This window comes from Micromonospora sp. CPCC 206171 (assembly GCF_036906755.1).
In the GTDB taxonomy this organism is placed as follows: Bacteria; Actinomycetota; Actinomycetes; order Mycobacteriales; family Micromonosporaceae; genus Micromonospora; species Micromonospora purpureochromogenes.
In genome coordinates this window covers 55,994-286,679 of the sequence record NZ_JBAKHT010000001.1, presented here as the reverse complement: position 1 = coordinate 286,679, position 230,686 = coordinate 55,994, and the positions used below count along the sequence as shown (strand labels likewise).

Genomic DNA, 230,686 nt, shown 5'->3' with positions numbered 1-230,686 from the left:
CAGGAAGGCCGGGCCCCGGTGCGGGGTGAGCGCGCTGGTCAGGGCGGCGGTGACGGCGCGCGGGATGTCGTCGGTGCTGAACACCGTCTCGGCGTGCTTGGTGACCGGGGCGACCAGCGGCAGGTGGTCCATCTCCTGGAGGCTGCCGGAGCCCCAGCGGAACTGCGGCGCCCGCCCGCCCAGCACCAGCACCGGCGAGGCGTTGAAGAACGCGCTGGTCAGCCCGGAGACGCCGTTGGTGACGCCGGGGCCGGCGGTGAGCACGGCCAGGCCGGGGCGGCGGTTGAGCTTGGCCACCGCCTCGGCGGCGAAGACCGCCGACTGCTCGTGCCGCACGTCGTAGATCGGGAACACGTGCTTGTGGGCGGCGTCGTAGAGCGGGAAGACGTGCCCGCCGGAGAGGGTGAACATCTCCCGTACGCCGTTGGCGCGCAGCGCCGCCAGCGCGAGCTCCCCGCCGTGGCCCTCGACCCGTTCCGTCATCGCCGCTCCCCTCGTCACCTGACCGGTGTCACACGCTACTGGCCGGTACGGAGGATGTGAACACTTCTCGGTTCACCTGACGGGCCGGCGACCACCCGCGGGGTCGCCGGCCCGGGTTGACGGTCAGCGGCCGGTGAAGTCCGGCCTGCGCTTCGCCACGAAGGCGGCCATGCCCTCGCGCCGGTCGTCGGTGGCGAAGAGCGCCGCGAAGAGCTGGCTCTCCCAGGCCAGACCGGAGTTGAGGTCCATGTCCAGGCCGCCGTCGACGGCGAGCTTCGCCGCGCGCAGCGCCTGCACCGGGCCGGTCAGGTACGGCGTCACCAGCTCGACGGCCGTGTCGTAGACCTGCGCGGCCGGGGCGACCCGGTCGGCCAGGCCGATCCGCAGCGCCTCCTGGGCATCCACCATCCGGCCGGACATGATCAGATCCTTGGCGCGGGCCGGGCCGACCAGGCGGGCCAGCCGCTGGGTGCCGCCGGCGCCGGGGATGATGCCGAGCTTGATCTCCGGCTGGCCGAGTTTGGCGTCCTCGGCCACCACCCGCCAGTCGCAGGCCAGGGCCAGCTCGCAGCCGCCGCCGAGGGCGTACCCGGTGATCGCGGCGACCACCGGCTTGGGGATCCGGGCGATCGCGCCGAGGGCGCTGGACAGGTCGGCGGCCCGCTCCGCCATGTCCACGTAGGACATGTCGGCCATCTCCTTGATGTCCGCGCCGGCGGCGAAGACCTTCTCCCCGCCGTACACGATGACGGCGCGGACGCCGGCGTCGGCGGTGGCCGCCGCGGCCGCGGCGCGCAACTCCTCCTGCACCTGGGTGTTGAGCGCGTTCATCGGCGGCCGCTCCAGCCGGATGGTGCCGATGCCGTCCCTGGTCTCCAGCCGCACGAACTCGCTCACGCTGCCCTCACTTCCTCGTCGAAGTCGCGTGCCAACCTTACGGCCCGGTCGTTGGGGTACGTAGGCTGGTGTCAGCCCCGCCACCGGGAGTACCGCCATGATCACGTACTACGACGACAGGTCTGTGCAGGTCACCTCCACCGCCATCCGGGTGGACGGGCGGACCTTCCCGCTCGCCGAGATCGGCATGGTCTGGCACCAGCGGGGCAGCCGTTCGTGGCGGGTGCTCGTCGGGCGCGGCGCCCTGGGCGCGGCCCTGGCCGGCCCCCTGGTCGCCGCCGTGCTGGGCGTGGCGCTGGCCGTCTGGCTGCACCGCTCGCTCACCGTCACCGTCGCCATCGTGGGCGCCTCGATGCTGGTCGGGCTCGCCGTCGGCCCGCTCGCCGACTTCCTCTTCGAACACCTCGACCGCTCGTACGCCCGGGGCAGCCGGCAGTGGGAGATGTGGGCCCGCTGGCGGGGTCGGCCGGTGCTGCTGCTGCGCACCGGTGACGCGCTGCGCTTCGGCCAGGTCTACCGGGCGGTGCAGCGGGCGACGGAGAACCGCCGCCCGATGCCGGGCGCTCAGAACTCGATCGGCCCGTCGGGCACCATCTCCAGCCCCCGCAGCAGGCCGTAGAGGTCCTGCTCGCCCCAGAACTGCACGATCCGGCCGCCGGCCAGCCGGTACATCTTGCAGGCGCTCTGCACCCGGGTGACGAACGTGCGCAGGTACCGGCGGACCACCTCGACGTTGCGCTCGCTGTCCGCCATGCGCCCGCACGCTACGCCGCTACGGCCATTCTCCGCCGTCCCGCCGCGACGCCGTCCGGTCCCCCGGGTCGGCGCACCCGGCCGGCGAGGCGGTGGCGGCATCTGCGCCGGCGGCGGTGGTCCGCGCCGACGGCCGGGTGCCGGGATCCGCGGCGGCAGCATGTGGTCCCCGGACGTTGTAGAACTGATGTCGTAGACGAGTCAGCCGCAGTGGCGCCCGACCGTGAAGTTTCCCCGAGTCTCGCCGCCCACTCCCCCGGCGTCACCGGCCCCGGGCCAGCCGGTGGAACCACATGTGTGTCACCGACGCCTCTTGACACCCATGACGTTCCGCCGGTCGACGTCGAGCCACCCGGCGTGCATCGCGAAGGCCGGACCCGTTGACGACATCAGCTCCACCGCGTCCAGCAGCCCACCCCGGGCCCCGGACGGACGCGCGGACCGGAGGGCCGACCGGGTGCCGGAACGACGGGGGCGGGTCCTGTCCACGGATGGTTAGGGTCTAGTGATGACCCTCTATTACCGGGACGACACCGTCCAGGTGACCTCGGAGTTGATCCGGGCCGGTGGGCACGCGGTCCGGATCGCCGACGTGACGTACGTCTGGCACGCGCGGGGGGCGACGACGCTGGCCGTCCGGGGGCGGGTGCTGGGCCGGGGCGTCCTGGTGCTGCTGCTCTCGCTGCCACCGCTGGTGGCGCTGGTCTGTGTGGTCTCGCTGGCCTGGTCGGCGCAGGACCGGGGCAACTGGAAGCTGGCGCTGGTCATCCTCGCCGGTTGCACGGTCGGCGCGCTGGCCCTGACCCCGTTCCTGGAGCTGCCGCTGAGCTGGCTGGACCGCTCCTACGAGCGCGGCAACCGGGTGCACGAGCTGTGGGTGCAGCACCACGGGCAGGAGGTGATGCTGGTGCGCACCCCGGACGCGTTACGGTTCGGGCAGATCTACCGGGCCGTACAGCGCGCCGTCGAGCACCAGGGAGAGCACCGGTGACCCCCCGACGTGGCGAGGCCGCCGCCTACGGCCGGCTGCCGTTGCCGGCGCCGCTGGTCTGGTGGGACGGATCCCGTACCGGCGACCTCAACTCAGCGGCAGGGTGGTGGCCATCGGCCAGGCCAGCAGCGCCGCACCGACCAGGGCCGGCAGCCACCGGGGTGCGCCGGCCCGGCGCAGCACCGCCGCCCAGGCCGCCTGCCAGCCGACCAGCACCGCGAAGAGCGGCACCACCAGCAGCACGAACCCGGGCGCCAGCCCCACCACGGCCGAGGCGGTCAGGGCCAGCACGGCGATCCCGCCGACAGCCGCGTACCGCCAGCTCCGCCCGGCCGTCGCCAGTTCCGCGCCGGTGAGGAAGACCAGGCAGGCGGCGGCCACCACGGGCAGCAGCCACCACCGGTCGCCCACCGGCAGCGCCGAGGTGAACCCGAGGTGGATCGGCACGGCGACGGCGGTCACCGCGTACCCGGTGAGCAGGACGGCGGCGACCGCGGACCGGGCCGGCGCGCGGCGGACGACCGGCGCGGTCGCCGGGACCGGGGTCGAGGTGGCGGCGGGCAGCGGCCACCATCGCGCGGCGGCGGCCAGCAGCACGCCGGTCACCAGCAGGAAACCGGTGACGTGACCGCCCACCGCGAGCGGAAGCCGGGTGGTCGGCGCCAGCGCGCCGGCCAGCGCACCCAGGCCGGCGGCGGACGCCGCCACCGCCAGCAGGGCGGGGGTCGGAGCGGCCGGCCGGGACGGCCGGGGCCGGCGGCCGAGCAGCAGGGTCGCCAGCGGGATGAAGCCGAGCCCGAACCCGAGCAGCAGCAACCCGGCCGGTGCCAGCCGCGCGAGGGGTCGCGGCGGGTCTGCGCCGCCACCCACCCACGCCGCGACCTCGTCATGGGTACGACCGGCGAAGAGCACCGAGATGTGCTCGACGCCGGGTACGACCACCAGCCGCCGCCCGACGCCCCGGCGCGACGTCGCCTCTGCGGCGTCGCGGAAGGCGGGGAACTCCGCGCCGCCGACGATCAGCAGCAGCCCCTCCGGCCGACCGTCGGGCAGGTCGTCGGAGTCCGGCAGCGAGATGGCGACGGTGCGGGCGACGTCCGGGTGGCCGGCGGCGTAGCGGGTGACCGCGCCGGCGCCCATGGAGTGTCCGACCAGGACGATCCGCGCCGGGTCGACGTCCGGCCGGGTACGCAGGTACCCGACGGCGACGGACAGGTCGTGCTCCAGGGTGGCGCGGGAGTCGGCGGCGTCCCGCCCGGCGCCGGGCAGCCGGGCCGGGTTGGCGCCGTGCCCGGCGACGTCGACCAGCAGCGCGACCGCGCCCTGCCGGGCCACCGTGTCGGCGATCGGGCGCATCAGCCGGGCCGAGCCGGCGAACCCGTGGGCGATCACCACGCCGGGCCGGCGGCCCACCACGCCGGCGGCCCGCACCTCGGTCAGCGGCACCCCGTCGACGGTCGCCTGCCGGGTGGTCAGCCCCGCGTCGGCGCGGCCCAGCCCGTACCCGCCGAAGGCCAGGGCGAGCGCGGCGAGGACCGCGAGGACCGCGACCCGGCGGACGGCCGGCGTGGCGCCGAGGGGGCGGACCGACATGTCCGGCACCCTATCGCCCGGGCGGGCGTGCCGGGGCCCACGCGACGCCGGCCGGCAGTGACCGGGACCGCGCCGTCGGGCGCGGGTGGCCGGGCCGACGCACACTGGTCACATGGCTATCCCCCTCCCCCGGCCGACCGCGGTCGTCGGCCTCACCCGCACCGCCCTCGACCAGGCGTTCGGCTCGGCCGCCTCGTTCGCCGCCGTGCCGGCCCGCGCGTTCGCGGTGCTCGACGGCGTGGAGGCGCTGCTGGCCCGGATCAACGGGGTGGTGGACCGGATCGAGGGCACCCTGGACCGCACCGACCGGGTGCTCACCGACGCCGAGGCCGCGGTCCGCGAGGTCGCGGTGATCAGCGCGGCGGCGACCACCGCGATCGAGACCGCCACCGAGGTCGCCGCGGCGGCCGCCGTGGTGGTCGGCGAGGCCGAGCAGGTGTCCGGCGCGGCGGCCGTGGTGGTCGGGGAGGCCGAGCGGGTGGCCCGGGCGGCCGGCGCGGTGGTCGCCGAGGCGGACGCCGTCGCCGGCCGGGCCGCCGGCACGATCGTCGCCGCCGAACAGGCCACCGCCACGGCGGGCGAGCTGATGGCGGCGTACGAGCCGGCGCTGCGCCGGGCCGCGCCGATGGCGACCCGCTTCCTCGAGCAGCTCAGCCACGAGGAGGTCACGGCGGCGATCCGGCTGGTGGACGAGCTGCCCAAGCTCAAGGAGCACCTGACCGCCGACATCCTGCCGATCCTGGCCACCCTGGACCGGGTCGGCCCGGACCTGCACGACCTGCTCGACGTCACCGCGACCTCAAGCTCGCCGTCGCCGGCATCCCCGGCCTCGGCATGCTGCGCCGCCGGGGCGAGCGCCTCACCGACGACGACCCGATCGGCTGACGGCCGGGGCCGGCGCCGGGGACCGGTCAGCAGTCGCAGCGGGCGGTGGCGCGCGGGGCCGTCAGGTCGTCGACCGGCCGGCGGGTCTCCCCGGTCGGGGTACGCACCGGCAGCCCCTCCCGGACCCAGTACTCGTAGCCGCCCAGCATCTCCTTGACCCGGTAGCCGAGGCGGGCGAACTCCAGCGCCGCCCGGGTGGCGCCGTTGCACCCCGGACCCCAGCAGTAGGTGACCACCGCCGTGCCGGTCGGCACCAGTTCGGCGGCCCGGGTGGCGATCTCGGCCGTCGGCAGGTGCACCGCGCCGGGCAGGTGTCCCTGCCGCCAGGCGTCCGGCCCCCGGGAGTCGACGACCACCAGGCCGGGCACCCGGGCGGTCAGGTCGGCGTGCACGTCGCTGACGTCGGTTTCGAAGGTCAGCCGGTCGAGGAAGTGGGCGGCGGCGACGGCCGGGTCGGCCGGCGGCACCGAGAGCGTGTACGACATGCCTGTAGATCCTCGGCCGGCCACCGCCCCTGGCGGGAGTGGCGGGAACGACGTCCTCCGCTAACATCCCGCCATGACCCGTACGGTGGCCGTGCTGGCGTACCCGGGGATGTCGGTCTTCGAGACCGGCATCGTCACCGAGGTGTTCGGGCTGCCCCGCCCCGAGTTCGACGTCGACTGGTACGCGCTGACCGTCTGCGCGGAACGCCCCGGCCCGGTACCGGTGGTCGGCGGCGCCGCCCTGCACACCCCGTACGGCCTCGACGTGCTGGCCCGGGCCGGGACGGTGATCGTCCCGGGCGTGCCCGACGTGACCGCCGAACCGTCACCGGAGCTGGTCACCGCGCTGCGCCGGGCGCACCGGGCCGGCGCGCGGATCATGTCGATCTGCTCCGGGGCGTTCGCGCTCGCCGGCGCCGGCCTGCTCGACGGCCGGCGTGCCACCACCCACTGGCGGTACGCCGACCTGCTGGCCCGGCGGTACCCGCGCGTCGAGGTCGACCCGGACGTGCTCTACCTGGACGACGGCGACGTGCTGACCAGCGCGGGCAGCGCCGCCGGCCTGGACCTCTGCGTGCACGTCGTCCGCCGGGACTTCGGCGCGGCGATCGCCAACGCGGTGGCCCGGCGGCTGGTGATCCCGCCGCACCGCGACGGCGGGCAGGCGCAGTTCATCGAGGCGCCGGTGCCGGCCGACCCGGGCGACGACCGGATCGCCCGCAGCATGGACTGGGCGCTGGCCCACCTCGGCGAGCCGCTGACCGTGCAGCGGCTGGCCCGGCAGGCGCACATGTCCTCCCGCACCTACCTGCGGCAGTTCGCCCGGGCCGCCGGGACCAGCCCGATCCGCTGGCTGATCGACCAGCGGGTGCGGGCCAGTCTGGTGCTGCTGGAGTCGACCGGACTGCCGGTCGCCGAGGTGGCCAGGTCGGTCGGGTTCGACAGCGCGGTCACCTACCGGCACCACTTCGGCCGGGCGATGCGCACCTCGCCGTCGGCGTACCGCCGGGCCTTCCCCCGCGACGCCGCCTGACCGGGCGCTCCGGGGACACTCGCTGGCTGGCGTCAGCCGGCCGGCGGGGCGTAGAGCGCGTCGATCTCGTCCCGCCGGGGCAGCGCCACCGAGGCGCCGAGCCGGCGTACGCAGGCCGCACCGGCCGCCGCGGCCCAGCGCACCGCGTCCAGCACCTCCCGGCCCTCGCCCCAGGCCACCGCCAGCGCGGCGGTGAACGCGTCGCCCGCGGCGGTGGTGTCGACGACGTTTACCTCGACCGCCGGCACGTGCACGTCCGCGCCGTCCCGGTCGCCGTACCAGGCGCCCTCGCCGCCGAGGGTCAGCACCGCGCGGGGCACCAGTTCCAGCAGGGCCTGCGGCTCGTCCCGACCCCGGCCGGTGAGCGCCTGCGCCTCCGGCTCGTTGACCACGAGCAGGTCCACCGCGGCCAGCAGTTCGGCCGGCACCTGCCGGGCCGGCGCGGCGTTGAGGATGACCCGGGTGCCGGCCTCCCGGGCCGCCAGCGCCGCGGCGGTCACCGTCTCGACCGGGATCTCCAGCTGCGCGACCAGCACGTCCGCCTCGCGTACGGCGTCCAGTTCGCCCGCGGTGAGGCCGGTGAAGGCGGTGTTGGCGCCGGGGGTCACCAGGATGGCGTTCTCCCCGGCGGCGTTGACCATGATCAGCGCCACCCCGGACGCGCCGTAGACCACCCGCAGCTGGCCGGTGTCCACGCCGGCGGCGGTGATCCGGGCGCGCAGGGTGACGCCGAAGGCGTCGGAGCCGATCGCGCCGAGAAAGGCGCAGGACGCTCCGGCCCGGACCGCGGCGATCGCCTGGTTGGCACCCTTGCCGCCGGGGACCGTCACGAAGTCGCTGCCGAGCACGGTCTCCCCCGGCCGGGGCAGCGCCGGGCCGGTGCCGACGAGGTCCATGTTCGCGCTGCCCACCACGACGACCCGGGTCTGCCGCACCACGACCTCCTGCCGACCTGCACGTTGCGGCGAGTCTAGGACCAGCCCGTCGGCCGGTGGCCGGGCGCCCGGCTCAGGCGGCCCGGGCGGTGTACCGCTCGCCGCGCCGCTCGACCACCAGCGGCAGGCCGAAGGTCTTGGAGAGGTTGTCCCCGCTGAGCGTCTCGGCGAGCAGCCCCTGGGCGACCACCCCACCCTCGCGCAGCAGCAGCGCGTGGGTGAAGCCCGGCGGGATCTCCTCGACGTGGTGGGTGACCAGGACGAGGGCGGGGGCGTCCGGGTCGTACGCCAGCTCGGCCAGCCGGGCCACCAGGTCCTCGCGCCCGCCCAGGTCGAGCCCGGCGGCCGGCTCGTCGAGGAGCAGCAGCTCGGGGTCGGTCATCAGGGCGCGGGCGATCTGCACCCGCTTGCGCTCGCCCTCGGACAGCGTCCCGTACGCCCGCTCGGCGAGATGCCCGACGCCCAACTGCCCGAGCAGCGCGCGGGCCCGGGACTCGTCGGTGCGGTCGTAGCTCTCCCGCCACCGGCCGACCACCGACCAGGCGGCGGTGACGACCACGTCGCTGACCCGCTCCTCGGCGGGTACCCGCTCGGCCAGCGCGGCGGTGGAGAGGCCGATGCGCATCCGCAGCTCGTTGACGTCGGTGCGGCCGATCCGCTCGCCGAGCACGTGCGCGGTGCCGCTGGTCGGGTGCAGCCGGCCGGCGGCCAGGTTGAGCAGGGTGGTCTTGCCCGCGCCGTTGGGGCCGAGGACGACCCACCGCTCGTCGAGCTCGACCCGCCAGTCCACGTCGTGCAGCAGCGCGGTGCCGGAGCGCTTGACGCCGACACCGTCGAGGCTGACCACCAGATCCGCGTCCACGGGTGCGGGGGCGGCGGGGGCGCCGGCGGCGCCGGGGATCAGGTCACCAGTCACCGCTCCATCCAACCACGCAGCCCGCGGGGTGCCCCCCACGGGCGAGGCTCCGGCCATAGGGTGAGGCGCCGTGTCGTTGGTCACCACAGCCGGAGGACGTGCCATGCCCGATCGAGGTCAGGAGCGGCGCCGATGAGCGCGGTCATCGAGATTGAGGGGCTGCGCAAGACGTTCCACACCCTGCGACAGGGGCGGCGGGTCGCGGTCGACGGCTTCGACATGCTGGTGGAGGCCGGGCAGGTGCACGGCTTCCTCGGCCCGAACGGCTCCGGCAAGACCACCACCCTGCGTGCCCTGCTGGGCCTGGTGAGCGCCGACGGCGGCCGGATGAGCGTGCTCGGCGCCCCCGCGCCGGAGAAGCTGGCCCGGGTGGCCGGCCGGGTCGGCGCGATCGTGGAGAGCCCGCAGTTCTTCGGCAACTTCACCGGTCACCGCACGCTGCGGCTGCTGGCGCTGGCCGGCGGGGTGCCGACCGGCCGGGTGGATGAGGTGCTGGAGCAGGTCGGGCTGCGCGACCGGGGCCACGACCGGGTGAAGGGCTACTCGCTGGGCATGCGGCAGCGGCTGGCCGTGGCCTCCGCCCTGCTCAAGGATCCCGAGCTGCTGATCCTGGACGAGCCGGCGAACGGGCTGGACCCGGCGGGCATCCGCGAGATGCGGGACCTGATGCGGTCGCTGGCCGACGCGGGGGTGACGGTGCTGGTCTCCAGCCACATCCTGGCCGAGATCCAGCTGATCTGCGACCACGTCACGATCATCTCCCGGGGCCGTCGGGTGGCGGCGGGCCGGGTCGAGGAGGTGCTGGCCGGCTACGACCAGCACGAGTGGCAGGTACGGGTGGCGGAGCCGGGCCGGGCCGCCGACCTGCTGGGGGCGGCCGGCCTGTCGGTCACCGACCGCGACGGGCTGCTGGTGGTTGCCGGGGCGGAGGACCCCGAGCTGATCACCCGCACGCTGGGCGAGCAGGGGCTCTGGGTACGCGAGCTGACCCCGATCCGCCCCGACCTGGAGAGCGTCTTCCTGGAACTGACCGGCGCCGCACCACATCCGACACTGCCGCGGCAGGTGGGCGAGGCCGCCCTGCCCGGGGAGGGACCTGACGCATCCATGATCGACCTCGACGTGACCGCCGGCCGGGGGGTGCAGGCATGAACCTCGTCCGTGCCGAGGTGGAGCGGCTCGCCGCCCGCCGCTTCGTCCAGCTGATGCTGGTGCTGCTGGCCCTGGCCTTCGCCATCACCACGGCCACCACGCTGGTCGGATCGCACCAGCCGTCGCCGCGCGAGCTGGCCGAGGCCGAGGCCCAGGTCGCCCAGGCGATCAGCAGCATGGAGACCGAACACCGCCGCTGCCTGAACATCAAGGCGGGCGAGCTGCCGATCGACGAGAACGCCTACCTGCCGGCGGACTGCAGCGAGCTGGACCCGGTGCTGCGGGACCGGCTGCCGGTGGTCGCCGACTACCTCAGCGGCGTCTTCGTCTTCGGCCAGCAGGCGGGTTCGCTGCTCTACTTCCTGATCGCCTTCCTGGTGCTCTTCGGTTTCCTGGTCGGGGCCTCCTACATCGGCGCCGACCTGAACTCCGGCGGGGTGGTCAACCTGCTGCTGTGGCGGCCGCGCCGGCTCACCGTGCTCGGCGCGAAGCTGGGCACCCTGCTCGGGGTGGTGACGCTGCTGTCGCTCGTGGCCACGGTGGTCTACCTCGGCACGTTCTGGACGATCGCCCAGACGGCCGGGCTGCCGGGCCATCTGGACGGGGCGTTCTGGCAGGACCTGGCCGGCCGCTACGGGCGCGGCCTGGTGCTGGTGCTGTTCGCCACCGCGCTGGGCTTCGGCATCGCCACGCTGGGCCGGCACACCTCGGCGGCGCTCGGCGCGGTGGCCGCGTACGCGGTGGTCTGGGAGCTGGGGGCGCGGGTGGTGTTCGAGATCGTTGACGTGGCCCGCCCGGACCAGCTGATGCTCTCCACCTACATCGGGGCCTGGCTCGCCGGCCGGGTGGAGCTCTATGACGACCACGCCTGCCGGAGCGCCTCGGGCTTCGACATCTGCGACGGGACGTACACGATCACCTGGTCTCCGGCGCTGCTGGTGCTGCTGGCCCTCGCCGGCGCGGTGACCGCCGCCGCGTTCGCGGTGTTCCGCCGGCGCGACCTGATCTGACCGGCCGCCGTGCCGGGGCGGCTGCCCGCCCCGGCACGCCCGGCCACCCACCGGCCCGCCCCGGCGAGATCTTGCCGCAGGCAGGCCGGTGGTGAAGAATTCCTTCACATGACGGGTGGCGTACGGCGACGGGCGTCAGCCGACCGTCGACCCGAAGACCTCGTCCCGGACGGCGTCCAGCGCCGTGCGCAGCGCGCCGCGCAGGATCGGCTCCTCGGTCAGCCCGGTCGGCACCACCCGGGGCCGGACCAGCGTGATCGCGGCGACCTCCTGCTGCACCCGCTCGGCCAGCGCCGCCCCGCCGGCCTGCCCCACCTCCCCGGCGAGCACCACCAGCGGCGGGTCCAGCACCACACAGGTGCTGGCCACGCCGAGGGCCAGCCGCCGGGCCAGCTCGTCGAGCATCGGGGCGCCGGCCGGACCGGCGGCGACGGCGTCGCGCACCGCGTCGGCCGCGCAGCCGGCGTCGAAGCCGTGCTCACGGGCCACCGCGTGAACCGCGTCCGCCCCGGCGAGCTGCTGGAACGCCGGCTTGGCCCGACGGGAGACGTCGCGCGGGATCGGCACCCCGGGCACCGGCAGGTAGCCGATCTCACCGGCCGCGCCGCTGCTGCCGTGGTGCAGTCGCCCGCCCAGCATGATCGCCAGACCGACGCCGGCGCCCACCCAGACCAGCACGAAGTCGCCCAGCCCCTGGGCCGCGCCGGACTGCGCCTCGGCGACAGCGGCCAGGTTGACGTCGTTCTCGAAGACCACCGGGGTGTGCAGGTCCTCGCGGAGCGCGGCGAGCAGGCCCCGGTGCCAGCGCGGCAGGTTGAAGGCGAAGGTGATGTCGCCGGTGCCCGGATCGACCAGGCCGGGGGTGCCCAGCACCACCCGCCGCACGCTGGACAGCTCCGCGCCCGCGCTGCTCGCCACCCGCACCACCGCGTTGTGCACCACGCCGACCGGGTCGTCGGTGTCCCGGGTGGACTGCTCCACCCGGCCGATGACGGCTCCGGTGATGTCGGCGCAGGCCGCCACCACCCGCTCCGCGCCGACGTCCACGCCGACCACGTGCGCGCTGCCCGGGCGTACCGCGTAGAGCTGGGCGTTCGGGCCCCGCCCGCCGGCCTGCTCACCGACCCGGGTGACCAGCCCGCGCTCCTCCAGCCGCTCGACCAGCTGCGAGGCGGTGACCTTGGACAGGCCGGTCAGCTCGCCGAGCCGGGCCCGGGTCAGCGGGCCCCGTTCGAGCAGCAGTTCCAGTGCCGCTCGGTCGTTGAGCGCCCGCAACAGGCGGGGTGTGCCGGGCAGCCGGGTCGCACTCATGCCACGTCCTCTGATTTCCGTAAACTTCGCCAACCGAATCGACCTGCGGGCGGGTGCCCGTAGCGTATCGGCCACCCCGTACCCGGGAACTCGGACGACCGACCGCTCCCGGTGCGACACTCGTGCCGTCCGGCACCGAAGGGGGAAACACACGTGGGGCTGGATCCAGGACTGCGCCGGCTCGCGCTGGGCACGCTGCTCGCCGCGTACCCGGGGCCGGTGCCGCCGGAGTGGGCCGTCGAGCTGATCGCCGAGGGGCTGGCCGGGCACACCCTGTTCGGCACCAACGTCCACGATCCCGCGCAGGTGGCCGCGAGCACCCTCGCGCTGCGCGCCGGCCGGGCGGACGTGCTGATCGCCATCGACGAGGAGGGCGGCGACGTCACCCGGCTGGCGCACGCCACCGGGAGCCCGTACCCGGGCAACGCGGCGCTCGGCGCGGTCGACGACACCGCGCTCACCCGCCGGGTGTACGCGGCCATCGGCGCCGAACTGGCCGCCCTCGGCATCACCGTCAACCTGGCCCCGACCGTCGACGTCAACACCGCCGACGAGAACCCGGTGATCGGCACCCGGTCGTTCGGCGCCGACCCGGCCCGGGTCGCCGCCCACTCCGCCGCCGCCGTCGCGGGTCTCCAGTCGGTCGGGGTCGCCGCCTGCGCCAAACACTTCCCGGGGCACGGCGCCACCGTGGCCGACTCGCACCACGAGCTGCCCACCGTGGACGTGTCCCCGGCCCTGCTGCGCGAGCGCGACCTGCCGCCGTTCGCGGCGGTCGTCGAGGCGGGCGCCCGGGCCGTGATGACCGCCCACATCCGGGTGCCGGCGCTCACCGGGGACGGGCCGGCCACGTTCAGCCGGGCCGTCCTGGTCGACCTGCTCCGCGGCGAGTACGGCTTCACCGGCACGGTGATCACCGACGCGCTGGAGATGCAGGGCGCTGCGCTGGCCGCCGGCGGGGTCGGGCCGGCCGCCGTGCGCGCGCTGGCCGCCGGCGCGGACCTGCTCTGCATCGGCGCGAAGGTCGACGCCGCGCTGGTCGAGCACGTGGCCGGCGAGATCGTCGCGGCGATCGGCGACGGCCGACTGGACCGCGCCCGGGTCGAGGAGGCGGCCGGCCGCACCGCCGCGCTCGCCGCCTGGACCCGGGCCGCCGGCATCCCGCCGGCCACCCCCACCGACCTCGGGTACGCTGCCGCGCGCCGCGCGGTCCGCGTCGAGGGTGAGGTCGACGGGCTGACCCGGCCGCTGGTGGTGCAGCTGCACGCCGCCGCCACCATGGCCGAGGGGCGGGTGCCGTGGGGCCTGGGCCCGCACCTGGACGGCCTGGAGGAGGTACGCGTCGTCGCCACCGAGACCGATCCCGCCGCGCTGGGGCAGCTCGCCGACGGCCGGCCGATCGTGCTGGTCGGGCGGCACCTGCACCGGCTGCCGGGCGGCGCCGAGCTGGTCGACGCGCTGGCCGCCGCGTACCCGGTGACCGTGGTCGAGATGGGCTGGCCGGGGCGCTGGCGGCCGACCGGCGTACGCGCCTTCGTCACCACCTACGGAGCGAGCCACGCCAACGGCCGGGCGGCGGCGGAGGCGCTGGGGCTGATCGGCTGAGGCCCGGTCGCGGCGCTGCCGCCGGCAACGGGGACCGGGGGGCCTAGGCGGCGGGGGCGTCCGGGTCGAGCGGCTTCCGGTGCCGGGGCGCGAGCCCGACCAGGCTGTCGACGCCGGTGATCCGCAGCACCCGGGCCACCACCGGCTGCGGGTCGACCACCCGCAGGCTGGCGCCCCGACCGACGGCCTCGGCGGCCCCGCGCAGCAGGGCGGCGACCCCGGTCGAGTCCAGGAAGGGCACCTCGGCGAGGTCCACGACCAGCTCCACCGTGTCCGGCAGGTCGAGGGCGGCGTCCAGGGCGTCCTGCACCACGGCGGCGGTCGCGATGTCCAGGTCGCCGACGGGCCGCAGGACGATCCGCCCGCCGTCCTCGTCCCGCCTGTCCACCCGCATGTCCCGCTCCTCGCCGAGCTGCCGCCGTCGCGGCACGACGATACCCGCCGGACGGCGCGAGGGCCGGGGTCGCGGTCCGCCGCCCGCCCACTCCGCACGCTCCGTCACCATCACCGTCCATCCGATCGACGACTCTTGTCGCAGCTCAAGTCCACTACCGGACACGCCGAAACGGTCGGTTACCTCTTGCTCACCGGCCGATCCGTACGTAGCGTCACCATCAACGGGACCGGTCGGCGGGTACGCCGGCACACGGGAGGGCCTGGGGGAAGGCTGCGGACCGTGGATTCGGCCCGGAATCCACGGTCCGCGCCCTGCCACCACGGCGCGGCGCGGTCAGCGCGGCGCCACACCCGCGGCCGGTCACCGGGGATAGACGCCGTACGATCGCCAGCCCCGGTCCGGGAAGCCAGCCGCCTCCGCCACCCGGGCCGAGGCGACGTTGGCCGGGTCGTGCCGGTACGTCGGGACGGCGCCCTCGTCGAGCACCCGCCGGGCGGCCTGGGCGACCAGCCGGCGGGCCAGGCCCCGGCCGCGCGCGGCCGGCGTCGTCCCCACCGCCAGCTCGTGTCCGTGCAGGTCGTGTCGCTTGATCCCGACACCGGCGAGGTAGCCGCCGTCGGCGTCCCGGACCATTAGCACCTCCCGGTCGAACAGCCGCAGCCAGGGCGGGAACGCCGGGTCGGTCGGCGGGACCCAGTGCCCCACCTCGGGCAGCGGGGCCGGGTCCAGGCACCACCGGAAGACGTCGTCGGCCAGCATCCAGTCCGGTTGCCCGACGGCGGCGGGCAGCGCCGCGAGCAGCTCGGCCTCCGGCCCGCGGGCCAGCGCGCGGATCGCCTCCACCCGCTCCGGCGGCACCGAGAGCACGGTGCTGCCGGCAGCCTGGACGGCGATTGCCGGTCGCAGCCGCCCGTCCCACGACGGTCGCCCGCGCCGGCGGGAGCCGACGATGTGCAAACCGGGGCCGGCCGGCCACTGGCCCAGCCAGGTGACCAGGTGCAGGTAGAGCCGGCGGTCGAGCACCGGACACCTCCCTCGCCCGCTCGGGTACGACCACCTCGTCGTGATCACCGTACGCCGTGCCGGCCGGGCCGACCTCCCGTTGCGCTCGACGCGGGCCGGTTGACGGGCTGGCCGCCCGGGTAGACGTACCGAGCAAGGCCGGTGCCCGGGAACCGGAGACATCGATCGACCGTCATATTCATTTCCATACATGTACAACTTCTTTTGGGACGGTAATGGTCATGCCGAATCAGCCGAATGACCGGTACCAGCAGGACACCGCGAGGATCTGGCGGGCGGCCGAGGCCGCCGGGCGATTTCCGGCCCAACCGCCGTACCGGGAGGCGCGGACCGGGCGCGGGGTGAACGCCGCGCTCTCCTGGGGCGACCTCAACAGCCTTCCCGCGGGCGTCTCCTCCCGCCGGGGCCTCACCGCCCGCTGACCGCGCCGGAGAAAGCGGCGACACACCCGGGGCGTCCAGCCGGGGCTTTCGCACACCTGTCGGGTAGCGTCTTGTGGTCCGAAACTCGGCCTACGACAGGAGAAGCTCCGCGCATGGGCAAGAAGACGATCCACGTCTCCGACTTCAGTGGCACGGTACTGCGGGCCGACGACGAGGTGGTCAAGGTCGTCGTGCTGGAGCACCCTGACCTGGTGGCCGGGCCCGTGCAACTGGACGCCACCCCGATCGAGGTGGAGAGCATCGACGACGCGGCGCTGGACGTGGCGGTGGTGGAGATCCACGACCGGCACGGCGGCGGCGAGCCGCGCCGGGTGGTGCTGACCGCCAGCGAGTTCGACGCGATGGCCACCGACGTACCGATGGCCCAACTGCTGCGCACCGCCGAGCGGGTACGTCCGCCGAAGGCGCGCAAGAGCGCGGAAAAGATCGACTACGGCACCATCGAGCACGCCGGCCGGCCGCACCGCGGGCGGGTCACCGAGGAGGAGGCCCGACTGGTCCGCGAGCAGCTGGACGAGGTGAACAAGCGCCTCGCCGACGCCGGCATCCGGCAGGTCGACCCGACCGACCCGGAGCACGCCGCCCGCTACGGCTTCCCCGTCGCCGTCGCCTGACCCCGTACCCGTCGATGGCCGGGGCGACCCCCCGTGCCGCGCCCCGGCCACCGACGGACCGCCAGCGCCCCCGCGTCGGCCGGGCGCGACGGCGGGACGGTCCACCTGGGACTCTGCCGACATCCAGCGGGCGGGAACTCCCCGGTGCGGGGGACATCGGGTCCCCCGCGAGGGTCACCGGTACAGCGCCAGGGTGGCGGTGATCCGTTCCTCGACACCGTCCTTGCCCAGTCCCAGCCCGGAGAGCACGCCCGAGCCGTCCTCCAGCTCCAGCAGGGCGAGCAGGATGTGCTCGGTGCCGATGTAGTTGTGCCCGAGGCGCAGCGCCTCCCGGAAGGTCAGTTCGAGGGCCTTCTTGCCCTGCGCGTCGTAGGGGATCAGGTCGGGCACCTGGTCGGCGGGGGGCGGGAGCGTCGCCGTCGCCGCCTGCCGCACGGCGTCCAGCGACACGCCCTCGTCGACGATCGCCTTGGCGGCCAGCGCGTCCGGCTCGGCCAACAGCCCCAGCACCAGGTGCTCGGCGCGGATCTCCGCGTGCCCGGTGGCCCGGGCCTCGTTCTGCGAGGCCATCACGACGTTGCGGGCCCGCGGGGTGAAGCGGCCGAAGCCGGCGCTCGGGTCGAGGGCGGCGGCCGCGTCGACCTTCGCGGCGGAGCGCTTCTGGGCGGCCTGCTTGCTGACCCCCATGCTCTTGCCGATCTCGGTCCACGAGGCACCGGAGCGCCGGGCCTGGTCCACGAAGTGGCCGATCAGGTGGTCGGCCAGCTCGTCCAGGTGGTCGGCCGCGATGACCGCGTCGCTGAGCTGGTCGAGCGCGTCGGGATGGGCCTTCTTGATGGCCTGGATGAGGTCGTCGAGGCGTACCGGGTTGCTCATCTGGATGGGTTCCGTCATGCGTCAACCATAGGTTGACGGGCCTCTGCCGTCAACGACAAGTTGACGATCTAACGCCCGCCTGCCTGCCGACGCGGAGGCCGCGCGCCCCCGGTCCGGACGGGGGCGCGCGGCCGAGCGTGCGCCGGGCGGATCAGCGGCCCGCGGGGACCGTCACCAGCTCCGGCACGGGGGCCGCCTTGCGGCCGGCCGACGGGCGCCGCCCGGACGGGACGGCCAGCGCCGCCACCGCGGCCGCCAGGGCCAGCCCGGTGAGGACCAGGAAGCCCAGGGTGAAGCCGGCCTCCCGGGGCAGCCCGTTCGCCTGCGGGTGGGCGGTGATCACACCGCTGACCACGGCCGCGCCGACGGCGCCGCCGATGGTGCGGATGTTGGCGTTCATGCCGGTCGCCACCCCGGTCTGCCCGGCCGGGACGTTGCCGACGATGAGGTTGGCCATCGAGGCGAAGGCCAGCCCGATGCCGAGGCCCACGAGGGCACCGGCCACCCCGATCTCCCAGCGGGTGTCGTGCGCGACCGTCAGCATCGCCGAGGCGAGCACGTTGAAGGCCGCGCCGGTGGCGAGCTGCGCCTTGGCGCTGAAGCGCGACTCCAGCCGGCCGGCGAGCAGGCCGGCGACGAACATGCCGACCAGCATGGGCAGCATCAGCAGGCCGGCCTGGGTGACGGTCGCGCCGAAGCCGTAACCGGCCACCGTCGGGGTCTGCACGAACTGCGGCAGGAACGCGTAGACGGAGAACATCGACGCGCCGTAGAGCAGGGCGACCAGGTTGGTCGTCCAGACTCCGGGCAGACGCATCATCCGCATGTCGATCAGCGGGCTGCTGGAGCGGATCTCGGCGACCAGCCAACCGGACAGCAGCACCGCGGCGAGCGCCAGCAGGCCCACCACCCGAGGCGAGGTCCAGCCCCAGGCGGCGCCCTTGCTGATCGGCAGCAGCAGGGCGACCAGCCAGCCGGACAGCAGCAGGGTGGCCCGCCAGTCGATCCGGCCGGGGGTACGCACCGGGGACTCCGGCACGACGAAGTGGGCGGCGACGGCGGTCAGCCCGACGACGACCATCGGGATCCAGAACAGCCACCGGTAGTCGAGGGCGCCGACGATCGGGCCGGCGAGCACGACCCCCAGACCACCGCCGGCGGCGACGATCGCCGAGATGGCGGCCACCGCGGAGGAGACCCGCGCGGCGGGAAACTCGTCGCGGATGATCCCGAACGACAGCGGGAAGACGGCGCCACCGACGCCCTGGACGACCCGGGCGACGATGAGCACGCCGATGCTCGGCGCGACGGCGGCCAGCAGGCAGCCGAGGGCGAGCGCGCCGAGGGAGACGACGAGCATCCGTTCCTTGCCCACCATGTCGCCGACCCGGCCCAGGATCGGCGTGAAGATGGACGCGGAGAGCAGGTAGGCCGTCAGCACCCAGGTGACGGTGTTCTGAGACGTGTGCAGGTCGTGCTGGATGGTCGGCAGCACCGGGGTGATCAACGACTGGAGCATCGCGAAGAACCCGGTGCCGGCCGCCAGGACGAGGAAGGTGAGCCGGCGGGAGCCGCGACGGACGGTCTCTGTCATGCGGGAAACTCCAATTCCGCGTACGGAGGGGACGACGGGCAGGTGGGCTCGTCAGGGCTTCGGGGCGGCACCGGTCGCCCGCCGGCGGGATCGGCACAGGGCGCCGGGGAGGTAAGCTAAGCGGAGGCATGGCTCCGGACAGTTCCGGAGGGGTGCCTCCACTAAGTTAGCGGAGGGGTGCCTCCGGTTGCAACCGAGGTGAGGTGACGCACGTCATGGCCAGCGCGGGACAGACGCCCGACGTCTTCGCACGGCGACCGAAGCGGGCCGACGCCCGGCGCAACTACGAGTCGCTGATCGCGGCCGCCCGCGAGGCCTTCGCAGCGAACGGAGCGTCCGCCTCGCTGGAAGAGGTGGCCCGGCGCGCCGGGGTGGGCATCGGCACCCTCTACCGGAACTTCCCCACCCGGCAGGCCCTGTTCGAGGCCGTCTACGTCGAGGAGGTCCGAGCGCTGAGTCGCTCCGCGACCGACCTGGCCGACCTGCCCCCCTGGGAAGCGCTCGTCGCCTGGCTGCACCGGTTCGTCGGCTACGTCGCCACCAAGCGGGCCCTGGCCGAGGAACTGCTGCGCGACTCCGAGGTCTTCCGGAGTTGCCGGACGGAGATCTACACCGCCGGCGAGCCGCTGATGCGCCGCGCCCAGGCCGCCGGGGCGGTCCGCGCCGACATCAGCTTCGACGACGTGGTCCGGCTGCTCAGCGGCCTCACCATGGCCCAGTTCCCCGAGCCGGAGCAGCGCGAACGGGTGCTGGGCGTCGCCCTCGACGGACTACGCCCGCCCGCCACGCCGCGCTGACGCAGCTCCGACCCGGTCCCGTGCGCACGACCTGCGGCGTGCGCCTCGGCAGCCGTAACTCTGTCGGGCGAGCGACCACCGCGTCAGGCGGGCACCACGTAGGGGAACGTGCCGGAGCGGGCCTCCCGGGTCACGTCCGCGGTCAGACCCGAGGTCATCCCCGTGTTGAGCACCAGGGAGAACATCACCTCCGGGGCGTTGTCCAGCATCGTGCGCCCGTTCCGGACGGCGAAGCCGTAGTTGGCCGGCGTCCCGACCCGGTACGACAACACATCGGGGTAGACCTGCCGGGCCACGCTCCAGCCGTACGCCTTCGGATCGACAGCGGTGCCGTTCGCGGCGACCACCCGCGCGACGGTCGAGGCGATGTTCTCGCCGTCCGCCTTCAGGTCGTCACAGGGGTGCCGGACGTTGGCGGGGTCGGAGAAGTCGGTGTCGGTCGGCCAGAAGATCGGCCACATCATGGGGTGGCCGGCCCGGTTGATCGGCCGCCATCCGCCCGCGTCCGTCGCCAGCTTCGTGGTGCACCAGACGCCGATCTGCGCCCCGTCGCGCAGCATCGGCTCGTCGTGCGACACCTCGAGGACGATCGACTCGACGGTGGTGCCGGCGAAGCTGTTCTTCGCGTTCTCCGGCCGCCACTTCGAGCGGTCCAGCTCGGCGCCGTTCTTGAAGGCGTCGTTGACGGTCGCGAGCTGGTCGAGGTCGATGTAGAAGGGATCGGTGATCCGGCCGGCCCAGAGCCGCAGGACGTCGCTGCTCACCACCTCGCCGGTCCGCCCCTGGACGAGGAGCTCGCCGGTCGCCGCGTCGCTGCGGGCTTCGGTACCGGTCAGAGCGTGCAGCGTCACCGCCTGCCGCCCGTCGGCGTCCGGTTCCCCGAAGCTCACCCGGTAGGTGAGCTCCTCGAGATCGGCGCCATCGAAGTGAATCTTGAACTCGTACCGCGCCTCATGGTGGAAGCCACGCTTGATGTCGGCGCGGGTCACCGAGCTGTTGACGTCCATGACGAAGACCGTGCCGCGCTCGCCGTCGAAGACGTACAGGTCGTTCAGGTAGAGCTGCCCGTTCTGCGCGGCGAGCGGGGTGTCGAGATGGTGCGACATCGGCTGACTCCTCGATGGATCCGGGCACGGCACCCTGAGACTAGGCGGCGTTTGCTTCATTTCTATGGCTTATGAACCCTTTTGCATGCCTTGCTGGACACGTCATCGCGCAGCAGGAAACGACGGGCCCACATGACGCCCGCCGTCGGCGCGCTGCGGCCGGAACCCGCCCTCAACCGCCACCGATACAGCGTCCGCGGCCGACGTTGCCAGAGCCCAGAACACGCAGCGGGCGGACGTTCCCCGGCACCGGACGAGGGCTAACCTCTGGGCCATGTCCGCCTCGCGTCCGCTGCTGTTCCTTGACGTGGACGGCACCCTCATCCCGTTCGGAACGCCACCGGCGGCACCGCCGGACATGCCGCCCAACCACACCCGTGCACAGGTTCGGCCGGATGACGCCCATCCGTTGCTGCACAGGGTCGAGCCGGAACGCGGCCGCCTGCTGTCCGCCCTGCCGTGTGAGCTCGTGTGGGCGACGACGTGGATGAGCGACGCGAACGACGTACTGGCTCCGCTGCTCGGACTGCCGGCCCTGCCGGTGGTGGACCGGGCCGACTCAGACGAGGAGGGCGCCCTGCACTGGAAGACCCGTGGCCTGGTCGAGTGGGCGCAAGGGCGCCCCTTCGTGTGGGTCGACGACGAGATCTCGCCTGCCGATCGCGTCTGGGTGTCCGCCCAACACCACGGCCCGGCGCTGCTCCATCGGGTCGACCCCCGGCGCGGCCTGACCGAACGCGACTTCACGGTCATCCGGGACTGGCTCGTCGAGCAGGTGTGATGCCACGAGCCTGACAGGCCGCCGTTGCCTTGACGAACAGCGGCTGTCGGGACCGACGCGCCTCATCGTCTGGAACAGTACGGCGGCTGCGCGCAACGGCCTCGACGGCTTCCTCCAGCGTGGTGGCCTCCGAGGATCGTGTCCGGGCTGCCGGTCGGGACGACGTCAACGGCCACGGTGCTCCCCGAAGTCAATCGTTGCGCACGGTCAGTCCCAGGGCGTCACGGCCAGCTGGGTGAGGTCGGGAAGTTGGCCCTCGGCGAGGGTGACGCCGGACAGGTTGTCCAGTGGCGGCTGGAGTCCGTGGAGGTGGCTGCCGCGCAGGTCAGCCCCGTCGAGTTGGCAGGAGCCCAGCTCGTCATCCCGACCAGGGCCGCCCCGGAGAAGTCGGTGCGGGTGATCTCGCAGCCGTAGCGGCTGCCGGCTTCCCAGGTGCTCTCGCTGAGATCGCCGCCGGCGATCCGGCTGCCCCGGATGCGGCAGTCCTCCAGCTGCACACCGCGCCACGATGCGCCCTCGACGAAAGCCTCGGTGAGCCCATCGGCCAGCTCGGTCACCCTGTCGAGGTCGTCCGGATCGAGGTCCGGCAGCAGGATCCTCACGTCGCCGACTGTCGTGGTGCGCACGTGTCCTCAACCTGCGCGGGCGCGGGGTGGACACGCACATGACGGACAGTCCCTAGTTGATCTCTGAAGCCACAAACAGGCTTCTGCCATCCCCTCACCCTCCGTCTTTCCGCATGATCAGTTCACGCGCTGAGAATCAGTCCCAGGTCGTGCGACGATCGTGTCCAGCTACTCCCGTCAGCCGCACATTCGTCCATGGCGGGCGGCGAGCACCCGGGGAGCACCCCAGACAGCTCTTCTGGAACGCCGTTGAAGAGGCCTGACGCCGTGCGTTGGAAACGCCGTAGCGGAGGCACCGCGCGGCGGGCCTGCCTCGTGGCGGTATACAACCCGGCCGCACCTCGCCGGACCTTGGATTCTCACGGAGTGTTCCCGCAAGCCTCCAAGATCCGGCGGGGGGTGTCGTCGGTTGCGCTCAGGCCGCCGCAGCCTCGGCAAGCTCCACGTCGTCGTCCGCGATGAGGAGATCCACGAGTTGCTTCTGGATGCCGTCGTACGCGGGGTGGTGCACGACCGTCGTACGGTTGCGTGGCCGGGGGATCGGTACGTCGATGGTGGTGCGCACCGACGGGTAGGGCAGGTTGGCCATCACCACGATCCGGTCGGCGAGCAGGATCGCCTCGTCCAGACCGTGCGTCACCATCAACACGGTCTCGGTCTCCGACTCGCTGTCCCACAGGTCGACGAGTTGCTGCTGCAGCCGGGAGCGGGTCAGCGCGTCCAGGGCGCCGAACGGCTCGTCGAGCAACAGTGTTCGGGGCGCGACCGCGAAGGCCCGGGCCACCGCCGCACGCTGGGCCATGCCGCCGGAGACCTGCCCCGGCCGCTTGTTGCGGTGCTCCCACAGCGATACCGCGGTCAGGTACCGCTCGACCATCTCGTCGACCCGGGCCCGCTTCCAGTCCGGGCGGGACTCCTGCACCGCGACCCGGACGTTCTGCCGCAGGCTCAGCCACGGCAGCAGCGAGTAGTTCTGGAACACCATCGCGCGGTCGGGCCCCGGCCCGGTGACCGGCTGGCCGTCGATCCGCACCGTGCCGCTGTCCGCCGTGACCAGCCCGCCGACGATGTTGAGCAGGGTCGACTTTCCGCAGCCGGAGTGCCCGATGAAGGAGACGAACTCGCCGGTGTCGATGGTCAGGTCGACGCCGCGCAGCACCTCCTGGGGCGCGTGCCCCCGGCGCCGAAACGATTTGCGGACGCCGTTGATGGCGATGGTCATCCGTGTACCTCCTCAGGAGTGACCCACCGGGAGAGCATGAGCAGGATCGTGTCGAGGACGAGCCCGACCACACCGATGAGCACGATGGCCGCAACCACCTTGTCGAGTTCCAGGGCGTTGTACGAGTTCCAGACGAAGTAACCGATGCCGGAGTTTCCCTGGAGCATCTCGACCGCGACGATGACCATCCAGCCGATGCCCATGGACAGCCGCAGGCCGGTGATGATGGACGGCAGCGCGTTGGGTATCAGCACGTGCCACAGGTACGCCAGCGGTCGGAACTTGAAGACCAGTGCCACGTTGCGCTGGTCGCGGGGGATGGAACCGGCACCCGCCGCGGTGTTGATCAGAGTGGGCCACAGCGCGGTGATGAAGATGACGATGATCGCCGACTGTGCCGGTTCCTCGATGATGTAGAGCCAGATCGGGAACCAGGCCAGTGGCGACACCGGACGGAGCACCTGCACGAGCGGGTTGAGCGCGGACCAGACGGGTCGGACCGCGCCCATGATCAGCCCGAGCGCGATGCCGACCAGCGCGGCCAGACCGAATCCCAGGAACACCCGCCTGAGCGAGACGTACAGGTGCAGACCGATGCCCTTGTCGTTGGTGGTGTTGAAGAACGGTCGGCTGAGCAGGTCGCCGAGGGTCCGGGCGCTGTCGAGCGGACCCGGCACCGCGGTTGAGCCAAGGGTCGCGAACTGCCACAGCGCCACGAACACCGCGAGACCGACCACGGCCCAGAGGGCGGCCACCACGAAGCTGGCCAGTCGACTGCCCCACGCAGTCAACCAGGAGGGTGTCACCGGGCCACGGTGGCCGGCAACGTCGATGTCTGCGGTCGGGGCCGCCGACCGCGATCCGTTTCCGGCGGCTGGCGTCGCCGGCGCGCCGATTCCCTCGCCTGCCCCATCGGCCGGGGCGACTGACGTCAGCGTGGGACTACTCAAGTCATTCGCGGCCGGCGCGACGGCGCTCGGTGTTGCGTCGCCCGAGGTCATGGCCGCCGGGCCTCGCCCGCGACGTTCTTCGGGTCGAACATGATGTTGTCCAATTTGATGTGGAAGGGTGTCATGTCGTCGTCCGGAATCTTGATGCCCTCGGCGGCGGCGACCTTCGCATAAAGGTCGTGCAGGATGAGTTCGTCGGCGAGCTTGGCGTAGTCCGGAGTTTCCTTGACGAGGCCGAAGCGCTGGTACTGGGCAAGGAACCAGTACACATGGGAGCGTCGTGGCAACGACGTCTCGCCGTCCCGGAAGAACATCATCTGATCGCCGGTGTAGGTCTTGGTGCCGAGGCCGGCGCCGAGGTCGTACTGGCCGAGCAGCCGGCCCTTGATGTTGGCGGCCGGCGCGTTGACGTAGCCCACCGGCGCCAGCATGTCGGCCAGCTTGTCGCGGTTGGCAAGGTCGTCCAGCCACCTGGCGGCCTTGAGCGTGGCCTTCATGATGTCGGCCAGCGTGTCCTGGTCATTGGTGAGCTTGGCACCCACCACCAGCGCCTTCTCCGGGTGGTGCTGCCAGATGTCCTGAGTGGTGAGGTGGGTGAACCCGATGTCCTTCTGGACCGCCACCGCACCCCACGGCTCGCCCACGCAGTACCCGTCCTGGTTGTTGGCGGCCATGTTGGACACCATCTGCGGTGGCGGAACGGCCGAGACCTGGATGTTGGAGGTGTCGGCCTTGGTGGCCTTGAGCCAGTAGCGCAGCCACGTGTCGTGGGTGCCGCCCGGGAAGGTCATGGCCAGCTTGGGCTTCTCCTTCTCGAGGAGCTCCTTCGCCGCACCGAGGTCACCGTAACCGGCACCGGCGTACGCCTTCTTCAGCGTGATGGCCTGGCCGTTGTTGTTCAGCACCATGGCGATCTTGAGGTCGGTCGTGCCGGCCTTTCCGCCGATGCCCATCGCGACCGACAGCGGCATGCTGAACAGGACGTGCCCGCCGTCGATCTCGCCGCTCAGAAGGTTGTCCCGGGTCGCCGGCCACGACGCCTGCTTGATCAGTTCGACGTCCAGGCCGCGCTCGGCGAAGTAGCCGAGTTGCTTGGCCGCGATCAATGGCGCGCAGTCGGTGAGCGCGATGAATCCGAGTTTGACCTTGCGCAGGTTCTTACCGCCAGCGCCGGCGGGCTTGGGGTTTTCGTCGACAGCGCACGCGGTCAGGATGCTACCGGCAGCCGCCACGGCGGCAGCAGATCCGGTGAGGCGAAGAAAGCCGCGGCGGTTCAGGGAGGTGGTCATGGCCCGAGACCGTAGGGTCGCCGCAAATCATGGGCATTGCCGAGCCATCAACTCCGCGTGAGGCAAGGTGCACAAGGCATTTGTTGCGCCGCGGTTAATGAATCCGACGAGCGGATGTGTCGGAGACATCATGCCACGAAGAGCTTCGATGGGAGAAGCGGCTCACCACTTGCTGTACGGCCGGCAACGTACCAGAAACGCACCGCCCCCAGACTCCCCGCATGACGTCGAACGGAGCTGGCCCGACGTTGACAGGATATACGGTGGTCGTTACCGACAACGGCCTGCAACATGTCGCGGCGCTGCTACGTCAACACGGGGCGGTGATCGTTGACCTACCGGTGTTGCGTACCGTGCCCGGCTACCGGGACGCGAGATTGCGCATCGCCACCCGGCGGCTCATCCAGGCTCCGGTCGATCATGTCCTCGCCACCACCGCGGCGGGATGGACACGGTGGCTGTCCGCGGCGGCAGCATGGGGACTTGCGGATCCGCTCCGGTCCGGGCTCAGCTCCGCGAGCATCCTGTCGATGAACGAGTCGGTCAGCGCCTCGCTGGTGGAGACCGGCTTCACCCACGACTGGATGTCGTCGACCGGCGACCTCGGCGAGGCAGTGACCTGGCTGCTCGGCCGCGATCCGGTGAGCCGCCGGGTCGCGGTGACGGCCGACGACGCGCTGCCGGCGCGATCAATCGACAGACTCCGCACGCACGGCATCGAGGTGATGGTCGTGCCGACCCGTGGCTCGGCTCGACCAGTCGGCCTGGCGCCGCTGAACCGGCTCGCGCAGATGGTCATCCAGCGCGAGGTGCACGCCGTCACGTTCGCCACCGTCGCCGGAGCGAGCGCGCTGGTCGACTTCACGACCCGGACCGGTCGCGGGTACCTGCTGCTGCGTGCGCTGGCGACGGACGTCGCGGTCGCGACCGCCCACGCGGAGTCGGCCTCGTTCTTCCGCTCCCGGGACATACCGGTCTCCTGGGCGGCCGACGGCAGCCCCGACGAACTCGCCCGGCACCTCGTGGAGGTCCTGGTGGCGCGCCGCCGGCAGTTCCGGGCCCGCGGTCATCGCTTTACCGTGCAGGGCAATGCCGTGCTGGTCAACGGTACGACTATCCGGCTCGGGTCGCGGCCGGCGACAGTCATGCGCTCCCTCGCCGACTACCCGGGTCGCACGCTCTCCCGCAGCACCATCGAACGGTCCGTACCCATGCCTCACCGCGCCGGAAGCTTCGGGGCCGACCAGGCCGTATGGCGCCTGCGGGCGGAGCTCGGAGATTACGGCTGGCTCGTGGCCACCGACATCGGCCGGGGCTACCGCCTCACCGTGGACTGAGCGCGGTCCGTCCATTGCCGAGATCTGGAACGGCGCACGCCTGCGCGACCGGATTGCTCATGAGGCGGCGGGACCTGCGGTCGGGCAGGTAGCAGGTAGCTGCCGTCGAGGTTGCAGAAGCTGGTGGGGGCTGCATGACCAGGGTGGGGAAGCTACCGGCGATCGCCGGATGGCCGGTAGCACTGGTGAGAGCAGATACCAGCGGTGCACTTGCGGATCCGGCGACGCTGCCCGTCACGGACACGCAACCCCATGCTGGCGAAGGCGGCATTCACGACTTCGACTCGGACGGCGACGTGCGGCGCAGAGATCTCCTGCGGGCGTGACGATCAACGGCGTCACCCTGCCGCGCTCCCGACCAGGTAGACGGCCTCATGAGCCGTTGGACGGTGCGACGGACGGGGACCACTCGCTCGGTCTCGCGGCTGCTATCTCAATCAAAGCCGCAGCCGGTAGCGGCGTCAGCGGTCGTGGCCGCGCGCCGCATCGGCGCGGACGTCGATGCTCAGGGCATCGACGGCCATCCGGGTCAGCTCGGGAAGCTGGTCCTCGGTGAGGGCGACGCCCTGCAAATTGTCCAGTGGTGCCGCGAAGGCGTGCAGCCGGCTGCCCCGCAGATCGGCGCCGTCGAGACGGCAGGAGTCCAGTTCCAAATCGCTCAGGTCGCACGACCGCAATGCGACACCGGAGAGCCGGCAGGACGACCAGGTGCCCTGGACGAGGGTGCAGTCGGAAAAGGCCACCGAACCGGCGGCGCTGACGCGGTTCAGGGTGGCGTAGTCGAACCGGCAGTTGTCGAACAGGACGTCCCTCAGGCGAACGTCGATGAGTCGGGTCCCGGTGAATCGGGAGCCGGTGACCAAGCACCGCTCGATGCTGACACCGGTGAGGGCCGCCCCGGACAAATCCGTCCGGACGATCTCGCAGCCGTAGAGTGCGCCGCCCTCCCAGTTGATCTCACCGAGATCCGCTCCGGTGATCTGGCAGCCTCGGATGCTCAGGTCCGCGATCTGTTGACCTCGCCAGGAGACGTTCTCCACGAGGCCGTCGCGGAGGTCGCTGTCGGGTAGGTCGGTGACCTGGTCGAGGTCTTCCGAATCGAGGTCGGGCAGGAGGATCGTCACGTCGCCCACGGTGGTCGTACGCATGTCTTTCCAACCTGTTCGGGCGCGGGGTGGGCACGTCACCCCGCGCGTCGACTCGAGCCGCCGGTCGGCGGGCTACTTCTTCTTGTTCCAGTTGTCCCAGCCGGGGCGGCTGTCAAACTTCCCCTTGTTGTCCCAGGTGGGGCGGTTGTCGAACTTGGCCGCGTCGATCGACGCTACCGCGTGCTCCGGGTCGACGCCGAGGAGGGCGAGGCGGTCCGGCGAGGCGTCGAGAAGCGCGGCGAGGGCGTTGGTCATCACGGTCCTCCTTGAGGGGTGAGGTGAGGTGATCCGCGGCGGCGCGGATCAGGGCTTGCCGGGTCGTGCGGCAGTAAGCGGTCTCCCGGGCGGTGAAGGTGCCGTGTTCGAAGTAGCGGTTGCCGGCCTGGGCGCCCCGGCAGAAGTCGTAGAACGTGCAGCGGTCCGCACAGTCGTTGAGCGCCGTCATGAACTCGGTGACGTATCGCAATTCGCCGGCGTGGGCCAACATGTCGCCGATCGGTTCACCGAGCACGTTGCCGGCTATGAAGTCGGCGTACCGCGGGCTTTGGATGCCGAGCAGTTCCGGTGACAGCAAGACCACCTGGCCGTCGTGGGCGACTGTGGGGATCGGTTCGTACGGGCCGTGGTCGGTGAGGCCGGCGCGGGTGGCGCCGAGGTAGTCGGCCAAGCGATCCAGGTCGCGGATCCGGAGCGGACTGCCGGCGAGCCGGTGCCGGACGAGTCGGCTCCAGAACCGGTACGCGGCTTCCTCCGGCACCGGCGTGCGGGCGGCGCCTTCCTGCTCCTCGATGTTGAAGCCCACCGACTCGCAGCCCGGCAGGGCGGTGAAGAACTCGACGAGGTCGTTGGCGTGGTCGATGGTTTCGGGTGTGACGACGCAGATCACTGAGTACGGCAGGCCAGCCTCGGCCAATACACGCGTGCCACGGATCGTCCGGGCCGTCGTCGCATTTCCAGCCCGGTCGAGCCGGTTCCGGTTGAGCATGCCGGGCCCGTCGATGCTGACGCCGATCTCAAAGTCGTAGGCGGCGAACAGATCGCACCACCGCTCGTGGATGAGCGTCGCGTTGGTTTGGATCTCGTAGCGCACCCTTCCAGCCCGTCGTAGCTCCTCGAAGGGAGCGAGCAGCTCACGGATGATGTCGATCGGTGTGGCGGTGGGCTCGCCGCCGTGCCACACCACGCTCACCGGATGAACGCTGCCCTGCTGCTCGATCGACCGGGCGCACGCGGTCGCAACGGAGACGGACATGAGCTGGCGCGAGCGCCGGTCGGGCAGGTAGCAGTAGCTGCAGTCCAGGTTGCAGAAGCTGGTGGGCTGCAGGACCAGGGTGTGGAAGGTCCCGGCGATGGCCGGCCGTCCCGTCGCGGCGATGATCCCGATGTCCCGGACGGTCATGTCTCCTCCGGTGTCTGCGGTTCGGCGGTGGACGGGCGGCGGCTGCGGTGCCGGGCCGGCCAGCCGAGGAACCGGTCGAACAGGTCCCGGACGTCGCCGGTGGTGCTCGCGTTGAGTCGGTGCAGGTCGTCGATGGCCTCGTGCAGGCGGCCGGACAGGTAGAGCAGCAGGTTGAGCCGGCTGTCCTGATAGCTGGTCAACAGGGCGAGCTTGGCCCGTCCACAGGGCCAGGGCTGCCCGCATGCCCGGCACAGCCAGAGCGGACGCAGCGGCAGATGCTCCGACGACACCTTCGGGTCGGCCGCAGCGGCAGACACGCCGTCCCCGCTCATCGGCGCCCGCCCTCCCGCGCCTGCCGCTCGAACACGATCCGCCAGACGTGCGTCAGCAGCGGCGGATCGGCCGAGCCCGGCCGCGTCAACGCCGGGACCCCCGCTGCGCGGCCTGGCATCAGCTCGCCGGTCGCGGCATACCGCGACACATACACCGTCATGGCCGGCCCTCGGCCGGCGCTGGCCTCTGTGCGCGGTGGGCTTGCCGACATGCCGACAAGCCCACCGCAGTCGGCCGGCAGCTGGGAGCAGACCGCCGGCCACCCGCCCACGCAGCCCTGCTGGCGGTACGCGAACGGGGAGTCACCCGTGCGGTCGGCGGAGTGCCCAACGCGAGCACTTGCCGGTGCGTCGGGTCGCGGTCCGACCTGTCGCCGATCGGCACGTCCATCTGGATCTCCCTGCCGTGAGGTTGCCGCTGGCCCACCGGCGCACCCCTGGGGATCGGCGCGTCGGCACATCCAGGTTGGCTTTTGGCGGTGCACAAACGGAATGTCTCGCCGGTGCACCCGCAGTGCACCTGCAGTCACCCCATGTGCGGCTACCATCACCTCCACCGATGACTGTCCGTTCCGGAAGGACGTGCGATGGCTCCGGTGACGACCTGGACCGGCCAGGACGCGAACGCGCTCCGGAATGCGTTGCGGATGAGCGTGACCGCCTTCGCCGAGCACCTCGGCGCGGCGCGGCGGACCGTGGCCAAGTGGAGCAGCCAGGGCGATAAGGTGCTCCCCCGCGCGGACATGCAAGCCGCGCTGGACACCGTGCTGGCCCGAGCCACACCCGAGGTACGGGAACGCTTCGAGGCGCTGCGTGCGGTTGGCACCAGCGGTGCAGCTGTGGGTGCTGCGCGGCCGGATGCCGGCGCGCATGCGGATACTGGCGATGACGGAGACGGCGACTCGGGCTCAGGCTCGGGGGGTGACGTGAGACGGAGAGACCTTCTACGCGGGGCGGCGATCGGCGTTGCTGCCGCGCCCAACGTCGCTCCGCTGATCGACGCGTTCTTCTCGCCCGCGCGCTCGGACGGTGCGGCTCTCTCCTTCCCCCAGTTCTCCCGGTTCGTCGCCTCCACCAAGGTCGACTATCAGGCCTGTCGGTACGAGCGCGTACTCGACCGGCTTGTGACGCTGCTGCCGTCCCTCGAACCGGTGAAGTCCGGCGCGGAGGGCGATCAGCGGCCACGGTTCGAGGTCCTGGCCGCCGACCTGTACCACGTCGTTGGCAGCGTCCTGCTGAAGGTGGGCGATCGCGGGATGGCCCTGGTAGCGGCTGAGAGAAGCACCAGGGCCGCTGCCATTTGCCAGGACCCGGTGGCGATCGCCGCGAGCGCCCGGATCATGACCCATGCGCTCATGGGCAACGGCCACGACGCCCAAGCGGTGACCCTCGCTGGGAATGCTGCCAACTCGCTCGACCGGGACACCCGCCTCGCGTCGACTGATGCGGTGGCCGTCTACGGCGCCCTCGTCCTTCGAGGGGCCATCGCCGCCGCCCGCCGAGACGACCGGGACACCGCACACGCGATGCTCGATGAGGCAACCCGCGCTGCAATCCGCCTCGGCTACGACGGCAACGACCGGTGGACCGGCTTCGGCGCCACCAACGTCCTGCTGCACCGGGTCAACATCGCGCTGACCCTCGGCGACGCCGGAACAGCCATCGCGATCGCCCGCACGGTGCCGCTGGAGAAAGTGACGCTGGCCGAGCGCAAGGCGTCCCTGTTCGTCGACGTGGCACGCGCCTACACGCAGTGGGGCCGCTACGAGCACGGCCTCAGCGCGCTGCGCACCGCGTACGAGGTAGCACCGGAAGAGATCCGCTGCCGACCAGCGGTCCAGCGCATCGCTAGCGACCTCGCCATGCTCGCCAACGGCTCCGTCCGCCCTGCCGCTGTCGGCTTCGCCCACGACGCTGGGATCCGGTTATGACCGCCGGTCACCTCCAAGTCGTCGTCTGCGGCGCCGGGCCCGCTACCGACGTACTCCAACTGGCCCAGGTCGCGGGCACACGTGGCTGGACGGTGGCCGTCACCGCGACCCCCAGCGCCCTGGACTTCATCGATCCGACAGCGATCGAGGCAGCAACGGGCAGTCCCATCCGGTCCAGCTACCAGTCATCACCCGGCGCTCGCCGATCGCTTCCTCCCGCCGACGCGCTGGTCGTCGCGCCCGCCACCTACAACTCGATCAGCAAGATCGCCCTCGGCTTGGCCGACAACTACGCCATGACCTCCGTCGCCGAACTCATCGGACGGCAGGTACCGACCGTCATCGTCCCCTTCGTCAACGCCGCCCTCGCCGCACGGGCGCCCTTTCAACGCGCGGTGGCGGCCCTACGCGACGAGCGGATACGCGTCCTGCTGGGCTCCGAAGACGGATGGGATCCGCACCAGCCCGGCGGCGGCAACGAGCGGCAGAAAGCTTTTCCCTGGGCGGTGGCGTTCGAGACAGCAACCCAGCTTGCCAAGGAAGCTCGATCGGCCGTTGCTGGCCACCCCTGACCTCGATCGAGTCAGCCACCGTGTCACGCCGCACCCATCCAGCTGCCCGCGAAGAGATGAACCGGATCGCTGTCATTGACTGCGGCGGCAGTGGCAAATTCACCCTCGCCCGGCAGGTCGCGGCGCTCCTCGGCCACCCGCTGACCCGCCTCGACGCCGCTTACTACGACGACTCCGAGACCGGGGTGTGCCCCTGACGTCCAAAGCGAGCGCGATGAACGCCGGCTCTCGTTCCGCATCACTTCTAAAGTCGATCAAAATAAGCGAGCGCCTACGGGACTTCCTCTTCGGTCGAGTAGACCTCCGGCAGCTGGTGCCCGACGCCCTTGTACCACTGGTGCCGCTGGGCGGCGTACTCCGCGTCAAAGGCAATGAGCCAACCGCCGCGAGAGTGGGCGCCGCACGAGCAGCGCCAGTGGTAGACCGTCCGAGTGTTGCTGCCGGTGCGGTCAGACGCGGCGCCACTGAGCGCCCGCAGAATCTTCTCGATCATGGCTGGTCTCCCGTTGCCGTGCCAGCAGGAGTCTAGGTCCCACGGGCTCGGACCAGTCCGATGCGCTAACCGAAGAGCCGACTACGGAAGCCACAAAACCGACATAACGCGTTCAAGCAAGATCGGCCTGCCCCCAACGCTAGGCCACCCGGAAACCACCGACAGCCGCGACCCCGTCCACCCGGCCACCCCATACCCGGCCGCCACCGAACGGCGTCTCAACACCCCGCCGCGTCCAACCGGCGTCGACCCGGTCCAACGGCTCCCGACCACCCACCGAGCGACCACCCACCACCGCCAGACACGAAAAAGGCCCCGTCCCGGTGTGAACCACCAGGTCAGGGCCTTGATCGTTGGTGCGCCGCCAGGGACTCGAACCCCGAACCCGCGGATTAAGAGGACCCTCGCTCGGTGGCGGCCATCGTGTGTGACCTGCTGCGGAGCCCCGTGCTGGTCTTGCTCCCCGTGCCGCTTTGCATTGCCGTCGGGGTCGTACGGGGGTCAGGGACTCCTTGACCCCCAGGCAACGATCAGACCGCCCGGTAGGCGGCCTAGCTAGGTGGGGCGACGGGCCAGCCAGACCGTACGCTCCGCGCGCACCGTGAAGTCGGTGCGGTGCGGAAGGTCGGCGGCCAGCTGCTCCAGGGCGGCCAGGTCCTCGGCCGGGAGGCGGTCCTCCAGGCCGTGGCGGGTGCGGCCCAGCGAGATCTCCGCGTAGCGGCCGGTCGCGGCGGGCAGCGGCGGCCGCAGGACGAGGTCGAAGTGGCGCTCCGCCTCGACGGTGTAGCCCGCGCCGGCCAGCCGCTCGCCCCACGCCTCGCCCATGTGCAGGCCGTGTTCGAGGCGCTTGGCGGCGAGCAGGGCCTGGCACCGCTCCTCCAGCGCGGCGCCGGCCGGGTCGTCCAGGAAGCGCGGGAACGAGTCGAGTTCGACCACGGCGAACAGGCCGCCGGGGCGGGTCAGCTCGTACGCCCGGGCCAGCGCCGTGTCCGGGTCACCGATGTGGTGCAGGGACGCGGATGCCCAGATCAGGTCGGCCGGCTCGAGCTGCGGCCAGGGCTGGTCCAGATCCGCGCGTACGGTCCGGATCCGGTCCCCCAGGCCCTCCTCGTCCGCCTTGTGCCGCAGGTGCGCGAGCATCTCCTCGTCGACGTCGACGGCGGTGATCCGGGCGGCGGGCAGGTGGCGGGCCAGCGATCGGCTGCCGACGCCTGTGCCCGCGCCGAGGTCGACGATGTGCGGCCGGTCCGGCAGCTGTGCGCCGATCCAGCCGATCAGTTCCGCGTAATAGTCGTGCAGGACGGCGGCGTCGAGTTCGAGCATCTCGCCCAGGTGCGTGTGTGCCATGCGCCGACCGTACGCCGGTCATGCGCCGATGGCATAAGGTCTTGCGTATGAAGCAAGACGGAGATCTGGACGCCCTCGTCCGGCAGCGCATCCGTGGATTGCGGACGGCCCGCGGGTGGTCGCTGGACGAGCTGGCGGCGCGCAGCTATCTGAGCCCGTCCACGCTGAGCCGAATCGAGACCGGCCACCGGCGCATCGCGCTCGACCAGCTCACCCCGATCGCCCGGGCGCTGGGCATCACGCTGGACCAGTTGGTCGAGGCGGGCGGGGACGACGACGTGGTGATCCGGCCACACCACGAGCCGGAGCGGGGCATCACCACGTGGCTGCTGTCCCAGGGCGACGCCGCGCCCCGGATGACGGTCGCCAAGCTGCGGATCACCCGGCCGATCCCGGCGGATCTGCGGGTGCACCCGGGGCGCGACTGGTTCACCGTGCTCTCCGGGACCGTGGTGTTGCAACTCGGCGAGCGGACCATCCGGGTCGAGGCGGGCGAGGCCGCCGAGTTCTCCACGATGGTGCCGCACGCGTTCGGCGCGGACCGCGGACCGGCCGAGGTGCTGTGCATCCTCGACCACGACGGCGAGCGCACCCACCTCGGCCCGGAGCGCTGACCCGGAGCATTGGCTTAGCGCCCACCGCGCCCGCGGCAACACCCACCACCAGGTACTTCGCGCTCTGGCCAACCGACTCGTCGGCATCCTCCACGGCTGCCTACGCCACCGGCAGCCCTACAACGAGGCAATCGCCTGGCCCGCCCCTAAGACGGAACTGTCAACAGCCGCTTGACACGGTAGCGACGTGGGATATCCAGACATGCGGCAGCCGGCCGCCGGCTGTCCTGCCTCGGTTGGACCCGCCCACTGCGGCCTCGGCTGATGGCTGACATGATCGCGGTGAAGTCGCGTCTGCTGGGTCGGCTCTGGCACACCAGGTGAAGCTGAACGGATCGCGAGGGGTGCGGGTGATCTCCCACGGCGTGAACGTCACCCGTCCGTGTGGCGATTGCGGATCTGAGGTGACGTGTGACCTTGCGCAGCGCATCGTCCGCGACCGGCTGCAGTGGACCGCTGGGCCGGTGTGCGGTCCATCCGCTTTCATGACCTGCGGCATACCTGCGCGACGCTGCTGCTGGCGGCAGGCGTGTCGCCACGGGTCGTCATGGACATCCTCGGCCACTCCCAGATCGCAGTGACCATGAACATCTACGGGCACGTCATGCCGGCCATGCAGCAAGAGGCCGCAGGACACATGGACGCGGCGCTCAGTGAGCCTGAGGCGGGTGATGGCGCTGACGAGTGACACCGTTGCTGTCGCCGTTGCTGTCACTCACCCTGAAACGACATCTGGGCACGCACCCCGAAGGGTGAATGCCCAGATGATTGCTGGTGCGCCGCCAGGGACTCGAACCCCGAACCCGCGGATTAAGAGTCCGCTGCTCTGCCAGTTGAGCTAGCGGCGCTCGTTGGCAACGGAGAGAACATTAGCAGGTCGCTGAGCCCGGTTCCAATCCGATACCCGGCTCACCTGTTCGGCCGAGCTTAACGGGCAGAAGCCACCAAATCGCTTCGCCGACCGCTTGGCGGGACCAGGGCGGCGGCGGCGATACGGCACCATGTCGCCAGGCACGCGAGAACTGAGGTGGGAATGGGCAGGTTCACGCGGGCCGGGGCGATGCTGGGTGCCCTGGCCCTGGTGGCGTCGTTGGCACTGACCGGGTGCGGAGACGACAAGAAGAAGGTCGCCGAGTTCGTCGGCGGCGGGACGGTTCCGGGTACGGGTGCGCCCACCACCTCACCGGGGGCTGAGACCTCCGCGCCGGCCCAGAGCCTGACGGTGAGCCCGGCCGACGGGGCGAAGAACAAGCCGGTGAGCACCGAGATCAGCGCGAAGCTGCCGGGCGGCGGGGCGGTGTCCTCGGTCACCCTCGCCTCCGCCGACGGCAAGCAGGTCGCGGGCCGGATGCGGCTGGACGGTTCCGCCTGGGTGCCGGCGGCCCCGCTGAAGTACGGGACCGAGTACACCGCCACGGTGGCCGGCACCGGCACCGGCGGTGAGCCCCGGCAGGGCACCAGCACCTTCACCACCATGGCCAAGCCGAAGTCGATGATCAGCTCCGGCCTCTACCTCTTCGACGACAAGACGTACGGGGTGGGCATGCCGGTGGTCGTCGAGTTCCACCCGGGCATCCCGAAGAAGGACCGGGCGGCGGTGCAGAAGCGGATGTTCGTCAAGACCGACCCACCGCAGCCGGGCGCCTGGCACTGGGTCTACAACGGCACCCAGGCCTACTACCGGGCGCCGGAGTACTGGAAGCCGGGCACCACGCTCGACGTCCGGATCGCGCTGGCCGGCATGCCGTTGAGCAACGGTCGCTACGGCAACGTCGACCGGACGGCGAAGGCCAAGATCGGCCGGTCCTTGGTGATGAAGGTCGACAACAGCACCAAGAAGATGACCGTGTACCAGGACGGCCAGGTGGTCCGCACCCTGCCGGTCAGCCTGGGCAAGAAGAGCACTCCCTCCTCCAGCGGCACCCTGGTGGTGATGGAGAAGAAGGAGAAGACGGTCTTCGACACCATGGACGCCCCCGACCCGGAGAACCGGTACCGCACCGAGATCGACTTCGCCCAGCGGTTGACCTGGGGTGGCGAGTACATCCATGCGGCGCCCTGGTCCGAGGGGGTGCAGGGTCGGCAGAACGTCTCGCACGGCTGCGTCAACGTCTCGATGGCGATGGGCCGCTGGCTCTTCGAGCAGACGAAGATCGGCGACCCGATCACCATCAAGGGCACCGAGCGCCGCATCGCCCCCGGCAACGGCTGGACGGCCTGGAGCCTGAGCTGGTCGGAGTTCGTCAAGGGCAGCGCCCTGCCCGTGCCGGACGGCGGCTCCGGTCCGCTGCTGTAACACCCACCCGGTCGGGTCGGCGGTCACGCCGGCCCGACCGGGGCGGGCCCGATCCGCGCCGGTCACTGGAGTGTGGGGGCGGGGAGAAACCGAGCAGCCCTCGCGAAAGCCCCACTTTTACCGGTATTCGCCCTCCCCCATCGGCGTGTTTCTGTTCACGGCCGGCAACCGACCGGCGCTCTCTCGCGTCAGTGGGAGAGGATGGGGCATCGGGGACCACGACTGTGAGGGAAACATGCGAGCTACCCACCACCGGCTGACCCGGCACGCCGGGCGGCGCCGCGCACTCGCGGCGGGGCTCCTCGCCGCGACGCTGGCGCTCACCTCCGCCTGCACGGGCTCCGGCGACGACAAGCCGTCGAGCTGGCAGGGCAGCGGCGAGAGCGCCCCGAAGGCCGCGGCGACCATCACCGAGCCCAAGGCCGACGCGACCGACGTCCCGGCCTCCACCGGCATCACCTTCACCACGAAGGACGCTGAGGAGACCAGCGTCGAGCTCAAGGACGCCAGCGGCCAGGCCGTCGAGGGCGAGCTCGCCGCGGACGGCAAGACCTGGCTCCCCGCGGGGGCCCTGGAGTACGGCGAGAAGTACACCGCCACCGTCACGGCGACCGGTGACGACGGCAAGCCGGCCACCGCGACCAGCGCCTTCACCGTGATGGCCAAGCCCGACAAGCAGGTACGGATCACCAGCTTCCTCGGCGACAACCAGGTGGTCGGGGTGGGCATGCCGCTGATCGTCCGGTTCGGCCGGGCCATCCCCGAGGACTACCGCGACGACGTCCAGCGCCGGATGACGGTCACCTCCACGCCGGCGCAGGAGGGGATCTGGCACTGGTCCAGCCCCACCGAGGTCCGTTACCGCCCGAAGGAGTTCTGGCAGTCGGGCACCACCGTGTCGTACCGGGTGCAGGCCGGCGGGCTGCCGATGGGCGACGGCTGGTACGGCCGCTCCGATCTGACCGTCGACGTCAAGATCGGCCCGTCGCTGGTGATGCAGGTGGACAACAAGACCAAGCGGATGACCGTCACCAGGGACGGCAAGGTAGTCAAGACGATCCTGGTCAGCCTCGGCAAGAAGACCACCCCCTCGTCCAGCGGGACGATGGTGGTGATCGAGAAGCTCCGCAAGACGGTCTTCGACACGCTGGAGGAGCTGGGCCCCGAGGAGGGGTACCGGACGAAGATCGACTACGCCCAGCGGCTCACCTGGGGCGGCGAGTTCATCCACGCCGCGCCCTGGTCGGAGGGGAAGCAGGGCCGGGTCAACGTCTCGCACGGCTGCGTGAACGTCTCGATGGCCGACGGCAAGTGGCTCTTCGAGAACACGCGCATCGGCGACCCGATCACCGTCAAGGGCACCGAGCGCAAGCTCCAGAACGGCAACGGCTGGACCGACTGGAACATGAGCTGGGACGACTACGTCAAGGGCAGCGCCCTGCCGTACGAGGAGCCGGCGGCCAGCCCGAGCCCGGAGGCGACTCCCGGCGACGAGGCGCCCAGCGTGGACCCCACCCCCTGATCGGTCCGGACATGACGAAGGCCCCCTCCGCGAGGAGGGGGCCTTCGTGTCTGGGGTGACTGATGGGAATTGAACCCACGACAACCGGGACCACAACCCGGTGCTCTGCCAACTGAGCTACAGCCACCATGCCTTCCGCGCCGGTCGCCCGGGCGGTGCGGACTAATAATAGCCACACTCCGGCCGCCCCCGTCCAGCGGGTTGCGCACCGCACGCTCGCGGGGCCTGACGCCCCGCTCTACAGCTGGGCGGCGATCCCCTTGGCCGTGTCCACGTCCGGTCCGGGCAGGGGTACGAAGATCGTCCGCCGGTAGTACTCCAGCTCGCGGATGCTCTCCCGGATGTCGGCCAGCGCCCGGTGGGCGAGGCCCTTCTGCGGCTGGCCGAAGTACACCCGGGGGTACCAGCGCCGGGTCAGCTCCTTGATCGAGGACACGTCGATCATGCGGTAGTGCAGGTGGGCGTCGAGGCGGGGCATGTCCCGCGCGATGAAGCCCCGGTCGGTGGCGATCGAGTTGCCGCACAGCGGGGCGGTACGCGGGTCCTTGACGTGGCTGGTGACGTACTCCAGCACCATGTCCTCGGCCTCGGCCAGGGTGACGGTGGAGCGCCGCACCTCCTCGGTCAGCCCGGACTTGCCGTGCATGGTGGCCACGATCTCCGGCATCGCCGCCAGGGCCGCCTCGTCGGCGTGGATCACCACGTCGACCCCCTCGCCCAGCACGTTGAGGTCGGGATCGGTGACGAGCGCGGCGACCTCGATCAGCGCGTCGCCGGCGAGATCCAGCCCGGTCATCTCACAGTCGATCCAGACGAGAAGGTCAGCCACCGGGACAGACTAGCCGCAGCCCAGGTGTCGCGCCTCGGCACCGGCGGCGGAGCGGACCGCTAGGGTTTCCCCGTGCCAGCAGAACCGGTCGCGCCACCCGCCGTCAGCTCCGACGACCAGGGGGGCCGGACGGTCCGTCGGGTCGTCACGGTGCTGGCGCTGGCCGCCGTGCTGCCGGCCCTCTACCTCCCCGGCATGGTGCACGACTTCTTCGACCTGAAGATCTACATGCGGGCGATGGACTGGTGGTCGTCCGGGCACCCGCTCTACGACTACGTGCAGCCGGACCGGGTCCAGGGCGAGCTGTACTTCACCTATCCGCCGTTCAGCGCGCTGCTGCTGCGGCCGTTCGCGATGCTCCCGCTGGGCGTGACGATCGCCGTCTTCACCGCGCTGACCGCCATCGGCGTGATCGTGACCACCCGCTGGTTGGTCCGCCCGGTGATCGAACGGCACGGGCTGCCCCGGACGTTCACCCTCACCGTGGCGGTGCTGCTGGTGTTCGCGGTGGAGAGCACCCGGGAGACGATCACGTTCGGGCAGATCAACATGCTGCTGGTGGTGCTGATCCTGGCCGACCTGCTCTTCGCCGTACCCCGGGGGCGGCGCTGGGCCGGGGTGGGCGTCGGGCTGGCGACGGCGCTGAAGCTCTTCCCGGGCATCTTCATCGCCTACCTGCTGGTGAGCCGGCGGTGGCGGGCGGCGGTGGTGGCCGGTGTCACCGCGGCGGCGGCGACGCTGCTGGCCGCGGCGTTCGCGCCCCGAGACTCCTGGCGCTTCTGGACGCACGAGCTGTGGGCCACCAACCGGGTCGGACGCACCGACTACACCGGCAACCAGTCGTTGTTCGGGCTGCTCAGTCGGATCGACGCGCCGGCCAAACCTAACCAGCTGCTCTGGCTGGCCCTGGTCGCGGTCGTCGCCGGGTACGGCCTGTGGCGGGCGGCCCGCGCCGCCCGGGCCGGTGACGAACTGGCCGGGCTGACCCTCACCGGGCTGGTCGGCGGCCTGGTCAGCCCGATCACCTGGACCCACCACATCTACTGGTTCATCCCGGCCGTGGTGGTGCTGGTGGACGCGGCGCTGCGCGCGGACCGGGACACCGTGACGGGAGCCCGGCGGCGCCGTCGACTGCTGGCGTTCGCGGTCGGCACGGCGTTCGTGATCATCTACGGGGTGGTGTCCTTCTTCGACTGGGGCGTGGCCCCGGCGCGTACCGACACCCCGGCGGACTTCCTGGTGCGCAACGCCTATGTGCTGCTGGCCCTGCTGTTGCTGGTGACGCTCCCGGTGCGCAGGCGGGCGGAGCCGACCCGCGAATAAGTTGCGCCAAATGGACAGATCTTCCAGTGGCTGACTTTCGCCGCTAATCTGGCGACACCTACCGCAGACGTCTGTCGGGTAGCACCGATCCCCCGGTGAGGACGGCCCTCCGCGTCGGCAGCGCGGCGGGCCGTTCGCCGTGGCGGGTCAGTCCGTGCCGGCGGGCCGGGAGGTTCCGGGCACCGGTTCGGCCGTCTCCTCGGGTCGCTCCGGCGGCCACGGCGGCAGGTCGGCGAGCGTGGCCGGACGGCGCGCCGGCACCGCGCCGATGGCGGCCCGGGACCGCTCGGGCGCCCCGATCGACACGAGCTGCCGCTCCGGCTCGGGTGCCGCGCCGAGGCCGCTGAGCGAGCTGACGCCCAGCCGACCGGCGAGCACCGGGACCTGGTCCGGCTCGACCACGAAGACCACCTCGCGCGGGCGGACCGGGCGCAGCAGCACCAGCAGCGCCAGCACGATCAGCAGGAGCCCGCCGGCCAGCGCACCCCAGGCCACCGGGCGGAACCAGTCCGACCGCACCTCGGCCCGCAGGTCCAGGGCGAGATCCGCGCCGCCGTCGGGGCGCATCACCACCAGGCTCAACCGGCGATCGGTCAGCTCACCCGGGGTCCACTCGACCGCGCCGATTCCCTCGCGTACCCAGAAGGGCGCGTCGAGCGGGGCGGCCGGGACCGCGCCGGCGGGCCCGGCGGTCGGCGCGGCGCCCGCGTCGGTCAACCGGACCGGCAACGGCCCGCGGGCCAGCGCGATCCGGTCGACCGTGCCGTGCGGGACCGGGGCGAGCCAGCGGCGGACCTCGTCGGCGGGGGCCAGGCCGACGAAGGCCGGCCCGGCCGCGGTACGGGCGGTCAGCCGCAGCCTCGTCCCGCCGACCCGGGTGAACGGCGCCTCCGCGCGCAGCAGCGCGTCGACGTCCTGCACCACCACCGCCCGGCCCGCGCTGCGCACCGGCTCGAAGCGGGCGCTGAAGGTGCCGTCGGTGCTCGCCTGCCGGGCGACCAGGCTGAGGCCGCCTCCCGCCAGCAGGGCCGGGATCCCGACGACCAACAGCAGCATTCCGACGAGCGACCGCACGAACCGCATCCGTTCCGTCTCCTTCGGTGTCCGGGTACCCGGCCGACCTTACCGACGAGACCGCCACGATCTGCGCATATCGGTGGGGACGGACAGCCGCCGGCCGCCGGAGCGACTCCGACTCCGCCGGCGGGCGGAGCGGATCAGGCCTTCGGCGCCGACTCCCGGCGGGTCCGGGCGAAGGCCAGTCCACCGAGGACCAGCCCGGCCAGGCCGGCCACCAGACCAGCGATGGCCAGCCCGGTCGCCGCCCCGTCGGAGTCCTCGTCGTCATCGTCGTCGGCCGCGGCCTGCCCGGCCGGCGACGCTCCAGGCGTGGCCGAGGCCGACGTCGAGGCGGGGGCCAGGGTGAGCACCGGCGCCGGGTTCTCCGGCTCCTCGGCGCCCGGCGTCGGCTCCTCGATCCACCGCGCGACGTTGCCGTCGGAGTACGTCTGCAACGTCTTGAAGACCATCCGGTCGACCTGCGGCAGCGGACCCATCGAGACCGGGAACTCCTGGAACTGGCCGGGCTTCACCGCCGCGTCGCCGGTGGCCGTCCAGGTCAGCTTCGACACCGCCTCGGTGAGCTGGCTGCCGTGCACGTCGATCGGCGGGTCCACCTTGCGCTTCTCCACCGCCACCGTCCAGCCGGGTACCGGCATGGTGGAGACCGAGCCGACCGGCGCGTTCTCCGGCAGCACCACCTCGACCTTGGTGGTGGCGGCGGTGTCGCTCTCGTTCGGCACCCGGAAGGCGAAGCGCCCGTAGGAACCCTGCGTCTCCTCCTTCGGGTTGACGGAGACGTGCGCCGAGGCGGGCCCGGCGAAGCCGAGCACCGCCGTGGTGGCGGCGGCGAGCGCGAGTGCGGCGGCGGTTGCGGGACGCCGGAGACGGATCATCTTGGGAGAGCCTTTCTGGTTACCTGATCGGCACGGTGGCGGTCACCGTGGCCTGGTCGATGTCGGAGGTGCGGGCGGTGACGCGCAGCTGCCACTCACCGGCGCTCGGGAAGCTGATCTCCCCGGTCACGTGGTTGTCGGTCAGCGGCAGCAACGGAATGTCGATCGGCTCGATGCCCGCCGACGGCAGCGCGGCGGTCACCTTCCACTCGACCACCGGCTGCGGCCGGTTGTCCCTGGTGTACGCGTACAGGTGCAGCGAGTTGTTGCCCCGCTCGGCCGGATCCAGCTCCACCTGCAGCGAGTAGATCGGGCTGGTCAGCGTGGTGGAGAAGAAGCCGGCGGGGGCGCCGGCCACGTCATCGGCGGCGACCCGGGCCGGGGTGGTCTGCACCAGGGTGGCCGTCACCCCGAGCACCACCGCGGTGATCGCCAGCTCGGCCCAGATGGCCCGCCGCACCGGCACCGGGCGCTGCGCGGCGGTCCGCCGCCGCACCAGCCACCGGGAGTACGCGGCCACCGCCACCACCAGCACGAACAGCCCGACCTTGGCCAGCAGCAGCCGGCCGTACGTGGTGTCGACGAGGGGCCGTACGCCGCCCACCTCGATCAGCCCCTGCACGATCCCGGCGAGCAGCAGCGCCGCCACCGCCAGCGCCGCCCAGCGGGACCAGATCGGCAGGATCGCCCCCAGTTCCCGCTCGTCGGCGCGGCGCAGCAGGAAGACCGCGAGCATCACCAGTCCGCCCAGCCAGACCGCCATGCTGCCCAGGTGCACCGCGTCGACGGCCACCGACACGGCCGGCGCCGGGGAGCCCGCCGGGTGCCCGGCCAGCGGCCAGGTGAACAGCCCCGCCCCGCCCAGCACGGCCAGGATCAGCGCGTCGGTACGACCGACCGGGCCCCGGGTCAGCGGGCGCAGCAGGAACGCCGCCGCCGCGAGCAGACCCAGGCGGACCAGGTGCGCGGTGCCGTACGCGCTGCCGAGCATCTCGCTGAAGCCGGCCCCGGTGACGTCGGCCAGCCCACCCCCGGCGGTGTACGGCACCTGCAACCACAGCTCGGCCAGGGTGGCCAGCGCGAGCAGCCCGACTCCCGCCCAGGCGAGCCGGGCCGGGCCCCGACGGGACAGCCGGTGCGGCCAGAGGGCGGCGAGCACCAGCGCCGGACCCACCACCAGCAGCAGACCCACGTAGCCCAGGTACTTGACCACCTTGACCGCATTCTCCACCACCGGGTTCGCCCGGCTCTCCGCCCCCGAGTCGGTGGGGGGCGTCGAGGGCGCGCCGACCGAGTAGGTGAAGGCGCCGGACACCGGGTGGCTGTCGGCGGAGATCACCCGGTAGCTCACCAGGTAGGTGCCGCGCGGCCCGGACGGGTCCACCGGCACGGTCACCAGCGCACCCTCGAAGGTGGGCTCGCCCCGGTCGGCCCGGGAGCCGTCCGGGCCGATCACCCGGATCTTGCCGGTGACCTTGCGCACCGACTCGCTGAAGGTCAGCACCACCTCGGCCGGGGCGCTCGGCACCACGGCCGAGGCGACCGGGCTGCTGCTGGCCAGCACGGCGTGGGCGCTGGCCGGGGCGGCCGGGGCGAGCAGCAGCGCGACGAGGGTGACCAGCAGGCCGACGGCGGTACCCAGCCGCGCGAACCAACGACGATCGACGACGTTCATGCCGGCCATGCTCGCCGACGCGACGCCCCCGCGCCGACCCGAGCCCGTACCGGCGCCGGACCGGTCCGAACCCGGCGGGGTCGCGACGGGTGGCCCGGGGAGGGTCGGCCTCACCCGCGCCCCGCCACGACCGCGCGCGACCAGGGCCGGTCGGCCTCGCCACTGACCCGGCCGAGTGCCCAGAGCAGGCCGGCCTGCACCACGGCGGCCAGGTGGCCGACCTCGTGCACCAGGGCGGTGGTGGAGTTGGCGATGTCGACCACGCTGGTGCCGGCCAGGCAGAGCGCCAGCACCAGCGCCACCGGCAGGAACGCCCGGGCCCGCTCCGGTCGCCACGCGGCCAGCGCGAAACCCACCGCCAGGGCCACGTCGAAGGAGGCCATCTCCCGGCTGGTGTGCGGATCGGCGGCCACACCGAGCCCGGCCAGCAGGATCGGCAGCGCGATGGCGAGCTGGGCCACCGCGGCCACCGCGACCGCGACCCGCAGCACCTGACGACGGGCGGCCCGGACGGCCGCCGGCGACCGCGCGGCCAGCACCGGGTCGGCGGCGACCGCCGCCAGCACCCGGGCGGTCAGGTCCGGCACCTGCACGGAGCGGACCCGGGTGAGCCGGGTCACCTGCTCCGCCCGGGCCAGCCAGGACCGGCAGTCGGGGCAGGACGCGGTGTGCGCGTCCAGGACCGCGGCGGGTGCCTGCGGGTCCTCACCGTCCAGCCGCGCCGACAGCGCCACGCGTACGTCGTCGCACTTCATGAGCAGGTAGTCGGGTGGCGGGGCGGGAAAGTTCCCGACGTGGGCCGGGCCATAGAAAGGGCCGAACGACCCTGCTCGCCCCGGGTACGCCGCGTAACCTCGGGTGACGTGATCCCCGCCCCGCGCGACACCACCGCCGGCCGCCCCGACGCGGCACCCGGCGCCGCGCGCGACCCGGCGACGCACTGGGCGTCGCGCGCCCGCGACGGTGATCCCCTCGCCCAGGCCGCCTTCGTCCGGGCCACCCAGGCCGAGGTGTGGCGGTTCACCGCCGCGCTGGTCGACCCGGACACCGCCGACGACCTCACCCAGGAGACCTACCTGCGGGCGTTCCGGGCGCTGGCCGGCTTCGAGGGGCGTGCCAGCGCGCGTACCTGGCTGCTCGGCATCGCCCGGCGGGCCTGCGCCGACCACCTGCGTACCGTGGTCCGGCGGCGCCGGCTCGACGAGCGGCTCGCCGCCGACGCCCACACCGGCCACCCGCACCCGGACCCGGCCGGGCACCTCGGCACCGCCGACCTGGTCCGCCGGCTGCCGGCCGAGCGCCGCGAGGCGTTCGTGCTGACCCAACTGCTCGGCCTCTCGTACGCCGAGGCCGCCGCCGTGGCCGGGGTGCCGGTCGGCACCATCCGCTCCCGGGTGGCCCGGGCCCGGCACGACCTGGTCGACGCGGTCGGCGACGCGCTGGCCGGCTGACCGGTGGAACCAATCGGCCGGACGCGACGACCAATGATCGTGACCGCACCCCGCATCCGGGCCGCCCGTTGGCCCGCCGTCCGCCCCTGGATCGGGCTGGCCGCCCGGCTCGGCCTGGCCACCGTCTGGCTCGTCGCCGGCGCCGCCAAGGTCGGTGACCTCGCCGCTTCCGGGCGCGCGGTCAACGCCTACCAGCTGCTGCCGTACGACGTGGCCACGGTGGTCGGCGCGGCGCTGCCCTTCGTGGAGCTGGCGCTCGGCGCGATCCTGCTGCTCGGCCTGGCCACCCGGCTCGCCGCCGGCGTCTCCGCCGCGCTGCTGGTGGTCTTCGTCGCCGGCATCGTCTCGGCCTGGAGCCGCGGCCTCGCCATCGACTGCGGCTGCTTCGGCAGCGGCGGCCAGCTCGCCGCCGGGCAGGCCCCGAGCTACCTCCCGGAGATCCTCCGGGACCTGGGATTCCTGGCGCTGGCCGGGTTCCTGCTGATCTGGCCCCGCACCCCCGTCTCGCTGGACGGCTGGCTGACGGGCGAACCCGCCGTGGAGGACGACGATGAGTAGTCGCAAGGGGCAGCGGGACGCCGCCCGGGTGGTCCGCCAGCAACTGGCCCGGGAGGCCCGGCGAAGGCGCACGCTCTGGGCGTCCGTCGCCGCGGTCGTCGTCCTGGTGATCGCCGGCCTGATCGGCTGGAGCGTCTGGTCCAGCCAGCGCGCCGACGAGTTCACCGCGCCGCCCGGCGCCAACGACGCCGGCACCGGCATCGTGATCGGCGGCGGCCCGGTCACCATCGACCTCTACGAGGACTACCTCTGCCCGGCCTGCAAGCAGTTCCAGCAGGTCAGCGGCGCCACCATCGACCAGCTGGTCTCCGACGGCAAGGCCCGGGTGGTCTTCCACCCGGTGGCCTACCTGAACCGCTTCTCCACCACGGAATACTCCACCCGCTCGTCGGCCGCCTCGGGCTGCGCCGCGCAGGGCGGCAAGTTCAAGGAGTTCACCGACGCGCTCTTCGCCCGGCAACCGCCGGAGGGCAGCGCCGGGCTCAGCAACGACGAGCTGATCGACATCGGCGCGGGCGTCGGCCTGGACCGGGACGACTTCGGTTCCTGCGTCAAGGACGGGACCTTCAAGCCGTGGACCGAGAAGGTGACCGAGGACGCCAGCAGGTCCGGCGTCACCGGCACCCCGACCATCAAGGTCAACGGCAGGGAGGTCGCCGACCGCACCCCGGCCGGGATCACCGCGGCCGTGGAGGCGGCGGGCAAGTGATCCCCGCCCTGCTCCGGCGGGCCGGCCTGGTTGCCACGGCCGCGCTGCTCACCCTGCTCGCCCTCGCCACACCGGCCGCCGCGCACGGCGCGGACGCCCCCGACGGCACCGACTACCGCACCGAGGCGACCGGCCTCACCCCGGCCCGTCCCGGCCTGACGGTACGGGCCGTCGAGGCGGGCGCCCGGCTGGAGCTGGTCAACCGCACCGGCCGCGACGTCGAGGTGATCGGCTACTCGGGCGAGCCGTACCTGCGGGTGGGCCCGGGTGGCGCGTACGAGAACAGCCGTTCCCCGGCGACGTACCTGAACCGGACGCTGGCCGGCGACACCACGCTGCCGCCCGAGGCGGACCCGGCCGCGCCGCCGCAGTGGCGGCGGATCGCCGACGAGCCGCGGGTCCGCTGGCACGACCAGCGGACCCAGTGGCGGGAGTCCGGGCCGCCGGCCCAGGCCGTCGCCGACCCGAACCGGACGCACCGGGTACGCGACTGGGCCGTGCCGGTCCGCGACGGTGGGGAGCAGGCGGAGATCCGGGGCACCCTGGACTGGGTGCCGCCGCCGGACCCGTACCCCTGGTGGGTGGCCGCCACGCTCGGCTTCCTGGCCGTCGCCGCGGCGGGGCTGCTGCCGGCCGGCTCGGTCGCCGGGGACCGCGCGCTGCGCGCGGTCGGGGCGCTGCTGGCGCTCGGCGGCGCGGCGGCGGTCGTCCTGGTGGTCGGGCGGGAGCTGGACGCCGGCGCGGAGGGCGTCGGCGGGGTGCTGGGCGGGCTGCTCAGCGGGCAGATCTGGCCACTGCTCACCGGGCTCGGGGCGATCGCCGCGGGCGGCTACGCGCTGGCCCGCCGGCCGGCCGCGGCCGACTTCGCGCTGGCGCTCTCCGGCGCCTGCCTGGCGCTCTTCGCCGGCGCCGCCAACATCGGCGTCCTCTCCCGCGCGGTCGCCCCCGTCCCCTGGCCCGGCCAGTACGCCCGGCTGCTGCTCCTGGCGGTGCTGGTCGGCGGGGCCGGCGCGGTCGGCGCGGGGATCCTCCGCCTGCACGCCGCCTCCCGCACCGCCCCGACGACGACCCGCCACACCGAAGTCCCCGCCTGACCCGCCCGGCCCGGCGGCCGGCGCTCGCCCGTTTGCGGCGGGTGGGGGTGTCTCTGCGCGGGGACGGCCCGACACGCCGCAAACGGGGTGGATCGACGCCGCCCGTCGGGTCGGGGCGAGGGCGTCAGGGGCGGGGCAGGGAGTGCGGGGTGAAGCCGTAGGGCAGTTCGAGGCGGTGCCGGGCGAGGAGGTCGGCGTCGCCGAGGATCTCCGGGGTGGGGGCGTCGGCGACGATGCGGCCGGCGTCCAGGATGACCGCCCGCTCGCAGAGCTCCGCCGCGTACGGCAGGTCGTGGGTCACCATCAGCAGGGTCACCGGCAGGCCGCGCAGGATCTCCGCCAGCTCCCGCCGGGCGGCCGGGTCGAGGTTGGACGAGGGCTCGTCGAGCACCAGGATCTCCGGGCGCATGGCGAGCACGGTGGCCACCGCCACCCGACGCCGCTGGCCGAACGAGAGGTGGTGCGGGGCCCGGTCGCGGTGCTCGCTCATCTTCACCGCGGCCAGCGCCTCGTCGACCCGCTCGGTCAGCTCCGCCCCGCGCAGCCCCAGGTTTGCCGGGCCGAACGCCACGTCCTCGGCGACCGTGGGCAGGAAGAGCTGGTCGTCCGGGTCCTGGAAGACGATGCCCACCCGGCGCCGGACCTCGGCCAGCCCGGCCCGGTCCCGGCTGACCGTCAGCCCGCCGACGCTGACCGTTCCCTCGGTCGGGGTGAGGATGCCGTTGAGGTGCAGCACCAGGGTGGTCTTGCCGGCACCGTTCGGGCCGAGCAGCGCCACCCGCTCGCCGCGCGGCACCGTCAGGTCCACCCCGGCCAGGGCGAGGTGACCGTCCGGGTACGCGTACCGGACGGCGCGGACGTCCAGGGAGACAGCGGTCTGCACGTACCCGATCATGTCAGGACCACGGCGGTGGCGGCGATGAAGACGGCCGCCAGCGGCACGGTCGCCGCGGCCAGCCACTGCCCGGCGCTCGCCGCGCCCGCGCCCTGCCAGACCGCCGGCATCCGCCCGGTATACCCGCGCGACAGCATCGCCAGGTAGACCCGCTCGCCGCGCTCGAAGGCGCGCAGGAACAGCGCCCCCACGCCGGCGGCGAAGCCGCGCAGCTGCCACAGGAAGCGCGGGTCGTCACCCCGGGACACCCGGGCCACCCGCATCCGGCGGGCCTCGCCGACCAGCACGTCCAGGTAGCGCAGCATGAACGTGGCGATCTGGGTGAGGATCTGCGGGCAGCGCAGCCGGTCCAGGCCGAGGATCAGGTCACGGGTCGTCGTGGTCCCGGCCAGCAGAAGCGACGCGAGTACGCCCAGGGTGCCCTTGGCGAGGATGTTCCAGCCGCCGTAGAGGCCGTCGACGGAGAGGCTGAGCCCGACGAGCTGCACCCGCTCCCCCGCGCCCAGGAACGGCAGCGCGAACGCGAACAGCACGAACGGCAGCTCGATCGTGGCGCGCAGCAGCAGCCAGCGCAGCCCGACCCGGGCCAGCACGGCGACCCCGGTGATCAGCAGGGCGTACCCACCGAAGGCCCAGAACGCCGCGGCCGGGGTGGCCACCACGGCGAGCGTGAAGAGCACCATCGCCGCGATCTTGACCTCGGGGGCCAGCCGGTGCACCGGTGAGGCAGCCTCCCGGTAGAGCACGTGCGCGTGTCCCGCGCCCATCCGCGTACCCCTGCTCAGCCGGCGGTGCCGGCCGGCTGCCGGCCCTCGCGCGCGGCCTGGTCGGCGTCGCCCGGGCGGGCGGGGCCTCGCCGCCGCAGCAGCCAGAAGACGCCACCGCCGAGGGCGAAGGTCAGCAGCACGCCCAGCACCCCGGAAAGGCCGGTGGAGAGGAAGCCGTTGTCCACGCCCCGGATGCCGTAGTCGGCCAGCGGGCTGTCGGCCAACTCGTGGTCCTTCGCCTGCTGCGCCGGGCAGGAGCCACCGGTGATCTCGCCGTCGGCGTCGACCGTGCAGCCCTTGAGCAGGGACGAGTCCAGCCCGTCCGGGTGCGACGAGGCGTAGTTGCTGACCACGCCGGCGAGCAGCAGCGCCACCAGCAGGCCGACGGCCACGAAACCCCAGGAACGCTTCCTCACCGGACACCCCCTACGGCCGGGACGGGCGCCGGCGTCGCCGGCTTCAGGGCGCGCAGCGCGTACACCAGATCGGGCCGGACCTTGGCGACGGTGACCACGGTGGTCGCGGTGATCAGGCCCTCGCCGATGCCGATCAGCAGGTGGACGCCGGCCATCGTGCCGGCCAGGCCGGTGATGTTGCCGCCCAGGTCGGTGGTGCCGCCCAGCCAGTACTCGAAGACGAAGCCCTGCGCCGCCACCACCACGCTGAGCAGTGCGGAGACGAACGCGGTCACCCCGAGCCCGGCCGGCGTGCGGGGCAGCACCCGCAGCAGCCCGGCGATCAGCAGGTACGCCGCAGCGGTGCCGAGGATCGCCATGTTGGTGATGTTCAGGCCCAGCATCGCGACGCCGCCGTCGCCGAAGACCAGCGCCTGCACGACCAGCACCACCGCCACGCAGAGCGCGCCCACCCAGGGGCCGACCAGCAGCGCGGCGAGCGCGCCACCGAGCAGGTGGCCGCTCACCCCAGCGGTGAAGATCGGGAAGTTGAGCATCTGCACGGCGAAGATGAAGGCGGCGACCAGTCCGGCCATCGGGGCCAGCCGGTCGTCCAGGTCGCGCCGGCCGCGCAGCACGCAGAAGGTCAGCGCGGCGAGCGCGACGGCCGCGAAGATCCCCGCCACGGGACCGTTGATGATCCCGTTCGAGATGTGCATCGCCAGGGTGTCCACACCGCGCAGCCTATTTGGCAGACCATGTTGTTGCCAAGACTTGGCAACAAGCCATGGTCTTGATCACCACGCGGCCGGCGCGCGTCGCCCGACGCCGTCCCGAACGGCGGTAAGGTCGCTGCCATGACCGCGCCCGACCGCCTCAACCCCGGCGACCCCGCCCCCGACTTCACCCTGCCGACCGACACCGGCGAGACGCTCTCCCTGGCCGACCTGCGCGGCCGCCGGGTCATCCTGTACGCCTACCCGGCCGCGATGACCCCCGGCTGCACCAAGCAGGCCTGCGACTTCCGCGACTCGCTCGCCTCGCTCCAGGCCGCCGGCTACGAGGTCGTCGGCATCTCCCCGGACAAGCCGGAGAAGCTGGCGAAGTTCCGCGAGCGCGACGCCATCACCTTCCCGCTGGTCGCCGACGCCGACAAGGCGGTGCTCACCGCCTACGGCGCGTACGGCGAGAAGCAGATGTACGGCCGGACGGTGACCGGGGTGATCCGCTCCACGTTCGTCATCGACCCGGACGGGAAGATCGAGCGGGCCCTCTACAACGTCAAGGCCACCGGGCACGTGGCGAAGCTGCGGCGGGACCTCGGCCTCGACTGAGGCTGTCACACTCGGCCGCTACGGTCCGTGCGTGGTCCGATACAAGTACACGGCGGAAATCCTGGCGGATGCGGCGGCGCAGGCTCGGAGCGTCACCGACGTGCTACGGCTGCTCGGCGTGCGTTTGAGCGGTGGCTCACACGCGCACATCAGCCGGCAACTCAAGCGCTTCGGTATTGATACGTCCCACTTCGTTCAGGTGCACAACAAGGGCGGCCGGGGAATCCGCACGCCCCTGGCGCAGCAGTTGGTCAAGCGTCCCGCAGGCAGCCGCAGGGTTCCCGGCTGGCGCCTCAAGCGGGCGCTGGCGGCCATCGGACTGCCAGAGGAATGCGAGGCCTGCGGTGTCGGCAGCACGTGGCAGAACGCACCGCTGACCCTGCACGTCGACCACATCAACGGCGACTTCCTCGACAATCGCGCGCACAACCTGCGGTTGCTCTGCCCGAACTGCCACAGCCAGACCGCCACCTACGCCGGCTCCCGCAGGCCGGCTGTGGTCGAGCCGGATGTGGTCTACGATCCGGAGGCTGTGACACCGACCGGCTACCCGATCGGCAGACGTCTTCGCCGTCGGCCGGAATGGCCGTGGAAGCTGACGGTGTACACGGTGAAGGGGCCGTAGCCCAATTTGGCAGGAGGCATACGGTTTAGGTCCGTACCAGTGCGGGTTCGAGTCCCGTCGGCCCTACTCAACCCTGACGGACGGCAATGGCCGAGGCTGTCAGGCACGTCACCATCGCGGGCTCACGCCGCGCCTGTTCGTCAGGATGGCCGGCGTGAGTCTGCGCTTCATCCTCGACCCCGATCTCACCCCTGACCTGCGCGAGCAGATCGTCGACCTCTGGGTCGACGTCACCAACGCCGGTGGCGCGGTCGGCTTCGTCGCCCCGGTCAGCGCCGCCGAGGTCCGTCCGGTCGCCCAGCGGACCCTCGCCGACATCACCGACGGGCCGGACCGGCTGCTCGCCGGGTACGAGGGCGACCGCCTCGTCGCGGTGCTGGTCTTCGCGGACAACCGGTTCCACCTGAAGACGCACTGGGGCATCCTCAAGCGGGTGATGGTCCACCCGGACACGCAGGGCCGGGGCTACGGCCTCGACCTGATGCGGGAGGCGGCCCGCCGCGCCCCGGAGCTGGGCTGGCGGGCGCTGCACGTCACGGTGCGGGGCGGGCTCGGCCTGGAGACGTTCTACGCCCGGCTCGGCTACCGGGAGATCGGGCGACTGCCGGGTGCGCTGCGGGTGGCCCCCGGCGACGACCGCGACGAGATCCTCATGTGGCGCGACCTGGACGAGCCGGCGAGCTGACGGTCAGCCGCCGCAACCGGTCACCCGGGTGGGGTCCACCGGCGCCACCGCCGCGTCGAGCATGGCCGGCGGGGACCCGGCCGCCGCGAGGCCGGGCGACGCCGACACCGATGCGGAGGTCGACCGGCTCGGGCGCGCCGACGGCGACCGGGCCGGCGTGGTGGCCCTGGCGGGAGCGGCGCCGCCGTACATCCTGACCGTGCTGCGCTGCACCTGGCCCGGGGCCAGCCGGATGCCGGTGGCGGTGGCGCGGTGGCCGTACCCGTCGGTGACCCGGATGGCGTACGGCCCGGGACCGGCGCCGGATTCGATCAGCCAGTAGTTGTAGTCCTGCCGCGTGGCGCCGCGCCAGGCGCCGGAGCTGCCCTGCCGCACCTCGACCGAGCGCAGCGGGTTGCCGTGCTGGCCGACGAGCACGGCGAACCACCACTGCGAGGCGCCCTCCTTGAGCCGAAAGGTCAGCGGGCCGGGCAGCGGCGGGTCGACCACCGCGCGGTAGCTGATCCCGACGACGCCCTGCACCGGATCGGCGATCTCGGCGAACGCCTCCCGGGACAGGTCGAGGTGGCCGGGTTCGCACTCCGGGCACTGGTCCATGACCAGCACCCGGACCGTCCCGCGCGGGCCGGTGACGTCGAGGAAGCCGCCGCAGGCGGCGCCGGCCGCGTACTCGGACGGGCCGAGAGCGACGTAGCGGCGGTTGGCCGGCGCGGACGGGTAGGAGCAGTTGCCACCCGCGCCCTTCGAGTCGTAGAAGGTGGCCTTCCCCTTCTGGACGGCGCCGGCGGCGGGCGGCGCGGTGAGCGCCCGGGGCACGGCGCAGGCGGGTGCGGCGCCGGAGCGCAGGACGAGGCTGAGCCCCAGCACGGTGGCGAGCGCCGCGACGCCGCCGACGGCCAGCCAGCGGGTACGGGCGGGGCGGGCGGCCCGGCGACGGCCGGCCGTGGGACGGGGGGCGGGGTCGCTGGGAACGCTGCCGTCGGTCACGCCGGTCGATGTTGCCGAACCGGTAGGCCGGGCGACAAGGCTGCTCAGCGAAAGCTGAGCCGCCCGCCTCACCCGGCGGAGCGTCCTGACCAGGCCACGCCGATGCCGTCACCGGGGTACCAGTGGTCGCGCGGGGTCTCCCGGTAGGCGAGGAAGCGCCGCCCGGTGCGTTCGGCGTGGGCGGCGAGCACGTCGGTGTGGGTGACGTTGTCGGTGAGCAGCAGCGCGCCGGGGGCGAGCTTCGGCTCGACCGCCTCGAATTCCCGCTTCTCGTGGGCCCGGCTGTGGTCGCTGTCGTGCAGGAACAGGTCGACGGGCCGGTCCAGCGCGGCGATGGAGGCGATGGAGTCGCCGATGACCAGGTCGACCACGTCGGACCAGGGCGCGGTACGGGCGAGGTAGCCGGCCTCGGGGTTGATGTCCAGCGAGGTGAGCCGCCCGGGGTGCCCGTCGGCGGCGTTGCGCAGCAGGGCGGCGGCGAGCACGCAACTGCCCAGCCCCTTGTCGACGCCGGTCTCGACGACGTGGCGGGGCCGGGTGGCGCGGACGATGGCGTACCAGCCGACGCGCCGGGCGTACCGGACCTGCTTGTCGGCCAGGCCACGGCGGGCGGCGCCCGCGGTGGCCCGCTCGATGTGGCCGCGCAGCGTGTCGTCGGACTCGATCTCCTCGACGTACGCGCGGACCTGCTTGACGGGGGTGTCGCAGACGACGCTGACGAACCAGGTCAGGTGCTGGCGGCTCAGCTTGGTCAGCTCGTAGGTGTAGTTGTGGTGCTCACGGGAGGTGAACAGCCAGCGGGCGGAGGTGCGGATGACCCTGGCGTCGTGCCGGGCGACGCGGCGGAGCCGCTTCGGGAAGGCGGCGACCGGCGCGAGGCGGGTGCGGGCGATGGCCCGGCGAAGCGTCGTTGCGTCCACGCCGAGGTTGTACCAGGTGAAGGTGAAGAGTGGCGAAGAAAGTTTTGGATTCACCGACCGGGTGGCCGGGGCTGACCGTCCGGACGAGGGTCCCCGGCGGCAAAGGTGAGTCAGTAGCATCGCAGCCATGTCAGATCGCCAGCAGCTCGCCGACTCCGAACCGCGCTTCTTCGCGTCCGAAGAGGATGTCGACGCCACGGGCCAGCCGTCCGCCCCGGCTCCGCGTCGCCGTCGCGTCCGGCGTATCGCGCTGATCGTGCTGCTGGTGCTCGCGCTGCTGGCCGGCGGCGGTGTCCTGGCGGGCGGGTTGTACTACCGCTCGGTCAACTCCTCCATCGACCGGGTCGACGCGTTCACCGGGGTGCCCGAGGAGTCCCGGCCGCAGGTGGTGGCCAAGGGCGCGATGAACATCATGATCCTGGGCAGCGACTCGCGCGACCCGGAGAGCACCGGGGGGTCCCGGACCGACACCCTCATCCTGGCCCACCTGCCGAAGGACCGGTCGAGCGCCCAGCTCATCTCGATCCCGCGGGACACCTGGACCCACGTCCCGCGGGACCAGGGCCGGGGCGGCCGCGATGCCAAGATCAACGCAGCCTACGCGTGGGGTGGCGTGCCGCTGATGGTGCAGACGGTGGAGAAGTTCACCGGGGTTCGCGTCGACCACGTGGCGATGGTCGACTTCGCCGGCTTCAAGGAGATCGTCGACGCGTTGGGCGGGATCGATGTCGACGTGGAAAAAAGCTTCACCTCGATCCACCCCCCGTTCCGCACCTTCAGCCCGGGCCGACAGCGGATGGACGGCGAGGCGGCGCTGGACTACTCGCGGCAGCGCAAGCAGTTCGCCGACGGGGACTTCGCGCGCATCCGGCACCAGCAGCAGGTGATCCGGGCAATCCTGGACAAGGCGGCCTCCGGCGGCGTGCTGGCCAACCCCGGCAAGCTGAACTCGTTCGTGAAGGCCACGTCGAACGCGGTGGCGGTGGACAAGTCACTGTCCCTGTTGGACCTGGCGATGGAGCTGCGTGGCCTGCGGAGCGGCAACCTCGTGTTCGTCACCTGCCCGGTGACGGGGACGGGCCGGGTCGGCACCGAGAGCGTCGTGTTCGCGGACAAGGCGAAGGCCAAGACGCTCTTCGACGCGGTCCGCCGCGACTCGGTCCCCGACATCGTGGCTGCCGGAAAGTAGGATTCCGGACTGCCTTGCCGGCTCTGGTGGCGCGGCGGGTTGGTTCGTATCCTTCGATCGCCCCCGGCGATGCACACCTGGCCAGGGGGTTCTCACGGGGGAAGGATCCACCATGTCACGCCTACCGGTGTTTGGTCACCCTGCTGCGTCCGTATCGGACCTCGACGGAGCTTCGCAGCAGCCAGCGGCAATGCAGGACGACCGGAGCGGCGGTGCGGGGATCACTGTGGTGATCCCCCCCGTCCAATCGGCGAAGGAGACGCTGGCCGAGGCGGAGACGCGCACCGGTCTCGACACGACCACCGTGCTGCCGTACGCCAGCTCCCGGGCCTCGAAGCGCACGCGCTGGCTCCGCGCCTGGATGATGACGGCGCCCATCGACATCGTCGCGCTGCTCGCGCCGCTGCTGGTGACCCAGAACTACTGGCGCGGGACGCTGGTCAACGCCGGCCTCACGGTGGCCTTCTTCGCGGCCGGCGGGCTCTACCGGCCCCGCCGTCATGTCAGCATCCTGGACGAACTGCCCAGCCTCGGTGGCCGGCTGCTGGCATCCGGCGCCGTGGTGGCCATCATCGCGGCCGAGCGTCACGACTCGGTGCCGTACGTCAGCGGTTTCATGCAGGGCGTGGCGCTCTCCGCCGGCCTGGTGATCATCGGTCGTGCGTTCAGCCGGAGCTTCCTCATCCTCGCGCGTAAGCGTCGGTGGGTGGAGCACAACGCCATCGTCATCGGCAGCGGTCCGGTCGGCGCCGAGCTCGCCCGGCTGCTCCGGCGCTACCCGCAGTACGGACTGCGGTTCGTCGGCTGTGTCGACGCCTCGTCGCGGCAGGGTGTCGGGTCGCTCCCACTGATCGGCACCCTCGACGAACTCGAACAACTCACCAGGCTGCTGAACTGCGAGGTCCTGGTCGTCGCGGACCCGGACTGCCCGGAGACCACCCTGATGGACACCCTGCTCCGGCCGGTCAGCTCCCGCTGCGACCTCTGGGCGGTGCCTCGCCTCTGGGGTTCCCGGTCGCAGGGCGGCTATCCCGACCACATCGGGGCCATCCCGATCGTCAAGATCGGGGACACCACGCTCACCGGCCCGCGGTGGAAGATCAAGCGGGCCTCCGACGTGCTCTTCGCCGCGCTGGCGTTGATCGTGCTGAGCCCGGTGCTCCTGCTCTGCGCGATCGCGACGTTCCTCGACGGCGGCCGCGGCATCTTCTTCTACCAGGAGCGGATCGGTCGGTACGGCGAACCGTTCAAGGTCATCAAGTTCCGCTCGATGCGCCCGGTCGACGAGCACGAGTCGCAGACGAACTGGTCCATCGCGAACGACCGGCGGGTCGGGCCGATCGGGCGCTTCATGCGCCGGACGTCGTTGGACGAGCTGCCCCAGCTCTGGAACATCCTGCAGGGTGACATGAGCGTGGTGGGGCCGCGGCCGGAGCGGCCGTACTTCGTCGAGAAGTTCTCGGTCGAGTACCCGAACTACGCGATGCGCCATCGGGTCCCCGTCGGTCTCACCGGGCTTGCGCAGGTCAGTGGCCTGCGGGGCGACACGCCGATCTCCGACCGGGCACGGTTCGACAACTTCTACGTCGAGAACTGGTCGCTCTGGCTCGACATCAAGATCGTGCTCCGTACCGTCGCGGAGGTCTTCCGCGGCGGTGGTCGCTGACCCGGCCCCGCCGCGAGTAGTGGGCGCGACACCCCCTGCCGCCCGTCCGTCGGGCCGCAGGGGGTTCGCCTGTCTCCTGAAGTGACGTGAGTCGGGGTTACTGCCCGGACCATGAGAGCCGGAGGTCCGCACCAGCTGCCGCTGCACATCCGCACCAGGAACTCACAGTCGAGTTGCGGGCGATCGCTGAAGTGTTCCTCGGCGGAGGTTGCCGATCTCGTCGTCACTCGGCTCGTCGGTGGGTGGCTGCGCAGGCTCGGTCACGAGCGGCGCGGGCGCGCGGGGGGCGGGCACGACGGGCACGGTGTCGGCCGCGCGCATGCTGTCGAGCGACCGGAGGAGGGCCCGCCGGAGCAGCTGCGCGGCCGGGCGTTCGACCAGCCGGTGGACGAGGTACGCGAGCAGCAGCAGCCCGGCGATCGTCGCCCCCAGCAACACCCACGCGGGAAGGTACGGCCGGGCCGCGGCGATGACGGTCAGGCCGATCTGCGCATGCAGCAGGTACAGCGGGTAGGTGAGGGCGCCGGCGGTGGTGAGCCATCGCCACCGGATGCGGTCGGACTTACCATTCGCGATGAGCGCCATGACGACGAAGAAGGCCGTGACGCAGGCGGCCGCGGGCGGGAACGCGCTCCCGTCGTAGGTCTCGATCTCGGACCACATGCGGGAGATGGCGATGACCCACGAGCACCCGACGATGGCCCAGAGCAATGCGTTCGCCCCGAACCGGTACATCAGGTAGAAGGCGATCCCGGCGATGAAGTACTGCGCGTATCCGCGCCCGAGGAACATGTAGACCCCGGCGTTGTTCGCCCACGGGGCGGCCAGCGACGCCAGCGTCCACAGCGCACAGAACGCCACCACGCGTCGGACGGTCATCCCGCGCGCCACCACCACGAGGGCGAACAGCACGTAGAACAGCAGCTCCACGGAGAGCGTCCAGTAGGCCTGCTCGACGTCGGGGACACCCATGAGCGACTGCAGCATGGTCATGTTGACCAGGACGTGGGTCCAGTCCCGGTGCGTGGCGAAGACCGGGAACAGGACGAGGACCGTGGTGGTCGCCACGACAGCGAACCAGTACGCGGGGTAGAGCCGCACCACGCGCGCGACCGCGAACTCCCCCACGGTGCGGCCCCAACTGCTCATGCAGATGACGAAGCCGCTGATGAGAAAGAACAACTCGACCCCGAGCCAGCCGTACGCCGCCGCGCCGGCCAGCCCGGGGAAGAGCTGATCGGTCGGAGTCCCCCAGGCGTCGTCGCGCACGCCCTCCCCGTGCAGGAGGTGGTACACGACAACCATCAGCGCGGCGAGCAGGCGCAGACCGTCGAGCACGACGAGGCGGTTGTGCCCGTCGCGCCGGACGGCACCGTGAGACTCCATGGTCTTCCTCACTAGGTCGAGCGGCCCGCCGGCCCGCGACGAGCGTTGAAGATGCGGCGCGGCAGGCTACCGACGAAACTGCTCAGAACCCGGCCACACGGCTGCGTACGCCGCGGCGAGCTGCTCACGTACCGCGTTCGAGCTGTGGAAGTCCAGCGCCCACCGCTTGCCGGCGGCAGCGAGCCGCCGGCCTCTGGCCGGATCGGTGAGCACACTGCTCAACTCGTTCGCCCAGGCCTGCGCGTCCGCTCCCACCACGACCTCGTGATCGTGCCCTACCCCCGCTCGGCGGGCAACCTCGGGCGTGGTCACCGTGGGAACACCAGCCGCCAAGGCCTGGATCAGCTTCATCTGCACGCCCGTACCGCGCCAGACCGGAACGATGGCCGCCGAGGCCCGCGGGTAGTAGGGGGCGACGTCGGGAACGTTGGCGTGGATCTCGACACCGCTGCCACGGAAGGCTTGGACGGAGGCGGGCGGGTTGGTTCCGACGATGTCGAGTACGGCGTTCGGGACCCGCCTCTTCACCTCGGTCCAGCAGTTCTTGAGGAACCACAGCAACCCGTCGACGTTCGCCTCGTAGGTCAGCCTCCCGACGAACAGCACCCGCGGCTCCGGCGCCCGCGGGGTCGTGTCCTCCGGGTGGTCGTACGGGCTCCGAACGACGTACGTGTTCGGCCGCTCCTCGCCCGGCTCAAAGGGCGCCGACACCATCAGCGGCACATTGTGCGCCACCAGGGCATCCTCCCGTGCCTGCATGCGGGGCGCTTCGATCTTGCCCACCAGCTTCCACTTCGGGCCGGCGGTCTGGGCGAGCTGGCTGTAGTACTCGCTGCGGAACTCGTCGAGGTCCACGATCACCGGCACCGGCGCGCACCGCTCCACGAGGTGCACCGTACGAAAGACGTTCAGGTGCACGACGTCCGGCCGCCACTGCCGCAGCTCGCTGGCGAGCGCGGTCGACAGCTGGGGCACGTCGGCGTAGGCCTGCTGAAGCGACGTGCCGGTCGGCAGGGCCGTGGCACAACGGAGCATCGACGTGATCCGGTTACGCGGCACCAGCACGGTGGACTCCACCGGCAGTTCCTGGGCCTCCTGCACCTCCTCGTCCGAACTGGTCAGGCCGAGGAAACGGATCTGGTGATCCTTGGCGAGAATCTCGAGCAGGGCCAGGCTCCGCGGGCGGATCTTCGAGGGGATCCAGGGAGCGACGAAAAGAATCTTCATAGCGGCAGTCTCCTGAGGGCGCGGGCCGAGAACCTGTCCATCGCGGTGCCGTACTTGTCGCAGTATGCGACCAGTCCCGAGCGGTACAGCCGGTTCTTGCCGACCGCACCGGTGCTCGTGCTCTCCCGATGCATGGCCCAGGCGGTCCCGACCGACACGACGCGCCAGCCGGCACCGCGCAGACGTCTGCAGAGGTCGACATCCTCGAAGTAGAGGAAGAAGGAGGGATCGAACCCATTGATGTCGCGGAACGCGGTGGCCCGGACCAGCATGCAGAATCCGGACACCCAGGCGACGTCCGCCGCCGCTGCCGACCCACTCTTGTCGAGGTAGTCCAGCATGGGGAGCCGGCTGCGGAGCAGCTGCGACTTGGCGAGTTCCCGCTTCACGCGGCCGGGAACCATGTGGTCGACGCGCAACGCGGCGAGCCATTCCTTGGCCAGGCTCACGTCCGGACCCGCCGAGATGCCGGGCTCGCCGTCGGCGTACCGCATCTGAGGCGCGACGACTCCGATCTTCGCGTCGTCCTGGAGCGCCCGCGAGAGTTCCGCGTACGAGTCGGGCCTGAGCGCGGCGTCCGGGTTCAGCAACAGGTAGGCGTCGGCGTCGGGAAACTGCTCCACCGCCGCGTTGATCGCCTTACCGAACCCCACATTGGACGAACGGATGACGTGCGGGGTGTACTGGGCCGCCACCTCGACACTGTCGTCGGACGACGCGTTGTCCACCACCACGACTTCGGCGATGGGCAGTTCACGCAGGCTGCCCAGGCTCATGGGCAGGTCTCGGGCGGAGTTGTGGGACACGACGATGGCTACTGTTTTCACATTTCGCTCACGATCCTGGGAGTTCATCGGTACGCCGCCGACGTCGAGTGCCCGGCCGTGTGCGGCACGACCGGCATCACCCGGTCGCTCCGCAGCACGGCATCACCCACGACGAGCAGTGCGGCGTGCTTGAAGAGATACGTCAGGGAGACCGCCGCGGCTGCGCCGACCGCACCGAACAGCGCCGCGCCGCCGGCCACCGTGACGAGCAGCGCGGCGGCGCTCACGACGCCGATCTTCGCCACCAGCGCCCCCCGGCCCACGCCTTGCAGCACGGCGCCGCAGGGCGAACTCGCGCAGAACGAGGGGACGCCGGCGAGCATGACGGCGATGACGACACCGGCCCCCGAATAGGTCTCGCCGAACAACAGCTCCGCCAACCACGGCGCGGCGGCCATCCCGGCGGCGCTGATCGCGCCGACCACGAGTACCACGGCGAGGTTCATGCGCCAGAAGAGCCGCCGTGCCTCGGCGGCCCGCGCGGTCGCCGAATGCGGCACCAGCACGGTGCTGAGTGCGGACGGGATCGATACGAACGGTGAGAAGATGCGAGACGCGGCGGCGTACAGTCCCGCGCCGGCACCCGGCGCGACGAGGGAGACGACCGTCGCGTCCAGGACCCGCGCCTGTGCGGAAACGTTGCTGACCAGGTACGCCCGCGAGTCCAGCGCCGCTCGCCACACGTCGGTGGCGGCGGCCGAGCCGGAGATCCGGACCGCGAACCGCACGTGGACCTGCCCCAGCACCGACGCGACCACCAAGCCGTACGCGAGCCAGGCGAAGGGTTCGCCGCCAAGGTTGACGGCGGTCACGAAGATCGCGACCTGCACGGCTTTCCGGCCCAGGATCGACACGACCGCGTGCCCCATCCGGCCGTCGGCGATCGCGAGCGACAACATCGTCTCGACGTTCTTGTCCAGCATCCAGCCGGCCGCGAGGAGCACGGCGATCCACGGCGCCATGGTGCCAGCGGTGAGGCTCAGGCCGATCGCCGCGGCGATGACCAGGCCACCGATCGTGGTGAGGACGTTCAGGCGCAGGCCCGCGCTGACGGCGGTGTCGCGCCCGAGTGCCCGCCAACGCAGGAGGGCGGTCGAGACGCCCGCGTCCGCCACGACGGCCAGGAAGGCCACCGCGCCGAAGTACCCGCCGAAGGCACCGAAGCCTTGCGGGTCCACGTACCGTGCCAGCAGAACCATCGCGACGGCCTGCAGCCCGCTGCCGGCGATGCGGGAGGCGGCCAGAGCCGACGCTCCGCCCACCACCCCGCGCACGTTCGGCCGCCGGGCCGTACCCGCCAGCACCGGATTACCCGAGGCGGCCGGGCCGGGTCGCTTCTCCTCCCCCGCGGGGGCCCCGCCGCCCTGGTCCGCGCTCCCGTGGCCTTCGCGCGTCGCGGCAGCGCCTCCCCGGTTTTCGCGCCGTTGATCCTGGTGCTGGTGGTCCTCCACCAGCCACACGGTCGCTACTCCCAGGACGAGGAACCACAGCGGCAGCATGGACTCGGCCATGACGCCGTACGTGGTGGCCACGATCCCGAAATAGGCCACCGTGAAGGTGAGGCAGAACGCCGGGACGAGATTCGGCCGGAAGACACCCTTCCACACGCACAGCACGGCCAACGCCGAAGCCGGCGTGAGCAGGATGACCGCGCCCGGTATGCCCAGCTCGACGGCGGCGAGCAGAACGCCGTTGTGCACCGGCACCCCGCCCGCCACGACCGGGTCTATCCGGCCGACGACCTCCACGTAGTTGTTGGGGCCGATGCCCCACCACGGTCGGCTGGCCAGGAACTCCAGTGCGCTGGACATGATCTGCCCCCTGGCGCCGCCGGTCGGGTCGGCGATCATCCGGACGATGAACACGGGGGCCACCGCGAGCACGCCGATGCCGAGCAGGATGAACCCGATGACGGTCTGCCGGCTTCTGCGGCCGGTAGGGGCGCCTTCCGCGCCCAGCCTGCGCAGCATCAACTCGCCCATCACGATCAGCATCAGGACCGCCAGCAGCCCGGTCCGGCTGCCGGTCAGGGCGGTCGTCGCGAGCGCGGCGGCGGGAATCCCGTACCGCCCGACGATCGCGGGAAGCTGAAGCCGGCCGAGGCCGAGGCGGCTGTCCGGCCCGGTCGTGAGGTAGTAGAGGGCGAGAACCAGCACGACGGCCTTCGCGAGGTTGACCGGGTGGTTCAGTGTTCCGTTGGTCCGGTCGCCGAGGAAGCGGGCCGCTTCGACGGTCCCCATGGGATTGAGCGGTACGCCGAGCCACTGGAGAGCCGCGCAGCCGAACTGGGCGGCGATGACTCCGGCGGAGGTCAGTCTGAGCGCCAGGACGGCGGATCTGTGCTTGGCGAACAGACATCCCACCGCAAAGGCGACCGGTGCGGACAGATACTGCACCGCTCCGACCAGCTCCCGGGTGGAGGCGCCGCCGCGGGTCACGATGCCGAGGCCGATGCACAGGGCCAGGGCAGCGATCCCCGACACCAGGACCGGCATCCATCGCAGCCGCCGCCAGGTCGTCGCCAGCAGCACGACGAAGGCCACGACGAGTGCGATCACCCAGGTCGACGGCGCGAAGACCGGGATGGCGACGCCGACGTGCCACGGCGCGCCGCCCTGACCGAAGGTCTTGGGTAGCAGGGCGAGGCAGGTAACCGAGACGACCGCACTCAGAGCTACCGGCCATTCGGTACGAGCGATGGCTGCGGCCGACGAACCGGTCCCTACCGTTACCGTCGGATCCACTGGCGTACTTCCGCGCCCTCGTCGGCCTTCGTGCGGCGTCGCAGCGGCTGCCGCACGCCCGCCGCCACGGCCTTCACGAGTCCCGCAGCCATGGCCCCGCACGCGTAGCCCACGGCGGCTGCACCCGGTCGCCCGACCCGCAGTCCTTCCGAGAAGACCCTCACCATCCCGCCCATCGTGCCCTGGCGGCGGGCATACGTCATGACCGATCCGAGGTAGTAGTCACCCCGGTCCCGAGGGGTTGCCGAGCTGAGGTACTCGCGCGCCCAGCCGAGCTCACGGGCCAGCGAGATCGAGCGCGAAATGCCGTCACCGGTCGCGTCGTACCTGGTCAGGGCGTCGTTCAGTTGCCGAACCACCAGCCCGGGCAGGCTTCGGGAGAGTTGCAGGAGCCAGGTCAGGTCCTGGTGCAGACTCAGCCCTTCGTCCAGGGGCACGGTCATCGGAAGCGACCGGGGGAAGAGGAGCGTGGAGGACGGGAGGAACGCCTGCCCGCGTTGGACCCGGTGCCGCCGCAACAGGTTGTTCTCCAGCGTGCGGCGGGGGTCGTAAGGCGCACGGGGCCAGGTCTCGGAGCCGTGTTCGAAGTCCACCATGACCTTGGTGGACGAGATCCATGTCGACGATCCGGCGAGGCCGGCCTCGGCGATGTCCCGCACCTGGCGCTCGATCTTCGTCGGATGCCAGACGTCGTCATCGTCCAGGAATGCGACCAGGTCTCCGGCGCACCTCCGGACACCGGCCATGCGGGCGGCGTTCCCGTTCCGGCGCTCGAGGTAGCGGAACAGCCGAACGCGTGGATCGCCCGGAACGTCCACCTCGGCCTCGGAGTTGAGCACCACGTGGACCTCGGTGACCGGATGTGTCTGCCCGAGCACGGATTCGACGGCTCGGCGAAGTCCCGGCTTGCCGATTGAGGGGATGACGACGCTGACTGTGGGATGCCACGTCGCGGATCGCGTCGGCACTCTGGGATCCATCCGACCCTTTCAAACCAGTTTCATTGGAACGGAAACCGCAACGCCCAGCTCGCTGCTGACCGTACGCGGGCACCACAGATTACAGAGCGCTGGCCTCGGGCGATGCCCCGTGGACCCACCTCTTCCGCCGGCGGGACCGCCGCCGGCGCGCATCACAAGGACAAGGTTGTCCGGATGCCGTTGGCCACCTTGCGCACCTCACCGACCTGCGCCCCCGTCGCGGTCATGCGGAGGACGATCTGGCGGTCGATCACGCCGTCGGGGCTGCTCCGCCACCAACCGATCACCACCAGTCCGTAGCGATCCTTCCCGCCGACCTTTGGGGCCTCGGCGTAGGTCGCGTTCCCGGCCTGGACCCACTGCAGGCCCCACGCCTCCTCGGCCCTCCGGTACGCGGCCTGCACCTCTTCGCCACAGGGCTTCGGGCAGTTCCGGACGATGATCTCCCCGCCGACCTCGGGGACCCCGGGACGTGAGATGCCGCAGAGATACCTGGCGAAGCCGGGGCCGCGCTGGCGCGCGTCGCAGGCCCAGGAATCGGGCACCTTGAAGGTGAAGCCGAGGCCGGCGGGGGTCTCCTCCCTGACCCGGTCGGCGTCGCCGAACTGCGGCTCGGCGGGCCAGGAACCGGGCTTGGGCGGTTCAGCACCCGGGCTGCGCGGTGCTCCCGTGGGGAAGGCGACCGGCTCGGGGCTGCTGGACACGGCCGCGGACGGGGACGAGTCCGGTCCGGCCTGGCGCGTCGCGTCGCCGGCAGACCGCCACACGAAGAAGCCGACGCCCGCGCCGAGCGCCACGACGACCGCGATCGCGATGCCGACCCACAGGCCGGTGCGCCGGGGCCGCTCCCGCACGGCCGACCGCAGCGGTGGATAGCTGGTCGAGTACGGCTGGTCCCACGCCGACGGCGCATCCGGGGCGGATGGCGGAACCGACACGGGGGAGGCCGGCGGAACCGACACGGGAGAAGGCGGCGTCGACACCGGCACCCCGACGCCAGAGGTGGGTCGGTGGTCCTGCGGAGGCCCCTCGACGACGTCGGCCGGGTACTGCCCGTCGCTGGCGGATGTGGCACTGGTGGCAATCGGCATGGCCTGGGTGGGCTCGTTGATGGCCACCTTCGCCCAGGGTGGCTCGTGCGTGCTCGAATCGGCGGGCTGCGCCTGCGCCTGCGCCGGTGGCGAGGTCGGACGGTAGTCCAGGCCGAGGACGACGAAGACCTGTTCGGCCTCGTGACCGCTGCCGGCCGCGTAGGCGACCCATGGCGCCGGGGCCGAGAAGTCGGCGTGGAGGAAGCTCGGCCTGCCGTCCCGGTCCCGCAGGGCGTTCGCGATGGAGGCGAAGGACTTCCGCCACTGCTGGTCGGTGGCGACGGCGGCGTCGAGGATGGCAACCGTCAGCGCCCGGCCCTGGGCATCGACGGCTGACCACACCTTACCCACCTGGCACGACCCCAGGGTCTCGAGCAACTGGAACGGACTGCCTGGTTGCATTCCACCCTCCCCGGAGCGACGGTGTGGATAGTAGCGAGCGGGCACCCGGTGACCGGAGGGCGGACCGGGGGCTGCCCGCTCGGCCGACGCCGGAATGCCAAGATTGCTCCCCGTGAGGATGAGACGCTGGCTGGCTGCCGCATTCATGCTTCCGTTTCTGGCCGGCTGCGGGTCGTCCGGCGACGGTGGCTCAACAGGCCCGACAGCCGCGTGGCATCCCCCGGTGGCACCGGGCACCACCGGAGCCGTCGACCTGGACAGCCGGCCCTTCCAGCTTCATGTGCCGGTCGGGTACGACCACGCCAGGAAGGTCCCCCTCGTCGTGCTGCTGCACGGCTACGGGTCCAGCGGCGTCCAGCAGGAGCGGTACTTCAACCTCACCCCCGAGTCCGACCGCCGTGGTTTCCTCTACGCCATTCCGGACGGCACCACCGACCGGGACGGCATGAGGTTCTGGAACGCGACCGAAGCCTGCTGCGACGCCCACCACAGCGGGGTGGACGACGTGGCGTACCTCGAACGCCTCCTTGACACCGTGGAGTCGGCGTACTCGGTCGACACCGCACGGGTCTATCTGGTCGGCCACTCCAACGGCGGCTTCATGGGCTACCGGATGGCCTGCGAACGATCGATGCGGGTCACCGCGATCGTCTCACTCGCCGGCGCCGCCGACGACGACACGTCACTGTGCACACCCCAGCGGCCGGTCAGCGTGCTGCAGATCCACGGCACCGCCGACGCGACCATCAAGTTCGGCGGCGGCACGAGAGACGGCCACCGGTACCCGTCGGTCGACACCACGCTCGCCACCTGGCGGCGGATCAACAGCTGCTCGGCGGAGGCCGACACCTCGGCTCCGCGCCTGGACCTCGAACCCCGGCTGCGCGGGGCGGAGACGGGGGTGACCACCTACTCCGTCGGCTGCCGTGAGGCCACCCGGGTCGAGCTGTGGGACATCAGAGGTGGTGGCCACCTGCCCACGCTCAACGCGATCTTCGCCCCGGCCGTCACTGACTTCCTCTACGCCAGTACGCCCCGATCCTGACCACGCCCTGTTACCGCTCGGATCCACTGCTGTTCGTCCTGATGGACGGGTCCGACGTCGGTGACCTGCGTGAGGTTGCGCCGGCACGCTCAGCCTGATCATGCGTTGTTGAACCGCGAGGGACCACGTACAGTACGGGACCGCGCTCCCAGGCAGGCGCGACGGGCGACGCAGATCAAAGGACATCTATGGACATGGCACGTCTTCGCGCGCGGATGCCGCTGGCCCGGTTCGACCGGAGGCTGCCGACACTGGCCGACCGGTTCGACGGCCGGGCCAACAGCATCGGGGCGTTGCGGCTGGCGCTGGCGTTCGCGGTGCTCGTCGCGCACTGCTGGCCCCTCGCGCTGGACCGTCCGATGCTCGGCAGCACCGAGACCATGAAGCAGGCCGATGTCGGCAAACTCGCGGTGTACGGCTTCTTCGTCCTGTCCGGCTTCCTGATCACCGGTAGCGCGCTGCGGTTCAGCCTGCCGCGGTACCTCTGGCACCGAGCGTTGCGCATCCTGCCCGGGTTCTGGGTGTGCCTGTTGGTCACCGCGCTGGTAGTGGCGCCCGCGGTCGCATACTTCGAGCGGGGCACCCTCGACGGATTCTGGGACCACCCGCAAGGCCCGTTGCAGTACCTGCAGGCGAACTGGCTGTTCGCCATGGACCAGTGGACGATTTCGGGCATCCTGAGCGACGTACCGTACGGACGCGGCATGAAGGGCGGCGGCCCGATCAACGGCTCGCTGTGGACCCTGCGGTACGAGGTGCTCTGCTACTTCATGCTGGCGGCGCTGATGGCGGCAGCGGTGCTGGCCCGGGCGCGCAGGGCCGTGGTGTTGCTGCTGCTCGGCGTGTACCTGGTCGTCGTGCAGGACTTTGTTCGGGGTGACGGGTTGGTCGTTCTGCCGGCCAAGCACGGTGTGCTCGGCCCGTACCCGGTGGTCGGGCAGTTCGACATGCGGCACGTCATATACCTGACCCTGCCCTTCCTGCTCGGCGCGGTCGCCAAGCTGTTCGCGCACCGGGTGCCGATGACGGGCTGGCTGGCGGCCCTCGCCGCCGTCGGCGTTGCCGGGACGGCGCGGTTCGGTGCGTTCTACGTCGTCGGTGTGCCCCTGCTCGCGTACCTGCTGCTCTACCTGGCGGTCGGGCTGCCCCGATGGCTGCACCCCGCTGGTCGCAAGCGGGACTACTCGTACGGCATCTACATCTACGCGTTTCCGGTTCAGCAGGTGTTCGCCATGCTCATCGGCGTGCGGTACGGCTTCGTCACGTACCTGGTGGCGTCGACCGCCGGCACGCTGCTCCTCGCCGCGCTTTCCTGGCACCTGGTGGAGCGGCCCGCCATGTTCCTGAAGGACGTGGTCGTGCCGCTGCCCGCCCGGTGGCGATCGCAGGGCGAACGCTCCGCCGCTGTCGCGGTCCACGGCCTCGACGATGCGACCGCGGCAGGCCGCGTCGCGGCCCGGCAGCCCGCTGAGGGGGCCGTCCCCGCGACGGCCGTGCCCGTAGGTGCGGCCCATCTGACATAGCCACTTCGCGGTGCCGCCGCACCCGCGCGGCGGCCGACCGGGTACGACGCCTTGCGCCTTGAATGGTTTCATGCATAGGCTCCCCCGGTGAATGATGCGGTGCTCAACCTGGTCCAGGGGGTCCGCCTCACCCCGACCCAGCGGCGCATCGCCCACTGCCTGGTGCAGCACGCCGGCGCGGCGGCGTACCTGTCGGCGGCCGAGGTGGCCGAGCTGGCCGGCGTCAGCCAGCCCTCGGTGACCCGGTTCGCGATGGCCCTCGGGCACGACGGCTACCCGGCGCTGCGCCGTCGGCTACGGGAGCTGACCGCCACCGCGGCGGCCGAACCGGACGACACCGGCAACGAACTCCAGCGGGCCGTCCGGGCCGAGATGGGCAACCTCGACCGGCTCGCCGGGCAGCTCGCCGACCGGGACCGGATCGCCGAGGTCGGAAAGCTGCTCGCCGCCAGCCGCCCGCTGCCGGTGCTCGGGCTGCGCGCCGCGGCGCCGCTGGCGGCCTACTTCGCCTACTTCGCCGCGAAGGTGCACCCGGACGTCCGGGTGCTCGACGACGGCGGCAGCCTGCTCACCGACCGCCTCGAACAGGCCGCGACGGCGGGCGCGACCGCGCTGCTCGCCTTCGTGCTGCCCCGCTACCCCCGGGAGACCCTCGACGCCCTGCGGGAGGCCCGCGACGCCGGGCTGACCGTCGTCGCGATCACCGACTCGCCGGTCAGCCCGGCGACCGAGTACGCCGAGCTGGTGCTGCCCGCCACGGTCGGCACCGACCTCGTCTTCGACCTGCACACCGCCCCGATGACCCTGGCCATGGTGGTCCTCCAGGCGATCTGCGACGCCTCCCCGGCGGACACGCAGTCCCGCCTGGAGGCGTTCGAGTCGTCCGCCGCCCGCCGCCAGTTGTTCCTCGGCTGAGAGGAGTTCCGAGATGCACCAGCCCGTCCGCGCCGCTCGCGGCACCGCACGCACCGCGCAGGGATGGCCGCAGGAGGCCGCCCTGCGGATGCTGATGAACAACCTCGACCCGGAGGTGGCCGAGCGCCCGGACGACCTGGTCGTCTACGGCGGCACCGGAAAGGCCGCCCGGGACTGGCCGTCGTACCACGCGTTGGTGCGGACGCTCACCGAGCTGCGCGACGACGAGACGATGCTGGTGCAGTCCGGCCGCCCGGTGGGGGTCATGCGCACCCACGAGTGGGCGCCCCGGGTGCTGCTGGCCAACTCGAACCTGGTCGGCGACTGGGCCACCTGGCCGGAGTTCCGCCGCCTGGAGCAGCTCGGCCTGACCATGTACGGCCAGATGACGGCCGGCTCGTGGATCTACATCGGCACCCAGGGCATCCTGCAGGGCACCTACGAGACGTTCGCGGCGGTGGCGGCGAAGCGCTTCGGCGGCACGCTGGCCGGGACGCTCACGCTGACCGCGGGCTGCGGCGGGATGGGCGGGGCGCAGCCCCTCGCGGTGACCATGAACGGCGGCGCCTGCCTGATCGTGGACGTGGACCGCAGCCGGCTGGAGCGGCGGGTGCACGACCGCTACCTCGACGAGGTCGCCGACTCCCTGGACGACGCGGTGCAGCGGGTGCTCGCCGCGAAGCGGGACCGCCGGGCACTGAGCGTCGGCGTGGTCGGCAACGCCGCCACCGTCTTCCCCGAGCTGCTGGTGCGCGGCGTCGAGATCGACGTGGTGACCGACCAGACCAGTGCGCACGACCCGCTGTCGTACCTGCCGGTGGGGGTGGAGCTGGCCGACGCCCGGGACTACGCGGCGGCGAAGCCGGCCGAGTTCACCGACCGGTCCCGGGCCTCGATGGCAAAGCACGTCGAGGCGATGGTGGGCTTCCTCGACGCGGGCGCGGAGGTCTTCGACTACGGCAACTCGATCCGCGGTGAGGCCCAGCTCGCCGGCTACGAGCGGGCGTTCGACTTCCCCGGCTTCGTGCCGGCGTACATCCGGCCGCTGTTCTGCGAGGGCAAGGGCCCGTTCCGCTGGGCGGCGCTCTCCGGCGACCCCAAGGACATCGCGGCCACCGACCGGGCCATCCTGGAGCTGTTCCCGGAGAACGAGTCGCTGGCCCGGTGGATGCGGATGGCCGGCGAGCGGGTCGCCTTCCAGGGCCTGCCGGCGCGGATCTGCTGGCTCGGCTACGGCGAGCGGGACAAGGCCGGGGTGCGGTTCAACGAGATGGTCGCCTCCGGTGAGCTGTCCGCGCCGGTGGTGATCGGCCGGGACCACCTGGACTGCGGCAGCGTGGCCAGCCCCTACCGGGAGACCGAGGCGATGGCCGACGGCTCCGACGCGATCGCCGACTGGCCGCTGCTCAACGCGCTGGTCAACACCGCCAGCGGGGCGTCCTGGGTGTCCATCCACCACGGCGGCGGGGTGGGCATCGGGCGGTCCATCCACGCCGGGCAGGTCTGCGTCGCCGACGGCACGGCGCTGGGCGGGCAGAAGATCGAGCGGGTGCTCACCAACGACCCGGCGATGGGCGTGATCCGGCACGTGGACGCCGGGTACGAGGCCGCCCGCGAGGTCGCCGAGCGGACCGGGGTGCGGGTGCCGATGGCCGAGGGACCCGCGTGACGGACCTCGCGGGCCGGTTCCGGGCGCTCTGGGACGAGATCGCGCCGGTCGGGCGGGACGCCGGCAGCGGCGGCTACCTGCGCTACGCGCTGACCGAGCCGGAGCTGCGGCTGCGGGAGTGGTTCCGCGAGCAGGCCGAGCACCGCGGCATGCCGGTCACCGCCGACGGCAACGGCAACCTCTTCGCCTGGTGGGGTGACCCACAGGCCGGTGGCGCGCTGCTCACCGGCAGCCACTTCGACTCGGTGCCGCACGGCGGGGCGTACGACGGGCCGCTCGGCATCGTCAGCGCGTTCCTCGCCGTCGACGAGTTGCGCGGCGCGGGCGTGGTGCCGGGCCGGCCGATCGCGGTGGCGGCGTTCGTGGAGGAGGAGGGGGCGCGGTTCGGCGTACCGTGCCTGGGGTCGCGGCTGCTCACCGGGGAGATCGCGGTGGACCGCGCGGCCGGCCTGCGCGACGCGGCCGGGGAGAGCTTCGCCGAGGCGCTGGGCGACCGGCCGGCGGGCGCCGACCCGGCGCTGCTGGGCCGCTTCGCCGCCTTCGTGGAGCTGCACGTCGAGCAGGGCCGCGCGCTGGTCGAGCAGGACGCGCCGGTCGCGGTCGCCAGCGCGATCTGGCCGCACGGCCGCTGGCGCTTCGACTTCCACGGCGAGGGCAACCACGCGGGTACGACCCGGATGGCCGACCGCCGCGACCCGATGCTGACGTACGCGTTCACGGTGCTGGCGGCGAACAAGGAGGCCCGGCTGCGCGACGCGCACGCCACCGTGGGCCGGGTGTCGGTGGAGCCGAACGCCACCAACGCGATCCCGTCGCGGGTGACCGGCTGGCTGGACGCCCGGGCGGCCGAACCGGAGACGCTGCGCGGGCTGGTCGGGGCGGTGCACGCCAAGGCGGCCGAGCGGGCGAAGCGGGACGGCACGGAGCTGACCTGCACGGAGGAGTCCGCCACCCCACTGGTCGCCTTCGACGGCGGGCTGGCCGACCGGCTGGCCGAGCTGCTCGATGCGCCGGTGCTGCCCACCGGGGCGGGCCACGACGCGGGGGTGCTGGCCGCGCACCTGCCCACCGCGATGCTCTTCGTCCGCAACCCGACCGGGGTGTCCCACTCCCCCGCCGAGTCGGCCGACGACGCCGACTGCGCGGCCGGGGTGACCGCCCTGGCCCGGGTGCTCGAGGAACTGGCATGTCGGTGAGCCCGGCCCGGCCGGCCGGGCCGACGACGGCGGGCCGGGGCCGGGCGGCACCGGCGCCGTCGGGGGCTGTGGAGCTGATGTCGCAGACGATTCGGCGCGGCCATGATCGGGTGATGTCGCAGACGATTCAGCTCCACAGGGAGTGGACACCATGACCGCCACCCGCTGGCTCGCCGAGTACGCCTGGTTGCCCGACCACGCCGAGCCCACCCCGGACGTGCTGATCGAGGCGGTCGACGGGCGGATCACCACGGTCGCCCCGCTGACCGCCGGCCGGCCCGCCGCCGGAGTGGAGGTGCTCGGTGACGCCGTCCGGCTGCCCGGGCTGACGCTGCCCGGCCTGGCCAACGCCCACTCGCACGCCTTCCACCGGGCGCTGCGCGGGCGCACCCACGCCGGGCGGGGCAACTTCTGGACCTGGCGGGACGGGATGTACGCGGTCGCACAGCGGCTCGACCCGGACTCGTACCTGGCCCTGGCCCGGGCCGCGTACGCGGAGATGGCACTGGCCGGGGTGACCTGCGTCGGCGAGTTCCACTACCTGCACCACGGCCCGGGCGGCACCCCGTACGACGACCCGAACGAGATGTCGGCGGCGCTGGTCGAGGCGGCCGCGCAGGCCGGCATCCGGATCACCCTGCTGGACACCTGCTACCTGACCGCCACCGTGGACGGCGCCCCGCTGGCCGGGCCGCAGCGGCGCTTCGGCGACGGCGACGCGCTGCGCTGGGCGGACCGGGTCAGCGCGTTCACCCCCGACGGCGGGCACGCCCGGGTCGGCGCGGCCATCCACTCGGTCCGCGCGGTGCCGGCGGAACAGCTCGCCACCGTCGCCGGCTGGGCCGACCGGCGCGGCGCGCCGCTGCACGTGCACCTGTCGGAGCAGCCCGCCGAGAACGACGCCTGCCGGGCGGTACACGGCCGCACCCCCACCCGGCTGCTCGCCGACCACGGGGTGCTCGGCGCGGCCGTCACCGCCGTGCACGCCACCCACCCGACCGGCGCGGACGTGGCGCTGCTCGGGGAGAGCCGCACCGGGGTCTGCCTCTGCCCCACCACCGAGCGGGACCTGGCCGACGGGATCGGGCCGGCCCGGCGGATGGCCGAGGCCGGCAGCCCGCTCAGCCTGGGCAGTGACAGCCACGCCGTGATCGACCTTTTCGAGGAGGCCCGCGCGGTCGAGCTGGACGAGCGGCTGCGCACCCGGCGGCGGGGGCACTTCAGCGCCGTCGACCTGCTGTCCGCCGCGACCACCGGCGGGCACGCCGCGCTGGGCTGGGCCGACGCCGGCCGGCTCGCCGTCGGTGACCGCGCCGACCTGGTCACGGTACGGCTCGACACCGCCCGCACGGCCGGGGTGCCGCCGGTGGGGGCGTTCTTCGCCGCGACCGCCGCCGACGTCAGCTCGGTGGTGGTCGACGGTCGGCAGGTGGTGCGCGACGGCGTGCACCTGACCGTGGACGTGCCGGCGGCGCTGCGCGACGCGATCGCGGCGGTGTCCGGTGGGTAGCCGCGCGGGCCGGCCGGCGGCCGACGGGTTCCGGGGCACCGGGCCGGAGCACGGAGGGACGCCGTGAGCAGCCTGCTGGTCGACGACATCGGCGAACTGGTCACCAACGTCGCCGGCGCGGGCGAGGGCGGCCCGCTCGGCATCCGCCGCCGGGTGGCGGTGCTGGTCGAGGAGGGCCGGGTGGCCTGGATCGGCCCGTCCCGGGACGCCCCGGCCGCCGACCGGCGGATCGACGCCGGCGGTGCCGCGGTGCTGCCGGGCTTCGTGGACAGCCACGCCCACCTGGTCTTCGCCGGGGACCGGGCCGCCGAGTTCGCGGCGCGGATGGCGGGGCAGCCGTACACCGGCGGCGGCATCCGCACCACGGTCGGCGCGACCCGGGCCGCCTCCGACGAGGAGCTGCGGGCCACCGTGCGCCGGCTGCGGGCGGAGGCCATGCGGCAGGGCAGCACCACCATGGAGATCAAGAGTGGGTACGGCCTCACCGTCGCCGACGAGGCCCGCTCGCTGCGGATCGCCGCCGAGGTCAGCACGGAGACGACCTTCCTCGGCGCGCACGTCGTCCCCGCCGAGTACGCCGACCGCCCCGACGACTACGTCGGGCTGGTCTGCGGACCGATGCTCGCCGCCGCCGCCCCGTACGCGCGCTGGGTGGACGTCTTCTGCGAGCGGGGCGCCTTCGACGCCGACCACACCCGGGCGATCCTCACCTGCGGGCAGGCGGCCGGGTTGGGCGTACGGGTGCACGCCAACCAGCTCGGCCCCGGCCCGGGGGTACGGCTCGGGGTCGAGCTGGGCGCGGCCAGCGTCGACCACTGCACCCACCTGAGCGACGCCGACGTCGACGCGCTGGCCGGCTCGCCGACCGTCGCCACCCTGCTGCCCGGCGCCGAGTTCTCCACCCGCTCGCCGTACCCGGACGCCCGCCGGCTGCTCGACGCGGGCGTGACCGTGGCGCTCGCCACCGACTGCAACCCCGGCTCGTCGTACACCTCGTCGATGCCGTTCTGCCTCGCGCTCGCCGTACGCGAGATGCGGATGACCCCGGCGGAGGCCGTCTGGGCCGCGACCGCCGGGGGCGCGCGGGCGCTGCGCCGCGACGACGTCGGGGTGCTCGCCCCGGGCGCCCGGGCCGACCTCGTGATCCTCGACGCCCCGTCCCACCTGCACCTGGCCTACCGGCCGGGTGTACCACTGATCCGCCAGGTTCTGCACAACGGAGTCCCGCAATGACCGTCACCATCCTGCCCACCGGGATCACCCCCGCCGACGTGCTCGCGGTGGCCCGCGGCTCCGCCAAGGTCGTCCTCGACCCGGCCACCGTGGCCGCGATGAGCACCAGTCGGTCCATCGTGGACGGCATCGAGGCCGCCGGCCGGCCCGTCTACGGCGTATCCACCGGCTTCGGCGCGCTGGCGAACACCTTCGTCGCGCCCGAGCGGCGGGCCGAGCTGCAGCACGCGCTGATCCGCTCGCACGCCGCCGGGGTCGGCGCGCCCATGCCCCGCGAGGCGGTCCGGGCGATGATGCTGCTGCGGGTCCGCTCGCTGGCGCTGGGCCACTCCGGGGTCCGCCCGCTGGTCGCCGAGGCCCTGGTCGACCTGCTCAACCACGAGATCACCCCGTGGGTGCCGGAGCACGGCTCGCTCGGCGCCTCCGGCGACCTGGCGCCGCTGGCGCACTGCGCGCTGGTGCTGCTCGGTGAGGGCTGGGTGCTCGGCCCGGCCGGCGAGCGGATGGACGCCGCCGACGCGCTGAGCCGGGTCGGGCTGAAGCCGATCTCGCTGGCCGCCAAGGAGGGGCTGGCGCTGATCAACGGCACGGACGGCATGCTGGGCATGCTGCTGCTGGCGATCCACGACGCCCGGCACCTGTTCGCCATGGCCGACGTGACCGCCGCCCTGGCCATCGAGGCGATGCTCGGCTCGGAGCGGCCGTTCCTGCCCGAGCTGCACGCCATCCGGCCGCACCCCGGCCAGGCGGCGTCGGCGGCGAACATCCACCGGCTGCTCCAGGACTCGCGGGTGATGGACTCGCACCGCGACGACCTGGCGCACGCGGTGCAGGACGCGTACTCGATGCGGTGCGCCCCGCAGGTGGCCGGCGCCGCGCGGGACACTCTGGACTTCGCCGCGACGGTGGCCGCGCGGGAACTGCTCTCGGTGGTGGACAACCCGGTGGTGCTGCCCGACGGCCGGGTGGAGTCCACCGGCAACTTCCACGGCGCGCCGCTTGGTTTCGCCGCCGACTACCTGGCCATCGCCGCCGCCGAGGTGGGCGCGATCGCCGAGCGCCGGGTCGACCGGCTGCTCGACGTGGCCCGCAACCGGGAGCTGCCGGCGTTCCTCTCCCCCGACGCCGGGGTCAACTCCGGCCTGATGATCGCCCAGTACACGGCCGCCGGAATCGTGGCGGAGAACCGTCGGCTCGCCGCCCCCGCCTCGGTGGACTCGCTGCCCACCAGCGGGATGCAGGAGGACCACGTCTCGATGGGCTGGGCGGCGGCCAAGAAGCTGCGCACGGTGCTGGACAACCTGACCAGCCTGCTCGCGGTGGAGCTGCTTGCCGCCGTACGCGGGCTGCAGCTGCGCGCGCCGCTCACCCCGTCGCCCGCCGGCCGGGCCGCCGTCGAGGCGCTGGCCGCAGTCGCCGGTGAGCCCGGCCCGGACGTCTTCCTCGCCCCGGTGATGGAGGCCGCCCGCGCCGTCCTCGCCGGCCCCGACCTCCGCGCCGCCATCGAACGCGAACTCGGCCCCCTCGCCTAACCCCGCCGCCCTCCCCCCGCCCCCCGCCCCCGCCAGCAGTTACACGGAAAGAGTGGCTATTCGACGCGGAATAGCCACTCTTTCCGTGAAAGTGCGCTCGATGGGCGGGGGCGTGGGTGGGTCAGGGGGTGGGTGGGAGGACCTTGGCGGTGAGCTTGGCGAGTTCGCGCAGGGCCTTGCCGCGGTGGCTGGTCGCGTCCTTCTCCTCCGGCGTCAGCTCGGCGTTGGTCCGGTCCTGACCGTCGCCGAGGAAGATCGGGTCGTACCCGAAACCGCCGTCGCCGCGCGGGGCGCGCAACAGCCGGCCGGCCTGGCGGCCGTCGACCAGATGCTCCTTGCCGCCGGGCAGCACCAGCGCAACGGTGCAGACGAACGAGGCGGCGCGGTGCTCGTCGGGCAGGTCGGCGATCTGGTCCAGCACCAGCTGGAGGTTGGCCCGGTCGTCGCCGTGCCGGCCGGCCCAGCGGGCGCTGAACACGCCCGGCATGCCGTTGAGGGCGTCGACCGCGAGCCCCGAGTCGTCGGCGATGGTGGGCAGGCCGGTGCGGCGGCAGCCCTCCCGGGCCTTGATCAGCGCGTTCTCGCCGAAGGTCAGGCCGGTCTCCGGCAGCTCCGGGTATTCCTCGACGTCGTCCAGCCCGATCAGGGCGATCCGGTGCGCGCCGAGCGCGCCGTCGAGGATCCGCTGCAGCTCGATCAGCTTCTTGCGGTTACGGGTGGCGAGCAGGACCTTGTTCATGATGCGAGTGCCTTCCGCTGTGCGTCGGCCAGTTCCACGCAGCCCAACAGCCCCAGGTCGAGCAGCGAGTCGAGCTGCGTACGGGAGAAGATGCCGGCCTCGCCGGTCCCCTGCACCTCGACGAAGTCGCCCTCGCCGGTGCACACCACGTTCATGTCGACCTCGGCGGCGACGTCCTCGGAGTAGTCGAGGTCCAGCCGGGCCTCGCCGGCGATGATGCCGACGCTGACCGCCGCCACCGACCGGTGCATCACCTTCTCCGGCTTGCCGGCCAGCGCCTTGCGCCCGGCCAGCCAGGTCACCGCGTCGTGCAGCGCCACGTACGCGCCGGTGATCGCCGCCGTCCGGGTGCCGCCGTCGGCCTGGAGCACGTCGCAGTCGAGCACGATCGAGTTCTCGCCGAGCGCCTTGAGGTCGATGGCCGCCCGCAGGCTCCGCCCGATCAGCCGGGAGATCTCGTGGGTACGGCCACCGACCCGGCCCTTGACGCTCTCCCGGTCCGAGCGGGTGTTGGTGGCGCGGGGCAGCATCGCGTACTCGGCGGTCACCCAGCCGAGCCCGGAGCCCTTGCGCCAGCGGGGCACCCCCTCGGTGACGCTGGCGGTGCAGAGCACCCGCGTACCACCGAACTCGACGAGCACGGAGCCCTCCGGATGGGTGCTCCAGCCTCGGGTCAGGGTCACCGGTCGGAGTTGGTCGGGCAGCCGCCCGTCAGGTCGCGCCATGCCTGCACCTTATGCGGTGCCGTGAGCCAACCGCCCCGGGGTGTCCTCAGCCCGGCAGCCGTGGCGGCGTACCGTCCGGTTCCGCCCCGTGCACCCGCAGGAAACCGCGGATCGCGGCGGGCCAGCCGAACTCCTCGGCCCGCGCCCGGGCGGTCGCCCGCCGCGCCGCCTCCGGCCGCTCCAGCAGCCGGACGACCGCGTCGGCCATCGAGGCCGCCGTGCCGTACGCCGCGAGGCCCGCCCCGCCGATCACCTCCGGCAACGCGCTGGCGGCATTCACCACCACCGGCGTCCCGCTGGCCAGGGCCTCCAGGCCGGCCAGCCCGAACGTCTCCACCGGCCCCGGCGCGAGCACCACGTCGGCGCTGGCCAGCAGGGCGGCGACCGCGGTCCGGTCGGGCAGGAAGCCGGTGAAATGCACCGGCAGCCCGGCCGCCCGCCGGGCCAGCCCGCCCCGCAACGGCCCGTCGCCGGCCAGCACCAGAACCGCCGGTACGCCCCGGCGGCGCAGCTCGACCAGCGCGTCGACCGCCAGCTCCGGACGCTTCTCCGGACAGAGCCGGGCGCACTGGACGAGCAGCACCTCGGTCTGGTCGGCGTACCGCTCCCGCAGGGCCGGCTCGGCCCGGTCCGGATGGAACGTGTCGAGGTCGACGCCGAGCGGAACCAGGTCGACCCGGGGGGCGTGGATCCGGTCGAACTCCTCGGCCGCCCACCGGGTGGTGCAGACGATCCGGTCGTACGCCCCCACGGTGAGCCGGTTGAGCCGGTCCGCCACCCGGCGGGCGGTGGCCTCCGGCAGCCGCCACTGGCCGAGCAGCCCGGTCAGGCACTCGTGGGACACCATCACCGAGGGCACCCCGTGCGCGCGGGCCCACTCGCCTGTCCAGCGCAGCGTGGAGCGGTCGGAGACCTCCAGCCGGTCGGGGGCGAGCCGGGTCAGCAGCCGCTGCACCGTCCGCCGGCCGGTGACCACCCGGTAGCCGCCGCTGCCCGGCACGGCCGGCCCCGGCACGGTCAGCACCGTGCCCCAGGGCTGGCGGCTCACCGCGGGCCGGCGTCCCGGAACGACCAGCACCGGGTCGTGACCGGCCGCCCGGTAGCCCTCGCCGAGGTGTCGCAGGGCGGTGCGCAGCCCGCCGGAGCGGGCGGTGACGAAGTTCGCCAGCCGGACGATCCGCAGCCCCCGCCCGGCCGGGGCGGCGCCGCCGGTCACGTGGCCGGCAGGTCGCCGGCCGGTACACCGGCCAGGACCGCCTGGTAGTGCCCGATCAGCTCGTCGCCGATGGCGGTCCAGCTACGCCGGCCGATCGCGGCCCGGCCGGCGGCCCCGTAAGCGGTCCGCCGCCGCGCGTCGCCGGCGAGCGTCGCCACCGCCTCGGCCAGGGCGTCCGCGTCACCGGGTGGCACCAGCAGCCCGGTCACACCCGGCTCGACCAGGTCCACCGGACCGCCGCTGGCCGGCGCCACCACCGGCAGTCCGCTGGCCGCCGCCTCCTGGAGGGTCTGGCCGAAGGTCTCGTGCGGCCCGGTGTGCACGAAGATGTCGAGGCTGGCGTAGAGCCGGGCCAGGGCCTCGCCGTGCTGCACGCCGAGGAACCGCGCCTCGGGCAGGGCCCTCTCCAACTGCCGCCGGGCGGGGCCGTCCCCGGCGACCACGATCCGCACCCCGGGCAGCCGGGCGGCGGCCGACAGCAGCTCCACCCGCTTCTCCGGGGCGAGGCGTCCGACGTACCCGACCAGGATCTCGCCGCGCGGCGCGAGGGCGCGGCGGAGCCCGGCGCAACGCTTGTCGGGGTGGAACCGCTCCGCGTCGACGCCGCGACGCCACAGCCAGATCCGCTGCACGCCGTTGGCGATCAGGTCGGCGGCGGACCGGGTGGAGGGCACGAGGGTGCGCTGTGCCGAATTGTGGATCTCCCGCAGCCGCCGCCAGGCCGCCGCCTCCCCCCACCCCACCCGGTACGCCCGCGCGTACGAGGCGACGTCGGTCTGGTAGACGGCGACCGTGGGCAGCCCGTGCCGCCGGGCCAGCGTGGCGGCCCGCGCGCCGAGGACGAACGGACTGGCCAGGTGGACCACGTCGGGCGCGTGGCCGAGGAGCGCCTCGGCCAGCCGGAGGCTGGGCATCCCGAGCCGGAAGCCCTGGTAGCGCGGGAGCGGCACGCTGGGGATCCGGACCACCGGGTACGGCAACCGGTCGACCGGACGCCGTCTGGCGCCGGGCGGGGACGGGGCGATGACCATGGGCTCGTGGCCCCGGGCCACGAGGTGTTCCGCCGTTCGGACCACCGAGTGCGCGACGCCGTTGACGTCCGGCGCGAACGACTCGGTCACGATGGCGATCCGCATGATGTCACCGTGGGGGCGACAGCGGTGTACGGGACGACCGGCCGCTGACGTGGTGGCGAACATTTCACCACGAACGCGCGCCGGGCGGGACGGCGGACCGGACGGCCCCGTCAGGGCTCAGTCGCACGCCTCGACGCGGACGTTGAGGACGATCGGCCGGTCCCAGCCACGCGGCACCCGCTGGCTCAGATGTCGTACGCGGCGCCGGCCCGGACCACTTCCAGCGGCCCGCCGTACGCGCCGGCGGCGGACTCGACGGTGTGCGACTCGCTGCCCCAGGCCACCACGAGATGGGTCAGCAGCAGCCGGCCGACCCCTGCCTTGGTTGCCGCCTCGCCGGCCTCCCGGCCGGTCAGGTGCAGGTCCGGCGGGTTCTCCATGCCGTCGAGGTAGCTCGCCTCGCAGAGGAAGACGTCGGCGTCCTGGGCCAGTCGCAGCAGCGCGTCGCAGGGCGCGGTGTCCGAGGAGTAGCAGAGCACCCGCCCGCCGTGCTCCAGGCGCACCCCGTAGGTCTCGACCGGGTGGTTCATCCGGTCGACGGTGACCGTGAACGGGCCGATCGGGAAGGTGCCGGGTTGCAGGCCGTAGAACTGGTAGACGTCCTCGACCGTGCTGTCCTCCTGGTCGTAGACCGCGGCCAGCCGGTCCGGCGCGCCGGACGGGGCGTACACCGGCAGGGGCGGGTACGGCCCGTCGGGGGCGTACCGGCGGACCACCACGTACGAGGCGGCGTCGAGGATGTGGTCGCAGTGCAGGTGGGTCAGGAGAATGGCGTCCGGGGCGTGCAGCCCCGCGTAGCGCTGGAGGGTGGAAAGCGACCCGGAGCCGAAGTCGATCAGGAGCCGGAAGCCGTCCGCCTCGACGAGGTAGGCGGAGCAGGGGGACTCGGGGCCGGGAAAGCTGCCCGCGCAGCCGAGAACGGTCAGTCTCATCCCGTCGCCTTGTCGTTACTCACCGTAGTCGACACGCCGGTGCGAGCCTCGCCGATGATCTCTACCGACGCGTACGCCACGCTGCGCAGCCTACGCGCAGCGACGGCGGGGCAAGAATCATCTAATGGAAGTTGTCATCAACGTGACACCCCCGGGCCGGCCGGCGTGGACCGGCCGGCCCGGGGTCGGGCCTCACGCCCAGAGCTGTCCCTCCAGGGCGTCCTCGGCGTCGGCGAGCGTACCGCCGTAGGCGCCCGTGGAGAGGTACTTCCAGCCGCCGTCACAGACCACGAAGGCGACGTCGGCGCGGCGGCCGTCCCGCACCGCCTCGTGGGCCACCGCGAGGGCGGCGTGCAGGATCGCGCCGGTGGAGAAGCCGGCGAAGATCCCCTCGACCTCGACCAGCTGCCGGGTGCGCAGCACCGCGTCCCGGGTGCCCACGGAGAAACGCCGGGACAGCACGGTGGCGTCGTAGAGCTCCGGGACGTACCCCTCGTCGATGTTGCGCAGGCCGTAGACCAGCTCGCCGTAGCGCGGCTCTGCCGCGACGACCTGGATGCCGTCGACCTTCTCCCGCAGGTAGCGGCCGGTGCCCATCAGGGTGCCGGTGGTGCCCAGGCCCGCCACGAAGTGGGTGATGGTGGGCAGGTCGTGCAGCAGCTCCGGCCCGGTCGTCTCGTAGTGCGCCCGGGCGTTGGCCTCGTTGCCGTACTGGTAGAGCATCACCCAGTCCGGGTGCTCCGCCGCGATCTGCTTGGCGGTGGCGACGGCCTGGTTCGAGCCGCCAGCGGCCGGCGAGAAGATGATCTCCGCGCCGTACATCCGGAGCAGCTGGACCCGCTCGGTGGAGACGTTCTCCGGCATCACGCAGACCAGCCGGTAGCCGCGGAGCTTGGCCACCATGGCCAGTGAGATGCCGGTGTTGCCGCTGGTCGGTTCGAGGATGGTGTCACCCGGCCGGAGCCGGCCGGACTCCTCGGCCGCGCGGACCATGAACAGGGCCGCCCGGTCCTTGATGCTGCCGGTCGGGTTCCGGTCCTCCAGCTTGGCCCAGAGCCGCACCGGCGGTGCCCCCTCGGGCACCGTCGGCGAGAGCCGGGGCAACCCCACCAGGGGGGTGCCGCCGCAGGCGTCGAGCAGGCTGTCGTACCGCGCCATGACGCCCGCCGGTCAGCGAGCGACGGGCGCGCGCCGGGAGACGGCGTGCGACGCGATGGCGGCCGCGGCCGCGAAGCCGAACGCGCCACCGGCGACGGCCGGCAGGATGGTCACGCTGTCGCCGTCGGTGAGCTTGGCGTCCAGCGCGCCGAGGAAGCGGACGTCCTCGTCGTTGACGTAGACGTTGACGAAGCGGTGCAGCGCGCCGGCGTCGGTGACCAGCCGGCCGCGCAGGCCGGCGTGCCGGGAGTCCAGGTCGGTGAGCAGGTCGCCCAGGGTGTCCCCGGCGCCCTCGACGACCTTCGCGCCGCCGGTGTAGCTGCGCAGGATGGTGGGGATGCGAACCTCGATGGCCATGGTGTCGTGCTCCTTGATCGGGTGTGCCTCGGTGACGGACGGGAAGTGAACGGCGCTGAAGGTCAGCGGCCGGAACACTCGTAGTCGACCGTCGCCGGGCTCTGCCCGAACATGTAGGACTGGACGGCGTGCGGGTCCACCGCCGCGTCCACGATCCGCACCGGCTCCTCGGTCACCACGCCGTCGACGATCCGGAAGGAGCGGATCTCCTCGCTGTCCGGCTCGCGGGTGGAGACCAGCAGGTAGTGGGCCCCGGGCTCACCGGCGAAGGAGATGTCCGTCCGGGACGGGTACGCCTCCGTCGCGGTGTGCGAGTGGTAGATGACGACCGGTTCCTCGTCGCGGTCGTCCATCTCCCGCCACACCCGCAGCTGCTCCATCGAGTCGAACTCGTAGAACGTCATCGAGCGCGCGGCGTTGTCCATCGGGATGTGCCGGGTGGGGGTGTCGCTGCCGACGGGACCGGCGACCACGCCGCACGCCTCGTCCGGGTGGTCCCGGCGCGCGTGCGCCACGATCGCCTCGACGATCGACCGGTCGATGCTCAGCACGCCGCCCAGCCTAGCGCCCACCGGCCGCAGACTGCGAGGCGGTGACCGTCACACTCAGTCGATCAGGGCGTTGAGCAGGGATTCCTGGAGATATCCCAGGTACGCGTAGACCGACAGTTGGAACACCCGCGAGGAGGTCGGGTCCTCGGCGACCGCGTCGTCGAGCTCCTCGCCCAGGTCGGTGCCGTCCTTGATCTCCAGCCGGACGCCCATCGCCAGCCGGGCGTCGTTGAGCGCCCGCAGCCACGCCTCGGCCGCCTCGGCGTCCAGCCGCACCTCGCCGCCCGCCTCGTCCGGCAGCGCGGCCAGGATCGCGCCGGCCTGATCGATCTTGGCGGTCTTGAGGTCACCCTCGGTGTACCGGCGGAATTCCGCCGTGTTCGCCGGGTCGTCCGGGTACGCGTCGGGAAAGAGCCGCCCGACCACCGGGTCGGAGTGGTCGAAGCCGTCGGTGAGCAGCCCGACCACCTCGGAGGCGACCTTGCGCAGCACCCGCACCTCGTCGACGGCGAAGGTGGCGACGTACCGGCCGGCCTGGCGGCGGAACATGCTCACGAGCGGTCCACCGTCGCCCACAGCCCGTACGCGTGCAGCTGCGACGCGTCGTGCTCCATCCGCTCCCGGGCGCCGCTGGACACCACGGCCCGACCCTTGTGGTGCACGTCCAGCATCAACTTCTCGGCCTTCTCCCGGCTGTACCCGAACAGCTTCTGGAAGACCCAGGTCACGTATGTCATGAGGTTGACCGGGTCGTCCCAGACGATCGTCACCCAAGGCCGGTCCGAGACCGGCACCTCGTCGGTGTCCGGCGTCTCGACCGGTGCAACCTGTGGAGCCGCCATGCCCCCCATCGTGCCACCGGATTCGGGGAACCGATGAACCGGAACGCCGGGGCGGCCCGGATCACCCTCCCGGGCAGCGCGGACCGGGCGGAGCGGCGACGGGACGACGCCGCGCTCAGGCGAGCAGGATGCCGTGGTCGAGGGCATCGGAGAGCACCGCGCCGAGGGAGAGACGGACCGCCTCGAAGCGCCGGGACACCTCGCGGGACAGCTCCAGCTCCACCTCGCGCAGGGCGCGCTGGGCCCAGGACCGGGCGGCCATCGGGTCGTTGTTGCCCGGGGTGCGCCAGTGCTGCCAGCACCCGCCGGAGAGCGCCACGGCGACCGGCGGCAGCACCTCGGAGCGGTGTGCACCGGGATGGCCGGCCAGCGCGTCGATCGCGCCGGCGCCGACCAGGTCGCCCACCCCTGCGGTGCTGGTGACCAGGAGCACCCGTTCCAGGTCCCGGCCCTGCGGCTGGTCGGCCAGGCCCCACCGCACGGCCGCGGCGATCCGCTGCCGGACCCCCTCGGCCAGCGGCGCGCCGAGGACCTGCGCGGCGGCGTCGTCGATGACCGCGCGCACGGCCTGGTCGCACTTGGCGGTGGCGAGCAGGGACAGTGCCTCCATCTCCCGGTCGAGCAGTTGCGGCAGGCCCGTGCAGCCCACCCCGAAGACGATCTCCTGGACCGCGCGCAGGTGGATGTTGGCCAGTTCCAGCGCGAGGTGCTGGCGGATGCTCCGGGCGCAGGTGCGGGTCTGCCGCTCCAGCCGCTCCGACCAGTCCCCCGCGTCGGCGTCGGAGACGACGGCCACCCGGCCGTGGGCGCCGGGCAGCACGGGCGGTTGGCGGCTGCCGCGGCGCAGCCCCTCGTCGGCGGCCCAGCCGACCAGGGCCCGGCGCAGGCCGGGATGCTCGGCCCGGTGCACCGGAAACCAGCGGGCGCCGGCGAGGGCGGGCACGGCGGCGAGCAGGGCCGCCCGGTGCGCCTCGACGCTGACCTCCGCCGGGTCCAGCAGGGCCGGCGCCTCGGACGACGCGTCGCGGGGCGACGGGACGGGCGCCTCCGTGTCGTCCGTCCCGCCCGCCGCCTCGGCCGGGGCCCAGCCGCCCGCGCCGGGGGTGACCACGAAGAAGACCTCGACCGGCGCCCGGGCCACTTCGGCCAGCAGGTGCAGCTCCGCGCCGGTGAAGGCCTGGTCGGCGCCGATGACGTAGAGCAGCGCGCCGCCGCGGCCGACCGCGTCCAGGAGCACCCGGCCGCCGGCGACCCCGAGGGTGTCGGTGTCCGGCGTGTCGAGCACCGCGAAGTGGCGCAGCAGCGGCTCGGGCAGGCTCAGCTCGACCCGGCGCGGCGGGCGGGCCAGCGCCGGGCCGGCGGCCGCCTGGTCGGCGCCGTAGGAGTGGGGCTGCCGGTAGCCCGGCACGTACGCCGCGCGGGTGGCGACCCGGGCATGCCGGACCAGCAGGCAACTGCCCGCCGGCACGTCGAGCATGCCGGAGGCGACGCCGAGCAGGGCGGCGAGCACCTCGCGGCGGGCCGCCGCGGCCGGCCCGGCGGCGACCACCGCGAGTGGCTCGTCAGGGCCGGGCTCGGTGACCCCCACGCGGGCGGGGAGCGGACCGCAGCGGGGCAGCTCGGCCGCCCCACCGGGACTGCCGGGCACGTCGACCCCGGGGAGTGGACCGGGCTTCATCGGCGGCTCCCGTGGCGGGCGGGCGGGCGGCGGTGAGCAGCCCGCATGGACATCCGGTGCGGTGGCACCCGACTGCCGGAAGAGTACGGTCCAGCACCCCCCGGCTGCGAAAACCGCGGATACTCACCGGTAACTGCGAGATTACTCAACTTCGCAGCGTGACGGTGTGCGCGCGGACGGAATTCCGTCGATATGCTGCACCGATGAGTCGGTGGGGCTTCGTCGGCCGAACAGAGGAACTTGACCGTCTGCATTCGGCCGTGGACGGCGCCGAGGGGCGTGGCCTCATCCTCAGCGGTCACGCCGGCATCGGCAAGAGCCGGCTGCTGCGCGAGGGGGTCAGCGCGCTGCCCGCCGACCGCTACGCGATCTGGTACGTGGCGGCCAGCACCGCCACCGCGGCGCTGCCGTTCGGCGGGCTGGCCCAGGTGCTCCCCGCCGAGCAGCCGCAGGGTCTCTCCCCCGCCGGCGTGCTGCGCTGGGGCGTCGAGGTGTTGCAGGAGCAGGCCGCCGGGCGGCGGATCGTGCTCGCCATCGACGACGCCCACCTGCTCGACCCGCCGTCGGCCGCGCTGGTGCACCTGCTCGCCCGCCGGGAGAACACCACCATCCTGGGGACGCTGCGCAACGGCGAGCAGGTGCCGCTGCCGATCCGGGCGTTGTGGACCGACGACCTGGTCGAGCACGTCGAACTCGCGCCGCTCGGTCCGGCCGAGACGGCCAACCTGCTCGCGGCCATCCTGGACGGTCCGGTCGACGCCGGCTCGGCGGACCGGCTGTTCCGGCTCTCGGCCGGCAACCCGCTGCTGCTGCGCGAGCTGGTGCTGGCCGCCGCCAACGGCGGTGAGCTGGACCGCCGGTACGGCGTCTGGCGCTGGACCGGCCGGCTGGAGCTGGCCCCCAGCCTCACCGACCTGATCGACACCCGGATCGGGCGGCTGGAGCCGGGGGTGCGCGCCGTGGTGGAGCTGGTCGCCTTCGGTGAACCGCTCGGCCTGCACCTGCTCTACCAGGCCGCCGAGCAGGCCGACGTGGAGCTGGCCGAGGAGCGTGGCCTGATCACCATGGTCCGCGACGACCGGCGGCTCGACGTCCGGCTGGCCCACCCCCTCTACGGCGAGATGATGCGCCGTCGCTGCCCGGTCACCCGTACCCGGCGGCTGCAGGCCCGCCTGGCCGAGCTGCTGGAGCTGGTCGGCGCGCGGCGTCGGGGCGACCTGCTCCGGGTGGCGGTGTGGCGGCTGGACTCCGGCACCGCCCAGGACGCCACGCTGCTGCTCGGCGCGGCCGCCCAGGCGTTCGCCCGGTACGACGTACCCCTGGCGACCCGGCTGGCCCGCGCGGCGCTCGACGCCGGCGGCGGCTTCGACGCCGCGGAGCTGCTCGCCACCATCCTGATGTTCGCCGACCGGCCCGACGAGGCGATCGGGGTGCTCGACGCGGTGGCCGGCGAGATCGACTGCGACCGGCGACGCAGCCGCTGGCTGACCGTGCGCGGCATGGTCAGCTACTGGGGGCTCAGCCGGGAGTCCACCGTGGAGGAGATCGCCCAGGCGGGCGCGGCTCTGACCGACCCGGGCGACCAGGCGCGGGTCCGCGCCTTCGAGGCGATCATGCGGCTGCACGGGTTGGACGGCACAGCGGCGCTCCGGCTCGCCCGGTCGGTGCTGGACCGCCCGGCCGCCAGCGTGGCGGCACGGGAGCTGGCCCGCTGCACCATCGCCCACCTGGACGCGGCGCGGGGGCAGTTCCGCAGCAGCGCGACCGCGATCGCCCGGGTGGCGGCGGAGGCACCGCACTGGCGCAGCGACATGCCTTATCTTCAGCTCGCGATGGAACTGGCCCGGGGCACCCGGCTGGCCCTCGCCGGCGACCTGGCCGGCATCGACGCGATCGTCGCCGACGAGTTCGCCGACCTGGCCGGGGCCGGCGACTTCCGGCTCGGCACCGGCTACCTGGCGATCCTCCAGGCGTACGCGGCCCGGCTGCGCGGCCGCAGCGGCGAGGCGCTCAAGGTCAGCCTCGGTGCCTGCGCGGTGCTGGCCACCAGCCGGGTCTACGCCGGGCTGGCGCAGGCCGAACGGGCCCAGGCGGCGGCGCTGCGGGGCGAGGCCGAGCACGCCGCCGAGGCGATGGCCGAGGCCGACCGGACGCACGCGCCCGGCATGGTGGTGCTCTACCCCTGGCTGGAGCAGGCCCGCGGGGCGGTGCTGGCGGCCGGGGGCGACCTGCCGGGGGCCGCCAAGCACCTGGGCGACCTGGCCGACCGGCTCCGCGCCGACGGCTTCGCCGGGCACGAGGTGCTGGTCCTGCACGACCTGGTCCGGCTCGGGCAGGCGACGGCCCCGGTCGGTCCGACCTGCACCGACGGCAGCCGGCGGACCGTCGCGCAGCGGCTGGGTGAGCTCTCCGAGCAGGTCGACGGGGTGCTGCCGCCGCTGCTGGCCCGGTACGCCCGGGCCACCGTCGCCGGTGACGACGCCGAACTGCTGGCGGTGGCCGACGGCTTCGCCGCGCTCGACCTACCGGTCTGGGCGGCCGAGGCGACCGCGACCGCGCTGCGCGAGCTGCGCCGGGAACGCGCCGCCTCGGCCGGCGCCGCCCACCAGCGGCTCGCGGGCCTGCTCGGCGGCTGCGACCAGATCCGCACACCCGCGCTGGAGGCGCTGCGACCGGCACTGTCCGATCGGGAACGGCAGATCGCCACGCTGGCCGCCGCCGGGGTGACCAGCCGGGCCATCGCCGAGCGACTGTTCCTCTCCACCCGCACGGTGGAGAACCACCTCCAGCGGGTCTACAGCAAGCTGGGCATCACCGGGCGGGCGGAGCTGCCGGCGGCGCTGCGGTCGTTCACGGGCCACGACGGCACGGAAACGGCGTGAACTCTAGGCTGGGTCGGTGAGCTCCCTTCGCCCCGCGCTGCTGACCGACCACTACGAGCTGACCATGGTCAGCGCCGCCCTCCGGGACGACACCGCCGAACGCCGCTGCGCCTTCGAGGTGTTCAGCCGGCGGCTGCCCGCCGGGCGGCGCTACGGGGTGGTCGCCGGGACGGGCCGGCTGGTCGACCTGATCCGCGACTTCCGCTTCGACGCCGACGAGGTGGACTTCCTGCGCCGCACCGGGGTGGTGGACGACCGGGCCGCCGAGTGGCTGGCCGGCTACCGCTTCACCGGCGACGTCGACGGGTACGCCGAGGGCGAGCTCTTCTTCCCGGGCTCACCGATCCTCACCGTCTCCGGCGGCTTCGCCGAGTGCGTGGTGCTGGAGACGCTGGTGCTGTCGGTGCTCAACCACGACAGCGCGGTGGCCGCCGCCGCCGCCCGGATGGTCACCGCCGCCCGGGGCCGCACCCTGATCGAGATGGGCTCCCGGCGGGCCCACGAGGAGGCGGCGGTGGCCGCGGCGCGGGCGGCGTACCTGGCCGGGTTCCGGTTCACCTCCAACCTCGCCGCCGGCCAGCGCTACGGCATCCCCACCGCCGGCACCGCCGCACACGCGTTCACCCTGCTGCACGACGACGAGAAGACGGCGTTCGCCTCGCAGGTCGCCACGCTGGGCAAGGACACCACGCTGCTGGTCGACACGTACGACATCACCCAGGGCATCCGCAACGCGATCGAGGTGGCCGGGCCGGAGCTGCGGGCGATCCGGATCGACTCGGGCGACCTGGCGGTGATCGCCCAGCAGTCCCGGGAACTGCTCGACTCGCTCGGCGCCACCGAAACGAAGATCATCGTCTCGGGCGACCTCGATGAGTACGCCATCGCCGCCCTCGCCGCCGAGCCGGTGGACATGTACGGCGCCGGCACCGCCGTGGTCACCGGCTCCGGCGCGCCCACCGCGGGACTGGTCTACAAACTGGTCGAGGTGGACGGGCGGCCGGTGGTCAAGCGCTCCGAGCAGAAGGCCACCATCGGCGGCCGGAAGGTCGCGGTACGCCGGCACAAGCCCACCGGCACCGCCACCGAGGAGATCATCGTGCCGCAGGGCGTGCCGGACCGGCAGCCCAACGACCGGCTGCTCCAGCGCTCCTTCATCGTCGACGGGGAGCCCGTCGCGCTGCCCTCGCTCGACGAGTCGCGGGAGCACCTGCGGCAGTGCCTGATCTCCATCCCGTGGGAAGGGCTCAAGCTCTCCGGCGGTGACCCGGCGGTGCCGGTCACCGTCGTCCCGGCAAGCTGACGAAGGAGTCACTCCGATGGCCAACGCCTTGATCATCGTGGACGTGCAGAACGACTTCTGCGAGGGCGGGTCCCTCGCCGTCGCCGGGGGCGCCGGGGTCGCGGCCGGCGTCTCCCGGCTGCTCGCCGCCGAGCCGGACCGCTGGGACCACGTGGTCGCCACCAAGGACTACCACGTCGACCCGGGCGCGCACTTCGGTGATCCGCCGGACTACGTCGACTCGTGGCCCCGGCACTGCGTCGTCGGCACCGCCGGTTCCGAGTTCCACCCGGACCTGGAGACCGACCGGGTAGAGATGATCTTCCACAAGGGCGAGCACGCCGCGGCCTACTCCGGCTTCGAGGGGCACGCCGACGACGGCGAGTGCCTCGCCGACTGGCTGCGCCGGCACGACGTGGACCGGGTCGACCTGGTGGGGATCGCCACCGACCACTGCATCCGGGCCACCGCGCTGGACGCCGCCCGGGAGGGCTTCGCCACCACCGTGCTGCTCGACCTCACCGCCGCCGTCGCGCGGAACACCCTCGACGTGGCGCTGCGGGCGATGGACGGCGCCGGCGTCACCCTGCGGGGCGAGCCTGTGATCAGGGACGCTTGAGCCGGTAATCGCTTGGCGATGTCGTACCTCTGGTCAAGGATGGCCGCCGGAGGTACGGACCATCATGAACTTGACGCCTTACCGGCAAGCGCTCGCCCTGCCCGGGCTCCGGTCGTTGCTGCTGGTGTCCGTGCTGGCCCGCATCCCGCTCACCGCGACCGGGGTGACGCTCACCTTCTTCGTGGTGCTCGACCTCGGCCGAGGCTACGGGGCCGCCGGCCTGGTCGGGGCCGCGATGACCGTCGGGGCGGCGCTCGGCTCGCCGCTGCTCGGCCGCCTGGTCGACCGGCGCGGCCTGCGCCCCGTGGTCGCCCTGACCACCGTCGCCGAGGCGGTGTTCTGGGCGAGCGCACCGACACTCTCGCTGACCGTGCTGCTGCCGGCCGCGTTCCTCGCCGGCCTGCTCGCTCTGCCGATCTTCTCGGTGATCCGGCAGTCCATCGCCGCGCTCGCCCCCGAGGACCGGCGGCGCCCCGCGTACGCGCTGGACTCGATGTCCGTCGAGCTGTCGTTCATGGTCGGGCCCGCGCTCGCCGTGGCACTGGCCACCACCGTCTCGGCGCGCACCACCCTCTGGGCGGTCGGCGCCGGCGTGGTCGCCTCGGGCGTCGCGTTCTGGCTGCTCAACCCGCCCACTAGGAGCGCGGACGAGCCGGCCGGCCCGCAGCCCCGCACGCCCCGCCGGGAATGGCTCACCCCCCGGATGCTGGCCGTGCTCGCGGTCAGCGGCGCGGCGACGCTGGTGCTCGGCGGCACCGACGTCGCGGTGGTCGCCGTGCTGCGGGCCAGCGGCGAGGTCGGCTGGACCGGCGCCGTGCTCACCATGTGGGCGGTAGCCTCGCTGGTCGGTGGCTTCGCGTACGGGGCGGTCCGCCGCTCGTTCTCGCCGCTGGCGCTCACCGCCGCGCTGAGCCTCTGCACCATCCCGGTCGGGCTGGGCGGCGGCCACTGGTGGCTGCTCTGCCTGGCCCTCATCCCGGCCGGCGCGCTCTGTGCCCCGACCATCGCGGCGACCTCCGACGCGGTCAGCCGGCTCGCCCCGGCGGGCGTACGCGGCGAGGCGATGGGCCTGCACGGCTCCGCCGTCACCGTCGGCATCGCGCTCGGCGCGCCGCTCGCCGGCGCGGTGATCGACGCCTCGCTGCCGATGTGGGGTTTCGCGGTCACCGGCGTGATCGGGCTGGCGGTGACGCTGGCCGTGCTCCCCGTCGAGCTGCGCCACCGACGCGAGACCGCCGCCGCGTCCGACGTGTCCGACGCCGCCAACCTGGCCCCCGCCACCACCTGACCCGCCGTCCGCCGGGCGGTCCGGTACCGCGCTCTCGCACCCTGCCTGGCGGCCCGGCAACCCGGGTGCCCGGCGGTGGCGCAGGTCGGCAGCCCGGCGGTCGGGCAGCCCGGCAGGCCGCCGGTCGGGCAGGCCGCCGGTCGCGCAGGCCGGCGATCGCGCAGGCCGGCGATCGCGCAGGCCGGGGACCCCGGCAGCCGGGCGGTCGGGCCGGTCGGGCCGGCCAGCGATCCGGATGACCCAAGCCAGGCAGACCCACAGCCGGGTGGTCGGGGTCAGGGGTCGGCGTGTCGCGGCGGCCCCGGGTCGGCGTGTCGCGGCGGTGGGACACATACCCGATGAGCGCATCCGCCTCCCGGCGGGTGTGACGATCCACGATTCACCCGCCCAGATTCCGCCGTCGCCGGCGAGCCGGGGTCGAGCGGACCAGCTGTTCCCAATGCGGGGGCCGGCGCCAGGAGAGCCGAGCCCGGAACCGAGGCAGACGCCGCCGCCGAGGCCCGACCGGCCAGCCGAGCGCCGCACAGACGACGGGCAACCGAGCGCCGCCAGACCGGAACGCCACGGCTCACGCCGGTCCGAGCCAGAACGGCGACGGGCGCCGCTCAGACCGGAACGCCTCGACCGCCGCCGGTCCGAGCCGGAACGGCGACGAGCGCCGTACCCCTGGTGGGGTGCGGCGCCCGTCGTCGGTGTCGCGTGCGGCGTGTCAGCGGTCGACGTTGCTCGCGGTGTCCTCGCGGTAGCTGGCGCCACCGTCGGACTCGCTGGTGAGCGGCTTGGAGCCGCCCTCCGGCGGACCGGCCAGGCTGTGGCCGGCGGCCAGCTCCGGGAACTTGTAGTCGAAGGCCGGCCGCTCGGAGCGGATCCGCGGCATCCGGTCGAAGTTGCGCAGGGGCGGCGGGGAGGTGGTCGCCCACTCCAGCGAGTTGCCGTGGCCCCACGGGTCCTCGACCTCGACCACCGGGCCGGTCTTGTACGACTTCCAGCAGTTCCAGATGAACGGCAGGGTCGAGATACCGGTGATGAACGCGCCGATCGTGGAGATCGTGTTCAGCGTGGTGAAGCCGTCGCTGGGCAGGTAGTCGGCGTACCGACGCGGCATGCCCTCGTTGCCCAGCCAGTGCTGCACCAGGAACGTGGTGTGGAAGCCGATCATCGTCAGCCAGAAGTGGATCTTGCCGAGCCGCTCGTCGAGCATCCGGCCGAACATCTTCGGGAACCAGAAGTAGATGCCGGCGAAGACGGCGAACACGATCGTGCCGAAGAGCACGTAGTGGAAGTGCGCCACCACGAAGTACGAGTCGTGCAGGTGGAAGTCGAGCGGCGGGCTGGCCAGCAGCACACCGGTGAGACCACCGAAGAGGAAGGTCACCAGGAAGCCGATCGAGAAGAGCATCGGCGTCTCGAAGGTGATCTGGCCCCGCCACATGGTGCCGATCCAGTTGAAGAACTTCATGCCGGTGGGCACGGCGATCAGGTAGCTCAGGAAGCTGAAGAACGGCAGCAGGACCTGGCCGGTGCCGAACATGTGGTGCGCCCAGACGCTCATCGACAGCGCGGCGATGGCGATGGTCGCGGCGACCAGACCCTTGTAGCCGAAGATCGGCTTGCGGGAGAAGACCGGGATGACCTCGCTGATGATGCCGAAGAACGGCAGCGCGATGATGTACACCTCGGGGTGGCCGAAGAACCAGAACAGGTGCTGCCAGAGCATCGGCCCGCCGGTCGCCGGGTCGTACACGTGGGCACCCATCAGCCGGTCGGCGGCGAGCGCGAAGAGCGCGGCGGCCAGCAGCGGGAAGACCAGGATCGCCAGCAGGCTGGTGACCAGCATGTTCCAGGTGAAGATCGGCATCCGGAACATGGTCATGCCCGGGGCCCGCAGGGTCAGGATCGTGGTGATCAGGTTGACCGCGCCGAGGATCGTGCCCAGACCGGAGATGGCCAGGCCGACGACCCACATGTTGGCGCCGACGCCGGGCGAGTGCTCCATGGTGCTCAGCGGGGTGTAGGCGGTCCAGCCGAAGTCGGCGGCGCCACCCGGGCTGATGAAGCCGGCCGTCGCCATGGTGCCACCGAAGAGGTAGAGCCAGTAGGCGAAGGCGTTGAGCCGGGGGAAGGAGACGTCAGGGGCGCCGATCTGCAGCGGCACGACGTAGTTCGCGAAGGCGAACACGATCGGCGTCGCGAAGAACAGCAGCATGATCGTGCCGTGCATCGTGAACAGCTGGTTGTACTGCTCGGGCGACAGGAACTGCAGGCCCGGCCGCGCCAGCTCGGCACGCATGATCAGGGCCATCAGGCCACCGATCATGAAGAACACGAACGCGGTGACCATGTACATGATCCCGATCTGCTTCGCGTCCGTGGTGCGCAGCAGCCGCGCGATGGCCGACCCCTTGACCGGCTCTCGGACCGGCCATGGCCGGGTCACGACCGGCTTGGGTGCGACGGTGGTCACGAATGGCCTCCGGTTCTCGGTTGTCCCGCTCGGCACGCGCATGTCATCTGCGAGCCGTCATCCGCAAGGAGGATAGTCCCCGGCAGGTGGGTGCGCCGCTCGGGGTCGTGCGGCAGGATGGACGGCCGTTCTACAGCGGGTCGACGAGCAGCCGGTAGTGCTCGCGGAAGATTCGACCGCCGCGCCCGCGCAGCAGCGGGTCGCGCAGCGCCGGCGGCACGTCCCGGGTCCGGTTGCGGTCGCGGGTCCGGTCCCGCACCCATCGGGTACGCGGGCGGCGGCGACTCTCGTACGCCACCAGCGCCGCCTCGACGCTGCCGGCCGCGGTCAGCGACTCGGCGAGCACCACCGCGTCCTCCAGCGCCATCGCCGCGCCCTGGCTCAGGGTCGGCGCGGTGGCGTGGGCGGCGTCGCCGACGAGCAGCACCCGACCGCGGTACCAGCGGCCCAGCTCGACCTCGTCGGTGAGCCCCACCTGGACGTCGCGCAGCGCGTCCAGCACCGCGGGCACCGGTCCGCCGTACTCCCCGAAGAGCTCGCGCAGCCGCGCGCCCGGATCGGCCGGGGCGACCGTGCCGGCCTCGTCGGCGTAGCAGTACAGCCGGCCCGCGCCGATCGGCACCACCAGGAAGCCGGCCCGCTGCCCGAGCAGGGCCGTCCAGTCGGTGACCTCCGGACCGTCGCGCACCACGCCCCGGTAGACCACCTGACCGGCGGGGCGGGGCGGCCCGCCGAGCGCGGCCAGGGAGCGCACCGCCGAACGGGGCCCGTCGGCGCCGATCACCAGGTCGTACTCGCCGCCGGTGCCGTCGGTGAAGGTGACCCCGACGCCGGCCGGCAGCAGTTCGACGGCGCTGACCTCGGCGCCGTGCCGCACCGCGCCGCCGGCGCCGCTGAGCAGCACCTGGTAGAGGTCGCGCCGGAGCAGCGCCCGGCACTCGCCGACGCCGGACCAGAGCGCGTCGAGATCAACCTCACAGAGCGGCTCGCCCGCCGCGTCCAGGAAACGCTGGCGGTGGATCACCTGGCCGAGCCGGCGGACCGGGCCGTCCAGGTCGAGCCGGCGCAGCGCGCGGTCGGCGTTGCCGGGCAGATAGAGACCGGTCTCGACCAGCTCGTTCGGGGGCAGCTTCTCGGTGACGTCCGGCCGGAAACCCGCCATCCGCAGCGCCCGGGCGACGGCCAGACCGGCGATGCCCGCGCCGACGACAAGGATGCGCAGGGGGGAGCCACCCATGGTGGTGTACGCCTCCGGAGGGGGGATCGGCACGCGTTGGAGGCAAGACACTACTCCGCGCGATCGACACACGGTAGGCCTGATCGGCCCTGGCGGTCCCGCTCCTCGGACCCACGCTCCCATTCGTGCAACGGATTCACGTCTCCGCTCGACCCACCCGCCATCCCCCGGTACGCCGACACCTTCCACTCCGCGGCTGAGCTGCGATTTCGGCCGTTTACGACAGCGCGATGCGAAACCGGCGCGGAAAGTTCCGCCGGATCCCCGCTCGCCGTCCGGGCGGGCCCGGGAAGCCGGCCCCGGTTGCACTCGCGTTGCAGACATGTAAATGTGTCGAATGATATGGGAGCGCTCCCGCGCCCTCCCCCGTCCCCTTCGGCGTCCCCACGCCGGCATCCCGAGGAGCATGATGAAACGTCCACTCCGCGCCATCACCGCCGCCGGCCTGCTGGCCGCCGGATCGCTGGTCGCCGTCGCGCTCGGCGGCACGGCCTCGGCCGACACCCAGATCTGCGAGCAGTTCGGCTCCACCGTGATCCAGAACCGGTACGTCGTGCAGAACAACCGCTGGGGCACCACCGCCCAGCAGTGCATCAACGTCACCGGCACCGGCTTCGAGATCACCACCCAGAACGGCAGCAACCCCACCAACGGCGCCCCCACCGCATACCCGTCGGTCTTCTTCGGCTGCCACTACACCAACTGCTCCCCCGGCACCAACCTGCCGATCCAGGTGAGCCAGATCAGCAGCGCCACCAGCAGCATCAGCTACAAGTACGTCAGCGGGGCGATCTACAACGCCTCGTACGACATCTGGCTGGACCCCACGCCGAAGAAGGACGGGGTGAACCAGATGGAGATCATGATCTGGCTCAACCGCCAGGGCTCGATCCAGCCGATCGGCTCGCCGGTCGGGACCACCACCCTGGTCGGCCGGACCTGGGAGGTCTGGCGGGGCAGCAACGGCTCCAACAACGTCATCTCGTACGTCGCTCCGTCGCCGATCACCAGCATGAACTTCAGCGTCCTCGACTTCATCAACGACGTGAAGAACCGCGGCGCGATCACCAGCAGCTGGTACCTGACCAGCATCCAGGCCGGCTTCGAGCCGTGGCAGGGCGGCGCCGGGCTCGGGGTGACCTCCTTCTCGGCCAGCGTCAACGGGGGCGGCTCGACCACTCCGCCCACCACGCCGCCGCCGACCACCACGCCGCCGCCGACGGGTAGCGGGTGCGCGGTGAAGTACACGCCGAACGCCTGGAACAACGGCTTCACCGCCGACGTGACGATCACCAACCGCGGCTCCAGCACCATCAACGGATGGAACCTGACCTACAACCTGCCGGCCGGGCAGCAGGTCACCAACGCGTGGAACGCGACCGTGACGCAGAGCGGGTCGGCGGTGAGTGCGCGGAACGTCGGCTTCAACGGGTCGATCGCGCCCGGCGGTACCGCGAACTTCGGGTATCAGGGGACGTGGAGCGGGACGTACTCGTCGCCGACCAGCTTCTCGCTCAACGGGGTGGCCTGCTCACGGGCGTGACGTTCCAGCTGGCCGAAGGGGCGTGACCAGCCGGTCGGGCCCCTTCGCACCCGCTGAGGCGTCGGTCAGCCGCCGAGGGCGTCGATGTCGCGCATCTCCTCGGCCGTCAACGAGAAGTCGAAGATGTCGGCGTTGGCCCTGATCCGCTCCGGGGTGACCGACTTGGGGATCACCACGATCTCGTGGTCGATGTGCCAGCGCAGCACCACCTGCGCCGGCGACACGTCGTGCGCGGCGGCGATCCGGGTCAGTACCGGATCGGACAGGTCGCTGGTCTTGAAGGGGCTGTAGCCCTCCAGCACGACGCCCCGGTCGCGGTGCGCGACGTGGCGCTGCCGGTCGTACAGCGACGGGCTCCAGCGGATCTGGTTGACCGCCGGGCTCTCCTCGGTGGCCTGGATCAGCTCGTCGATCTGCGCGGTGCTGTAGTTGCTCACCCCGACCGCCCGGGTCAGGTTCTCGTCCCGGGCCGCCAGCAGCTCCCGCCACACCGGGATGCTGTCGGCCGGCGAGGACGGCGGCCAGTGGATCAGCCAGAGGTCGACGTGATCGCTGTCGAGCGCGCGCAGGCTCGCCTCGATGGTCTCCCGCTCCCGCCCCACCCGGTCCGGCGGCAGCTTCGTGGTGATGAAGATGTCCTCCCGGCGCAGCCCGCTCTCCTTGATCGCGCGGCCGACCTCCTCCTCGTTGCCGTACATGGTGGCGGTGTCGATGTGCCGGTAGCCGGCGTCGAGGGCGGCCAGCACGGCGTCGTAACCGGCCTGGCCGCTGGCCTGCCAGGTGCCGAAGCCGAGCAGCGGCATCCGGACGTCGCCGGGGAGCAGTGCGGTGGGCTGGTTGAGGTGCTGATCCATACTGACCGTTCTACCGTGATCGCCGGTGACATGCCCCGGAACCGGGCAACCGGCGGAGCCGGGCGGTTTGCCGGAGAATGCCGGTGTGGCGGACCGTCTGGAGGAGTATCGGCGCAAGCGGGACGCGGCGCGTACGCCGGAACCGGTGCCGCCGGAGCGGCCGCGCCGGCGGCGGCGGGCCGGCGAGGCCCGGTTCGTCATCCAGCAGCACCACGCCCGCGCGCTGCACTGGGACCTGCGGCTGGAGCGCGACGGGGTGCTCGCCTCCTGGGCGGTGCCGCGCGGCCTGCCCCGGGACACCGGGCGCAACCACCTGGCCGTGCACACCGAGGACCACCCGATGGAGTACCTCGACTTCCACGGCGAGATCCCGGCCGGCGAGTACGGCGGCGGCACGATGACCGTGCACGACCGGGGCACCTACCAGTGCGAGAAATGGCGCGACGACGAGGTGATCGTGGTGCTGCACGGCGCGCGTACCAGCGGCCGGTACGCCCTCTTCGCCACCGGCGGCCGCGACGGGCGGGACTGGATGGTCCGCCGTACCGACCCGCCCCCGCCCGGCTGGACGAGCATGCCGGAGCTGGTCCGCCCGATGCACCCCACCCCGTCCGGCCGGTTGCCGGGCGACAGCGCGGAGTGGGGTTACGAGCTGCGCTGGGACGGCGTGCGGGCGATGGCGTACGTCTCCGGCGGCCGACTGCGGCTGCTGTCGGAGACCGACGAGGACATCACCGGGGCGTACCCGTGGTTGCGGGACATGGCCGAGGCGCTGGCCCCGACGGAGGCCGTGCTGGACGGCGTCCTGGTCCGGATCGACCCCGCCGGCCGGGTCCGCCCGGCCCGGCCGAAGCGGGCCGCCGCCGACGCGCAGTTCCTGCTCTTCGATCTGCTCTGGCTGGAGGGTGTGGCCAGCCTCGACGTGCCGTACGCGCAGCGCCGGGAGCTGCTCGACGGTCTGGCGCTGGCCGGGCCGCACTGGCAGACTCCGCCGTGGTTCCCCGGCACCGGCGCCGAGGCGTTGGACACGGCCCGCGGGCAGGGGCTGCCCGGGGTGGTGGCCAAGCGGCTGGACTCGGTCTACGAGCCGGGCGGACGCAGCCGCCGCTGGCTGAGCATCGAGGCAGGCTGACGGCGAGGGAGCATCGTGTACCTGACCCACCTGAAGTGCCCGCGCTGCGGACGGGAGCACGACGCCGACCGACCGGCCAACCTGTGTGGGTGTGGTTCGCCGCTGCTGGCCCGCTACGACCTCGCGGCGGTGGCCGAGGCGGTGACGCCGGAGCGGTTCGGCCTGCGCCCGGCCGACCTGTGGCGCTACCGCGAAGTGCTGCCGGTGGCCGACGAGCGGCACGTCACCACGTTGGGCGAGGGCTGGACGCCGCTGTTGCGCGCGCCGGCGTACGGGGCGCAGATCGGCATTCCGGACCTGATCGTCAAGGACGAGGGGCTGACGCCGACCGGGTCGTTCAAGGCGCGCGGCGCGGCGGTGGGGGTGAGCCGGGCCCGGGAACTGGGCGTCGAGCGGATCGCCATGCCGACCAACGGCAACGCGGGGTCGGCCTGGGCCACCTACGCGGCCCGGGCCGGCCTGGGCGCGACCATCGCCATGCCGCTGGACGCGCCGACCATCTGCCGGCGGGAGTGCCTGGCCGCGGACGCGGACCTGCGCCTGGTGGACGGGCTGATCAGCGACGCCGGCCGGTGGGTGGCGAAGCTGGTCGCCGACTCGGGCGGGACGGTCTTCGACGCGGGCACGCTGCGCGAGCCGTACCGGCTGGAGGGCAAGAAGACCATGGGGTACGAGATCGTCGAGCAGCTCGGCTGGCAGGTGCCCGACGTGATCATCTACCCGACCGGCGGCGGGGTCGGGCTGATCGGCATCCACAAGGCGATGCACGAGCTGCGTGAGCTGGGCTGGGTGGAGGACAAGCTGCCCCGCCTGGTCGCGGTGCAGTCCACCGGGTGCGCGCCGGTGGTGCGGGCGTTCGCCGCCGGACAGGACCGGGCGGAGCCCTGGGCGGACGCGCACACGGTCGCCTTCGGCATCACCGTCCCCGCCCCACTGGGCGACGAGCTGATCCTGGCCGCACTGCGGGAGAGCAGCGGCACGGCGCTCGCCGTCGACGACGCGGAGATCCTGGCCGACCTGCGGGACTTCGCCTGCCGGGAGGGGCTGCTGCTCTGTCCGGAGGGGGCGGCCTGCCTGTCCGCCGCCCGGCACCTGCGCGCCGGCGGCTGGATCCGGGCCGGCGAGCGGGTGGTGGTGCTGAACACCGGGGCGGGGCTGAAGTATCCGGAGACGGTGGACGTCTCCGGCGTACCCGTGGTGGCGGCCTGACCCGTCGGATCTCGTCGCGGCGCTCAGCCGGAGCTCAGGTCCGCGAACCGCCAGGCCGCGTTGATCAGCCCGATGTGCGACAGCGCCTGCGGTGTGTTGCCCAGCTGCGCGCCGGTCCGCAGGTCCACCTGCTCGGCGAAGATCCCGAGGTCGTTGGCGTGCCCGAGCATCTGCTCGAACAGCCGCCGGGCCCGGCCCTCCTCGCCCGCCAGCAGCAGGCACTCGACCAGCCAGAACGAGCAGAGCACGAAACCGGCCGGGTCGCTGCCCCACCGTCGTACCAGGCCGTCGTCGCCGCCCAGCTCCCGCTCGATCGCGTCGATGGTGGCGCGCATCCGGGGGTCGGTGGCGGGGAGGAACTGCGACATCGGCAGCAGCAGCGCCGAGGCGTCCAGCTCCGCAGACCCGAAAACCCCGGTGAACGCCCCGATCCGGTCGTTCCAGCCGTCGCGCAGCACGGTGTCCCGGATCTCGTCGCGGATAGCGGCCCACCGCCGCGGGTCGGCCCGCTCACCCAGCCGGGGCGCCACCTGGACCGCCCGGTGCAGGGCGCTCCAGCAGAGCACCTTGGACGACAGGTGGTGCCGCTCGGCGTCCCGGGTCTCCCACATCCCGTGATCCGGCAGCCGCCAGGTCGCGGCGACCTGCTCGGCCAGCCCGACGACCATCTCGCGCAGCTCCTCGTCGAAGGTCTCGCCGAGATAGTCGTGCAGCCGCCAGACCGCCGAGATCACCTCACCGGGCACGTCCAGCTGCCGCTGTCGCCAGGCGTCGTTGCCGATCCGCACCGGGCGGCTGCCCGCGTAGCCGCGCAGGTGCTCCAGCTCGCGCTCGGAGATGTCCCGTTCCCCCTCCAGGCCGAAGAGCACCGGGACCGGCTCGTCGCCGATCCGGCCGATCGCGCGGGCCGCCCAGACGAAGAGCCGGTTCGCCTCGGTCGGGCAGGCGGCCACCCAGAACGCGCGCATCGTCATCGCGAAGTCGCGCAGCCAGGAGTAGCGGTAGTCGTAGTTGCGGTCGCCGCCGCACCGCTCCGGCAGCGACGTGGTCAGCGCGGCGGCGACCGCGCCGCTACGGCTGTACGTCAGACCGGTGAGGACGGTCGCGCTCTGGCGCACCTGCTCGGCGTACGGACCGTCGTAGTGGTGGAGCCCCCGGTACGCCTGCCACGCCTGCACCGTCTCGGCGAGCGTGGTCAACGGGTCCACCCGGGCCGGCGGGTCGCCGTGCACCGGCGCGTACGCCAGATCGAAACCGACGCACTGCCCGGCGGTGACCTCGAACTCCTGGCGGACCCGGTCCCGCCCGGCGCGCAGCGCCGGCCCGTTGCTGCGCAGGGTCAGCGCCACCGGGCCGGCGACGGCCAGCACCGCGCCGTCGGGCTGCTCGTGCAGGTACGGCGTGAGCAGGCCGTACTCGGGGCGGGGCGCGAAGTCCAGCCCCATCCGGACCCGCCCGCCGAGCCCCTCGACCACCCGCAGCAGCACCGCCGGGGAGTTCATGCCCAACTGGTGGCCCCGAGCGCCCACCTCGGCGGCGAGCGCGTCGGTGACCGCGACGCTCCCCTCGGGGGTGTGGTGGACCGTCCGCAGCACCAGCGTGTCCGGCTGGTACGCGCGCTCCACCCGGGACGGCCCGAGCGGCGCCAGCCGCCAGTACCCGCCGTCCGGGTCGAGCAGCCGGCCGAAGACCGACGGGGCGTCGAACCGGTCGGGGCACCACCAGTCGACCGAGCCGTCCCGGCCGACCAGCGCGCCGGAGCGACAGTCGGAGAGGAACCCGTAGTCGGAGATGGGCGGCTGGTCCACCCGCCCCGGGTACCCGGACCGACCGAGTTCAGGCCGGTCAACGGGCCTGCCGGGCGGCCGCTCGGCGGGGCCGGTGGACCGCTGCCGCCGGGGCGGTCAGGACGTCGGCGGCTCGTCCTCGCCGGCCGCCTCCGCGGCGTCGGCCTCCTCCTTCGTCCGGTGCACCACCTGGTCGGCGTGCTCCGGCGGGCCGTAGACGGTGTAGAGCACCAGCGGGTTCGGCCCGGTGTTGACGAAGTTGTGCTTGGTGCCCGCCGGCACCACCACCAGGTCGCCCTGGACGACCTCCCTGGTCTCCCCCGCCACCCGCGCCTCGCCGGTACCGCTGACGAAGGTCAGGATCTGGTCGATCCCGTCGTGCACCTCCTCACCGATCTCGCCGCCCGGCGGGATGGTCATGATCACAAGCTGGGTCTTCTCACCGGTCCAGAGCACCCGACGGAAATCCGGGCTCTTCTGGGCAACGGTGGCGATCGTGAAATGCTCCATGGCGCGCTCATACCCGGCCCGGGCCCCCGTCACGCCGGGACTGTCAGATGGTGGAATTCCCCACCCGTCCGAGGTTTGCCGCCCCGCGCAACGGGCATCGAGCACGCTGACGGCTGCGTACGCGCGGCTGTCGAGCCAGGTCCCCGCTGGCGTACCGCCGAAGGGCTGCGGTGGTGGGAGACGGCCGGAGCGCGGCGACGTGACGACCCAGGGGTCGGGCGGCGCCGTGCGCCCGTGTCCGGGATCAGTTGTCCCTCAGTGGCGGCGTTGGGGCACGGGCGGGGAGCCGACGCAGACCACCCTCAGCTCGTCCTCGCCCGCCGGGCCGGCGAAGCGGACCTCGACGTGCTCGTCCGGGCCCCGGTCGACGTCGCGGACCCGGTAGCCCTGGGCCGGTGCCCAGGAGACCAGCCGTACCCCCGACGGCCCGCACTCGGCCACCGCCGTCCCACCGGTGGTGGCCAGCCCCCGACGCGCGCCCGCGGCCGAGGTGACGGCGACGCCGGGGGGTGTCGGGCCGGCGGCCGGCGGGGTGGTCCCGGCGCCGAACGGCGTCGCTGCGAGCGCCCGCCGCACCTCCTCCTGGCTGCGTACGCCACCCGGGGTGCCACTGATGCTCTCCCCCACCAGCCGGATCGCCGCCAGCCCGATCAGCAGCGCGGCGACCGCGGTGGCGAGCCAACCGAGCACCGCGAGCAGGGGGCGACCGGGCATCCCCCGAGTCTGCCGGACGCCGGGTTGCGGCGCGCCCAGGGCAGGGTTAAGGGAGGGTTGCGGCGGGCGGCCGGCAGCGGCGGCGCGGATTAGCCTGCCAGGTGTGGCCCGCCTGCTGCTGATCGAGGACGATCTCACCATCCGTACGCCGCTGATCCGCGCGCTGCGCGACCGCGGGCACGCCGTGGCCGCCGCCTCCACCGCCCTGACCGGCCTGCGGGACGCGCTCGAGGACCGGCCCGACCTGGTCGTGCTCGACCTGGGACTGCCCGACCTGGACGGTGCCGAGCTGCTGCGGATGCTCCGGGCGGTCAGCTCCGTGCCGGTCATCGTGGCCACCGCGCGCGACGACGAGCGGGAGATCGTCCGGATCCTCGACGCCGGGGCGGACGACTACGTGGTCAAGCCGTTCACCGCGGCGCAGTTGGACGCCCGGGCCCGCGCGGTGCTGCGGCGGGCCGCCCCGGAGGACCGGGACGGCGACCCGGCGCTGGTGGTCGGCGGATTGCGGATCGACCCGCGTACCCGCCAGGTCAGCCTGGACGGGGTCCCGGTGGAGCTGACCCCGCGCGAGTTCGACCTGCTGCACCACCTGGCCGGCCGGCCCGGGCAGGTGGTGACCAAGCGGGAACTGCTCACCGAGGTGTGGCGGATCCCGTACGGCGGCGCCGACAAGACCGTCGACGTGCACCTGTCCTGGCTGCGCCGCAAGCTCGGCGAGAATGCCCAGCAGCCCCGCTACCTGCACACCGTCCGGGGCGTCGGCGTGCGGCTGGCGCCGCCGACCGGGACCGTCGGGTGAGACGACGGCTGGCCCTGCTGGTCGCATCGGTCAGCGTGCTCACCCTGATCGCCTTCCTGGTGCCGCTGGCGCTGCTGGTCCGTACCGTCGCCGAGGACCGGGCGACCGTGCGGGCGACGGCCGACGCGCAGAGCCTGGTGCCGGTGGTCGGCACCGCCGAGCTCGACACGGTCCGGATCACCGTCGAGCAGCTCGTCGCCGAGTCGGGGCGCCCGGTCACCGTCTTCCTGCCGGACGGCACGGTGCTGGGCGCGCCCGCGCCGCGTACGCCGGCGGTGGCGCTGGCCGCCCGGGGCCAGAGCCTGACCGCGGAGTCCGACGGCGGGCGGGAGGTGGTCATCGCCGTCCAGGGCCGGCCGGAGGGGGCGGCGGTGATCCGCACGGTGGTGCCCCGGGCCGAGCTGACCGCCGGGGTGACCCGGGCGTGGACGGTGCTGGCTCTGCTCGGCGCGCTCCTGGTGGTGGTGGGGCTGGTGGTCGCCGACCGGCTCGCCGGCTCGCTCACCCGCCCGATCACCGAGCTGTCCACGGTGTCCCACCGGCTGGCCAACGCCGAGCTGGACGCCCGGGTCGAGCCGGCCGGGCCGGCGGAGCTGCGCGAGGTGGCCGGCGCGCTCAACCACCTGGCCGGCCGGATCCAGGTGCTGCTGCGGGAGGAGCGGGAGCAGGTGGCGGACCTGTCGCACCGGCTGCGCACCCCGCTGACCGCGCTGCGGCTGGAGGCGGAGTCGCTGCGCGACCCGGACGACGCGGCGCGGGTCACCGCCGCCGTCGACGGGCTGGAGCGGGCGGTCAGCGGGCTGATCCGCCAGGCGCGCTGGCGCCGCTCGCCCACCGCCGGCCGCCCGGTCAGCGACGCGGCGGCGGTGGTCGGCGAGCGGGTGGCGTTCTGGTCGGTGCTGGCCGAGGACACCGGCCGGCGGGTGACCCTGGAGCTGGCGCCGGGCCCGCTGCCCGTCGGGGTGGCCGCCGACGAGCTGGCGGCGGTGGTGGACGCCCTGCTGGGCAACGTCTTCGCGCACACCCCGGACGGCACCCCGTTCGCCGTGCGGCTGACGGCGGACGCCGAGGGGGTGCTGCTGACCGTCGCCGACGAGGGGCCCGGGCTGCCCGCCGGGGCGGCCCGGCGGGGGTCCAGCGGGGCCGGGTCGACCGGCCTCGGCCTGGACATCGCCGACCGGGCGGCCCGGGCCGGCGGCGGTCACCTCGACCTCGGCACCGGGCCGGCCGGCGGGGCCGTGGTGCGCCTGCGGTTGGGCCGACCGCCGGGATAACCACCGTTTAGCGTCGGGACAGCGCGCCGCTATCCGCCTCCGGTCGATGCTCGGCAGGACAGCGAACGGGACCGACGGAAGGTGGACATCATGCGACGTACCTCTCTGATCCTGGCCTCGGCCGGCGGCGTGGCGGTGCTGGCGGTGACCGGCGCGGCCCTCGGCGTCACCGCCGCCGACCGGCAGGCCGACGCCCCGCGCGCCGCCCTCGCCGCCACGGACGTCGACGACACCCCCTCGCCCGACGACAGCCCGTCCACCGCCGGGGCGACGCCGGCCGGGGTCGACCGGGACCGGGCCGGGGCGATCGCCCTGGCCGCGGTGGGCGGCGGCTGGGTCGTCGACGTCGAGGCCGAGCGGGAGCACAACCGTCCGGTGTGGAGCATCGAGGTGGCGTCCGGTGCTGCCGGTTGGGACGTCCACGTCGACCGGGACACCGGTGCGGTGCTGCGCATCCGGCCGGAGAGCGGCGGCGACCGGCGGCACGGTGGCGACGATCGGGGCGGCGACGACCACGGCGGCGACCGGCACGGGGACGACGACTGAGCCAGCAGGGCAGCAGCACCGCCCGCCGGCGCCCGGTCAGGGGCGGGCGGGCGGACCGGAGGCCGGCACGGCGGCGGCCCGGTCGACGTGCGCGCCGAGGTGGCCCAGCACGTCGGCCAGGCCGGTCCGCAGCTCCGCGTCGGCCAGCAACCCGTCCGCGCCGTCGCGGGGCACCGGCAGGCGTACGCAGGCAGGCTCGACGATGTCGGCGCCGAGGTAGCCCAGCACCATCCGCAGGGTCTGCTCCGCCCCGGCGCCGCGACCGGGCGCGGCCACGGTCACCCAGGCCACCGGCTTGCCGTACAGGTCGCCGTTGCCGACCGTCCAGTCGAGCAGGTTCTTGAAGCTGCCCGGCAGGGTGCCGGCGTACTCGGGGGTGCAGAAGAGCACCGCGTCGGCGTCGGCGAGCGCGGCGCGCAGCGCCACCACCGGCGCGGGCGGCGCGTCGACCTGGTCCGGGTCGAAGGCGGGCAGCTCCCGCAGCGCGTCGTACAGCGTGGTGGTCACGTCCGGCACGGCCAGGGCGGGTGCGGTACGCAGGGCGGCGGTGTTGGTGGACCCGGCCCGGGTGCTCCCCGGGACGAGCAGGATCCGGGCGTCCTGCGGCATCGGCTGCTCCTCACCGTCGTCGGCACCGGCCAGTCAAGCACGACCCGAGCGGCCGGCCCACCCCTGACCTCGGCCGGGTCGATCGGCGGTGGCCCGCAATGGTTTTCGGAGACCACCGGCCATTCGACCCTGTGACGTAGGCCGATGTCTGGCTAGGCTGAGGTATGGTGCCCGCCCACCGGGGTCGGGTGGCGGAACCGGTCTACCGCCCCATCCTCGCCAGCCGGCGGGGCGAGCTGGAGGCGCTGTCCCATCTGGACGGCGCCGTGGCTCCACTGCTCGCTCCGGTCCTCGAACTCTCCACAGTCGATCCGCTCACGCTCGACCTGCTCGGCCGACTGCCGGCCGGGCTCGTCCCGGCGGTCGACGTCTCCGCCCTGCCCGAGGTGCCGGAGACCGAACTGGTCCGCTGGGGCGTACCGGTGGTGCCGGTGATCGGGCTGGCCGACAGCGACCGCCGGCTGGTGGCGCACGGGGTCGCGGCGCAGGCGTACGCCCGGCGCGCCGTGGTCCGGCTGCGGGCCGGCCAGGACCGGGCCGGGCCGGACGCGACCACCGCCGCGGCGGAGCGGATCTGGCGGTACGGCCGGCTGGTGCCGGAGCAGTGCGACCTGCTCATCGACGGCGGCGACGTCTGCTGCCCGGCCGACCTGCGGGTGACCGAGCCACGGGTGCGGCGGTTGGTGGACTGGGCGCGCCGGCACGCCTGGCGCACGGTGACCGTGGCGGCCGGCGGGATGCCGCCGACGCTGTCCCGCCTCCCCACCGACGAGCCGGTACGCCTGGACCGCTGGGACTGGCTGCTCTGGCAGCGCCTCGCCGACCTCGGCGTCGGGTACGGCGACTACGGCGTCGCCGCCGCGTCGCCCGCCGGGGAGGGGCCGGGTGACCGGTTCCCCACGGTGCGGTACACGGCGGACGGCGCCTGGTGGGTCTACCGCTGGTCGCGGCGGGGCGGCCGGGGCGACGAGCGCTTCGCCGACCTGTGCCGCACGCTGGTGGCGGCCCCGCACTGGCCGCCGGCCGGGGCCGGCTTCTCCTGGGGCGACCACGAGCTGCTGCGCCGCGCCCGGCGGGTCGCCGGTGCGGGCTCGCCGACCAACTGGACGGCGTGGAGCACGTCGCACCACCTGGCGCACGTGCTGGCCACGCTGACCCGGCCGGCCCGGGACCAGCGCCCCGGCCCGTGGCGCGGCGAGGAGGAACGCGGACGTCCCACCCGGCCGCACCGGGGCGGCGAGGCGCGCCGGGCCGGTTGAGTCACTCCTTCTCGGTGAAGCCGAACTGCACGACGCCCTCGTCGTCGACGACGGCGTCGACCGAGGTGTCCTCGAGCAGCTCGGCGGCGTCCGGGTCGAGGAAGATACGGGCGCCCTGGTTGTCGACCACCTGGTCGCCCTGCGCCGGTTCCGGCACCAGCTCGATGGTGAGCGAGCCGGCGTCGGTGTCCGCGGCGATGCGCAGCCCGCCGTCCTGGGCGACGTCCTGCTGGAGGGCGAGGTCGCGGATCACCATCACGGCGTTGTCGGTCATCTTGAGCATGTCGGAACTCCTCATGGGTTCTCGGCAGCGGGGCCTCGCGCGGAGTGGCGAAGCGCGCACCTGATGGCGAACCTGTCGTCGCCCGGCGAATCGGGGCGCATCGCACGGCCCCCTCACCCCCACCGTGCCCCCTGGACGGGCGTCCGTCAAATAGACCTGGCTCTGTGGGAGCGCCCCCGCGCCTGTGGCGTTTCCGCTCCTCAGCGCCGCTGTCGCCGTACGCTGGGACCGAGGTGGCCGGGCCGGTCAGCCATCACCCCGCCGCACCCCCGTCGCACCCGGACCGAGATCCGGAAAAAACTTTCGGCGGGGAGTCTTGCCTGGCGGAAATCTACATGGCAGCGTCGACGCATGCATCGTCGTCTCTTTACCCGGGGTCTGGCGCTGGCGACGCTCGCCGCCACCGTGGCCGCCGCCGGCGCCCTCCCCGCCACCGCCGAGTCGCCGACCCCGGCGGCCACCCGGCTGCACGCCACCATCGACGCGATCCTCGCCGACGCCCGGCTCACCGGGGCGCAGGCGGGCGTGGTCGTGGTGGACACCGCCACCGGGCAGACCCTGTACGACCGCAACGGTGACCGCCGGCTGATCCCCGCCTCCAACACCAAGCTGCTCACCTCGACCGCGGCGCTGGAAGTGCTCGGCCCGGGGCACCGGTTCACCACCGACGTGCACCGCACCGGGCAGCGCCGGGCCGGGCTGGTCTCCGGCGACCTCTACCTGCGCGGCGGCGGCGACCCGACGATGCTCGCCGCCGACTACGACGCGCTCGCCGCCGAGGTGGCCGCGGACGGCGTACGGGTGGTGACCGGCAACCTGGTCGCCGACGACACCCGCTACGACCGCACCCGGCTCGGTCCGGACTGGACGTGGGACGACGAGTCGTACTACTACGCGGCGCAGGTCTCGGCGCTGACCGTCGCCCCGGACACCGACTACGACGCCGGCACCGTGATCGTGCACGCCGCCCCGGCAGAGAGCGCGGGCGCGCCGCCGACGATCACCATGACGCCGCCGAACGGCTACGTGCGGATCGACAACCGGGCCGAGACGGTCGCCGAGGGCGAGACCACGCTCACCTTCGAGCGGGAGCACGGCACCAACACCGTGGTGGTCACCGGCCAGATCGCCGTCGGCGACGCGCCGGCCAGCGACTGGATGACCGTCTGGGAGCCGACCGGGTACGCCGCCGACGTCTTCCGGGCCGCGCTGCGCCGCCACGGCGTGCGGGTGCTCGGGCGTACCGTGCTCGGCCGGGCCACCCCGGACGACGCGGCACCGGTGGCCAGGCACGACTCGATGACCCTGGCCGAGCTCATGGTGCCGTTCCTGAAGCTGTCCAACAACGGGCACGCCGAGGTGCTCACCAAGGAGATCGGTCGGGTCATCTCCGGCTCGGGCACCTGGTCGGCGGGGCTGACCGCGATCAGCGAGTACGTCGCCGACACCGGCATGGACACCGGCACCCTGCGCCAGCGCGACGGCTCCGGGCTGTCCCGGCGCAACCTCATCCCGCCGGCCGAGTTCGTCGCCCTGCTCGCCGCGGTCCGCGCCGAGCCCTGGTTCGCCGACTGGTACGCCGCCCTGCCGATCGCCGGCAACGCCGACCGTTTCGTCGGCGGGACGCTGCGCAGCCGGATGCGCAACACGCCGGCGGCGAACAACGTGCACGCCAAGACCGGCAGCCTGACCGGGGTCTCCGGCCTCTCCGGCTACGTCACCGACGCCGACGGCCGGGTGCTGGCCTTCTCCGTGGTGCTCAACAACTACCTGGCCTCGTCGGTGAAGGGGCTGGAGGACCAGATCGCCATCGCGCTGGCGTCGTACACCGAGAAGAGCGTGAGCACCGCGCGGGTGGCGCCGCCGGTGGCGCCCGACGCGCCGCGCGCGCCCGAGGGGCTGGAGTGCTCCTGGGTGAAGCCGATCGCCTGCTGAGAACCGGGTGCGGGGCCCGTCCGGAACGGGACCCCGCACCCACGGCTCAGCCGGCCGCCGCGGCCTCCCGCGGGTAAGAGGCTGTCGGGCTTCCCGACAGCCTCTCCGGGGTCAGACCCGCTCCAGCACCACCACCGGGATCTCCCGGTCGGTCTTCGTCTGGTAGTCGTCGTACGCCGGCCAGATGTCCACCATCGTCCGCCACATCCGGGGCTTCTCCTCGGGCCCGGCGGTCCGCGCCCGAACCGCGAAGGTCTCCGCGCCCACCTGCACCTCGGCCCCGGGATCGGCGAGCAGGTTCAGGTACCAGGCCGGATGCTGGGGCGCACCGCCCTGCGAGGCCACGACCAGGTAGGCGTCGCCGTCGCGGCCGTAGATCAGCGCGGTCCGGCGCAGCTTGCCGCTGCGGCGGCCACGGGTGGTCAGCAGCAGGGTGAAGACGCCCGGTCGCCACTCGTGCCCCTGCTCGCCGCCGGTCTCGACGTACCGCCGGATGTGGTCGGCCACCCAGCCCTCGGGGCTGTCCAGGACCTGCTCGCTCGCCATCACGGCCCGCCTCCCGCGCCTCGTCGCCGTCGTCGCGACCACGCTACTCCGGCCGGCCGCGCAGAGCCGGCGAACCGGTCAGCGCAGGGCGACCGCGCGCAGGGCGACGTTGCCGCAGTCGTTGAAGGTCTCCTCGGTGGTCCAGGAGATCAGCAGCTTCTGCCCCGGAGCGACCCGGAACCGGACGACGAACTGGGCGCTGTGGTTGGTGTGCGGGTCCTCCAGGCGCAGGGTGCTGGTCGGGCCGCCGCTGGAGAGCCGCACGTCGAGCCGGCCGCGGGCCATCCAGAGCCCGGCGAAGAGGTGCACGGTGCGCAGCTCGCCGCTGCCGAGCACGGCGAGGCGGAACCCGTTGCCGACCTTGCAGGTGTGGATGCCGGTCGAGGTGCCGCCCTCGCCCTGCACCGGGGCGCCGTCGCGCCAGCCGAACAGTTCCGGGTCGGTGTCGTAGCTGCTCCGCGCGCCCGGCCCGCCCTCGTCGCGGATCTCGCCCGAGCCCCCGCGCTTGCGGACCACGGAGTCCGGACCGCGCAGCCCCCAGTGCACCCAGTCCCGGGTGCCGAGGTGGGTCAGGTCCACCATGGCCGGCACGTCGGCCCGGTCCACGCTGAGCAGCGGCGTCGCCGGCTGCGGCGCCGGCGTCGGGGTCAGCGAGGGTGACGGTGGGGGCGTCGGCGGGCGCTGCCGGGGCCGCAGCCCCGGCGACGCGACACCGGCCTCGGTCACCTGGCCGGGCAGGCCGGTCGGGCGGCCGGCCGGCGTGGAGGCCGCGCCGGGCAGCGCCGCGCCCTCGCCGCGCGGCTCGGGCTCCGGATCGATGCTGAGGTACGCCACCAGCGCGGCGAGGCAGACGACGGCGGTCAGCGCTTCGACGGTCCACCCACGACGTTGCCGGTGCCGGGCGATCCGACGTGCCGTGCTCAGGCCCCGGTCAGACCCCGTCCGTCCCGGCTCGTCGTCCGTCACCGCTTCTCCGCTCTCCCCATCCACGGTCGCGCCCGCGCGGCGGTCTCGGGTCGCTGCGTGAGCCGCCTCACGTTTTCATCCGAACGGCCTCTTGCGCCACCTGCGGGGGCAGGGGCGTTTCCAGTTCGTTACCAAGCGGTAGTAACGGAAACTTTCCTGTCAGTTATAGCCGCACCGTCCGGTTCGGGCCAGCCGAGTCTCACCGGGAATCAGCGGATCTCGAAGCCCAGCGCCTGGGCCAGCACCAATGCCTGCTCCGGGTCGATCACCGCGCCGGCCCGCTCCACCGCCGTCGGGTCCAGCGCGGTGAGATCGCTGCCGCGCAGGTCCGCCCGGGCGAGCCGCACCGCGTGCAGCTGCGCGGCGGAGAGGTCGACCCCGGTCACCGTCGCCCCGGTCAGGTTGGCCCCGGTCAGGTCCGCCTCCCGCATCCGCACGTCGGTGAAGCTCACCCCGCGCAGGTCCGCCCCGGGCAGCGCGACGAACGACCAGTCGCCGCCGGCCACCCGCAGCGGCCGCAGGTCGCACTGGTCGAAGGTGCTGCCCACCAGCTTGCAGCCGGTGAACTCCGCCTCGAAGAAGTTGCACCGCCGGAACACGCAGCGGGTGAAGGCCGAGTCGACGTGCCGGGAGGAGTTGAACCGCACGTTGCCGAAGGTGCACCCGGTGAAGGAGGCGTTCCGGCTGACCGCCTCGGTGAGGTCGACGTCGTGGAAGACGCAGTTGACGAAGCGCCGGTCGACCAGCTCCTCGGCGTACCAGTCCTGCTGACGGAAGGTGGCGTCCTCGGTCGGCTCGGGCATCGCACCACCCTATGCGGCGGCACCGACAGCGACGGTGGGCCTTCCGCCGCCCGCGTACCGACTAGTAGGTTCGGCGACGTGAGCGTGGCACGTACTACCGACCCGGACCTCATCGGCTTCGACCCGGCGCGGCTCGCGCGCATCGACCGACACTTCGGCCGGTACGTCGACGACGGCCGGCTCGCCGGCTGGCAGATCGTGGTCACCCGCCGCGGCGAGATCGCCCACTCCTCGACGTACGGCATGCGGGACGTGGAGGCCGGCGTGCCGGTGGAGCGGGACACGCTCTGGCGCATCTACTCGATGACCAAGCCGATCACCTCCGTCGCGGCGATGATGCTCTGGGAGGAGGGCCACTTCGAGCTGAACGACCCGATCAGCCGCTGGCTGCCGGAGTTCGCCGACGTCCGGGTCTTCGACAAGGGTTCGGCGCTCAAGCCGTACACGGTGCCGGCGGTCGAGCCGATCCGGGTCTGGCACCTGCTCACCCACACCTCCGGCCTGACGTACGGCTTCGCGCAGACCTCGGTGGTCGACGCCCTCTACCGTGCCGCCGGCTACGACCTGGGCGTGCCGGCCGGGCTGGACCTGGCCGGCGCCTCGGCCGGGATGGCCCGGCTGCCGCTGATGTTCCAGCCCGGCACCGGCTGGAACTACGGCGTCTCCACCGACGTGCTGGGCCGGCTGGTCGAGGTGGTCTCCGGGCAGAGCCTGGACGCGTTCTTCACCGAGCGGATCCTCACCCCGCTGGGCATGACCGACACCCGCTGGTGGGTCGACGAGCCGGACGCCAAGCGGCTCGCCGCCCTCTACACCCCGCACCCCGGCACCGGGCAGGCGGTCCGCGTCGACCGGATCGGCGCCGCCGCGCTGAACCGCCCCGACTGCCTCTCCGGGGGCGGCGGGCTGGTCTCCACGGCCGCCGACTACCACCGGTTCACCCAGCTGCTGCTGCGCGGCGGCGAGCTGGACGGCGTACGCCTGCTCGCGCCCCGCACGGTGCGCTACATGACCCGCAACCACCTGCCCGGCGGCGGCGACCTGGCGTCGTTCGAGCCGGAGGGGTTCGCCGAGACGGTGCTGGACGGCATCGGCTTCGGCCTGGGCTTCGCCGTGGTGCAGGACCCGGTGCCCGCCCGGGTGCCCAGCAGCGTCGGCGAGTACTACTGGGGCGGCCTGGCCAGCACGGCCTTCTGGGTCGACCCGGTGGAGGAGGTCACCGCGCTGCTGTTCACCCAGCTGATGCCGTCGAGCACCTACCCGCTGCGCTCGCAGCTGCGCCAGCTGGTCTACTCCGCCCTGGTCGACTGAGCCGTTCCGCCGACGGGCGGCCGGACCGGTCCATAGCCTGGACGGCATGAGCGAGCGCAGCGAGCGAATCATCAGGCTCAGCGCGGAGGTGCCTCGTGGCGGCACGGAGCGCAGCGGAGTGCCGGCATGAGCAACGTCGTGGTGTACGGCGCCGGTGGCACCGCGGGCTCGCGGATCGTCACGGAGGCGGCCGGTCGGGGACACCGGGTCACGGCGGCGGTCCGCCGCCCGGAGGCGCTCACCTGGCTACCCGTAGGGGTGAAGGTGGTGACCGGGGACGCCACCTCGGCGCCCAGCGTCCGGGAGCTGGCCACCGACGCTGACGTCATGGTGGTGGCGATCGGCGGCGGGGAGCGGGCGCTCTGGCGCGACGCGGCGGAGAACCTGGTCACCGTCCTGCGGGACGTGCCGAATCCGCCCCGACTCATCCACGTCGGCGGCGGGGCGACCCTGCTGACGCCGAACGACACGCCGCTCCTCGACGAGCCGGACTTCCCCGCGGAGTACCGGGACGCGGCGCTGGGCCAGGCCGACGCCCTCGCCCTCTACCGGTCCTCCGCCGACGGGCTGACCTGGACGTACCTCTCCCCGCCGCCGATGGAGTTCCACCCCGGCGAGCGGACCGGCCGCTACCGCACCGGCACCGAGCACCCGGTGGTCGACGAGAACGGTCGCTCGGTGCTGACCTACGAGGACCTGGCGGTCGCCATCGTCGACGAGATCGAGAACCCGCGCTTCGAGAACATGCGGTTCACCGCCGCGTACTGAGGCTCAGGACCTAGTCGGCCAGCCGGGCCGGGAAGCCGCCGGTGGCGATGGGCCCCCAACTGTCGATGGTGACCCGGATCAGGGACTTGCCCTGGCGGACCATCGCCTGCCGGTACTCGTCCCAGTCCGGGTGCTCGCCGGAGATGCTGCGGAAGTACTGCACCAGCGGCTCCAGGGCGTCCGGCAGGTCGAGCACCTCGGCGGTGCCGTCGACCTGCACCCAGGGGCCGTCCCAGTCGTCGGAGAGCACGCACGCGGAGACGCGCGGGTCGCGGCGGATGTTGGCCACCTTCGCCCGCTCCGGGTAGGTGGAGATCACCAGCCGGCCCTCCGGGTCGACGCCGCAGGAGACCGGCGAGGACTGCGGCCGGCCGTCGGACCGGGTGGTCATCAGCAGGACGCGGTGTCGGGGGCGGATGAAATCGATCAGGGCGTCCCGGTCGACCCGGGTGTTGCTCGCGATGGTGCGTGCCATGCGTCGGTTCTACCAGGCCCGGCGCCGGCATGCTCCGGCCCCGGGGCCGGGCCGGGTCAGCGGGCCCGGCCGGCGACGCCGCCGGGAGCCGCCTGGGCGGGGACCCGGGGCCGGGCCGTCGGGCGCCAGGCGCGGCCGTTGGCGTAGATCACCCGGAAACCGAGGTACGCCGCGAGCGGCGCCCAGTGCGCCGAGCCCATCCGCAGCTCGGCGGCGTTGTGCCGCTGGCCGTTGGCGAGCACGTCGAGCAGCACGGTTTCGAAGGCGGCCGATTCGACCCAGTCGACGTCGCGGGTGAAACCGCAGATCAGGGCCGCTCCGGTGACCTCGAGGAAGTCGCGGAGCACGGCATCGGAGGCCCGCAGCACGGAACAGCTGCCGAAATAGAGCCGGCGTCCCTCGCACCGGCCGGCCATCCGCTGCGCCACGTCGGTCAGTTCCACGGAATCCCAGTCGGTGAGGCAGAGCCGGCTGGGCTCGCCGTGCATGGCGAAGAAGCCGACCCGGTAGTCGGCGTACTGCTTGAGCAGCCAGCGGTCGAGGAAGTAGAAGAGCTCGTCCCGGGTGGCGGCGTCCTTGTGGATGAAGCGGATCCGGCCGAGCCGTTCCAGCAGCTCCAGGGTGGGCAGCACGGACCCGCGCTCGTTGAGGTCCCGGTGCCACTGCCCCTCGACGCAGAAGACGCCACCGCGTGCCACGTCCACCTCCCCCGTCACACCGCCGCGCCTGACGTTACCGGGCCCCGGGCAGCGACATCACCCGGAGTGTGGCGGGCGGCTCCCTCCTGTCACCTTCATCACCTGCTGCCGGGTCCATTCCCGTCCCGCGCCGCCTGGGCCCGATGGGTGTTTCGCAATTCGCCGCAATTCACAGGCAATGCCCAGGGATGGCCGATCGTGAGGACAATTCTCATTAATCGCCACCAACCGGCACCCGAACTGTCAGGGTGAAAGGCGCGGGACGTTCCGGTCGATGTCCTGACGAGTCACCCTAATCGCTCTCCTATCGGAGGACTTCTGTGCGCGTGAACACCTTGAAGCGAGCTGCCGTCGCGTTCGCCCTGGCGCTGCCGGGCGCCGCGATCGCCTCGGTGGTCGCGGCTCCAGCGGCCCACGCCGACGGCTGTTACACCTGGCAACGCACCCTCTCCGCCGGGAACTCCGGCAACGACGTGCGGCAGTTGCAGATCCGGGTCGCCGGTTGGGCCGGCGCCGGCGGGATCGTTCGCATCGACGGCCGCTACGGACCGGAGACCGCCGCCGCGGTCAAGCGGTTCCAGACGGCGTACGGGCTGCGCAGCGACGGCATCGCCGGGCCGCAGACCTTCAACAAGCTCTACCAGTTGCAGGACAACGACTGCACCCCGGCGCACTTCAGCTACGCCGAGCTGGACGACGGCTGCGGCCGCGGCGGGTGGAGCGGGGGCCCGCTGTCGGCGGACCAGACCCGGGCCAACGCGGTGCGGACCATGTGGAAGCTGGAGGCGCTGCGCCGAGGGCTGGGCGACCAGCCGATCAACGTCAACAGCGGCTTCCGCAGCACCGCCTGCAACAACCAGGTCGGCGGTGCCTCGGACAGCCAGCATCTCTACGGCAACGCCGCCGACCTGACCTCGCGGACCAGGTCGCTGTGCGAGCTCGCCCGGGCCTCGCGCAACCACGGGTTCAGCGGGATCTTCGGTCCCGGTTATCCCGGCCACAGCACCCACGTGCACGTGGACTCGCGGCGGGAGAACAACAGCGACCGGACGGCGAACGGGACCACCTGGTCCGCCCCGAACTGCGGGGTGGGCAGCGGCGACTGAGCCGAACGAGCCACCCGACGAGGCGGTGTCCCCTGCGTGGGACGCCGCCGCGTCGCGTGCGCAACGGTCGGCGAGGACGTGGCCGGCCGGCCCGGGATAGGGGATCTTCGGGCCGGCCGGCGAGGTGGCGCCCGGGCGATGCGGGCGGTCGTACCTCCGCTCAGCTCGCCCGGGGCCAGCGCGGCGCGGTGGCGGGGGGTGCCACCGGCCGGGCGGGCGCGCCGGACCGGGCGGCGGGCCGGACCCCCGGTGCGGCGACCCGGCCGGGCTGGCCGCGCGTCGGATGGCCGTGGGCCGGCCGGTCGGTCGGGGCACGGCCCGGGTGGACCGGGGCCGGCCGGTCGGACCGGGCGGCGGCGGAACTGGTGAAGGGGAACGGGAACGGCACGTGCACGAACGGGTTCCCGTGCCGGATCAGGGCGTCGATCTGGCGCTCGTTGAGCCCGTGCGTCTCCAGCACGCGGCGGCCCCAGCGGTGCAGGCGGCACGGGTACGACGCGCCGTCGTTGCGGCACAGCGGCCCGTTGGGCCACTCCTCGGCGGCGTGCACCACCACCGCCCGGACCGCGAGCCGGACGTCCTCGGGTGTCAGCGGCGCGGGCACCGGCACCTCGCCCAGGATCTGATCGATGGGATCCGTCGACTGCTCACCAACTCGCACGGTAGGCCTCCCGCAGCTCGGCAGCGATTGCGGCTGATCGCCGCAGCGCATCCTCGGCCAGTGGTACGGCCCGAACCGGACGAAAGTTCAATCGCGCCACGCGGTGAGGAGGTCCCCCGCCGGCCACGGGCATCCGGGCCCGGTGCGCGAGCAGCCGCCCCAGGTCATTGGCATCGATCCACCGATACTCTCACCGGTGATACAACCAAAAATGAGTGCCTTCCTGAGGGCGAGCTGAGGGTCGTCAGACCAGGCCCGCGTCGTGCACCAGCAGCGCCACCTGCACCCGGTTGTTCAGCTCCAGCTTCGTCAGCAGCCGCGACACGTACGCCTTGACCGTGGCCACGCTCATGTACAGCTCGGCGGAGATCTCCGCGTTCGTCCGGCCCCGGCCCAGCGCGACGGCCACCTCCCGTTCCCGCCCGGTCAGCCCGTCGAGCAGCCGCAGCGCCCGCTCCCGGCGGGGATCCGGGCCGGCCGGCCCGCCGCCGGTCACGTGGGTGATCAACGTGCGGGTGACCGTCGGCGAGAGCGTCGCCTCCCCGGCCGCCACCCGGCGCACCGCCTGGACGATCTCGGCCGGCGGGGTGTCCTTGAGCAGGAAGCCGCCCGCCCCGGCGCGCAGCGCCCGCAGCACCTGGTCGTCGGCGTCGAAGGTGGTCAGCACCAGCACCTCCGGCGGCCGGGGCAGCGCCCGCAGCGCCTCGGTCGCCGCCAGCCCGTCCACCCGGGGCATCCGGATGTCCATCAGCACCACGTCGGGCGCGTACGCCTCGACCGCGGCCGGCACCTCGGCGCCGTCGGCGGCCTCGCCGACCACCCGGACGTCGGGCACCCCGCCGAGGATCATCGACAGCCCGGCGCGGACCAGCGCGTCGTCGTCGACGATCAGCACCCGGACCGGTGCGCCCTCGCCCGTCACGCCCTCCCCGGTCACGCCGGCCACGGCAGCCAGGCGGCGAGCCGGAAGTCGCCCGCCGGGTCCCGCCCGTGTTCCAGCCGGCCGCCGGCCAGGGTGACCCGCTCGGCGATGCCCACCAGCCCGGTGCCGGCCCCCGGGATGGCCGGCTCGGGTGACTCCCCCACCGGCCACGGATTGCGGATCTCCACGGTGAGCCCGTCGCCCGGCCGGCCGGCCAACCGGACCCGGACCACCGCGCCGGGGGCGTGCTTGCGGGCGTTGGTCAGCCCCTCCTGCACGATCCGGTACGCGCTGCGCCCGACCGCGGCGGGCACCGTGGCCCGCCCGACGACCAGGTCCTCGGTGCTCACCCGTACGCCCGCCACCCGGCACTCGGCGATCAGCGCCGGTACGTCGGCGAGGGTCGGCTGGGGGCGTTCCGGCGTCTCCGCCGCCTCGCCGCCGACCTCCGCGCGCAGCACCCCGATCACCTCGCGCAGGTCCTGCAGGGCGGCGTGGGCGCTGGTGCGGATCACCCCGGCCGCCCGGGCGACCTCCTCCGGGGGCGCGTCCGGCCGGAACTCCAGCGCCCCGGCGTGCAGGCTGAGCAGGGAGATCCGGTGGGCCAGCACGTCGTGCATCTCACGGGCGATCCGGGTGCGTTCCAGCTGGCGTGCCTGGGCGACCCGCAGCTGCTGCTCGGCCTCGGCCCGGTGCGCCCGCTCCCGCAACGAGGTCACCAGCTGGCGGCGGGCCCGGACGAACATCCCCCAGGCCAGCACCCCGCCGAGGAACGACGCCGTCCAGATCGTCGCCGCCCAGAACGGCAGGGCCGGATCCGGCCGCAGGCTGTTGTAGAGAGGCGTCACCAGCAGGTGCGCGCCGACCAGCGCGGCCGCCACCGGGAACGGCCGGTGCACCGCCACGGTGAACAGGATGATCAGCAGCGCCACCGCCGCGGTGACCGAGAACACCGCCAGCGGCAGGCTGGCCACAGCCAGCGCGACCGGCCAGCGCCGGCGCAGCCAGAGGGCCGCCGTGGTGAGCACGCCGACCACCAGGTCGACCTCGTTGAGCCAGGACGGCCCGGCGTTGAGCGCGAACTCCGGCTCCGGCCCGACCGAGTCCCCGAAGGCCAGCAGCACCCAGCACAGCGCGAGCAGGAAGGCGAACCCGTCGACCAGCCAGTCCCGCGTGGTGCGGCGGGCCACCGGGGTCGCGCGGGTCAGGGCCCCCGGCAACAGCCAGGGAAGTTCGGGTACGACGGCACTGCTCACCCGCCAATGGTAGGTAGCCTTCCGGCGCCGGCGACAGCTACCAAAGTCGACGACCGCCCTGGCCACAGGTGTACCCGGCTCTCGACCGCCGGCCGCAGCGCGACACCGGGTGGCCCCGACAGGCTCGACGGCATGATCACGGTCGAAAACCTCACCAAGCGGTACGGCCCGCACGCCGTCGTGGACGACGTGTCGTTCCGCTGCGAGCCGGGCACGGTCACCGGCTTCCTCGGCCCGAACGGCGCCGGCAAGTCCACCACCATGCGGATGATCTGCGGGCTGACCCCGCCGACGTCGGGCGGGGCCACCGTCGCCGGACGCCCCTACCGGCAGCTGCCCAACCCGGGGCGGGAGATCGGCGTCCTGCTCGACGCCTCGGCCCAGCACGCGGGGCGCACCGGTCGGGGGGCGCTCACCCTGGCCGCCCGGACCCTGGGCGCCGACCGGCGGCAGGTCGCCGCCAAGCTCGACCTGGTCGGGCTGAACGCGGCGGCGGCGAAGCGGCGGGTCGGGGCGTACTCGCTGGGGATGCGGCAGCGGCTCGGCCTGGCGCTGGCGCTGCTGGGTGACCCCCGGGTGCTGATCCTCGACGAGCCGGCCAACGGCCTCGACCCGGAGGGGATCTTCTGGATGCGCGGCCTGCTGCGCGACTTCGCCGACCGGGGCGGCACGGTGCTGCTCTCCTCGCACCTGCTGCGCGAGGTGGAGGCCGTCGCCGACCGCCTGGTGGTGATCGGCGCCGGCCGGGTGGTCGCGCAGGGCGGCAAGGACGAACTGCTCGCCGGCACCGGCACCCTGGTCCGCGCCCGGGACCCGCGCGCGCTGCGGCTGACCCTGGACCGGGCCGGCCTGCCCGCCGACGCCGACCCCGACGGCGGGCTCCTGGTGCGGGCCGAGGCCGAGGCGGTCGGGCAGGCCGCCGCGGACGCCGGTCTCGTCCTGACCGAGCTGCGGCCCGCCGGCAGCGGCGGCCTCGAACAGCTCTTCCTCACCCTCACCGCCGGCACGTCGACGAAGGAAGCCGTGAAATGACCGCCACCACCGCCACACCCCCCGTCACCGTCCGTCCCGCGCCGCCCGGACCGTCGCTGGTCCGGCTGACCGAGGTGGAGCTGCGCAAGCTCGCCGACACCCGGGCCGGCCGCTGGCTGCTGGCCACCATCGGGCTGATCGCCGCCGCCATCGCCACCGTGCAGCTCTTCGTCCTCGACGAGGCCGCGCAGACGTTCACCGCGTTCTTCACCGCGTCGCTGCTGCCGGTCGGGCTGCTGCTGCCGGTGCTGGGCATCCTGTCGATCACCGCCGAGTGGTCGCAGCGCACCGCGCTGACCACCTTCGCGCTGGTGCCGCGCCGGGAACGGGTGGTGGTCGCGAAGCTCGCCGCGGTGGTGCTGGCCGCGCTGGCCTCGGTGGCGGTCAGCCTGGCGGTGGCGGCCGTCGGCACGCTGGCCGCCCGGGCCACCGGCGGGGCGGGCAGCTGGACCTTCGACTGGTCCCAGCTGGGGCACGCGGCCGTGCTCCAGGTCACCAGCGCGCTGATGGGCGCCGCCTTCGGCCTGCTGCTGCTGAACACCCCGCTGGCGATCGTGACCTACCTGCTGCTGCCCACCGTCTGGAGCCTCCTCGCCATGATGGTCGCGGCGCTGCGCGGACCGGCCCGCTGGCTGGACACCTCGGTGACCATGGAGCCGCTGTTCGGGCCCGAGGTGACCGCCGGGCAGTGGGGGCGGCTCGCGGTGTCCCTGCTGGTCTGGATGGTGGCACCGCTCGCCGCCGGCCTGGTCCACACGCTGCGGCGCGAGGTGGCGTGAGCGTGCGCGCCGAGGAGCAGGCCACCGTGGTCGACGGCGGCGTCGGGGAGCTGGTGCTGATGTGGGGCGGGTTCCCGCTGCTCGGCGCGGGGCTGGGCGCGGCGCTGACCGTGGTGTCCGGCTGGCTCGCCGACCTGCCGTGGGTGCCGTTCCAGGGGTGGTTCGAGCTGCTGGCCGGGCTGCCCGAGCGGCAGGCGCTGGCCGGCGGGACGGCGCTGCCGGCGCTGGCCGGCCTGCTCGTCGCGTACGTCGGGACGCGGGAACGGCTCACCGTGACGGTCGACCCGGCGGCGGTGCGGCTGCACCGCGACGGCCACGGCCGGGACCTCGCCCGCGCCTCGGTCGCCTGCGTCTTCGTCGACGGCAAGGCGCTGGTGCTGCTCGACTCCGACGGCGCCGAACTGGCCCGGGAGAAGTCGGACCTGAGCGGGGATCGGCTGCGCGCCGCGTTCACCGCGCAGGGCTGGCCGTGGCAGGAGGCCGACCCGCACCGGGACGCGTACCGGCGGTGGGTGGAGGGGCTGCCGGGGCTGCCGGCCGGCGCGGACGCGCTGCTGCGGGCCCGGCAGCGCGCCGTCGACGCCCGGCGCGGCGACGACGCGCGGGACCTGCGCCGGGAACTGGCCCGGCTCGGCGTGGTGGTACGCGACGAGGACCGGCGGCAGTACTGGCGGCTGGTCCGGCTTCCGCTTCACCGGGAGGTGACGGACGGTAGCGTGGCTGTCGAGGAGCCCTGACGGCCGGGAGCGTGGCCCATGACCGAGCAGCAGCCGTACCGGGTGGTGGCCAGGCACCCCGGTTTCGAGCTGCGCCGGTACCCTGCCCACCTGGTCGCCGAGCTGCGCGTCGACGGGTCGTTCCTGGAGGCGGGCAACGCGGGGTTCCGGCCGCTGGCCGCGTACATCTCCGGGGCGAACCGGTCTCGGCGGAAGGTCGGCATGACCGCCCCGGTGGTGCAGGAGTCCGCCGGCTCGGAGCAGATCGCGCGGACGGCGCCGATGGTGCAGGAGGAGGGTGAGCGACCCGGCTGCTGGGTGGTGCGCTTCGTGCTGCCGGGCGCGCTCACCGCCGCCACCGCGCCCGAACCGGAGGATCCCCGGATCACCATCCGGGAGGTCCCGGCACAGCTCGCCGCCGCCATGCGGTTCTCCGGCCGGTGGAGCGAGAAGGCGTTCGAACAGCGGGCCACCGCGCTGGGCCGGGCGGTCACCGCGGCGGGGCTCAGCCCCACCGGCGCGATCCGGTACGCCCGCTTCGACCCGCCGTGGAAGCCCTGGTTCCTGCGTCGCAACGAGGTCGTGCTCCCGGTCGTCGAGTGACCGGGGCCGGGTCGCGTCGTTGGGGCGTACGTCCCCCGGCGGGACTCGACACTGAGGGTGAAGGGGACGACGATGACCTCCGCAGGCAACGGCACCGGCATCTTCCGCCGCAAGCCGGTCGAGGAGATCGCCGACACGACGGAGCAGCTGTCCCGCTCGCTGGGGCTGTGGCAGCTCACCGCGATCGGCATCGGCGGCATCATCGGCGCCGGCATCTTCGCCCTGGCCGGCGCGGTCGCCAGCGAGACCGCCGGCCCGGCCGTGCTGGTGTCGTTCCTGGTCGCCGGCCTGGCCAGCGCGGCGGCCGCGCTGTCGTACGCGGAGTTCGCCGGCATGATCCCGAAGGCCGGCTCGGCCTACACCTACGGCTACGTGGTGCTCGGCGAGGCGGTGGGCTGGTTCATCGGCTGGGACCTGCTGCTGGAGTACACGGCGATCGTGGCGGTGGTCGCGATCGGCATCTCCGGCTACTTCGGCTTCCTCCTCGGCGAGCTGGGCCTCGACCTGCCGGTCTGGATGCTCGGCGCGCCGGGCACCGGCGACGGGCACGTGGTCGACCTGTTCGCCGTGGTGCTCTGCCTGCTCATCGCGTACCTGCTCACCCTGGGCATCAAGACGGCGGCCCGCTTCGAGACGTTCGTGGTGGGGCTGAAGGTCGCCGTGGTGCTGCTGGTCATCGTGGTCGGCTTCTTCCACGTGAAGACGGCGAACTACTCGCCGTTCTTCCCGTTCGGCCTCAGCGGGGCGTTCACCGGCGCGGCCACCGTCTTCTTCGCCGTCTTCGGGTACGACGCGATGAGCACCGCCGCCGAGGAGTCCCGGGACGCCCGCCGGCACATGCCCAAGGCGATCATCTACTCGCTGCTCATCTCGATGGTGCTGTACGTGCTGGCCACGCTGGTGCTCACCGGCATGCAGAACTACCGGGAGATCGACCCGGAGAGCGGCTTCTCCTCGGCGTTCGCCTCGGTGGGCCTCTCCGGCCTGGCCAGCGTGATCGCCGTCGGCGCGATCATCGGCATCCTCACCGTGATGTTCACCTTCATGCTCGGGGTGACCCGGGTGTGGTTCTCGATGAGCCGGGACGGACTGCTGCCGGCCTGGTTCGCCAAGGTGCACCCGGTGCGTCGGGTGCCGACCCGGGTCACCTGGATCGTCGGGGTGGGCTCCGCGCTGATCGCCGGCTTGCTGCCGATCCGGGAGGCGGCGGAGCTGACCAACATCGGCATCCTGCTGGCCTTCGTGGTGGTCTGCATCGCGGTGATCGTGCTGCGCTACCGCCGCCCGGAGGCGCCGCGCACGTTCCGGCTGCCGGGCATGCCGGTGGTGCCGGCGATCGGCGCGCTCTTCTCGGTCTGGCTGATCACCTTCCTGGCCCCGGTGACCTGGCTGCGGTTCGCGGTCTGGTTCGTGATCGGCGCGGTGGTCTACGCCCTGTACGGCTACCGCCGCTCGGCGCTGGCCCGGCGCGGCCCGTCCGGTCCCGGCGGCCCCTCCGGCCCGGGCGGTGCCTCCGGCCGGGGCTGACCCCCGGCCGGGTGCCCGAGGGCGTTGGGCCAGGCCAGCAGCAGCCCCAGCACCAGGCCGGTGAGCAGGCCGGCCAGCGAGAAGAGCACGTCGGTGTCCATAGCATCGACGGCGATGTTGCCCGCCCCGTCGGTGAGCACGGCGCCCACCGGCAGGGCGGCCTGGGCCAGCAGCGCCAGCCAGCCCACGGTCGGCAGGCCGAGGAGCATCGCGACGGCGGCCATGGCGTGCCGCCGCCACAGCGGGCGGCCGCCCGGGCGGTCCCAGGACACCAGTGTCGTACCGGTCAGCAGGACCACCCCGAGGGCGAGGACCGGCCACCACCGGTGACCGGGTGGGAGCAGCCGGCCGACGGCCAGGCCGGCCGCGCCGGCCAACGCGAGGCCGAACGCCCACCACCGGCGCTCCCGGCCGGGCGCGGAGGCGGCGGCCAGTGCGCAGCCCACCGACGCGGCGAGCGACAGCCCCGCGGCGGCGAGGCAGGCCGACGTGAGCTCGGGCTCCCGGTCGGTGGGCGACCGCAGCGCGCCGGCCACCACGACGAGCGTCGCGGCGACGGACGCCGCCATGCCCAGGGCACGACGGCGCTGCCAGTGGACCGGCCGGCCGGATCGCCCGTGCCGGCGGACCAGGAAGGCGGCGAGCAGGCCGACCGCCGCCCAACCGCCGGCCACCAGCAGTACGGTCGCCGGAACGCCGGTGACGTCGGCCCGGTCGAGCAGCACGTCCGCCACCACCGCCCCGGCGCCGAGCACCAGCGCGGGGTGGGTCCACCGGCGGTCGCCCCCGCCGGCCAGCACCAGCCCGAGGACGACCAGCAGAATGGCGAGGAAGCGGACGTCCCGCGCCCAGTAGGTGTTGATGCCCGCCAACCGTTCCGGCCACGGCCCGACCGGCTCGGTCAGCGGTTGCAGGACGGTCATGCCGACCGCCCAGAGCACCACGGCGGAGGCCGCGAGGAGCAGGCCGGCGACCGGGCGTAGGGCGCGCATCCTGGCACGGTAGTCCCCCGCCGCCGTGATCACCGTCCCCGCCGGGCTGGGTGCGCGCCTTCCCGTGAACAAGGACTCTGCCTAGGCTGGGCGGTACCGGACGTCGACAGGTGAGGAGGCTCCGTGGCCGACGTGGAGATCCCGATCGCTCAGGGGACGCTGCCCGCGTACCTGAGCGAACCGCAGGGTGACCGGCCGCGGCCCGGCGTGGTCGTCGTCCACGACGCCTTCGGCCTGACGCCGGACGTCCGCCGTCAGGCGGACTGGCTGGCGGGCGCGGGCTTCCTGGCCGTGGCCCCCGACCTCTACTCGTGGGACAAGCGGGGCCGCTGCGTGCGCGCGACCATCCGCGCGCTGCTCAGCGGCACCGGCCGCGCGTTCGACGAGCTGGACGCGACCCGCGCGTGGCTCGCCGCGCGGCCGGACTGCACCGGCCGGATCGGGGTCATCGGTTTCTGCATGGGCGGCGGCTTCGCCCTGCAACTCGCGCCCGGGCACGGGTTCGCCGCCGCCAGCATCAACTACGGGCAGGTACCGAAGGACGCCGAACGGCTGCTGGCCGAGGCGTGCCCGGTGATCGGCAGCTTCGGTGGAAAGGACGTCAGCCTCCGGTCGGCCCCGGCCAGACTGGAGTCGGCGCTGACCACCAATGAGGTCCCGCACGAGGTCACCGTCTACCCGCAGGCGCGGCACGGCTTCCTCAACCACCACCGGCCGGGCGAGCTGCCCCGGCTGCAGCAGGTGGTGGCCCGGGTCGGCGGCGGGCCGCACGAGCCGTCGGCGACCCAGGCCCGGCGCCGCATCGTCGCCTTCTTCGACCGGCACCTGAGCACCGTCGGGGAGCCGGCATGAACCGGTACGCGGGGCTGCTGCGCGGCGTCAACGTCGGCACCACCCGGCTGGCCATGGCCGACCTGCGCCGCTTGGTCGCCGACCTGGGGCACGCCGACGTGAAGACCTACCTCCAGTCGGGCAACGTGGTGTTCGGCAGCACCTCCACCGACGCCGCCCGGCTGGCGAAGGGCATCGAGCGGGCGCTCGCCGGCGAGCTGGGGTTGACCGTGCCGGTGCTGGTCCGCAGCGGCGCGGAGCTGGCGGCGGTGGTCGACGGCAGCCCGTACGCCGGCCGGCAGGACGACCCGACCCGGTTGCTGGTCGCCTTCCTCGCCACCGCCCCGACGAAGGCGAAGGCCGCGGCGCTGGCCGTACCCGGCCACGAGAACGTCGAGTTCACCGTGGCCGGTCGGGAGGTCCACCTGCACTTCCCCGACGGCGGGTACGGCCGGTCGAAGTTCACCAACGCCTACCTGGAGAAGCAGCTCGGGGTGGTGGCCACGACCCGCAACTGGAAGTCGGTGCGGGCCCTGCGGGACCTGACCACGTCCTGACCGGAGCGGCCGGGGCCGCCAGATCGGTCCGGACCTGCTCGGCCGTCCGGCTGATCGGCGGATTTACGATCTTGCCTCAGGTCCGTGCCCCTCGATACGCTCCCGCGGCTATCTCACCTGAGAAAGGACCGCAGTGACCGCTCCCGTTACCGTCGGCACCCAGAAGTCCTGGGTCGTCGCGCTCCTGCTCTGCTTCTTCGTCGGTTTCCTCGGCGTGCACCGCTTCTACGTCGGCAAGGTCGGCACCGGCGTCCTCCAGCTGGTCACCTTCGGTGGCCTCGGGATCTGGACCCTGATCGACTTCATCATGATCCTGGTCGGCTCCTTCAAGGACAAGCAGGGCCAGCCGCTCGCCAAGTAATTCGGGCGTACGCCGGCGGGGCCGGGATCCTCGCGATCCCGGCCCCGCCGCGTCCCCGCTCAGAAGTGGTACGCCGTCCCGTACTCCGGCACCAGCACCCGGGTGCGGGGCGAGGCCCGGCGGACGGTGGCGACCAGGTCGTCGAGGCGCCGCCGGTCGGCGGGGCCGACGACCGGCGGGTTGACCAGCGGGGTCTCGAAGTTGTCCCAGTGCACCGGGACCACGACCCTCGGGTGGTCCAGGGCGGCCATCAGCCGGGGCACGTAGTCGGCGGTCGCGGTGGTGGACTGCAACGCCACCATCGCCACGTCCGGGGCCAGCCCGGTGAGGTTGCGCTCGGCGAAGTCGCTGGCACCCATGAAGAACACCGCCGGGCCGCCGTCGACGCGCACCTGGTACGCCAGCGTGTCCCCCTCCGGCAGGTCGGCGATGGTGGCGGGGCGGGTGGGCTGGCTGACCCGTACGCCGGGGAAGGCCATCGACCAGCCGGCGTTGCGGCTGTGCAGGGAGCTGACCACCTCGACGGTGTGGTCGCCGAAGTCGAGCACCTCCCCGCCCTTGACCGGGCTGAGCTGGCTCGCCGGCAGCCCGTACGCCAGCCCGAGGTGGTACGCGGTCAGCGTGCCGAAGACCCGGGCGCCGGTCTTCTTCGCGATGTGCGGCACGTCGTTGTAGTGGTCCCAGTGGGTGTGGGTGACCAGCACGGTGGTGGCCCGGTCCACAAGGGAGTCGACGACGGCGGTGTCGACGGCCAGCGGGGTGGCCGGGTCGAAGGCGCCGCGGAACAGCCCGGTGTCGTAGCGGCTCAGGTACGGGTCGACCAGGACGGTGCGGTCGCCGATGTCGATCCGCCAGCCGGAGGTGCCCCACCAGCGGAAGCTCACCGCACCCTGGCGGGCGCGGGCTGCGGCGGCGGTCGGCGCGGCCTGCGCCGGCGTCCCGGTGGCGAGTCCGCCGGCGGTCACCACGGCGGCCCCGGCGGCGGTGGTGCGCAGGAAGCGGCGGCGGTCGAGCGGGCGTGCGGACATGGTGGATCCTCCCCGTCTGCGGCGTGCGCGGTCGGTTCCCACCCCACCACCACGCCCGCCGCCACGTCCAAGATCGACGGCCGGTGTCGGCGATATCCGGAGCGATATGAGCCCAGCTCACCGCCGTCGAGGTGCCGGCTCGGTGCGCGAAAAGTCAGGCCGCCCGCACCGCCTCCACCGCCGTCCGGGCGGCCTCCCCCATGGCCAGGTCGACGTCGATCCGGCGGGTGGCGAGGCGGTCGGTGCGGGCGAAGACGGCCATCGCGTACCGGCTGCCGTCCGGGTACTCGGCCAACCCGGCCTCCAGGTGCAACCCGGGCAGGGTGCCGGTCTTCGCGGCGACGCGTACCCCCGCCGGGAAGCCGGAGGCCAGCCGGGTCCAGAAGAGCTGCCGCGACATCAGCTCCCGGACGGTGGCGCAGGCCGCGGGGGGTCCCGCCTCGTCCCGCCAGATCAGGCCGAGCAGCCGGGTGATCTCCCGGGCGGTGCTCGACGTGGTGTGCGCGGGGTCGAAGACCCGCATCGCCCGGACCCGCTCCTCGGGCAGGGTCGGGAAGATCCGGGCGAAGTCCGCCTCGGTGCGGGCGCCCACGTCGGCGAGCATCAGCTCCACCAGCTGTCTCGGTCCACCGAGGATCCGGGTCCGCGGCAGGTCCAGCTCGGCGGCGAGCATCGGCAGCACGTCCGCGCCGACCCGGCGCAGCAGCAGGTCGGCGGCGGTGTTGTCGCTGACCGACATGGCGAAGTACGCCAGGTCGCGCAGGGACACCTCGACGTCGTCGGCGCAGCCGGCCACCCCCCACCCGCCGAGCCGGTCGCCGGCCCGGACCAGCACCCGCTCGCTCGCGTCGAGCTGCCCGGCGGCGACCTGCCGGGCGAACTCCAGCACCAGCAGGATCTTGAACACGGAGGCGATCGGGGTCTGCTCGTCCGCCCGCACGGCGACCTCCCGCCCGGCCGGACCGGCCACCGGTACGACGTGCAGGCTGCCGGTGATGCCGGCCCGGGCGAAGATCTCCTCGACGCGCTGCTCCGCTGCCACCCCGGCACGGTAACCGGTGGCTGCCGTAGGGTCCGGGCGTGGACCTGCTCCGCCACCTGCGGCACTTCGTGGTGGTCGCCCGCGAGCTGCACTTCGGCCGGGCGGCCCAGGCGCTGGGCATGGCGCAGCCGCCGCTGAGCCAGTCGATCCAGCGCCTGGAACGCGAGCTGGCGGTGGAACTGTTCGACCGGTCCCGGCGGCAGGTGCGGCTGACCACCGCCGGGCGGTTGCTGCTCGGCGAGGCCGAGGAGCTGCTGGCCGGCGAGCTTCGGGTACGCCACCTGATGCGTCAGGTCCGCGACGGGGCGCTGGGCGTGTTCCGGGCCGGGGTGCCGCCGGAGACGCCGGCGGTGACCCTGCGCGCCCTGCTGGACCGGCTGGCCGCCGCCGCGCCGGGGCTCGACGTCGACCTGCACGAGCTGACCAGCGCCGAGCAGGTGCGGATGCTCGCCGAGCGGCGGCTGGACGCCGGGCTGCTGCAGTATCCGGAGGAGCCGGCGGGGTTGCGCTTCGGCCCGCCGGTGACCGCACCGGTGGGCGTGCTGCTGCCCCGGGCCTCGCCGCTGGCCCGCCCCCGCGAGGTGGCGCTGGCCGACCTGGCCGGGCTGGACCTGGTCGCCGCGCCCCGGTCCACCGCTCCCGGCTGGTACGACCACGTCCTGGACGTCTGCCGCCGGCACGGCTTCACGCCGGGCCGGGTGCGGCCGGCCCGTAATCCGGAGTTCGTCTTCGGTCTGCTGCTGGCCGGCGGCGCGGTGGCGCTGGAGCCGGAGTCGCTGGCCCGCCGGGAGCCCCGGATCGCCTGGCGTCCGCTGGCCGGGCGACCGCTGGTGAAGCGGACCGCGGCGGCCTGGCCGGACCGCGCGCCGCACCCCGCGGCACCGATGTTCGGCCAGTTCGCGGCCGAGGTGCTGGCCACGGTCGAGCCCGCACCGCCGGCCGCGGTGACGCCGTCGGCCCGGCCCTGGCCGGTGCTGTTCGACGCCACGTCCGACTGAACAGTGGTGGGGTTGTCGCAGAACAACCGGACGGGCGGCGTGAGGGAGCGGCCCGACCGGGTAGGACAGCCGGGTGGCACCACTGCGGCGGACGCCCGTGGAAGCGATTCCGGCGCCCGACCGGGTGCCCCTGACGATGGGAGAGAGAGCCGGATGGCGAACACGATTCCCGACATCCCCCTCAACGACGGCAACACGATCCCGCAGCTCGGCTTCGGGGTCTTCCAGATCGAGCCGAAGGACACCGTCGAGGCCGTCAGCCGGGCGCTGGAGATCGGCTACCGGCACATCGACACCGCCGAGATGTACGGCAACGAGGCCGAGGTCGGCGAGGCGGTCCGCACCTCCGGCCTGGACCGTGCCGAGGTCTTCGTGACCAGCAAGCTCAACAACGCGTTCCACCGGCCGGAGGACGCCCGCCGGGCGTTCGAGTCGACGCTGTCCGCGCTGAAGATGGACCACATCGATCTGTTCCTGATCCACTGGCCGCTGCCCACCCTCTACGACGGCGACTTCGTCTCCACCTGGAAGGTGCTGGAGGAGTTCCAGCGCGACGGCCGGGCCACCTCGATCGGCGTGTCGAACTTCCAGGTGCCGCACCTGGAGCGGCTCGCCGCCGAGGCGGACGTGGTGCCCGCGGTCAACCAGATCGAGGTACACCCGTACTTCGGCAACGAAGAGGTGCGCGCGTACGACCGGCGGCACAACATCATCACCCAGGCGTGGTCGCCGATCGCCCAGGGCAAGGTGCTCGACGACCCGACCGTGGTCGACGTCGCCGACGAGGTCGGCCGTACCCCCGCCCAGGTGGTGCTGCGCTGGCACGTACAGCGCGGCGACATCGTCTTCCCCAAGTCGACCACCCCGAGCCGGATCGCGGAGAACTTCCAGATCTTCGACTTCGCGCTCGACGACGCGGCGATGGAGCGGATCAGCGGGCTGGACCGGGGCGAGGCCGGCCGGCAGGGCCCCAACCCGGACGAGTTCGACTACCTGCCGAGCTGACGGGTGCCCGGCGAGGGGCCCCGGTCGGGGCCCTTCCCGCGGCTAGATGATGAAGTGCGTCCAGTAGGCCAGCCACACCACGAACAGCGCGCCCTGCACCAGGCCCAGCGCGGCGCTCAGCCAGGCGTCGGCCGTGGCGTTGCGGGCCCACCGGGCCAGGACCAGGCCGACCGGGAACGCGGCGATCAGGTAGCGCAGCAGGCTCTTGTACACCGGCGGCCCCATCGACAGCGGCGCGAGCACCATCAGCAGGGTGTAGACGAGGTAGGGCAGCCCGATCCGCCGGATGCCGGCGATCACGATCACCAGCACGGCGACGGCGAACCAGACCCGTACCGCGTCCCGGTTGTCGCCGGTGAGACCGTTCCCGATCACCGGCAGCGGATTCTGCACCCGGATGCCCCAGCCCTTCTCCTGGGCGTGCTTGTAGGCGAACCAGTCCCCGCCCTTCCACCGGCAGAACGCCATGAAGGTGAACCAGCCGGCCGGGATCAGCAACAACGGCCAGCCGGTGCGGACGTACGTCCAGAGGCTGCGCGGGTCGAGCCGGTAGCGATGCTGGCGCAGCAGCACCAGCGCCAGCGGGACGGCCACCAGGAACCCCACCGAGCGGCTGAGCCCGAGGAAGTAGCCCAGCACCCCCACCGTCATCCACCGCCCCCGCTCGGCGTAGTAAAAGGTGGCCAGCGCCAGGCAGAGGAACAGCGACTCGGTCAGCGCCGCCTGGAACAGGAACGCGGTCGGTAGCAGCACCAGGTAGCGGGTGAACCGGCGGGCGGCGGCGTCGTCGCCGAGCAGCGTCTCGCCCAGCCGCAGGGCGTAGTAGAGCAGCAGCAGGAACGCGACGTTGCTGATCAGCAGCAGCGCCATGGCGGTGTCGCCGCCCAGCGGGATCGCCACCACCCGGGCCAGGAACGGGTAGAGCAGGGGAAACCCGAAGCCCCCCTGCCACTCGCCGGTGAGCGGCTGCCGGCTCAGGCCGTCGTAGATCAGCGCGTCCCAGGCGAACCACATCGATATCCAGCGGTGCGGCGAGATCTCCGCCTGGTCGAGGCGCGTGTTGATCTCGTTTGCCGGGGGCGCGGCGGGCGCCCCCTCCCAGGCGGTCAGGGCGATCACCCCGACCAGGGCGAGGACGACCTTCGCGCCGACGAACACGGCGAGCACGTACCGCCAGCGCTCGGGCACCCGGACGACGAGGTCGCCGGCGTGGCCGAGCAGGCGGTCCCAGCCCTCCGGGAGTCGGGTCGCGGGCGCGCGGCCGTCCGCTGCGGTGTCCCGCGGCCCGTCGGTCATCTGGCGCTTCCTCACGGAGTCGGTCCGACCCGCGACCCACCCACGGCGGCCGCGAACCTGCCGGCCGGGCATCCCCCGCCTACGCCGGCTGACACCTCCGCGCCCCCCACCGCCCGGCGCCGAGCGGCATGATCGGGACTTCCAGGCCGGCCGATGTGAGACAACGCAGAGAACGGGTAACCGCGCCTGTCCGACAGGACCCGAGGGCAGGGAGCGGCGTGAGGATGGACGAGCGTCACGGCACGGTGGTCATCGGCGCGGGCCCGGCGGGGCTGACCGCCGCGTACGAGTTGCTCAGGCACGGCGCGTCGGTACGGGTGTTCGAGGCCGACGAGGTGGTCGGCGGGATCAGCCGTACCGTCGAGCGGGACGGCTGGCGCTTCGACATCGGCGGGCACCGGTTCTTCACCAAGGTGGGCCGGGTCGAGGAGTTCTGGCACGAGATCCTGCCCGACGAGGAGTTCCTGCTCCGGCCCCGGATGAGCCGCATCTTCTACCGGGGCGCGCTCTACGACTACCCGCTCAACGCCGGCAACGCCCTGCGCAACCTCGGCGTCCGGGAGGCGGCGCGCTGCATGGGCTCGTACGCGCGGGCGCGGCTGCGCCCGCCGAAGGACCAGTCGCACTTCGAGGGCTGGGTGTCGGCGCGCTTCGGCTGGCGGCTCTACTCGATCTTCTTCAAGACGTACACCGAGAAGGTCTGGGGGATGCCGGCCGACCAGTTGCAGGCCGACTGGGCCGCCCAGCGGATCAAGAACCTGTCGCTGGCCCGCGCGGTGCTCAACGCGCTGCTGCCCCGCCGCAACCGCAAGGACGTGACCAGCCTGATCGAGGAGTTCCAGTACCCGAAGTTCGGCCCCGGCATGATGTGGGAGCGCTGCACCGAGGAGATCCGCAAGCGCGGCGGCGAGGTCAGCACCGGCACCTGGGTGAAGACCGTGCACCACGAGGGCAGGCGGGCGGTGGCGGTCACCGTCGACGGGCCGGACGGGGAACGCCGACTCCCCGTCGACCACGTCATCTCGTCCATGCCGATCTCCGAACTGGTGGCGGCGGTGCGCCCGGCCGCCCCACCCGAGGTGCTCGAATGCGCCGCCGACCTGCGCTACCGGGACTTCCTGACCGTGGCGCTGGTGGTGCCGGAGGAGTTCTCCTTCCCGGACAACTGGATCTACGTACACGACCCGGCGGTGAACGTGGGCCGGATCCAGAACTTCGGCTCCTGGTCGCCGTACCTGGTCAAGGACGGCCGCACCTGCCTGGGGCTGGAGTACTTCGTGTTCGAGGACGACGAGACCTGGCGGACCTCCGACGCCGACCTCGTCGCGCGGGCCACCGCCGAGCTGGAGCAGCTCGGCCTGGTGCGGCCCGGCGCGGTGGAGAGCGGGTACGTGGTGCGGATGCCGAAGGCCTACCCGGTGTACGACGACCGCTACCAGCACAACGTCGACACCATCCGGGCGTGGCTGGCGCGGGAGCTGCCCAACGTGCACCCCGTCGGGCGCAACGGGATGCACCGCTACAACAACCAGGACCATTCCATGCTGACCGCCATGCTGACCGCCGAGAACATCGTGCACGGCGCCGGCCACGACGTCTGGACGGTCAACGTCGAGCAGGACTACCACGAGCAGAGCACCGACAAGGGCGGCGACGGGCGGCGGGGCACCGGCCGGGACGCGCCCACCGTGCCGGCGCGTACCGTCGCCACGACGGCCGCCGCCCACGCGGCGGAGCGTCGACCGACCGGGGTCAACTGAATCGTCAGCTGTCCACCCGGTCGGCGAGCCGGCGGAACACCTCCCGGGTGGGCGAGCCGGGCGCGGCGGTGTAGACGATCAGTCGCTGGTCGGTCTCCGGGACCAGCAGCACCCGGCACTCGAACTCCAGCGGCCCCAGCTCGGCGTGCGTCACCCGCTTCACCACCGGACGACGCTCGGCGACGTCGTGCTCGGCCCAGAGCGCGGCGAACCGGGGCGAGACGCCGAGCAGCTCGGTGACCAGCTCGGCCAGCCCCCGGTCGCCGGGATAGCGGCCGTAGGCGGCGCGCAGGTCCGCCACCGAGTCACGCACGAAGCGCAGCGTCTCCGGGTCGTCCGGACGCGGGGCGGGCTGGCGGAACATCCAGCGGATCATGTTGCGCTCCCCCGACGACAGGTCCCCGACGAAGTACGCGGCCAGCCGGTTCACGGCCAGCACGTCGTACTTGGCGTCCACCACGTACGCCGGGGTCTCGGTCATCGCGTCGATCAGGTGGCGCAGCCCGGGGGTGATCTCCCGGCTCGGCCCGGGCACCGGCGGCGGGCTGTGGCCGGCCACCCGGAACAGGTACTCCCGCTCGTCGCGGGTGAGCACCAGGGCCCGGGCCACTGCGGCGAGCACCTGCCGGGACGGGTGCGGCCCCCGGCCCTGCTCCAGCCGCACGTAGTAGTCGACGGACAGCCCGGCGAGCTGGGCGACCTCCTGGCGGCGCAGGCCCGGCATGCGGCGGCGTACCCCGTCGGGGAGGCCGACGTCGGCGGGGCGCAACCGGGCCCGACGGGCGCGCAGGAAGGTGGCCAGTTCGTCGCGGCGCAACCCGGGTGCGGTCATGCCCCCAGCCTGCCGCACGCGCGGACGCCGAGGGTGGTACCGCCGGTCCCAGTCCCGGCCGGTCTCTCCCGGCCGGCGCGGCCCGCCGGCAGGCTCGACGCCATGACCACGACGAACATCGCCCTGATCACCGGGGCCAACAAGGGAATCGGGTACGCCACGGCACGGGAGCTCGCCGCTCGCGGGATGACAGTGCTGGTCGGCGCGCGGGACGCCGGGCGCGGCCGGGAGGCGGTGGCGGCGCTGCGCGCCGGCGGCGCTGACGCCCACCCGGTGCCGCTGGAGGTGACCGACCCGGCGTCGGTCGCCGCCGCCGCGCGGATCGTCAACGTCTCCAGCGAGGTCGGCTCGATCACCGCGATGACCGGCCCGGAGAGCTTCCTGTGGCCGGTGACCTCGGTGCCCTACCCGTCGTCGAAGACGGCGCTGAACATGGTCACCGCCATGTACGCCAAGGAACTGCGGGACACCCCGATCCTGGTCAACGCCGCGAACCCGGGCTACTGCGCGACCGACCTCAACGGTTCCTCCGGCTACCGCACTCCGGAGCAGGGCGCGGAGGTGAGCGTGCACCTGGCGACGCTGCCGGCGGACGGGCCGAGCGGCCAGCTCTGGGGGCACCTCGCCGCCGACGACTCGTACGGGGTGCTGCCCTGGTGAGCCCTTGACTTCGAGCGCGCTCGAACGTCCAGGGTGGAGGCTCCACGTCGAATGGGAGACCTCATGCGGTACCGCACGATCGGCACGGACCCGCGGACCCGGCGCGAGGTGAGCGTGCTCAGCCTCGGCGCGATGCTCTTCGGCACCGCCACCGACGAGGCCACCTCGTACGCCATCCTCGACCGGTACGTCGAGGCCGGTGGCACCTTCGTCGACACCTCGGACAACTACGCGTTCTGGATGACCGGCGGGCAGGGCGGCGAGAGCGAGGAACTGCTCGGCCGCTGGCGGCGCAGCCGGGGCGTCGGGGACGAGATCGTCGTCGCCACCAAGCTGGGGGCGCGTCCGCTCGCCCCCGGCACCAGCTACACCGACAACGCCGAGGGGCTGTCGGCCAAGGTGATCCGGGAGTCGGCGGAGCGCAGCCGGGAACGGCTCGGCATGGCGACGCTGGACCTGCTGTACGCGCACATCGAGGACCGCACGGTGCCGCTGGAGGAGACGGTGGCGGCCTTCGGCGAGCTGGTCGCCGAGGGCACCGTGGGACTGCTGGGGGCGAGCAACCACCGGGCGTGGCGGGTGGAGCGGGCCCGCGCGCTGGCCGCCGCCGCCGGCCTGCCCGGGTACGACGTGCTCCAGTACCACCACACCTACCTCCAGCGGCGCACCGACCTGCCCAGTGAGCTGGACCCGGACGGCGACCCCGGCTCGGTCGGCGGTGACCTGGCCAGCTACCTGCGGGCGGAGCCGACGCTGACGCTGGTCGCGTACTCGCCGCTGGTGAGGGGCGGCTACACCCGGCCGGACAAGCCGCTGGGCCCGGCGTACGACCTGCCGAGCGCGCCCGGCCGGCTGGCCGCGCTGCGGGCGGTGGCCGCCGAGACGGGCGCGACGGTCAACCAGGTGGTACTGGCCTGGCTGATGGGCGGCGAGACGCCGTCGATCCCGCTGGTCGGCGCATCCTCGGTGGCCCAGCTCGACGAGAGCCTCGAAGCGGTGGAGCTGGAGCTGACCGCCGCGCAGCGGGAACGGCTGGCCACGGCGGGCTGACCCGAGCACCGCAGGTCGGGGCGGCTCCACCGTTCGGTCCTCCCTCGGCCGGCCGTCCGCCCGGCGCGAGCGCCTGTCCCGTTGATGGGACTGACCGGCTGGTCCAACTGACCAGACAGTCAGCCGAAACACTGCGGACGCCGAGCCCTGCAGGACCTGAGCAGGGTTACTGATACTGCACATGGTCACGCCGATGCCGACCTCGGCGGCCGTACCGGTGCAGAGACGCCGCGTGGTCCGGGACAGGAACGGACCCTGCGACAGCGATGCCGCCCACCCCAGCGACGGAGGCCGCGTGAGCACCTACCGGCGGACCCGGGTCGTCGTGGTGGTGCCCGCCTACAACGAGGCGGGCACCATCGCCGCCACGGTGCGCGCCCTGCTGGCGCAGACCCGGCCGGTCGACCGGTTGATCGTGGTGCCGAACAACTGCTCCGACGACACCGCGGCGATCGCCCGGGCCGCCGGGGCCGAGGTGTGGGACATGCCGGGCCCCAACCCGCACAAGAAGGCCGGCGCGCTGAACTGGTCGATCAACCTGCTGCTGCCGCACCTGCACGACCGGGACATGCTGCTGGTCACCGACGCGGACAGCATCCTGGCCCCCGGTGCCGTCGCCGCCGCCGTCCACGCGCTGCAGCGCCGGGGCGTCGGCGCGGTCTGCGCCGACTACCGGCTGGACCACCAGCCCCGGCTGCTCGACATCCTCCAGCGCAACGAGTACGCCCGGTTCTCCCGCTGGGTGTGGCGCAAGGGCGGCACGGCGGTGGTGCTCTCCGGCGTGGCCACCCTGTTCCGGGTGCCCGTGGTACGCCAGATCCTGGCCGCCCGCGCCTCCGGCGCGCTGCCCGGCTACCCGCGGGAGTTCTACCACCGGGACCCGGCCACCGAGGACATCGAGATGACCTTCGCGATTCGGTCGCTGGGCTACCGGCCCCGGGTCGCGCCCGGGTTCGACGCGATCACCGACTCCATGCCCAGCGTCCAGGCCCTCGTCACCCAGCGGGTCCGCTGGCAGCGCGGCATGCTCGACTCACTGCGCCTGTACGGCTTCCGCTGGTGGAACGCCGGCAACTGGCTGCGCCAGCTCGGCATCTACACCAGTTCACTGCTGGTGCCGATCTACCTGGCCGCCGTGGTCGCCGGCTGGTTCCTGGTCGGCACCCTGCCCTGGGATCCCCGCTGGTTGCCGGTGACCGGCGTCTTCGTCCTGGAACGGGTGCTCACCGTCCGCCGGCAGGGCTGGTGGGCCCTGCTCACCGCCGCCGCGCTGCTCCCCGAGTGGTGCTACGAGCAGGTCCGCTCGTTCGCCTACTGGCGGGCGCTGGCCCAGACCGTACGCGGAACCGACCGCGTGTGGATCAACTCCTGAGAGAAAGGCACACCTTTATGTACCAGCGTGGATGCGCTGCCGCCGCCGCCGGATGCTCGGCCACCCTGCCAGTGACCGGGGTGAGCATCGGATGGTCCCTGATCGCCGGCACCACCCTGCTCATCGCCGGCCTGGCCCTGCTCCGGCTCGCCCCGACGATCCACGGCCGGCGAGCCCGTACCCGCTGACCGGCACCATTGGCGCGGCGGCCGAGCGGCCGCCGCGCCGCCCTACCCGGTCAGGTCGAGCCGCCAGTCGTTGGAGCGCATCAGGTGCCCGGGCGGATACTCGAACTCGGTCTCGCCGAGCAGGGTGAACCCGGCCTTGCGGCAGACCGCGTTCGAGGCCGGGTGGTCCACCGACGGGTACGCGTGCGCCCACCGGTGGCGGCCGTGGGCGCGCGCCTCGGCCACCACGGCGCGTACGGCGGCAGTGGCCAGGCCCCGCCCCTGGTGCTCGGGGAGGATCGCCCAGCCCATCTCGTAGACCGGCTCGTCGTGCCAGACGCGTTCCCAGTAGCCGACGCTGCCGACCTTCACCCCGTCGGGCAGCAGCACGGTGAACATCCAGCCGCTGCGGGGACCGGGCCCCTGCAGGTACCGCTCGTGCCGGGCGAGCACCTGCTCGTCGGTCTCCGGGCCGCCGGTGTGGTGCCGGACCTCCGGCGCGTTGAGGCGGCGCAACAGGTCCAGGTCGTCCTCGTCCCACCGCGCGATGCGCACCTCGGTCATCCGTCTCCCCCGTCCGTCGTGGCCGCTCATTAGAGCAACCCCCACCGACGGTCCGGGGTCACGACCCGGCCCGACGTGCGCGGCCGGCCGGCGGTGCGTGGTGCGGTCGCTGTGGAGCTGATGTCGCAGACGATTCAGCGCGACGATCGGTTCAGGGAGTGGGGCGCTGCCGGGGGACCTGCCGGTTGAAACGCGGCTTCAGGGCCACCACCAGGGCGTCCTCGTCGGCCTCCGGGTGGTCGCTCTCCCGCCAGCGGACGATGCACCGGCCGAGCCAGCTCGCGATGTCGGCGGCCGACGCCACCGGCCCGGACCGGTCGAGCAGTTGGCCGACCTGGTCGTGCAGCACGGAGGAAGCGCGGCTGCCGGTCAGGTGCTGGCGCAGCCGGTCCTTCAGATTCGAGGTCTGCCCCACGTAGATGACCGTGTCCCCGGCGACCACCACGTGCACGCCGGCGGCGCGGGGCGCGTCCGCGACAACATCCATCGTGTACGGGCGGGAAACGGTGAAGCCCGTCAGCAGATCCTCATGTGTGATCTCGGTCATCCCCGGACGGTACCGAGGCGGGGCCACGGTCGGCAGCCTCGGCGACAGTTCGCGGGGACGCCGCAGGTCTCCTCACGCATCGGACCGCCACGTCTTCGTGCAGGCGGGCAGGGCCAGCCAGCCGGCGATGCGGCAGCACACGAGGTCCACCCGCGGGCGGTCTCACCCCGGGCCGCACCCTGGGGCGACGTGGTCGGAGACGGTACGGGCGAGTTGTCGAACCGTCTCGCTGCCGCTGCGGAACGGGCCGGCGGTGAGGAACGCGACGGCTGTCTCCGCGCCCGGGGTGAGGCAGTAGCCGACGTCGTGGGAAGCGTCGGTATCGTCGCCGGTCTTGTGCGCGAGGGGGGTACCGGGCGGCAGGGCGGCGGGGATCTTGGAGTTGCGGGTCTGGTTGCGCATGAAGCCGATCATCAGGTCCCGGGACCGCTCGGTGAGGATCCGGGCGTCCCAGACCGCGCCGAGCAGCGAGATGACGTCGTCCGGGCTGGTGTAGTTCTCCTTGTCCCGGTCGGCGCCACCGACGAAGAGCTTGTGGGCCAGGACGGTGTCGCGCTGGTTCATCGAGTCGATCAGGGCGTTGACGGGCGCGAAGCCGCCGAGCTGGTCGATCAGCACGTTGGCGGCGGTGTTGTCGCTGTACTCGATCATGTATTCGGCCAGCCGGTGAGTGGTCACGAGCTGCGGCATCGGCTCGGACTTCAGCTTGCCCGCGCCGCCGACCACGTCGGCGCGGGTGACCCGCACCTCCCGGTCGAGCGACAGCTGCCCGCAGTCGACCCGGCGCAGCAGCTCGACCAGGATCCACAGCTTGATCACGCTGGCCGCCTTCGGCCGGAACGTGCCGTTGACCGTGATCTGCTGGTTGCCGTACCGGCCGGAGAGGTCGCGCACCGTGACGCCGGCCCGGTTGTCGGTCGCGGCGGCCACGACCCGGGCGAGCTGCCCGGTCAGCGGGGACAGCCGGCGGCCGGCGGCGGGGTCGGTGGGCGGCTGCGGATCGGTGACCACCTCGCCGACCAGCCGGTGGGGTTGCTGACGCGGGCGGACCACCTCGACAAAGCCCCGGGTGCGGCCGACCAGCGGCACCCGGTAGGTGTAGGTCCTGCCCGCGGCGGTGACCCGGCCGGTCGCCGTGCCGCCGGCGACCCGCATCCCCGGGTCGGCGATCCGGCCGGTGTCGCCGTCGCAGGCCCGGTAGCGGACGGTGCGGCCGGCCGTGTCGACCGAGAAGACCCCGCTGGGGAAGGCCAGCCACGCCGCAGCGCCGGCCGACCCCCGCGCGGGCGCCGGCCCGATGCCGTCCACCGGGGTCGACCCCGACGTGCCGACCAGCGCGAGCAACGTGGCGGCGCCGACGGCCGTCCACCGCCGCCTTGTCGGTGGTACGCGAACAGCCCCCTCCCGTGCCCGCGAAGACGAGTGCCCGGACGTCATTTCCGTACGATATGTAGCTCGCCGTCCCGTCGGCGGCGGCGGTGCCGGTGTCACCCGTCCGGACCGAGGAGGTCCAGGAACGGGCCGGGGCGCTGGACCCGGCTACGTCGCGCCCAGGTGCGTGAGCATGGTCTGGTTCGCCAACCAGCCGTCGGGAAACTTGACGGGCACGTCGAGGTGCACCGACTCGGTCGAGGGGTGGGCGTCCAGCAGCTCGCCGATGCCCGCCCGCGCGACCACGATGCAGGCGTGCCGGTGCCGGGACGCCAGCACGCAGAGCCGCCCCGACTCCAGGTGGAAGGCGGTGGCGTCCCGCCGCCCGGAGAGCGGGTGCAGGACGATCGTCACGTCGTACTCGCGGCCCTGGAGCCGGTTGGCGGTGTCGACGGTGACGCCCGCCCCGGCCTCGCCGAGGTGCGCGCGGATGGCCGCGACCTGGTCGCGGTGCGCGGCCCCGACGGCGATCCGGTCGGCGGTGACCGGCGCGCCGGCCGGCGCGTGCTCGGAGACGGCGACCGCTCCCCGCCGCAACACCCGTAGTGCCAACGCGGCGCACGCCGACGCCGCCTCCGCGTCGGTGCGCAGGGTGTGCCGGGCCGGCAGTTCGTGCAGCGCCCACCCGGTGGTGGCGGCCAACTCGACGGCCGCGTCGAGCGCGTCCCCCGGTCCGGGCTCAGTGAACGACAGCGCCCGGTCGCCCGCGCCCGTGCCGGCGCGGAAGCCGGTGAACGGGTAGAACGCCGCCGCGACCACCGGCGCCGCCGAGGTGGGCAGCCGCCAGGACACCGGCAGCCGGTGGACGGGCAGCTCGGGGTTGTGCCGCAGCAGCACCGCCACCGCCGACTGCATGGGGTCCCAGGTCAGGCCGGTCCAGCGCGCGGTCTCGACGGTGGAGAACGGGTCGAGCTGGCCGGGGTCGCCCACGAACAGGGCCCGCTCGAACCGGCCGGCCACGCGCAGCAGGGCGTCCGAGCGCATCTGGTACGCCTCGTCGACGATCGCCCACGGCCAGGAACCCTCGGTGACCGTGGCCCACTTCGCGGCCGTACCGATGATGACGGCCGGCCCGCCGAGGTCGGCGACCTTGGCGGCGACCTTGACCGTTTCGTGCTCCTTCACCCGTTCCGACGGCCGGTAGTCGGCGGCGGAGAGCCGGCCGATACGCAGCTCGGGGGCCTTGCGGGCGAGACGGTCGATGAGGTCGTCGACCTGCTCGTTGGTCTGCGCGATGACGATCAGCGGCTCGCCGGCGGCGGCCAGCTCGACTGCGGCGCGGACGACGAGGGTGGACTTGCCGGCGCCGGGTGGGGAGTCGACCACTACGCCGCGGTGGGTGCCGGAGCGCAGGTCGGCGAGTACGGCGGTGATCACCCGCTCCGCTTCGACGGCGGGCGGCACCTCCAGCCCAGCAAGCATCGACCACACCTCCCCACAAGGCATCTCCGGGACCCTACCGGCAGTCAGCCGGCTCGCACACGCCCACTCTTGGTCCCGGCGCAGCGCCGTCCGGGGCGCGGCGGCGGCTGATCCGCCCGCTGCCGCCGCCGCGCCGCGAGAATGCCGGAAGCGGGCACTGACCTGCGGGAGCGGGAACTAGCGTGGGGCGTAGGCGAGGAGGCACGGCGCCTCCGTGCGGTAGCCGACCATGCCGATCATGGGGGTGTCCATGGGCGGGCCGAGACGTGGTCCGGTCTGGGCGGCCGAGCTGTGGCTACGCCAGCGCCGGCGCAGGTGGCGCACCCGTCGGGAACGCCAGGCCGAGCGGCACCTGCGCCGACAGAGGGACCAGCGACCCGACCACCGGATGGACTGGCGGCACCATCGAGGGCTGCGGTGGGCGATCATCGCCACCGCCGCGACACTCGTGGTGTGGACCGTCTACTCGCTGATCCTGATGGTCCTCAACGCGGAGCCCGGTTTCCTCCGGATGTCGCAGTGGTGCGCGGGACAGCCGCCGAGGTCGTACTACTGCGGGCAGGTGGAGGGCTTCGTCAAGGGCCCGCTGGTCGTGGCGCTGGGCCTCGCGGTCTTCCTCTTCTGGCGGTATCTCCGGGTTCGCCGCTGGTACGACCGGAATGCCCTGCGCAATCGCCGGATGGTGATACCCACCGCGGAACGGGACATCAGCCGGGTCGACGTCGTCGGTCGGGACGAACTGTGCGCACTGATCATCCAGCGGCTCCGCGACGAGCACAGCCGGCGTCCGCTGCTGCTGGTGGGTGGCATCGGCACCGGCAAGACGACGACGCTGGTCCGCCTCGCGGAGATGCTGATGGCCACCGACGTCGTACCGATCGGGATCGACCTGCGTACCGTCACCGCTCCGGAACAGCTGAACTTCCACCAGCTCGCCCAGGCACAATTCGAGCGCACCATCGACACCCAGCTGCACTCCGCGGGAGAGGCCGACAAGGTGTGGCGGCGGCTCTGGCTGGAGAACCGGATCGTGGTGCTCGCCGACGGCCTGGAGGAGGTACTCGCGGACAACGCCCAACCCGCCGACCGCGACAGCCTGCTCCGGGAGGCCATCCGGGGCGCGGTCCGCGAGCGTCTCCCCCTGGTGGTCGCGTCGCGCCCCGCCGATCCGCTACGCGCGCTGGATGCGCTCATGCTGCAGCTGGAGCCGCTCGCCCAGGGCGCCGCCCTGGAGTACGTGCAGACCCGCAGCCGTCGCTCGGACGCGGGACACCGTTCCGACCGCATCGCCGGGCTGGTCAAGGCTGCCGACGTCGCCGGCGCGCCGTTCTATCTGCGGGTCATCGGCCAGCTTCACGAGGTCGACCGCCTCGACCGCGTCGAGCCGGCGGGCCCGGGTAGATCCGCGCTGCGCTGGAGTCTGCTCGAGGAGTGGTACGACGCCACCATCGCCGGGGACCTGTACGAGGACTACGGCATGCCGCAGACCGAACGGTCCGACGCGATCGAGGTGCTCTCCGCGCTCGCCTGCATCGGGTTGCGCGACAACCAGTCGTTGGTGCGCACCACCGCACTCACCGGCGCAGACCGCACCGAGGACGCCGGTCGCCAGTGGATCCTGGCCGAGCTCCGGGCCCGGCTGCACAAGCTGAGCGCCGACAACCCGCAGGACATCGGGCTGGCCGAGACCACCGGGGACGCGCTCAACATCGTGGTGAAGCGGCAGGACGGGGTGCGGTTCCAGCACGGGGTGATCCAGGCGTACCTCGGATCGCGGTTCCTCACCGCCGCCATGCGCGACGACGCCTTCCTGGAGCGGGCCCTCACCCGCAACCACGGCCCCGGACGGGAGCTGCTCTCGGCCCTCACCCTCTACAGCCGCAGCGGCGGGGCGTTCGAACGGCTGGACGGGCGGCGCAAGCCACCCTCCCTGCGACAAAAGCTGCACCGCCTCGGTGACGCCGTCTGGCAGACCGTGAGACTCCCCACGGGCGCCGAGGACGCGAAGGTCACCCGGGACCGGTCGGTCATCCTCGTACAGCGGCTCTGTGCCGCGGCGACCGCGACGCGGAACCGCACCCGGGCTCTGGAGATGTTCGCGGTCGCGCTGGAGATCGACGCCGCCACCGGGCACACGGTCCACCGGAAACTGGCCGACGCGATCCGGGACGCCTGGCCCAACTTCCAGGGGGACGGCTCGGTCACCGACCGTCCGCTCGAGGACGCCAAGATCGCCCTCGTGCACCGGTTCGGTGACGCGGCCCGGCAGCTCAGCAACCGGCCGCCGGAGGCCACCGGGGGGAAGCAGCCCGAGCCGCAGTACCGGCAGCTGGTCCAGATGATGGCTGACGAGTCGTCGTACCTGCCCCGGCTGGCCGCGGCCCGCGAGATCGCCAGCGGCGGCAACGCGGCGGTCCGCGCGCTGCGCGATCTGCTCGACGAGCCTCCTGAGGCGGCAGACGTCCTGAGCCGGGAACGCCTGGAGGAGATGCGGACCTGGATAGCACCATCGCTGTTCCTCTTCGCCGAGGGCGAGCACGCCCCCGGCGAACCGGACTGGCGGGGCGTGGCCCGGGAGACCATGCGACGCTGGGTGCACCGCCTGGCCACCGACGCCTCGGACGGGGCCCGTGTCTACGAGCTCACGCTCGCGCAGGGGTTCCGGCTGGCGGCCAACTGCCGCGCGTACCCGGCGCACCGCAGCATCCTGATCGAGGAAGCGGAGAAGGCGCTGCGGCACTCCCGCTTCTGGTACTCCCACCTGGTGCTCATCCAGGCGCTGACCCTGCTGGCCCTGCCCCGGGATCCCGGTGAGACGTTGCGCGAGCGGGGTCACGGGTCGGACCCGCGCGGGCTGGTCAACTTCTGGACCTCGATCGCCGGGGGCGGGAACCACGCCCCACAGCCCGGCAGCGGCACGGCCCACCCACTCGTCCTCGAGGTCGCGGACCTGTGCGTCGAGGCGCTCATCGACCGCCATCCCGAGCGGCACTGCTGGGTGGACGAGCGGGAGATCGTCGGGCGGGTCGGGACGGTCAGCCCGCAGCCCGAGATCCGCCGGCTCCAGGACTCCTGGCTGCCGCCGTCGCACGGCTGGGGTGTGCTGCAACCACGGGCCCAACGGCTGCTGGCCGACGTGATGCTGCTGCTCAACCTCGCCGACCGGGGACAGGACAACGCCGAGCGGGCGCGCCGGCTCAGCCGGGCCAGCCGCGCCGAGCTGCCTCCGTGCCTCACCATCGACCGCAGCGCCATGCGGGTCACCCTGAGCCGCCGCCAGGCCAACGACGTCCAACCCGGCTCCACCTGCATCGACGACTGCCCGTTCCGGCTGTGCCCGCTGCCGCCGAAGGGGGACGAGCTGCCGTACCAGATGGACGAGGCCTTCTGCGCCCATCAGGTCGACCTCGTCGGGCGCTGGTTCCGGTCGGGTGGGCGGGCGGACTGGCAGGCGGTCAACCGGGAGGAGCTGCGGACGTTCTGGCGGGAGATGTCCGAGCGGATGGCACCTGCGTGGCGGAAGTGAGTGGCGCTCCGGGGGCCGCTGGATTTCGTTGTCAAGGTTCCAAGCGCCACCTGTCGCGGAGCCAGCGCCCTGGAGGCCGCCCATACGCGGCGATGGTCGTCGGGTGCGCCGGTTCAGGCGTATGCCAGGGCAAGCCGGCGGTGCTCGGCGTCGTCGGTGCGCTCGGCCAGCGCGCGCAACTCGGACGATGCGGTGGCAGTGTTGCGTGCGCACCAGGCGTGCATGAGGGCGGTGGCGGTTTCTGGCGGGCTACCGGTGGCGGTGGCGACCACCACCTCCGCGGTCTCCTCCAGCAGCTGGTCGATGGTCGGCACGGTCACGCCCAGCTCACGCAGGTGCCCAGCGAGCAGACCGACGCCCAAGGGGGTCAGTGCGGCGGCGGTGACGCCCTTCTCGATCACGCCGAGCCTGGCCAGCTGGTCGAGCAGTCGGTCGGTGTCGTTGTCGGCGAACTGGCGCCAGCCTCGCTCCTGCTCCTCGGTGCCGGGGTCGAACCCCAGTCCGTCGCAGGCCGCCTGGTAGGCGAGCTGCCGCAACTCGTCGAGTTTCAGAGGTTCCGGCGCGATGAACAGCGCCATGGTCACGGCGAACACCGCCTCGTCGAACCGCCACCGCAGAACCGACTCGGCCCACCCGCCGCCGCAGACCGCCTCGCCGAGCTCGAACAATCCGGTGAACGCCCGCCGGGACAGCGCGAGCGGGTCCGCCAGCACCTTCGCCGCACTCTTGACCGGTACCAGCCGCCCCTTCACCACCCGTACGACGCGGGCGGCCCGGGCCCAGGCGACCAGCACGGTGAGCTCGTACAGGTCGTCGCTGCTGCGGGTCTTGAAGACCCGGTCGCCGATCATGGGATTGAGGATGTCGCCGGTGTCGAGCAGCGCGACGAGTTCCCGCGCGTCGGCCAGCCGCAGCCGGCCGGTGGTGGTCAGCGTCCGCCCATCACCGAGCCACTGCACGAGTTTCCGCAGTCGGCGTACGACAACTGAGTCGGCGGCCAGCCCGCGGAGCGTGTCGTCGTCGGGCACGGCCACCGGCGGTAGCGGCGGGTGCCGGTCGGGATCCTCGCCGAGCAGGTGGTTGGTCATCACCTGGTTCAGCAGGTCGTGGTCGACGGCCACGCGGCCGGCATGCAGGTCAGCGATGAACCGCTCGGCGGCCACCTGGTCGGTGGGGTCGACGCCCTCGTGGAGCATCCGGGTGGTCCAGAACTTCGCGAGTCCGTACCGGCTCTGGTCCGCCATCGCGTCGGCGAACGGTGCGTCGAACTTGTTCAGGGCGGCGTGCAGCAACTGCCGGTCGGCGCAGCGCCGGTCGGCGAGGTCCTGGTCGAAGAGAAAGTCGACGAAGGCGCGTACGGTCGGCGCGACGCCGGCCCACTGGTCCGGCGGCAACGTCACCTGGCGGGGAAACCAGTCGAGTAGCGCCTCTTCGAGGTCCTCGGGTTGCCACCGTCCGAGCAGGCCGTCACCGTCGGACCAGCGATGGTCGAGCAGCGCCTCGACGACGATCAGGTTGACGGGCCGGCGGTGCCGTCGGGCCCAGCGGTCGAACCGCCGGACCAGGCGCTGGCGGGCGGAGATGAAGAGGTCGTCCGGTGCCGAGGTGTAGACCATCCGCATGACGGCCCACCCTACCGACAGAGCCGCCCGGCCTGACACGGCGGCGGCTGACGGCAGATGGGCAATTTACGGGCCTCCATCAGTCGGTCAACATTCGCTCCACGGCACTGAACCGAATTCGCTCCTGCTCCAACCGCAACTTGGGCGCGTACCGGTTGGCGATCAGATCGCGGTACAACTGCGACTCTGCGGGCGTCAGGTGGGCGAGCTCCGTGGTGACTGGGGCCGCCTCGCGGCCCCAGTGCGCCCGGTGGCGCAGCAGCGTCTCCTCATCCATCAGCGCCGACGTCGTGTGGGGAAAGACCTGGCGGAGCCGGTTGAGGATGACAAACCCGTGGGTGTCGATGTCGCCCCAGTAAATCAGCTCCCGGTCGTGCAGCCAGGTTAGCGGCGCCAGCGCGCGCACCGCGTAGCCGCCGCCGAAGACCGCGACCGTGCCGGGCATCGGCGGAAGAGCGAGGTACGTGGTCTCGTTCTCCACGACGAGTACCCGTGCGACGGCGAGCGGGGTGCTGGCCAGCTCGTCCAGACGGACAGTCACCTCGCTGAACGGGCCGAACGCCGCGGAGACGGGGCTGTCCAGCGCACGCAGCCGCACGTACGTGGGCTTGCTGCGGAACCGGTACCGCTCAGCGAACCGGGCCGGCGGCTGGGCCGGATCGATCCGCTCGGGTGTCAACTGCCGGTCCAGCAGCTGGGCCAGGATGGTCCGGTGCTGTTCGATGAACTTGGTGTCGACGCCGGGGACGTCGATCTGCCGCACGTACCGCTCCGTCGTGGGGTGTCGGTCGATCCAGAGCACGACCTCGACCAGGCGGACCCAGCTCTGCTCGTTGTCCAGAACCTTCATCGGCTCGGCGGTCATCCACTCGACCAGAACGGGCGCGGCCCGCCGCGTAGTGTCCAGTAGCCCCGCGAACGTCTCCACCTGCCGCCGAACCCGCAGCAGCTTCCATACCTGGTCAGGACTGTCGATGACGGCCCGGTGCGGCACCTCGTTGCTGCCGACGAGTCGCCCGCCGACGCGTTTCCATTCGAGCCGCACCAGGGTCGGGTCGATGGCCTTCCACGCCGCGAGCCAGTCCTGGGCCGCGCCGAAGTCCTCGGCCAGCTCGGCCCCGGTCGGCGCGCGCACCGGCACCACGATCGGTTCCCACCGCTGCAGCGCGTACGCGGCAAGTAGCTCGCCCGAGCTCCACCGTCGCCGCAGCTTTGTCAGCAGGTCGGACGGGGTGGACCAGCGCCGTGCCGCCACGGTCACTCCTCGACCGTGATTAGGTGAGCCAACTGGTGCACCTCGCGTTGCTGTTGGTACTCGTCGATGGTGAGGCTGCGTAGCCGCGAGTAGCTGCCGGTCGGATTGTCGACGAAGCCGACGGCGGACACGTACGGCTCGATCACGTGGATCTTCTGCAGTGGGGTGACGATGAGCAGCTGCAGCCCGAGCCGCTGGAACAGCGCGAGTGCGAACCGGGTCGACTCGTCGGAGCCGCGGCCGAACGCCTCGTCGATGACGACGAAGCGGAAGGTCTGGGCACGGTCGGTCGTCAGGTCGAGCTTGAACTGGTAAGCCAGGGACGCGGCGAGGATGGTGTAGGCGAGCTTCTCCTTCTGCCCGCCTGACTTGCCGCCGGAGTCGCTGTAGGTTTCGTGCTCGCTGTCGTCCTCCCGCCACCGCTCCGAGGCCGAGAACACGAACCAGTTGCGTACGTCGGTCACCCGCCGCGCCCACGCCTTGTCGATGTCGGTGAAGCCTGCCCGGCCCCGGAACCGTTCGATGAGCTGCTTGACCTGCAGGAACTTCTGCTCGGAGTACTGGTCGCTGTCGTCGCGGGCGAGGGAGTTGTCGGTGCAGGCGCGCAGGTCGTTGATGAAGTCGCGGATCTCTACGTTGGGCGTGCGGTTGCCCTCCAGCCGGATGTAGCGGCCGGGGTTGTAGTCGATACCCACGAGCGACCGGTTGATGGTGTCGACCCGTTCCCGGATGAGGTCGGCCTGCTTGTGCAACTGTGAGTGGAATCCGGCGATGTCGCGGATCGTGTTGGTGTTGAGGTACGTCTTGAACTCGGTTTCGAAGCGCGGCAGGTCGTCGCGGACCAGCCGGTCATGCATCGCCCGGTACTCCGGCGCCGACTGCATCGAGCTGTCCAACTCGGCGGCCTCTACCGGGTAGGTGTTGCGGAAGTCCTCCATGGCCCGTACCGCCCGGTTGCCGGCCAGGGCCTGCCGGTGGGCAGCCTCGTTGCGGTCCTTGGTGAGCCGATCCTCGGCGACGCTCCGCAGCCGGTCGTAGTCCTCGGGGCTCGGCAGCGCAGTGTCGCCGGCGAGCTCGGCGATCGCCGCGGACCAGCGTTCCGCTTCCCGCGCCGCCGGCTCCCGCAGCAGTTCCTCGGCGTCCCGCAGGCCACGCTCGGCCTGTTTCAGGAGCACCTCCGTCTGCCCGACACTGTTCTGCAGGGCGTCGCGTTCGTCCTCGGTTGTGCGGGTCAGCTCAGTCACCGCGCTCAGCTCGGTGGTGATCCGCTCCAGCTCACGGGAGGAGCGTTCGAGCTGCTGCTTCTCCTGCCGCAGTCGCTGCACCCGCTGGGCTGAGGCCTGCCAGTCGATGTCGGTGAAGTCGGTGAACCCCACGAGCTTGCTCAGCACGCCGAGTCGGCGGTTGAGGGTGTCGAGCCGTTTGATGACGGCGTCGCGGGCCGCCGCCGCGCGTGCCTGGTCTGCGGTGAGTCCGCGCGCCTTGGCCAGCAGCGCCTCGATCTTCAGCTCGATGCTCCAGCCCAGCACATACGTGCTGCGGTCGTCGATGCGGTTCCGGTCGTCCTTCTCGTGCCGACCGCCGGTGTCCTTGACCTGGCCCGCCTTGGTGATCGCCCGCTCGGCGCGGCGGAACTCCTCGATCGTCTGCACGCACTCGTAGCCGGCGCGGCGGCGCAGCTGGCGTTCCAGCCAGGGCCGGAACGGCGACTCCTTCAACTCCAGCTTGGCGAACAGCTGCCGGTCCGCGTCGGCCGGCAGCGGCTCCGCCTGTCGAAGCAGGGTCGCGGGCACCCGGTAGTAGACGAGCCGGCCACCGAGGTGGTGGCGGTCGACCCAGCCGGCGACGGTCGGGTAGTGCTCGTCCGGTACCAGGATCGACAGCGCGAAGCCGCGCAGCAGCCGCTCGGCGGCCCCCTCCCAGTCGGTCGCGTCGGCGCGGACCTGGATCAGCTCGCCCGCGAACGGCAGCGCCGCCTCGGGCAGGTCCAACTCCGCACAGATTCGCGCCCGCAGGTCCAGGTTGCGGCGGGGGATGTTGCTGCGCCGCTCCTGCAGACTGCGCAGCTCGGCGTTGACCTCGCCCGCCTGCTGCTGCAGGTCCTTGACCAGCACCGCGGCGTCGGTCAGGTCGTTCTGCAGCACAACGCGGTGATCTTCGGCGGCGGTCAGCTCGTCGGTGACCTTGCGTTGCCGGGCGGTGAACTGCTCGAGCGCCTCCACCGGCGGAAGGTCAGCCTCGGCCAGCAGTCCGGTGAACCTCTCGAACCGGCGCCGTCGTTCGTCGCGGGTGCCTTCGGCGTCGCCGATCTGCCGTTCCAGTTCGGCAATCCGGTCACCGCCGTGCCCGGCGCGCTCAAGCTCCAGGCGCTGCCGCTCGGTGTCCAGTTCGGCCAGCCGGGCCCTGGCGGCACCCAGCCGCCCCCGCAGGTCCGCAAGCTCGTCGTTGTGCGCGGTGACCCGGGCGGCGTACAGCTCGGCCTTGCCCCGCGCGCAGAAGTACGGCAGCGCCTCCCGCTGCCCGTCCAGCTCGCCGATCGCCTGGCCGTACGCGTCGTAGGCGTCGCAGGCGTCGAGCAGCGGCTTCAGCGCGGCCAGCTGCTGGCGGGCCTTGACCACCGCCTCATGCGCCTTGGTCAGGTCCTGGAAGTGCTCGACGAGGCGGCGGATCCAGTCGCCGGTATCGAACGGCTCCAGCATGTGGTGGCGGACGAAGTCGTTGAGGTCGCCGACCGCCTTCATCGAGACGGTCTGGTGGAACAGCTCCATCGCCTGGTCAGAGGCGATGCCGAGGCGGCGGCGGAAGTCCTTGCCGTACTCGGGGAAGTGGTCGTACACCTTGGCGCCGGACTGGCGCAGCCGCCGCTTCAGCTGGCTGATCTCGGAGCCGAAGTCGGCGAAGTCGCCGGCGATGGTGAACTCCTGACCGGCGGTGACGTAGAACCGCTCCGGCTGGCCCGGGTTGCCGTCGTGTAGCCAGAACACCTGCGCCAGGCTGGCCGCCGCTCCGCTGGCAGGCTCGGCGAAGACGCCGAGCAGCACGGAGTAGCAGGAGCCGCGGCGCAGGCCGACCGGCTCGGACGCGCCGGTCTTCTCGTTGCGCTCTGACTTGTAGTGCCCCTGAACGTAGGAGCGTAGGGAGCGCTCCCGGGTATCCGCACCGGCCGCCTTGTTGTACGAGATTCTGTTGGCGGGCAGCAGCAGGGTGGTGATGGCGTCGACGACGGTGGACTTGCCGGAGCCGATGTCGCCGGTGAGCAGGGCGTTGGCGCCGTCGAGGCGCAGCGTCCAGACGCGGCCGTCGAACGTGCCCCAGTTGTGCAGCTCGAGCCGCTGCAGGCGGAACCCGGCCGGGGTCGAGGGCACGTCCAGCGCGATCTCTCCGATCAGGGTCTCGGTCACCGGGCCGCCCCCAGCTCGGCGGCGTACTCCGCCAGCCGTGCGTCGAAGTCCGCCAGCCACTGCGCGTCGACGAAGGCCTTGATGATGCGCCGCACCTCGTAGGTCGCCTCGGTGTCGTCGATGCGGCGCAGGAATCCCAGCTCCACCACCTTGCCGATGTACGTGTCGATCTGGTCGATCAGCCGGGCCTCGCTGCTCGACGCGGGCAGGAAGACTGAGCACAGGTCCACGATCTGCTGCCGGGTCAGCACCAGCCGGGTGTCGGCGTTGCTGGCGTCGAACTCGGCGAGCTTCTTGCGCAGCAGCGCCAGCAGCAGACTGACGTGGAACGACAGCGCCCGGCGCGGGATGAGCCGGGGAATCGCGGACTGTCCGTCGACCTCGTCGTCGCGCGGCTGGGAGCGCAGGAACGCGTACCCCTCCGCTTCGTCGATGACGACGGCGAGGCCGAGTACCGCGACGTAGTCGCGGACCTGCGCCTGCAGCCGCATCAGGTGATGCCACGGCACCGGGTGCGTGTCGCGGTAGACGACACCTTTCATCAGGTGGGCGGCCGCCACAGACAGGCTCGGTTCCTCGTTTCTGGTCGCGGCCATCACACACCATCCAATGCGGGCACCCTGCCTACGAAGGAGACGGCAGGCAGGAAAGCGGTCCGGATTCGGCCGTCGGGGTCGCACCAACGCACCTGGTCCCGCCGGTCCTCGTCGAAGACGACGTCGAAGCCCGAGTCGCGCAGCGACAGGTACGTCACCAGCTCCGCCAGGCCCTGCTCCAGCGGGCGGGCGGCCAGGACGTCGGGCAGGGACACCTGCGAGCTGCGGCGCAGCGCAGCGCGTACGGCGTCGGTCAGCCGGACCGGGTCGACATGCACCTGCTCGAACAGCCGGGAGATGTCGACGTCGGTCTCCCCGGCGTCGACCGTGCTGTCCAGCGACTGCTTCGCACGAGGCCGGTACAGCGGCCGCTCCATCGGCAGCACGATCTGCGGTGCGGGCGCGTCGAGCTCGCAGACCAGGGCGTCCGTCGGCCGGTCGCGTAGCGCCAGCGCGTGCGCCTCGATGTCGCGCAGGATGTCCATCACCCGACGATTCTCCAACCACACCTGGTCGTCGAGGAACCGGCGCAGCTGCTCCGACAACAGCCGAACGGTCGCCTGCGTGCGCTCCGCCGCGTCGAGCCAGTCGTAGTGGATGCGCCGCATGCGCGGGTCCGCCGCCCCGATGACGTCCAACGACTGCACCCGGGCGAGCAGGTCGCTGAACTCCTGCTGGCGCTGGGGCGACAGCAGGAAGTCGTAGAAGGCGTGGAAGCTGCGCCCCTGGTCGGAGTCGGCGATCGCGTACCGGCTGCCGACGACCTCGTCAAGCAGCTCGCCCTTCGAGCCGCTCCAGGTGGCGATCTTCTCGCGCAGCGCCCGGTCCAACGCCCGGAAGTTCGCCTCGACCTCGCGGAAGTCGGCGAGCAGCCCGCGAGCGGTGGCGACGAACTGCTGGTACCGATCGCGCTGCGCCGCTCCGTCGAGCACCTCCACCTGACCGGCGTGCACCTTGGCGATCTCGGCGTCGATCGCGTCGCGGCGCGCCTGCAGCTCCGCCAGGCGGGCGTCCGGATCGGTCTCCGCGCCGTAGGCCATCTGCCGCAGCAGCTCGAGCACGATGTTGAGCCGGGACTCGGTACCGACGAACGACCGGGCCTGCAGCGACTGCACCCACGACAGCGCCCGCTCCACTGCTGGAGTTGCGTCGAAATGCACCTCGTCGGAGTCGGGCGGATAGTACTTGCGCAGCCAGCCGACCTCCGGCTGCGCCCAGTCGTCAAGGTACGACTTGGCGGCGCGCGGGAAGGTGCCCGCGCCGAGACGCTCGTTGAGCGCGAACAGCTCGTCCTCCAGTCGCGCGGTCAGCTCGACGCCAGAGATGGAGCGCACGTTCTCCTCGACGAACACCCGCCCCAGGAAGCTCAGCACCAGAGCGGCGTGGTCGGCGCGCAACAGCCGCCACGCCGCGTTGTTGCGGCGTAGCCACTCGACCTCGTCGAACTCGATCGTCACGCCCGTCCCTGAACGGTCAGCCAGCCCGTCGCCCATGCTAAAGGTCGCCGAGATGGCGGCCGGTGACCGGCAGGGTTGGGGGCGGCAAGGGCTGCGCCCACTGGGGGCTGGGGAGCGGCTGTGGCGCCCGGTCAGTCGATCGCGGGCAGGCGGCGCTGGGCGTCGACACGTACGGCCTCGGGGTCGACGTCGATCAGACGCAGCAGCCGAGCTGCCGGACTGGCGAGGTCGGCCAGCAGCTCGACGACCAGGTGGGTGGGTGCCGGCGTACGGGTCGCCGCGCCGGAAGGCGGCGAGTCTGGCGCCGCGTAGCGCGGTCAGCTCGCTGCGGCCGTGGGCGGGCCCGGCGAACGGTGCCCGAGGCTGGTGCCAGCCCTGATCCGGCAGGCCCTCGAGCCGCCGCTCGTCATCGGCCGGCGATAGGTCGGCCAGGGCGCGAGCGGCGGCCCGGGCCGTGGCACCGTGCCGGGCGAGGATCCCACCCCCCTGATTCCACCGGTGGATGTCCGACCGGAGCGGGCGCCCGTCCCGCACCAGCTCGTCGTGCATCATCAACAACGCCACCAGTAGGTGTGCGCTGGTCACCACGTCGTCGCCGGCGCGTACCGCCACCACGGTCGCCCGCTGCTCGACGAGCGAAAGCATCGGATGGCCGTACCGGGCGCCGTGCCGGCGGTAGGGACGGCGCAGCGCCACCTCGGTAACCAGCCAGAGAAACGCCAGCCGCAACGGTTCCGCGGCTCCGGGCGCACGGTGGGGCCGCACCATGCGGAGGCCGGCCAGATCATCGGCCGCGTCGCTATGACGGGTGACCGGCCGCTGGCGGGCGGCGCGGCGTACCTCCTCGTACAGCGCGCTGCCCGGCCCGGCTGCCGGCCATCAGGGTCAGCAGAGGGACGGCCGCAGCGTCGGGCACGGTGAGCAGCCCGACCGTGAGGTGGGCGGGCCCGACCACACTCAGGCCCGCCCGGGCGCCCTCGTGCAGTCCCTCGTAGACGGCGTGTCGAACACCCGGGGTGAAGGCAGGCAGCGGCGGTCGCCGCCCGCTGCTCATGGCACGGGCACGCGCCAAGTCCGCACCCCGATACGCGGCCTCCCGCAACTCCGCCTCGGTCAGCAGGGCGATGTCCTCGTCGAAGCCCGGCGCGAGCCTGCTCCGCTGCGGCGGCTCCGGATCGTTCAGCTCGCTGCGCCCCCGGCGCACCGCACGCAAGGCCGGGTGACCGAGGTCCGGCCGCACGCGCCCGAGCACGCGGGTGCGGACGAGCGCGGACCAGAGCACCAGGTCCGTGCCGACCACCAGCAGGCCGTGCCGGAGCGCCGGCCGGTAGGCGCCCGCCAACGCGCCGCTGAACCCGACACCCGCCTCGGTCATGGCACCCTCCTCCACCGGCATCGTCGCCGACCAGGGCAAGCCCGCCCTACCCGGCCGTTGGTCCGGTCCGCCGTGCACAGGGTGCCGCTAATCCCCGCGCCGGTGGGACGGCGAGGCTTGGGCACGTGCCGGTTGAAGCGCGACTTCAGGGCCAGGACCAGGGTTTCCTTCGTACCCTCCGGGTTGTCGGTCTCCTGTACGCGGACCTCGCAGCGGCCCAGCCAGCAGGCGACAGCCCCCAGGGTGTACGGCTGGGGCTACCTGCCGTCTAAGCGCCCGCGATGGTGACCATCTCCTGCAGATCGAGCAAGTGTTTCTCCGTGTAGCGGATGACGACTGGCTGACCACAAAGCTCGATCCGGAGGCCGTTGTCCGAACCGCCCTCGGCGCTCGTGCGCCACTGCAGGAGCTGCTCCAGCAGGTCCTCGGATGCGACGTGGCCATGCAGGAACTTGCTCGTGCAGGTCGGGCAGAGACACAACGCGTTGCCCTGGCGGTCGATCCAAGCGGCCGCTGTGTGCGAGACGAGGCGAAGGACCTCGAAGTACGGAGTTCCGTCCCGCTTGGGAAAAGTGGCGGCACAGATCTGACAGCGGCCGTCGTACTGCTTCAGCAGAAACTGGCGTACCGCAGGATCCTTGTCGTCCCAGACCTTGCGGCCGAGGACGCGGAACCGATCTCGTGGCGCCGGCTCATCCGTCAAGTCCTGCAGAATGGCCTCCGCGGTCCGCTGCCGTCGAATGGCAGGGGCTTGGACCGTCCCGGAGGTGGACGGCAGGTCGACCCGGGACTCTGCGGGTACCGGGGCTTTGTCGAAGGCACCCTGCAGCGCGTCGGCATAACCCGCGGGAGTCAGGCCAGCGCCAACCTTCTTGTCGGCGTCGTCGACGGCTCGCCACTCGTAGCGGAGGCGCTGCATCATCTCAGCGGCCCTCTCCGGGTGCTTGCGGACGAATTGCAGGAAGTCCACTGGCAGATGGAATTCAGCACTCGCCTGCTCGATGGTGGAAGTGCGCAGGCCAAGAGCATCGGCAAGGGCCTGGTTGGGTGTGAAATCGTCCGGTAAGTCGTCGAGCGACACCATCGCAGGCTCGACGAAGGAGCCGTCCTCCGTTGGCAGCCACGCGTGCGCGGCGGCCACCTCCAGCGCCGTAGAGGTCGTGTCAGCCCGCTCGCTGTTGGAGTAGTCCTGCCGGCTCGATGACTCTACGACCCCACGCAGCCGGTTCGCGTGCGGCAACAACAGCTGGTTCCAGACGTACGCCGATCGCTCCTGGTCGGGGCTGGCCAGGGCGGCGTCCAGTCCGGTGATGTTCAGGTCCGGGTCGAACCCGTGCAGGCCGCGCCGATGGTTGCTGTGGAAGTTCCAGATGACGACGTGGCCCTGCGGGTTGGTCGGACGCAGGGAGAATCGAACGCGGTCCGCCACGCCCAATTCGCTGAGCTGGCGGCGATACCGCTGATAACGCTCGTGGAGAAACCAGCCGTGTTCGCTCGGCAGAAAGTAGTGTTCGAGGTCGGGGTCCGGCCAGTAGGCGATGGACGGGCGCTGATACGAGTAGGTCGTCCCGTCCGCCGAACGGCACAGCAGGAAGGCCGTCTCCCGCAACTCCTTCAGCAGGTCCGTCCGTCGCGATCCGCCGGCGGTCTGCAGGGCATGAAGGATGGCTGCCACGTCAGCGTCATGCTGGTCCTCGTCACCCGACGTGGTCCAGCCCTGGTACCGCGGCAGGACGTGCATGATGACCTCGTCCACCGCGTTCGGCTCGGTGAAACCGAGACGTTGCAGAAAGGCTCGCGCATCCTGGTCGGCGACGATCGCCCGCCGGACGGTCGGGAAACTGGACGGCGTCGCCCTGGGCAGGTAGGCCCGCGGGCGGTTGTCGGAGCCGAACGGCACGACGTGGCGGCCGTCCTCCAGGCGGATCAGGGGCATGGTGCGGGCCGGTCCTGGGCGATCCCAGTGTCCCCGCGGCTCACGCCACAGGGCGGGGCTCTGGGCGAGAAAGCGGTACAGCCGGATCAGCCATTCGTCCTCGGCCGACGCCAGGAATCCGGTGCTGAGCTGGGAGACGACCCACTCAGGAGTGACCTCGGCGACTCCGAGGGTGTTACGCAGGTAGCTCCACAGGGCGGGGCTTCGGTTTTCGGTCAACTGCTCCGGCTGCCAGTACAGCTTCTCAGCCACGCCAGTCAGGGCGCCTAGCTGCGTTGGTGTCAACAGTTCCTGCATACTCCGCACCCGCGCGAGGCGTACCCGCGAGGCGGGCGCGTGACGCATCGGGCCCGCGATCGGCAGGAGGGGCCGGGTCTGCACGGCATCGCGAAGGGCGTCGAAGAGGGGTCGTAGCAGCGAGCCTTCGGGGAATGCTTCCGGCGTGACGGGAAGCACCTCGAACACGTCGAGGCCGAGCCGACTATCACAACGCATCTCCTCAAGAGCGTCGACCAGGAGCTGCGCGGCTTCCGCCACAATCGTCGCGTTGTCCGGCTCGTGCTCGGGTATGTTGTCCCGCGCCGGAGTGGTGCGCAGCGGCGCCTGCAGCAGGAATCCGAGCCCGGTCGGCTTGTCGGTCGGGAAGTAGACGACCAATGGCGCGCGGGGAACGCGTTCGACCAGGGCATCCGGCCCGGGACCGGTCAGTTTGAATGCGACCTCGACCCGCTGACCCGGGTGCCCGATGTGGTCGAGAGGGCGGCGGTACACGCGCCAGTACTGGTGCTTGGTCACCCGCCCGTTCTCGTGGACTTTCAGCTCTACGTCGGGTGACCGCCCGCCGCGCGCGTCGCGGGAAAGCGTGGTCACGCCACGTTCCCCTCGTATCGCGACTTCCCCAACGTGCCCGAGGAAGAGCAGCGCGACGGGGTCGAGGCGCTCAAGGCCACGACCGATCTCGCTGTGCGCGGTATGCGAAGACGCGTCGTCGCGATCGAACGGAAAGACGAATCTGGTGAGGTCGGGGTCCAGGTCTGCCGGACACTCGGCATGCTCCGGCCGGACGTAATGCTGGATGCGGAAATGCTCCGATTCGGAGTGCACCTCGGGTGACCGGGTGTAGGCGTAGACGGACTTGAAGCCGATGCCGAACTTGCCGATGCTGGTCAGCTCGCCGGTTTTGGTGGAGGCGTCGACTCCGCAGATGCCTCGCACGTCCTGCTCGTTGAACGGGCGGCCGTCATGCTCGACGACGAGGCGATCCGCGTGCAGCGCGAAGGTGACCCGCGATGCCCCAGCGTCCTCGGCGTTCTGGAGGAGCTCGAAGATGAAGTGGGTGCGGTCGGCGTACAGCCGCTGTAGGAAGTCCAGGTGGCGGGTGCCCTCGCCGTACTCCCGGATGTTGTCCTCGCGGATGCGGGTGTAGTCACTTGGCATGGCTAATCGTCAGCACTCCCTCTGCGATCCGATGGCTGACGATGTCGACCCGACGTCGTTCTTCCAGTTGCTCACGGCGCTTCTCGAATTTCCGCACGGCGCGTGCGCGTTGTGCCGTGAGCATGGTGCGCATTCGAGGCTCGGTTTCGTCGATGAGGCGATCGTCCAGGCGTTGCAGGGCTCGTTGGTGGTGAGCTTCGAGGCTTCCGGTTCGGCGGGCCAGCAACACCTGGTTGAGGGCATGGGCCTCCCTCGCGGCGTCTCGGCGACGCTGCTCGGCGTAGCTGTCAAGTGCCGCTCCCGCGCCCTGCAGGTCGATGGCGGATCCGTCACTCCCGGGCAGCGCGTTGGCCAGCAGAGCAAAGAGGCGACGCTCCACGATCTTGCTGGCCGTCAGCCGGGCTGCGTCCACGACGAACGACACGGTGCGGAACTCCGGCCGCACGGCGATCGTCTCCCAGGTGTCGCAGGCAAAGACATAGCGGCCTTCCGGCAAAGCCGGATCGACGACGCGAAGCTGCGCGCGCAGCTGTTGCTCCTGAGCGGGCGCGAGGGCCGACACCGCGAGGCGAACGAGCGGATGGGTGGCGGTCAAGAAGGTGATCGACCGATCTCGGCTGGCTGCCTCGTCGGAGAAGGTCAGCCGCAGGCCGTTGTCCTTCTCATTGAGCCAGTGGCGCAGCTGCTGGACGGGCCGGCCGCCGCCGAGCCTCGCCTCATTTTGGCTGATGGCGGCGAGCAGTTCTGACCGAGCGGACTGAGGCAGTCGGAGCCGCAACCCGTCCTCGGACAGCCGGTCCAGGTGCCCGGAGACGGGGGGCCGCGTCAGGTACGCGCGGACCAGCTCCTCCAACTGTTGTTCGGTGACCGCCCGCCCCTCTTCGACGAGGGCGTCGAGATCCTGGGTGAGGCTGTCGTCCAGGCCAAGCAGGTCCTGGCTCGCGTCCTCGACGCCCCGGGTTTCGGCGACCAGCCGGACGGCGTTGTCGGCGAGCTGGCGAGCGCGCTCCTCCATCTGCTCGGGCGTCAGGTTCGGGCTGGTAGCGATGGCCGCCAAGTCCTGCGTCATCTCGCCAAGCACGCCTTCAAGGTCACCGACGGTGTCCCGGAAGAGGTCCAGCCGGTCCCAGCAGCGGTAGAACACCCGCTCCTCGACGGTGTCGGGGGTCACGAAGTTAAGGATCAGGACCTTCGGGCTGCGCTGCCCAAACCGGTCGATGCGGCCGATGCGCTGCTCGATTCGCATTGGGTTCCAGGGGATGTCGTAGTTGACGAGCCGATCACAGAACTCGTAGTCGAGGCCCTCACAGCCGACCTCGCTGGAGAGCAGGACGTCGATGGCCTCCGCGTTTTCCCGGTCGAGGCGGAACCTGTCCCGCAGGCGCTGCCGGTCGGGCTCGGCCACGCGTCCGGTGACGACCCCGACGCGGACGCCGCCCGCCGTCAGGTGCTCGGCGAGGTAATCGAGGGTGCCGAGGAAGAACGAGAAGACGAGTAGCTTTCCGGGACCGTCGACGTCGCGGGCGTCGCGGACGGCCTGGAGGAGCCGCTCGAGTTTCGGATCGTCCGGCGGCAGTTGACGGGCCAGCTCACGGAGGTCCGGGTCCGTCGGAAGGGGAAGCCTCGGCGGATCGTCGTCCGGTTGGGCCTCGGGGGCGTCGGTCAGATCCGTGATGGCCGGCTCGCCGGCCGCCACGATGCGTCGAGCGAGGGCGGGCAGGCAGCTCGACGCCTGCCGCTCGAGGGTGTCGAGAATCAGTCGGACCACGACCGGGTTGTAGCGGGTGAGCAACTGGTCCCGACGGGCTTCCAGCAGGCGGTCGTAGAACTGGCGCTGCACTGGGGTGAACGGCACCGATACGGTGTGGGGCTCACGGATGGTGAATCCTCCGATGTCCCGTCGGCGGGTGCGGTTCACAAGTGGCGCGAGAGTGTTCAGCTCCTCGATTTCGCGCACGCAGCGGACCCGGTCGTCGGTCGTCAAGGTGGCCGCGTCCAGACGCCTGCGCACGTCGTCATACCGGGGGTCGATTGCGATCGCCTGCCGGCCCCAGCTGGTGTACGCCGCGGTGTCCAACGCCTTGAGCGCCTCCTTGGCGGCCTCGGGCGCGCCACCGCGCAGTGCCCGTACGGCGGCATTGAGGTGTCGATTGGGCTCGACGACCTCGAAGAACGTCTGCCGGTCCGGAAAAAGGTCGGGGCGTAGCAGGTTGAGCAGGGTGAACAGGTCCCGGGCGTGCGTTTGCACCGGTGTCGCCGAGAGCAGGACGAGGGCGGTGCTGATCTCGCTGAGGTACTCGGCGAGCTCGTGCGAGTTCGTGCCCGGCGTACGCAGGTGGTGTGCCTCGTCGGCAATCACCAGGTCAAAGGTAGGCGGCGGGTCCAGCTCGCGCAGGCCCTTGTCCTTCTTCCGCTTGGCATCCCCTTTCAGGTATGCGGTGCGGGCAAAGAGCTCATAGTGCACGATTGCCCGGCGGTACTCCTCGGGCCAGGCGCCGTCCAGGTGAGCCTCGTTGAGGCAGTAGCGCAAGCTCGACGAGTCGAGCACCCGGAAGTCCTCGTCGAAGCGGCGCATTTCTTCGCGCCACTTAACCGTGAGCGCCTTGGGGCAGAGGACGAGCACGTGGTCCAGCGGCTGTCGGGCAGCCAGCTCCTTCATGATCAAGCCGGCTTCGATCGTCTTACCGACGCCGACGTCGTCGGCGATGAGCAGCCGCGGCTCGTCGGCGCGGGCGAGGCGCAGCAGCGGGCGGAACTGAAACGGCACGTACTTGATCCGCGCTGCCCGCAGCGAATACACATGATCGGTGAGCGGGTGACTGAGCCGGGCGGCGACCAGGCGGGCTCGGAACTCCTCGGGAGACAGGCCGCCAACCGTTGCCTCCTGTTGCGCCGCTGCGAGCACCAGCTGGTCCTCCGCGTACTCGCGCATGCTTCCCGCTTCGTGGAAGACGCGATAGCGGCCGAACCCATCGACGCTCTGGAGGACCTCAATGACCGGCCCTATCCGGCTGACGTCGGCTTGCACGGCAACGATGTCGCCCACGTTGAAGACCACCGCATGCCCCCCGAACTCGCCAAACGCGGCTGGCCCGGCCGCCGCCTCGCCTGAATCCTGAGAGCATAGGCATGCTTCGACCCCATTGAGCGGCCCGCTCAACCGAACCGACATCGATCTGCGCCGAAGGGGCGGGGTCAGGAGGCGGTTTCCGGAACGACACGGCCAGGATCGGCCCGTACGGTCGGTCTTTGCGCCGACTTGCGGCCGCAGCCTGGGGAGGACGGCCGGATGAAGCCTAGAAGAGTCAGCCTGCTGGACCTCGGGCTGGATTCATCGTTCGACGCGGCGATGACCTTCGTACAGTCGACGCTGCAGAACATCAACGCCGGATGCGACGAGCCTATCGTGGACATCGACTTCGTTCGGTCGCGCGACCCCGACACTGTGCTTTCCGCCTTCACCGCATCGTGCGACGTCCTGCATGTCATGGCCCATGGCGATCACAGTGTGACGCCAACATTCACTAGCTCGGATGGCAAGGTCAATATCTCCCTCGAGCAGCTCGGGGAAGTGGCGGCAGAGCAGGGCCAAGGCATTTCGACGGGCGCCATCATCGCGGACGGCTGCAAGACCGGCACCGGCGTGTGGCAGAAGGCGGTGCGGGACTGCCTACAGGGAGAGGTGACGTACATCGGTACCTCCGCCATCATCGGGTGGCACGAGAGTGGCGTCTTTTGCTCGGCGTTCTACGGCGCACTCTTCCGTAACCGAGGTAGGGGCATGACCCCCGCGGACCAAGCTCGGGACGCGGCCGAACGCGCCATCAAGGCGTACGCCCTGCTGACGGACAAGAGCTGCCCGTTCAAGGTGATGACCTTGAAGCCGAGCAAGAAGGCACGCATCGTGCTCGCCTGAGCAACAGCTCAACCGGCTTTACCCACATAGTGGGTTCCTCAGCTCAGCGCCTATGAGAAACACGGGTCATGAATCCGCTCACCTGTCGCGACGGGTTGCGGCATGCTTGGCCTGCCAGTTGCAGAGGGCATGCTTTATCCGCTGGTTTTCGGGGCGTACCCGGTCGAGTTGGCGGGACCGCTCCCCCAGCTTGTAGGCGAGCCGGTGCAGCAGGGCGTCGACATCGTCGAGCCGGTAGCCACGGTCCGTCCATGTGGATGGACGTGACGGGCGACGGCGGCGTGCAGCGCGTCGCCGATCGACGCCTCGTGGGGCGGCACCAGGCCGTGGGGACGGTACGCGCGGCCAGCTCCGCGTCCGCCGCCACCAGGCGCAGCCAGCCCGTCACCGCGCCGCGCATCCCCGCCGGCCCGAGCCGGTCAAACGCCTCCATCGAATACGCCGCCAGCCCCGTCATGCCCACGGCCACGGGTACGTCCCGCCTGCCTTGATCAGCTCCTCGGGGCAGGTCGGCCGCTCGCAGCGTCGCTTTCCCACCTGGGCAGGCGGCACGGGGGACGCTGCGACCTACGGGAGTGTGGTCATTCCTGGCGGCCTTGATCAATTCGGGAGTACGCCGAGGATCAACGCTTGGGTAGGCTGCAGTCCAAGATGCAATCCGACATCACGGGGAGCGCGATGTACGACCACCGATACACGCCGACCTTCAAGGATTGCGTTCAGCGGTACCAGAACCGCTCGGAGGTTCTCGCAGCGCTGTCCCAGACTCTCACCGAGCTGGCGATGCAGCCCTTCGGTAACCCGCGCCTCCAGACCCACGCCGTCAAGAAGGCCCAGCAGGACACGTTCACCTCCTATGTGACGAACCAGGGGCACCGGCTCATCTGGCGCCGGGTCGGGAACGTCATCGTGCTCCTGCTCTTCGGCGAGCATGATGCCGTCTACCGACGTGCAGAGCGCCTCCGGCTCGAAATCGACGACACACAAAACGTGCTTCGGGTTATCGACGAAGACCCTGAGACCGGGCAGCAGGTGCCGTACACCCAGCGCCGGGCCGACGAGGGGCGACTCTTCATGGCCTGGAACGACGCCGAGCTTGCCGCCTTCGGCTTCGCGCCCCAGGAAATCAAGGTTCTTCGACGGCTGAACGTCGACATGGACCTGACATCGCTCGACTCGCACATGCGGCCGGACGCTTGGCAAATGGCGATGAACCTGGCCATGTACGGCGACCCAAATGGGGAGACGCCCTCCCCGGTCGTCGACGAAGAGCCAGCCCTCGTGGCCGGCCCACCCGCTCCGGTGGACGAGCGGCTAGTCGACGCGCTCAGCACCCCGAAGACCAGCCCGGAGTTCGTGCCGGTGCCCGCTGACCGGCTTGCGGACTGGCTGGCTAAGCCGATCGAGGACTGGATGGTCTACCTCGATCCGGCTCAGCAGGACCTGGTGGAGCGGACATACAGCGGGCCGGCACGGATCCGGGGTGCTGCGGGAACGGGAAAGACGGTCGTGGCTCTGCACCGCGCCCGAGCGCTAGCGCGGCTCGGCAAGCGGGTGCTGGTGACCACCTACGTCCGCAACCTGCCCGAGGTGTACCAACAGATCTTCGCCCGGTTCGCCAAGCCCGAGCGGGATCTGGTGGAGTTCGCCAATGTGCACCGTTGGGCACTTCAGTACCTGCACCGGCACGGCAAGCCGATCAGGGTCGACCAGCAGGCCACCAACAACGCCTGGCGAGCAGCGCAGTCTCGTGTTGTCACCGCCGCCAGCCCTCTCAAGAGAGCCGGTCTGAGCTCCGCCTACCTGCGAGAGGAGGTCGACTGGGTAATCCGTGGCCGTGCGCTGCCGGACCTGGACTCGTACCTCGCACTCGAACGCAACGGGCGAGGGACTCCGCTTTCCAGGGATCTCCGCGCCGAGGTGTGGCGGCTGGCCGACGAGTACGCGTCGGAGTTGGCAAACCGGGGAGCAGCTGACTTCACCGACGTGCTTCTCAAGGCACACGAAGTGGCGCGGTGCAATCCTTCCGAGTACGACGCGGTCATCATCGACGAAGCCCAAGACCTGACCGACGCTGCCCTGCGTCTCCTCTACGCACTGGTCGGGGACCGCCCCAACGGGCTTCTGCTAGTCGGCGACGGCCAGCAGTCGATCTATCCGGGCGGATTCAACCTGTCAGCGGTGGGCGTTCAGGTACGTGGGCGCTCCCATGTCCTGACCCACAACTACCGCAATACGCGTCAGGTCTACGAGGCAGCCCAAGCACTCATGGCCGGCCACCACTTCGACGACGGCGGCGAGCGGCCAGAGACAGGTCTGCGATCGGTAGAGCTGTCCCGCACCGGAGCTCCTCCTGTGCTCTCCGCCAACGCATCAGATGAGGAGCATGATCTGGCCCTTGCCGAGGCGGTCGAGTCGGCGATCGGGGAGGGAACCGGGATCGGGGACCTCGCCGTGCTGGTACCGACCCACGCACTCGCCCAGCACTACACCGATCTGATCGATTCGCTGGGCCTGCCGGCCCAACGGCTAGAGGACTACGACGGCACCCCCACAACTCTCGTCAAGGTCGGCACGTACCAACGGGCCAAGGGTTTGGAGTTCAAGAGAATCTTCCTGCCGCGGCTCGACGCCGACGGCCTCCGGGAGCGTCCCGGCCGCGGCGAGGACGCCGAGTCGCACGCGGAGCGGACAGCTCTGCTTCGCCGGCAATTGTTCGTCGCCATGACCCGCGCTCGTGATGGTCTGTGGCTTGGCTGGGTGGGAGCGCCTAGCTCACTTCTGCCGCCGTCGCTGACGGATAGCTCGACAAAGCTTGCTCGCGAGAGGTGAGCTGCGGTCCAAGCGTGCGGTCCAGCAGCGCGACATCTACTGTCGGTAGAGGCAACAGGGCGCGGCGGAGGTACACGCTCCACGCCTGCGGCTTGGGGAAGGCTGCCATCTGCTCGACTAGCGGCTGCAGCTCCACGCCGCCCGGATACGGCACCAGCCCATCGATCTCCAGGTTGCAGCCAGAGGAGAACCGGCGTCCGGCAATCTCCACCGGCTCGTCGAGGGACCGTGCCGCGTTCAGTGCCACCGCCGTCCCGATGATCCGGCCCCTGTCCCGCGTCGGATTCCGCCACGCGCCCCGCGTCGCGTAGAGGAACAGTCGGTCGCCTGCGGCCAGCGCCGCCACCTCGGCCCGCGGGGTGGCGGGAAAGGCCATCCGCTGTTCGCTAAGCACCCAGCCGATGGCGTCTCGGTCGCCGAGGATCAACAGGTATGAGCGAGACACCGCATAAGCCTACGACGCAAGCTCGAGCGCCCCACGACGCACGCGCTCGGCAAAGCGCTCTGTACGAACCAGATCGCTCAGCTGGACGCCCGCCCGTTCCTTCTCCTCTTCCACTTGAGCCGTGACGACCACGGAGAGCAGCTGAGCAAAGTGATGCTCCGACTCCAAGGGGTGCCACACCACCTGAAGGATCTTGTCGCAGACGTTCTTCCCGCCAGCCCCTGGAGGCAGGGACCCGGTCCCCACCAGCCGGACTTTGAGCGCGGCCAGCAGATGATGACGCGCGGCCCGGTAACCCCAGAATGCCCTCTTGTTGCGGAAGAGCCACTCGAGCCGGTAGAAGGCCGCCGCTGCCGTGTAGTAGACGAGGGGGTCATGGTTAGGCTGGAACAGCATCTTCTCGTGCTTGCTCTTCAAACGCGCGTAGCGGCCGGTGCCGGCGGGCTCGTTCAGGATCATCGCCGCGTAAGCCTTCGTCAGCTGAGGCCGGGTGATGACCCGGGTCCGCTCGACGCTGGCTTCCCCGCTGTATTGGCGGGACCGCCGCTCGTAGTACAGCCGGCGCGATTCCGGCTGGGCGGCGAAGAAGTCCTCCAGTTTCTTGTGGAACGACTCTCGTGCTGCAAGGTCGTCCTCGGTGACGGCCGTCTGCCGGTTGGTCGCTGCGATGATCCCGCCGATAACGTCCTCATCGTTGGACTGGATCAGCCTGACGTTGACGTGCACGCCGTCGGAGAGGCTCTCTCGCTGGTCGAACAGCACGTGACAGGTCTGACAGCCGTTGACAATCTGAAAGTCGCGGATGTGGACCTCTTCGCCGGCTGTCGTCAGCTCCCTCGCGACGATCGTGATCCCGTTGTTGAGGACCGCGAAGCGCCCACGACGATCCGGGTCTTGAAGGGTGCGGCGGATCTCAGCGTTAACTGAGTTGTAGCCCTGAAAGTCGCGGACGTTCTCGTAGAACAGAACCTTGCGAATCCCGCCGTTGGGATCGGTCAAGATCCTCTCAACCAGCTTCCGTGCGGGGAGCACGCCAAGGAACGCCTGCTCAACGCCCGGAATCTTGGGCAGTGGCAGCTTCTTCGGCATGGTAAAGCTCGCACCAACCGCCTCCGACGCCTTCTTGTAGAGCTCCCGCAGCTGGCTGGCGCCGACCGCGACAACATCTACGTCCTCGAAGATGTCAAGCTCTCGCAGCCGCTTCGCCGCGGCGATCCGCTTCTCCTCAAGGAGGCCGTCGCCGGGCCGGCCTGTGGAGACGTAGTGGATCGACAGCTTCGGCAGGCCCTTCTTGAACTTGCTCACGTCTTTGTATACAGCGTCTACACATGCGCGCAGATTGGCGACATCCTGAGACCGCTTGTACGTCATCCATCCACGGCTGAACACCTGAACGAGATTGTCAGCAAGATCGGTAAAGACCTTGGTCTCGAACTTCTCGCTGCGCTTCGCCTGGATGATCACGAAACGAACATCCAGTTGCTTGGCCTTCCCCACCGCGTCCCGCACCTCGTCGGCGTCACGGAGCAGGTCGCCGTTGACGACGACCGCGGCGACGTCGATGCCGAGATCATCGCCTCCACCCATGCGGAACTGGTCGGGGTTGAAGTCATCCTCGTGGTAGGCGCTGAGCACGCAGTACCCGGCGAACGCCTCGAATGCCTCGGCGTCGTTCAACGCAGTCAGCTCTTGATCCTTCTGGAACTGCTTGGTCCACTCTTCGAGGATGAAGTCCACGCCGACCTCCGGACGCCTCGGTGACAGGCTGCGAGGCAACCCTAGCGAAGCGCGACCGTGGATGCAGCTCCCGAATCGATGATCGTTTCTGACAGGACCCGTACCTGGGCGAGGAGGTCCGCAGGTGCGGCTTCAAGGTCAAGGGCGTGGCAGACGATCTCGATGCCGGCATTGCGGACGAGATGCCGGACCGGCGGATGGTCGCCGGACACGTAGACCAGGTGTCCGCGCGACAGATGGTAAGCGATGCAGTAGGCAAGCATCTGGTATGCGTCCCCGCGTGCGGCGTCAGCCTTGTACTTCGCGTCCACCACCGCGCCCACCCCGCCGCTGGCGTCACGCCAAAGGATGTCCGGCCTCAGTTCCAGTTGCCGGGCTTCGTCTAGATGCTGGTGGGCCTGAAAGGACACCGTGCCGCCGTGTATCGGTTCGATCGCCTCGCGGAGCGCCACCGAGAGGAAATCCTCGTAAACCCGCCACATGTCGAGCAGGAACGCGTTGGACACCACCCCGCCTCGGCCGGCCTCTACCGACGCGCCTGCAAGGACCAGTTCAGCCAGCCGCAGTGCGACAACCAGACGATCGTTGAGCCGACTCGGACGCCACATCGGTGCCGGCAAGCCGGCCCGTAGCCGGGTAACTCCGACGAAGCGTCCCGCAAGGTGGCGCAGCATCCGCCGTGACTCAGCACCGATCCCCGGTACGGCCAGCATCCGATCGACTGCCGTGGCGAGGATGCGGTTCTCCGGGATGTCGACCGTGTACTCGTCGTGACGGACCTCGAGCGGCAAAGCTAGACCCGCCCTGCGGCTCAGCTGCGCCGTCTCGCGTAGGCGCCCTCGCAATATCGGTGACGTCTCGTCGGTAACCTGATAACCCTGCAACAGACCAGGACGGAGCGCCCGATCGGTCTGCCGCCACAGCGCGGCGGCAAGCGCTGGCACCAGTCCCTTCTCGTCGGTCAGCGCGACGTTTTCGTTACGCCACCCCTTCGGGTTGCGTGCGTAACCGACGAGAAAGAGCAGCCTGGCGACTGGCACCTTGGGCTCGATGTACAGTTCCACATCGCCAATGCGGGCTGCACCGACCTTGTTCCCGGCGCGCACACTCCACATGTCGCCCGTCGGGCCGGGGCGTACCTCGACAATCTCCGAGGCAGCGAGCCGGCGTGCATCCTCGGCGCTGAGGTGTACATGCACCGCCGGGCCAGCCTCACGTACTTGGATCAGGGTCATGGCTGGTGCGGCAGCGATTGCCGCAGGACGTCGAGCGCGTAGCGCTGCTCGACGTCGATGTCGTCGGCGTAGTGGTGCTCGACGAGCAGCGGCATGATGTCGTGGCGCCACACTCGCTCGAGCCCGTCCGGCTTGGCATAGATCGACTGCCGCATCAAGTACGACGGGCCTATCGCGTAGTCCGCATCGACAAGCCGGCCATTGAGCGCGTCAAGCAGATCGGGCGAGTCGGAGTTCAATCTCTCTCGGTCCAGCCAGCGACGCAGCAGCCCGGAGACCGGCGGCTTGGCAGGGTGCATCTCAACGAAGGCGAACCGGCGCCGCATCGCGGCATCGACCAGGGCGATCGACCGATCGGCCGTATTCATCGTGCCGATGAAGTAGAGGTTTGTCGGCAGGGTGAAATCCTCCGCCGAGTACTGCAACCGGATCCGCTGGTCGCGGTACTCGAGCAGGAAGTACAGCTCACCGAAGATCTTCGCCAGGTTGCCGCGGTTGATCTCATCAATAATCAGGACGTACGCGGTGGAAGGGTGCTCCCGGGCGTCGTCAGCGAGCTTTCGCAGCGGACCCGAGGTCAGCTTGAACCGAAGGGTCCCGTCTTCGCCACTCTCCGGACGGAAGCCTTCAAAGAAATCCTCATAGGTGTAGGACGGGTGGAACTGGATCAGCTTGACGGCGTGCGGCTCGGTCAGGCGGGCTGCCAGCTTCTGCGCCAGATACGTCTTGCCGGTGCCCGGCGGCCCGTACAGGATCACTTGCCGGCGCTCGGCGAGCAGCTCGCGCAACTCCCCCAACCATTCCTGGTCCGTCAGCAGGTCGGTCGCCGTCTCTTCGGTCAGTTCGGCGAGCTGAGCCTCCGGGATCGGCTCCACTGGCGGCTGCACCGGGACCAAGTCGGCGTAAAGCCGCTCGAGGGCGTCGAGCGCGTCAGTCAGGTCGATTAGGTCGTCCTGGCTCTGGGTCAGCGTGGGCAGCGACCCGGTCAGGTTCGTCAGATCCTGCGGTTGCTTCGTGTTGAGCCAGCGCGCCGGCCGACGCAGGTTGGACCGCCGGTCCGGTGAGTCCACAAAATAGGCGGCACCATCGACCAAGCCCAGGTAGACGTCGCCGCGGTGGACGGTCATCAGGTAGTCGCCGGGCCGCATCTTGCGGAAGAACGCGCTGAAGTAGCTGTAGAGCTTTTCCCGTACCGAGTAGCTTTTGTGCCGATACTCCTCGTCCACGATCTGTTGGAGCCGCTGGGGCTCAACCTCGTCGTCCAGCTCCGGCAACTGCGATGCCGCTAGGGACACCCAACCCTGGGCCAGCCACTCCGGCACAAGGTCGATGCCGTCAACGTTCGAACCGCGTACGAGCCAGGCCCGACGCGCGGCCGGCTCCGCCACGGATACTCGATCCACGACCAGGTCGATGGTCACCCGTTGCTCTCGGCTGGCTTGCCGGCCCTCGAACTCGACGCCTTCCTCGATCAACCGCTTACGAAGGTCATCGCCCCGGTGTCTTGAGTGCTGGTAAGCAGCGACAGGCACCCGACCATCGGCCCACAACACGCGATGTGAATTCTCGACGTAGGTCTCCGCGAGCAGATGGGCGATCTCCTCGGCGGAGCCGTCCACCAGCTCCGCCAGGTCGTCGTACGCGGTCCAAGACCCGGCGGGCACGTTGTCCAGAGCGGCCGCGATGGTGCTCAGCTTGCTCTCGTACTTCTTACGGGCCTGCTTCCGACTGCGGACAATCTCACGGTATCGCCGGCTGATCTCGGCGTACAGCTCCTCGGAGCTTGGGTAGGTGCCGAGCGCCGCACGGCCCTCATCGGTGATCCACCAAAGGGCGTCTCGCTTGACCATCCAGCCCACCGTGGCGGCGTCGCCGGTATGGAAATGCGCAGCGACCATCCATGCGGGAGCTCCGCTCTTCTGCGCGCGCAGCTCTGGCTCCGTCAGGGCGACGCGCTGCGCGACCTCCTCCAGCACCGCCTTGCCGGGCATTCGATCGCCGGCGTCGCGCAGCACTTCCAGGCAGGTCCGCACGAGTAATCCGTACCGGATACCTTCAGCCATGGTCCCGGCCTTTCGGGCGTAGCGCGCGTGGTCTGAACAGCCTACGGTCAGTCGGCATGACGAAGCTACGCGTGCTCGGGGTAGACGGCTGCAAGGACGGCTGGGTAGCCATCGAGCTGCATGACGGCGACTTCGCGGGAGCACACATCGCGGCCACTCTGTCGGCGTTGCTGGCGGAGCGCGCGGACGTCGATGTGGTGGGCCTCGACATGCCGCTGGGGCTGGCCGAGGCGGGGTGGCGACAGGCCGACGTCGCAGCGGCTGCCGCTCTCGGCGCAGCAAGGAGCACGGTGTTCCGGGTGCCGCCGCGACCCGTCTGGCTCGAAGAGGAGTACGAGCCGGCGGTCAAGCGCTGCCGGGAGATCACTGGGCAGGGCTTCAGCCGGCAGGCGTGGGCGCTGCGCAACAAGCTGCTGGAAGCCAACGCCTATCGGGATATGGCCCGGCACCGGCTCTTCGAGGTACATCCCGAGGTGTCTTTCCGCGGGATCGCTCAAGGCCGCAGTCTGGCATCCAAGAAGACATGGCAGGGCCAGATGCAACGACGCGACCTGCTCCTGGGGGTCGGCATCGCGCTGCCGGCGGAGCTTGGCGCGGCGGGACGAGCAGGCCCGGACGACGTGCTGGACGCCGCTGCCGGCGCCTGGAGCGCTCACCGCATCGCGACGGGCCAGGCGACCAGCTACCCCGACCCGGCCGAGGCGTGTCCGGCTGGAGGCACCATCGCCATCTGGTGCTGAGGATTCTGGCGGATCGGCATGCTTGACCGACAAAAAGTCTCAACCGACGCGTTGCCCGTTCATTTGGGACATCGTCCACCATCGCCGTGCGATATACAGGGTGCTCGCAGGCTCGACACGCACTGTCGTCGGGCTTCCTCGCGAAGGGTAGTTTGCGATGAGCGGTGGACTGCATCTGTCGGTACGGGTGCCGTGGCACGACAGCGGTTGGGCAGGCACGGTCTGTAACAGACCACTGGACAACACGTCGTGCGTGCTGCTCAAGAACATCGGCGAGCACCGAGACGACGAGTACGAAGCCACCCACGCCGACAAGCTGCTCGACCTGGTCAATCCAAATCGAGTCCCGTGTGTCAGTGAACGCGGCTCCTTCATGAGTCCGCACAGCTATCAGCTGACCAAGGAGCACCCGTACCGGTTCTCCCCGGCACTGAAGGGCCGGCTCCAACCGACGCCGGTGACCGTGCCCGCCTACGGCGTGCATGCCACGCCGTACTTCTGGCTGCACCGGGACAATGTCGCGGAAGTGCTCCGGACGACTGACGTCGAATACCGTGAGGAGCTGGAAGAGCTCGTCAACGACACGCTCAAGTTCAAGCCACAGTGGATCATCCACGGCGACAACCAGCGCGCCCTGATCACCCGTTTCTTCGCCGACGTCGAGCCGGGCAACGGCCTCGTCTTCTTCTACCTGAAGCACTCACCGTTCACCGCCGCTGGCACGAGCGGTGGACGCAGCCTCCTGGTCGGCGCTGCCCGGATCACCGACATAGATCTGCCCAGTGCCTGGAAGACGACGGGATCGACGCCGTTCCCCAACCACATGTGGGAGACCAACGTCCGGCACTCGCTCCGCCCTGACGGCAAGGAGGGGGTGCTGCTGCCGATGGCGGAGTTGGCCGCCCTCGACCTGGATCCGGACGAGCTCGGCGACGCTCTGGCCTGGGCCCCGGAGTACGGAAGCCGGGAGTTCATGTACGTCACCGAGCACGTCTCGGACGACACCGCCATCGCGGCGCTTGAGGGGCTCTACCGTGCAGCGGAGCGGTGCCTGGACCTCGGCCTGGACGTGCCGCGGGTATCGATGGACTGGCTCTCGGAGCGCATCGCCAAACTGTGGACCATGCGCGGTCCCGCTCCCGGCCTCGGTGCCGTCCTCGAGGCCCTGTCCGTACCGCACGGTCCGGTGGTCGCCCGTGCGATCGCCCGGCAGACTCCCGAGGGTGTCGACCCCTGGGACTTCCTCGGCCAAGCGATGGAGGAGCCGGCGAAGCTGGGCCCCGAACTGGCCAAGAAGCTGAGCGGCACCCCGCGCAAGGTCTGGCGCAAGCTGCCGGACGAGAAGCTGCAGTTCTTGAAGCTGCTGACCCGCTTCAACCTCACCGTCGCACAGGCCGAGGCTCTGTTGACAGGCGAAACCGAGATCCCGCTGAGCCACGAGGAGCTGCTGGAAGACCCCTACCACGCCTACACGTGTCTTCTGGGCGGCCCGGCCGAGGTCGCGTTCGACATCATCGACCGGGGCTGCTTCCCTGAAGCGTCGGTTCGGGCAGCCTTCCCGTTGGACGAGCCGTCGGCGATGGTCGACGCCGCGGACGAACGCCGGGTGCAGGGGCTGCTAACGGCTGTGGCGGAAGAGGCCGCGGCGCGCGGTGACACGGTGGTGCCGCTGGACCGGATGCTGGACGCCATCAAAGAACGGCCGCTGGTCGAGCCCTGTCCGCTGACGGAGGATGTACTGCAGGCTCATGAACTCCACCCCTCGGAGATCAGCTACGACGAGGAGTCGCCATACTGGCCGCCAGTGTGCGGGACGGTGTTGGCCGACGGGTCGCCGGCGTTCAAGCTGACCCGGCTGGAAACGACGAGCCGGCTGATCCGCGCCACCGTCGACGAGCAGCTGGCCAGAACGCGCCACCAGGTGCCGGGCGACGTGCGCGCGGTCCTCGATAGTGCGCTGCCCGCCTACGACCCGCACGCCGATGACATCGCGGCCGAGGACCGTGCACGCGCAGAAAAGACCGCCGCGCTCACCGAGTTGTTTGCCGCGCCGCTGAGCGTGCTCAACGGTCGCGCCGGCACTGGCAAGACCACACTGATCCACGCCCTCGCCAACCACCCGGATGTCAACAGCGCCGGCGTGCTGCTGCTCGCCCCGACCGGCAAGGCACGGGTGCAGCTCACCAAGAAGGTGAAGTTGCCAGCCCAGACCCTTGCCCAGTTCCTCGGCAAGTACGGCCGGTACGACCGGGACACGGGCGCCTACCTGATCGACAGCAGCCGGCCGAAGGCGCCACGGTTCGGGACGGTGATCGTGGATGAGTCGTCCATGCTGACGGAGGAGCAGCTCGCGGCTCTCCTCGACGCGCTGCGGCCCCCGGACCGCCTCATCCTGGTGGGCGACCCGCGCCAGCTACCGCCGATCGGCGCCGGCCGCCCGTTCGTCGACCTCATCGCACGGCTCACCCATGAAGCGAAGGTGCCAGCCTTCCCCCGGGCGGCGCGCGGATACGCGGAGCTGACCGTGCTGCGGCGGCAGTCCGGCCACGTGCGCGACGACCTGATGCTGGCCGGTTGGTTTGCCGGTGACGAGATCCCGGAGGGATTCGAGGAAGTCTGGCATCGGCTACGCAACGGGGCCGAGATGGACACACTGGCGGCTCGCCCGTGGCAGGCGGCTCGCCCGGAGCTGGCCATCGACGCGGCCCTCGCGGAGGAGTTGGACATCTCCGGGCCGAAGTCCTCCGCGAAGTTCGAGTTGTCCTACGGCGGACGGGAGAACGGGCCGTGGGTCAACTTCCCCACCGGCGAGGATGGCGCCGGCGCGCGGTCTGAGGCGTGGCAGATTCTGTCCCCCACTCGGACCAGCCCGTGGGGCACCATCGAGGTGAACCGACGCCTGAAGCGCAAGTATCGCGGCAAGGCGTTGAAGGACGCGCTGCGCCCGTCGTACGAACGCACGGTGCCAGCGCCGATCGGCGCGGAGCAAATCGTGCTCGGCGACAAGGTCCTCAACAATCAGAACAAGACCAAGAAGGCCTGGCCTGTCGTCCCCGATGCGCTGAACTACGTGGCGAATGGGGAGATCGGAGTAGTGGTTGGGCAGATCAGCAAGAAAGGGTCTCCGCCCAAATACACCCATGTCGAGTTCTCGTCCCAGGTCGGGTCACGCTACAGCTACGGCTCTAGCAACGAGGACGACCCGGCACTCGAACTCGCCTGGGCGATCACCGTGCACAAGGCCCAGGGGTCGGAGTTCAGCAAGGTCTTCGTACTGCTGCCTGGGTCCTCCCGGCGTCTGACCCGGGAGCTGCTCTACACCGCGCTCACCCGCCAGAAGGACAAGGTCGTCCTGCTGCATGAACGGCCGATCGACGAGCTGTTCGAGCTGACGCGGTCAACCGGTTCCGAGACGGCCCGCCGGCTCACGGACCTGTTCGCGGCTCCTGCGCCCCGCGAGGTGCTGCTGCCAGATGGCACCGCGGCTGGCGTACTCGACACCAATCTCATCCATGTCACTTCAAACGGCATCTTGGTGCGCAGCAAGAATGAGGTGATCATCGCTGGCATCCTCGAGGATCTGGTGCCGGGTGGCTGGGAGTACGAGAAGCCCTTGAGCGTCGGCGAGGTAACCCGCCTCCCCGACTTCACCATCGCCGGCTCGGATGGTCGGCCGGTCTACTGGGAGCACCTCGGCATGTTGGACAACCCGCAGTACGAGGCAGCCTGGGAACGCAAGCTGGCCTGGTACCGCGAGCAGGGTGTGCTGCCAGATGGGGAAGGCGGCGGCCCGAAGGGCACGCTCATCTGGACCGACGACCGAGACGGGGTCGACGTACCGGCCTGGACCGAGCTGGCCAGGTCAGTACTCGGGTCGGGCTCGAGTGGGGTACGAGTGCCGGCCAGGCGGGCAGCCAAGAAGGCAGCCCCGGCAGCGGCCCGCACCCCGAACTGACGACAGTTTCGGGCCCACAATCAGCGAAGGTGTGCGATTATCGCACCATGGTCGAAGACAGCGACTGGACGACCGTTGGCGAGCAGATCCGTCAGGCACGCCTCGGCGCGGGCATGTCGCAGGCCGAGTTGGCTTCGCGCGTCGGGCTCGACCGGACGATGATTGCGAAGGTCGAGGCCGGTGGCCGTCGAGTCGACGCCTTGGAACTAATCCGCCTGGCCACCGCGCTCGACGTACCGATCGACTACCTCCTGCAACGACGACCCGCTGTGATCTCTCATCGCGCCGAGCTGCTCGCCGAGGACAATGACACGGAGGTGGCGCGCAGGTCCCAGCGACTTGACATCACGCTGTCCGCATGGCTCGGCGACGTACGCCAGATGATCAACGCAGGGACGCTGCGCGCGAGCCCCCCGATGCGCTACGACGGTCGAGTCGAATCGGAAGCCGATGCCCGGTTGGCGGCACGATGGCTGCGCCGAGCACATGGGGTGGGCGATGCGCCAATCGACACGCTGATGGAGTTCAGCGAACGCAGCGGACAGTACGTCCTAGTCAGCGACCTACCCGGAGACGGCGCCTCGCTGATCGACAGTGAGCTCGCGGTGGCAGTGGTCAGCGCCAACGGTGACCCTGGACGACGGCGGGCAACGGCAGCGCACGAACTCGGTCATCTGGTGCTCGGCGATGAGTACTCCAGCGACCTGGCAGTGCACATGTCGCGGGCGGACCGCGAGGGCCTCATCAATGCCTTCGCCGCCGAACTCCTACTGCCGGTCGCCGCCTTTCCAATCCGCAACCCCGTAGGCAACCTCCGCGAGGAGATCATTCGGTTGGCCGCCCGCTATCGCACCTCGTGGTCGCTTGCGCTGCGGCAGGCGGAGCAGGCGGGCTGGCTCGAAGCCGCAATGCGACGGAAGCTGAGCCAGGTCACTCCCACCCAAGCGGAGTTCATGGATGCCGTTGGATGGTCACCGCAGCCTGATCTCAATGCTGTGCGCGTCCCGCCCGGCTATTCGCATGCGGTCATGGAGGCATGGCGGCGTGATCTGGTGACAAGTTCTCGTGCTGTCGAGCTCCTGCACGGGCAAATCACCCGCAACGACCTGCCCCCGCGCGATGAGGCAGATCTGGCCCTGTGAGCAGCCAAGGACTGGCCGACAAGCCGACGTTGGTCTTCGACACCACGGTGCTGAACCATTTCGCGCTCGCCGACCGCCTCGATGTCCTGGCAAGCATGGTCATCGGCCGCCCATGCGCCACCACCCCCGTGGTCCTCGACGAACTTCGCTCCGGCGTGCAGCAGCATCCCGCCCTCACCTCCGCGCTTGAACTCGACTGGATGCAGGTCATCGCCCTTGACCAGCCCGCCGAACTCCAGTGTTTCGCGGACTGGGTCCGCAGGATCGGCGCCGGCGCCAGAGACATGGGCGAGGCCAGCGTCTTTGCCGCCGCCGACATCCACGGCGGGATTGCGATCACCGACGACCGTGATGCCACCAGGGTGGGTCGAGCACACGGGCTGTCCGTGCACGGGACGATCTGGCTTCTGGCGGGTGGGTGTGGCGCGGGCAAGCTGACGGAAATCGGTGCCGGTGCGATCATCGACGCCCTACGGCAGACCGGCCATCGGCTGCCCTGCACCGGGACGGAGTTTCCCGCGTTCGCACGTCGCTACGACCTTCTGTAGGTCCTCCCACATGCAAGGCCACCCCTCCTGGCCCTAACCCGCCAGGTGGCGTCGCCCCTGCCCAGGCATTGGGTCGAGAACAGGAGGAAAGGGCTGGTTCAGGTGAGCCGCGCGAGTCATCGCGTCGTAGCGCTCCAGGATCAGACGCTTCATGCGGTACTCGCCGTGGGTCCGCTCCTCCCGGTGGCGAAAGACCGAGAAGGTGTCGAGCACGTAGTCGACCTCGTCCCGGGTGAGGCCGTAGAGCTGGAAGTAGACGGCGTCCAACTCCGCCCGGATCAGCTCCCGCCGATGCGGATCCCAGACGAACGGCGGTCCGTCGTCCCCCAGATCGCGGGCGTACGGGGCGAGGTCGTCTGCAGTGTAGGTCAGCTCAAACACCCGAGCGGAGATCCACGCCGCCAGGTCCGGCGCTCCCGGATCCCACGGCACCGGCCCCTCGTAACTCTCAGGTGGCAACACCGGCAACTGCTTGAGCACGAAGTACGCCAGCGAGGTGCCCGATAACTTCTGGCGCACTATGTAGTCGGCGACCATCGCACTGAGGTTGGCGTAAAGGCAGGCGGCAGATGCACCCGCAAACATCACTGGAAGCTTGTGGCCGACCCCTGTCCTCGGAAGAACCGCCGGAATCAAAGTGCGCTCGTCGGTGCTGCGGCAGACATCGCGCCATCCGAGTAGCCAGCCACGCGACCAGCGGTTCCCGAGCCGGGCATCCACCTCATGCTCAGCCACCCAGTAGCGAGGAATGACAGCCTCTGCGCGGTCCCGGTGGGCGTCGCCGTCCAGTCGGGGCAGGGTGCCGACATTGAGCTGCGCTTCCGTCGCACCTTCGTACGTACCGAGCCGGTGGTCGAAGTGGTGCACCATCTTCGCCTCGTAGAGGGGCAGCATTCGCTCGCCGCCCCGGACGAAGAGGTTGCCGTCGAGCGTCCAGCCACTCTCGATCAACTCGTCGCGGTTTCGAAAGAGCGGGGAGTCGTTGGCCATGTGGAACATCGACATGAAGGACAAGCCCCACGGGTTGGCGTCGCCCTCTCCATCCCGCCACAGCACCGGCATCCTCCGGTAGATGCCGAGGGTGATCTCGGCGTCCCGGCGTGACAGGAAGACCGGGCACGTTCCCGTGTTCGGATTGAGCAGGGTGATCTCATCCGGGGTCAGACGGTAGGCGCGAGCGGCGGTGTCCGGCACGGACCGTGCCCGGAACGCGAGCGAGGCAGCTGAGGCCTCGCGGGAAGCCCCCGTCATGGACAGGAGGGAAAAGCGGAACGAGTGATGAACGGTTGGGAAGATTCTCGCTTCGTTCTCGAAGTCGTAGAGGGAGAGCAGACTCTTGCTGGTCACCAGATCCTTGAAGAACATCTGGGTCGTGGCATCGGTGGCGATACCCGTGGGGAGGATCGCCCCGACCAGCCCGGTCGGCCCAATCAGCAGCCGACTGGTCTCAGCGAAGACCGAATATGTGTTGATGTCGCCCCGACCGGTCAGCGGGTACCTGCCGCCGGCCCGTAGCAGGTGACTGACGCCGCCAACTTCACGCTGGGCCACCAGCCACTGCTGGTACAGGTCTGCCTCCGCCTCGTGTCCACTCGTCTTGAGCGCGGCGATTTCCTGTTTACGGACAGCAGCATTCGGAGCCAAGGCGATGCCGGAATGCCGGGCGGCAAAAAACTCCTGTTCCTGAAGCTTGACCCGCTCCCAGGGTGGGTTGGTCAGGATGCAGGTAAAGCCGCCCTTCCAGCCGGTCGCCGGGTCGACGCCCGCACCGTCCCTGGGGACCGGAAAGATGTGCGGGAACTCGATGTGCCAGTGGAAGAAGCGGTACTGCCGACCCATGGTCCGGACGATTTGGCGGGCCGCCTCGACCGAGCCGCCACGCCCGCCCACAGCCAGCCGGTCCAGCATCCCGTGGGTGATCGCGTATGCGCGGGTGCGCTCGGTCTTCGGTCCGACGAAAGCGGCGCACCAGGCATCGGCGGTCAGCCGGGCGCGCCTGCGGTCCTCGTCCAGCAACTCGGCCCGCTTGGCCTGGACGTGCACGTCCGCCAGCGATTCACAGGGAGCCAGGTGCGCGATCGCTCGCGCCTCAGCTGCGAGGTCGAGGTTGACACCCACCGCATCGCCGAGCGACCGCTGACCGCGGCGCTCGGCGGCGTTCTGCTTGCGCAGCGCATTAACCACGGCACGGTCGTCGCCGTCGAGCGCGACGAAGGCGGCGTCGGGGATGCCACCGCGTAGCATCGCGGGCGTTGCCCCGAGCAGCGAGTTGCCGACCCGGATGTTGGCGTCGAGGTAACCGAGTGGCTTGCCGGGCTCGTACGCCTCCAGCCAGAGCGAGATCTTGGCCAGCTCGGCGGACATCTCGTTGACGTCAATCCCGTAGCAACACCGGCTGACGACCGCCCGCAGCGCCTTGCGGACCTCATCCGCGCGCGGCTCCAGCTCGTCGGTCCGCTCGGCCGCGAGACGCTTGGCGATACGCCGGGCAGCCGCGACGAGGAAGTGCCCGGATCCCACCGCTGGGTCGCAAACGGTGATATCGAGGAGGGCCGCCTCCCGCTCGGCCGGCGTCGGCTTGCCACACGCCTCGTCCAGCAACGGCTCCAGGACCGAGTCGAGGAGGCTCTCGACCAGCGCCGCGGGCGTGTAGTACGTGCCGGTCTTTTTGCGGTCGTTGCCGTTCAGCCGGACAAAATGGAACCGCCTACGCGTCGCGTCCCAGTACGGGTGCAGCTCGAGGAGAGCCTCATAGACGCTGCCCAGTTCCTCGGCACCGAGATGCCGGAAGTCGACCAGCTGCCGCCCGCCTTGGCGCTTCGCCAACACGCTGAGCGCCTCGACTGCCTGCAGCAAAGTGGCATTGCTCAGCTCCGCGCCGCAGAGCGGCTCGTCGAGGACGCTCTGCTCGAAGATCCCGCCAATGCCGGGCAAACCGACCGTACCGGAGCCGGTTTCCGAGCCGAGGATGCGGAAGACCAGTTTGACACCCTGCCAGAGGTCACCGTGTCGGGAGTAGCGGCGAACGACCGCGAGCTTGCGCAATCGCTGCGACGACAGGTACGCGTCGTAGCGCTGGCGCGCGGCCTGGTCGGCTGCCGGGTCGAGCAGCAGCTCCCGGTCTTCGACGACCATCCAGAAGAGGAGCTTGTAAACGAGCCTCAACAGCGAGCGCTTGAAGTCGGCCAGCGACAGGTCCGTCCCGATAACCTCGCGGAGGTGCTGGTTGGCCGGGTGGTCGAGGAAGCCCGTACCCAGGATCTCCAGCGCGGCCTCGACCCCGCCGCGCAGCCGGGTGAGCGCCCGCTCGCCCTGCTTGGCGCCGTACGCCCGCCACTGCTCCAGCAGGCAGGACGGCGGACCGATTTCCTCGTCGCGGACCTTGAGCCGGCTGGCGTGCACCATCCGGAACAACAGCACGAAATCTGCGAAAAGGTCCCCCTCGAAGATCGACTGAAGGTCGAACTCGATGTACGACGAGCCAACGAGACTCGTCGAGTCGCGCAGCAATCGCAGGCGCTGACCGTTCGACAGCACCCCCCAGAGATGCCGATCGCTCTGGTTCAGCAGTTGCTGGACCATGGCGTGCGGTGCGGCGCCCCCGGGTCCGCCGGCGCGGCCGACCCGCTGGTCGAGGTCGGCGTGCCAGGGCAACAGGTGTAGCGGCACGGTTTGTCGCCACCGATGGCTGACCGGGAAGGATCGGTCATCGATGGGGATGCCGCCGGGCAACGGCTCGTAGTCGCCGTATTGCAGTTCGCGCAGCAGCGGGCCAAGCCACTCGTCCCGCGTCAGGCGCGCGATGGACGCCGCGCCGCGCGCCCGCCGCCTGGTGAAGTCGGTGTAGGTGTCGCGCAGGTAGAGGTACTTCGCGTTGGCCAGGCGGCGCACCGATTCGCTGGCGCCCAGGTCATAGGAGACGGGGTCGATCCCGGGAACATCCGGATCACCCTCACCGATCCGCTGCACCACTCCACCGGGCAACAGACCCCCGACCACCTGCACGGCGGGATACGACAACGCCATGTCCGCCCTCCCCAGGTCGGCAGAACCCAGAGCTGACACCAAGTAGTGAATTGATCACTATCGGCACTGAGGCGAGCGTATAGATCTATCTCCATGCCTACAAGACCCGCATTGGTCGATCGTCTGTCGCGAAGCCGTCAAATCCCGACGAGCGGCCAATCTTGACCGTCCACACAGGTCGATAACTGACCCGCACCGACGGTGGCAGCAGCCCGACCAGCGATCCAAGATCTTTCACGCGCGGTGGAGCTTCGCGCCTCATTCCCCTTGCGCCGGCACGAACCAGCGCACCAGGAACCAGCACAGGAGGCCCCTCATCGTGATCAACAGGTACGCCGGGAGCTGTGGAAAGTGCCGGCAATGGGTGGAGGCCGGAGCCGGACAGGCGGAAAACGTCGGTGGTCGCTGGAATCCGTTCCACCATGAGTGCGTACCGGTCAGAACGGCTCCACCGGCGGGGACGCATCGCGGGTGGCACGACATGCCGGTCGTGGGCTTCGACATTGAGGGCACGGTGGACGAGCCCACGGAAACCCGCATTCTGTCGGCAGCACTGGTGTACGCCGACGGCACGACGGCGAAATGGCTCATCAACCCCGGCGTGCCGATCCCGACCGACGCCACCGCCATCCACGGGATCACCAACGAGATGGTGAGCAGCGCTGGAAGGCCACCGCGGGAGGCGCTGGCCGAACTGGGAACGGCGATCGCGAAGCTGATCGCGGACGACACGCCGCTCGTCGCTTTCTGCGCCCACTACGACGTCACGGCACTGCACACCGAGCTGGCCCGCCATGGCCTTCCGCCGGTGGACTGGGACCGTGCCGTCATCATCGACCCCTCGATCCTGCATAAGCAGGTCGAGCCCCGCTGGTACGGCGGCCGGCAGCTCGGCGACCTGTGCAAGTACTACGAGGTCAAGCTGGCGGCCGCGCATGACGCAGCAAGCGACGCGCGTGCGGCGGTCGACATGGCGGTGTCGATCGCAGCCCGCCATGAGCGGATCGCCCGGATGCGCCCCGATGACCTCCACCAGGCGCAAGTCACCTGGTACGCCGAGCAGGGGCAGGATCTTCAGGCGTATTTCGACCGGCAGGGCCGTGACGAGACAGTGAGCCTGGAATGGCCGCTAGAAACCAGGCGACGCCGATAGGCGAAGTTCCCATCTGCGGATCTACACAACTTTTCGCATATCAGCCTGCCAGCTGCGCAGGGCCCGCTTGATGCGGTCGTTTTCCGCGAGGGCGTGGTCGAGCTGGCGGGTCCGCTCGTTCAGCTCGTAGCTGAGCCGGTGCAGCAGCGCGTCGACTTCGTCCGGCCGGTAGCCGCGCCTGCCAAGTGACGTGCGGGGCAACTCGACGGCGGTGAGCCGGTCCGGGGTGAGCGGGCCGGCGAGCGCGTTGCGGCTGCGGTAGGTGGCCATCAGCCGGCGAACCCTTCGGGCAGGTGGATCCGTTCGGCCGGGATGCCGGCGGCGAGCAGTCGCAGCCGCGACCCGGCGACCATCGCGGGCGGCCCGCACACATAGACCTCCTGGCCCGGCCGGTGATGGTCCAGCGCCACGGTGAGCGCGTCGCCCCGCTCCCCCGGCTCGGCGGCAACGTCGTGCGAGAGCGCGGGCACGATCGTCAACCAGTCGTGGGCGCACTGCAACGTGTCCAGGCTGACGGAGTCGTAGAGGTCGGCAAAGGTGCGGGTGCCGACGACCAGGGTCACCTGCCGCCCGGCCGGCGACGCGGCGACCTGCTCGACCAGGGCACGCAGCGGCGCCAGCCCAGTGCCCCCGGCCACCAGCAGGAGATCCGCTCGCGACGCCGGGTCGAGGGTCAGGCCGGTGCCGCAGGGTGGGCCGAGCCAAAGCTGGTCGCCGGGGCGTACCGCATCGACCACGGCGCGGGAGACGGTGCCGGCGGCGACGGCGCGGACGTGGAACTCCAGCGTTCCGTCCGGGCGCGGGGCGTTGGCCGGTGAGTACCAGCGCCACCGGCCGGGCCAGCGCTCGGTGCAGACCGGCACCGCCTGGCCGGGCCGGAAGGCCAGGCGCCGCCAGGGGCGCACGGTCAGGATGGCGATGCCGTCAGCGGCCCGGTCGTGGTCGATGACCTGGGCCGGCCACCAGGCCGGGCCGTCCCCGACCCGCTCGGCGCAGCGGGCCGCGGCCGCCGACGCGCGCCGGCACGCCCGCTCCCACGCCGCCGCCAGCTCGGGCGTCCACGGCGCGGCGTAGCGGGCGACGGTGGCGGTCAGAGCATCCCCGATGGTCGGCTGGTGCGGCAGCAGCCGGTAGCGGCGGTACGCCCGGCCGAGCACGGTCAGCAGTGCCGCCCGCCCGGCCGCATCGTCGCCGCCGCTGGCCAGCCGCGCCAGCGCGGCGAGGAACACGCTTGCCTCCCGCTCCGGCAGCAGCCCCGGACAGCGCTCCTCGACCGCACACCAGAAGTGGTCAGCCGCCGCGCGGGCGTACCGCATGGTGGCCGCCCACGACGCGGCCAGGGCGGCGGTCATGAGCCGGCCTCGTCCGCGAAGGCCCGCCGGGCCGCGGCCACCGCGCCGCCCGGCACGTCGAGCGCCCGGAGCACACCGGCCAGGTAGTCGACCACCCGGCGGTGCTGCGCCTCGGTCAGGCCCAGGCCGCGCCACGCCCCGGCGGCCGGCCGGGCGATGCCGCCGGCCGGCTCGCCGAGCGCCGCGGTGAGGGTCAGCGCCAGGTGCCCGGCGAGCCGGGCCCGATCAACCCCGATGAGGTACGGCGCCAGCTCGGCGTCCGCCGCCACCAGCCGCAGCCACCGGGCCACCCCGTCGCGCACCACCGCCGGCCAGAGCCAGCCCTCCATCGGGTACGCCCCGAGCCCCGTCACGCCCACGGCCAGGCGTCGGGGTCGCCGGCGGCGACCAGCTCATCGACCCGCGTCTCGCCTGCCCCGGCCGCCCGCAGCGTGCTCCGGCCCCAACGGGCCAGCCGGCACGGGTGCGGCACCCGCTCGCTGCGGCACAGTGGACCCGCCGGCCACCGCTCCGGCGCGTGCACCAGCACCGCCCGCACGGCCAGCGCCAAGTCCTCGTCGCTGACCGGGGTGAGTACCGGGAAGTCGTCCAGCACCGCTGCCATTGAGAGCCCCTCCGTCGAGATCGAGAGCTGGAGTGGCACCGGAGCGGGCGGGGACGGCGGATGCGCTCGGGAACCGCACCGCCGGAGCCCAGCACCCGCCCCGGGCCATGCAGGCAGATTCGCGGCTGGCGGCAGGCAGCGGCATGACCGTCAACAGATGACCTACATACGCACATGAGGTGGCGAAACGCTTCGATATACACGCGACGTATACCGATCGCTCACGCAGCGGGTTGAATGGATAGGCTCAGCACAGACCACGACGGACGGAGCCGCCCGACCATGGCGAGGACGCCGGGAACCGACGCAACCTGCCCCCGCTGTGGTGGGCGGCTGGCCCGCGACAACACCAGCGGACGCTGCGGGCCGTGTCAGGCCGCCGAACGCGACCGGCTCACCTCACCACCCATCCTGACAGCCACTTTCTGGCACCACGAGCCAATCCAGCGAGCGCTTACCGAACGCCACTTGGGCCGGGTGATCCGGGCCTACCGATGTCACCCGTACCACGGCCGGCACCCACTGCCCCAGGAGACCGTGGCCCGCTGGCTCGGTATCACCCAGGCCCAGCTCAGCAGGGTCGAAAGCGGCCCCGCCATCGTCCACCTTGACCGCCTCACCCACTGGGCACAGCTCCTACGAATTCCCGCCCGCCTGCTGTGGTTCAAGCTGCCCGAGGGCCATGACGGCGAGAAGAAGACCAACTGCGCCGAGGTGACGCGCCCGAACATCAGGACGACCAGGGGCCGAGCTGTCGCCAATGTCCACGCGGCTTCCTCTACTACCGGAGACAGATGGCTACGTCAGACATCGCGGGAGGCCCACCTGCACTTCGTGCGGTCGCTACGGTCCGCTGACCGGCGGATCGGCGGGGGCCACCTGTATGCCACCGTCACTGCCTACCTCGCCGAGGGCGTCAACCATCCGGTCCCAGATCGCACCGCAGGGTCAGCGTCGAAACTGCTACTCGCGGCTGCCGCCTCGCTGAACGAGATGGCGGGGTGGATGGCACACGACGCTGGTGCCGCTTCTCCGGCTCAAAGACATATGAGCGAGGCCCTCGCGCTGGCCAACAGCAGCGGTGACCAGCAGCTCGTCGCGCAGGTATGTGCAGGTATCAGCCACCTCGCCTGCCATCGCGGCGACGCAAGCCATGCTGTGTTCCATGCACGAAACGGGTTGAAGCACCTGCGGCATGCTCCACCGCACGGCCGGCTCCAAGCCCGGCTCCTGGCAATGCAGGCACGGGGTCTCGCTATCGCCGGCCGACCACTCGAATGCACAAGGGCACTCGGCGATGCGGAGGCGGCTCTGCAAAGCCAGATCACTTCGGCCTCAGAGTGGCTGAGCCCCTTCGACACAAGCTCATTTGCCATCGAGGCCGCCCGCTGCCTTCTTCGCATCGGTGACCTATCCGAAGCCCAACGCCAGCTTCAGGACGTGCTTGCTAGCCGACCCGTTGACCGGGTCAGGAGTCGGGCGTTCGCCCAACTCATGCTGGTCACGGTGCTGGTCGGCAAGGGACGGATAGACGAGGCGTGCACGGTAACCCACCAGACCCTTGATGAGATCACCAGTCTCGGGTCGGGCGTCATCGTCGATCAACTGCAACACGCTTCGGTGCTCTTCATGTCCCACACCAAGGCATGCGTCGAGATTCCGCCGCTCCTTGACCGCCTCCACGAGACGATCCGCGAGCGATCATGGATCAGTACGGTGGGTGCTTTACGGGTAGGAGCAGTCGGTGCCGGACAACTCGATGGCGGATGACCGCCCGCTCTACGAGCGGGACCCCGATGCGTGGCAGGCATACCTTGCAGAAGGCAATGCAAAGCAGGCCCGCAAGCGGGTCGGCGCAGACGTCCTCATCAGGAACGAGGAAGGCCATGTGCTGCTCGTCAACCCCCGCTACAAGCCAGACTGGGATCTTCCGGGCGGCATGGCAGAGGCAAACGAGCCTCCCCATCAGGCGGCGGAACGCGAGCTACGTGAAGAGCTGGGCATCGAACTGGAAGTTGGACGCTTGCTGGTGGTGGACTGGATCGCCCCGCACGGCCCCTGGGACGACAGCCTCATGTTTCTCTTCGACGGCGGCACGCTTATTGATGACGAAGCGGAGGCCGTACGACTGTCCGACGACGAACTGCTGACGTACAGGTTCAGCCCACCCAGCGCTGCCCAAGCGCTACTTCGTCCCTACGTTTGGCATCGATTCACTGAAGCTCTTGCCGCTGCCACAACCGGTTCCTGTCGCTATCTCGTTAATGGGACCAGATACTGGAGATAGCATCGCGGTTGAGCGATTGTATCCTCGTCATGCACCGAGACGCCACCCAAGAACTCTTTCACCCTCGACGCCATGCTCAGAGGTGGCTACTCGGACCCTACGACCGGGAGCAGGTGCCGGAAGGAGCGGATCACAGCTTTCCCGAATCTTCGAGATCAATAACAGATTTAAGCACAGCGCGTATAAGTAGGCAGGCGTCTTTCGCCCAAAGCAACCCAGCTTGATACTTGCTTTCCTCGCCAACATTCCGAATGCGGTGGCGGCGCTCCGGGTCACGGTGCACCAACTCGCCGTAAAGCCAATCAACCGCTATCGCACGATCGCGCAAGAGCGGCTCGGACCCACCAATTAGCTCATCACTTCTGCCTCCGTTGGCAGAAAAGTAATGCATCTTGTCAAAGGTTTTCCAAGCGGCTCGAAGCGGATCTACGTAGGTACGGCGAGACTCCTCGTCAACAGACCGGCCGAGCGCGTTCAATAGTCCCCATGTAAACGGGCTCGTCCTTTGCAAGCATGATCGGCCGAAGTCTCATCGCCGCATGTTCGATCTCCTCCCTTGGAGGACGCTCCCACGATATCTTGTGTTTGCCTGGCTCCCGCACCAGTACATGCAGCCACGTCCCAAGCGTCGGCAGGTCTAGCCGCTTTGCCAGACTGCAATTTAGTACGGCTCGCCCTGCCGCCATGAACTCGCTTATTTCCTGGACCGGGGTCAGCGGTTCCCCCACTTTCTGACGCCGACTCATGCTTCCTTACCTTTGTCGAATGACGACTATTCTTCGGCTAGCTCGACAAAGAACGATTGTGGCGGGAGCCTTGACCTGGTGGTGGGGCAAGTGGGGTTTGGTAATGGATCCGCGTTTGGATGGCTGTGGCAATGGCGTCGTAACGGTCGAGGATGAGGCGCTTGGTTCGGTATTCGCCGTGGGCGGCCTTGTCTTTCTGACGGACGACCTTGAAGGTGTCCATGATGTAGTCAACGTCATTGCGGCCGATGCCATAGAGGTGAAAGTACGCCGCATCCAGCTCGGCGCGGAGCAGCTCTCGTCGCGCCGAATCCCACCGGAACGGCGGGCCGTCGTAGCCGAGATCACGGGCGAAGGGCGCCAGATCGTGGGCAGTGTAGGTGAGCTCAAGGTTCCGGGCGTCGACCCATGAGCCGAGACTCAAGGCAGGATCCCATGTTGGCGGAGCAGCAAAGACTTCTGGCGACAGCACTGGAATTTGCTTGATAAGGAAGTAGTTGAGGCTTGTACCCGAAGCCTTCTGCCGCAGACAGTAATCGACAATAAAGGAATTGGCCACAGATGCGAGCCTGGCTACGGCAACACCTTCACCGATCACCAGGTTAACCGAATCCCCGACAGCCGCCATTGGGAACGGCTCAAAGATCATGGTGCGGGCGTCAACGGCGCGTGAAATTTTGCGGCAGCCCGCGAGCCATTCCGAAGCCGACTTCCCCTGCAGGCGATCCTTAACCTCCGAATCCGCGACCCAGTACCGAGGCCGAGGAAGTCGATCAGGGTCATCATGGTCAGAATCACCGAGACGAGGAAGCGTCCCTTTATTGAGCTGTTCCTGGGTAGCGCCTTCATAAGTAGCATAGCGATGATCGAAATGGTGAGACATTTTGGCCTCATAGAGTGGAAGCATGCGCTTGTCGTTGCGCAAAAATACATTCCCAGCAAGGGTCCAGCCCTGAGCTACCAGCTCACCGGCCGACCGGAAGAGTCCGGAGTCTGTTGCCATGTCGAACATTCGCATGAACGATATGTCCCAGCGGTTTCCACCAGAGGCACGCTCGTCAACCAGCACGGGAACTCTTCGATATACCGCCAACGTGATCTCCGCGTCGCGGCGTGAGAGGAAAACAGGACAGGTGCCGGTGTTCGGGTTAAGTAAGGTAATCTCTTCCGGAGTGAGGGTGTAGGCACGGGCGGAGACCTGGTTCGCCTGGCGTACCCGGAAAACCAAGGACGCCCGTTGAACTCGCCGCATCGACCCGCTCACGACAAGCAGGGCAAATCGGAACTGATTGTGCACTCCTGGGAAGACCTTGTCTTCATTCTCGAAGTCATACAGCGACACGAGACTTTCGGTAACAACTAGGTCCTTGAAAAAATCCTGCGTAGTAGCATCAGTAGCGATGCCAGTCGGCACGATGATGCCTAGCTGACCTCGTGAGTTAAGCACCACGCGACCGACCTCGGTGAACACCGAGTATGTGTTGATGTCTCCCTTGCCGGTTAGCGGATACCGTCCGGACGCCCTCAGCAGGTGGCTGAAACCGTCCGCCTCGTGCAGGGCGGCAATCCACTCGGCGTACAGCATCTGCTTACTCGGCTCGTCGCTATCCGCGAGCGCGGCGATCGCCTTCTTGCGGGCGGCGGCGTTCTTCGCGCCGGCGATCTCCGTGTCGCGGGCGGCGAAGAACTCCTGCTCCTGGAGCTTGACCCGCTCCCAGGGCGGGTTGCCGAGGACGCAGGAAAAGCCGCCCTCCCAACCGGTGGCCTCGTCGACCGCGCCGTACTCGGGCACTCGGAAGATGTGCGGGAACTCGATGTGCCAGTGGAAGAAGCGGTACTGCCGCGTCCGCTCCTCCACCATCGACTCGACCCGGTGCATCTCCAGCGACGCTTCGCCCTTGTCCAGGCGTTCCAGCACGGCCTGCGTGATCGCGCCGTAGCGGGTTTCGTCGGTCTTCGGCTGGACGAAGGCGGCGCACCAGGCATCGGCAACCAACTTGGCGTGGCTGCGGCCCTCTTCCAGCGCCCGCGCCCTCTTGGCCTGCACGTGCACGTCGGCCAGCGAGCGCGGCTCCGCGTACACGATCTCTTCGACCTCGGCGGCGAGCGCGGCGTTGGCGACCTGGATACCCGCGACGCCGAAGAAGCTTCCCTGCCCGGACAGCTCCTTTGCGTTTTGCTTCTTGAGCGCGGTGGCGACCTTCTTGTCGTCACCGGTCAGTGCGGCGAAGGCGGCGTCCGGGATGCCCTCCTTGAGCAGCTTCGGGGTGACGCCGAGCAGCGAGTTGCCGACCCGGATGTTGGCGTCGAGGTACCCGAGCGGCCGGCCGGGCTCCATCGCCTCCAGCCAGAGCGACACCTTGGCTAGCTCGGCGGCCATCTCGTTGACGTCCACGCCGTAGATGCAGCGGCCGATCACCCGGCGCATCGCCGAGCGGACCGCGGCCGGTGCGGGCTCCAGCTCGTCGGTCTCCTCGGCAGCCACCCGCTTGGCGATTCGGCGGGCCGCCGCGATCAGGAAGTGCCCCGAACCACAGGCCGGGTCGCAGACGGTCAGGTCCAGCAGCGCCTTCACCCGCTCCTCAGGGCTGGACAGGTTAGTCGCCTCGTCCAGCAGCGGGTCGAGCGCCGAGTCGAGCAGGCACTCTACGAGGGAGGACGGAGTGTAGTAGGAGCCGGTGGTCTTGCGCTCGTTGCCGGCCAGCCGCTCGGCGTGGAAGCGACGGGCCGCCGGGTCCCAGCGGGGGCGCAGCTCCAGGAGCGACTCGTAGACGCTGCCCAACTCCTCCGCACCCAGGTGCTGGAAGTCGACCCGCTGCCGGGCGGCACCCTTGCGCCCGGGCAGCACGGCCAGGGCCTCGACCGCCCGCAGCAGCGCAGTGTTGCTCAGGCTGACCTCGGCGATTGGGGTGTCCAATGGGCCGGGCTCGTAGAGACCACCGATGCCGGGCAGGGCCAGCCTTGGATGCCCCGACTCGTCGCCTAGGATCGTGAAGACCAGCCGCACCGACTCCCACAGGTCGCCGTGGCCGGAGTGCCGGCGGCGCTGCGCCAGCTCCCGCACCCGGCGGGCGGAGAAGTAGGTGTCGTAGCGCTGCCGTGCCTCGGGTGCCGCCTCCGGATCGAGCAGCGCGTCCCGGTCCTCGGCGACGAACCAGAAGAGCAGCCGGTAGACCAGGCGCAGCAGGGAGCGCTTGTAGTCCTCCAGCGACAGGGTGACCTCGATCCGCTCCCGCAGCGCGGCGTTGTGCGGGTGGTCGAGGAAGCCGGTGCCGAGGATCTCCAGCGCCGCCTCCACCCCGTCGCGAAGCTGCTCCAGGGCCCGCTCGCCCTGCTTCGCCCCCTCCGTACGCCACTGCTCCAGCAGGCAGGACGACGGCGCGGCGTCCGCGTCGCGGACGGCGAGCCGGCTGGCGTGCGCCACCCGGTAGAGCAGCACGAAGTCGGGGAACAGGTCACCCTCGAAGATCGCCTCCAGGTCGAATTCGAGGTACGCGGTGCCGACCAGGCTGGTCGAGTCGCGCAGCAGCCGCAGCCGCTGCCCGTTGGAGACAACCCCCCACAGGTGCTTGTCGGAGCGGTTGAGCAACTGCTGCATCAGCGAGTGCGGGGCGGCGGCCGCGCCGCGCATCCCCGCCGTCCGCCGGTCCAGGTCGGTGCCCCAGCCGAGCAGATGCATCGGTACGGCGTCGAAGCAGTGGCTGACCGGGAACGCCCTCTCGTCCACGGTGATGCCGCCGGGCAGCGACTCGATGCCGTCGTAGCCCAGCTCGCGCAGCAGGATCAGCAGCCACCGATCCCGGGTCAGCCGCGCTGGGGCGGAATCGCCGGCGCGTTCCCGCTGCCGCTTGAAGTCGCGCCACTGTTCCTGCAGGTAGGCGAAGGCGCGGTTGGCGTAGCGGCGGACCGACTCGCCGGACTGGAGGCCGTAGGTGGACGCCTCGGCGCCGGGCAGGTCGGCCGCGCCGTCGCCGATCCGCTGGACCATGCCGGCGGGGAGTAGCCCGCCCTCGACCCGGACGGCGGGGTAGGTCACGGCCGTCATGAGGTGGCCTCCGGGAGGTAGACGTAGACGCCGAGCACGTCGGCGGGCTTCTGGGCGGTGACGGTGATGTGGCGGCGGACCCGCTGCCCGGCCGCCTCCCGCACCCGGATGTGCGAGGTACGCAGCGCCTCGGCCAGGCCGTCGGCGGTGACGTCCAGGTGGGCGGTGACCTCATCGAGCTTGCCGATCACCCGCTCTAGCAGCGGCGTGGCGGCCTCCGGCAGCACGTTGCCCGTCGGGGCGGCCGACAGCAGCGCGGCGACCTCCTCGTCGGGCAGCCACTCGGCGGCGGCCGGTGCGCCCCGAAACGCCAGCATCCGCGCCTCCTCGGCGACCATTCGGCGCGGCTCGGCGTCCGCGGTGCGGGTGGGCAGGGTCAGGTGCAGCCGGAACCGGACCAGCAGCAGCGTCGTCCGCTTGGTCACCGCCGAGGTGCGCATCACCCCGGCCCGGCGGGCCGGCCGCTGGTCGGCGTCGACCGTCCGGTCCAGCGCGCTCTCCAGGATGTGGCGGGCCAGCGCGGAGACGTACGGGTCGGTGCGGTCCAGGTGAGCGGCGCGCGGCGGAGTGGGCAGATCCTTATGCAGGGCGAGGGTCGCCGGGTAGCCGGCCGGGAAGGCGTCCCGGACCGGCAGCGGCAGCCCGCCGGTGGTGGCGTCGAAGCCGTAGCCCTTGGGGACCACGTCCGCGCCGAGCGCGGCGAAGCCGGCCTTGGCGAAGTCGGCGACCTCGTCTGGCGAGCCGAGGCTGGCCCGGATCTCGGCCAGTTCGGCGGCCACCTCGGCGGGCTGGATGCCCCGCTGGGCGTACTTCGTGCGGGACTCCCGCTCCTTCTTCGCCGCGCTCTCCCATTCCTCGTGCAGTTCCTCGCGGAGTTCGCTTCCGAAGCCCTCGATGGTGAGTTGCTCGGGCGCGTCCGGGGCGATCAGCAGCTCCTGGGCGATGGTCTGCAACACGTCGTCGCTGCGGTCCGGCACCGGCACCGACACACCAAGCGCCTTGCGGATCTGCTCGTGCTTGCGCAGCAGCACCTTGAGCACGATCTCGTCGATCCGGTTGTCGGTGCCGTAGATCATCACGGCGCGGACCTTGGGCGCCCGCTGGCCGAACCGGTCGACGCGCCCCTCCCGCTGCTCGTGCCGGGTCGGGTTCCAGGCCAGGTCGTAGTGCACCACCGCCTGGAAGTGTTCCTGAAGGTTGACGCCCTCGGAGAGGCAGTCGGTGGCGACCAGCACCGGGCGGCGCTTCGGGTCGGCGGTCAGCTCCTTGATCCGGTCCATCCGCTCTTCGGGGGGCAGCGCGCCGGTGACGCAGCCGACGGCGAAGTTCTTGCCCAGCGCGGCGGTGAGCCGGTCCGCGACGTACTCCGCTGTGTCGATGTAGCGGCAGAAGACGACCGGGTTGAACCCGTCGCCGAGCAGCGTCTTGACCTCCTTGACCAGCAGGTCCAGCTTGGCGTCGCCCTTGGCGGCGAGCGCCTCGGCGCGGCGGGCGAAGGCCAGCAGCTTGCGCCGCTCCGGGCTGCCCTTGTCCGCCTCGGTCTCGGCGCCGGGCACCAGGTCCACCGACTCCTGGGTCTCGTCGTCCGGCAGGTCCAGCACCGCCGCCCGGCCCAGCGCGTCGGCCTCGTCGGCGTCGGTGGCGTCGGCATTCGCCGCCCGGGTACGCAGCGTGGCGGCTGCCGCCTGCGGCGACGAGGCCATCGCCCGCAGGAGGGCCAGCGCCGACCAGTAGCGCACCCGCTGGCGCACCTGCCCGCCGATCGGGTCCCGTACGGTCTGCCGGGCGTAGGTGACCACGTCGTCGAAGAGGCTGCGGTAGTCGTCCTTCAGCCGGTAGGCACGCTCGGTCGACTCGCGGTCCTCCGGGAAGGGGGTGTCCTCCAAGAACCGGCGGATGTCGACCCGGCGGCGCTGCACGAAGTGCCGGGCAAGCAGCTCCCGGCCGTCGACGCGCTCCAGGTCGACGGTCTCGAGCCGCGGGTCGAGCAGGCCAACCAGGTTGCGGAAGCCAGCCTCCTTGCCGCTGTGCGGGGTAGCGGTGACCAGGATCAGGTGCCGGTCGTCGCGGGCGGCGAGCTTGCGAACCAGCTCGTGCCGGAGCATCCGGGACCGACCACCCTTGTTGCTGTCGTCCACCACGCAGGAGTGCGCCTCGTCGACGATGACCAGGTTGGGGGCGCCGCGCAGGAACTGGTCGCGCAGCTCCGGCCGCTTGATGTAGTCGGTGGAGACCACCACATGCCGGTACCGGTCGAAGATCGACTGAGCGCCGACCAAGTCCCGCTCCAACCGGCGTACGGTGCCGGGCAGCACCAGCTCGGCGGCGATGCCGAACTTTTCGGCCAGCTCCCGCTGCCACTGCTCGGCCAGCGCCGGACTGCACAGCACAGCCAGGCCGTCCGCGTCGCCCTGCGCCAGCAGCTCGGTGGCGATCAGGCCGGACTCGACGGTCTTACCGATACCCACATCGTCGGCGATCAGCAGTCGGACGGTGTCCTGCCGCAGCGCCATCAGCAGCGGCACCAGCTGGTAGGGCCGGGGCTCCACGGCCAGGCCGCCGAGGGACCGGAACGGGCCGCCGGTTGACCGGAAGCCGATCCGCAGCGCGGTACGCAGCAGTCCAGCTCGGCTGGCGTTGCCGGCATCGCCCGGGTCGGGATAGGCGAAGGTGGCCGACGTGACCTGCTCCAGGTCGGGTAGGACGGCGGCGCGCTCGTCGTCCGAGCCGCCCAGTGGGCGCAGCACCAGCAGGTCCGGGTCGGACTCGGGCAGCACCACCCACTCCCGGCCGCGTGCCTTGACCAGCGTGCCCGGCTCGAACCGCTCCGCGGTCACCGTCATCAGTTGCTCCCTGCCCTGTGCTGTCCGAACACGCTCGGATACCGCTCAACGGTCTTCTGCCAGTCACCGACGGTCAGCCGGATGGGTGTCCAGCCGGCGTCGTAGAGGCTTTCCTCGGCGTCGACGTCACGCCCCTCGCCATACGGCTCGCCTGGGCTGTCGACGAACACGGCCACCCGATCCTCCCGGTAAACCAGGTCGGCGACCGCGTCGGCGACCCGCTCCCCCGCGCCGTCCGGCGCACGGTAGCCGGCCTGCGCGAGCCAGGCCATGAACTCCCCGGCCGGCCCGTCTGCGCTCAGCCCGCCAGCGGCCCGCCGGCTGCCCGTCTTCGTGGTCGCCGCGTCCGCAAGGTCGAGCAGCAGGTCCACGATCAGGTGCCGGTCGATCAGCTTGTGAAGGGGCTGATTCGAGTACGACAGCAGACAGTCGTAGCAGCCCTGCACGCAGCGGTCCTCGTCGTCGGCGACCGCCTGGTCCGCCTCGTCACCGGTCTCCGGGTTGAAGTGCGCGATCTCCAGCGCCTTCGCGGCCACCGTGCGCAGCGCGTCCGGCTCCTCGATCAGCCGGCGCAGCACCCCGGCGCCGCCCTCGGCGCTCTCGATGAACAGCATCCGACCCTGGTCATCCGGGTCGGGCAGCAGCTCACCGGTCAGCTCCGAGTCCTCCAACTGGAAGGTCGCCTCGATGCCGCGTTCCAGCGCGTAGAGCAGCGACACCGCCTCCTCCCGCTTGGCCTTGCGACCGAGCCGCAGCACCAGGATGTTGCGCCGGTCCTCGACGTAAGGGATCACCCGCTGCTTGCGCCTGGTCTCGTCGGCGGTGTGGAGATCCTCCTCGTCGGTGGTCTTCTCGGCGGCCTTCGACTCCGACAGCCACTCTCCACTGGTGGTGTCCAGCCAGAAGCCACGGATGTTCTCGTCCTTGCGCCGGCTCAGGCCCAGGTTTGCCCTGCGTACCGTGGCCGCGTCCCCGTAGACCAGGGTTGCCACGGTCGGGCCGCCGCCAGCCGGGGCCACCGTAGCGGTCAGCTTGCCCGGCCGCCCGCCGTGGTGCTGGAAGCGGTACGACGTCTCGATCTGGAAGCCGGACCGGCGCCGTTCCTCCTCGTCGGAGGAGATCCGCTCCCGACGCTGGGTGCGGACGGTGTAGAGGCGCAGCAGGTTGCTGTCCGCCGCACCCAACTGTTGGCCACAGCTCTCGCAGAGATCCACGCCGACGGCGTCATCGTGCTGATGTCCGCAGGCACGGCAGCGCCGGGCCGACGTGGTGAGGACGCCTTCCTGACCGGGCGTGGCCGCCTGCTGCAGCTGCACGCTGCGCACCATGTACCGGGCGCCCTCGTGATAGATCAGCGCCCCCGGGCCGAACTCGCTGATGCCGATGAACCGCGGTCGGTGGATGTAGTCGCCCTGCCGCTGCCCGTTCAACCCCGGGATGTACGCCGCCAGCGGCAGTCGGGGGAACGAGTAACCGGGCAGGAAGCCCTCGGAGGCAAGATAGCGGTAGGTGTAGAAGTCGGTCTGGGGCTCGTCGGAATCCTCGTTGCGCAGCAGATTGAGCTGCACGCGGGCGTCGTCGGCGCGGCGGCGCGCTTCCTCCCGAGCCTTGTGCGAGACGTTTGTGTCCACGGCGCGGCGACCCTGCACCTCGTACTCCCTGAGGGCCGCCCGGTAGAGCCTGCGCCATCGCTCCAGGGCGTCCTCGAAGCTGCGCGGCGCCCGCTCGATGGCCTCGGCCACCCAGCTGGGCCGCCACCACGGCGCGTCGGGCAGCTCGCCGGCCAGGTCTGCGGCAAGCGTCGCCTCGGCCCGGGCCAGGGCCCGGCGGCGGGGTTCCGGATCCTCGATCGACCTTTTCAGTTTCGGCAGCAGTTCCAGGGACGGGCTCTCGCCCCCCGTCTCCATCACGCCTGCCAACGAGCTCGGCAGTTCCTCGCCCGTCTCGGCGAGCCAGATCGCCTGCAGGTGGGACAGGACGAGATCCTCGTTGGCCAGGTCTAGCCGGGGCGGCTGCACCGCGCCGCCGACCATTAGCGTCGGCCGCTTGAAGTAGTACTGGTCGTGGGCGCTGCCGGTGGAACAGTAGGTAACCACCAGTGCCGGCTGCCCGGAACGGCCGGCTCGGCCGGCGCGCTGGGCGTAGTTCGCCGGCGTAGGTGGGACGTTGCGCAACGCCACCGCGTTGAGCGCGTTGATGTCGACGCCCAGCTCCATCGTCGGCGAGCAGAACAGCAACGGCAGGTCCCCCTCCCGGAACTCCTCCTCCCGCTGCTGCCGCTCGGCCGGGGTCACCTGGGCGGTGTGCTCCTTGGCCTGCAAGCCGGTCAGCAGATGCGAGGTGTCGCGGTAGAGGTCGCGGAAAAAGGTGTTGACCCGGGCTCCCGTCTCGCCGGAGAGCTGCTTACGAACCCGGTCCTCCGCACCCACCTCGCCGTCGCCGGTCTGCCACAGCAGCGCGTCGGACCGGAGCCGGTACCCGCCGATCAGGTCGTCACCGTCACCGGGCATGGTCTCGATGACCAGGCCGGCCTCCGTCAGCACCGCCAATAGGTCGCGGATGATGTCCTGCGCGTCGGCGACGCCGCACGACTGGCCCGGCCGGTCGTATTGCCGCTTGAGGTACTTGCCGAGTGCGCCCCGCCCCGACAGGTGCAGGTAGGAGCGCGGCCGGCCCTTGCTGCTCGGCTTGGGGAAGGCAATCCCGGCGACGATGGCCCGCTCACGGATGCCCAGCGCCCAGGGCTCAGCAAGGTGCTGCGCCGACAGTCGGCGGATCTCGTCGAAGCCCTCCTCGGTGAGGCAGCGGACATCGATGGCCAGGTTGCGGCGCAACTCGTCGAGGAGGGTGGCGGCGATCTCGTACCGGTGCTCGGGGTTGTCGTCGCGCAGCAGGTGGTGGCTGCGGTCCCAGATCTCCTGGTCGGCGGCGACCTCGTGCAGGTAGCGGTAGCCCATGCGCAGCAGGCCGGTCTGTTCCAGGTTCGGCATGGTCACCCGCCAACCGCGCTCCAGGTCGAGGTAGAGGCGGTAGTTGACCACCTCGCGCAGCGCCCGCCAGATCTCTTCCTTGCCGTAGCGCACGTCGGGTCGGCGGGCGAACTCTCTCAGCTCCAGGCCAAGCGCCTCGGTGACCCGCTGAGCGACCCGCTCGTGAGTCAGGCCATCCGGCTCCTTTTCGGCCGCCCGGTAAAGCGCTCCCCGGAGCTGCACCACCTGGACGAAGTCGTTGAAATGCCCGGCCTGCAGCGAGGCGTCTTGCCGGTTGTCCACGAAGGACAGCAGTTTGCGGGCCGGCTTCTCGAGGCTTGGCGTGGCCCGGAGGGCGCGGACCACGCTGGCGCCGATGACGGAGAGCGCGGAACTGCGCCCCTCCGCCGAGAGCTTGGCCAACTGGGCGAAGTCCTTGCCCCGGCTGCGCTCGTAGGAGACCCGGCAACGCAGGCAGAACCGGAAGGGCGTGCTGACCCAGGCGGCAGCGATACCCTTGCCCGCCTGGACCTCGCCACCGGCGGTATCCACGTGCACCACCTCGGGCAGGTATTTGAGCTTGTCCTGCGCGGGCACGGTGGTGCCGTCGTCGGCCAGCACCGTCCACGAGTACGGCAGCCGACCGTCCTGTACGGCGATCTCCAGGCTCTCTGGCCAGGGCTGGTCGTCACTGAGGTAGAGGTAGCCGCCGTCCTCGCCGGTATCCGAGTCCTGCCGTGCCTCGAAGCCGTTCACCGAGCGCCGCACGCTGAGGTATTCCTGGCCGCACTCACGGCAGAACGCCAGTGGGACGAGGATCTTCCGCTCGGTCTCGCCGCCAGCCGGCGAGACGGTCTGGTAGCGGCTGGTGATGTGCCGCTGCGCCGGCGACTCGATGGTGACGTAGACGTTGTCACCCTTGGAGAGGAACTGGTGCAGCCGAAAGGCGAAGACCGGACGGTCCGTCTCCGGGTCGATGATCTGCGCACCCGCCTGGAGCACCGCCTGGATGGCGGCCTGGCAGTGCCCGGCCGCCTCGCCGGTGAGCTCCGCCAGGTCGTCGGCCGCTCTCGGCACGGTGAGCGGGACCCGTTTGCGGAGCAGCCGGCCGGTGCCTTCCTCCGGCTCGACGCCGAACGCGCTTTCCACCCAGTGGGCCAGTGGGTCTCGACGGAAGTCGTCGAGGTCGGGCGCGTGCCCGTCCCGATGCCAGTGTCGTACCCGTTCGGCGAGCGCGTTCCCGGCCGCGCCGCTGCCGGCGGTCGCCCGCCGCAACGACTCGCCGATGACGTGCTCGGCGTGGACCGGCTGGCCGAACAGACGGGTTGCCACCGTCGCGACTGCGGCCCGCTGGTGTGCCGCGTCACCCTCGGTGGTCATGGTGGCCGACGTGCCGATGCACTGGAGGTCTGGCGCCTCGCAGGCGTCCTTCGTTCGGCGAACAAGGAACGCCACATCGGCACCCTGCCGCCCCCGGTAGGTGTGCAGCTCGTCCAGGACCAAGAACCACAGTCCGCGTGCGGCGCGGATCAGGCGGTCCCGTTCCCGGCGCCGGGTCAGCACGAGTTCGAGCATCACGTAGTTGGTGAGCAGGATGTCCGGCGGGTCGGCGAGAATGCGTCGCCGGGCCTCGGCGTTCTCCTGGCCCGTGTAGCGGTCGAAGGTGACAAGCGGCCGGTTGTCCGGGAAGCCCCAGCACAGGAACTTTTCCAGCTCGTGCAGTTGACTGTTGGCCAGAGCGTTCATCGGATAGACGATGATCGCCTTAACCCCTGGCCGGTACGTCCCATCCGCCTTTGCTCGCAGCACGCGGTCGACGATCGGCACGATGTACGACAGGCTCTTACCCGACCCGGTGCCGGTGGTCAGGACGTAGCTGTGGCCGTCCCGCGCAGTCGCGATCGCGTCCCGCTGGTGCTGGTGCAGCCGGAGCACCTGGCTACCCGGATCCGACTTGTCGTGCTTGATGCGGAAGATCCGCTCACTGTCCGGATGCAGCAGTCCTTCGGCCACCAGGCCGTCGACGGTGCCGCCGGACGCGAAGTTCGGGTTCAGCGACAGGTACGGCGCCGGCCACTGGTAGCCGGACTCGGTCAGGCGCTGGACGTGGGCGCGGACCCGCTCATCGCGCGGGTCAACGAAGCTTGAGGTGAACTCTCGGTAGTCTCCGATGAGCCGATCACGTACATCGAAGACATCCACTTGTTCTCCCCGACACCACTGACGACCTGCAGGAACGATTCAATCATTTGACTTCCGCCAGGTAAGCACGCGAGTGCCGGTGACCGGAATCGCCTCTTCGGCTGCTTAGGCCCTGCCTGGCAGCAGTGGTCATATTCGCGCCCTTTGTCTTGCCAACAGCGCAACCACCCGACTGATTGGCTTCCCAGCCGTCCGGGAACTTGACCGGGACGTTGAGGTGCACCGTCTCGGTTGACGGGTGGGCGTCCAGCAGCTCGGCGATCCCCGCTCGCGCCACCAGGGTTGACTTGCCAACCCGAGGCAGCGAGTCGACCGCGACGCCGCGGTGGCCACCGGGGCGCAGGTCGGCCGGCACGGCCGTGATCACCCGCTCCGCTTCGACCGCGGGCGGCACTTCCAGCCCAGCAAGCATCGTCCCCACCTCCCCACAAGGCGTCCCCGGACACTACAGGCAGGAGTCCTATCAGCGGGACCCCCAAGCGCTCAGCCTTTCCGCGATTCCCGCTGACCCCACGACGATTGCGCGGTCAGGGGCACCCCGTCATTGCGGGCAGTTCACGGCGTCCACGCCGCCGCTATACCGAGACCGCCATCACCTCTACTGCCTCAGCCTTCGCCTGCTGGGGCTCTCGATCGAGTGGGTGGACACCGGCCTCAGCGATCCCAGCGTCGTCATAGCGGAGCCACAGCCTGCCAACGTCCGGCACCCCGGAGATGGACGCGATAACCACTCGGCCGTCGTAGAGGTCGAGATGATTGTTGGCCACGGGCTCGAACACCTCTCCCGGGGCCTCATCGAGCAGGAATCGCGTCTCGATGGCGCCGGCCTGGGGCAGCTCAGCCAGACTCAGCCGCAGCAGGCCAGCTGTGGCGGTAGGGGCTCTGCCGATGAGCCGGGCGAGAACATCGGCCGCGGCGCCGCGACGTAACCGCTCGTGGTGCTTCTCGTTGCGGAATACGCGAAGACACCGGTAGCAACTCGTTTCGGGTCCGCACTCGCAGTCACTGACGGTCTTCAGCGCCCGCGCCAGAGCAGCCGTGAGGTTCTGCGCGATCTTGCGGACGTGCCCAGCGCCACCGGGCACGGTGTCGAAGAGCATCAGGGCGGTGCCTCCGGTGTCAGTCACAAAGACCGTGCCATCGATGTCATCCCGGGAGATCTCCAGCTCCTCGCTGCTGCCCTGGACGATCGCGTACAGGACCGACCGCCAGGCGTCGGTGTCTAGTCCGACAACAGCGGCTCCCTCAACGCTCAGCTCCAGTACGTCGGTCTGGTACTTGTGGGCAAGCGACAGACTCTCAAATGGCCCCGTGCAAGGCTTGCCGTTGACGGGCTTCTCGTGCTTGCTCGGTGCCTTGTTCCCGTTCGGCAGGCCAAAGCCGCACCAGCTGCAGATGAGGAACCCGCTCCCACCCCGGCCGTCGCTGATGGCTATCAGTTCACCTCGGGTGCCGCTTCGAGCAGTAATCTTCCCCCCTGGCAAGTCGTGGATGCTCTCCTCCACCTCCGCACCTGGAGAGACGACATAGGTGCCGCCGTGCCAGGAACGTACCGGGGGTTTTCCACCAGGGGCGCGTGACGGCTCGCGACTTGCCACAAAGCCGAAGAGCGGCACCATGTAGCGGCGGGGTGCACCGGTCAGCTGCGCCCCACACGAGGGACACACCGAATCGAGTCGGTCGAGGTCTTCCCGGTAGTAGTTGCAGGTCCCACAGACCGCGTAGTACCGACGCTCGGGCTCGCGCTCTGGGAGGCGGTAGATTCCTCCCGAGCGCCAGAGCCGGCCGCCGGCGACAATCTCCGAACCCGGCGCGTACTCGTAGATCGCGCTGGTCAGGTCTCTCGACAACTCGAGTTTCTTGGCCTCCTCTGGATCGGCGAAGCCGAGCTTGAGCTCGACCGTATCGACGGGGAAGCCGTACTTCGGTAGCACGTTCCGGTTACCGAGGAAGCCGAGGAGCTCACGGGACGTGATCGTGTTCATCAGCCGCGTGAAAAGATCTGCCTGACGGTAATTCCGGGCGCTGACCGCCTCGTCGCGTTTGTCGGCGTAAATCGCGAAGTCGTGTTCGACCTCGATGCGGACGGTCTCGAGCAGGTCCACGAGGTGGTCGACCCACGCCCCGGAGTCCAGGCCGATTTCCCGCTGCACTGTCAGCGGCAGGACGTGGGCCAGTGCTTCGGTCACCGCGTCAGGGACTGGTCGTAGGTACTCGGCGACCACGCCGACCGGCGCAGGCTGCCCGTCAGAGGGTAGGAAGAACTCCCCGACCTGGCGCCAGACGGTCCCGACCATTCGGAACTGGTCCCGGAAGAACGCCGCCAGAGCCACTGAGTGCGCGTGCCGACGGTCGATGCGCACGTTCCCCGAGGGGATGTAGGGAGCCCGCACCTGCCCGGCGATCATCTGGTTAGGTTCCGCGAACCTCGACAGGTCGTGGGACCTTCGCTGGGCGTAGGTAGCCACCAGCGCGGCCGAGTCGGTTCGTCGCCCAGCGCGCCCAGCACGCTGTACGTAGTTGGCGGTAGCTGGCGGAACGTTTCGGAGCAGAACGGCCTGAAGCTCACCGACGTCCACGCCGAGCTCAAATGTCGTCGAGCACGACAGCGCGTTGATCTCGCCGCGGACAAACTGCTGCTGGATCTCCGCCGCCTGCTCGCCCCTCCACTGAGCGGTGTGCTCACGTACTGCGAGCGGGATTGGCTTCATCGACCGGTAGATGGCCCGGTAATGATCGCCGTCCGCCTCGACAGCCGGCAAGGTCCAGGGCAGCAACTCCCCGGTGCAGTTCATCGTCGGACATACCCCACGCACCCCGACGGGTACGAGTTTCCGGCACACCGTGCACTGCCACAGGGTTGCGCCCTCCGCCGACTCACACATCAGCAGACGCGGCTCTAGTTGGTGCACCACACCAAGCTCGGCGTCGTTGGTCGTGCGGAACCATGCCTTGGGAGGCCCCTGAGTGGCAAACCTCCAGGTGCCCTGGAGCAAGGCGGCCGCGTCGGTGGGTGACCCAAGCCGGGCGAGCAGCCGGGTCAGGTAGTTGAGTCGCCTATTCACGCCGCTGGTCGGACTCCAGCTGATCACCTTCCGCTTGGCTTCCGCCCCCGTCTCACGGATGTAGATGGGTCCCCGCCGCGGGTCGAAAGCCTCGTCACGTGGATCTACGCCTTCAAGGGGCGCCACGACGCCCTGCGTTCGGACGGAGCGCACCAACTCGTTCAGCAAGTCCCAGACTTCGTCCTCTGACAAACCAAGCGCCCGCAGAGGTGGCGGGGCTTGCCAGGCAGGATCCCGCCACATCCTCCAGCGGACAAGACCAGACCCTTCAAGGCTCAGCCGCTCATCAAGGCCGACGATCTCCTGTTGGGCCCAGAGCGCAACCTTCCGTTCCCGAGCCTGCTTGGAGTCGTACGTCTCAAAGACGCCGAACTGGTTGGCCTCAGCAGCGGCATGCGTCACCACGTCAGTGAGCCGAACGTCGCCGTCAACGGCGAGGCTTTTGAGGATGCCGCGGTACAGCAGCCGCCGTCGTTGCAGGCGACCATAGGACTGGTCGAGGTAAGGCGCGAAGTACGCCGCCGCTTGCCGGCTGTCGCTGAACAGCAGCAGCTTCCGACCACCACCTGGCCGGTTCGCCTGTTCCATCTCGGGTGCTGGTGGCAACAGTTGGTAAAGGGCGGTGGCCAGGACGGAGACCGCAGCCTCGTTGCCGGTCTGGAACAGCCGAACCAGCGATGAGGCCCGGCCGCCGCAGGTGAGGCAGGACGTCAGCTCTTCCTGTCCGTCCTTGATGAATCGCACCGACCGCATCTCGGCTCCGGTGCAGCCCTCGGCCGGACAGTTACCCGCCGGTCCCACCTTGAAGGTGCCGCATCGTGGGCAAAGCCCCCCTTCGTCCCCGGCGACCGCCTTGAGCGGGTTCAGGGTGAGGTCGTCCTCGTCAGCTCCCGCACTCAGCACGTCAGCCAGGGCCAGCCACACCCGGCGCTCATCGAAAGTGCGTCGGGACCTGAAGGTCCTATTCGCGCCTACTCGTTCCAGCGCTCCCGAGAGGTAGACCGTGCCGCAGCGGCGGCAGCATCCAAACTCAAAGCTGGCGTCGCCGCAGTCGCAGCGTTCACGTCGGTTCAAGCTGACGTGAGGGCCGTTGCCCCCGAGGCAGCTGAATGCTCCTTCTGTCGCACGGGCAAAGAGGTGGTACCGGGCGGACAACACGGGCGTCTCCGTCTTGTCCCGTGTTGAGTTCGCTAGCGCGACGAGGGCGGCCGTCACGGGGATGGCCTGCTCATCTCCGGGCAGCAGTGCCCGGGCGACGTCAGGCAGCGGCACCGGCCCTCGAGCCAACAGGCTGCGTAGGCGCATGACCCGCTGCTCGTGCGCCAGAGCTTCGCCAGGATCGCTGGTAGTGAAGCCGGCCTTGGCTGCATGGGCGAGAATCCCGGCCGCTGGATCGTCGGCATCGAGGAGGCGTGCATAGGCAGCGCTTGGCATCGGCCCCCAGTCTTGGCCCCGAGGGTGGTCGATTCTGGTGGCGCCGACGACGTCCTGGCGAGAGGCGTCCGTGTCGTCGTACTCAAACGGGACGTTGAACAGCGACGAGGCGAAGTGAGCAGCTGCACCCGGATCGCCTCCGACCGTGGCGCTGGTTGCGATGCATTGCATCACGCCACCTCGTGCCACGCGGTCTCGAACGCGGCGCAGCAGCATGGCGAGCTCGGCGCCCCGGGCACCGTCGTATACGTGCGCTTCGTCCACAACGATGAACCGCCACTTACCGGCGAAGTCCCCCTCAAACAGGTCCATGTCCAGCGGACGCAGCAGCAGGTACTCCAGCATCGCGTAGTTGGTCAGCAGGATGTGGGGCGGCGTCGCCCGCATCTCTTCGCGGCTGAGCAACTCGTTCGGGACCCGTGACTCTCCTGGGTTTTGCTGCTCGAAGACACTGGTGGCAGCCCGGATGGTGTGCTTCGTGTCCCCGGTATAACGGCCGAAGGTGATGTCGGGCAGGTCGCGGAGCAACACCCGGAGGCGCTTCATCTGGTCATTCGCCAGGGCGTTCATCGGGTAGAGCAGCAGCGCGCGAACTCCTGGCCCGAGGGTGCCCGCTGCCCGTTCAGCGATGAGCTGATTGAGGATTGGGATCAGGAAGCTCTCGGTCTTCCCCGAACCGGTACCAGTTGCCACGACGAGGTTACGGCCCTGGGTCGTCTTCCGAAGGGCCTGCTCCTGGTGGACGTACAGCGGCCGGTCCAGCGGAAGCCCGCCGGCCAAGCTGGCGAACTCCGGGTGGAGCACCCCTTCCCCAATCAGCTCACGGAGCGACCGTCCCTGCGCGTACGGCGGGGTTACCTCCAGGATCGGCCCTTTCGTGACGCCGTCCTGGATTGCTGCGGCGATCGCCGCGTCCAGCGCGCGGGCGAGCTTTGGGTCGCGAGGTTCGATCAGGGTGTGCAGGTACCGCTGGTAGGCGTCCACCATGGCTTTGGTCGTCGCGATGGGGTCGAGCTTGCTCATAGATCCAATCCCGTCACGAGGAGTTCGGCCAGTACGACATCGACAGTGGTCAGCCGGGGCGCGCGTCGGGCGAGTACGCCATGGCCCTTGACTAGCCGCGGCATGTCGCTCGTTAGCGGCTCGTGCCCTCGCGCGGCAAGCCTCGACGCGAGACACAGCGCGATCGACAGCGCGGGCAGCGAACGCCATCCCGGGCCCTGTTCACGAGCGCGTACGGCCGCCGCGAGTTCGGGCCCGCCGACGCGCTCGAGAGAGCGCACAAGCAGCCGCAGGTGTCCTTCCGTCTTACCTGCGAGGCTGACCAGGCCGGGCCGAAGTCGAGCGTCGAACAGCTCGCGCGCCGCACTCCAGCGCTCGTCACCGTCGAGAATTCCACCCGGCACGACCGGAGCGGCCGACCAGAGCGCATCCAACCGCTCCGGTTCCATCGCAGCAAGCTGCTCGGCCTCGGCACCGAACGCGCCGACACCGGCGTACGGATCCTGGTCGGCCATGAGCAAGGTATCGACCATTTGGGCGCCGCACACCGCTGCGATGCGCTCGTACAGCGCTGAGCGGACCGCCATCGTCCCGAGGTGATGAGCGGAGGCGATGGCAGCCGCGACCGGGCTAGGGCCCCACAACGCAATCTCATCGTCGTCAGGGAGGTAGCGCTGGGGCGCGAGCATGATGAGACCGGAGCTCACAAGCGGAGCCACCGTCACCGACGGTGACAGGCGCTCTTGAAGTATGGAGGCCAAGGCCGCACGAGGATCTGCGGCGAGAAGCGTTGCGGCAACGCTGCGGAGGTCTCCGTGGATTCCGATTCCCTTAACGTCGTCCGCGCGTTGATAGAGGTCGAACGCCAGCTTGATAACGCCCGACGAGGTAGGCAGCGGCCCAGCGTTCGCAAGGTATCGCGACAGCGCAGCCTCGTCGCTGTCGCCGCCGATGTCCCGCCACGCTCGGCCGCGAATGATGAACGTGTTGGACGCCTCGGGCCACTGGGGCCACTCCTGCGGGATCCACGGGTCCTCGATCCGCAGATGAACGACGACATTCCCTGCCGATGTGACGACGTCCGGCAACGGAGGCGTACGAAAGTCGTCCCCTACCGCAACAACGTGGGGCTCCCGCCAGGGGGCGGACGGCAGATAGATGCCGGCCGTCAAGCCCTCGGCAACGACGCCGCCCTCCACCACAAGGCAGCCACTCTCGTCGTCGACGCTCACGCCGCTGGCGAGGCAACGAGGTACGCACCTCGCCACAGGAAACCGCAGGCCATCAAGGTCAACTCTGAGTTCCGCGGTGCCGAGGCACTGGACCGTCTCGGCGATGCGCGCTAGTTCGAACCGGGCGATCCCGGGAGGGGCCTTAGCGCTGGTGCCGATCCGCTGGACCGGGTCGACGCCATCAAAAACAACGAGCTCAGCTCGCATCTCCCCCGGTAAGCGGACCATGAGTCGCGTCTCGCCGATGGTTTCGGTCTCCAGGCGGACTGGACGTACCGACCAGTCAGCCCTGGCGCCCCCAGCCGCGACCTGAACGGCTAGGTGAGGCGGGGCGACCTTGATGGCGCACTCCTCGCCGTGGGCACTCACGAGAAAGTTGGCGTATGGCTCATCGGACGTCAGTCGAACAGCGGTAGGGGTGACGTGGAGTTCGGGGTCAGCAACGTTGGGCGTGACGGTGCAAGGTTGCAGGCCGGTATAACGCAGCTCTCGCCACCTCGGCGTCCACGACGTAGTCAGGCCTTCCGCGAACTCAAACTTGTGCGAGACGCCACGGCCCAGCGGTCCTCGAACGGTTACTTCATACGCCCCGACGAGGGGACGTTTCACCTCCGTCCACGGGTCGATTCGTGTGTCCTCACCCACCTGGATGTCTCTGACCGAGAGGACTTGAGCAGAGCCGGGGCGGCGGACACGGATGGTCCAGCCCGTGATCATGCCGTGTTCGCCGGGCAGGAGCAGGTGCGGCGCCTCGGCCCAGATGGGGGCATCGAGCGAGCTGCGCACGTATGGGAGCGGACGCGAAACCTCGAGCTTCGGGCGCCTGCCGCCTTCGACGTTGCGCCAGGGTTTGTCGTCGAGCCGGAGCCGCGTCACCTCGGCCAGGTTGATCTGACGCAGCCGCCACTGCTCCCAGCCATACGGAGCGGGCGGCTCGTCCCCGAAGATCGGAGAACCAACGAACTCGACCGGCTCAGATCCGTCTCTGGCCGGGGGGTACATGAGCCAGACGGATGTGGGCGGCAGGGCAGCGGATGCGGGGACTCGACGTCCTTCATCCGTGAAGATCATCAGCGGGTCGTCCGGGTCAACGACCGGAAGGACGAGACTCACGTCGTATCCGCGCAGGTTGACGTCAACGTGCCGGACCGGCCGTGGCAGAGGCACGCTCACAGCCGGTGCGGTGTCCATGGTTCCTGGGTGCACGGAGCGGCTCCGTACCCGTTGTGGCTCAGCACCAACGACGAGGTCCCACGTCACCTCGCCGCTCTCGGTGTCGGGTATCGGGGGCAACCACAGCGTGAGCCCACGCCCGTACGGATCCAGCGCGAGGCGTGGACGAGTACCCATTCCTGCACCGGTCTCCCCGGTCTGCGACAGATTGAGCACTCCCGACGCAGCGAGCCCTACGGCCGCTCTGACCAAGCTTTCCGGCAACTGCAGGCCGTCGGATACGAACACCGGCTCCCGGAGCCGGTCCACGAGCTCCAGGCACCGGTCGACCAGATCCTCGACGTAAGCGCCGCCGTGCCGGAGCAGGTTCTGCAACGGCTTCCCCAGGTCATACAACCGGGACTCCCAGCCGGGACCGGTCGCCCACTCCATGAACTCGGCGGGCGTGAGAACGTCCGGGTCCCGCGCCTGCTGACGCAGCAGTGCGTTGAGAAAGTCGGCGAGGCAAGACAGGGGCACACCCGAGTGCATGAGGATCTCGTCGACGTTGACTCGGGAAAAGTCCGTGAACCGAGCCATGTCGAAACGGTCAAGGGCTCGCCGGAACGCTTCCCCGAGCAGTCTCTGATCACTGCCATCGAGCCGGACACCCATCTCCTGGCTGACGGCGCGCCAGAACGTTCCATGGCTATATTCGATAGCACCGATGCCCGATAGCCCGACCACCACGCATGCCGGCAGGCGGTCGAACAGCACAATTCGCCGCTCAGGGTTGCTCAGGTGCCTGTACAGCCTTCCGAGGTTCTGCAGGGCGGGACGAACTGCTTCCTCTGGTACGTCCAGCTCACAGGCCAGGGACACCGCTCGAAGCCGAGGCCTCCACGCCCGTTCCTGATCGGCTAGTGCCTCGCCCGCCCGTGACAAGTCTGCTCCTTCCGGGTCGATCCTCGCTGCAACACCTCTCTTGACGGGCCCTCAGCCCATCGGAGCCTCGGCTCGGCGAGGCAAGTAAGAATTGGGAGGATCTAGCGTGGCTCGAGGGAAATTCTCACGCTCGTCTGGATTGCGGCGTCGTTGGTCCGCGATGCCGATCATCGGCTCTCCGGCGGCCAGCTCGATGGCCGCGCGCAAGACGAGCGTCGGCTTGCCGGCCCCCGACGGCGAGTCGACCACCACGACGACCCAAGGCTCGCCGATGCGCAGGTCAGGCCCAACCGCCGAGATCATGCGCTCCATCTCAACCAGAGGCGGCAGTGCCAATTCGGTAAGCACCGTCACCCCCACTTCCCACTGACGGTTCCCGGACCCTACCGCCGGGAGTCCCAGCGGCGGGACCCCTGATCAGTCATCCGTTCAGCCGGACCGGGCTGGACTCATTGCCAAGTCAATAGCCCCGGATGTTGATAGTGCCCCGAGGCAACTACCGACCGTTGCCGGCCCATTCGGGCTGGTCACAGACGTCAAGGAATGCTCGTCGCGGCGCCCGTGCTGCTCACATCGGGGCAGCGCGTTGAACATCGGCTGGCTAGCCTTCCCGGCGTGACTGATCTTGGCCCGGGTATGTACGAGCACCTGATCACCCAGCAGCTCGCCGAGCGCCTCCAACACGTCGACCCTGCCCTGGTCCAGCAGGCCAAACTCGACCCGGCCGACGCGCACGACCTGCTCGCTCGGCACATCGCGGCGCTGGCCCGCCGGGCGCTGCTCGCCGTCGGCGGCGGCGACGAAAAGCTCGCCCGCCAGGTCGAGCTGGCCAACCGGATCGCCGAGAGCATCGCCCAGGCCGAGCCGCGCGCGGTCGGCACCGACGACCAAGTCGCCGACGCGCAGCGCCTGCTGCACGCCATCGCCGCCCCGCCCACTCCGCCCGCCGCACCCACCTTCCCGGTACGCCCCACCACCCCGCTCTCCACCGGCGCCCTGCTGGTTAACGGTCGCCACCAGCCGCGCATCGGCCACGAGGTCACCCACGAGATGGCCTCCGCCGACGAGGTCGACCTGCTCTGCGCATTCATCAAGTGGCACGGCCTGCGCATCGTCCAGCCCGCGATCCGTGACCTGATCGCCCGCGGCGGCCGGCTGCGCGTCATCACCACGACGTACATGGGCGCGACCGACCAGCGGGCTCTGGACCGGCTCGCCGAGCTAGGCGCCGAGATCAAGGTTTCGTACGAGACCAGGACGACCCGCCTGCACGCCAAGGCCTGGCTGTTCCGCCGCAACAACGGCACCACCACCGCGTACGTCGGCTCGTCGAACCTGTCCAAGGCCGCTCTGGTGGACGGCGTGGAGTGGAACGTCAGGATCTCCAACCTTGAGCAGCCGCACGTCATTGACACCTTCGATGCCACGTTCACCGACTACTGGAACGACTCGGCCTTCGAGGAGTACGACCCGGCGAAGGACGCCGACCGGCTGCGCATCGCGCTGCGCGGCGAGCGCCCTGACGAGGCGCCGACCGAGATCGCAAACCTGGACGTCCGGCCGTTTCCCTACCAGCAGGAGATCCTCGACGATCTGGATGCCGAGCGGCTGGTGCACGGCCGCTGGCGGAACCTGGTGGTGATGGCGACCGGCACGGGCAAGACCGTGGTGGCGGCGTTGGACTACCGGCGACTCCGCAAGGCCGGCCATGTCGACTCGCTGCTCTTCGTGGCCCATCAGGAGCAGATCCTGCGGCAGAGTCGATCGGTGTTCCGGCAGGTGATGGGGGACGGCAGCTTCGGCGAGACCCTCGTCGGCGGCGATAGGCCGAAGGACTGGAAGTACGTCTTCGCCTCGATCCAGTCGCTGCACCGGCAGGAGATCGACCCCGAGGCGTACGACATGGTGATTGTCGACGAGTTCCACCACGCCGAGGCGCCGACGTACGCCCGGCTGTTGGAGCGGCTGCGGCCGCGCGTACTCCTGGGGCTGACCGCGACTCCCGACCGGAGCGATGGCGGCGACGTGCGGCGGTGGTTCGACGGCCGCGCCTCCGTGGAGCTGCACCTGTGGGAGGCGTTGGAGCGGCAGCTGCTGGCGCCGTTCCAGTATTTCGGGCTGCACGACGACGTTGACCTGTCGCAGCTGCGCTGGAAGCGCGGGCAGGGGTACGACCCGGCCGAGCTGGACGGCGTCTACACCGGCAACCACGCCCGGGCCCGGATGATCCTGCGGGCGGTACGCGACACCGCCGACGTGGGGCGGATGCGGGCGCTCGGCTTCTGCGTGAGCATCGGGCACGCCGAGTTCATGGCGGACTGGTTCACCAAGGCGGGGGTCCCGTCGGCGGCGGTGACCTCGCGGGTTGACGCCGCCGGCCGACAGGCGCTGCTGACGGCGTTCCGGAACCGTGAGCTGCGTGTCCTGTTCACCGTCGACCTGTTCAACGAGGGCGTCGACCTGCCGATGGTCGACACGATCCTGATGCTGCGGCCCACCGAGAGCGCCACGATCTTCCTGCAGCAGCTCGGCCGCGGTCTGCGCCTGGACGACGACAAGCCCTGCCTGACCGTGCTCGACTTCATCGGCGGCCAGAACGCCAACTTCCGCTTCGACCTGCGCTGGCGGGCGCTGACCGGGGTCAGCCGGCGGGCCGTCGAGGCGGCCGTCCGGGACGGCTTCCCGTCGCTGCCGAGCGGCTGCCACGTTGAGCTGGACCGGGTGGCGAAGGAGGTCGTGCTCGCCAACCTGAAGTCGGCCCTGCCGACCTCGAAGAACGGCCTGGTGGCGGAGCTGCGGCAGCTCGGGGACGTGAGCTTGGCCGAGTTCCTGCGGGAGACCGGTCTGGAGATCGAGGACGTCTACCGGTCGGCGAGCATCGGCGGGTGGGCCGGGCTGCGGCGCCTGGCGGGCATCGACAACTCGACCGCCGGGCCGGACGACCGCGAGCTCGGCCGGGCTATCGGGCGGATGCTGCACATCGACGACGTGGACCGGCTGGACCTCCTGGCCCGGGTCGCGAGCGGCGAACACCCGGGCGGCGGACGGCTGCTGGACATGCTGCACTTCAGTCTCTGGGGGCCGTCGGTGCCGCTGACCGAGCGTGATGCCCGGCTGAAGCGGCTCTGGGCGGAGCCGGCGCGCTGCGCGGAGCTACGCCAGGTCACCGAGGTACTGCGGGACCGGATACACCGGGTCACGCCGGAGCCGGAGTCGGCGCGGGTGCCGCTGCGGGTGCACGCCCGCTACAGCCGCAACGAGGCGTGCGCGGCCTTCGGGATGACGAACCCGGGATCCCTGCGCGAGGGCGTGAAGTGGCTGCCGGACGAGCAGGCCGACCTCTTCTTCGTCACCCTGGTCAAGTCCGAGGAGCACTACTCCCCCACGACGATGTACGCCGACCGGGCCATCACCGACAGCCTGTTCCAGTGGGAGTCGCAGAGCACCACGTCCTCGGCCTCGACGACCGGGCAGCGCTACATCAACCACGCCGAGCGCGGGTCGACGGTGCACCTCTTCGTTCGGGAGAGCAAGGTGGCCGACCGCGACCTGGGCGTGCCACCGTACCTGTACGCCGGGTCGATGACGTACCAGGAGCACAGCGGCGACCGGCCGATGCGGATCCTTTGGCGCCTGCAGCATCCGCTGCCGGCCGACATGTACGCCGCCGCCCGGACGATCGCCGCATGACGTCAACTCGTCAAGAGGTGCTGGATCGACTTGCCTCGCTCCGCCTCCATCAACGCCACGGGCGGCGCGCGCCGCACAAGCCACTCCTGGTGCTGCTGGCTCTCGGGCGCCTCTCGGACACAGGGTCAAGCGAGCTGCCCTGGTCGGAAGCGGAGGCACGGCTGAGCAAGTTAATTGCCGATTTCGCCCCCGCCTCGAGGACGGCTCACGTGCAGCGTGCGGCCTATCCGTTTACGCGGCTGCGCAGCGACGGCGTCTGGACGCTCGACCATGACGTGCCGATGGATTCGGTTGGCCCCTTGACAGCGCACGACGTGGTGGGCCGGCTTGCTGGTCCCATCGAGGTGCCTTTGCGGCAGGATCCCGACCTGCTGAGGGCGGCCGCTCGCGCCCTAGTGGAGAGCCACTTTCCGCCGACGATCGCTCCGGATGCCCTCACTGCTGCAGGACTGGATCCCGACGAGATCCTGCATGTCCCGGGTGCGGCATCGGCCGCCGTCCGCCGACGGGACGCCACGTGGCGGCTTTCGGTCCTGCAGGCATGGGACCGGCAGTGCGCCTTTTGTGGGTACGACGGCCAGCTCCTTAGCGCTTCCGTGGGAGTGGAGGCAGCGCACGTGCGGTGGTGGGCCTTCGACGGCCCGGACACCCTCGACAACGGTCTTGCGCTGTGCGTACTGCACCACAAGCTGTTCGACTTTGGCGCCCTGGGTCTTGATTCAGATCTGCGGATTCACGTGTCGACCGCCTTCACCGCTCGGACGAACGTCGGGCGCACGGTGTACGACCTGCATGGTCGAATGCTGCGGCCGCGTCCGGGCACGCCTGTCCCGGCAGCCGACCACGTCTCCTGGCACCGGCGAGAGGTGTTCAAGGGCGAGCCGCTGAATGCTTAAGGGGCGATGCGTCCCTGCCGCCCTATCGATCTTGTTGGCCGTATGGTTTACGGTGCCGGCATGAGTGGGCGGACGTACGGAGAGATCTCGAGCTATCCCGTTGGGTCGACGTTTCCCAACCGAGCACAACTGGCCGCCTCAAAGGTCCACCGACCGCTTCAGGGTGGGATCTGCGGGGGCAAGGATGGCGCCGAGTCCATCGTCGTGTCAGGGGGCTACTTCGACGATGAAGACTACGGCGACGAGATCGTGTACACCGGGCAAGGAGGCAACGATCCCTCCACCAAGCGGCAAGTCGCTCACCAGGAACTCACCCTCGGCAACGCCGGCCTAGCCCGCAACCAGATTGAGGGCAACCCCGTACGCGTCATCCGCGGCGCCGGCGGGGACCCAGCCTTCTCGCCATCGACAGGCTTCCGCTATGACGGACTCTTCCGAGTAGTCGATCACTGGCACACGGACGGCAAAGACGGCTTCCGTATCTGGAGATTCCGACTCGTCAGCCTCGACAACGTCGACCGGCCACCGGCCAGGGACCAGCACCCCAGGTCCGGGCGGTGATCCAGCGTCTCGTGCGCAGCACCGCCCTCGCGCTCAAGGTCAAGCAGCTCTACGACTACCGCTGCCAGCTCTGCGACATCAGATTTGAAACCCCAGCCGGCCCCTACGCGGAGGTCGCGCACGTCCGCCCCCCACAACGGTCCCGATTCCTTCGGCAACATCCTCTGCCTCTGCCCTAACCACTACGTCCTCTTCGACGCAGGGGGCATCTGGATCGGCGAGCATCTTGAAGTGTTCGACACAGCCACAGGATGGCAGGTGGGCACGGTGCGAATGGCCGCGGAACACGGAACCGCCTGGGGCCACCTCGCCTACCGCACATCGCTGCACTCCGAGCAGCACAGACGAGGAGCGCTAGTGGGTCCAGAGGAGGCATTGCTTCGCCCCTCCCGGCTCTACCGGGCTGCGGAAGTGCGCGGACGAGACTGCCCGATACCTGCGGCTCCCGGTGTCTACGCCTGGTACTTCACGCCACCGCCACCCCTGGTACCGGTTGCCGGGTGCCATATGCAGGATGGGGCGGTGCTGCTCTACGTGGGCATCTCGCCGAAGGCGCCACCGGGCAACGGACGCCCTCCGAGCCGGCAGACGATCCGCAGCCGGATTCGCTATCACTACCGGGGCAACGCGGCCGGGTCGACGCTGCGCCTGACGCTTGGCTCGCTCCTTGCCGGCGAGCTTGGGATTGGCCTACGGCGGGTCGGTAGCGGCAATCGGCTGACGTTTGGCCGAGATGGCGAGGAACGGCTCACCGCCTGGATGGCCGAACATGCCCAGGTCGTGTGGACCGCGACGGATCAGCCGTGGAAGCTTGAGGAGGAACTGATCCTTTCGTGCGTGTTGCCGCTCAACCTCGACCAGAACCGCCATAGCTCGTTCCACGGCCAGCTCTCCGCACTCCGCGCCGCGCAACGGGCACACGCCCGATTGCTACCCGTGGAACGATGACCGCAGCTTTATAGGCGACCCAAGATCCCTTCGCCCCGAACGCGGGCACAGAATCTCAGCGCGATGCCGGTCCACGACAGTGTCAACGGGCCGGCGGCGAGTCGGGCGCAGCGCGTCGCCGGTCTCCGGTCGGGGACGTACTGGCTGTTTGCGGCCCTTGATCACGTGACGCCCGAGAGCGCCGTGCACCGCTCGGCATCGGCCTCCCCGAGCAGCTCACCGGGGTTACGGACCGATCAAGGTCTGACCGATGGTCGATTCGCGGAGAAAATCAAGATTCACGGAGAAGACCCAGTAAGTCCGGTTTCCCACTAAAGTGAGGACTGCTCGAACAATCCCCACCCTCCTCGCTGGGCGCGGCCTGGCGTGACTCGTCGAGCGAGGTGTCGGTGCTCTCCCCATCCGTGACATCCCGGTCCGGCGCGCGACCCCTGGTCGCGGTGTGCGTGATCTTCGCCGCCGCGTCGCTGGTCGCGGTGCCGGCCGGTCTCGACCTCGGCTGGGACGAGGTCGTCTATGTGAGCCAGCACGGCAACCATGCGCCGCCGGCGTTCATGAGCGCACCGCGCGCCCGGGGCGTGACCCTGCTGGTGTGGCCCGTGGCGTCCTGGCTCGATTCCACCGTCGTACTCCGGCTGTTCCTCACCGTCACCGCGGCGGCGTCGCTCGGGCTGGCGTTCTGGGTGTGGTCGCGGGTGTCCCGGCGGCCCGGCGCCACCGCGATCGCCGCCGGGCTGTACGCGAGCCTCTGGACCGCCCTGTTCTACGCGAACGCCGCAATGCCCAACCACTACACGGCGATGGCGGCGGTGGCAGCGGTCGGGTGTTTCCTGCTGGTCGTGGCCCAGCCGGCCCGGCCCGGGGCGTACCTCGGGCTCGTCGCCGCCCTCGCCGTGGCCGCCCTGATGCGTCCGGCTGACGCCTTCTGGCTCGGGCTCCCGCTGCTCGCCGCCACCGTCGCGGTGCCCGCGTTCCGGCGGTGGCGGCTGACCGCGGCAGTGGTCGCAGGCCTCGTGCTCGGCGGCGCACCGTGGGCGGTCGAGGCCGAGCTGCGCTACGGCGGGCTCCTGGAGCGCATCCGTCAGGCCGGTCACGTGCAGGGCGGCACGAAGCTGCAGTTCTCCCTCGGGCACGTGATCAGCACCCTGGACGGGCCGATCCTGTGCCGCCCGTGCGGCAGCCCCGTGCGGTGGCCGGCGGTGCTGTGGTGGCTGGCGCTGGCGGTGCTGGTGCCACTGGCGGTCCGGGCGGCCCACCGGGCGGGCATGGCACGGACGGCGTGGCTGCCATTGGTGGTCGCCGCCGCCGTGGCCTTTCCCTACCTGTTCCTGATCGGATACTCCGCACCCCGGTTCCTGCTGCCGACCTACGCCCTTGCTCTGGTTTGCGCCATCCCCGGGCTCGCCGCCTTGTTCTCCACGACCGTCGGTCAGCGGCGGCGGGTCGTCGCCGCCGTGGTGGCGTTGGGCTTCGCCGGCCACCTCGCCATCCAGGCCGGCATCCTGCACCACGTCGTGGCGGAGCAGGTCCGCAGCCGCGGCGACTGGACCCGCCTCGTCCAGACCCTGCGATCGCACGGGGTGCGGCCGCCGTGCGTGATCTCCGGCCACGAGGCCATCCCGATCGCCTATTACGCGGGGTGCCGGGCGCTGGAGGACCGGGGATACAACCGCAACGCGAGCACCGCGCAGCTGCGGCGGGCCGCGGCGACCGGACGCTTCGCCCTGGTGGTCAGGAACTCCGCCCCGCCCGGCTGGGCCAGGGACTGGCACCGGATTCCGGTGCCGGACCTCACCACCTCCGGCTGGGAGGTGTACCTGCCGTAGCCCCCAGCGGCAGCACGGAATTGAGACGGCTGCGCGGCGGGTGGGGCGCCCGGCACCGCGCTCGTTCGGGCATACGGCGGGTGCCGGCGGGTATGTGCGGCGGATGCGCACCGGCGAGGTGACCCGGCTCTACCACCACCAGACGAACCAGTGTCGCGGCGACCGGCCGCCGGGGGTCCCGGGGTTCGTCCCGATGGACCCGAGCAACCGTCCCCAGCCCTTCAAACGCCACCTCGGGGCGCCGGTGCACCCACTCCCCCGCGACCTGCCGCCGACCGGGGCGCCGGCCGCGGTGACCCTGTCCGGACGGGTACCGCCCAGCGACCCGACCATCGACGGCGAACTCCTCGCCCGGCTGCTGTTCTTCTCGGCCGGCGTCACCCGAACCGCCGGGGACGACCTCTGGTTCCGAGCCGCCGCCTCCGCCGGCAATCTCCACCCCCTTGAGGTGTACGCGGTGGCCGGCGAGGTGGCCGGGCTCGACGCCGGGCTGTACCACTTCGCGCCCGAGGTGTTCGGCTTGGAGGCACTCGCGGCCGGGGACCACCGCCCGGCGCTGGCCGACGCCACCGCCGACCCGGACGTCGCCGCCAGCCCGCTCGCCCTCGTCGTCACCGGCCTCCCGTGGCGCACCGCGTGGAAGTACGCCGAACGGGGCTGGCTGCACGTCTACTGGGACGCCGGGACGATGCTGGCGAATCTGCTCGCCGTCGCCGAAGGCCACGGGCTGCCCGTGCGGGTACGGCTGGGCTTCGTCGACGCCGCCGTGTCTCGCCTGCTCGGCGTCGACGGCGTGACGGAGTTCCCGGTGGCGGTGATCACCTGCGGTCGGCCCACCGCGAGCGGCGCCGCCGAACCGATCGAGCCACCTCCGCCGCAGTTCCCGCCGACGCCGCTCTCCCCCGCGCCGGTCGACTTCCCGCTGGTCATCCGGGTACAGCAGGCCGGTGAGCTCACCGCCGGCGACGATGTGACCGGCTGGCGGGCGTCCGCCGTAGCGGGCCTGCCACGCGCCACCGACACCGTCGACGCACCAGTTGCGGCCGGCAGCGAGCCGATCGAGTCGGTCATCCTGCGCCGCGGCTCCACCCGGCGCATGCGCCGCCAGGTCGCCCCCGCCGAACTGCTGCACTGGGCGATGGCTGCGGCGACCCGAGCGGTCCCCGCCGACGCAATCCCGACCGGGCGCACCCTGCTCTCCCACGAGGTCGCGGTCCACGCGGTGCACGGCACGGAGCCGGGCCTGTACCAGCAGGTCGACGGCCCGCCGCAACTGCGCCGGCCGGCACCGGAGCCCGAGGTACGAACGTTGAGCCAGGCGCTCTGCCTCGACCAGCCGCTCGGCGGGGACTCGGCGTACACCGACTTCGCCTGCGCCGATCTCGAGCAGGTGCTCGACGGGTACGGCGAGCGCGGGTACCGGGTCGCCCAGTTCGAGGCGGGGGTGGCCGCCGGCCGCCTGCAACTGGCCGCCTTCACCCTCGGTCACGGCGGCACCGGCCTGACGTTCTGCGACCAGGACGTCTCGGACGCGTTCGACACCCGTGCGGCCTGCATGCTCGCCATCGCCATCGGGCCACCCGCCTACCGGCCGAAGCCGGGCGGCCCGCCCGGCCGGCCCCGGCGGCTCACCCGCTGACGGGTCCCGCCGTGCGCCGGGTGAGCCGCGCCAGCACGAACCGCGCTACGCCTTCGCCACGCTCACCGGCTCCGGCGGGGCATGCCGACCCCTGGCCGGCCGCTCGTCGCCGTGCCCCGGCCACCACGCCTTGTGCCCGATCAGCGCGGTCAGCGCCGGGACGAAGAACATCGACATGACGAACGCCGACAGCACGATGCCGATCGCCACCGCGAAGCCCATCTGCTGCAGGAACGAGATCGGCGCGAGCATCAGCACCCCGAACGTCCCGGCCAGGATCAGCCCCGCCGCCGCAACCGTCGGCCCGGCGTGTTCCACGCCGATGGCGGCGGCCTCGTGCGGCTCGTTGCCCTCCCGTGCCTCCTCCCGCAATCGGGCGATCATCAGGATGTTGTAGTCGGTCCCGATCGCCACCACGAAGAGGTAGAGGATGATCGGCAGCTGGAAGGTGATCCCGGGCTTGTCCTGCAGCCCTTGGAAGAGGTAGACCGTCGCGCCCAGCGTGGCGGCGAAGTTGAGCAGGACCGCTATCACGAGGTAGATCGGCGCGACCAGGCTGCGCAGCAGCAGCGCGAGGATGAGCGCGATCAGGCCGGCCGCCACCGGCAGGATCACCGACAGGTCGCGGTTGTTCGCCGAGTTGATGTCCGCGAAGATCGCGGTCGGTCCGCCGACCACCGCCCGGGTGCCGGGCGGAGCCGCCGCGTGCAGGGCGTCGCGCAGGTCGTCCCGGACGAGCGTGATCGCCTCGTTGGAGACCGGGCTCTCGTCGAGCAGCAGGTCGACCCGGGCCACACTCGGGTCGTTGCTGCGCTCCGGCGGCTGCGCCCGGCCCACCCCCGGGGCGCCGGCCGCGGCCGCCGCGAAACCGCTGATCTGTTGCTCGGTCAGCGGCGACCCGTTGTCGGTGGTCAGGTAGACCTCGGTCGGGGCGAGCGCGCCGGCGGCGAACCCGCGCTGCAGGTCCGCGGCGGCCTTCGCCGACTCGGTGTCCTGGGGGAATCCGGAGCTGAAGTCGTAGTCGGCCTGGTAGGCCAGGGATCCGGCGGCGAGCGCGACCAGCAGGGCGCCGGATGCCGCCGCGACGAGCGCCGGGCGGCGACCGATGGCGGTCCCGAGGCGACGCGCCATGGTGGCCTTGGGGGTACGCTGCCACGCCTTGGACGGCCAGAAGACGTACTGGCCGAGCAGCGAGACGACCGCCGGGATGAGCGTGAGCGAGGTGACCAGCATGACGCCGACGGCGATCGCGAGCGCCGGGCCGAGCGAGCCGAAGAAGCCCAGGGAAGCGAGGAGCAGCACGAGGAACGCGACGATGACCGCTCCCGCGGCCGACGTGATGACCTCGCCGACCCGCTCGACGGACACCATCATCGCGGTGCGCTTGTCGTCCCCGGCACGCAGCCGCTCGCGATAGCGGAAGAGCAGGAACAGGATGTAGTCGGTGCCGATGCCGTACAGCACGATCAGCAGCACCGTCTGCAGATCCTGGCTGACGTTGAGGTCGAACGCCTTACCCGCCGCGGCGACCAGTCCGCTCGTGACGGCCATGACGACGCCGATGACCACCACGGGCAGCAGCGCGGCGATGGGGCTGCGGAAGATGATCAGGATCAGTCCGATGATCAGGATGATCGTCGCGATGCCGACCACGGCAAAGGCCTGGTTGAAGGTGTCCTCGTTGTCGACGAAGCTCGCCACGTCGCCGGCCACGCCCGCGGTCAGCCCGCTGCCCGCCAGCTCCGGACCGATGGCCTCCCGCAGATCGCGTACGGCGTCGAGCAGCGCCGGGTCGTCCGGGGCGACCGCGTCGAGCCCGACGTTCACCACCTGCACCGACTTGTCCGGCGCCACGGCCTGCGGGCCGGTCAGGTAGCCGGACGTGTGCGAGATGTTCTTGGCCTTGAGCGACTGGGCGAGCTGGCCCACCTTCGCCTCGTCGGCCGGCGTGAGCGGCTGCCCGTCGGCGCGCTTGACCACGACGGTCGCTGTCGCCGTGGCCTGCTGCGGAAACGCCTTCTTGGCGAGTTCGATGGCCTGCACCGACTCGTAGGAGCGGGGCAGGAAGCTGCCCTGGTCGGCGGAGGTGATGTCGCTCAGCGACGGCGTGGTGACGACGATGGCGACTGCCGCGAGCACCCAGCCGGCAATCACCCACCAGGCCCTGCGTACCACGAATCTGCCCAGCCGCTCGAACATGGTTTCCCCCGTTTGTTCGGCACCACCGACATCTGAGGCGTGGGGCACCGCTGGGCGCCCGCCCGTCACTCCGCTGGGCAGCCTCCGCTACCCCGTGTGCATCCTACCGACGGCAGGCAATCCTTTTCGGACGCGCGAAGACGCGGGGCGTGTCAGCCCGTAGCTGGTCGATACCCGTACACCGGCTCTTTCCTGCCGGCGCGGTCCGGACGCCGGCCGGCCTTGCCGCCCACCATGGCCGGAGAAGACGGAACCGGATCAGGCCACCAGGGCGTACGGCTCAGGCTCGGGTGACAGGCGGCGCTGGTCGTAGTCGGGGGCGAGGGTGCCGAAGAGCCGATCCCAGATCGACGTGTAGAAGCCGAGGTTGACCGACGGCTCGACGTGGTGCCCCGCGTGCAGCGTCGGGGTGGCAACCCAGCGGAACACCCGGCTGCGCCGGGCCGCCGGCGGGAGCACCTCCACGCCCAGGTGGCCAAAGATCCCGAAGACGAGGTTCACCATGGTGTAGGCGACGATCGCCCAGACCGAGAACGCGTGTGCGGCGAGCGCCGCCAGCCAGAGCCCGCCGAATCCGAGGATCTCCAGCGGGTGCAGCGCGTACAGCGTGGCGGGTTGGGCGTCGACGAAGCGGTGGTGCAGCGCGTGGGCCAGCGGGAAGAGCCGGGGCCGGTGCGCGACCGCGTGACCGGCGTACATCAGCAGGTCCATCAGCAGGAGCAGCAGGACGAAATCAGCCACGGCGCGGAGGCCCGGGTCCGCGTTCAGGTGGATGATCCCGGCCTTCCACAGCGCGCAGCCGGCGACGGTGACGAGGGAGTTCATCAGGATCGCCCCACCGGCGAGCCACACCTGCAGCCGGCTGATCCGGCCGGGGTCCGGCAGTAGCCGGACAACCGTCGGCAGCCGCAGCATGGCGTTGCCGGCGCCGACGGCGATCAGGAAGAGGATCACGTTCTCGAGCAGAGCGAGCCCGACCACCTGGCCGACATCGAGTCGCCACGCCCAGTCGAGCACACCATCCACGTCCTTCAGTATGGGTCCGTCACAGCGGCTCCGGGCCGACCTGATTCGCGGATCTCGCAACGGGCCGGCGCGAACGTCCATAGCCTGGCAGGCGGGAGCACTTCGAGACGTTGACGGAGGACACCGTGACCAAGGCCGTCAGGGAAGCGCTTGAGGGCGTCAGCGAGATCGAGCTGACCGTGACCGGCCGAAAGACCGGACGGCAGATCACCCACCCCGTCTGGTTCGTCCAGGAGGAGGAGAGCGCCTTCCTGGTCCCGATAACCGGCTCGGACAGCGACTGGTACAAGAACGTACGGCAGACACCGTTCGTGCAGCTGGCCGTCAACGGGACGGCGGTGAGCTCGACCGCGACACCGATCACCGAACCGGACCGGGTCGATCACGTGGTGGAGATGTTCCGCGAGAAGTACGGCTCGGATCAGGTGGACCAGCACTACCCGAAGCGTGACGTCGCCGTCCAGGTCTCACTCACGTAGCCGGTCGGGTCAGCCGGTGATCGTCAGCGCGACCGGCAGGCCCTGCTGCACCTCGAGCACCGCCCGCTCCCCCAACGGTCGTGCCAGCTCGGCGGTGGCGGTGCGACGTGCTCCGATGTCCCCGCACGACTCGCCGCCGGCGTGGCGGTGCTCGATGACGATCACGACGACGGCGTTGGCCGACTCGACGGCCTCCGCGCTGTAGTCGGCGCCGCACGCCTGGCTTCCGGGGGCCGGGTAGCCGGTGAAGGCCACGGTCAGCCGCCGGCTCGTCGTGCTCCCGGTCGCCGACTCGATCGCCAACCCGCCGTGCGGGTACTCGGGACCCCAGGCCGGTGGCGTCACCACGACGGCACCCGCGCTGGCGACCGCGACCCGGGTCAGCCGCACCGCCGTACCCTTGAGGGTGTATTCCCAGGCCGGGACCGCCGCCGGGCCGCGCGTGGTGGTAATCCGCACCGTGGTCAGGCGCGCGGCGGTGACCTCCAGGGGTACGCACCCGGAGCAGTCCCCGGCGCCCGCCCCGCTCAGCTGGGCGAGTGCCTCCTCGGCCGACGTCAGGGGAACGGGTTGGGTCGTGCCGTTCTCCCAGACCACCTTTCCCGTCGGTTGCCCGAGGGCGGGCAGCGCCGTGGCGGGGACGACCCGCCCGGTCAGCAACGCCTGCTTGTTGTTGTCGCCGTTCGCCTGTTCCCAGTCGCCGAGCTGGCCGGTCAGCTCCCCGACCGGCACGAAGGCTTGCGCCCCACCGGCGGCGAGGACCGCCTCGTCATACCGGGTCAGGGCGTCGCGCGCCTGCAGCCGCAACTGGTCCAGGTCATCCCCGCCGGGGCCGCTGCCGGTCCCGCAGCCACCGAGGACGGCCACTGCGGTCACCCACACCAGCCAGCGCCGTTCGGCCATCCCCGCTCACCTCCGCGCCCCTTCGACGTCCGCCGGCCCGTTGAGGTTCCCCCAACATGTCTCCCGGCACCAGGTGTTCAGGGGCGGGACGCGCGCCGGCGGAGAGCCATGCGACCGGCGCGCGACCGCAGCTCCCGCGCCGTCTGGCCCAGCTCGAACGCGATCCGGGCGGCCTCGTACGCCTCGGCGGCGCCCGGCTCCGCCATCGGACGTTCGCGCGGGTCGTCCGACTCAGCCCGATCATCCCTCACTGGGTCCCCCGCCCATGGTCGCCGCTCTGCGTGCTGTCATCGCTCCAGAGCCCAACGACGGTCGACGCACCGGGTAGCGGGACGTATTCGTCACGTCCAGTTCCTACACGCTGATCGATCGACTTCTACGATGCAGGTCGTGCGCGATGATGATGATCTACCCGCCGGCGAGGACGGTTCGGGTCGGCGGTGGCTGGGCCGTACCCGGCTGGTCCTGCTCCTGTGTGGGGCGGTCGTCGCCGTCGTGGCCGCCACCGCGGGTGTCAGGTGGTTCGTCGGCGAACCCGTTCCGGCCGCGGGTGGGAAGCGGCCGATCGGCTACGGCTGCCCCGTGTTCGGCGTGGACCCGGGCCCTCCCAAGGAGTGCGGTCCGCCCGCGGCCCTGGACCCGCGCCGCGCACCGGTGACCGAGGGGCAGCGGACGGCGGTCAGGGACCGGGCCGGGGCCATTCGCCTCGCCGCGTCGCACGCCGGCTGGTGCATGACCGGCAGCCAGCCCGAATGTGCCCGTCGGCCGGCGTCGCACGAACCGACGCAGCACGATGTCGACGCGGCTCGGCTGTGGCTGGACCGGACGGAGGCCTCGGCGAGCACGGCACGGCTGGCTCGTCCGGGCGATCCAGGTCATGTGGGCGCGCTGCTCTACGCGGCTCGCCTCGATGACGTCTGCGTCGTCGGCTACCTCGAGCAGGTGCCGGGCGGTATGGGCGGCGATGAGATCGTCGGCCTCCTGCCCGACGGGACCTGCCTGCCCGACTGACGAGCCGAGGCGTCGCCGCCGGTGCAGGAAGGCACCCGACCGGACCCGGCTCCGCTCCCGACAGCCGCCCGCCCTGACCGGCGTCCGCCGGCCCGACGCGGATGCCGACGTCAGCGTCGAGTACCCGTACCGGTTGGCGGGTGGGGCCGAACCGCCGATATCCACGCCTATCCCCGACCGTCCGCGCGGCGATAGCGTGCACGCACCGCGACGCCCCCGTGCGCGTCCCCACCTCGCACCACCGGATCGATCTCACGTCCGACGCCGGCGTAGTCGCCGGGAGAGAGGATCGAAGAGGATGCTCCCGACACCCACCACCTCCCGCTGGCGAGCGGCGAGAGTTACCCTCGCCGCCGCCATCGCACTTCTCAGCCTCGGCATTTTCGGCGCGCCCGTTCATGCCCAGGGACAGTCCAAAGTCACCGTGATGACCCGGAACCTGTTCCTGGGCGGCGATCTGACGCCGTCCATCGGCGCGCCGACCACGGGCGCGTTCCTGGCCGCGAACTCCGCGCTGTTCAGCCACGTCGGCCTGGTCAATTTTCCGGCCCGGGCGAAGCTGCTCGCTCGGGAGATCACCGAGAACAAGCCGGACCTGGTCGGCCTGCAGGAGGTCGCCCTGTGGCGCACCGGCACCTTCGCTGACCCCGCACCCGCCACCGAGATCCGGTACGACTACCTGGCGCTGCTCATGGGCGAGCTGAGCCGATCCGGTCACCCGTACGACGTCGCCGTCGTACAGGCTGAGGCGGATCTGGAGGCGCCGGCGGGCGCGCCGCACTTCCTGGACGTACGGCTCACGATGCGCGACGTCATCCTGGTGCGCCACGGCGGCCGGGTGAAGGTGACCGACTCCTCGTCCGGCACCTTCGCCAACAACCTCACCTTCACGCTTGCGGCAACGGGCGGGACCGTGACCAGCACCCGCGGTTGGACCGCGGTGGACGTGGTGCACGGGCAACGGTCGTTCCGGTTCGTGAACACCCACCTGGAGGCCTTCCACCCCGGTGTCCGGGTGCTGCAGGCGCGCGAACTGCTGGCCGGGCCGCTGGCCATCGCGCCGGGTGACGTCATCCTCGCCGGTGACCTCAACACGGGACCCGACCTGCCCGTCGCCGAGAACCGGCTCGCCTACGCGGCTCTCGTGGCCGGGGGGATGCGGGACACGTGGGAGATCCTGCACCCTGATGAACCCGGCTACACCGCGGGTCTGGGCGACGACCTGAACCAGCCCGCCGACGCCGTCGAGCACCGGATCGACATGGTCCTGTTCCGGGGGGAGGTCGTACCCGTCTCGGCCCTCATCTTCGGCAACGAGCGGCAGACCCCCGACGGCCGGTGGGCTTCGGACCACCTCGGCTACCTGGCCGTGCTGGCCCTGCGGTAAGGCGATGTTGCTCCGGGCTGGCGCCGACGCGCCAGCCCGGAGGGTGCCACTGGCGCAGGGCGCCACAGCGTGAGCGGCCCGGCTGTCAGTAGGTCCCGCCCCGCGCCACCTGCGCGGCCACCCGCTCGTGCAGCGCGGCGAGGGCCGGGCTGACGCTGGCGGTGAGCGGCGCCGGGCCCGCCAGCCGACGCGCCGGCTCCGGCAGCCAGGCGAGGTCCGCGTCGAACCGGCCGCGCGCGGCGCGTACCTCACCGGCCGGGTCGGCGGCGGCCAGGCGACGGCCGCCGCGCATGACCGGCACGAGCAGCGGTTCGCGGTCGCCCGACGGGGGTTCGTCGCGCAGCCCCACCACGTCGCCGTCGGCACCGGTGGGATCGCGGAAGACCTGCTTGGGACCGGGCAGGGTGGCCTTGCCGGGCGACAGCTTGAGCACCGGCCGGTCGCCGACGGCCACCAGCTTGTAGGCGCTGTCCAGGGACGGCGCGTCGAAGGAGACGCCCATGCGGGTGCCGACGCCGTACGCGTCGATCGGCGCGCCCGCGGCGACGAGCGCCGCGATGGCGTCCTCGTCGAGGCTGCCGCTGGCCACGATCTGGGCCCGGGTCAGCCCGGCCTCGTCGAGGATCGCGCGGGTCTGCACGGCCAGCGCGGCGAGGTCTCCGGAGTCGAGCCGCACGCCCACCGGGCCGGTCAGTCCCAGCTCCGCGATGACCTCGACGGCGGCGCGTACTCCGGCGGGCGTGTCGTAGGTGTCGACGAGGAACACCGGGTTCGTCGGGAAGTCGGTCGCGAACGCGCGGAACGCGGCGCGCTCGTCGGGAAACGCCTCGACGTACGAGTGGGCCATCGTCCCGGACGGCAGCAGCCCGTAGCGTCGAGCGGCCTCGACGTCGCTGGTCGCGGCGAAGCCGGCGATCGCGGACGCCCGCGCCACGCCCGCCCCGGCCTCGATCCCGTGCGTGCGGCGGAACGCGAAGTCGACCAACTGCGCGTCGCCGGCGGCGAGGCGGCAGCGGGCGGCCTTGCTGGCCACCGTGGTGTGGAAGGTGACCAGATTCAGCACGCCGGTCTCCACCAGCTGCGCCTCGGCGATCGGCGCGGTGACCTCCAGCAGCGGTTCGTCGGCGAACACCACCCGGCCCTCCGGTACGGCCCACACGTCACCGGTGAACCGCAGCCCCGCGAGCGCTGTCAGCGTCGCTTCGTCGAGCCCGACGGTGTCGCGCAGATAGCCGAGTTCGCCCTCGTCGAACGCGAAGCTCTCCAGGAACGCCAGCGCCTCGGCCAGCCCGGCGGCCACCAGGAAGCCACGCTGCGGCGGTAGGCGGCGGACGAACAGGCTGAACGTGGCGTGCTCCACCATGTCCCGGCGCAGGTAGCTGGCCGCCATCCGCAGCTCGTACAGGTCAGTACGCAACCCGGTCACAGTTCCTCCATCGGCACGGGCACCGCGACCACCCTGGCTGGCGGGATGTGTCGGGCGCGGGTACCCCTTCGGGTCGCTGCTACACCTACCGGCGGTGAACCCGCCGCCGACCGCTCGCCGGGGTCCGCTCACCCCTGACGGATCAGACTGTCGAGGGCGACGGTGGGATCGGCCAGGCGGTCGAGGTCGACAGGCCGGCGGGAGCGGATCAGCTGCCCGATCGGGCCGGTCACCTCCCAGACGTTGACGTTCATGCCCGCCAGCACCCGCCCCTGCGCGGTCCAGAACGCGATGAATTCGCCGCTGGTGAGCTCGCCGCGGACGACGACCCGGTCGTAGGAGCCGGGCGGGGCGTGGCCGGTGTACTCCATGCCCAGCTCGTACTGGTCGGTGGTAGAAGTAGGGCAGCCGGTCTTGACGATCTCTCCGCCCTAAAGGGCGGAGATTCCCTCCACGCTGCGCGTGGAACACGCGGCGTCCGGGCGGATTCCTGCTTCCTCGCGCGGTGCCGGCACGGGTGCTGGTCTTACCTGCGCTCCACAGGCGTTTGAGTTGTCCCAGCGTCCCTGGGCCAACACGTTGATCGCCGCGTTGACGTCTCGGTCGTGGACGGCCCCGCATGGACAGGTCCACGATCGGACGTTCAGCGGCTTGGGGCCGTCGAGCCGGCCGCACGCCGAGCACGTCTGCGACGTGGGCGCGAACCGGTCGATCTTTGCGAAGGTGCGCCCGTACCGGGCGGCTTTGTACTCCAACATGCCCGTGAACGCTGCCCAACCGGCGTCGTGCACGGACTTCGCCAGCCTGCTCCGGCCGAGACCGACGACGCACAGGTCCTCGACGTACACCGCTTGGTTGTCGCGGATGATCTGTGTCGAGAGCTTGTGCTGCCAGTCGCGCCGGGTGTCGGTGACTCGCGCATGAGCGCGGGCGACCTTCACGACAGCCTTCTTGCGGTTGTTCGACCCCTTGGTCTTGCGGGACAGGTCTTGCTGCAGCGGGCGCAGCTTGCGGGCCGCGCGGCGCAGGAACTTCGGGGCGGCCACCTTCGTACCGTCCGACAGCACCGCGAAGTGGGTCAACCCCAGGTCGATGCCCACCTCGGAATCCGAGGGCGGCAACGCCTCGTCGGTGCTCTGCACGACGAACGAGGCGAAGCATCGGCCCGCTGCGTCCTTGATGATCGTCACGCTGGACGGTGCGCAGGGCAACGTCCGGGACCAGCGCACCTCGACGTCGCCGATCTTCGGCAGCCGCAGCCGGCCATTGTCCAGCACCTTGAACCGGGCGTTGGCGGTGAACCGGATCGCCTGCCGGTTGTCCTTGCGCGAGCGGAACCGCGGCGGTGCCACCTTGCGACCCTTCCGCTTCCCGGACAGGGATGCGAAGAAGTTGCGGTACGCCACGTTCAGATCGGCCAGAGCTTGTTGCAGGACGACCGAGGAAACCTCGCCCAGCCAGGCTCGCTCGGGCGTGGCCTTGGCCGCGGTGACCCGCTTGGACAACTCGGCGTCCGACAGATACGGCAGGCCCTCGGCCCGGGCTTGCTGCCGTGCGCGCAGGCCGTCGTTGAACACCACCCGAGCGCACCCGAACGCCCGATCCAGCGCTTGCTGCTGACTCGACGTCGGGTAGACGCGGTAGTTGTAACGGAGCTGCACCCGTGCACCGTACCGTTGGTTTACGGCTGAACTCGAAAGTATCCGCACTGCTCCTCGCCGACGCGGTCGTCGACGACCCGGCCCACGCCGACGACGCCGCGCGTCGGCTCGCCGGGCAGCGCGGCCGCAGCCTGGGCGCCGGGCTGGCCGAGGACGGGTGCGACGTCCTGTCGGCGCTGGGCGGCCTCGGATTCGAGCCACGGCCCGACGCGCAGCGGCGGGTGCTCCTGCACAACTGCCCGTTCCACGCCCTGGCCACCCGGCACACCGCTCTGGTGTGCGGGTTGAACCACGCCTTCCTCACCGGCCTGCTCGAAGGGCTCGGCGCCGCCGATGTCGACGCCCGCCTGGCCCCCCGCCCCGGTGCCTGCTGCGTGGAGTTGAACCTGCCGTCGTGAGTGCTCGCTCCACCGCACCGGCGGCCGCGGTCATCCCGCGGTGGGTGTGGCCTTCAGGTTGAGCAGCCCGGCGTCGACGACGGCGCGGCTGAGCGGCCGCGCCGCTTCGGCGAGCCGCGCACACCCGTCCTCACCCAGCACCCGGTAGGCGGGTTCGGCGAGAGCGTCGGTCCGATCCTCGACCGACTGCCGCAGGTCCCGGCCGGCGTCGGTGAGGGCCAGGTCGTCGGCGTCACCGTCGGCCAGCAGGCCGCGAGCTCGCAGGCCGTCCACCGCCTCGACCCACTCGTCGCTGGTCCAGCCGCGACTGCGGCGCAGGAACCGCACCGGTACGTCACCGGTCGCCGCGTGCAGCACGAGCGCGTCGAGGCCGCTGATACCGGCGACGACGAGGGCGTTCACGTGCCCGTCGCCACGGAACTCGCGCAGCAGCGTCTGCGCGTGCCAGAGCACGAGGTGCGGCTCGTCCGGCCACGGCAGCGCCGCGTGGGCGGCGAACAGCGGACGCCCGGGCAGCTGCTCGCACGCCGACTCGGCGGCCCGGCGGGCCAACTCGGCCGCCTCGGCGACGGCATCCGTGGCGTCCTCCAGAGCCGAGAAGGCCCGGCTCAGGGCCGCGTCCGCGGCGTCCAGGCGGGCGCGGAGCACGGCCGGCGGGTCTGCCCGCTCCCACGCGGCGGGCAGCGCGGCGCGTACCAGTGCGGGCTTGAAGTTGAAGAACGTCGCGACGACCGGCTCGGCCGGCACCGCGCCGAACGCGGCCGACCGGGACGCGAAGTAGCCCGTCAGGCCGTCCAGGCCCAGCGCCTCGTACCGTTGCCGCGCCTCGGGGGCGAAATAGATCATGGCGTGGATCGGTTCGGCGCGGCGCCACGCGGCGCGGGCGACCGCGGGATCGAGGGGGGATCGGGCCACGGGAACTCCTTCCATCACTGGTCGACGACGGTCACGTGCGGGGTCTTCAGCGCGGGTCAGGGCGTCCGGTCCTGCGCGAAGCGCCACCGTAGCTCCCGCTTGAGGACCTTCATGCTCGGGCCCAGCGGGAACGCGTCGACGAACTCGACCCGCCGCGGGTACATGTGGCGGCCCACCTGCTCGCGCGCCCAGTCGATGATCTCGTCGGCGGTCACCTCCGCCGCCGGGATGACCACCGCGCAGACCTCCTCGCCGTGCGTCGGATGGGGTACGCCGACCACCGCCACCTGCCCGATCGCCGGGTGGCGCAGCAGCGCCTCCTCGACCTCCCGCGGGTAGACGTTGAATCCGCCCCGGATGATGAGGTCCGTCTTCCGGTCGACGATCGTGACGAACCCGGCCTCGTCCCGGGTGCCGATGTCGCCGGTGCGGAACCAGCCGTCCCGGAGGACCTCCGCGGTCGCCCGTGGCTGGCCGAGGTAGCCGGCGAAGACGTTGTGCCCGCGGATGACGATCTCGCCGATCTCGCCCGGTGGGAGCAGCTCGACGCGGTCCTCCCGGTCGGCCCGGGCCACCTCCACGTCGACGCCCCAGATCGGGCAGCCGACGGTTCCCGGCCGCGCGCCGAAGGTCGGCTGGTTGGTGGTGGCCACCGGGGAGGTCTCGGAGAGGCCGTAGCCTTCGTAGACGGTCGTCGTGAACGT

General features: G+C 71.4%; 192 protein-coding genes, 3 tRNA genes and 5 pseudogenes (2 of these 200 cut by a window edge). 87 read left to right on the top strand and 113 right to left on the bottom strand.

Features of this window, described 5'->3' with window-relative positions; all coding sequences use genetic code 11:
* Together V6U89_RS01265 and V6U89_RS01260 are read right to left on the bottom strand one after the other, a co-directional pair.
* Window positions 1-483: the beginning of an acetolactate synthase gene (locus V6U89_RS01265; RefSeq protein ID WP_334568717.1), read on the bottom strand. Its footprint begins 1,140 nt before the window's first position; only the first 483 of its 1,623 coding nucleotides appear in the window; its start codon is at window positions 481-483; its stop codon lies beyond the left edge, outside the window.
* 123 nt (window positions 484-606) lie between these two features.
* Entirely contained in the window at window positions 607-1,380 is a 774-nt protein-coding gene (locus V6U89_RS01260) for an enoyl-CoA hydratase-related protein (RefSeq protein WP_334568716.1), read from the bottom strand.
* 97 nt (window positions 1,381-1,477) lie between these two features.
* Between V6U89_RS01260 and V6U89_RS01255 the strand changes: the two genes are divergently transcribed.
* Window positions 1,478-1,999, top strand: coding sequence for a DUF6232 family protein (locus tag V6U89_RS01255; RefSeq protein ID WP_334568715.1), 522 nt, complete (start codon window positions 1,478-1,480; stop codon window positions 1,997-1,999).
* On the opposite strand, the gene V6U89_RS01250 is transcribed toward V6U89_RS01255, so the two are convergent.
* Window positions 1,945-2,133 carry a hypothetical protein gene (locus tag V6U89_RS01250; protein ID WP_334568714.1) on the bottom strand — a complete coding sequence of 63 codons (189 nt, stop codon included), beginning with the start codon at window positions 2,131-2,133 and terminating at the stop codon, window positions 1,945-1,947. The genes V6U89_RS01255 and V6U89_RS01250 overlap by 55 nt on opposite strands.
* 508 nt (window positions 2,134-2,641) lie before the next feature.
* On the opposite strand from V6U89_RS01250, the gene V6U89_RS01245 reads away from it, so the two are divergent.
* Window positions 2,642-3,124 (top strand): DUF6232 family protein, encoded by a 483-nt coding sequence (locus V6U89_RS01245; RefSeq protein ID WP_334568713.1) that lies wholly within the window; start codon window positions 2,642-2,644, stop codon window positions 3,122-3,124.
* Window positions 3,125-3,211: 87 nt separating this feature from the next.
* Here the strand turns inward: V6U89_RS01245 and V6U89_RS01240 are convergent, their stop codons facing one another.
* Window positions 3,212-4,717, bottom strand: coding sequence for a dienelactone hydrolase family protein (locus V6U89_RS01240; protein ID WP_334568712.1), 1,506 nt, complete (start codon window positions 4,715-4,717; stop codon window positions 3,212-3,214).
* Window positions 4,718-5,628: 911 nt separating this feature from the next.
* Window positions 5,629-6,087 carry a rhodanese-like domain-containing protein gene (locus V6U89_RS01235; protein ID WP_334568711.1) on the bottom strand — a complete coding sequence of 153 codons (459 nt, stop codon included), beginning with the start codon at window positions 6,085-6,087 and terminating at the stop codon, window positions 5,629-5,631.
* Window positions 6,088-6,160: 73 nt separating this feature from the next.
* Here V6U89_RS01235 and ftrA point away from each other — a divergent pair, with 73 nt between their 5' ends.
* On the top strand, window positions 6,161-7,120 hold the full coding sequence (gene ftrA, locus V6U89_RS01230) for a transcriptional regulator FtrA (protein ID WP_334568710.1): 960 nt from the start codon (window positions 6,161-6,163) through the stop codon (window positions 7,118-7,120).
* Window positions 7,121-7,152: 32 nt separating this feature from the next.
* Here ftrA and V6U89_RS01225 read toward each other — a convergent pair whose 3' ends face one another.
* Window positions 7,153-8,055 carry a ribokinase gene (locus V6U89_RS01225; protein ID WP_334568709.1) on the bottom strand — a complete coding sequence of 301 codons (903 nt, stop codon included), beginning with the start codon at window positions 8,053-8,055 and terminating at the stop codon, window positions 7,153-7,155.
* A gap of 73 nt (window positions 8,056-8,128) precedes the next feature.
* The gene (locus V6U89_RS01220) at window positions 8,129-9,028 is read right to left on the bottom strand and encodes an ABC transporter ATP-binding protein (protein ID WP_170285488.1); all 900 of its coding nucleotides are present in this window, start codon (window positions 9,026-9,028) and stop codon (window positions 8,129-8,131) included.
* A gap of 75 nt (window positions 9,029-9,103) precedes the next feature.
* On the opposite strand from V6U89_RS01220, the gene V6U89_RS01215 reads away from it, so the two are divergent.
* Both V6U89_RS01215 and V6U89_RS01210 read left to right on the top strand, forming a co-directional pair.
* Window positions 9,104-10,123, top strand: a complete 1,020-nt coding sequence (locus tag V6U89_RS01215) for an ABC transporter ATP-binding protein (protein WP_334568708.1) — start codon at window positions 9,104-9,106, stop codon at window positions 10,121-10,123.
* Window positions 10,120-11,133 carry an ABC transporter permease subunit gene (locus V6U89_RS01210; RefSeq protein ID WP_334568707.1) on the top strand — a complete coding sequence of 338 codons (1,014 nt, stop codon included), beginning with the start codon at window positions 10,120-10,122 and terminating at the stop codon, window positions 11,131-11,133. The genes V6U89_RS01215 and V6U89_RS01210 overlap by 4 nt, the downstream gene beginning before the upstream one ends.
* Window positions 11,134-11,268: 135 nt before the next feature.
* Here V6U89_RS01210 and V6U89_RS01205 read toward each other — a convergent pair whose 3' ends face one another.
* Window positions 11,269-12,444, bottom strand: a complete 1,176-nt coding sequence (locus tag V6U89_RS01205; protein WP_334568706.1) for an ROK family transcriptional regulator — start codon at window positions 12,442-12,444, stop codon at window positions 11,269-11,271.
* Window positions 12,445-12,597: 153 nt separating this feature from the next.
* Between V6U89_RS01205 and V6U89_RS01200 the strand changes: the two genes are divergently transcribed.
* Window positions 12,598-14,049 (top strand): glycoside hydrolase family 3 protein, encoded by a 1,452-nt coding sequence (locus tag V6U89_RS01200; protein ID WP_334568705.1) that lies wholly within the window; start codon window positions 12,598-12,600, stop codon window positions 14,047-14,049.
* A gap of 43 nt (window positions 14,050-14,092) precedes the next feature.
* Here V6U89_RS01200 and V6U89_RS01195 read toward each other — a convergent pair whose 3' ends face one another.
* Together V6U89_RS01195 and V6U89_RS01190 are read right to left on the bottom strand one after the other, a co-directional pair.
* A complete protein-coding gene (locus tag V6U89_RS01195; RefSeq protein WP_334568704.1) occupies window positions 14,093-14,479 on the bottom strand; it encodes an STAS domain-containing protein in 387 nt (128 codons plus the stop codon).
* 327 nt (window positions 14,480-14,806) lie between these two features.
* Window positions 14,807-15,469: a GNAT family N-acetyltransferase gene (locus V6U89_RS01190; protein WP_334568703.1), complete on the bottom strand. Its 663-nt coding sequence runs from the start codon at window positions 15,467-15,469 to the stop codon at window positions 14,807-14,809.
* 221 nt (window positions 15,470-15,690) lie between these two features.
* On the opposite strand from V6U89_RS01190, the gene V6U89_RS01185 reads away from it, so the two are divergent.
* Together V6U89_RS01185 and V6U89_RS01180 are read left to right on the top strand one after the other, a co-directional pair.
* Entirely contained in the window at window positions 15,691-15,891 is a 201-nt protein-coding gene (locus tag V6U89_RS01185; protein WP_154943277.1) for a DNA repair protein, read from the top strand.
* 113 nt (window positions 15,892-16,004) lie between these two features.
* Window positions 16,005-16,526 (top strand): hypothetical protein, encoded by a 522-nt coding sequence (locus V6U89_RS01180; RefSeq protein WP_088963631.1) that lies wholly within the window; start codon window positions 16,005-16,007, stop codon window positions 16,524-16,526.
* Window positions 16,527-16,700: 174 nt separating this feature from the next.
* On the opposite strand, the gene V6U89_RS01175 is transcribed toward V6U89_RS01180, so the two are convergent.
* Window positions 16,701-17,420 (bottom strand): Clp protease N-terminal domain-containing protein, encoded by a 720-nt coding sequence (locus V6U89_RS01175; RefSeq protein ID WP_334568702.1) that lies wholly within the window; start codon window positions 17,418-17,420, stop codon window positions 16,701-16,703.
* A gap of 133 nt (window positions 17,421-17,553) precedes the next feature.
* Window positions 17,554-18,996, bottom strand: coding sequence for an MFS transporter (locus V6U89_RS01170; protein WP_334568701.1), 1,443 nt, complete (start codon window positions 18,994-18,996; stop codon window positions 17,554-17,556).
* A gap of 215 nt (window positions 18,997-19,211) precedes the next feature.
* On the opposite strand from V6U89_RS01170, the gene V6U89_RS01165 reads away from it, so the two are divergent.
* Entirely contained in the window at window positions 19,212-19,793 is a 582-nt protein-coding gene (locus tag V6U89_RS01165; protein WP_334568700.1) for a TetR/AcrR family transcriptional regulator, read from the top strand.
* 83 nt (window positions 19,794-19,876) lie between these two features.
* Here the strand turns inward: V6U89_RS01165 and V6U89_RS01160 are convergent, their stop codons facing one another.
* Entirely contained in the window at window positions 19,877-20,899 is a 1,023-nt protein-coding gene (locus V6U89_RS01160) for a DUF4331 family protein (RefSeq protein ID WP_334568699.1), read from the bottom strand.
* A 274-nt stretch (window positions 20,900-21,173) separates the two neighbouring features.
* Here V6U89_RS01160 and V6U89_RS01155 point away from each other — a divergent pair, with 274 nt between their 5' ends.
* Window positions 21,174-21,680, top strand: coding sequence for an HAD domain-containing protein (locus tag V6U89_RS01155; RefSeq protein WP_334568698.1), 507 nt, complete (start codon window positions 21,174-21,176; stop codon window positions 21,678-21,680).
* Window positions 21,681-21,870: 190 nt separating this feature from the next.
* On the opposite strand, the pseudogene V6U89_RS01150 reads toward V6U89_RS01155, so the two are convergent.
* The 4 genes and pseudogenes from V6U89_RS01150 to V6U89_RS01135 all read right to left on the bottom strand — a co-directional run bounded on the left by V6U89_RS01150 (window position 21,871) and on the right by V6U89_RS01135 (window position 25,767).
* Window positions 21,871-22,306 (bottom strand): annotated as a pseudogene (locus tag V6U89_RS01150) (pentapeptide repeat-containing protein).
* 415 nt (window positions 22,307-22,721) lie between these two features.
* Complete coding sequence (locus V6U89_RS01145) at window positions 22,722-23,528, bottom strand: ABC transporter ATP-binding protein (RefSeq protein ID WP_334568697.1); 807 nt, start codon at window positions 23,526-23,528, stop codon at window positions 22,722-22,724.
* Window positions 23,525-24,529 (bottom strand): nitrate ABC transporter permease, encoded by a 1,005-nt coding sequence (ntrB, locus tag V6U89_RS01140; protein ID WP_334568696.1) that lies wholly within the window; start codon window positions 24,527-24,529, stop codon window positions 23,525-23,527. The genes V6U89_RS01145 and ntrB overlap by 4 nt, the downstream gene beginning before the upstream one ends.
* Window positions 24,526-25,767: a CmpA/NrtA family ABC transporter substrate-binding protein gene (locus V6U89_RS01135; RefSeq protein WP_334568695.1), complete on the bottom strand. Its 1,242-nt coding sequence runs from the start codon at window positions 25,765-25,767 to the stop codon at window positions 24,526-24,528. The genes ntrB and V6U89_RS01135 overlap by 4 nt, the downstream gene beginning before the upstream one ends.
* Before the next feature lie 263 nt (window positions 25,768-26,030).
* Between V6U89_RS01135 and V6U89_RS01130 the strand changes: the two genes are divergently transcribed.
* Entirely contained in the window at window positions 26,031-27,104 is a 1,074-nt protein-coding gene (locus V6U89_RS01130; protein ID WP_334568694.1) for a uroporphyrinogen-III synthase, read from the top strand.
* A gap of 31 nt (window positions 27,105-27,135) precedes the next feature.
* Here V6U89_RS01130 and V6U89_RS01125 read toward each other — a convergent pair.
* From V6U89_RS01125 to amcA (V6U89_RS01100), 6 genes and pseudogenes are all read right to left on the bottom strand, one after another.
* Window positions 27,136-27,306, bottom strand: a pseudogene (locus tag V6U89_RS01125) (cyclophane-forming radical SAM peptide maturase AmcB); the annotation flags it as partial.
* Between the two features lie 259 nt (window positions 27,307-27,565).
* A complete protein-coding gene (locus V6U89_RS01120) occupies window positions 27,566-28,252 on the bottom strand; it encodes a pentapeptide repeat-containing protein (protein WP_334568693.1) in 687 nt (228 codons plus the stop codon).
* A 72-nt stretch (window positions 28,253-28,324) separates the two neighbouring features.
* Window positions 28,325-28,507, bottom strand: coding sequence for a multiple cyclophane-containing RiPP AmcA (gene amcA, locus V6U89_RS01115; RefSeq protein ID WP_334568691.1), 183 nt, complete (start codon window positions 28,505-28,507; stop codon window positions 28,325-28,327).
* Between the two features lie 22 nt (window positions 28,508-28,529).
* Window positions 28,530-29,651: pseudogene (amcB, locus tag V6U89_RS01110) on the bottom strand (cyclophane-forming radical SAM peptide maturase AmcB); the annotation flags it as partial.
* Window positions 29,648-29,983 carry a hypothetical protein gene (locus V6U89_RS01105; protein ID WP_334568690.1) on the bottom strand — a complete coding sequence of 112 codons (336 nt, stop codon included), beginning with the start codon at window positions 29,981-29,983 and terminating at the stop codon, window positions 29,648-29,650. The gene V6U89_RS01105 and the pseudogene amcB, both read right to left, overlap by 4 nt.
* Entirely contained in the window at window positions 29,980-30,102 is a 123-nt protein-coding gene (amcA, locus tag V6U89_RS01100) for a multiple cyclophane-containing RiPP AmcA (RefSeq protein ID WP_442933850.1), read from the bottom strand. Before amcA (V6U89_RS01100) ends, V6U89_RS01105 begins: the two co-directional genes overlap by 4 nt.
* Before the next feature lie 468 nt (window positions 30,103-30,570).
* Here amcA (V6U89_RS01100) and V6U89_RS01095 point away from each other — a divergent pair, with 468 nt between their 5' ends.
* On the top strand, window positions 30,571-31,914 hold the full coding sequence (locus V6U89_RS01095) for a hypothetical protein (protein ID WP_334568688.1): 1,344 nt from the start codon (window positions 30,571-30,573) through the stop codon (window positions 31,912-31,914).
* Entirely contained in the window at window positions 31,911-32,486 is a 576-nt protein-coding gene (locus V6U89_RS01090) for a flavoprotein (protein WP_334568687.1), read from the top strand. The genes V6U89_RS01095 and V6U89_RS01090 overlap by 4 nt, the downstream gene beginning before the upstream one ends.
* Before the next feature lie 271 nt (window positions 32,487-32,757).
* Here V6U89_RS01090 and V6U89_RS01085 read toward each other — a convergent pair whose 3' ends face one another.
* Together V6U89_RS01085 and V6U89_RS01080 are read right to left on the bottom strand one after the other, a co-directional pair.
* Window positions 32,758-32,979 carry a hypothetical protein gene (locus V6U89_RS01085; protein ID WP_334568686.1) on the bottom strand — a complete coding sequence of 74 codons (222 nt, stop codon included), beginning with the start codon at window positions 32,977-32,979 and terminating at the stop codon, window positions 32,758-32,760.
* 555 nt (window positions 32,980-33,534) lie between these two features.
* The gene (locus tag V6U89_RS01080; RefSeq protein ID WP_334568685.1) at window positions 33,535-34,326 is read right to left on the bottom strand and encodes a class I SAM-dependent methyltransferase; all 792 of its coding nucleotides are present in this window, start codon (window positions 34,324-34,326) and stop codon (window positions 33,535-33,537) included.
* 47 nt (window positions 34,327-34,373) lie between these two features.
* Between V6U89_RS01080 and V6U89_RS01075 the strand changes: the two genes are divergently transcribed.
* From V6U89_RS01075 to V6U89_RS01065, 3 genes and pseudogenes are all read left to right on the top strand, one after another.
* Window positions 34,374-34,940, top strand: coding sequence for a helix-turn-helix domain-containing protein (locus V6U89_RS01075; protein ID WP_280838571.1), 567 nt, complete (start codon window positions 34,374-34,376; stop codon window positions 34,938-34,940).
* 25 nt (window positions 34,941-34,965) lie between these two features.
* Window positions 34,966-35,115 (top strand): annotated as a pseudogene (locus V6U89_RS01070) (IS110 family transposase); the annotation flags it as partial.
* Between the two features lie 273 nt (window positions 35,116-35,388).
* Entirely contained in the window at window positions 35,389-35,628 is a 240-nt protein-coding gene (locus tag V6U89_RS01065; protein ID WP_334568684.1) for a tyrosine-type recombinase/integrase, read from the top strand.
* Between the two features lie 84 nt (window positions 35,629-35,712).
* Here the strand turns inward: V6U89_RS01065 and V6U89_RS01060 are convergent.
* Window positions 35,713-35,788: transfer RNA gene (locus V6U89_RS01060), tRNA-Lys, on the bottom strand.
* Window positions 35,789-35,973: 185 nt separating this feature from the next.
* On the opposite strand from V6U89_RS01060, the gene V6U89_RS01055 reads away from it, so the two are divergent.
* On the top strand, window positions 35,974-37,236 hold the full coding sequence (locus tag V6U89_RS01055; RefSeq protein WP_334568683.1) for a L,D-transpeptidase: 1,263 nt from the start codon (window positions 35,974-35,976) through the stop codon (window positions 37,234-37,236).
* 235 nt (window positions 37,237-37,471) lie between these two features.
* Window positions 37,472-38,758, top strand: coding sequence for a L,D-transpeptidase (locus tag V6U89_RS01050; RefSeq protein ID WP_334568681.1), 1,287 nt, complete (start codon window positions 37,472-37,474; stop codon window positions 38,756-38,758).
* Window positions 38,759-38,809: 51 nt separating this feature from the next.
* Here the strand turns inward: V6U89_RS01050 and V6U89_RS01045 are convergent.
* Window positions 38,810-38,885: transfer RNA gene (locus V6U89_RS01045), tRNA-His, on the bottom strand.
* A 111-nt stretch (window positions 38,886-38,996) separates the two neighbouring features.
* Window positions 38,997-39,587 (bottom strand): oligoribonuclease, encoded by a 591-nt coding sequence (orn, locus tag V6U89_RS01040; RefSeq protein ID WP_334568679.1) that lies wholly within the window; start codon window positions 39,585-39,587, stop codon window positions 38,997-38,999.
* A 72-nt stretch (window positions 39,588-39,659) separates the two neighbouring features.
* Between orn and V6U89_RS01035 the strand changes: the two genes are divergently transcribed.
* Window positions 39,660-40,910 (top strand): glycosyltransferase family 87 protein, encoded by a 1,251-nt coding sequence (locus tag V6U89_RS01035; protein ID WP_334568678.1) that lies wholly within the window; start codon window positions 39,660-39,662, stop codon window positions 40,908-40,910.
* 147 nt (window positions 40,911-41,057) lie between these two features.
* On the opposite strand, the pseudogene V6U89_RS01030 reads toward V6U89_RS01035, so the two are convergent.
* From V6U89_RS01030 to V6U89_RS01015, 4 genes and pseudogenes are all read right to left on the bottom strand, one after another.
* Window positions 41,058-41,462: pseudogene (locus V6U89_RS01030) on the bottom strand (hypothetical protein); the annotation flags it as partial.
* 665 nt (window positions 41,463-42,127) lie between these two features.
* Window positions 42,128-42,865, bottom strand: coding sequence for a YcnI family copper-binding membrane protein (locus V6U89_RS01025; RefSeq protein WP_334568677.1), 738 nt, complete (start codon window positions 42,863-42,865; stop codon window positions 42,128-42,130).
* A 19-nt stretch (window positions 42,866-42,884) separates the two neighbouring features.
* Entirely contained in the window at window positions 42,885-44,549 is a 1,665-nt protein-coding gene (locus V6U89_RS01020; RefSeq protein WP_334568676.1) for a copper resistance CopC/CopD family protein, read from the bottom strand.
* 101 nt (window positions 44,550-44,650) lie between these two features.
* Window positions 44,651-45,295 carry a zf-HC2 domain-containing protein gene (locus V6U89_RS01015; protein ID WP_334568675.1) on the bottom strand — a complete coding sequence of 215 codons (645 nt, stop codon included), beginning with the start codon at window positions 45,293-45,295 and terminating at the stop codon, window positions 44,651-44,653.
* A 108-nt stretch (window positions 45,296-45,403) separates the two neighbouring features.
* Here V6U89_RS01015 and V6U89_RS01010 point away from each other — a divergent pair, with 108 nt between their 5' ends.
* The 4 genes from V6U89_RS01010 to V6U89_RS00995 are packed head-to-tail and all read left to right on the top strand — an operon-like array spanning window position 45,404 to window position 48,352.
* Entirely contained in the window at window positions 45,404-45,991 is a 588-nt protein-coding gene (locus V6U89_RS01010) for a sigma factor-like helix-turn-helix DNA-binding protein (RefSeq protein WP_334568674.1), read from the top strand.
* Between the two features lie 33 nt (window positions 45,992-46,024).
* Window positions 46,025-46,549, top strand: a complete 525-nt coding sequence (locus tag V6U89_RS01005; RefSeq protein ID WP_334568673.1) for a MauE/DoxX family redox-associated membrane protein — start codon at window positions 46,025-46,027, stop codon at window positions 46,547-46,549.
* A complete protein-coding gene (locus tag V6U89_RS01000; protein WP_334568671.1) occupies window positions 46,542-47,258 on the top strand; it encodes a DsbA family protein in 717 nt (238 codons plus the stop codon). Before V6U89_RS01005 ends, V6U89_RS01000 begins: the two co-directional genes overlap by 8 nt.
* Window positions 47,255-48,352 (top strand): hypothetical protein, encoded by a 1,098-nt coding sequence (locus V6U89_RS00995; RefSeq protein WP_334568669.1) that lies wholly within the window; start codon window positions 47,255-47,257, stop codon window positions 48,350-48,352. Before V6U89_RS01000 ends, V6U89_RS00995 begins: the two co-directional genes overlap by 4 nt.
* A gap of 124 nt (window positions 48,353-48,476) precedes the next feature.
* Here the strand turns inward: V6U89_RS00995 and V6U89_RS00990 are convergent, their stop codons facing one another.
* Genes V6U89_RS00990 through V6U89_RS00975 form a run of 4 tightly spaced genes read right to left on the bottom strand, consistent with a single transcriptional unit; the run spans window position 48,477 to window position 51,143 of the window.
* Window positions 48,477-49,247, bottom strand: a complete 771-nt coding sequence (locus tag V6U89_RS00990) for an energy-coupling factor ABC transporter ATP-binding protein (RefSeq protein WP_334568668.1) — start codon at window positions 49,245-49,247, stop codon at window positions 48,477-48,479.
* Window positions 49,244-50,014 carry a cobalt ECF transporter T component CbiQ gene (gene cbiQ / locus V6U89_RS00985; protein WP_334568667.1) on the bottom strand — a complete coding sequence of 257 codons (771 nt, stop codon included), beginning with the start codon at window positions 50,012-50,014 and terminating at the stop codon, window positions 49,244-49,246. Before cbiQ ends, V6U89_RS00990 begins: the two co-directional genes overlap by 4 nt.
* A gap of 14 nt (window positions 50,015-50,028) precedes the next feature.
* Entirely contained in the window at window positions 50,029-50,430 is a 402-nt protein-coding gene (locus V6U89_RS00980) for a PDGLE domain-containing protein (RefSeq protein WP_334568666.1), read from the bottom strand.
* Complete coding sequence (locus V6U89_RS00975; protein WP_334568665.1) at window positions 50,427-51,143, bottom strand: energy-coupling factor ABC transporter permease; 717 nt, start codon at window positions 51,141-51,143, stop codon at window positions 50,427-50,429. The genes V6U89_RS00980 and V6U89_RS00975 overlap by 4 nt, the downstream gene beginning before the upstream one ends.
* A gap of 123 nt (window positions 51,144-51,266) precedes the next feature.
* On the opposite strand from V6U89_RS00975, the gene bcp reads away from it, so the two are divergent.
* The 4 genes from bcp (at window position 51,267) to V6U89_RS00955 (ending at window position 53,053) form a co-directional block, all read left to right on the top strand.
* Complete coding sequence (gene bcp, locus V6U89_RS00970) at window positions 51,267-51,743, top strand: thioredoxin-dependent thiol peroxidase (protein WP_088963662.1); 477 nt, start codon at window positions 51,267-51,269, stop codon at window positions 51,741-51,743.
* A 31-nt stretch (window positions 51,744-51,774) separates the two neighbouring features.
* Complete coding sequence (locus V6U89_RS00965; RefSeq protein WP_334568664.1) at window positions 51,775-52,368, top strand: HNH endonuclease signature motif containing protein; 594 nt, start codon at window positions 51,775-51,777, stop codon at window positions 52,366-52,368.
* Window positions 52,359-52,434, top strand: a tRNA-Leu gene (locus V6U89_RS00960). The genes V6U89_RS00965 and V6U89_RS00960 overlap by 10 nt, the downstream gene beginning before the upstream one ends.
* Window positions 52,435-52,513: 79 nt before the next feature.
* Entirely contained in the window at window positions 52,514-53,053 is a 540-nt protein-coding gene (locus V6U89_RS00955; RefSeq protein WP_442933843.1) for a GNAT family N-acetyltransferase, read from the top strand.
* A 3-nt stretch (window positions 53,054-53,056) separates the two neighbouring features.
* Here V6U89_RS00955 and V6U89_RS00950 read toward each other — a convergent pair whose 3' ends face one another.
* Entirely contained in the window at window positions 53,057-54,040 is a 984-nt protein-coding gene (locus V6U89_RS00950) for an expansin EXLX1 family cellulose-binding protein (RefSeq protein WP_334568662.1), read from the bottom strand.
* 68 nt (window positions 54,041-54,108) lie between these two features.
* Window positions 54,109-54,960 carry an O-methyltransferase gene (locus V6U89_RS00945; RefSeq protein WP_334568661.1) on the bottom strand — a complete coding sequence of 284 codons (852 nt, stop codon included), beginning with the start codon at window positions 54,958-54,960 and terminating at the stop codon, window positions 54,109-54,111.
* Between the two features lie 127 nt (window positions 54,961-55,087).
* Here V6U89_RS00945 and V6U89_RS00940 point away from each other — a divergent pair, with 127 nt between their 5' ends.
* Window positions 55,088-56,149: an LCP family protein gene (locus V6U89_RS00940; RefSeq protein WP_334568660.1), complete on the top strand. Its 1,062-nt coding sequence runs from the start codon at window positions 55,088-55,090 to the stop codon at window positions 56,147-56,149.
* A gap of 229 nt (window positions 56,150-56,378) precedes the next feature.
* On the top strand, window positions 56,379-57,815 hold the full coding sequence (locus tag V6U89_RS00935) for a sugar transferase (RefSeq protein ID WP_334568659.1): 1,437 nt from the start codon (window positions 56,379-56,381) through the stop codon (window positions 57,813-57,815).
* Between the two features lie 162 nt (window positions 57,816-57,977).
* On the opposite strand, the gene V6U89_RS00930 is transcribed toward V6U89_RS00935, so the two are convergent.
* The 6 genes from V6U89_RS00930 to V6U89_RS00905 all read right to left on the bottom strand — a co-directional run bounded on the left by V6U89_RS00930 (window position 57,978) and on the right by V6U89_RS00905 (window position 66,448).
* On the bottom strand, window positions 57,978-59,201 hold the full coding sequence (locus V6U89_RS00930) for an acyltransferase family protein (protein ID WP_334568658.1): 1,224 nt from the start codon (window positions 59,199-59,201) through the stop codon (window positions 57,978-57,980).
* A gap of 66 nt (window positions 59,202-59,267) precedes the next feature.
* On the bottom strand, window positions 59,268-60,428 hold the full coding sequence (locus tag V6U89_RS00925; protein WP_334568656.1) for a glycosyltransferase: 1,161 nt from the start codon (window positions 60,426-60,428) through the stop codon (window positions 59,268-59,270).
* Window positions 60,425-61,282: a glycosyltransferase family 2 protein gene (locus V6U89_RS00920; protein ID WP_334568655.1), complete on the bottom strand. Its 858-nt coding sequence runs from the start codon at window positions 61,280-61,282 to the stop codon at window positions 60,425-60,427. Before V6U89_RS00920 ends, V6U89_RS00925 begins: the two co-directional genes overlap by 4 nt.
* Window positions 61,279-63,999, bottom strand: coding sequence for an O-antigen ligase family protein (locus V6U89_RS00915; protein WP_334568654.1), 2,721 nt, complete (start codon window positions 63,997-63,999; stop codon window positions 61,279-61,281). The genes V6U89_RS00920 and V6U89_RS00915 overlap by 4 nt, the downstream gene beginning before the upstream one ends.
* Window positions 63,984-64,967: a glycosyltransferase family 2 protein gene (locus V6U89_RS00910; protein WP_334568652.1), complete on the bottom strand. Its 984-nt coding sequence runs from the start codon at window positions 64,965-64,967 to the stop codon at window positions 63,984-63,986. The genes V6U89_RS00915 and V6U89_RS00910 overlap by 16 nt, the downstream gene beginning before the upstream one ends.
* 164 nt (window positions 64,968-65,131) lie before the next feature.
* Complete coding sequence (locus V6U89_RS00905) at window positions 65,132-66,448, bottom strand: hypothetical protein (protein ID WP_334568651.1); 1,317 nt, start codon at window positions 66,446-66,448, stop codon at window positions 65,132-65,134.
* Between the two features lie 247 nt (window positions 66,449-66,695).
* Here V6U89_RS00905 and V6U89_RS00900 point away from each other — a divergent pair, with 247 nt between their 5' ends.
* From V6U89_RS00900 to hutH, 8 genes are all read left to right on the top strand, one after another.
* The gene (locus V6U89_RS00900; RefSeq protein ID WP_334568650.1) at window positions 66,696-67,517 is read left to right on the top strand and encodes an alpha/beta hydrolase family esterase; all 822 of its coding nucleotides are present in this window, start codon (window positions 66,696-66,698) and stop codon (window positions 67,515-67,517) included.
* A gap of 194 nt (window positions 67,518-67,711) precedes the next feature.
* Complete coding sequence (locus V6U89_RS00895) at window positions 67,712-69,040, top strand: acyltransferase family protein (protein WP_334568649.1); 1,329 nt, start codon at window positions 67,712-67,714, stop codon at window positions 69,038-69,040.
* A gap of 87 nt (window positions 69,041-69,127) precedes the next feature.
* Window positions 69,128-69,955 (top strand): MurR/RpiR family transcriptional regulator, encoded by an 828-nt coding sequence (locus tag V6U89_RS00890; protein ID WP_334568648.1) that lies wholly within the window; start codon window positions 69,128-69,130, stop codon window positions 69,953-69,955.
* A 13-nt stretch (window positions 69,956-69,968) separates the two neighbouring features.
* A complete protein-coding gene (hutU, locus tag V6U89_RS00885) occupies window positions 69,969-71,624 on the top strand; it encodes a urocanate hydratase (protein ID WP_334568646.1) in 1,656 nt (551 codons plus the stop codon).
* Complete coding sequence (locus V6U89_RS00880) at window positions 71,621-72,820, top strand: allantoate amidohydrolase (RefSeq protein ID WP_334568644.1); 1,200 nt, start codon at window positions 71,621-71,623, stop codon at window positions 72,818-72,820. Before hutU ends, V6U89_RS00880 begins: the two co-directional genes overlap by 4 nt.
* 151 nt (window positions 72,821-72,971) lie before the next feature.
* A complete protein-coding gene (locus V6U89_RS00875; protein WP_334568643.1) occupies window positions 72,972-74,330 on the top strand; it encodes a formimidoylglutamate deiminase in 1,359 nt (452 codons plus the stop codon).
* A 63-nt stretch (window positions 74,331-74,393) separates the two neighbouring features.
* Complete coding sequence (gene hutI, locus V6U89_RS00870) at window positions 74,394-75,563, top strand: imidazolonepropionase (RefSeq protein WP_334568641.1); 1,170 nt, start codon at window positions 74,394-74,396, stop codon at window positions 75,561-75,563.
* Window positions 75,560-77,095 (top strand): histidine ammonia-lyase, encoded by a 1,536-nt coding sequence (hutH, locus tag V6U89_RS00865; RefSeq protein WP_334568640.1) that lies wholly within the window; start codon window positions 75,560-75,562, stop codon window positions 77,093-77,095. The genes hutI and hutH overlap by 4 nt, the downstream gene beginning before the upstream one ends.
* A gap of 121 nt (window positions 77,096-77,216) precedes the next feature.
* Here the strand turns inward: hutH and rdgB are convergent, their stop codons facing one another.
* The 11 genes from rdgB to V6U89_RS00810 form a co-directional block, all read right to left on the bottom strand.
* Window positions 77,217-77,834, bottom strand: a complete 618-nt coding sequence (gene rdgB / locus V6U89_RS00860; RefSeq protein ID WP_334568638.1) for an RdgB/HAM1 family non-canonical purine NTP pyrophosphatase — start codon at window positions 77,832-77,834, stop codon at window positions 77,217-77,219.
* Window positions 77,831-78,559, bottom strand: coding sequence for a ribonuclease PH (gene rph / locus V6U89_RS00855; RefSeq protein ID WP_334568637.1), 729 nt, complete (start codon window positions 78,557-78,559; stop codon window positions 77,831-77,833). Before rph ends, rdgB begins: the two co-directional genes overlap by 4 nt.
* 46 nt (window positions 78,560-78,605) lie before the next feature.
* Window positions 78,606-79,775 (bottom strand): glycosyltransferase, encoded by a 1,170-nt coding sequence (locus V6U89_RS00850; RefSeq protein WP_334568636.1) that lies wholly within the window; start codon window positions 79,773-79,775, stop codon window positions 78,606-78,608.
* Window positions 79,772-80,911: a glycosyltransferase family 4 protein gene (locus V6U89_RS00845; protein WP_334568635.1), complete on the bottom strand. Its 1,140-nt coding sequence runs from the start codon at window positions 80,909-80,911 to the stop codon at window positions 79,772-79,774. The genes V6U89_RS00850 and V6U89_RS00845 overlap by 4 nt, the downstream gene beginning before the upstream one ends.
* 185 nt (window positions 80,912-81,096) lie before the next feature.
* Window positions 81,097-81,843 (bottom strand): MBL fold metallo-hydrolase, encoded by a 747-nt coding sequence (locus V6U89_RS00840; protein ID WP_334568634.1) that lies wholly within the window; start codon window positions 81,841-81,843, stop codon window positions 81,097-81,099.
* A gap of 192 nt (window positions 81,844-82,035) precedes the next feature.
* Window positions 82,036-83,001, bottom strand: a complete 966-nt coding sequence (locus V6U89_RS00835) for a PLP-dependent cysteine synthase family protein (protein ID WP_334568633.1) — start codon at window positions 82,999-83,001, stop codon at window positions 82,036-82,038.
* 12 nt (window positions 83,002-83,013) lie between these two features.
* Entirely contained in the window at window positions 83,014-83,358 is a 345-nt protein-coding gene (locus V6U89_RS00830; protein WP_088964834.1) for a MoaD/ThiS family protein, read from the bottom strand.
* 62 nt (window positions 83,359-83,420) lie between these two features.
* Entirely contained in the window at window positions 83,421-83,909 is a 489-nt protein-coding gene (locus V6U89_RS00825) for a Mov34/MPN/PAD-1 family protein (RefSeq protein ID WP_154943202.1), read from the bottom strand.
* Window positions 83,910-83,963: 54 nt separating this feature from the next.
* Window positions 83,964-84,458 carry a DUF2017 domain-containing protein gene (locus tag V6U89_RS00820; RefSeq protein ID WP_334568979.1) on the bottom strand — a complete coding sequence of 165 codons (495 nt, stop codon included), beginning with the start codon at window positions 84,456-84,458 and terminating at the stop codon, window positions 83,964-83,966.
* Window positions 84,459-84,460: 2 nt separating this feature from the next.
* Entirely contained in the window at window positions 84,461-84,751 is a 291-nt protein-coding gene (clpS, locus tag V6U89_RS00815; protein ID WP_088963684.1) for an ATP-dependent Clp protease adapter ClpS, read from the bottom strand.
* A 115-nt stretch (window positions 84,752-84,866) separates the two neighbouring features.
* On the bottom strand, window positions 84,867-86,429 hold the full coding sequence (locus V6U89_RS00810; protein WP_334568632.1) for a hypothetical protein: 1,563 nt from the start codon (window positions 86,427-86,429) through the stop codon (window positions 84,867-84,869).
* Between the two features lie 203 nt (window positions 86,430-86,632).
* Here V6U89_RS00810 and V6U89_RS00805 point away from each other — a divergent pair, with 203 nt between their 5' ends.
* The 4 genes from V6U89_RS00805 (at window position 86,633) to V6U89_RS00790 (ending at window position 92,500) form a co-directional block, all read left to right on the top strand.
* Window positions 86,633-89,311, top strand: a complete 2,679-nt coding sequence (locus tag V6U89_RS00805; protein WP_334568631.1) for a LuxR C-terminal-related transcriptional regulator — start codon at window positions 86,633-86,635, stop codon at window positions 89,309-89,311.
* Between the two features lie 16 nt (window positions 89,312-89,327).
* A complete protein-coding gene (locus V6U89_RS00800; RefSeq protein WP_334568630.1) occupies window positions 89,328-90,614 on the top strand; it encodes a nicotinate phosphoribosyltransferase in 1,287 nt (428 codons plus the stop codon).
* A 16-nt stretch (window positions 90,615-90,630) separates the two neighbouring features.
* Window positions 90,631-91,212 carry an isochorismatase family protein gene (locus tag V6U89_RS00795; RefSeq protein WP_334568629.1) on the top strand — a complete coding sequence of 194 codons (582 nt, stop codon included), beginning with the start codon at window positions 90,631-90,633 and terminating at the stop codon, window positions 91,210-91,212.
* A 64-nt stretch (window positions 91,213-91,276) separates the two neighbouring features.
* Entirely contained in the window at window positions 91,277-92,500 is a 1,224-nt protein-coding gene (locus V6U89_RS00790) for an MFS transporter (RefSeq protein ID WP_334568628.1), read from the top strand.
* Between the two features lie 709 nt (window positions 92,501-93,209).
* Here the strand turns inward: V6U89_RS00790 and ctaD are convergent.
* Both ctaD and V6U89_RS00780 read right to left on the bottom strand, forming a co-directional pair.
* On the bottom strand, window positions 93,210-94,964 hold the full coding sequence (ctaD, locus tag V6U89_RS00785) for an aa3-type cytochrome oxidase subunit I (protein WP_334568627.1): 1,755 nt from the start codon (window positions 94,962-94,964) through the stop codon (window positions 93,210-93,212).
* A gap of 130 nt (window positions 94,965-95,094) precedes the next feature.
* A complete protein-coding gene (locus V6U89_RS00780; RefSeq protein ID WP_334568978.1) occupies window positions 95,095-96,201 on the bottom strand; it encodes an FAD-dependent monooxygenase in 1,107 nt (368 codons plus the stop codon).
* Window positions 96,202-96,610: 409 nt separating this feature from the next.
* Between V6U89_RS00780 and V6U89_RS00775 the strand changes: the two genes are divergently transcribed.
* Window positions 96,611-97,744, top strand: coding sequence for a GH12 family glycosyl hydrolase domain-containing protein (locus V6U89_RS00775; protein ID WP_334568626.1), 1,134 nt, complete (start codon window positions 96,611-96,613; stop codon window positions 97,742-97,744).
* Window positions 97,745-97,809: 65 nt separating this feature from the next.
* Here V6U89_RS00775 and V6U89_RS00770 read toward each other — a convergent pair whose 3' ends face one another.
* Window positions 97,810-98,598, bottom strand: coding sequence for an aldo/keto reductase (locus V6U89_RS00770; RefSeq protein WP_334568625.1), 789 nt, complete (start codon window positions 98,596-98,598; stop codon window positions 97,810-97,812).
* An 85-nt stretch (window positions 98,599-98,683) separates the two neighbouring features.
* On the opposite strand from V6U89_RS00770, the gene V6U89_RS00765 reads away from it, so the two are divergent.
* Together V6U89_RS00765 and V6U89_RS00760 are read left to right on the top strand one after the other, a co-directional pair.
* On the top strand, window positions 98,684-99,730 hold the full coding sequence (locus V6U89_RS00765) for a DNA polymerase ligase N-terminal domain-containing protein (protein ID WP_334568624.1): 1,047 nt from the start codon (window positions 98,684-98,686) through the stop codon (window positions 99,728-99,730).
* Window positions 99,731-99,745: 15 nt separating this feature from the next.
* Window positions 99,746-100,939, top strand: a complete 1,194-nt coding sequence (locus V6U89_RS00760) for a threonine synthase (protein ID WP_334568623.1) — start codon at window positions 99,746-99,748, stop codon at window positions 100,937-100,939.
* A gap of 23 nt (window positions 100,940-100,962) precedes the next feature.
* Here the strand turns inward: V6U89_RS00760 and V6U89_RS00755 are convergent, their stop codons facing one another.
* From V6U89_RS00755 to V6U89_RS00745, 3 genes are all read right to left on the bottom strand, one after another.
* Entirely contained in the window at window positions 100,963-102,747 is a 1,785-nt protein-coding gene (locus V6U89_RS00755) for a glycoside hydrolase family 15 protein (protein WP_334568622.1), read from the bottom strand.
* Window positions 102,748-102,843: 96 nt separating this feature from the next.
* The gene (locus V6U89_RS00750) at window positions 102,844-103,236 is read right to left on the bottom strand and encodes a cupin domain-containing protein (protein WP_088963697.1); all 393 of its coding nucleotides are present in this window, start codon (window positions 103,234-103,236) and stop codon (window positions 102,844-102,846) included.
* 255 nt (window positions 103,237-103,491) lie between these two features.
* Entirely contained in the window at window positions 103,492-103,950 is a 459-nt protein-coding gene (locus V6U89_RS00745) for a septum formation initiator (RefSeq protein WP_334568621.1), read from the bottom strand.
* Window positions 103,951-104,053: 103 nt separating this feature from the next.
* On the opposite strand from V6U89_RS00745, the gene V6U89_RS00740 reads away from it, so the two are divergent.
* The 3 genes from V6U89_RS00740 (at window position 104,054) to V6U89_RS00730 (ending at window position 106,572) form a co-directional block, all read left to right on the top strand.
* Window positions 104,054-104,752 carry a response regulator transcription factor gene (locus V6U89_RS00740; protein ID WP_334568620.1) on the top strand — a complete coding sequence of 233 codons (699 nt, stop codon included), beginning with the start codon at window positions 104,054-104,056 and terminating at the stop codon, window positions 104,750-104,752.
* Window positions 104,749-106,026 carry a HAMP domain-containing sensor histidine kinase gene (locus tag V6U89_RS00735; protein ID WP_334568619.1) on the top strand — a complete coding sequence of 426 codons (1,278 nt, stop codon included), beginning with the start codon at window positions 104,749-104,751 and terminating at the stop codon, window positions 106,024-106,026. The genes V6U89_RS00740 and V6U89_RS00735 overlap by 4 nt, the downstream gene beginning before the upstream one ends.
* A 90-nt stretch (window positions 106,027-106,116) precedes the next feature.
* Window positions 106,117-106,572 carry a PepSY domain-containing protein gene (locus V6U89_RS00730; protein ID WP_334568618.1) on the top strand — a complete coding sequence of 152 codons (456 nt, stop codon included), beginning with the start codon at window positions 106,117-106,119 and terminating at the stop codon, window positions 106,570-106,572.
* A gap of 36 nt (window positions 106,573-106,608) precedes the next feature.
* Here the strand turns inward: V6U89_RS00730 and V6U89_RS00725 are convergent, their stop codons facing one another.
* Window positions 106,609-107,181: an NADPH-dependent FMN reductase gene (locus tag V6U89_RS00725; protein ID WP_334568617.1), complete on the bottom strand. Its 573-nt coding sequence runs from the start codon at window positions 107,179-107,181 to the stop codon at window positions 106,609-106,611.
* A gap of 164 nt (window positions 107,182-107,345) precedes the next feature.
* Here V6U89_RS00725 and V6U89_RS00720 point away from each other — a divergent pair, with 164 nt between their 5' ends.
* Window positions 107,346-108,440: a beta family protein gene (locus V6U89_RS00720; protein WP_334568616.1), complete on the top strand. Its 1,095-nt coding sequence runs from the start codon at window positions 107,346-107,348 to the stop codon at window positions 108,438-108,440.
* 1 nt (window position 108,441) lies between these two features.
* Here the strand turns inward: V6U89_RS00720 and V6U89_RS00715 are convergent, their stop codons facing one another.
* Window positions 108,442-108,723, bottom strand: a complete 282-nt coding sequence (locus V6U89_RS00715) for an iron-sulfur cluster biosynthesis family protein (RefSeq protein ID WP_334568615.1) — start codon at window positions 108,721-108,723, stop codon at window positions 108,442-108,444.
* 351 nt (window positions 108,724-109,074) lie between these two features.
* On the opposite strand from V6U89_RS00715, the gene dacB reads away from it, so the two are divergent.
* Window positions 109,075-110,658 (top strand): D-alanyl-D-alanine carboxypeptidase/D-alanyl-D-alanine endopeptidase, encoded by a 1,584-nt coding sequence (gene dacB / locus V6U89_RS00710; protein ID WP_334568614.1) that lies wholly within the window; start codon window positions 109,075-109,077, stop codon window positions 110,656-110,658.
* A gap of 111 nt (window positions 110,659-110,769) precedes the next feature.
* Here the strand turns inward: dacB and V6U89_RS00705 are convergent, their stop codons facing one another.
* The 3 genes from V6U89_RS00705 to V6U89_RS00695 all read right to left on the bottom strand — a co-directional run bounded on the left by V6U89_RS00705 (window position 110,770) and on the right by V6U89_RS00695 (window position 112,973).
* Entirely contained in the window at window positions 110,770-111,204 is a 435-nt protein-coding gene (locus V6U89_RS00705; RefSeq protein WP_334568613.1) for a nitroreductase family deazaflavin-dependent oxidoreductase, read from the bottom strand.
* A 78-nt stretch (window positions 111,205-111,282) separates the two neighbouring features.
* The gene (locus V6U89_RS00700; protein WP_334568612.1) at window positions 111,283-112,170 is read right to left on the bottom strand and encodes a hypothetical protein; all 888 of its coding nucleotides are present in this window, start codon (window positions 112,168-112,170) and stop codon (window positions 111,283-111,285) included.
* A 209-nt stretch (window positions 112,171-112,379) separates the two neighbouring features.
* Window positions 112,380-112,973, bottom strand: a complete 594-nt coding sequence (locus V6U89_RS00695; RefSeq protein ID WP_334568611.1) for a pentapeptide repeat-containing protein — start codon at window positions 112,971-112,973, stop codon at window positions 112,380-112,382.
* 78 nt (window positions 112,974-113,051) lie between these two features.
* On the opposite strand from V6U89_RS00695, the gene V6U89_RS00690 reads away from it, so the two are divergent.
* Window positions 113,052-114,284, top strand: coding sequence for a serine hydrolase domain-containing protein (locus V6U89_RS00690; protein ID WP_334568610.1), 1,233 nt, complete (start codon window positions 113,052-113,054; stop codon window positions 114,282-114,284).
* A gap of 126 nt (window positions 114,285-114,410) precedes the next feature.
* Window positions 114,411-115,052 carry an NAD(P)-dependent oxidoreductase gene (locus tag V6U89_RS00685; protein WP_334568609.1) on the top strand — a complete coding sequence of 214 codons (642 nt, stop codon included), beginning with the start codon at window positions 114,411-114,413 and terminating at the stop codon, window positions 115,050-115,052.
* A 10-nt stretch (window positions 115,053-115,062) separates the two neighbouring features.
* Here the strand turns inward: V6U89_RS00685 and V6U89_RS00680 are convergent, their stop codons facing one another.
* Together V6U89_RS00680 and V6U89_RS00675 are read right to left on the bottom strand one after the other, a co-directional pair.
* Window positions 115,063-115,527 carry a PPOX class F420-dependent oxidoreductase gene (locus tag V6U89_RS00680; protein ID WP_334568608.1) on the bottom strand — a complete coding sequence of 155 codons (465 nt, stop codon included), beginning with the start codon at window positions 115,525-115,527 and terminating at the stop codon, window positions 115,063-115,065.
* 56 nt (window positions 115,528-115,583) lie between these two features.
* Entirely contained in the window at window positions 115,584-116,225 is a 642-nt protein-coding gene (locus V6U89_RS00675) for a DUF6642 family protein (protein WP_334568606.1), read from the bottom strand.
* A gap of 320 nt (window positions 116,226-116,545) precedes the next feature.
* Here V6U89_RS00675 and V6U89_RS00670 point away from each other — a divergent pair, with 320 nt between their 5' ends.
* Complete coding sequence (locus V6U89_RS00670) at window positions 116,546-117,331, top strand: D-Ala-D-Ala carboxypeptidase family metallohydrolase (protein WP_334568605.1); 786 nt, start codon at window positions 116,546-116,548, stop codon at window positions 117,329-117,331.
* 160 nt (window positions 117,332-117,491) lie between these two features.
* Here V6U89_RS00670 and V6U89_RS00665 read toward each other — a convergent pair whose 3' ends face one another.
* The 3 genes from V6U89_RS00665 to V6U89_RS00655 all read right to left on the bottom strand — a co-directional run bounded on the left by V6U89_RS00665 (window position 117,492) and on the right by V6U89_RS00655 (window position 120,170).
* Window positions 117,492-117,992, bottom strand: a complete 501-nt coding sequence (locus tag V6U89_RS00665) for a hypothetical protein (RefSeq protein ID WP_334568604.1) — start codon at window positions 117,990-117,992, stop codon at window positions 117,492-117,494.
* 244 nt (window positions 117,993-118,236) lie between these two features.
* The gene (locus V6U89_RS00660) at window positions 118,237-118,938 is read right to left on the bottom strand and encodes a response regulator (protein ID WP_442933842.1); all 702 of its coding nucleotides are present in this window, start codon (window positions 118,936-118,938) and stop codon (window positions 118,237-118,239) included.
* Window positions 118,926-120,170 carry a sensor histidine kinase gene (locus V6U89_RS00655; RefSeq protein WP_334568602.1) on the bottom strand — a complete coding sequence of 415 codons (1,245 nt, stop codon included), beginning with the start codon at window positions 120,168-120,170 and terminating at the stop codon, window positions 118,926-118,928. Before V6U89_RS00655 ends, V6U89_RS00660 begins: the two co-directional genes overlap by 13 nt.
* 132 nt (window positions 120,171-120,302) lie before the next feature.
* On the opposite strand from V6U89_RS00655, the gene V6U89_RS00650 reads away from it, so the two are divergent.
* The 5 genes from V6U89_RS00650 (at window position 120,303) to V6U89_RS00630 (ending at window position 124,827) form a co-directional block, all read left to right on the top strand.
* Entirely contained in the window at window positions 120,303-121,202 is a 900-nt protein-coding gene (locus tag V6U89_RS00650; RefSeq protein ID WP_334568601.1) for an ABC transporter ATP-binding protein, read from the top strand.
* Window positions 121,199-121,981 (top strand): ABC transporter permease, encoded by a 783-nt coding sequence (locus V6U89_RS00645; protein ID WP_334568600.1) that lies wholly within the window; start codon window positions 121,199-121,201, stop codon window positions 121,979-121,981. Before V6U89_RS00650 ends, V6U89_RS00645 begins: the two co-directional genes overlap by 4 nt.
* Window positions 121,978-122,718 (top strand): YqeB family protein, encoded by a 741-nt coding sequence (locus V6U89_RS00640; RefSeq protein ID WP_334568599.1) that lies wholly within the window; start codon window positions 121,978-121,980, stop codon window positions 122,716-122,718. The genes V6U89_RS00645 and V6U89_RS00640 overlap by 4 nt, the downstream gene beginning before the upstream one ends.
* 18 nt (window positions 122,719-122,736) lie before the next feature.
* Window positions 122,737-123,300, top strand: coding sequence for an SOUL family heme-binding protein (locus V6U89_RS00635; protein WP_334568598.1), 564 nt, complete (start codon window positions 122,737-122,739; stop codon window positions 123,298-123,300).
* A gap of 72 nt (window positions 123,301-123,372) precedes the next feature.
* Window positions 123,373-124,827, top strand: a complete 1,455-nt coding sequence (locus V6U89_RS00630; RefSeq protein WP_334568597.1) for an amino acid permease — start codon at window positions 123,373-123,375, stop codon at window positions 124,825-124,827.
* Here V6U89_RS00630 and V6U89_RS00625 read toward each other — a convergent pair.
* A complete protein-coding gene (locus V6U89_RS00625; RefSeq protein ID WP_334568596.1) occupies window positions 124,743-125,819 on the bottom strand; it encodes a hypothetical protein in 1,077 nt (358 codons plus the stop codon). The genes V6U89_RS00630 and V6U89_RS00625 overlap by 85 nt on opposite strands.
* Before the next feature lie 123 nt (window positions 125,820-125,942).
* On the opposite strand from V6U89_RS00625, the gene V6U89_RS00620 reads away from it, so the two are divergent.
* The 3 genes from V6U89_RS00620 to V6U89_RS00610 all read left to right on the top strand — a co-directional run bounded on the left by V6U89_RS00620 (window position 125,943) and on the right by V6U89_RS00610 (window position 127,568).
* On the top strand, window positions 125,943-126,671 hold the full coding sequence (locus V6U89_RS00620) for a dienelactone hydrolase family protein (protein ID WP_334568595.1): 729 nt from the start codon (window positions 125,943-125,945) through the stop codon (window positions 126,669-126,671).
* Complete coding sequence (locus V6U89_RS00615) at window positions 126,668-127,207, top strand: DUF1697 domain-containing protein (protein ID WP_334568594.1); 540 nt, start codon at window positions 126,668-126,670, stop codon at window positions 127,205-127,207. Before V6U89_RS00620 ends, V6U89_RS00615 begins: the two co-directional genes overlap by 4 nt.
* Before the next feature lie 133 nt (window positions 127,208-127,340).
* Complete coding sequence (locus V6U89_RS00610; protein ID WP_088963721.1) at window positions 127,341-127,568, top strand: TM2 domain-containing protein; 228 nt, start codon at window positions 127,341-127,343, stop codon at window positions 127,566-127,568.
* Between the two features lie 59 nt (window positions 127,569-127,627).
* On the opposite strand, the gene V6U89_RS00605 is transcribed toward V6U89_RS00610, so the two are convergent.
* Both V6U89_RS00605 and V6U89_RS00600 read right to left on the bottom strand, forming a co-directional pair.
* Window positions 127,628-128,596: an MBL fold metallo-hydrolase gene (locus V6U89_RS00605; RefSeq protein ID WP_334568593.1), complete on the bottom strand. Its 969-nt coding sequence runs from the start codon at window positions 128,594-128,596 to the stop codon at window positions 127,628-127,630.
* A gap of 154 nt (window positions 128,597-128,750) precedes the next feature.
* Window positions 128,751-129,638, bottom strand: a complete 888-nt coding sequence (locus V6U89_RS00600; protein WP_334568591.1) for a serine hydrolase — start codon at window positions 129,636-129,638, stop codon at window positions 128,751-128,753.
* A gap of 38 nt (window positions 129,639-129,676) precedes the next feature.
* On the opposite strand from V6U89_RS00600, the gene V6U89_RS00595 reads away from it, so the two are divergent.
* Entirely contained in the window at window positions 129,677-130,636 is a 960-nt protein-coding gene (locus tag V6U89_RS00595) for a LysR family transcriptional regulator (protein WP_334568589.1), read from the top strand.
* A gap of 153 nt (window positions 130,637-130,789) precedes the next feature.
* Entirely contained in the window at window positions 130,790-131,641 is an 852-nt protein-coding gene (locus V6U89_RS00590; RefSeq protein ID WP_334568588.1) for an aldo/keto reductase, read from the top strand.
* Between the two features lie 42 nt (window positions 131,642-131,683).
* On the opposite strand, the gene V6U89_RS00585 is transcribed toward V6U89_RS00590, so the two are convergent.
* Window positions 131,684-132,937, bottom strand: coding sequence for a hypothetical protein (locus tag V6U89_RS00585; RefSeq protein ID WP_334568587.1), 1,254 nt, complete (start codon window positions 132,935-132,937; stop codon window positions 131,684-131,686).
* A gap of 224 nt (window positions 132,938-133,161) precedes the next feature.
* Between V6U89_RS00585 and V6U89_RS00580 the strand changes: the two genes are divergently transcribed.
* Entirely contained in the window at window positions 133,162-134,697 is a 1,536-nt protein-coding gene (locus tag V6U89_RS00580; protein WP_334568586.1) for an NAD(P)/FAD-dependent oxidoreductase, read from the top strand.
* Window positions 134,698-134,701: 4 nt separating this feature from the next.
* On the opposite strand, the gene V6U89_RS00575 is transcribed toward V6U89_RS00580, so the two are convergent.
* On the bottom strand, window positions 134,702-135,529 hold the full coding sequence (locus V6U89_RS00575) for a helix-turn-helix transcriptional regulator (RefSeq protein ID WP_334568585.1): 828 nt from the start codon (window positions 135,527-135,529) through the stop codon (window positions 134,702-134,704).
* 102 nt (window positions 135,530-135,631) lie between these two features.
* Between V6U89_RS00575 and V6U89_RS00570 the strand changes: the two genes are divergently transcribed.
* The 3 genes from V6U89_RS00570 (at window position 135,632) to V6U89_RS00560 (ending at window position 138,611) form a co-directional block, all read left to right on the top strand.
* Window positions 135,632-136,189 carry an SDR family NAD(P)-dependent oxidoreductase gene (locus V6U89_RS00570; protein WP_334568583.1) on the top strand — a complete coding sequence of 186 codons (558 nt, stop codon included), beginning with the start codon at window positions 135,632-135,634 and terminating at the stop codon, window positions 136,187-136,189.
* A gap of 63 nt (window positions 136,190-136,252) precedes the next feature.
* Window positions 136,253-137,239 (top strand): aldo/keto reductase, encoded by a 987-nt coding sequence (locus V6U89_RS00565; RefSeq protein ID WP_334568582.1) that lies wholly within the window; start codon window positions 136,253-136,255, stop codon window positions 137,237-137,239.
* Window positions 137,240-137,534: 295 nt separating this feature from the next.
* Complete coding sequence (locus tag V6U89_RS00560; protein ID WP_334568581.1) at window positions 137,535-138,611, top strand: glycosyltransferase family 2 protein; 1,077 nt, start codon at window positions 137,535-137,537, stop codon at window positions 138,609-138,611.
* Window positions 138,612-138,841: 230 nt separating this feature from the next.
* Here V6U89_RS00560 and V6U89_RS00555 read toward each other — a convergent pair whose 3' ends face one another.
* From V6U89_RS00555 to V6U89_RS00540, 4 genes are all read right to left on the bottom strand, one after another.
* Window positions 138,842-139,342 carry a GNAT family N-acetyltransferase gene (locus tag V6U89_RS00555; RefSeq protein ID WP_334568580.1) on the bottom strand — a complete coding sequence of 167 codons (501 nt, stop codon included), beginning with the start codon at window positions 139,340-139,342 and terminating at the stop codon, window positions 138,842-138,844.
* Between the two features lie 151 nt (window positions 139,343-139,493).
* Complete coding sequence (locus V6U89_RS00550; protein WP_334568579.1) at window positions 139,494-139,889, bottom strand: GIY-YIG nuclease family protein; 396 nt, start codon at window positions 139,887-139,889, stop codon at window positions 139,494-139,496.
* A gap of 162 nt (window positions 139,890-140,051) precedes the next feature.
* Window positions 140,052-141,197, bottom strand: a complete 1,146-nt coding sequence (locus V6U89_RS00545) for a serine hydrolase (RefSeq protein WP_334568578.1) — start codon at window positions 141,195-141,197, stop codon at window positions 140,052-140,054.
* Window positions 141,198-141,428: 231 nt separating this feature from the next.
* On the bottom strand, window positions 141,429-142,742 hold the full coding sequence (locus V6U89_RS00540) for an AAA family ATPase (protein WP_334568577.1): 1,314 nt from the start codon (window positions 142,740-142,742) through the stop codon (window positions 141,429-141,431).
* A gap of 238 nt (window positions 142,743-142,980) precedes the next feature.
* Between V6U89_RS00540 and V6U89_RS00535 the strand changes: the two genes are divergently transcribed.
* Window positions 142,981-146,268: an NACHT domain-containing protein gene (locus tag V6U89_RS00535; RefSeq protein WP_334568576.1), complete on the top strand. Its 3,288-nt coding sequence runs from the start codon at window positions 142,981-142,983 to the stop codon at window positions 146,266-146,268.
* Between the two features lie 113 nt (window positions 146,269-146,381).
* Here the strand turns inward: V6U89_RS00535 and V6U89_RS00530 are convergent, their stop codons facing one another.
* The 8 genes from V6U89_RS00530 to V6U89_RS00495 all read right to left on the bottom strand — a co-directional run bounded on the left by V6U89_RS00530 (window position 146,382) and on the right by V6U89_RS00495 (window position 162,405).
* Window positions 146,382-147,890 carry a hypothetical protein gene (locus V6U89_RS00530; RefSeq protein WP_334568575.1) on the bottom strand — a complete coding sequence of 503 codons (1,509 nt, stop codon included), beginning with the start codon at window positions 147,888-147,890 and terminating at the stop codon, window positions 146,382-146,384.
* A gap of 79 nt (window positions 147,891-147,969) precedes the next feature.
* On the bottom strand, window positions 147,970-149,145 hold the full coding sequence (locus V6U89_RS00525; protein ID WP_334568574.1) for a Wadjet anti-phage system protein JetD domain-containing protein: 1,176 nt from the start codon (window positions 149,143-149,145) through the stop codon (window positions 147,970-147,972).
* A 2-nt stretch (window positions 149,146-149,147) separates the two neighbouring features.
* Entirely contained in the window at window positions 149,148-152,546 is a 3,399-nt protein-coding gene (locus V6U89_RS00520; RefSeq protein WP_334568573.1) for an ATP-binding protein, read from the bottom strand.
* Window positions 152,543-153,142 (bottom strand): DUF4194 domain-containing protein, encoded by a 600-nt coding sequence (locus V6U89_RS00515; RefSeq protein WP_334568572.1) that lies wholly within the window; start codon window positions 153,140-153,142, stop codon window positions 152,543-152,545. The genes V6U89_RS00520 and V6U89_RS00515 overlap by 4 nt, the downstream gene beginning before the upstream one ends.
* A complete protein-coding gene (locus tag V6U89_RS00510) occupies window positions 153,142-154,599 on the bottom strand; it encodes a DUF3375 domain-containing protein (protein WP_334568571.1) in 1,458 nt (485 codons plus the stop codon). Before V6U89_RS00510 ends, V6U89_RS00515 begins: the two co-directional genes overlap by 1 nt.
* Before the next feature lie 799 nt (window positions 154,600-155,398).
* Entirely contained in the window at window positions 155,399-155,974 is a 576-nt protein-coding gene (locus V6U89_RS00505; RefSeq protein WP_334568570.1) for a hypothetical protein, read from the bottom strand.
* A gap of 268 nt (window positions 155,975-156,242) precedes the next feature.
* Window positions 156,243-159,347 carry a sacsin N-terminal ATP-binding-like domain-containing protein gene (locus V6U89_RS00500; protein WP_334568569.1) on the bottom strand — a complete coding sequence of 1,035 codons (3,105 nt, stop codon included), beginning with the start codon at window positions 159,345-159,347 and terminating at the stop codon, window positions 156,243-156,245.
* Window positions 159,337-162,405 carry an SNF2-related protein gene (locus tag V6U89_RS00495; RefSeq protein ID WP_334568568.1) on the bottom strand — a complete coding sequence of 1,023 codons (3,069 nt, stop codon included), beginning with the start codon at window positions 162,403-162,405 and terminating at the stop codon, window positions 159,337-159,339. The genes V6U89_RS00500 and V6U89_RS00495 overlap by 11 nt, the downstream gene beginning before the upstream one ends.
* Window positions 162,406-162,636: 231 nt before the next feature.
* Between V6U89_RS00495 and V6U89_RS00490 the strand changes: the two genes are divergently transcribed.
* From V6U89_RS00490 to V6U89_RS00480, 3 genes are all read left to right on the top strand, one after another.
* Complete coding sequence (locus V6U89_RS00490) at window positions 162,637-163,263, top strand: hypothetical protein (RefSeq protein WP_334568567.1); 627 nt, start codon at window positions 162,637-162,639, stop codon at window positions 163,261-163,263.
* 251 nt (window positions 163,264-163,514) lie between these two features.
* Window positions 163,515-163,754: a hypothetical protein gene (locus tag V6U89_RS00485; protein WP_334568566.1), complete on the top strand. Its 240-nt coding sequence runs from the start codon at window positions 163,515-163,517 to the stop codon at window positions 163,752-163,754.
* A 160-nt stretch (window positions 163,755-163,914) separates the two neighbouring features.
* A complete protein-coding gene (locus V6U89_RS00480; RefSeq protein ID WP_334568564.1) occupies window positions 163,915-166,095 on the top strand; it encodes a UvrD-helicase domain-containing protein in 2,181 nt (726 codons plus the stop codon).
* Here V6U89_RS00480 and V6U89_RS00475 read toward each other — a convergent pair.
* From V6U89_RS00475 to V6U89_RS00460, 4 genes are read right to left on the bottom strand one after another with little or no spacing between them, the layout of a single operon-like run.
* Window positions 166,034-166,540, bottom strand: a complete 507-nt coding sequence (locus V6U89_RS00475) for a hypothetical protein (RefSeq protein WP_334568563.1) — start codon at window positions 166,538-166,540, stop codon at window positions 166,034-166,036. The genes V6U89_RS00480 and V6U89_RS00475 overlap by 62 nt on opposite strands.
* A 9-nt stretch (window positions 166,541-166,549) precedes the next feature.
* Window positions 166,550-168,277, bottom strand: coding sequence for an AIPR family protein (locus V6U89_RS00470; RefSeq protein ID WP_334568561.1), 1,728 nt, complete (start codon window positions 168,275-168,277; stop codon window positions 166,550-166,552).
* Between the two features lie 41 nt (window positions 168,278-168,318).
* The gene (locus V6U89_RS00465; RefSeq protein ID WP_334568560.1) at window positions 168,319-169,512 is read right to left on the bottom strand and encodes an McrC family protein; all 1,194 of its coding nucleotides are present in this window, start codon (window positions 169,510-169,512) and stop codon (window positions 168,319-168,321) included.
* Complete coding sequence (locus V6U89_RS00460; protein ID WP_334568558.1) at window positions 169,509-171,575, bottom strand: McrB family protein; 2,067 nt, start codon at window positions 171,573-171,575, stop codon at window positions 169,509-169,511. Before V6U89_RS00460 ends, V6U89_RS00465 begins: the two co-directional genes overlap by 4 nt.
* Before the next feature lie 56 nt (window positions 171,576-171,631).
* Here V6U89_RS00460 and V6U89_RS00455 point away from each other — a divergent pair, with 56 nt between their 5' ends.
* The 4 genes from V6U89_RS00455 (at window position 171,632) to V6U89_RS00440 (ending at window position 177,960) form a co-directional block, all read left to right on the top strand.
* Window positions 171,632-172,315, top strand: coding sequence for a DUF429 domain-containing protein (locus V6U89_RS00455; RefSeq protein WP_334568557.1), 684 nt, complete (start codon window positions 171,632-171,634; stop codon window positions 172,313-172,315).
* Window positions 172,316-172,472: 157 nt separating this feature from the next.
* On the top strand, window positions 172,473-176,270 hold the full coding sequence (locus tag V6U89_RS00450) for an AAA family ATPase (RefSeq protein WP_334568556.1): 3,798 nt from the start codon (window positions 172,473-172,475) through the stop codon (window positions 176,268-176,270).
* Window positions 176,271-176,317: 47 nt separating this feature from the next.
* Window positions 176,318-177,412 carry a helix-turn-helix domain-containing protein gene (locus tag V6U89_RS00445; protein WP_334568555.1) on the top strand — a complete coding sequence of 365 codons (1,095 nt, stop codon included), beginning with the start codon at window positions 176,318-176,320 and terminating at the stop codon, window positions 177,410-177,412.
* The gene (locus tag V6U89_RS00440; protein WP_334568554.1) at window positions 177,409-177,960 is read left to right on the top strand and encodes a hypothetical protein; all 552 of its coding nucleotides are present in this window, start codon (window positions 177,409-177,411) and stop codon (window positions 177,958-177,960) included. Before V6U89_RS00445 ends, V6U89_RS00440 begins: the two co-directional genes overlap by 4 nt.
* Window positions 177,961-177,993: 33 nt before the next feature.
* On the opposite strand, the gene V6U89_RS00435 is transcribed toward V6U89_RS00440, so the two are convergent.
* The gene (locus V6U89_RS00435; protein ID WP_334568552.1) at window positions 177,994-181,986 is read right to left on the bottom strand and encodes an Eco57I restriction-modification methylase domain-containing protein; all 3,993 of its coding nucleotides are present in this window, start codon (window positions 181,984-181,986) and stop codon (window positions 177,994-177,996) included.
* A 481-nt stretch (window positions 181,987-182,467) separates the two neighbouring features.
* On the opposite strand from V6U89_RS00435, the gene V6U89_RS00430 reads away from it, so the two are divergent.
* Window positions 182,468-183,139: an exonuclease domain-containing protein gene (locus tag V6U89_RS00430; protein WP_334568550.1), complete on the top strand. Its 672-nt coding sequence runs from the start codon at window positions 182,468-182,470 to the stop codon at window positions 183,137-183,139.
* 21 nt (window positions 183,140-183,160) lie between these two features.
* Here V6U89_RS00430 and V6U89_RS00425 read toward each other — a convergent pair whose 3' ends face one another.
* Genes V6U89_RS00425 through V6U89_RS00410 form a run of 4 tightly spaced genes read right to left on the bottom strand, consistent with a single transcriptional unit; the run spans window position 183,161 to window position 185,095 of the window.
* Complete coding sequence (locus tag V6U89_RS00425; protein ID WP_334568549.1) at window positions 183,161-183,409, bottom strand: DivIVA domain-containing protein; 249 nt, start codon at window positions 183,407-183,409, stop codon at window positions 183,161-183,163.
* Window positions 183,409-184,491 carry an FAD-binding oxidoreductase gene (locus tag V6U89_RS00420; RefSeq protein WP_334568548.1) on the bottom strand — a complete coding sequence of 361 codons (1,083 nt, stop codon included), beginning with the start codon at window positions 184,489-184,491 and terminating at the stop codon, window positions 183,409-183,411. Before V6U89_RS00420 ends, V6U89_RS00425 begins: the two co-directional genes overlap by 1 nt.
* A complete protein-coding gene (locus V6U89_RS00415; protein WP_334568547.1) occupies window positions 184,488-184,844 on the bottom strand; it encodes a hypothetical protein in 357 nt (118 codons plus the stop codon). The genes V6U89_RS00420 and V6U89_RS00415 overlap by 4 nt, the downstream gene beginning before the upstream one ends.
* Window positions 184,841-185,095, bottom strand: a complete 255-nt coding sequence (locus V6U89_RS00410) for a hypothetical protein (protein WP_334568546.1) — start codon at window positions 185,093-185,095, stop codon at window positions 184,841-184,843. Before V6U89_RS00410 ends, V6U89_RS00415 begins: the two co-directional genes overlap by 4 nt.
* 537 nt (window positions 185,096-185,632) lie before the next feature.
* Here V6U89_RS00410 and V6U89_RS00405 point away from each other — a divergent pair.
* Window positions 185,633-186,865: a DNA-binding protein gene (locus V6U89_RS00405; protein ID WP_334568545.1), complete on the top strand. Its 1,233-nt coding sequence runs from the start codon at window positions 185,633-185,635 to the stop codon at window positions 186,863-186,865.
* Complete coding sequence (locus V6U89_RS00400) at window positions 186,840-187,382, top strand: NUDIX hydrolase (protein ID WP_334568544.1); 543 nt, start codon at window positions 186,840-186,842, stop codon at window positions 187,380-187,382. Before V6U89_RS00405 ends, V6U89_RS00400 begins: the two co-directional genes overlap by 26 nt.
* Window positions 187,383-188,165: 783 nt before the next feature.
* Here V6U89_RS00400 and V6U89_RS00395 read toward each other — a convergent pair.
* From V6U89_RS00395 to V6U89_RS00365, 7 genes are all read right to left on the bottom strand, one after another.
* Window positions 188,166-192,173: an Eco57I restriction-modification methylase domain-containing protein gene (locus V6U89_RS00395; protein ID WP_334568543.1), complete on the bottom strand. Its 4,008-nt coding sequence runs from the start codon at window positions 192,171-192,173 to the stop codon at window positions 188,166-188,168.
* Window positions 192,170-195,016: a helicase-related protein gene (locus V6U89_RS00390; RefSeq protein ID WP_334568542.1), complete on the bottom strand. Its 2,847-nt coding sequence runs from the start codon at window positions 195,014-195,016 to the stop codon at window positions 192,170-192,172. Before V6U89_RS00390 ends, V6U89_RS00395 begins: the two co-directional genes overlap by 4 nt.
* Window positions 195,016-200,187: a DEAD/DEAH box helicase gene (locus V6U89_RS00385; protein ID WP_334568541.1), complete on the bottom strand. Its 5,172-nt coding sequence runs from the start codon at window positions 200,185-200,187 to the stop codon at window positions 195,016-195,018. Before V6U89_RS00385 ends, V6U89_RS00390 begins: the two co-directional genes overlap by 1 nt.
* 43 nt (window positions 200,188-200,230) lie before the next feature.
* Window positions 200,231-200,599: a hypothetical protein gene (locus tag V6U89_RS00380; protein WP_334568992.1), complete on the bottom strand. Its 369-nt coding sequence runs from the start codon at window positions 200,597-200,599 to the stop codon at window positions 200,231-200,233.
* Between the two features lie 163 nt (window positions 200,600-200,762).
* Window positions 200,763-205,709, bottom strand: coding sequence for a DEAD/DEAH box helicase (locus V6U89_RS00375; protein ID WP_334568540.1), 4,947 nt, complete (start codon window positions 205,707-205,709; stop codon window positions 200,763-200,765).
* Window positions 205,706-208,954, bottom strand: a complete 3,249-nt coding sequence (locus V6U89_RS00370) for a hypothetical protein (protein ID WP_334568539.1) — start codon at window positions 208,952-208,954, stop codon at window positions 205,706-205,708. The genes V6U89_RS00375 and V6U89_RS00370 overlap by 4 nt, the downstream gene beginning before the upstream one ends.
* A 114-nt stretch (window positions 208,955-209,068) precedes the next feature.
* Complete coding sequence (locus tag V6U89_RS00365) at window positions 209,069-209,371, bottom strand: hypothetical protein (RefSeq protein WP_334568538.1); 303 nt, start codon at window positions 209,369-209,371, stop codon at window positions 209,069-209,071.
* Window positions 209,372-209,632: 261 nt separating this feature from the next.
* Here V6U89_RS00365 and V6U89_RS00360 point away from each other — a divergent pair, with 261 nt between their 5' ends.
* From V6U89_RS00360 to V6U89_RS00335, 6 genes are all read left to right on the top strand, one after another.
* Complete coding sequence (locus V6U89_RS00360; RefSeq protein ID WP_334568537.1) at window positions 209,633-212,707, top strand: DUF3427 domain-containing protein; 3,075 nt, start codon at window positions 209,633-209,635, stop codon at window positions 212,705-212,707.
* Window positions 212,704-213,603 carry a phosphorothioated DNA-binding restriction endonuclease gene (locus V6U89_RS00355; RefSeq protein WP_334568536.1) on the top strand — a complete coding sequence of 300 codons (900 nt, stop codon included), beginning with the start codon at window positions 212,704-212,706 and terminating at the stop codon, window positions 213,601-213,603. Before V6U89_RS00360 ends, V6U89_RS00355 begins: the two co-directional genes overlap by 4 nt.
* 60 nt (window positions 213,604-213,663) lie before the next feature.
* Window positions 213,664-214,164 carry a YDG/SRA domain-containing protein gene (locus tag V6U89_RS00350; RefSeq protein ID WP_334568535.1) on the top strand — a complete coding sequence of 167 codons (501 nt, stop codon included), beginning with the start codon at window positions 213,664-213,666 and terminating at the stop codon, window positions 214,162-214,164.
* Window positions 214,165-214,437: 273 nt separating this feature from the next.
* Window positions 214,438-215,112 (top strand): GIY-YIG nuclease family protein, encoded by a 675-nt coding sequence (locus V6U89_RS00345; protein WP_334568977.1) that lies wholly within the window; start codon window positions 214,438-214,440, stop codon window positions 215,110-215,112.
* A gap of 404 nt (window positions 215,113-215,516) precedes the next feature.
* Window positions 215,517-216,938 carry a hypothetical protein gene (locus V6U89_RS00340; RefSeq protein WP_334568534.1) on the top strand — a complete coding sequence of 474 codons (1,422 nt, stop codon included), beginning with the start codon at window positions 215,517-215,519 and terminating at the stop codon, window positions 216,936-216,938.
* A gap of 103 nt (window positions 216,939-217,041) precedes the next feature.
* Window positions 217,042-218,577 carry a SagB family peptide dehydrogenase gene (locus V6U89_RS00335; RefSeq protein ID WP_334568533.1) on the top strand — a complete coding sequence of 512 codons (1,536 nt, stop codon included), beginning with the start codon at window positions 217,042-217,044 and terminating at the stop codon, window positions 218,575-218,577.
* Between the two features lie 45 nt (window positions 218,578-218,622).
* Here V6U89_RS00335 and V6U89_RS00330 read toward each other — a convergent pair whose 3' ends face one another.
* Both V6U89_RS00330 and V6U89_RS00325 read right to left on the bottom strand, forming a co-directional pair.
* The gene (locus V6U89_RS00330) at window positions 218,623-220,776 is read right to left on the bottom strand and encodes an MMPL family transporter (protein ID WP_334568532.1); all 2,154 of its coding nucleotides are present in this window, start codon (window positions 220,774-220,776) and stop codon (window positions 218,623-218,625) included.
* A 258-nt stretch (window positions 220,777-221,034) separates the two neighbouring features.
* On the bottom strand, window positions 221,035-221,802 hold the full coding sequence (locus V6U89_RS00325) for a sterol desaturase family protein (protein WP_334568531.1): 768 nt from the start codon (window positions 221,800-221,802) through the stop codon (window positions 221,035-221,037).
* Window positions 221,803-221,927: 125 nt separating this feature from the next.
* On the opposite strand from V6U89_RS00325, the gene V6U89_RS00320 reads away from it, so the two are divergent.
* Window positions 221,928-222,281: a nitroreductase/quinone reductase family protein gene (locus V6U89_RS00320; protein WP_210776675.1), complete on the top strand. Its 354-nt coding sequence runs from the start codon at window positions 221,928-221,930 to the stop codon at window positions 222,279-222,281.
* Between the two features lie 9 nt (window positions 222,282-222,290).
* Here V6U89_RS00320 and V6U89_RS00315 read toward each other — a convergent pair whose 3' ends face one another.
* On the bottom strand, window positions 222,291-223,184 hold the full coding sequence (locus tag V6U89_RS00315; protein ID WP_334568530.1) for a hypothetical protein: 894 nt from the start codon (window positions 223,182-223,184) through the stop codon (window positions 222,291-222,293).
* Between the two features lie 77 nt (window positions 223,185-223,261).
* Window positions 223,262-223,390 (bottom strand): hypothetical protein, encoded by a 129-nt coding sequence (locus tag V6U89_RS00310; RefSeq protein WP_334568529.1) that lies wholly within the window; start codon window positions 223,388-223,390, stop codon window positions 223,262-223,264.
* A gap of 289 nt (window positions 223,391-223,679) precedes the next feature.
* On the opposite strand from V6U89_RS00310, the gene V6U89_RS00305 reads away from it, so the two are divergent.
* The gene (locus V6U89_RS00305; protein ID WP_334568528.1) at window positions 223,680-224,195 is read left to right on the top strand and encodes a hypothetical protein; all 516 of its coding nucleotides are present in this window, start codon (window positions 223,680-223,682) and stop codon (window positions 224,193-224,195) included.
* A gap of 427 nt (window positions 224,196-224,622) precedes the next feature.
* Window positions 224,623-225,582, top strand: a complete 960-nt coding sequence (locus V6U89_RS00300) for an endonuclease/exonuclease/phosphatase family protein (RefSeq protein WP_334568527.1) — start codon at window positions 224,623-224,625, stop codon at window positions 225,580-225,582.
* An 85-nt stretch (window positions 225,583-225,667) separates the two neighbouring features.
* On the opposite strand, the gene V6U89_RS00295 is transcribed toward V6U89_RS00300, so the two are convergent.
* From V6U89_RS00295 to V6U89_RS00285, 3 genes are all read right to left on the bottom strand, one after another.
* Complete coding sequence (locus tag V6U89_RS00295; protein WP_334568526.1) at window positions 225,668-227,008, bottom strand: nicotinate phosphoribosyltransferase; 1,341 nt, start codon at window positions 227,006-227,008, stop codon at window positions 225,668-225,670.
* Window positions 227,009-227,136: 128 nt separating this feature from the next.
* The gene (locus V6U89_RS00290) at window positions 227,137-227,379 is read right to left on the bottom strand and encodes an oxidoreductase C-terminal domain-containing protein (protein WP_334568525.1); all 243 of its coding nucleotides are present in this window, start codon (window positions 227,377-227,379) and stop codon (window positions 227,137-227,139) included.
* Between the two features lie 60 nt (window positions 227,380-227,439).
* Complete coding sequence (locus tag V6U89_RS00285) at window positions 227,440-228,669, bottom strand: RNA-guided endonuclease InsQ/TnpB family protein (protein WP_334568524.1); 1,230 nt, start codon at window positions 228,667-228,669, stop codon at window positions 227,440-227,442.
* A 2-nt stretch (window positions 228,670-228,671) separates the two neighbouring features.
* On the opposite strand from V6U89_RS00285, the gene V6U89_RS00280 reads away from it, so the two are divergent.
* Window positions 228,672-229,067, top strand: a complete 396-nt coding sequence (locus V6U89_RS00280) for a hypothetical protein (protein ID WP_334568523.1) — start codon at window positions 228,672-228,674, stop codon at window positions 229,065-229,067.
* Window positions 229,068-229,097: 30 nt separating this feature from the next.
* Here the strand turns inward: V6U89_RS00280 and V6U89_RS00275 are convergent, their stop codons facing one another.
* Together V6U89_RS00275 and V6U89_RS00270 are read right to left on the bottom strand one after the other, a co-directional pair.
* Window positions 229,098-229,982, bottom strand: a complete 885-nt coding sequence (locus tag V6U89_RS00275; RefSeq protein WP_334568522.1) for an SCO6745 family protein — start codon at window positions 229,980-229,982, stop codon at window positions 229,098-229,100.
* 56 nt (window positions 229,983-230,038) lie between these two features.
* On the bottom strand, window positions 230,039-230,686 hold the 3' portion of the coding sequence (locus tag V6U89_RS00270; RefSeq protein WP_334568521.1) for a long-chain-fatty-acid--CoA ligase. It continues 879 nt past the right edge of the window; only the last 648 of its 1,527 coding nucleotides appear in the window; its start codon lies off the right edge, out of view; it ends in the stop codon at window positions 230,039-230,041.

Excerpts from the sequence above, each read along its gene's own strand:
- V6U89_RS01255 (WP_334568715.1), top strand. The coding sequence starts at position 1,478 with ATGATCACGTACTACGACGACAGGTCTGTGCAGGTCACCTCCACCGCC.
- V6U89_RS01250 (WP_334568714.1), bottom strand. The coding sequence starts at position 2,133 with ATGGCGGACAGCGAGCGCAACGTCGAGGTGGTCCGCCGGTACCTGCGC.
- V6U89_RS01245 (WP_334568713.1), top strand. The coding sequence starts at position 2,642 with ATGACCCTCTATTACCGGGACGACACCGTCCAGGTGACCTCGGAGTTG.
- V6U89_RS01240 (WP_334568712.1), bottom strand. The coding sequence starts at position 4,717 with ATGTCGGTCCGCCCCCTCGGCGCCACGCCGGCCGTCCGCCGGGTCGCG.
- V6U89_RS01235 (WP_334568711.1), bottom strand. The coding sequence starts at position 6,087 with ATGTCGTACACGCTCTCGGTGCCGCCGGCCGACCCGGCCGTCGCCGCC.
- ftrA (WP_334568710.1), top strand. The coding sequence starts at position 6,161 with ATGACCCGTACGGTGGCCGTGCTGGCGTACCCGGGGATGTCGGTCTTC.
- V6U89_RS01220 (WP_170285488.1), bottom strand. The coding sequence starts at position 9,028 with ATGGCCGGAGCCTCGCCCGTGGGGGGCACCCCGCGGGCTGCGTGGTTG.
- V6U89_RS01215 (WP_334568708.1), top strand. The coding sequence starts at position 9,104 with ATGAGCGCGGTCATCGAGATTGAGGGGCTGCGCAAGACGTTCCACACC.
- V6U89_RS01210 (WP_334568707.1), top strand. The coding sequence starts at position 10,120 with ATGAACCTCGTCCGTGCCGAGGTGGAGCGGCTCGCCGCCCGCCGCTTC.
- V6U89_RS01205 (WP_334568706.1), bottom strand. The coding sequence starts at position 12,444 with ATGAGTGCGACCCGGCTGCCCGGCACACCCCGCCTGTTGCGGGCGCTC.
- V6U89_RS01185 (WP_154943277.1), top strand. The coding sequence starts at position 15,691 with ATGCCGAATCAGCCGAATGACCGGTACCAGCAGGACACCGCGAGGATC.
- V6U89_RS01180 (WP_088963631.1), top strand. The coding sequence starts at position 16,005 with ATGGGCAAGAAGACGATCCACGTCTCCGACTTCAGTGGCACGGTACTG.
- V6U89_RS01175 (WP_334568702.1), bottom strand. The coding sequence starts at position 17,420 with ATGACGGAACCCATCCAGATGAGCAACCCGGTACGCCTCGACGACCTC.
- V6U89_RS01170 (WP_334568701.1), bottom strand. The coding sequence starts at position 18,996 with ATGACAGAGACCGTCCGTCGCGGCTCCCGCCGGCTCACCTTCCTCGTC.
- V6U89_RS01165 (WP_334568700.1), top strand. The coding sequence starts at position 19,212 with ATGGCCAGCGCGGGACAGACGCCCGACGTCTTCGCACGGCGACCGAAG.
- V6U89_RS01160 (WP_334568699.1), bottom strand. The coding sequence starts at position 20,899 with ATGTCGCACCATCTCGACACCCCGCTCGCCGCGCAGAACGGGCAGCTC.
- V6U89_RS01155 (WP_334568698.1), top strand. The coding sequence starts at position 21,174 with ATGTCCGCCTCGCGTCCGCTGCTGTTCCTTGACGTGGACGGCACCCTC.
- V6U89_RS01145 (WP_334568697.1), bottom strand. The coding sequence starts at position 23,528 with ATGACCATCGCCATCAACGGCGTCCGCAAATCGTTTCGGCGCCGGGGG.
- ntrB (WP_334568696.1), bottom strand. The coding sequence starts at position 24,529 with ATGACCTCGGGCGACGCAACACCGAGCGCCGTCGCGCCGGCCGCGAAT.
- V6U89_RS01135 (WP_334568695.1), bottom strand. The coding sequence starts at position 25,767 with ATGACCACCTCCCTGAACCGCCGCGGCTTTCTTCGCCTCACCGGATCT.
- V6U89_RS01120 (WP_334568693.1), bottom strand. The coding sequence starts at position 28,252 with ATGCGTACGACCACCGTGGGCGACGTGACGATCCTCCTGCCCGACCTC.
- amcA (WP_334568691.1), bottom strand. The coding sequence starts at position 28,507 with ATGACCAACGCCCTCGCCGCGCTTCTCGACGCCTCGCCGGACCGCCTC.
- V6U89_RS01105 (WP_334568690.1), bottom strand. The coding sequence starts at position 29,983 with ATGAGCGGGGACGGCGTGTCTGCCGCTGCGGCCGACCCGAAGGTGTCG.
- amcA (WP_442933850.1), bottom strand. The coding sequence starts at position 30,102 with ATGCCAGGCCGCGCAGCGGGGGTCCCGGCGTTGACGCGGCCGGGCTCG.
- V6U89_RS01095 (WP_334568688.1), top strand. The coding sequence starts at position 30,571 with ATGGCTCCGGTGACGACCTGGACCGGCCAGGACGCGAACGCGCTCCGG.
- V6U89_RS01090 (WP_334568687.1), top strand. The coding sequence starts at position 31,911 with ATGACCGCCGGTCACCTCCAAGTCGTCGTCTGCGGCGCCGGGCCCGCT.
- V6U89_RS01085 (WP_334568686.1), bottom strand. The coding sequence starts at position 32,979 with ATGATCGAGAAGATTCTGCGGGCGCTCAGTGGCGCCGCGTCTGACCGC.
- V6U89_RS01080 (WP_334568685.1), bottom strand. The coding sequence starts at position 34,326 with ATGGCACACACGCACCTGGGCGAGATGCTCGAACTCGACGCCGCCGTC.
- V6U89_RS01075 (WP_280838571.1), top strand. The coding sequence starts at position 34,374 with ATGAAGCAAGACGGAGATCTGGACGCCCTCGTCCGGCAGCGCATCCGT.
- V6U89_RS01055 (WP_334568683.1), top strand. The coding sequence starts at position 35,974 with ATGGGCAGGTTCACGCGGGCCGGGGCGATGCTGGGTGCCCTGGCCCTG.
- V6U89_RS01050 (WP_334568681.1), top strand. The coding sequence starts at position 37,472 with ATGCGAGCTACCCACCACCGGCTGACCCGGCACGCCGGGCGGCGCCGC.
- V6U89_RS01025 (WP_334568677.1), bottom strand. The coding sequence starts at position 42,865 with ATGATCCGTCTCCGGCGTCCCGCAACCGCCGCCGCACTCGCGCTCGCC.
- V6U89_RS01020 (WP_334568676.1), bottom strand. The coding sequence starts at position 44,549 with ATGGCCGGCATGAACGTCGTCGATCGTCGTTGGTTCGCGCGGCTGGGT.
- V6U89_RS01015 (WP_334568675.1), bottom strand. The coding sequence starts at position 45,295 with ATGAAGTGCGACGACGTACGCGTGGCGCTGTCGGCGCGGCTGGACGGT.
- V6U89_RS01005 (WP_334568673.1), top strand. The coding sequence starts at position 46,025 with ATGATCGTGACCGCACCCCGCATCCGGGCCGCCCGTTGGCCCGCCGTC.
- V6U89_RS01000 (WP_334568671.1), top strand. The coding sequence starts at position 46,542 with ATGAGTAGTCGCAAGGGGCAGCGGGACGCCGCCCGGGTGGTCCGCCAG.
- V6U89_RS00990 (WP_334568668.1), bottom strand. The coding sequence starts at position 49,247 with ATGATCGGGTACGTGCAGACCGCTGTCTCCCTGGACGTCCGCGCCGTC.
- cbiQ (WP_334568667.1), bottom strand. The coding sequence starts at position 50,014 with ATGGGCGCGGGACACGCGCACGTGCTCTACCGGGAGGCTGCCTCACCG.
- bcp (WP_088963662.1), top strand. The coding sequence starts at position 51,267 with ATGACCGCGCCCGACCGCCTCAACCCCGGCGACCCCGCCCCCGACTTC.
- V6U89_RS00955 (WP_442933843.1), top strand. The coding sequence starts at position 52,514 with ATGGCCGGCGTGAGTCTGCGCTTCATCCTCGACCCCGATCTCACCCCT.
- V6U89_RS00940 (WP_334568660.1), top strand. The coding sequence starts at position 55,088 with ATGTCAGATCGCCAGCAGCTCGCCGACTCCGAACCGCGCTTCTTCGCG.
- V6U89_RS00930 (WP_334568658.1), bottom strand. The coding sequence starts at position 59,201 with ATGGAGTCTCACGGTGCCGTCCGGCGCGACGGGCACAACCGCCTCGTC.
- V6U89_RS00925 (WP_334568656.1), bottom strand. The coding sequence starts at position 60,428 with ATGAAGATTCTTTTCGTCGCTCCCTGGATCCCCTCGAAGATCCGCCCG.
- V6U89_RS00920 (WP_334568655.1), bottom strand. The coding sequence starts at position 61,282 with ATGAACTCCCAGGATCGTGAGCGAAATGTGAAAACAGTAGCCATCGTC.
- V6U89_RS00895 (WP_334568649.1), top strand. The coding sequence starts at position 67,712 with ATGGCACGTCTTCGCGCGCGGATGCCGCTGGCCCGGTTCGACCGGAGG.
- hutU (WP_334568646.1), top strand. The coding sequence starts at position 69,969 with ATGCACCAGCCCGTCCGCGCCGCTCGCGGCACCGCACGCACCGCGCAG.
- V6U89_RS00875 (WP_334568643.1), top strand. The coding sequence starts at position 72,972 with ATGACCGCCACCCGCTGGCTCGCCGAGTACGCCTGGTTGCCCGACCAC.
- hutH (WP_334568640.1), top strand. The coding sequence starts at position 75,560 with ATGACCGTCACCATCCTGCCCACCGGGATCACCCCCGCCGACGTGCTC.
- rdgB (WP_334568638.1), bottom strand. The coding sequence starts at position 77,834 with ATGAACAAGGTCCTGCTCGCCACCCGTAACCGCAAGAAGCTGATCGAG.
- rph (WP_334568637.1), bottom strand. The coding sequence starts at position 78,559 with ATGGCGCGACCTGACGGGCGGCTGCCCGACCAACTCCGACCGGTGACC.
- V6U89_RS00845 (WP_334568635.1), bottom strand. The coding sequence starts at position 80,911 with ATGCGGATCGCCATCGTGACCGAGTCGTTCGCGCCGGACGTCAACGGC.
- V6U89_RS00840 (WP_334568634.1), bottom strand. The coding sequence starts at position 81,843 with ATGAGACTGACCGTTCTCGGCTGCGCGGGCAGCTTTCCCGGCCCCGAG.
- V6U89_RS00835 (WP_334568633.1), bottom strand. The coding sequence starts at position 83,001 with ATGGCGCGGTACGACAGCCTGCTCGACGCCTGCGGCGGCACCCCCCTG.
- V6U89_RS00830 (WP_088964834.1), bottom strand. The coding sequence starts at position 83,358 with ATGGCCATCGAGGTTCGCATCCCCACCATCCTGCGCAGCTACACCGGC.
- V6U89_RS00820 (WP_334568979.1), bottom strand. The coding sequence starts at position 84,458 with ATGTTCCGCCGCCAGGCCGGCCGGTACGTCGCCACCTTCGCCGTCGAC.
- clpS (WP_088963684.1), bottom strand. The coding sequence starts at position 84,751 with ATGGCGGCTCCACAGGTTGCACCGGTCGAGACGCCGGACACCGACGAG.
- V6U89_RS00810 (WP_334568632.1), bottom strand. The coding sequence starts at position 86,429 with ATGAAGCCCGGTCCACTCCCCGGGGTCGACGTGCCCGGCAGTCCCGGT.
- V6U89_RS00805 (WP_334568631.1), top strand. The coding sequence starts at position 86,633 with ATGAGTCGGTGGGGCTTCGTCGGCCGAACAGAGGAACTTGACCGTCTG.
- V6U89_RS00795 (WP_334568629.1), top strand. The coding sequence starts at position 90,631 with ATGGCCAACGCCTTGATCATCGTGGACGTGCAGAACGACTTCTGCGAG.
- V6U89_RS00790 (WP_334568628.1), top strand. The coding sequence starts at position 91,277 with ATGAACTTGACGCCTTACCGGCAAGCGCTCGCCCTGCCCGGGCTCCGG.
- V6U89_RS00780 (WP_334568978.1), bottom strand. The coding sequence starts at position 96,201 with ATGGGTGGCTCCCCCCTGCGCATCCTTGTCGTCGGCGCGGGCATCGCC.
- V6U89_RS00775 (WP_334568626.1), top strand. The coding sequence starts at position 96,611 with ATGAAACGTCCACTCCGCGCCATCACCGCCGCCGGCCTGCTGGCCGCC.
- V6U89_RS00770 (WP_334568625.1), bottom strand. The coding sequence starts at position 98,598 with ATGGATCAGCACCTCAACCAGCCCACCGCACTGCTCCCCGGCGACGTC.
- V6U89_RS00750 (WP_088963697.1), bottom strand. The coding sequence starts at position 103,236 with ATGGAGCATTTCACGATCGCCACCGTTGCCCAGAAGAGCCCGGATTTC.
- V6U89_RS00745 (WP_334568621.1), bottom strand. The coding sequence starts at position 103,950 with ATGCCCGGTCGCCCCCTGCTCGCGGTGCTCGGTTGGCTCGCCACCGCG.
- V6U89_RS00730 (WP_334568618.1), top strand. The coding sequence starts at position 106,117 with ATGCGACGTACCTCTCTGATCCTGGCCTCGGCCGGCGGCGTGGCGGTG.
- V6U89_RS00725 (WP_334568617.1), bottom strand. The coding sequence starts at position 107,181 with ATGCCGCAGGACGCCCGGATCCTGCTCGTCCCGGGGAGCACCCGGGCC.
- V6U89_RS00720 (WP_334568616.1), top strand. The coding sequence starts at position 107,346 with ATGGTGCCCGCCCACCGGGGTCGGGTGGCGGAACCGGTCTACCGCCCC.
- V6U89_RS00715 (WP_334568615.1), bottom strand. The coding sequence starts at position 108,723 with ATGCTCAAGATGACCGACAACGCCGTGATGGTGATCCGCGACCTCGCC.
- dacB (WP_334568614.1), top strand. The coding sequence starts at position 109,075 with ATGCATCGTCGTCTCTTTACCCGGGGTCTGGCGCTGGCGACGCTCGCC.
- V6U89_RS00705 (WP_334568613.1), bottom strand. The coding sequence starts at position 111,204 with ATGGCGAGCGAGCAGGTCCTGGACAGCCCCGAGGGCTGGGTGGCCGAC.
- V6U89_RS00695 (WP_334568611.1), bottom strand. The coding sequence starts at position 112,973 with ATGCCCGAGCCGACCGAGGACGCCACCTTCCGTCAGCAGGACTGGTAC.
- V6U89_RS00685 (WP_334568609.1), top strand. The coding sequence starts at position 114,411 with ATGAGCAACGTCGTGGTGTACGGCGCCGGTGGCACCGCGGGCTCGCGG.
- V6U89_RS00680 (WP_334568608.1), bottom strand. The coding sequence starts at position 115,527 with ATGGCACGCACCATCGCGAGCAACACCCGGGTCGACCGGGACGCCCTG.
- V6U89_RS00650 (WP_334568601.1), top strand. The coding sequence starts at position 120,303 with ATGATCACGGTCGAAAACCTCACCAAGCGGTACGGCCCGCACGCCGTC.
- V6U89_RS00645 (WP_334568600.1), top strand. The coding sequence starts at position 121,199 with ATGACCGCCACCACCGCCACACCCCCCGTCACCGTCCGTCCCGCGCCG.
- V6U89_RS00635 (WP_334568598.1), top strand. The coding sequence starts at position 122,737 with ATGACCGAGCAGCAGCCGTACCGGGTGGTGGCCAGGCACCCCGGTTTC.
- V6U89_RS00630 (WP_334568597.1), top strand. The coding sequence starts at position 123,373 with ATGACCTCCGCAGGCAACGGCACCGGCATCTTCCGCCGCAAGCCGGTC.
- V6U89_RS00625 (WP_334568596.1), bottom strand. The coding sequence starts at position 125,819 with ATGCGCGCCCTACGCCCGGTCGCCGGCCTGCTCCTCGCGGCCTCCGCC.
- V6U89_RS00615 (WP_334568594.1), top strand. The coding sequence starts at position 126,668 with ATGAACCGGTACGCGGGGCTGCTGCGCGGCGTCAACGTCGGCACCACC.
- V6U89_RS00605 (WP_334568593.1), bottom strand. The coding sequence starts at position 128,596 with ATGTCCGCACGCCCGCTCGACCGCCGCCGCTTCCTGCGCACCACCGCC.
- V6U89_RS00590 (WP_334568588.1), top strand. The coding sequence starts at position 130,790 with ATGGCGAACACGATTCCCGACATCCCCCTCAACGACGGCAACACGATC.
- V6U89_RS00585 (WP_334568587.1), bottom strand. The coding sequence starts at position 132,937 with ATGACCGACGGGCCGCGGGACACCGCAGCGGACGGCCGCGCGCCCGCG.
- V6U89_RS00580 (WP_334568586.1), top strand. The coding sequence starts at position 133,162 with ATGGACGAGCGTCACGGCACGGTGGTCATCGGCGCGGGCCCGGCGGGG.
- V6U89_RS00575 (WP_334568585.1), bottom strand. The coding sequence starts at position 135,529 with ATGACCGCACCCGGGTTGCGCCGCGACGAACTGGCCACCTTCCTGCGC.
- V6U89_RS00570 (WP_334568583.1), top strand. The coding sequence starts at position 135,632 with ATGACCACGACGAACATCGCCCTGATCACCGGGGCCAACAAGGGAATC.
- V6U89_RS00565 (WP_334568582.1), top strand. The coding sequence starts at position 136,253 with ATGCGGTACCGCACGATCGGCACGGACCCGCGGACCCGGCGCGAGGTG.
- V6U89_RS00555 (WP_334568580.1), bottom strand. The coding sequence starts at position 139,342 with ATGACCGAGGTGCGCATCGCGCGGTGGGACGAGGACGACCTGGACCTG.
- V6U89_RS00550 (WP_334568579.1), bottom strand. The coding sequence starts at position 139,889 with ATGACCGAGATCACACATGAGGATCTGCTGACGGGCTTCACCGTTTCC.
- V6U89_RS00540 (WP_334568577.1), bottom strand. The coding sequence starts at position 142,742 with ATGCTTGCTGGGCTGGAGGTGCCGCCCGCCGTCGAAGCGGAGCGGGTG.
- V6U89_RS00535 (WP_334568576.1), top strand. The coding sequence starts at position 142,981 with ATGGGGGTGTCCATGGGCGGGCCGAGACGTGGTCCGGTCTGGGCGGCC.
- V6U89_RS00530 (WP_334568575.1), bottom strand. The coding sequence starts at position 147,890 with ATGCGGATGGTCTACACCTCGGCACCGGACGACCTCTTCATCTCCGCC.
- V6U89_RS00515 (WP_334568572.1), bottom strand. The coding sequence starts at position 153,142 with ATGGCCGCGACCAGAAACGAGGAACCGAGCCTGTCTGTGGCGGCCGCC.
- V6U89_RS00505 (WP_334568570.1), bottom strand. The coding sequence starts at position 155,974 with ATGACCGAGGCGGGTGTCGGGTTCAGCGGCGCGTTGGCGGGCGCCTAC.
- V6U89_RS00500 (WP_334568569.1), bottom strand. The coding sequence starts at position 159,347 with ATGCCAAGTGACTACACCCGCATCCGCGAGGACAACATCCGGGAGTAC.
- V6U89_RS00490 (WP_334568567.1), top strand. The coding sequence starts at position 162,637 with ATGAAGCCTAGAAGAGTCAGCCTGCTGGACCTCGGGCTGGATTCATCG.
- V6U89_RS00485 (WP_334568566.1), top strand. The coding sequence starts at position 163,515 with ATGTGGATGGACGTGACGGGCGACGGCGGCGTGCAGCGCGTCGCCGAT.
- V6U89_RS00480 (WP_334568564.1), top strand. The coding sequence starts at position 163,915 with ATGCAATCCGACATCACGGGGAGCGCGATGTACGACCACCGATACACG.
- V6U89_RS00465 (WP_334568560.1), bottom strand. The coding sequence starts at position 169,512 with ATGACCCTGATCCAAGTACGTGAGGCTGGCCCGGCGGTGCATGTACAC.
- V6U89_RS00460 (WP_334568558.1), bottom strand. The coding sequence starts at position 171,575 with ATGGCTGAAGGTATCCGGTACGGATTACTCGTGCGGACCTGCCTGGAA.
- V6U89_RS00455 (WP_334568557.1), top strand. The coding sequence starts at position 171,632 with ATGACGAAGCTACGCGTGCTCGGGGTAGACGGCTGCAAGGACGGCTGG.
- V6U89_RS00450 (WP_334568556.1), top strand. The coding sequence starts at position 172,473 with ATGAGCGGTGGACTGCATCTGTCGGTACGGGTGCCGTGGCACGACAGC.
- V6U89_RS00445 (WP_334568555.1), top strand. The coding sequence starts at position 176,318 with ATGGTCGAAGACAGCGACTGGACGACCGTTGGCGAGCAGATCCGTCAG.
- V6U89_RS00435 (WP_334568552.1), bottom strand. The coding sequence starts at position 181,986 with ATGGCGTTGTCGTATCCCGCCGTGCAGGTGGTCGGGGGTCTGTTGCCC.
- V6U89_RS00430 (WP_334568550.1), top strand. The coding sequence starts at position 182,468 with ATGCCGGTCGTGGGCTTCGACATTGAGGGCACGGTGGACGAGCCCACG.
- V6U89_RS00425 (WP_334568549.1), bottom strand. The coding sequence starts at position 183,409 with ATGGCCACCTACCGCAGCCGCAACGCGCTCGCCGGCCCGCTCACCCCG.
- V6U89_RS00420 (WP_334568548.1), bottom strand. The coding sequence starts at position 184,491 with ATGACCGCCGCCCTGGCCGCGTCGTGGGCGGCCACCATGCGGTACGCC.
- V6U89_RS00410 (WP_334568546.1), bottom strand. The coding sequence starts at position 185,095 with ATGGCAGCGGTGCTGGACGACTTCCCGGTACTCACCCCGGTCAGCGAC.
- V6U89_RS00395 (WP_334568543.1), bottom strand. The coding sequence starts at position 192,173 with ATGACGGCCGTGACCTACCCCGCCGTCCGGGTCGAGGGCGGGCTACTC.
- V6U89_RS00390 (WP_334568542.1), bottom strand. The coding sequence starts at position 195,016 with ATGACGGTGACCGCGGAGCGGTTCGAGCCGGGCACGCTGGTCAAGGCA.
- V6U89_RS00380 (WP_334568992.1), bottom strand. The coding sequence starts at position 200,599 with ATGCTTGCTGGGCTGGAAGTGCCGCCCGCGGTCGAAGCGGAGCGGGTG.
- V6U89_RS00375 (WP_334568540.1), bottom strand. The coding sequence starts at position 205,709 with ATGAGCAAGCTCGACCCCATCGCGACGACCAAAGCCATGGTGGACGCC.
- V6U89_RS00355 (WP_334568536.1), top strand. The coding sequence starts at position 212,704 with ATGACGTCAACTCGTCAAGAGGTGCTGGATCGACTTGCCTCGCTCCGC.
- V6U89_RS00350 (WP_334568535.1), top strand. The coding sequence starts at position 213,664 with ATGAGTGGGCGGACGTACGGAGAGATCTCGAGCTATCCCGTTGGGTCG.
- V6U89_RS00345 (WP_334568977.1), top strand. The coding sequence starts at position 214,438 with ATGGCCGCGGAACACGGAACCGCCTGGGGCCACCTCGCCTACCGCACA.
- V6U89_RS00335 (WP_334568533.1), top strand. The coding sequence starts at position 217,042 with ATGCGCACCGGCGAGGTGACCCGGCTCTACCACCACCAGACGAACCAG.
- V6U89_RS00330 (WP_334568532.1), bottom strand. The coding sequence starts at position 220,776 with ATGTTCGAGCGGCTGGGCAGATTCGTGGTACGCAGGGCCTGGTGGGTG.
- V6U89_RS00315 (WP_334568530.1), bottom strand. The coding sequence starts at position 223,184 with ATGGCCGAACGGCGCTGGCTGGTGTGGGTGACCGCAGTGGCCGTCCTC.
- V6U89_RS00310 (WP_334568529.1), bottom strand. The coding sequence starts at position 223,390 with ATGGCGGAGCCGGGCGCCGCCGAGGCGTACGAGGCCGCCCGGATCGCG.
- V6U89_RS00300 (WP_334568527.1), top strand. The coding sequence starts at position 224,623 with ATGACCCGGAACCTGTTCCTGGGCGGCGATCTGACGCCGTCCATCGGC.
- V6U89_RS00290 (WP_334568525.1), bottom strand. The coding sequence starts at position 227,379 with ATGGAGTACACCGGCCACGCCCCGCCCGGCTCCTACGACCGGGTCGTC.